The sequence below is a fragment of the Neisseriaceae bacterium CLB008 genome (assembly GCA_041228285.1).
Classification (GTDB): Bacteria; Pseudomonadota; Gammaproteobacteria; order Burkholderiales; family Neisseriaceae; genus JAGNPU01.
The window spans coordinates 2,529,789-2,760,474 of sequence record CP166133.1 but is presented as its reverse complement, the minus strand read 5'-3'; the positions used below and the strand labels follow the sequence as shown (position 1 = coordinate 2,760,474).

Here is a 230,686-nt window from a genome sequence, read left to right as displayed (position 1 = left end):
ACAGTAAGTAGGGGGCGAACGTGCCGAGGCTGGCGCTGATTTGGTCGACGGCCTGTTGCTGTTCGGGGTTGAGCTGATGGGGACTGGGCAAAATACGGCCGCTGGGCCCACTGTGAGCCGAAATCCAGCCGTCCGCCTGCCATTGGTCAATGGTTTTGGCGGCTTGAGGATGGAGGCGTTTGAGCTGGGTCAGCGGCATTGGGCCTTGGGCCAGCGCCTGCCAAAGCTCATGCTTACGCGCATGGGCGAGTGGCGGCGGCGTTGCGGTGAGGCCTGCGGGGCTGAGGCTAAAGTATTGTTCAGGCGGCAGCAAGGTGACGCTTTGGTGCTGCTTCAGGCCGCTGGGCAGCGCCGTAAACGCGGTTTGTCCGAGTGGGTGATGGTAATAGCGGGCGCAAAACTCAATTAAGGCGCGCCAAGCATCCGCCATCGGGGCATCGTCAGCCAACACGGATTGGATGGGCAAAATCTTATGCGCCGCCACGTCTAGGGTATCGGTATGGCCCCACACCAAGCCGCACACGGTTTTGCCACGAAACGACACCAAAACGCGCGTGCCAGGCGCAAGTTCAGTGCTGGCCTGATAGGTAAACAGGCGATACAGCGGCACGTCGATGGCCACTTGATGATAGTAAACAGAGGTCATGGTGAAATCATGCCATAAAAAGCGTTAAAAACCCATTCTATTTTGGCCTAAAGTCATGCCGTCTAGGTTTTTAAGGGTTGTGGATAAGTTTGTGGATAAACACTTAATGAAATCAAGTAAAGCATAAAGTCAACATAAGAAATCCAATGAATACAAAATGCTTGCATTAAATTTGTTTTTTATCAATAACTTATATTTGATGTGGAAAAAATTTCAATTAATTCAAAAATTTAAAAAAACCACGCCTTGATATTTTATTGTGAATAAAAAAGGCCATAATGCACGATTATGGCCTTTAATACATTATTTTAAACAGTTTAAACGTGATACTGTTTCGATAAACGATGCACGGCTTCTACTAGGGCTGCTGCATGCTCTGGTGGCGTGAATTGGTTGATGCCGTGGCCAAGGTTGAACACGTGGCCCGAACCGTGGCCGTAGGCGGCCAAAATGCGGGCGGCTTCAGCTTCAATGGCTTCTGGCGTGCCAAATAGGGCGAAGGGGTCGAAGTTGCCTTGTAGGGCGACTTGATCGCCCACGCGCTGACGGGCCTCACCAATATTGCAGCTCCAGTCTAGGCCCAAAGCATCGGCGCCGATGGCGGCCATTTTTTCTAGCCATAAGCCGCCGCCTTTGGTGAAGACAATCACGGGTACTTTACGGCCTTCGTGTTCGCGTTTCAGGCCAGCGATGATTTGCTGCATGTAGTTGAGGCTGAAGGTTTCATAAGCCGCATCGCTCAAAACGCCGCCCCAAGAGTCAAAAATTTGAACCGCTTGGGCACCGGCTTCGATTTGGGCGTTTAAATAGTCAATCACGGCTTGAGTGTTCACCGCCAAGATTTTGTGCAGCAGTTCTGGACGGCTGTACATCATGGTTTTAATGGTGCGAAAATCTTTGCTACTGCCGCCTTCAACCATGTAGCAAGCCAAGGTGAACGGGCTGCCAGAGAAGCCAATAAGCGGTACGCGGCCATCTAAGGCTTTACGGATGCTGCTGACGGCGTCGGTCACGTATTTTAAACTGTCTTCTACATGAGGCACGGCCAATTTATTGATGGCGTCTTCATGTTGTAAAGGGCGTTCAAATTTCGGGCCTTCGCCTTCGGCAAAGTATAGACCTAGGCCCATGGCGTCGGGGATGGTTAAAATGTCAGAAAATAAAATGGCGGCGTCTAGTGGAAACCGCTCGAGTGGCTGAATGGTCACTTCGGTGGCCAAATCGGTGTTTTTGCATAAATCTAAGAAGCTACCCGCTTCGGCACGAGTAGCCTTATACTCAGGTAAATAACGACCTGCTTGGCGCATCATCCAAATGGGGGTGTATTCAACAGGCTCTTTGAGTAATGCTCGCAAGAAAGTGTCATTTTTTAATTGTGTCATCACGAAACCCTATTTATAAATTAAGCCAGATTATAGCCTAAATCAAAGGTTTCTGTTCGGCTGCGACCGAAATATAACCTTGACCCACGTCATGGCGAAGCCATGCTAGGGGCAATCTGGCACCGCAGCGGCCTAAGCCTCGCTGTGGCCTTCTTCAAGAAAGCAAAGACAGAATGCAGTTGTTGACGACAAGCGATTTAACCAGTCCCATTTATGCCCAGGCCGTGGCGCTGCGCACGGCGGTGTTCATTCAGGAGCAGGGCATTGCGGCCGAGCTGGAGCTAGACGATTTAGAGGCCAGCTGCGTGCACATGCTGTTGGCGGCGCCCGACGCCCCGATGACGGCCTTGGCCTGCTGCCGCGTGCATGCCCTAGGTGAGGGGGTGTTAAAGGTTCAGCGGGTGGCCGTGCCTTTGGCGCAACGTGGGCGGCATTATGGCGTTCGCTTAATGCAAGAGGTGGCGCAATGGGCGCGGGCACAAGGGTATACGCAGCTGGTTTTAGGCGCGCAAACCAGTGTGCTAGGGTTTTATCAAAACCTAGGCTATGAGGTGACTTCGGCGCCGTATTTAAGCGTGGGATTGTGGCATCAAGATATGGCCCTTAGGCTGGATTGAGGCCGAGGCGTGAGCTGGCTACAGCCCTTACGGGGTGGGGGCTGTGGGGGTGGGTTTGTGACTAAGTGTTTAATTTGATACAATAGTTTCTTTTTTTTGCTTCATGGCCCGTCACAATAACGCCTATAATTGCCATGAAAACGGTCATTTTTCTTTGTCTTATTTGTTGGATTTGGGTATGCGTTCCCTATTGATGATGGTGAAGCCTTTTATTAACTATTGAGAGTGAGGCCCCTTTGAGTTTTATTAAAAAACTACAGCAATCATCTACTCTAAACCCCTATGTTTTTCTCCCCAGCATTGCCTTTATCTTGGCGATCACTATTGTTTGTTCGGTCTTTCCTGAGCGTTCGCAAATCATGCTCAATCACGCTAAAGACCTCATTTTCGATTATTTCAGCTGGTTTTACGTCTTTACCGCTTCGGTTTTTATTGTGTTTCTCTTGTTCCTGGCCTTTAGCCGCATTGGCGACATCCGCCTAGGCGCCGACGATGAGCAGCCCGAGTTCCCCTTTGTGTCTTGGTTGGCCATGCTGTTTGCCGCAGGGATGGGGATTGGCCTCATGTATTTTGGCGTGGCCGAACCGCTGTCGCACTATGCCAACCCGTTGAGTTCGGGCATGGACCAGCCACAAACCATTAAAGAAGCCTCGCTGTACGCCTTCTATCACTGGGGCATTCACGCCTGGGGTATTTATGCCGTGATTGGCTTGGCGCTGACCTATTTTGGCTTTCGCTACAAGCTGCCGTTGAGCGTGCGCTCCGGCTTTTATCCTCTGTTAAAAAACCGCATCAATGGCCCGATTGGTCATGGCATCGACACCGTGGCTTTGTGCATTACCGTGTTCGGTGTGTGTACGACTTTAGGCTATGGCGCCATGCAGATGAATGCAGGCCTATTTAGCTTAAATTGGGTCGGCGAGAACGACTTTACTTCCAATGCCGTACTCATTGTGGTGGTGACGGCATTGGCGGTGATGTCTGCCATGTCGGGTGTGGGCAATGGCGTGCGCCGTTTGAGTGAAATTAACTTGGTGGTGGCGGTATTGCTGATGCTGTTCGTATTGGTGACCGGCCCGACGCTGTTTGTGCTGTCAGGTTTTACCGAAAACGTGGGCTATTATTTCAGTAAGCTGGTGAGCCTAAGCTTTACCAACTTTGCCTATGAGCCAGAAAAAGCCGGTTGGTTTCGCGGCTGGACGGTGCTGTATTGGGCTTGGTGGGTGTCTTGGGCGCCTTTTGTTGGCCTCTTTATTGCGCGCATTTCGCGCGGGCGCACCATTCGCGAGTTCGTGCTTGGGGTGATGTTCATCCCCTCGATGTTTAACTTTTTATGGATGACGGTGTTTGGCAACAGCGCTATTTGGATTGACATCAACGTGGCCAACGGTGCCTTGAGTAGCTTGGTCAATACGCCTGACGGTCTGCTGTTTGCGTTTTTCCAATACTTGCCGTTCTCGACCTTACTCAGCATCATTGCGGTTGTCATCATTTCGCTGTTTTTCATTACTTCAGCCGACTCCAGTATTTACGTGATGAACTCGTTGGCTTCAGGCGGTCGCGGCGATTCGCCACCGTGGCAAAGCATGTTTTGGGGTATTTTACTGGTGGTGCTGTCGCTGGCGTTATTGCGCTCAGGCGGGCTGCCAGCCTTGCAGACCATGACGCTGATCATCGCGCTGCCCTTTATGGGCATCATGCTGGTGCTGTGTTATGGGATGTGGAAGGGCTTTGTGGTCGACAATCAATACTTTAGGCAAGACTTTAACTATGGCAGTGCGTTTTGGAGCGGGCGTCATTGGAAGAAGCAGCTGAAGCAAATTTTGAGCCAGCCACAGCAAGAGGAGGCCGTGTCCTTCATCAATCGTATTGCTTTTCCTGCATTGACGGCCCTATCTAAAGAGTTGACTGAATACGGCTTAGACGTGAAGGTGACCAAAAAAGAAAGCGTGCCGTATGAAACCGAACTGCTGATTAAGGTGGATTCTATTTGTAACTTTACCTACGGTATTCGTATTCAGAAGGTCGCGATTCACGCCGACCTCTTGGATGATGATTCGGTGCCAACGGTAGAAAATAGCCACAGCTATGAGCCGGTGACCTTCTTTGGTGACGGTCGTTTAGGCTATGACGTGCAATACATGACCAAAAATGAAATCATCACCGACGTGTTGAAGCAGTATGAACGCTACATGAGCTTGGTGATGGATCCATCTAACCAGTTGATGACGCAAAACGTCACCAAGGATCAGCTGGCTGAAGAAGAGGCTTTGCGTGAAGAAGCGCTGCAAGCGGTAGAAGCTGAAGCTGCTGATGTGGTCTCTGAAGCAGAGGCTGAGCGGGCGCAGACTGGCGAGGCCGATGACGCGCCAAGCGCTGCGGCTGATGAATCACAGGCTGAGCCTGTGGTGGCACCGGTGGTGGATCAGTTTGAGGTAGAAATTCCAGCTGAGTCTGCTGTAGCGGTTGAAGAGGCCGATAGCAAGGCTGACAAGCGTTAAGGATGAGATCGTGATGAAGCCGCAGTGCCGTATAGGTACTGCGGTTTTTTTATGGGCGCTTACGGCTGATTGAGTTTAGGGACTGATTTACCCAAAATTAAAACATCGGTTTTGGCGTGGTGTAGGTCGCTGACCTGGGGTAGAAAGCCCCATTGGGCGAAGCCGTATTTTTTAAACAGGGCAATGCTGGCCTGATTGCTGGCAAATACGATGGCCAATACGTTTTGGATGCCGAGGATGGGGGCCATGCTGAGCATAAAGGCTAAAATTTCGGAACCTAGGCCTTGATTTTGGACTTCGGGCGCCAGATAAATGCTGACTTCGGCGCTGAGGCGATCCATATTGGTGGGGTGCTCGACGCTAAACGACGCCCAGGCCACCATTTTGCCCTCGTCATTATAATAGGCGTAAAGGGGGTGATGGGCCTGCTTGTGGGCATCAAACCAAGTGGTTTGATCGCCTTGAATCAGGGTGTGGAAGTCGGCTGCGGATTCGCCAGAAGGCAAGGAGGCATTATAAATTGCCATGATCTCTTGTAGATCAGATGCTTGTGCCAGTCTCATGATGCGTTTTTTTCTGGAAATAGTATAAAAATAGTGTACCATGAATTCAGCACATTTAAATGATGCCGTCGGCGCATGTATCGCGTTCACGACAATAAATAGGGGCGATGAGGCCCACATTCGAAAAAAGGAGAAAGATCATGAGTAAATTATGGTTGGTATTGTTGGCAGGCTTGAGCAGCGTCAGCATGGCTCAAGGTATTGTGGGGAAATGGCAGACGATTGACGACGAAACCAAAAAACCTAAGGGCGTGGTGGAGATCGTTGAGTCAGGCGGCGTGTTTCAAGGCCGAGTCACGCAGCTGTATGCTGGCGCTTTAAATCAGTGCAGCGGCTGTACCGGCGCCCAAAAAGATGCGCCCATCGTGGGCATGACGGTGGTGTCGGGCCTGAAGCAAACCAAAGAAGGCCAATATGAGGGCGGTAAGGTATTCGATCCGAAAAGCGGCAAGACCTACAGCGCTAAGGCCAAGCTGACCAATAATGGAGATGCCCTAGAGCTGCGTGGCTTTGTGGGTGTGTCCCTGTTGGGCCGTACCCAAACCTGGAAGCGCCTCAACTAGTCGGATTAGGCAGATCAAGCAGGGGGAGCTGTGACAGCTCCCCCTTTGTTCGCGTATGATGGTCGTGCCGTTGACGAAATAAGGATGGTTTATCGTATCGTTCCCTATGCTTTTTTTACGTTTACAGCGTAGGCCCCTAGTAGGGTGGGTCGTGACCCACGCGGGTTTTAAATCTGGGCACGTGAGCAGTTAGGAGTGGTGGGTAGGCTACGCTTTACCCACCCTACGCGACGGTAAATAATCCATCATTTGATTTTGTTGGGAATGATTTTGCGGTTTCATGGTCTATCGTCGATAGACCGAATATTAAGGTGAGTTGTGCGTCCAGATTCTGGCGCCTTCGCCTTGTCTTGAAGGCTTTAAGCTTCGTGCTTAAAGTGTGTGTTTAACGCCAACAGAGAAAGCAGCTGGATGCGTATTTTTTCATTGAGTCCCCAAAAAGTCATGCACACCCTAGGTGTGGTCGGTTTAATCGCGGTATTGAGCGCCTGCGGCAGCAATAACGCGCCCGTGACCCGCGGCAATAGTTCTGGGCCTGCGCCCGCTGGCTACTATCGGGTGAAGCCAGGCGATAACCTATACCGAATTGGGATGAAGCATGGACAAACCGTAACGGCTCTACAGCGCTTAAATGGCCTGTCTGACCCCTCTAAAATTGAAATAGGGCAGTTGATTAAGGTGAGCGGTAACGCTAAGGCACCGGCCAATGCGGGTAAAAAGCCTGCCGCCAACAATAAGGGTAACAGCAATGCCAACGCTAATACGGCTGCATTGAAAACCAATATTAAGCTCCAGTGGCCGGTTCAAGGGCAGGTGATCACGCGCTTTGACGGTCGTGCCAATAAGGGCATCGACATCGCCGGTAGCGTGGGGACGCCGATTAAGGCCGCCGCAGCCGGTACGGTGATTTACGTGGGTGAAGAGGTACGTGGCTACGGTAAGCTGGTGATGATTCGCCACGATGCACGTACTTTAACTGCTTATGCCCACAATAACAGTACCAGCGTCAGCCTGAATCAACGCGTCAGCGCCGGCCAGCAAATTGCCACCATGGGCAGCACCGGTACCAACCGCGTCAAATCACATTTTGAATTACGTATTCAAGGCAAGGCTGTGAACCCTATGCCGTATTTGAATTAAGACCAGTATGATGAAAACCGCCCGCAAGGGCGTTTTTTTATGGCACAGCGTGCGGTTTTAGTTGACGGCAGAGGTGGCTGCGTTTATTTTCTGATTTTTAAACGACAGAGCTTGATGACATCCGATGATCAATCGATCTTTACGTACTTCTTGGCTGCTGGCTTTGGGTCTTGCTGTAGCCGTTGGGGCCAGCCATGCCCAAACGGGCCAAAAGCCTTCTTATTATGGTCATTTACAGCAAAGCAATCTGATTCCGCCGCTGATGCCAGAGCAAACGGCCGCAAAAACCCAGCAAGACAGCCTAGCCAAAGTCACCAGTCGGCAGGATTTTGACGTGCTGGCGCGGGTGTACGAACAGGGTACGCCGTTTGAAATTCCCCATATTTTGTTTGTGATCGATCGTCAGGATCACAATCGAATTGACTATGTGAATACGCCAAAACATCAGCTGCACGAGCGTTTTGTGACCCACCTATTGGGTACAAAACCGAGCAAAAGCGCTTTGAAAAGCTATTATTATGAGCCTGATCGCCGCTATGTGTTTGGCACGCTCAGCTGGCGCCAAAATATTCGCGCCTTTACCTATGAATTTTGGGAAGGCGATAAGCTGACCCCTGAGCTGCTGCGCCTCACCGATGCGCAGCTGAAGCGCACGTTTTATGCGCCAGTGCAGTTTAAAACCAATTCGTCCTGGCATCAGCAAGTCGGCACGGCCGTGGGCTTGAACTACGTGACCCAAGAAGCCTTAATCAAAGAGCAACACTTCATGGCCTTGAATCCAGGCTTGGCCGTAGGGCGATTGAAGCTGGTGCAGTCCGAGGCCGATTTGGCTACGGTGGGTGAGCACGATATTGTGATTTTAAAAGAAGTGCCGTTGAGCCTGCCGCCGGTGGCCGCCGTGATCAACGAGCAGCCTTCTACCATTTTGTCTCACGTCAATTTGCTGACCAAGGGCTGGCGAGTCCCCAATATTTATTTAAAAGACGCCAGTAAAATCATGGGGTCTATGCTGAATCAAAACGTCACTCTTAAAGTGGGTGCCAACCATTACAGCCTGGCACCGGCTGCCGAAGGCCAGCTGCAGCGGCGCACGGCGGTGGCTCATTTACCCCAGCCTAATCTGACCGACGCTCAGTTAAGGCCTTTGAGCCAGTTGGATCGTAAAGACCATCAATACTGTGGCAGCAAGGCTGCCAATTTAGGAGCGATCAAGCAAGGTACCTCGGGCTTGAACGTGCCGGATGGTTTTTGTATTCCGTTTGCGCAATTCCAGCAGTTCATGGATCAGCAAGGCATCACGGCTGCGTCTTTGAACCAAATGGAAGCCCAGTTTGAAGGTGACGTCGCCAAGCGTAAAGCGGGCCTAGCGGCACTACGCCAGCGCATCATGGCCGCGCCTGTGGAGCCTGAGTGGGTGCGCGGCTGGGCCAAGCAATGGCAGCAGCAGTTACAGGGTCAGGGCGTATTTGTGCGCAGCTCTTCCAATTCGGAAGACTTGCCAAATTTCAGCGGTGCGGGTCTGTATCAAACGGTGCCGAACGTGACTACTGAACCGGCTTTGGCCGAGGCGGTTAAAACCGTGTGGGCTTCGGTGTTTCATTTTGAAGCCTATGAAGCCAGACGCGTGGCGGGCTTCCCGCAAGACAGCGTCAAAATGAGCGTGTTGGTTCAGCAGGCGATTAATGCCGATGCTTCGGGCGTGATGGTGACCTTAGATCCATTTGACGAAAGCCGTAAAGGGGTGATGTATTTGGCCGCTAAGCGCGGTATCGGCATTCGGGTGGTGGAGGGTAAGCGCATTGCTGAGCAAGTGCTGTATACCCACCGCAGCGGCAGCGTACAGGTATTGACGCACTCGGCCGATGAGGTTGCCCTACAGCTAGATGATCAGGGCGGCGTGGTCGAAGTGCCTTTATCTGGTGCGCCTGCGGTGCTGGATGAAGCCACCATTAAGCAATTGGCTGCGGCCAGCGTGGCGATTAAAACGCTGTTTGGAGAAGAGGAACAAGACATTGAATGGGCGATTAAAGATGGTGAAGTACTGATCTTACAGGCCCGACCCTATATTCGGCAGATACCGTTGAAACAGCCTTTGGCCGTAGGTTTAAGTATTGCTTTGCTCAGCCTAGCCAACTTGACCGAGGCTGGTGCGCCTTAGTATTGTTCTATGGGTAGAACGCTGTGTGACCTATTTTATTGGCTAAGTCTCTGTTATATTAACTCAATTGTTTTTTCTCATTTAAGGAGCCTCCTATGGGTAGCCAAGTTGCGTTAAGCGTGTCTAAAGACGGCCATTTTGAACGACCTGCCAGCGTGTTTCGCGATTGGCTTAACCCCAGTGGGCCATTCGAGCCTGAGCGCGATCGCTATCATCTTTATGTTGGTTTGGCCTGTCCGTGGGCGCATCGGGTGTTGATCATGCGGGCCTTAAAAGGCTTAGAAGACATTCTGCCCTTTACCGTGGTGCATTGGCGTTTGGGCCCACAAGGCTGGCATTTCGCCGACGAAAAGGGTGCTCAAGCAGATCCCCTCATGAATGCTCAATACCTGTCTGAAGTGTATCAAAAGGCTGAACCAGGTTATCAAGGTAAGGTGACCGTACCCGTGCTGTGGGACAAAAAACGCCAGACCATTGTGAATAATGAGTCTTCAGAGCTGATTCGGATGTTGGGTCAGGCATTTGATGACTTAGGTGCGAAAGCGGGCGATTATTATCCTGAGGCCTTGCGTGCCGACATTGATGCCGTCAATGAGCGCATCTACGAAACCTTAAATAATGGCGTGTACCGCGCTGGCTTTGCGACCACCCAGGCTGCGTATGAAGAAGCCTTTACGGCCCTGTTCGCCACTATGGACTGGCTAGAGGCACGGCTTGCTGTAGGCGGCCCTTACTTGATGGGCGAGGCTTTAACCGAAGCCGACATTCGCTTATTCACCACGCTGGTGCGTTTTGATGCCGTTTATCATGGTCACTTTAAGTGTAATCAGCGCCAGCTGCAGGATTATCCTGCGCTGTGGGCCTATACGCGTCGCCTGTATGCCCTGCCGGCTTTTGCCCAAGACGTGAATTTCTTTCACATCAAGCACCATTATTATGAGAGCCACCTCAAGATTAACCCAACCGGCGTGGTGCCGCTGGGACCAGACTTGGATTGGTCGATTTAAGCTCAATCAAAAGCCCTCGCTTCATGTGTGATGAAGCGAGGGCTTTTTTGTGGCCGTTTGTTTAGCCTAGCTGTTTTTTAACGGCTTGAACCCGCATTAAACGCTCGTCTTGTTTGTCGCCGGTTTCCTGTGCCGGGATCCAGCCCTCAGTATGTTCTTGGACAATACTGGCAAGGGCGTCTAGCCATTCGGGTTCGGTATTGAGGCAGGGAATGTATTGAAAGCCTTTACCACCGGCGTCGATGAAGAGCTCGCGGCCTTCATCGTTGATCTCTTCGAGGGTTTCCAAACAGTCTGACACAAAGCCAGGACAGACCACGTCGATGTTTTTGACGCCCTGCTTTTTCGGCAGGCTGCTGAATAAGTCTTGCGTCGACGGTCCCACCCATTTGGCTTTGCCAAAGCGGCTTTGGAAGCATACGACATAGTCTGTTTCTTTCAGTTCTAGCGCTTGGGCCAATAGGCGGGCGGTTTTGTGGCATTCGCAAAAATAAGGGTCGCCTTGGTGTAGGGTTTTTTCGGGCACGCCGTGAAAGCTCATCAACAGCTTGTCGCCACGGCCGTGCTGTTGCCAATGGCGGCGAATGTGGTTGGCGAGGCTGTTGATGTAGGCGGGATGGTCGTGAAAGCGCGATACGGTGCGCACGTCCATCATATTGCGTTGCTGCATTAAGGTGCGAAATACTTCGTCTAAGGCGGTGGCGCTGCTGGAACCTGCGTATTGTGGGTACAGCGGCAGTACGAAGAGGCGGGTGACGCCTTGTTGCTTCATCTTGGTCAGCACGCTTTGTACCGATGGGTTGCCGTAGCGCATGGCGTAATCCACCACGATGAGGTCGCTCTTAGCCTGAAGCGCCTGGCCCAGCAATGCCGCTTGCTGTTGGGTGTAATAGGCCAGCGGTGAGCCAGCCTCAAACCAGATGCGGCGGTATTTTTGCGCGCTTTGCTTGGGCCTAAAGGTCAAAATAATGCCCTTGAGGATGGGCTGCCACAGCCAGCTTGGCAGCTCTACTACGCGCTTATCCGATAAAAACTGATTCAGATAGCGGCGTAGCGGCTTGGTTTCTGGGGCGTCTGGGGTGCCCAAATTCAGGAGCAAGACGCCTACTTTAGGCTGGAACTGGGCATGGTTGTGGTTGGGTTCGGCTAAAAAAGTCATGGTGCGTTATTCTTCTGAGGATCGAGCTAAAATTTGGCGGCTGCCGCCCACTTCAGGGGCCGACACGATGCCACCGCGTTCTAAGTCTTCCATTAAATTGGCTGCTCGATTGTAGCCAATTCGTAAATGGCGTTGTAAAGAGGAAATAGAGGTTTTACGACTGCTTAAAATAAACTCTACCGCTTGGTCAAATAATTCGTCTGCGCCTTGGCCGCTGCCGTCACCAGCGCCATCGGTGCTGTTGCTGGCTTCACCTGTTAACAGGCCTTCGACGTATTCTACCGGGCCTTGGCGTTTCAAATAGTCGACGACTTGGTGCACTTCTTCATCAGACACAAAGGCACCGTGAATCCGGGTTGGGTCGCCAGAGCCAGGCGGTAAGAACAGCATGTCGCCTTTGCCCAATAAATTTTCTGCGCCCATTTGGTCCAAGATGGTGCGGCTGTCGATGCGGCTAGACACTTGGAAAGAAATGCGGGTGGGGATGTTGGCCTTAATCAAGCCGGTAATCACGTCCACCGATGGGCGTTGGGTGGCCAGAATCAAATGAATGCCGGCGGCGCGAGCTTTTTGAGCCAGGCGCGCAATCAGCTGTTCTACTTTCTTACCTTCCACCATCATCAGGTCGGCCAGCTCGTCGATGATGACCACAATTTGCGGCAGCGGCAAGAGCGGCTCTGGATTGTCTTTGTCGAGGCTGAAGGGATTGGTTAAGGGCTCGCCTTGTTCTTTGGCGGCTTTGAGCTTGTCGTTAAAGCCGGCGAGGTTGCGTACGCCCGTGTGGGCCAACAGGCGGTAGCGTTTTTCCATTTCTTGCACGCACCAATTTAAGGCGTTGGCGGCGTGCTTCATGTCGGTGACTACGGGCGCCAACAGATGAGGAATGCCTTCGTAAATCGACAGCTCCAGCATTTTGGGGTCGACCATGATCAGGCGGACTTCTTCGGGTGAGGCCTTATACAGCATGGAGAGAATCATGGCGTTAATCGCCACTGATTTACCCGAGCCTGTGGTACCGGCCACCAGTACGTGTGGCATTTTGGCTAAATCAGCCACCACGGGCTGGCCGGAAATGTCTTTGCCCATCGCCAAAGTGAGCTTAGAGCCGCTGTTGGCAAACACAGATGCATCAAAAATGTCTCTTAAGCCAACGTTGAGGCGCTCTGGATTAGGCAATTCAATGCCCATCGAACTTTTGCCGGCAATGGTTTCCACAATGCGCACGCTTTGTAAGGCCAGCGCCCGCGCTAGGTCTTTGCCCAGATTGACAATTTGGGTGCCTTTCACGCCTTGAGCGGGCTCAATTTCGTAGCGTGTGATCACTGGGCCTGAAGTGGCGCTGATGACGCGTACCGACACGCCAAATTCGTTCAGGCTGCGCTCGATCAGATCGGCCGTTTGCTGTAGGGTTTGCTGGTCGATGGGCTTGTTCTGTTGGGCGGTCACCGACAGCAGATTGACGCCGGGTAGATTGGTTTTCCTAGCGGCGCGCGGTTTTTTTGGGGTGGCTGAGCCTTGGGCGCTGCTGGTGTCGGCCTCGCGTTCGTCCTCTTCATCAAACTCGTCAAATAAAGACGGCTGTTCTAAATCCAAAGCGGGTGCGACTTGCATCGCAATCGGGGCTTTGGCCACCGGCAGCTCTGCGGTGACGTCTTTGGCGACGCGGCGGGTGATGCGCTTTTTGGGCAGATCTTGGATGAAGGCGTGCGGTTTTTGAATCAGCTTGAGCCACAGCCACTCTAGGCGCGTGCCCAGTTTTTCAATCAGCACCAGCCAAGACACCTGTAGTAATAAAGACAGGCCGATCATCACGCAGCACAGGCTCAGCACAAAGGTGCCGGTCATGCCCAGATAGGTGCTTAACAAGCCGCCGAGCTGGCCGCCAATAAAGCCGCCGGCGCCAAAGGGCAAGGTGTCGAACTGGTTTTTCCAGCCTAGGTATTCTAAGACTGGGCTGGCGATGACGAGAAGCACCACGCCCACGGTGCCGATAATGTTGTTATAGCTGTGGTTGGCGCTGTCGCTGGATAAAGGTCGAAACGATTTCACCAGCCAAGTGATGGCGGCGATGATCAACCACCAGCCGGAAATACCGGCTAAATAATACAAAATATCGGCAAAATAGGCGCCAAACACGCCGCCGAGGTTGCGCACATCAGTGCCCTGAACGCTGCGCGACCAGGCAGGGTCTAGCGGGGTGAAGCTGGCTAAGCTTAGGCCAAGGTAGACCACCACCAATAGGGCGACCAGCCACAGGGCATCATTGATGAGGATGATGAGGTGGGGCGCCCGAGTGCGGGATTTATTCTTAACGACGGATTTTCGTTTGGGTTTCTTTTTAAATAAATTCATATTCAGTCATGTCATTGGGGTCGGGTGTGGTGTGGTCACCACGTTTCGTCGTATGAGTGCTTTAAGCAGGGTAAAGTGCCCCTAATAAACGTTTGCCAGCCGCACCGGTCGCCTGCGGTAGGTTGCCCGGCTGGCGATGGATGAGCTGGGCGGCCAGCCAGCCAAATGCAGCGGCCTCTACCCATTGGGGGTGTAGGGCCAGCTCGGCGGTGTCGCTTAAACTGATCTGCGGCAATAGTGTTTTTAGTCGATTGTATAATAAGCCATTATTCAAACCACCACCACATACAAATAGGGTTTGCGTGTGGGTTGCATGGGTTTGAACCGCTTCGGCAATGGTGAGGGCCGTGTATTCTAGCAGGGTGCGCAAGACATCCTGTGGTTGTTCGGTGCCGCTTAAGAAGGGTTGCAGCCAGTCTAGTGAAAATAAGTCGCGGCCCGTACTTTTCGGTGGCGTTTGGGCAAAGTAAGGGTGGGCTAAGAGTGCCGTGAGCAGGGCGGGCAAAACCTGGCCTGAGGCGGCTTTTTGGCCACCTTCGTCATAGTGGCATTGCCACTGCTGCTGCACCCAGGCGTCCATCAACATATTGCCAGGGCCGGTGTCGAAGCCAAAAGCAGATTGATCGGGTGCCAAAACGGTGATGTTGGCGATGCCACCGATGTTTAAAATGGCACGGTGTTGCTGCGGATGGGCAAACAAAGCCTGATGAAAAGCGGGCACTAAAGGCGCACCCTGACCACCGGCGGCTAAGTCGCGGCTGCGAAAGTCACCCACGACGTCAATGCCGGTCAGTTCGGCTAATAGGGCGAGGTCGACGCTTTGCAAGGTATAGCCTTGAGCTGGGTTGTGGCGAATGGTTTGGCCGTGGCAGCCAATGGCGCGGATGGCTTGGCGATTGATTTGCTGTTCGGTTAAGAGCTTATTCACCACTTCGGCATAAAGATGGCTCAGCGTTTGGGCCAAGAGGGCATTTCGATGCAGCTCGTTGTCGGCCACTGTCTGTAAGGACAAAACTTGGGCTTGGGTGTCGGCGCCGTACGGCACAAAGGCATGAGCCAGGGCGCCGCACCAGCGGTGGTGCTGGGTGCGAATCAAGACGGCGTCTACGCCATCGAGGCTGGTCCCAGACATTAGGCCAATATAATATTCGTATTCGGAAACCGATAGCGTTGCCGTTGCCATAATGCACTCCTGGATGGGTATGCCTGATTATACTATCAGTAGACAAACAAAACGCGCCTTGAAGGCGCGTTTCTTAAGAAAAGTAAGTCTTATTCTTGTGGTGCTGCTTCAGCCGCTTCTGCAGTTTCGCCTTCAGCCGCGCCTTCTTCGCCTTCTTCAACGATGGCTGGGGCAGTAAAGTTAGCGCCGGCGCTGTTGGCCATGTAAGCCACTGCACGAGCCACTTCATCGTCGGTCAGGTCAGAGCGACCGCCACGAGCGGGCATGGTGTCGTTCATGAAGCCGTTGATGGCGTGGTCTAATAGGGTGTCGTAGCCTTTGGCAATACGAGGGCCCCATTGGTCAGGGTGGTTGAATTTAGGAGAGTTGGCCACGGTAGAGTCTTCCGCGTGGCATTGGATGCATACTTTGTTGAAAACTAATTCACCACTGCGTTGGCCTGCAGGAACGCCATCGCCCAAGACAATATTGCCAGTTGGTTTAATGCGTGAGCTTACCGCTTCTTTGGTCATCTCATCGAAATCGCTGTGAAAACCAGAGGTGGCTAAACTAACCAACAAATACAAAAAGCCAAGAATAATGACAATACCACCGATTAAGGTAGTGGCTGCGGAACCGGTAGTGTGTTTTCTAGAGGTGTTCATTTTATATATTGCCTCGCCTGAAAAGGGTAAACGTAGGGTAATAGAATGCCAAGATTATACTTAAAAGGCCCCATCTTTCCAATCTTAAACTTTGGCCTGCCTCAAATTAAGGCCAATTAAGGGAAAAAAGCGGGTGTTGTTAGGGTATTAGCGCGTATGAGCTCTTGGCTTAGGTTTGTGTTCTGATCCATTTTATCGCATTTATTTACCCTTTTGGGGCTTATGTGGCTTTACAAGCAGGCATGAGATAAGCTAATCTTGCGCCATAGTGACGTTTACGCACCCATAGCTCAGTTGGAAGAGCGTCAGTTTCCGAAGCTGGAGGCCACAGGTTCGATCCCTGTTGGGTGCGCCACTTATGCTATTAACACGCGGTTTGCCTCGGGCAAAAGCGTGTTTTTTTGCGCCTATGTGATTGGGCCAATAAAAAAAGGCCCCAAGCAGAACTTGGGGCAAATATCAGCATGAGTCAGGAAACAAGGTACTGCTTAGTGGAACTGCTCTTCTTCGGTCGAGCCGGTTAGGGCCGTCACGCTAGAGCTGCCACCTTGAATAACGGTGGTCACTTGGTCAAAGTAACCGGTGCCTACTTCTTGCTGGTGCGACACAAAGGTGTAACCACGGTCGCGAGCAGCAAATTCAGGCTCTTGTACTTTTTCAACGTAGGCAGACATGCCACGTTGGGCGTAGTCTTGAGCTAAATCGAACATGTTGTACCACATGTTGTGAATGCCAGCTAAGGTGATGAACTGGTATTTGTAACCCATGGCGCCAAGTTCGCGCTGGAATTTGGCGATGGTGGCATCATCCAAGTTTTTCTTCCAGTTAAACGAAGGTGAGCAGTTGTAGGCCAACAGCTTGCCTGGGAACTCTTTGTGAATCGCTTCGGCAAATTGACGGGCGAATTCCAAATCAGGGGTACCGGTTTCACACCAGATCAAGTCGGCGTAAGGTGCATAGGCTAGGCCGCGAGAAATGGCTTGTTCTAGGCCATTTTTGGTGCGGTAGAAGCCTTCGGCGGTGCGCTCGCCAGTGCAGAATGGCTGATCGTTAGGGTCTACGTCTGAGGTTAACAGATCGGCCGCTTCGGCGTCGGTACGGGCCAAGATCAAGGCAGGTACGCCCATCACGTCCGCTGCTAAACGAGCAGAAATCAGCTTTTGAACCGCTTCTTGGGTGGGCACCAATACTTTACCGCCCATGTGGCCACATTTTTTCACTGCCGCCAATTGGTCTTCAAAGTGAACCCCAGCCGCGCCGGCTTTAATCATCGATTTCATCAGTTCGAAAGAGTTCAGAACGCCACCAAAGCCTGCTTCAGCATCGGCCACGATCGGGGCGAAGTAATCAACATACTCTTTGTCACCAGCGTCCACGCCGCGAGCGTGTTGGATTTCGTCGGCACGGGTAAAGGTGTTGTTGATGCGCTCTACCACGGCAGGCACGGAGTCAACCGGGTATAGAGATTGGTCTGGGAACATCGACATGTATGAGTTGTTGTCCGCTGCGACCTGCCAGCCAGATAGGTAGATGGCTTTAATGCCAGCTTTAACCTGCTGCATGGCTTGGCCGCCGGTCAGGGCACCCAAACAGTTGATGAACGGTTCGTCGTGAACCAAGCGCCATAGTTTTTCTGCGCCGTTGCGCGCTAGGCTGTGTTCAACATGGATAGAGCCTCTTAGGCGTTCAACATCTTCAGCGGTGTAGCCGCGTTTGATGCCTTTCCAGCGAGGGTTTTCTTGCCAATCTTTTTCGATGGCGGCGATACGTTGTGCACGATTAGTCATACTTGAAATTCCTTTGTTCTAATTTAGATTTTGGATTCTTAAGGGATCGTCCAAAGCGTAGAAGGGAACGGCTTTCTTGGCCTTGGCGATGGGAAAATTTAACCATGTTTCAGACGGGGGGGCTAGCCCGATTTGTCGCCGCCGAGTTAGAACAAACGGTCTAATTTTCAATTGCTTACTGTTGGGTTCGGTTTCGAGTTTCGACTTTGTTGCTTAATGTTCCTTTGCGTTTTTTTTAACAAAATCGGGTGTTGGGAAGAGAAGATTTTTTTGGCCAATCTGGGCGATTTTTAATGGGGTAAGCTTGATGCGCCTAGGGGAGTGGTGTGATTAACGCTGCAACGCAACATGTTGTTTTTCGTTGTCACAAAAGGAATCTGTGTTGATTTTGTTAATCTGTTGTATTTTTGGTAATAATATTAAAAATAAGGCTTGAAAAAACAAAACCGCCCGCTATATGGGCGGGCGGGCTGTCAATGCTTTATTGATTATCGTGTGTTTGGCGCTAACCGAGGGAAGCGGCCAGACTCGGGGTAAGGGTAAAAATCTTCGATGAGGCCGGCCAAAATGCGGTCTTTCTTACTTTGCCAAAACTGCGGCGTCAACAGATCGCGGTGGTGTTTTAAAAACACTTGGCGCACGTCAGGCTCACCCAATAAGAAGGGCCCAAACTCTTCGGGGAACACATCGCCCTTATTGACGGGGTACCACACTTCGCTGGACAACTCGTATTCAGGGTTGGGTGCTGGCGGAATGGCTCGGAACTGACAGTCGGTCATGTATTCAATTTCATCATAATCATAGAAGATCACGCGGCCGTAGCGGGTCATGCCAAAGTTTTTATACAGCATGTCGCCAGGGAAGATGTTGGCCGAGGCCAGCTCTTTCAGGGCGTTACCGTATTCAATCACGGCGCTGTCTTTGTCGGCTTGGCTGGCGCTTTGCATGAAGAGGTTCAGAGGCTTGAGGCGGCGCTCAATGTACAGGTGTTTGACCACCAACAGGCCGTTGCTTTCTTCGATTTGCGACGGCGCCAAAGCGCGTAGTTCGGCCAAGAGCAGTGGATCGCAGCGATCTAGAGGAAAGGCCACGTTGGAAAACTCTAAGGTATCGGCCATGCGGCCGACGCGATCGTGGCGCTTCACTAAGAGATATTTCTCTTTCACTTCTTTGCGACCAAAGTCTTTATTCGGACCGAACACGTCTTTAATCAGCTTAAACACGTAGGGGAAGGTCGGCAGCGTAAACACCAACATCACCAAGCCTTTGACCCCAGGGGCTAAGGTGAACTGATCGTTGGAATGGTTGAGGTGCTGAATGAATTCACGGTAAAAAATATTTTTGCCCTGCTTTTGCAGCCCCAGCATGGTGTACAGCTCGTGCGGATGGCGCATCGGCAGCAGTCGGTGTAAGAAATTCACGTAGGCTGAAGGCACATCCATGTCGACTAAGAAATAGGCGCGCGCAAACGAGAACAGCACCGCAATTTGCTCGGGATGAAACAGGGCCGTGTCGATGACTAGCTGGCCTTGCTCGTCGTGCAAAATGGCGAGGGCGAACGGATGGCGGCGGCTGCCGTTGACGATTTGACCAAAGATGTAGGCGCCTTTATTGCGGTAAAACGGCGCATGCAATACCTGCAGGTGCAAATTGAGCTCGCTGGGCGGCCATTCGTCTTGAAAATGGGCTTTAGCGGCGCGCAGCACGCAGGAAAGGTCGTGATTGAGGTGGGCAAACGGGCGCTGCCAGTTAAAGTGGCCAATGATGTGCTGTAGGCAGCCGCGTAGGCCTTCTTTATTAGGGTAGAAGCTTTTAAACGTGGGTGGGTCGGATTCGATGTATTCGGTTGAGGTTGCCGGTTTAAAGAAGATGAAGTCGTTATTAAAGTATTCCCGATCCAAAATCTTGCAGCACACCGAATTAAAGAAGGTTTCCGCCAGTTCGGGCTGCTTGTGGTTGACCAGCAGCGCAATATAAAGGGTTTTGGCCTGCTGCCAGACTTCATCAGAAAAGTGGGCGGCGTCGCAGGTTTCGCGCAAAAAGGTCACAGCCTCTTTGACGCGGTCGTCGTACATTTGAATTCGATTGGCGACTAACTCTTGAATGCCATGCCAGTTAGCGGCCTCGAACAGGCCTTTGGCCTGGGCGTTGGCCTGGCTAAACAGAAAGTAGTGCTTATTAAAGCCGTTTAAAATGCTTTGGGCAACCAGCAATGAACGGCTGTTTTGACTGGAATGGCCCTGACTGGGGGGGCTTAAATCCGACATCTTGTGTGACTCCTTTGTGACAACAAGTGGGACTCAGGCTGATTTGATTCATTATTATGTGTTTATTTCATCATAACAATCATATGGGGTTTTGGGAAGGGCGATCTACGCCCATGAAAAAGCCGCTAACCCTGATGGGCTAACGGCTGGCGCAGAACGTGTCGGGCTTTAGGCCTCAAGACCAAGGCCGGGGCGCTGGTTTAAAAATACTTGCTGGCCTTGGTAGCTGAGCCCTTGTGGGGCTTCGGTCAGCCACAGCGGCGCATCAAAGTCACAGTATAAAACGTTGGGATGGCTGGCAGCAAAGTGGGCTGCGGCGCTCACCGAGACGGATGACTCCATCATGCTGCCGATCATGCACGGCATATGGTGAACGGCGGCTAAGTCGGCGATTTGGCGGGCGGGGCCGATGCCACCACATTTGAGCAGCTTGATGTTGAGGAGGTCGACGCAGCGCTCGCTGATGAGGGTGAAGGCGTCTTGCGGCGAAAACACGCTCTCATCGGCCATGATTTTGGTGGCGACTTTGTCGGTGACGTATTTCATCCCAGCAAAGTCGCGCGCCAATACTGGTTGCTCTACCCAATCGATGTTGAAGCCTAGCGCTTCTAATTGGCGAATCACGTTGACGGCATCTTTAGCTGTCCAGCCCTGATTGGCGTCGAGGCGAAAGCGGGTGGTGCTGGGTACGGCGGCGGCGATGGCCTGCATGCGCTCGATGTCGAGGCTGGGGTCGTTACCGACCTTGATTTTTAAAGTGTCAAAACCGTCGGCCACGGCTTTTTGGGCGGCTACCTGCATGACTTCTGGCGTGTCTAGGCCAATGGTCATATTGGTGGTCAGCGCTTTGTGGCCGCCGAGAACGGCGTAAAGCGGTTGATCCAGCCACTTGGCAAATAGATCATGTAGGGCGATGTCGGCGGCGGCTTTGGCGCTGGTATTACCGATGCAGGCACGCTGTATGGCCAGAAGTAAAACATTGAGCTGGCGTGCGTCTTGGCCGACGAGAGCGGCCTGAATTGGGCCTAAAAGGGCGCCGATGATGCCTTCTTTAGAATCACCGGTGATGACTAAAGTGGGGGCGGTGGCGCCGCGGCCGACTAGGCCTGCATCGGTGTCTAGATACACATCGATGCTGTCAATTTCGTGGGCGGTGCGCAGCGCCGTTTTAAAAGGGGTGTGCAGCTGTAGCGGCGTGTGCGCCACCCGTAGTTGGGTAATGATCATGTGCGTGCTTTCTCATGGTTTCATCAAGTTCGATTACAGTAAGGACAAAATTTTGCCCACCAGCATGCCGAAATAGGTGCCGGCAAAAGAGCCCATCAGCGCCATCAACACGCCAATGGGAATCAGCGATTTGTGGTAGCTGGCGGCCAGCATCGGGGCCGAAGCCATGCCGCCAATATTGGCGAGGCTGGCCACGCCGAGGGTAAATAAATCGTAGCGAAAGAGTTTGCCCAACAGCACCATCACCACCAGGTGAATGAACAAAATCAAGAAGCCAGACACGAGGTAAATCGGGGCTTGGGCTAGATTGCTGAAGTCTGAGCGCGAAGCGATTAAGGCGATGATGATGTAGAGCATGACGTTGGATAATTCCATGGAGCCGGACATTTTAGACAGCGGCGTCATCGCCAAGCCTAGGCCGATTAAGGAAGCCAGCATAATGGTCCAAGTGGTGCCGTTAATCACGTCGCCCACGTTGGGCAGGTTTTGCCCAGCCCAGGTACATACGGCCGAAATCAACAGGCCAATGCCTAAAAGATACAAAATATTCTGAAACGTGATCGGCGCTTCTGCGGTTTCGGTCTTCATGTTCATGGCTTCGCTCGACAGCTGCTCTGGCGCCTTGGTCCATTTGTTGAAGCGCCCAGCAAACGGCACCAGCCAGAACATGAACATCACCCAGACGGCGTAATTGATGGTGTCCATCATCAGAATGTAGCCGAAAATGGTTTCGGGTACGTCTAAGATGCTTTGTAAGGCCACCATATTGGCCGAGCCGCCGGTCCAGCTGCCGGCGAGGGCGCCAAATGCGCGCCAGGTGCCGTCAATGTAGAAGTGTTTCAGGCCCACATAAACCACTACAAAGCCCACCAAAATGCTGAATACAGCACAGGCATAGGCGACCAACATGCGGGGGCCGAGGTGGATGATTTCGCGCAGATTGCATTTTAGCAGCATCAGCGCCAGCATGGCCGGTAAGAGGGCGCTGCGCACGGATGAATAGGTTGTGCTGATCGATTCTGATGGCGCAAACACGCCAAAGGTATTCATCATGGAAGCGCCGATGTAAATCAGCACCACGGCGGGTAAAAAAGTCAGCAGCTTGCGGGCGTGGGTGTATTGCTGAAAGGCGGCCATCGCGGCAGCCCAAGCAATCAGCACGCTTAAATACATAAAGCCTTGTTCTATCATGTGTTTCTCCTGGTGTGTGGGTTCGCTACTTATTCGGTAGCGTTGGTATGGCCAAAAAAAATCCAGCCAAGCGCACGCCTGCGGTTAAGCAAGCGGTGCGATTGGCTGGATTTTATTTAGGTAATTAAATAAAGCAGCTTAAATCAGCTATTGGGCATCACGTTGAAGGTGTTGGGCATATTTTTTCTGTGCGTCTTTAAATGCCACAATCAAGGCTTTTTGTGATGAGCCTAAATAGCGTTGGGTAATTTGGTTACTGATGTCGTTGTTTTGGATGTGCTGGCCAATGAAGAATTCACGAATGAATCGATTGGTCAGCGTCAAGGTGGTGGAACATTCCACGTCAACGATCAGATGGGTTGTTTGGTCAATGACCAAGGCCAAAAAATAGGCCTTAAACTTTTCGGTTATGGGGTTGTTTTGTGGCGATTTAGCATCGCCCACCACATAAATGGTGTCTTCACCGTAGGGCATAGCACTCCCCTTTACATTGTTGGACCTTAGCGAGGGTGAGCCAAAAAAGCTCAGCGTCAGCCATAAAACCGGCCCGATATGTGGGCAAATATAGCATTGAAGCTGGCCTACGGCAATAGTGTTGAAACTGTGGTAAAAGCAAACATTAGAGGTGTCGTTTGGCTAGCTTATATGGGTTGAGGCGATGGCCTTTAGGGGGAGATCAGGCTGAAACGGCTGTGTTAGCCTATTTTTTGTCATCTGTTTGGGGTATTGTGAATGTCACAGCCAAAAGAGTGTCCAGGCCAAACCGATAGGGCTCGGGCCTCGATAAAGAGGAGATGTATATGGGGATTCACCGTTTTTTTACCAGTTTAAATGACTTAGAACGCATTATTCGCGCGCCTGGCCGGTTTAAGTTTGAAGAGCATAATGTGGCGGCCCACTCGTGGAAGGTGTCGCAATACGCCATGTTTTTTGGCACTTTAGAAGAAATGAACGGTGCCGAGGTCGACTGGAAGGCAGTATACGAAAAAACCATCAACCATGACTTTGCCGAAGTGTTTATCGGCGACATCAAAACCCCGGTGAAGCACGCCTCGCCCGAACTCAAACAGATGTTGAGCCATGTGGAAGACAAAATGATGGAGAAATTTATTCTGGATGAAATTCCGGCTGAGTTTCAAGCCGTTTTTTTTCACCGCATGAAAGAAGGTAAGGACACTAGCCTAGAGGGGCGCTTATTGGAGTTGGCGGATAAGCTAGACCAGTTTTATGAGGCCTTTGCCGAGCTTAAGCGCGGCAACCGTGACCATGAATTCATCGATATGTATCAAAACGCGCTGAATAAAATTTTGCACATTCCGCTGCCGGCCAGCGTTGCCTATTTTCGCCACACCATGTTGGCCGACGTTTTGGCCGAAGACACGCAGATCGATTTATACCACCTGACCCACGAAGTGTTGGATCAGGTGGTGGCTTAGGCAGGGCGCTCAGATATGATTCAGCGTAAGCGAATTTATGCGGCCTACGCCGCTGACGACGGCGCACGCTTCTTGGTGGATAGGCTGTGGCCGCGCGGCGTTGCTAAAGAAGCAGCGCATTTGGACGGCTGGCTGAAGGTGATTGCGCCTTCTACGGCACTGCGTCAAGCCTATCATCAAGGTGAGTGTGGCTATACCGAATTGGGCGAGCGCTATCAAGTAGAGCTATTGAGCCAGCCAGAGGCAGTGGCCTGTTTGGCCGATTTGGCCGAGCGTAGCATGACGCAAACCATCACTCTGGTGTACGCCGCGCGTGACGAAACACAAAATCACGTCCAGATTTTAATGACGATTTTGCAAGATGAGTTTGGGGCAGCGTGCGCTGCTGAAGGGAAGACGCAGTTATGAGGTAAAACCTAGGCTCTACAGTGTTAGAGTACCAGTAATAGGTGGAGATAGAGGAGAAGGCCTGATGGAGATGACGCAAACGCATGCGCGCCCAAACGCCAACCACCCGATTAGCTTACATGCGGTACAGGTATTGCAAAGCCTGTGCGATAAGCTTGGCGTGGCCGTTGATTTATTGGCGCACTTAAACGTAGATTACAAAATTAAAGACATGACGGTGATTGCCCGAAGCGAAGAACTACACGCGTTTCAAATCGCCTTACACAAAAGCAAGCGGGCCGATTTAGGGCTGCTGCTGGGCCAGGACATGCATTCGGCTTCATACGGTATTTTGGGCTATGTGATGCTGGTCAGCGATCAGCTGCAAACGGCTTTGGGCTGCGCCTGGTCTTGCCCGCTACAGTTAGGCAGCTATTTTCAAGCGCGGCTGACCCAGCAGCAAGGGCTAGCGGTCATTTCCTATGCGGACTATAGCGCCGACGTCAGCCTCTATGGGTTTAATATTGACACCTGCCTGAGCTCGTATTGGTGCATCATTCAGTCTATTTTAGGCGATCAGGTTTGGCCCACCAAAATTCATTTAAAGCGTCGCCAACTGGCCTATCTGGATGCCTATGAGGCGCTATTTCAATGCCCCATTGTCTTGGGCGCTAAAGAAGATGCGCTGTTTTTTCCTGCTTCATGGTTGACGCGGCCGGCGCGCTATCACAACCAAACCAGCTTTGACATGGCGTATAAGCAATGTCAGGCCATCGAAGAAAGCCTGGCACAAACCGTGATCGACACTTGGGCGGCCAAAGTGTCGACGCTGTTGGCTAGCGACATTGTGCGCTATGCCGCCATCGGTAACGTGGCCGATGCGCTGTGCGTGACCGAACGCACGCTGCGGCGCTATTTAAAGGCAGAGGCGACGGCTTTTCAGTGGTTGCTCAGTGAAGCGCGGATGTCGCAGGCGATGCTGCTGTTACAGCAAGGCCAGCTGCGCATGAACCAGATCACCGAGCAGCTCGGCTACAGTGATCCTTCGGCTTTTCGGGTGGCGTTTAAGCGTTGGAAGGGCATGACGCCGTCGGCCTTTCGACGGCAAACATTTTAAACGGGTGTGATGCTGTCCGTTTTTTAGTGTTTGCTTGTGGTGTCGGGCGAATGATGATAGGGCTGGGGTGTGATCCTAGCCCTTCTTAATCAATAGTTTACATGAAGAGAGTTCAGCGTGGGCATGCGCCGATGCTGGACTCTTTTTGGCGTTTTTGGGCCGGTTACCTGTCCTAAATTATCTCTTTTTTGTCCTGTTTAAAACTCGTTGATTGAGGGCGCTCATGACTAGAATAGTCGTCAGCAGCATAAAAAATAAAGAGCTAGCTGGGCCGGCGATGATGACGTCGCCTCTGCGTTGAGGAGCGCAGATCGGCTTCAGCTTGGCGTTTAAGTGGTCTACAGGTAGAGGAGTCAATCATGAGCAAAAAAACAGGATTTGTATGGCATGAGCTGTATATGTGGCACGACACCGGTAATTACGCCGGCGTTAGCCGACCGAGCGAAGTGGTGCAGCCCAGCGCCCATTACGAATCGCCAGAGCCTAAGCGACGGATTAAAAACCTTTTGGATGTCACTGGGCTGACCGAGCAGCTGACGGCGATTAAGCCCATCGATGCACGGCAGCAGGATTTAGCACGGGCACACACGTCGGACTATTTGGCGTCGGTAGAGGCCATGGATGGCGTGGGTGGCTGCGTTGATCCAGAATCGCCTTTGGGCGCGAGCTCGGTGCGCATTGCCAAAAAATCAGCCGGCGGCGCCATCGAGGCGGTTAAAGCCGTGGTCAGCGGCCAGGTGCAGAACGCCTATGCCCTGATTCGCCCGCCGGGCCATCATGCCGAGCCCGACCGTGGTCGGGGCTTTTGCACCTATGCCAATGCCGCCGTGGCTGGTGCCTATGCCCTAGATGAACTGGGCTTGGCCAAGATTGCCTTTGTGGATTGGGACGTGCACCACGGTAACGGTACCGAAGCCGTGTTTTGGGATGATCCGCGCGCGCTGACCATTTCCCTGCATCAAGATGATTTATACCCACGCGGTACGGGCGCGGTCACCGACGTGGGCGGCGGCGCTGGTCTGGGTGCCAACATCAATATTCCCATGCTGCCAGGCAGCGGCCATGGCGCCTATCTCTACGCGTTTGAAAAAATCGTGCTGCCTGCATTGAGGGCGTTTCAGCCTGATTTGATCATCGTGCCCTGTGGTTTTGACGCCAGCATTGAAGACCCGCTGGGCCGTATGCTGCTGCACGCAGACAGCTACCGCGCCATGACTCAGGCCGTGATGGCCGTGGCGGATGAGCTGGGCCACGGCCGCGTGGTGATGACGCATGAGGGCGGTTATAACGGCAATACCACACCCTTCTTAGGCTTGGCCGTGATTGAAACCCTGTCCGGTATCAAGACGGGCGTCCAGGACCCTTTACAGGCTGGCTTTGCCAGCAGCACTGGCCAAGGCCTGATGTTCTACCAAAAGGCGTGGATTGATGAGCTGCTGGTGCAGCTCAGACAGGTGCGTCACAGCCCATTGGCGGCGCAAATGGCGTCTCAGGCCAGCCTTTAATCAGCGGTATTCGCCAAAGATGGGAGTGAATCATGTTATTCAGAACCAAATCTTACCCCTTTGCGGGGCGGTTATTGCTGTGGATTGTGCTGGTGGTGGTGGCCATGGTGGGGGCAGCGCATTGGTGGGTGCCAGCGGATGCGAACGGAGTTAAAGCATTTGGCGCGTTCACGCTGTTCCCCGTACTCAGCGTGTTGGCGTTGGCTTTGATCAGTAAGCGTACCTTAGAACCGCTGTTTGCCGGCGCCTGCATCGGCATGATGATGTTGGCGAGTAGCCCGCTGGTGTTTATTGAGTCGTTGATGGGCAGCGCCTTAAAAGTGATGGCTAGCCCCGTGATGGGCTGGATTTTACTGTTGTCGGCTTTAATGGGCGGGTTGATTACTTGGCTACAGGTGTCGCGCGCAACAGCTGCATTTAGTGAGCTGTTGGGTAAAGTGGTCAAAACCCGAGCGCAAAGCTTGATGGCGGCGTGGGCGCTGGGCTTGGTGATCTTTATTGATGACTATTTAAGCGCCTTAACCGTGGGGGCGGCGATGCGCCGTTTAACCGATAAGTTTAAGGTATCGCGTGCCATGTTGGCCTATGTGGCGGCGGCCACGGCTGCGCCCGTATGCCTGCTGGTGCCAATTTCGACCTGGGCGATTTACATTTCGGGCCTGCTAGAAAGCAACGGTGTGGCGGCTAAGGGCGCTGGTCTGGCTTACTATGCCGGGATTATTCCCTATATGTTCTACGCCTGGATCACCATCTTGTTGGTGCCGCTGGTAGCCTATCGCCTGATTCCGCCATCGCCCAGCATGCGCGCGGCTGAAGCGGCCGCTGCCGCTCAAGAGTGGCAGCCTGACGCGGCGCCCGACGTCACCTTAGAGAGCACGACGCGGCCAAGGCTATGGCACTTTTTTGTGCCGATTGTGGTGATGATTGGCGCTACTTGGGTCTTGGGCGACACCTTATTAGGGGTGATGACGTCGGTGCTGGTGACGCTGGCGGTGTATCGCTTGGCCAAAATCGGTAGCTTACCGGATTTGTTCGAGCACTTTATGTCGGGCGTCAGCAGCATGATCACCCCGATTGCGATTATTTTTGCCGCCTTTGTGCTGCAAGACGTCAATGAACAGCTGGGCTTGGCGCCGTATTTAATCAATGGGGTTAAGCCGTACTTAAGCGCGGTTTATTTGCCGGTGATTGCGTTTGTGCTGCTGTCGTTTTTAACCTTTACCACTGGATCATTTTGGGGCATTTACGCGATTTCGATCCCCATTATTGTGCCGTTGGCTCAGGCCTTAGACGCCAATATGGCGTTGACCTTGGGCGCCGTGGTGTCTGCAGGGGGCTTTGGTAGCCATGCTTGTTTTTTTGGCGACGCCACGGTGTTGGCATCACGCAGCTGCGAAATCACGCCGTTGCAGCATGCCATTACCCAGTTTCGCTATGTGTTGATCAGCGCCGCGCTGGCGGCGGTATTGTATTGGGTGCTGGCCTAGTGATGAGGCTAAGTGAGTGTGAACGTAGGCCATCGAGAGATTCGGTGGCCTATTTTTTTGCTGGTGAGGGAGGGTGATGGTTTGTTGGCCGTTTGTAGCCGTTTGTAGGGTGGGGAAAGCGTAGCGTGCCCACCGAGCTGAATCATTTGTTTCATAATACTTGGCGCTAACAAACCATGGCTTTTCGATCTTGGTTCATTCTTAAAAGGTTTATTTTCGGACCTTTAACCCTTAATGCAGGTAAGGGCTCTTGAAATAAACAGAAGTACCCCTATTTACAAGTCAACTATTAGGACTAACCTTGTTTATAGAAGTGAAAGAGACCCAGTCATGAACGAAGAAGACGTTAAACACAACCACAACGAAGAAGCGGCCGAAGCCGTTAACGAAGCAGAAGTGAACACCGAAGCGGTCAGCATTGAGTCTTTACAGGCGCGCATTGCCGAATTAGAAGGCCAGCTGCAAGACAGCGTGTTGCGCGGTAAGGCCGACGTGGAAAACATGCGTCGCCGTGGTCAAGATGAGGTTCAGGCGGCTAATAAATACGCCATCGGTAAATTTGCCGGTGAATTATTGGCGGTTAAAGACAGTTTAGAAATGGCACTACAAGACCAAAGCGGTCAGTTTGATGCCTTGAAGTTTGGCGTGGATTTAACTTTAAAGCAGTTGATCGCCGCCTTTGAAAAAGGTCAGATTCAAGAAATCAACCCATTGGGCGAGCCTTTGGATCCGCACAAGCATCAAGCGATGACCACAGAAGAAAGTGATGAAGCGCCGAATACCGTGCTAAAAGTGATGCAAAAAGGGTATATGGTCGCCGACCGCGTATTGCGCCCCGCTCTTGTAGTGGTGGCTAAGGCCAAAGAGGCCTAACGGAATAAAAAATGCGGGTGAGGGCTTGAAATCCCCCAAAACCCCCTTATTTGATAGACATGATTGAAGGCACAGGCCTCATACAAGAATTTTGAATTAGGAGCATAACAAATGGCAAAAGTAATCGGTATTGACTTAGGGACAACCAACTCATGTTTGGCCGTATTTGACGGCAGCACTTCTAAAGTAATTGAAAACGCAGAAGGTGCGCGTACCACACCTTCCGTGATTGCCTACCTAGACGGCGACGAAATTTTGGTGGGTGCGCCGGCAAAACGCCAGGCAGTGACCAACCCTAAAAACACTATTTATGCATCAAAACGTTTGATCGGTCGTCGTTTTGAAGACAAAGAAGTTCAAAAAGACATCGACTTGATGCCTTTTGACATCGTTAAAGCCGGTAACGGCGACGCTTGGATTAAAGCGAAAGACCAAGAATTGGCTCCGCCACAAATTGCCGCTGAAATCTTGCGTAAAATGAAGCAAGCAGCAGAAGACTATTTGGGCGAACCCGTAACAGAAGCGGTGATTACCGTGCCTGCTTACTTTAACGACAGCCAGCGTCAAGCCACTAAAGACGCAGGCCGCATCGCTGGTTTGGAAGTAAAACGCATCATTAACGAACCAACCGCTGCCGCTTTGGCGTTCGGTATGGACAAAGCCGAGAAGGGCGACCGTAAAATCGCCGTATACGACTTGGGTGGCGGTACGTTCGACATCTCTATTATTGAGATTGCCGACGTAGACGGCGACAAACAGTTTGAAGTGTTGGCCACCAACGGCGACACCTTCTTGGGCGGTGAAGACTTTGACCAACGTTTGATTGACTACATCATTGGTGAATTCAAACGTGAGCAAGGCATTGATTTAAAACAAGACGTGATGGCATTGCAACGCTTGAAAGAAGCGGCAGAAAAAGCCAAAATCGAATTATCTAGCGGTCAACAAACCGAAATCAACCTGCCTTACATCACCATGGATGCTACTGGCCCGAAACACTTGGCATTGAAAATTACCCGTGCCAAATTTGAGAGCCTAGTAGAAGACTTGATCGAACGTTCGATTGAACCTTGCCGCATGGCGATGAAAGACGCTGGTTTGTCGGTTAACGACATCGACGACGTGATTTTGGTGGGTGGTCAAACCCGTATGCCTAAAGTGCAAGACGCGGTAAAAGACTACTTCGGTAAAGAGCCACGTAAAGACGTGAACCCTGACGAAGCCGTGGCCGTAGGCGCTGCGATTCAAGGTGCCGTATTGTCTGGTGACCGTACCGACGTTTTACTATTGGACGTGACGCCTCTGTCTTTGGGTATTGAAACCATGGGCGGCATCATGACCAAAGTGATTCAGAAGAACACCACCATTCCGACCAGCGCCACGCAAGTGTTCTCGACTGCGGAAGACAACCAAAATGCCGTGACCATTCACGTGCTGCAAGGCGAACGTGAAAAAGCGTCTGCCAACAAGAGCTTAGGCCAGTTTAACCTGGGTGACATTCCACCTGCACCACGTGGCATGCCGCAAATTGAGGTTAAATTCGACATCGACGCCAACGGCATCTTGAACGTGACCGCGAAAGACAAGGGCACCAATAAAGAAGCGCACATTACCATTCAGGCTTCTTCAGGTTTGAGCGAAGAAGAAATCGAACGCATGGTAAAAGACGCAGAGCTGAACGCTGAAGAAGACCGCAAACTGGCTGAGCTGGTACAGGTTCGCAACCAGGCTGAAGGTTTGGTTCACTCGGTGAAAAAATCACTGACCGACTACGGCGACAAATTAGACGCAGCTGAAAAAGAAAGCATTGAAGCCGCGATTAAAGAAGCCGAAGAAGTGATTGCCGGTGAAGACAAAGAAGCCATCGAAGCGAAAACTGAGGCTTTGGCGACCGTGAGCCAAAAATTGGGCGAAATGATGTACGCCCAGGCTCAAGCTGAAGCAGGCGAAGCCGGTGCGGATGCACAGAGCAGCAAAGCAGAAGACGCTGACGTAGTCGACGCTGACTTCGAAGAAGTGAAAGACGACAAGAAAAAAGACTAAGCACTCCTGCTTTGGTCTGATAAAAAGAGTGCCTCGGCACTCTTTTTTGTTGGCGGCTTTAATTTAGGGCGATGGGCGGGTTGATATTTATCTGACTGCCCCCATCTCAAGATCAACTAAATCATTATTTAAAAGCAAACCATTATGAGTCAAAGAGATTTTTACGAAGTATTGGGCGTTGCTCGTGGGTCGAGTGAGGCGGACATTAAAAAAGCCTATCGCAAATTGGCGATGAAGTATCACCCTGACCGCAACCCTGATAATAAAGAAGCGGAAGAAAAATTTAAAGAAATTCAAAAAGCCTACGACATCTTGTCGAACGCTGAAAAGAAAGCGGCTTACGACCAGTATGGTCATGCCGGCGTCGACCCTAATGGAATGGGTGGCGGTGGCGGCTTCGGTGGTTTTGGCGGCGGCGGTGGCGGCAGCTTCGATTTTGGCGACATATTCAGCCAAATGTTCGGTGGCGCGGGTGGCGGCGGTGGCCGTCAGCAGCAGGATTTCCGTGGCGATGACTTGCGTTACGACATTGAAATCACCTTAGAGGAAGCGGCCAAAGGCTGTAAAAAACAAATTCGCATTCCGCGTCATGAAGAGTGTGACCTATGCCACGGCAGCGGCGCTAAGCCAGGCACTAAGCCTAAAGTGTGTTCAACCTGTGGCGGCAGCGGTACGGTGCACGTGCGTCAGGCGATTTTCCAAATTCAGCAGCCTTGTCCTACCTGTCACGGCAGCGGTAAAGAGATCACCGATCCTTGCGTGAAGTGTCATGGCGACGGGCTGGTGAAAACCTCGAAAAATATTGAGGTGAACATTCCTGCTGGCGTTGACAACGGCAGCCGCATTCGCCTGACGGGCGAAGGCGAAGCAGGGCGTAACGGCGCAGCTTCTGGCGACTTATACATCGTCACTCACGTGAAAAATCATGACGTGTTTGAACGCGATGGCATGGACTTACACTGTGAGTTCCCGATCAGCTTTGTGACCGCGGCTTTGGGCGGTGAGATTGAAGTGCCTACGCTAGACGGCATGGCGAAAATGCGCATTCCGGCCGAAACCCAAACCGGTAAAGTATTCCGTTTACGCGGTAAAGGCATTAAGTCGGTTCGCTCCAGCAATATGGGCGATTTATTCTGCCACGTGGTGATCGAAACGCCAGTGAATCTGACCGATCGCCAGAAAGAGCTGTTGGCCGAGTTTGACACCATTGCCACGGGGCAAGAGCGTTCGCAAACTCCGCGCAACCAGTCCTTTATGGATAAGTTGAGAAAGTTTTTTGAATAATCAGTCAGTAGGCTGAACCAAACCCTGTTCGTTGCGCCACAACGAACAGGGTTTTTTATGCTTTAATGAATCTAAGAATAATCATGAAAGGAGTGACATGTCTTTAGTGCAACCCCTTCCTGAAGGTCATTTAGACATTGTGGGCGATGTCCACGGTGAGTATGCCGCGCTACAGGCCCTAGTTGCGGCGCTGGGCTACGATGACGAGGGTCACCATCCCGATGGGCGGACCTTGGTGTTTGTAGGCGACTTGTGCGATCGCGGGCCAGATAGCCCACAGGTGATTGCGTGGGTGCGGCGACTGATAGAGGCCAAGCGCGCCTATATGGTGTTGGGCAATCATGAAATCAATCTGCTGGTGGGCGACGCCAAAGATGGCTCTGCCTGGTTTTTCCCTGAGCGAGCGCATAAAGATGCCGCCAACTATGCGCCCTATGCTTCGTGTGCGACCGAGGCTGAACGGGCCAATATGCAGGCTTTTTTACGTCAGCTGCCGATTGCGCTGGAGCGCGAGGATCTGCGCGTGGTGCACGCTGCTTGGTTGCCCGAACGTATTGCGCAGGCGCGGCGGCTGAAGTTGGGCGAGGTGGCTGAAGACTATCGAGCCTTGCACCGAGCCGCTAAAGAAGCGATGGCCGCATCAGGATTATTGGCACGTTATCGGGCTGAACAGCAGGCCCATGGCGCAGCCATGGAAGACGAGATGGCGGACATGACGATCATGCCGGCCACGCGTGACTATGATTTTCACCAGCAGCAGGCCAATCCCTTAAAGGCGTTGACGTCGGGGGTGGAAACCTTTGCGCCTGCACCTTTTTACGCCAGCGGGCGCTGGCGTTTTACCGCCCGCGATACGTGGTGGCAACGTTATGAAGAAGACACACCAGTGGTGATCGGTCATTATTGGCGCCTTTGGGGCGAGGCCAAGGCCAACCCTTCGGCCAACGGTCATTTGTTCGCTGAGGTGGCGCCACAGGCCTGGATGGGCGCGCGCCGTAATGTCTTCTGCGTGGACTATTCGGTGGGCGCGCGTTGGCGCGACCGCAAGCAGGGCGTGGCCGTGACCGACACCCGCTTTAAGCTGGCGGCTTTACGCTGGCCAGAACGGCAGCTGATGTTTGATGATGGCGTGTGTGTAGAAACGGTGGGCTTTGGTCTAGCCTAGCCCACCGAGCAAGGCTAGAGCGTGGCGCTAGTCTTGCTCATCTAGACTGTTTTGATGATTGTGGGCCACTTTAACGTAGTGCTCGGCAGAATAGGGCAAGAAGGCCTTTTCTTCATCGGTTAAGGCTCTGACCTGCTTGACTGGGCTGCCAACATATAAAAAGCCGCTCAGAAGGCGTTTGCGTGGTGGGACCAAGCTGCCGGCGCCGATCATCACCAAGTCTTCGATCACGGCATCGTCTAAGATGACGGCGTTCATGCCGATCAGCACATTGTCGCCGACGCGGCAGCCGTGTAGGGTGGCGTGATGGCCGATGGTGACGTTTTGACCAATGATGAGCGGCGAGCCTTCGGGCTTGGCCGCCGTTTTGTGGCTGACGTGCAGCATGGCGAAGTCTTGCACATTGCTGCCGGCGCCAATACTGATGTGGTTGACGTCGCCGCGGATCACTGCAAATGGCCACACCGACGTGTTTTTAGCCAGCGAAACCTCGCCAATGATGACGCTATTGGGGTCGATGAAGGCGCAGTCTGTGAGTTGCGGGGTGTGGTTTAAATAACGGCGGATGTTGTTTTTCATCAATATGCCCTAATCTGTAGCTTTAAGATAATTCCCACAAGTATAAAGGATTCGTTCATGAATGATAATGCCTTATTGAATTTGGCCGATGAGCCGGATTACCGCAAGATTCTCCCCAGCCAAATCGCCCCCGCTTTGGAGACCGTGATGCAGGCCGGGCGTGAAGTCGTGGCCAATATTAAAGCATTACCTGAGGCCTCTTGGGCCAATACCATCGATCCTTTAACCGACATGTTTGAACAATTAGAGCGCGTATGGGGTGTGGTGTCACACTTGAATTCCGTGGTGAATACGCCTGAATTGCGCGACGCCTATCAGGCGATGATGCCCGCCGTGACCACCTTCTTTACCGAAGTGTCACAAGACTTGGTGTTGTTTGAACGCTTTAAAGCCATTCGCGCCAGCGCGGAATATGCCGACTTAAGCCCAGCGCAGCAGCGTAAGCTAGAAAACAATTTGCGTGACTTTGTGCTCTCTGGTGCCGATTTACCCGAAGCCGAGCAAAAACGCTTTGCCGAGATTCAGAACGATTTAGCCAAATTGGGCGCAGACTTTTCACAAAACGTGTTGGACGCCACCGATGCCTTCGCGCTGTATTTTGACGATGTAGCGGCTTTAGCCGGTGCGTATGCGCCAGAGGGTGCCCAAAGCGACGAAGACAAAACGGGTCTGCCAGACTATGCCTTGGCAATGTTCGCCGCAGCCGCCGAAGCCGAAGGCAAAAGCGGTTATAAAATCAGCTTACAGTTTCCCCATTATTTAGCCGTGATGCAATATGCGCATAACCGCGAATTGCGCGCCCAGATGTACCGTGGCTTCAGCACGCGTGCCAGTGAGTTTGGTGCGGCCGAAAACGACAACACCGACATCATCAGCCAGCGCCTGCGCCTTACCCGTGAAGAAGCGCAGCTCTTAGGCTTTGATAATTATGCCGAGCTGTCTTTGGCCACTAAAATGGCGGATACGCCGGCTCAGGTGATCGAATTTCTACAGGATTTGGCTTCTAAGGCCAAGCCATTTGCCCAAAAAGACATGGCCGAACTCACCCAGTTTGCGCAAGAAACCCTAGGCTTTGGCGACGATTTACAGGCGTGGGATTTAACCTATGCTGGCGAGAAGCTGCGCGAAGCCAAATTTTCGTTTTCTGAGCAAGAAGTGAAGCAATATTTCCCGGTGAATAAAGTATTGAGCGGCCTGTTTGGCCTGATTGAAAAGCTATATGGCATCAGCTTTGTCGCCAAAGATGTACCCGTGTGGCACGATGACGTGCGCTATTTTGAGCTGCATCAGGCTGGCCAAAAAGTGGGCGCAGTATACATGGATCTATACGCGCGCGAAGGCAAGCGTGGCGGTGCGTGGATGAACGACTATCGTGGTCGCCGCCGTCAGGCGCAGGACGTGCAAACCCCAACCGCTTATTTGGTGTGTAACTTCACGCCCGCGGTAGCCGGCAAAGTGGCCCATCTTACCCATGATGAGATCGTGACCTTATTCCATGAAATGGGTCATGGCCTGCACCATTTATTGACCCAGGTTGATGAGTTAGGCGTGTCGGGTATCAATGGCGTGGAATGGGATGCGGTAGAGCTGCCGAGCCAGTTCATGGAAAACTTTGCTTGGGAGCTGTCGGTGCTGCAAGGCATGTCGGCTCATGAAGACACGGGGGCCGTACTGCCGCAGGCGCTGTTCGATAAGATGATGGCGGCAAAAAACTTTCAAAGCGGCATGCAAACCGTGCGTCAAATTGAGTTTGCCTTGTTTGATATGCTGATTTATCAAGCGGCCGATGGCGCTGATCGCTGGGCTGAGATTTTGCAAGACGTGCGGGCACAGGTGTCGGTGGTGAACACGCCGGCGTTTAATCGCTTTGCGCAAAGCTTCAGCCATATTTTTGCCGGCGGCTATGCAGCGGGCTATTACAGCTATAAATGGGCTGAGGTGCTGTCGTGTGACGCTTATGCTGCGTTTGAAGAGGCTGAAGACGTAGCGGCCATGGGCCAGAAATTCTGGCAGGAAATCCTGGCCGTGGGCGGTTCGCGTAGCGCCATGGACTCTTTTATTGCCTTCCGTGGTCGTGAGCCCAGCATCGAGCCATTGCTGCGTTTCAGCGGAATGGCGGCCTGATCTAAAAAAGAGGGAAGTTTATATTTAAATAAAACAAAGTCCTAACATATTTTTTAGAATTATTTGAAATTTATGGTTGACGGCAGGGCGTAGTTTTATTAATATAGCGTCCTCTTCTGGGTCGTTAGCTCAGCTGGTAGAGCAGCGGACTTTTAATCCGTTGGTCGATGGTTCGAATCCATCACGACCCACCAGTTTCAAAAAAACCTCGCTTTTGCGAGGTTTTTTTACGTCTGGCGTCAGCGTTTCGGCTGGCGCTTTCTTGTTTTTATCTCCACGCCTGCTGCGTGTGCCTGTGTTTGAGTTGAGCCTTGAGGTGCCGATGCCGATGCTCAACCCTAGGCGGATGGCATGGTATCCAAATAAATCATGAGCCTATGATTTATTTGCATTTGCCCGAAAGACCCCGAAGACCTTATTTTAATCAGACATAACAAGCACTAAAGAAAAGAGGCGCGCCAGTCATGGACGTAGCCCAACGTTTGCACTCAAACAAACACGTAGAGGAAAATAATGAAATCCAGTCAATCGGTATTACGGCCATGGGTCTTCTGGCCGACTTTTTTGATTCTCATCGGCGCCTTGCTGGCTAGCTATGTCAATATGGATGGCTTTTTGGCCACCACCAAGGCGATGAACAGCTTTGTGCTGAATCATTTCTCCTGGGTATTCAGCCTAGGGTCTTTCTTAATGGTGGTGCTCATTGTGGTGGTGTATCTGTCGCCCGTGGGCGCGGTGCGCATTGGGGGGGCGAAAGCCAAGCCTCTATTGAGCAAAACCAGCTGGTTTATGATGACGCTCAGCACCACCACGGCCGTGGGCGTGCTGTTTTGGACCACGGCTGAGCCGCTCTACCACGTCTACAGCCCACCCGAATCTATGGGCATCGTGCCCGGTAGTCCTGGCGCCTATGTGTTCTCTATGGCGACCATGTTCCTACACTGGACCATCACCCCTTATGCAATTTATGCCGTGCCGTCGATCGTGGCTGCGCTGGTGTTTTACAACCTGCGCCAACGCTTGTCGATTGGGTCGATGCTGATCCCCATCTTGGGTGAAAAGCGCGTGGCGCGCTACGGCAGCCTGATTGATACCTTAGCGCTGTTTGCGCTGGTGGCAGGTATTGCTTCATCGCTGGGCACGGGGTCATTGACCTTAGCCGGTGGCGTGAGCCAATACCTCGGTGGCGACACCACGCCCGCTCGTTTGGGCATCATCATTGCCGTGATTGTGGTGACCTTTGTGGCGTCGGCCGCCAGCGGCCTGCATAAAGGCCTGGTGTGGCTATCGACCATCAATACCTGGGTGATGTTGGCCTTGGGCGTGTTTGTGCTGTTGGCCGGCCCTACCTTGTATATTTTCACCTTTGGCACAGAGTCGGTGGGCCTGTATCTGCAAACCTTCTTCCAAAAAAGCCTGTTTACCGGTGCCGCCAGCGGCGACAACTGGCCGCACAGCTGGACCATTTTCTACTGGGCGGTGTGGTTTGCCTGGGCGCCGGTAACGGCGATGTTCTTGGGCAAGATTGGCCGTGGCTATACCGTGCGTGAGTTTATCTTGGTGAGCATGGTGTACCCAGCCTTGTTTACTGCGGTGTGGATTTGTATTTTCTCTGGTACCACCATTTACCTTGATGCCCAAAGCGGCGGTGCGCTCTATGCCGTCCTGAATGAGCAAGGGATTGAGCAGGTTTTATACGCTGTTTTAAAACAGCTGCCGGCCAGCGGCATCGTCATTGCCTTCTTATTGTTCATTGCTTTTATTTCCTTTGTGACGGCGGCAGACTCCAGCACCGACGCCATTGGCAATCTGTGTACGGCCAATTTTACCGCCCAAGGCAATATCAACGGCAATGCCTTCATTAAAGTGATTTGGGGCGTGATCATCGGCGTGGTGGCGTGGATTATGGTGGCCTTTATCGGCATCGACGGGGTGAAAATGCTCTCCAACCTCGGTGGTCTGCCCGGCATTGTCATCACGCTGACCGCCGCCTGCTCGTTGATTTATTGGCTGAACCATCCCGAAGCCTTAACCGTTACCGAAGACGACGCTCAAGCGACGCCTGATTCAACTCAAGAATAAGAAAGCACATCATGGACATCATCACCGAATTTCCCTACGCCGTGCGCGAGATCGAGCATTGCTTGATTCCACTGGCCGACGGCACCCAGCTGGCGGCGCGCATTTGGCTACCAGAAGAGGCCGCTGCTGGCACCGCCGCCTTCCCCGCAATTTTAGAATATCTGCCGTATCGTAAGCGGGACGGAACCGCCGTTCGCGACGCCTTAACCCATCCATGGATGGCGGGGCAAGGCTATGTATGCGTGCGGGTGGACATCCGCGGCAACGGCGAGTCGCAAGGGCTGATGGCCGATGAGTATTTAGCCCTAGAGCAGCAAGATGCCTTGGAAGTCATCGACTGGCTGTGCGCCCAACCCTGGTGTAGTGGCCAAGTTGGCATGATGGGCATTTCCTGGGGCGGCTTTAACGGCCTACAGGTAGCGGCCTTACGCCCAGAGGCGCTGAAGGCCATCATCACCATTTGCTCGACCGACGACCGCTACCGCGACGACATCCACTATAAGGGCGGCAATTTACTGCTGGAAAACCTAGGCTGGGCCGCGACCATGCTGGACTTCTCAGCGGCCGTGCCCGATCCCTTATTGGTGGGCGAGGATTGGCTACCGATGTGGCAAGAACGCCTCGATAATATGCCGCTGTTGATTAAAAACTGGCTTGAGCATCAAACCCGTGATGCTTATTGGCAACATGGTTCGGTGTGTGAGCGCTATGCCGACATTAAAGCCGCTGTGTACGCTTTTGGGGCGTGGGGCGATGCCTATCGCAATACCGTGCCACGGATGATGCAGCATTTGCCTGGCCCGAAGAAGTCGGTTATCGGCCCGTGGATTCATAAATATCCTCATTTTGCCGTGCCCAATCCCGCCATAGGCTTTTTGCAAGAAGCCAAACGTTGGTGGGATCATTGGCTAAAAGGCATCGATAATGGCATCATGGATGAACCGATGTCGACCTATTACATTCAGGATGCTTTACCGCCTAAGGCCAGCTATTTAGAGCGCCCAGGCGAATGGGTACAAACTCAGGGTTGGCCTGATGAGCAGATTGAATGGACGCCGTTTTACCTGAATGAGGCTGGTCTGAACGATGTGGCTCAACCCTTGGCTCAGCCACAATCGGTGTGTTCGCCCAATACCGTGGGCGTGCATCAGGGCGAGTACTGCGCCATCTGGTTTGGCCCCGATGGCCCGACTGATCAGCGTCGCGATGATGCCTTATCCCTATGCTTTGATTCAGCACCTTTAAGTAAACCGCTGGCTTTATTAGGCGATACTCGCTTATCATTACGCTTGAGCGTGGATCAACCTTGTGGCCAGATCGTGGTGCGCTTGAACTCAGTGGCCCCTGACGGTCAGGTACAGCAAATTACTTATGGCGCTTTGAATTTGGCCATGAATGAAGACTTTACTGCGATTGAGCCACCGGTGCCAGGCGAGGCCAAGACGGTGACCCTAAGCTTGGATCAGGCCGGCTATAAAGTACCGGCAGGGCATAAGCTACGCATCGCCATCAGCACCGGCAGCTTCCCGCTCTTATGGCCGAGCAAGGTGATGACCACGTTGACGCTATTGCCTGAAGTGCAAACGGTTTGGCTACCGGTGTTTACCGGCGCGGCAGTGGATTGTCCGTTTGAGACGCCGCAGTCGGCCACGCCTGAGCGCCTGGAAATCATTCGTGAGCCAGGGCCTAAACGCACCATTCGAGAAGACGTCATCAGTGGCGAAGTGTGCGTGGAGATCAACGATGATCTTGGCCACATGCGCTTTTTAGAGCATGGTTTCTGGGTGGATCAACGCTGTACCGAACGTTACTCGGTGTTACCTTATGATCCTTTGTCGATGCGCGCCGACATTGCCTGGACCTATCGTGCTGGGCGTGATGAGTGGTCGGTTCAGGTTGACAGCGACATTCAGCTGACGGCCGATGCCGATTGGTTCTATATTGAGGCCAAGCAAGTCGCCCAACATCAGGGCCAAGTGGTGCATGAGCGTTGCTGGCAAGAGCGGGTGGCGCGTTTGAGTTAATTAACCTAAGGCAGGCTTAGGCCTGCCGTTGCCGGCCATCAGCCCTGCGCTCAGATGGCAAAACAGTGAGGCAGCATGGCGAGACATCACAACGAACCGCCGCTGAATTATTTGGTGGCGTTTGAAGCCGCCGCGCGGCATTTAAGCTTTACCCAAGCCGCCTTGGAGTTAAACCTGACCCAAAGCGCCATCAGCCGCCAAATCAAACGGCTGGAAGAAACTTTGAGTCGACCTTTGTTTGATCGTCACCCGCACGGGATTCATTTAACCCCTGCGGGTGAACGCTATTTCCAGACCGTACAACGGCTGCTGCATGATTTAGACGAAGCCACGGCTGAATTACAGCGGCGCGGCCACACCGATCAGCTGACCTTGGCCACCACGCCCAGCATCAGCTCGACTTGGCTGACCTATCGGTTGATGGCGTTTTTAAAGCAGTATCCCCACATCAATGCGCGCATTTTGTGTAGTGAGCATCCGCGTCTGCTCGACACCAGTGAGTTTGATTTGGGCTTTTTTTACCATCTTGATCATCGTGAGCTGGTGCCCGGTCTAGACTCGCAGCGCTTATTTAGCGAAGAAAGCGTGATCTGCGTGTGTAGCCCTGATTATTTGGCCGAACATGGGCCGATTCACAGCGTGGCCGACTTGGCGCAGGATCATACCTTGCTGGTGGTGGAAGATCACTACCATGATTGGTTGACCTGGGCCGACTGGTTGCGCCACCATGGGGTGGACGACTATGCGCCCAAACAGCAGTTCCGCAGCGACTGCTATCAGCTGGTGTTGAAAACCGCTACTCTGGGCATGGGCGTGTCTTTAGGCTGGACGCAAATGCTGCAAGACGATTTACGTGCTGGACGGCTGTGCCAGCCTTTGCCCGAGCGCATGCCTAGCTACGGCTATTTGGCCATGATGACGCCGCAAAACCGGTATCCAGCGGAACCGGCGCGCCTGTTTGCAAAATGGTTGCTGCATCATTTGCAGGCAGTTGATTAATTCGCTGTTTGAATAAGGAGAAGGCTCCTTAAGAGCCACACAAAATGACCACACCGTTATTGACTTTCCCTGCCCTGTATTTGGCCACCATGCTGATGCTGATGGGTACTGGTGCCTTTAACACCTACATCGCTTTGTATTTAAATCAGGCCCAGGTCAGCGCGACCTGGATTGGTGGCATGATTGCTTTTTTCTACGCTGGTATGGTGGTGGGCGCTAAGGTAGGCCAGCTGTTAATCACCCGAGTGGGCCACATTCGTACCTATGTGACCTGCGCCGGCTTGAGCACCATTATTGTGCTGCTGCATTTGCTGATCGAATCGACGGCAGTGTGGATGGCGCTGCGGTTTATTTTGGGTCTAGTGATGATGAGCCAATACATGGTGATCGAAAGCTGGCTGAACGAGCAGGCCGAGAACAGCCAGCGCGGCATTGTGTTCGCGGGCTACATGATTGCGGTCAGCATTGGTCAGGTGATCGGCCAGCTGTTGTTGATCTACTTTCCCGACCTTAACTTCAAGCCGCTGTTGCTGGTGGCCATATTCTTCTCGGCCAGCCTGATTCCGGTGGCCATGACGCGCCGCGTTCACCCCGCGCAGCTGGTGGCGGCGCCGCTGGAAATTAAATATTTCTGGACGCGGATTCCCCAGTCTTTGGTGACGGTATTTTTGGCCGGCGTGATGAACGGTTCGTTTTATGGCCTAGGCCCAGTGTACGCCAGCCAAGCTGGCCTGAGCACGGCTCAAGTGAGCGTGTTCATCGCCGTAGGCGTGGCCGCCGGCTTTGTGGCGCAGTGGCCAATCGGCTGGATTTCTGATCGCATGGACCGCTCGCGTCTGATCCAGACCAACGCCATCATCATGGCTGTGTTGGCGGTGCCGCTGTGGGGCTTTTTCAACTGGTCATATGCCGTACTGCTGACGTTTAGCTTTATGTTAGGGGTGTTTTTATTTACCTTCTACCCGCTGGCGGTGGCGTTTGCCAACGACAACGTCGAACAGCCTAAGCGGGTGGCTCTTAGTGGGCTGTTATTGGCAACCTTTGGCATTGGGGCCAGTATTGGCCCTGTATTGACGGGGATGGCGATGAAATATACGCCTGGCGCCCTATACATTATGTTTAGCGCCATGACTTTGTTGTTAGTGCTGTGGGTGCGGCCCAGTAAAACCACGGGCGAGCACTTGGTGGATGAGGCACCGACTCAGTTTGTGCCCATGACAGAGCACCCGGTGGGCGCAGTGATGATTGACCCGCGCGTGGACACCGATGAAATTCCAGATGAGGCCGTGGTGGACTTAACCGACAGCATTGGTGCACGAGAAGATGCGGTGGGGACGGTATTTGAGTCGGCACCAGAACCAGAACCAGAGCCAGAGCAGGAATCAGAACCGACGGTGGCCGAAGATGAGCCGCCTAGGCCGCAATAGCCATGTTTAAAAAAGCCACCGCTTAGCGGTGGCTTTTTTTGGTCAAGCGCCTACGCCGCCTGGACATGCTGGTGTAGCAGGGCCACGATTTCGGCGGGATTGCGCACCCAGCCGCTGTGGGGGTTACCGCGTACGTCGGCCTGTAGCGCTATGCTGACGGTCTTGGCGCTGGGGATGCGTTCGGATAAGGTTTGCACCGACGCCAGCGGCGCCCAATCGTCGCCTTCAATGTGGACAAAGACAGCATCGCGCGACTGCTGTGCCGGACGGGCAAACTGAGGTTCGATGTGGTCGAAGCGGCCAGTGCGGACGATTTTGGTCCAGTCGATGATGAGGCGCTTGGCTTCGTGAATCCCAAAGCCGACTTTTTTACCTGGGAAGTAGCCGTAGGCCTGCGCCATCCATTTAAATAAGAAGGCAGCACGGCGCAGCTTGGCTTGGCTCGCTGGCGGCCAGTTTTGATGGTGGACGTTGCCACTGGCCACGCAGAACATGGAAAACGGCTGGTGGGTGGTGTGGGCGTACAGGGTGGCAATGTGGCCGCCAATGCTGTGGCCAAACAGAATCGGCGTTTGCCGTGGGTTGAGGTCGCGGGCCTGCTGTAGCAAGGCGGGGATGTATTCGCGCACCAAATCGGCGTAGCCGTAATCATGCTGGCGGCTAGGGCGCGGCAGGCTGTCGCCGTAGCCGGGCATGTCGGCGCTGACCACGGCATAGCCATGCTCGACTAGATGGGCAATCACGGTTTGGTATTTTTGGCGCGCCACGCCTAGGGCGGGTAAGAGCACCACCACGGGGCTGCTCATGGCCCAATGGCTAGGTTGATCAACGTAAACCGGGCACTGAAAAGCATTGGCCACGGTGAATAACTGGGTGGGGTTGGGCATGACGAATCTCTCTCTAAGGCTGCTGCTGACGTATTTTTATGGTGTTATCAGGCCATTACACCATAAAACGCCGTCGTTGCCAGCCTTAATAGTAGAGCTGTTGCTCCGCTTGAGAGGGCCTTGAGCGACAGGTTAAATGTTTTGCGCCACCCGTATTAAGACGCCGCTTGGGTCGAGTAAGTGGCATTCCAGCATGCCCCAAGGTTGGTAGCTGATGGCTGATACTTCGAGATTAAAGCGGGTTTTTAGGTCCAACTGGGTGAGATGTTGGTGCCAGTCGGACAGGTTTTCAACCAGTAAATGTAAGACGGCATGGTTGGCCCAGTCAGGATGGTATAGGTTTTGGACAAAAAAGCTGATGTGCTCACCGTAGGCGAAATAGGCCAGTTCGTCATCGGCGTATCGTTTGCTGAAGCCTAAGGTTTCGTAAAAATGTAGAGACTCATTAAAGTCACGGGCGGGCACGAAGGTTTTGAGTTCAATGGCGTTTAGGTTCATGGTGTTGGGCTCGCTGAATGGCTAAGGGATGGCCGTGCTTTATCGCGCCACTAAAATACCGCGGCCGGCATAAAAGCGTTCAAAGTCGGCCACTGGCATACACACCGCCTGTTGGCTGCTGTGTACATGCCCTGAAGGATTGTGAAACGTCAGCGTGTGGCGTTCGGCATCGTAGCCATACACCAAGATTAAATGGCCGCCTTGGTGCGGTGGGTTATTTTCAGGCGTGCGTATGCTGGGGTGGACGGAGGCGATGAACACATGCTTGTGGCCCAGGCCTGGTAGGAGGGCTTGAATCGGCGTGTGCTCTTTCAGCTCAGCCTTGAGGCCATAGGCGCTGTGCACCCATTCAATAAAGGGTCGATAGTATAGGCCTTTGATGCGTTCGCCTTCTTGAATGTAGCCGCCGTGGGCAAGACACTGATCTTTGAGCTGGAATAGGCTAGGCGCTTGGTCTAGGCCCATGCGTTGGCCCAAAATCATGCGCAGGCAGGCCATGCCGCAGATGTGGCTGGTCCATTCGGCGTAGGCGGCGGCAGAAGGTGCGCCGCTGTCGGCCCAGAGCGGGTCGTCGATTAAGGCCAGCTCACCGCTGAGTATTTGCGGGATGGCGTGGGCGGAAGCCCATTGGGGTACGTAGGGGAAAGGCAAAGAGGGCGTCATTTGGGTTGGGCCTGAGGTTAGGGGCGTTCGGTGCGGCGGCACACGCTGATGATTAAGGGGCTGTTGGGGCTGAATGCATCGCCTTGCCAATTGCCGTATTGGGCTTCTAGGGCCAAACCGTTGGCGGCCAAGAGCGAATTAAGGGCGTCGCGATCGGTGAATCGACAGGCGATGCGGCTGTGGCGCTCTTGCCCTTCGCTACGGCGAATGGTGGTCCAGTGCATGATGGCGTTTTCTGCGTCGTAGCGTTGGGTGCCTGATACCGTCACGGTTTCGCCGTGGCCGTCGACAAAGGTGTGCCAAGGTTCGGCTGTCTCGACCAGGCTTAAGTCGGTGCCGTTGGGGTTACGGGTTTCAAAAGCAAACACACCTCCGTCGGCTAGGAGGGCATGCACGCCTTGCAGTAAGGTTGTTTGGTCTTGTGGGGTCAAAAAGCATTGAAACGCATTGCCGGTCAGATAGATTAAGTCATAGCGCTGCGTGGGTAATACCTCGTTAAGGCGAAGGGCATTGCCGTGCAGCAGCCGTAACGGCACGCCTAAGGCATGGGCTTTATGCTGGGCATAGGCCAGCATTTCTGGCGCCAGATCAACGCCGGTGACGTCAAAACCAGCCTGAGCGATCGGCAGCGCCGTCAGGGCTGTGCCGCAGGCTAATTCCAAAACCGAACCTTGCTGTTGCTCGGCTAAGCGCAGAAAAAAAGCGTATTTATCGACTTCGCCACCAAATTCTAAATCGTAGTTGCGGGGGTCTTGGTATTCTTCAAGATTGTTGTGCGTCAGCTGCATAGGGGCACCGATTGAGATCAGAGGGTTTACTCTATCATGGGCAATGCCCCATGCCTATGTTGAACAGCTGTTTTCATGGTTTGTTGTGAAGGATAGTGCTAACCCTGTTGGCGCATGCCGATGGCCATGCGGTTATAGGCGTTCATCAAGGCCACGGCCAAGGTGAGGTCGCTGATTTCGACATCGCTAAAGTGGGCCTGAAGTCGTTGGTAGTCGGCGTCGCTGCCGCCGCCAAGAGCGCCCAACTCGGTTAGAGATTCCGCCCAGATCAGCGCCGCCTGTTCCCGTTCGCTAAAGGCGCTGCTGTGGCGCCAGGCCGAGAGCACGTCTAGGCGGGCTTGCGACTCGCCCTGCTGGCGTAGTGATTCGGTGTGTAAGCCCAAGCAATAGGCGCAGCCATTGATTTGAGAAACGCGTAAATACACCAATTCCAATAGCTGTGGGCCGAGTGGGCTTTGGGCTAAAGCGGCATGGGCGCTGCCAAAGCCTTGATAGATGGCGGCAGACAGGCGTGGATAAGGAAGGCGTAAGGTGGACATAAGGGCTCCTTTAAAGGCGAAAGACAAATAATCATGCCTAGTGTACGGCGGCTATGTCATGATTAATAGGGGCATATTTTATTAATTTGATTGGGACATATAATGGTGTTGCGCTTACAGGCCGAGATTGATTGGCACGAAACCAAGCAGCCGGCCTATCGGCAAATCTATCAGCGCGTGGTGGCGTTAATCAGCACCGGCCAGCTGCCGCCGGGTGGGCGCCTGCCGGCGATTCGAACCTTGGCGCATGAGCTGGGCTTGGCTCAGGGTACGGTTGAGGCCGCCTATGATTTATTGAGTGCCGAAGGCTACATTATTGCGAAGGGCGCTGCGGGGACGTTTGTCAGCGCTCAATTACCGTTGCGAGTATCTGCTGTTGAGGCGCCAGCCGAGGCAGCTGAAGTCATGGAGGTGACTGCAGATCCTAACCGTACGGCACAGGCCTTGCCGTTGCAAATGGGGCTGCCGGCTTTGGATGCCTTTCCGACTAAGCTGTGGGCGCGCTTGAGCACGAAGCGTATGCAGGCCTGGACGGCGGCCGACTTAGCCTATCCGCCTGCTGCGGGCTATGCGCCGCTGCGCAGCGAGTTGGCGAAATACCTGCGGCTGGCGCGCGGCATTGTCTGTCGTCCTGAGCAGATCGTGGTGGTGGCGGGCTATCAAGCGGCCTTGGCGCTGTTGGCTCAGCTATTGGGGGTGGCCAATCGTCAGGTGTGGTTGGAAGATCCAGGCTATGTGTTTGGGCGCGCGGCGTGGCGTCAGGCCGGTGCTGAGATTGTGCCCGTGCCTGTGGATGAAGAGGGTCTGTGCGTGGCGGCGGGCTTGGCCTTGGCGCCAACGGCCTGCTGCGCCGTGGTCACGCCCGCCCACCAAAGCCCACTGACGGTGTCGCTGAGCTTGGCGCGGCGGCTGGCGCTGTTGGACTGGGCCGCGCGCACGGGTGGTTGGGTAATTGAAGACGACTACGACGGCGAATATCGCTATCGCGGCTGGCCGTTGCCCGCCTTAAGTAGCCTAGACCAAGCGGAACGCTGCATCACCGTGGGCACCTTAAGCAAGGTGTTGTTTCCTGGCCTTAGGTTGGCTTATGTGGTGCTGCCACCGGCCTTGGTAGCGCCTGCTGGACAGGCTTTACAACACAGTAGCTACAGCCCTGCACTCTTAGGCCAACAGGTTTTGACGGATTTCATGCAGGCGGGCCATTTTAGCCGCCACATCAAGAAAATGCGCCGCCTGTACGCCGAGCGTCGAGCAATGGTGATGACGGTGTTTCAGCAGCGGCTTTCACCCTGGCTAAACATCGCTGCCGAAGCGGGGGGCATGCATTTGGTGGCCAAGGTGCAGCCACCGTATCGAGATGTTTGGTTGGCCGAACGAGCGCAGGCACAAGGCATGGCCGTTCAGGCGCTGTCGCATTGGGCCATTGCGCCGGCACAGGCTCAGCAAGGCCTGCTGTTTGGCTTTGCCAATGTTGTGGATATTGCCCAGGCTCAAGCGTATGCCGAGGCCTTAGCGCAGGCTTGGGCTTCAGCAGACGCTTAGAGGCGTGAGCCTAAATCCTGATCAGCGGCTGATCCTTGTTCTAAGTGGGTCAGCTCTTCGATGTGGCGGATTTTGCCGTCGCGAAAGGTGTAAAAAGCCAACACTTTAACGCGTAAGCGGCTGCCGTCTTGCTTCACGGCATCCACATAGTGAATGTCGGCCCATTCCTGGCCGTTGACTAAGATTTGTTCAAACGTGACTTGGGCGCTGGCCAGAGTGGATTTTAAAACGCCGACATGGGCGATGAAGTCGGTAAAGTTTAAGGTTTTGCCGTCAACCAGCTGCTGGTAGTCGGGGTGGAAATAAGCACCGATGGCCTCGGAGGGAACGGCAGGGTCGAACAGTTGTTCAAACAAGGCGTGTAAAAATACACGAGCGTCGTGAGGGGTGGTGGGCAGCATGGTTAAGCCTTTCTATAAGGGAATCGAATGATGCAGGCAGGAAACCTGCTTGACGTCACAGCATACGGGGTTTAATTTGGCATTACGCCCGTAAGGATGCCAATAAATACCGCATAGAGGACAAGATGACCGATTCTGTACCCCCAGATGCTTTTGCCGTTCAGTCGCGCAGTCATGCCTTGGTGGGCTACGGCGCCATGAACCTCAGCGACGGCCGTCACACGCCCGAACACCAACACGGTAAGGGCCAGCTCATCGGCACTGAGTCGGGTCTGGTGACCCTCACCATCAACGGCAGCCAGCATTTGGTGTCGCCTACTCAAGTGGTGTGGTTACCGCCGCATACGCCGCACGCCTTGTCTTCACATGGGGCCTTTCGGGGCTGGAGCGTCTACGTGGCTGAGGTCTATTGTGATCGCCTGCCACCGCAGCCCCAAACCTTGATGCGCTCTGAGCTATTACATGCCTGCGTAGAACGCTTGGCCACATGGGCGCAGCCGGTGCTGGAGCCGACGCCAGCGCAGCAGCGTGTGTGGGCCGTCATGGCGGATGAATTAAATACTTTAGCCCCTGCGGCCCTGAGCTTGCCGTACCCTCAGACGCCTGCAGTGCAAAAGGCGGCTGCCGTGATGTTGGCCGACTTAAGCGCCGAGCATGCCTTGCCGGCTTTGGCGGCATTGGTTGGCCTATCCGCTCGCAGCCTCAGCCGTAAATTTGTGCAGGAGACTGGCCAAACGTTTACCCAATGGCGCCAGCAGGCTCGTTTAATGCGGGCGTTGGCCTATTTGGCCGCGGGCGCATCGGTGACCACCACGGCGCTCAGCGTTGGCTACGACAACGTCAGTGCGTTTATTGCGCTGTTTCAACGCCGCCTCGGCCAAACCCCCAGCCGCTATTTTTCTGACCAGGCCGATAGGCTAAAGTAATCAGCTGTGGGTGAGGGCTATGCCATAATGAACCCCTACGATGCATTCGGTAAATGGATTTAAAATCAAAGCTATGTCGATTGCTTTACGCATCAAAATAAGGGGTAAACATGAAAACATTGTGGTTTAAAGGGGTGCTGTTGGCGGGCGTTTTACTGGCCTTATTGGCCTGGTGGCGGCCCGGTATCGGTTTTGGCAGCCAGGCTCAGGCCGCACCGATTCAGCAGGTTTTGCTGAGTTTATACGACACCGAAGCGCAGCCGGCCAGCCACCATTTGGTGCCCAAGCAGCCGACGCTGATTAAGCTGTGGGCCAGCTGGTGTCCTCTGTGCCTGTCTGAGTTGGACATGACTGAGGCCTGGGTTGATGATGCGGCGTTTGGCGGCGCTAATGTGGTCACCGTGGCGTCGCCAGGCGTCTTGGGCGAGCAGCCATTGGCCGACTTTCAGCGCTGGTATGCCGGCTTAGACCATCCTGAGCTGCCGGTTTTACTAGACCCCAGCGGAGAGCTGGTGAAAAAGCTGGGCGTGAGCGTTTACCCCAGTTGGGCGGTGCTGGACGCCGAGGGGCGGCTGCAGCGCATTATAAAAGGCAGCCTGACGAAGCCGCAGGCGCTGGCGCTGCTGCAAGACCCTAAAGCCGATTTAAACCTGAGCGCGCCGACGTTTTATCAGCCCCAGGCCAAGCAGCAGGCCATCCCGGTTAATGCCCGCACCATCTACTTTGCTGGCGGCTGTTTTTGGGGCGTAGAGGCGTATTTTGAGCGCATCGCTGGCGTGGTGGATGCCGTCTCTGGCTATGCCAATGGCCGCACCGAAAACCCCAGTTATGAAGACGTGGTGTCTCGCCACACCGGCCACGCGGAAACGGTTCGGGTGACCTACGACGCCGATAAAATCAGCTTAAAAGACTTATTGCGGCACTATGCGCGCATCATTGATCCGACCAGCCTTAATCGCCAGGGTAACGATAGAGGCGTTCAGTACCGAACGGGCGTCTACACCACAAACTCGGCCGATGCGGCCGTCGTGACCGCAGCGCTGAGCGAGCTACAAACGCGTTACGATCGCCCGATCGTGGTCGAAAATCAACCGCTGACGCAGTTTTACGAAGCGGAAGTTGAACATCAAGACTATTTATTGAAAAACCCCAATGGCTATTGCCACATTGATTTAAGCCTGGCGGATGAGCCTTTGCCCAATCAGGCCCCAGCGCCTAAGCCTGATTTTGATCCGACTCAATTTGTGCCGCCGACCACGCAAGCGCTCAAGCAAAGCCTGAGTCGGGCTGAATATGACGTCACCCAAAACAACGGTACTGAACGCGCCTTTAGTCATGCCTACGATCATTTGTTCGAGCCAGGCCTCTACGTAGACGTGATCAGCGGCGCGCCGCTGTTTTCATCACGGGATAAGTATCAGTCTGGCTGTGGCTGGCCCAGCTTTGTGCGGCCCATTGCCGCGAGCGCTGTGGTGGAGCAAGAAGATTTAAGCTACAACATGCGCCGCATTGAGGTGCGCAGTCGGCTGGCCAACGCCCATTTAGGCCATGTATTCCCTGATGGGCCAGCCGATCGAGGCGGGCTGCGCTACTGTATCAATGGCGCCAGCCTGAGGTTCATACCGCTGGCCGATATGGCCCAAGAAGGCTATCGTGCCTGGATTAAAGACGTAGAGTGACGTGAATCTAGGTTAGGTGTAGGGGTTTTTCTCAGCAAAAAAGCGGCCGTTAAGGCCGCTTTGTCGTGCTCAGTGCCTCAGTTGAGTGAGGAGACGGGTTGGGTGACGGCCAGCTTGGTGCCGCCAAAATGTTCCTTGATATAGGCTTGGACGCTGGGCTGATGGTAGAGCTTGCCAAGTTGGTTGAGGTTGACGTCGTCGATGCGGCTTTTGCTGGTGACCAGCAGATTAACGTTGTTGTGGTTGCTGCCGTTGGCTTGCTCGTGGATGAGCGCATCCTTCACCACGTTGAGGCCGCCTTCCAGAGCAAAGGTGTTGCTGATGGCGGCTAGATCGACATCGCGCAGAATGCGTGGGCCAGAGGCACCCTGAACCAGCTTAAAGGTGAGGTGTTTGGGGTTGTCCACAATGTCTTGCGGTGTGCCCATCACTGGGTCGAACTGCGGTGATAGGGTAATCAGCCCCGCCTGGGCGAGCAGCAGTAAGGCGCGCGCTGTATTGGCTGCATCATTGGGGATGCTGATTAAAGCCCCCTCAGGCAGGGTGGCCAGGCTTTGATGCTGATTGGAATACAGGCCCATCGGTTCTAAATAAGTGGTGGCTAAGGCGCGCAGGCTGTCGCCGTGGTTTTTATTAAAGGTTTTTAAATAAGCCCACGATTGGAAGGCATTGACGTCTAGCTGTTGCTCGGCGGTGGCGGTGTTTAAGGTAATGCCATCGGTGATGTCTTTGACTTCAATGGTGAGGCCGGCGGCTTTAGCCGCAGGCGTGGTGGCGATGAAGCGCCAGATGTCGGCGTCGGCGCCGGTTGCGCCCAAAACAATGTGGCTGTCGGCGGCTTTCGCCACGCCTGCCTTGGCCGACGTGGCGCTGTCTTGGTGAGAGCAGGCGGCTAGGCCCAGCGCCAAGGCGAGGGCAAAAAGAGGGGCTAAAGGTTTGATCATGATGTGGCCTCGCTGATGGCTTGACGTTGCTGGATGATTTGGGCGTATTGCTCGGGATAAAAGCGTTGGGTGACGGCCAGGTGGGAGCGTAAACGCCCTTTAATGGTGTTTGCACCCGCATTTTTTAACATGGGGTTGAGTGGGTCGCTTTCGGGGCCGGTGGCCAGCTGTTGCAGCTCGGGCGGCAAAGCCAAAATGGGCACCTCACCAGCGTAGAGGTTAGGGGTGATGAAGTAGGCAATCGAGTAGCGCTCAACATTGGGTGGCGGCGCCACCACTCGGTGCAGATTGGCCACTAAATAGCCGTTGGTGGCCAGCTCCAATAGCTCGCCAATATTGACGATGAAGGTGCCTTCAACATAGGGCGCATCCAGCCATTCACCGTTGCTGAACACCTGTAGGCCACCCACTTGGTCCTGCCACAGCAGGGTCAAAATGCCCGCATCTTTATGGGCGCCTACGCCTTGGTCGTGATGTTCGGCATCTGGCTGGCCAGGATAGTGGATCAATTTGAGCAACTCATTAGGCAGGCCGGTGATGAATGGGTCTAAGGCGTCTTCAGCTAGGCCTAAGGCCAGCATAAAGGCGTGCAAGAGCTTAATCGACACCTGACGCAGATCGCGTTGCCAGGCGGTGGTGATGGTTTTGAATTCGGGCCAGTGTTCAGGCCATTGGTTGGGGCCTTGTAGCTTCAGCCACAGCGGTGTGGTGTCATCAAATACCACTGGCGGTAGGTCGGCGCCGATGTCGATTTGTTCGCGAAAATCAGGTTTGTTGCGGGTGGTTTCTTCGTTGGGGCGTGAGTAGCCGCGAAAGTGGGGCGATTGGCTCATCGACAGCGCGTCTTTTTGCGCCTGCGGCTGGGCGAAAAACTGGCGGCTGATGGCCGTCACTTCGGCCACGCGTTCAGGGCCGATACCGTGGCCGGTCAGATAAAAAAAGCCAATATTGCGCGCCATGTCTTGCAGCTGCGCCAAAAACCGTTCGCGCGTGTCTGCCTGATCAAAGAGGCTGAGGTCTAAAATGGGTAAGCTTGCCTGTGCTGCTGTTGCGTTCATGCCGTTTCTCCACTGGAAATGTGTTGGTATGGCAATAGCTTAGGCTAGTTAAAGCTAAATCAAAAAGAATGAATAATTGTATGTTCATGGCTAAAAGTCATAAACACGAGAATGGGGTGTGCGCTAGGATTCTAGGCCCAAAAAAACGGCATGACGCTTGTGGGCGTCATGCCGTTCTCTTAGCTGTGTGAGCCAATTACTTAAATATCAATATTCCGAGCAATCAACGCATTGTCTTCAATAAAGGCGCGACGCGGTTCTACTTCGTCGCCCATTAATGTCACAAACACATCGTCGGCGGCCACGGCGTCTTCGATGCGCACGCGCAACAGGCGGCGCACGCTAGGGTCCATGGTGGTTTCCCACAGCTGGCTTGGGTTCATCTCGCCTAGGCCTTTGTAGCGCTGGATAGACAGGCCTTTTTTGGCGTCGGTCATCAAGTACTCTAGGCCGTCACCAAAGGTTTTGATGTCGCGCTTATTGTCACCATTACGCATATAGGCGCCGGGCTGAATCAGGCCTTTTAGCTGCTGGGCGGTTTCGTTGATGGTGCGATAGTCGCTGCGGTTTAAGAAGCCTTGATCCAAGAACGTCACCATCACGTTGCCGTGCAGTTTACGGGTGATGCGAATCAGGTGTTCGGTGCGCGCTTCGGTTTCAGTCTCTTCGTTAGCAGGAATTTCAGTTTGAGCATGACTCAAAACCACTTGGTCGGCCGGCACAAACGGCTGTAGGCGCGCGATGGCGTCAAGCGTGCTGGCTTCGCTGCTTAAGTCGAGTGCATCAACGAATAACAAAGCTTCCAACACCAAGTGGTCAAGGGCGCGGCTTTCGCGTTCGATGGCATTTTTGGCGGCAATGTATTGCTTAGACAAGGCGGCTAATTCGTCGCCCACCATGTGTACGTCGCCGCTCACCAGTTCGGCACCGTTAATGGCGAGGCCCAATAGGAATTGCTCTAGCTCGGCATCATCTTTCAGATAGCGTTCTTGGCGACCATGCTTGGCCAAGTAGAGTGGTGGTTGAGCGATGTAAATGTGGCCACGCTCGACCAGTTCAGGCATCTGGCGGTAGAAGAAGGTCAGCAGCAGGGTGCGAATGTGGGCACCGTCCACGTCGGCATCGGTCATGATGATGATGCGGTGGTAGCGTAGTTTTTCTGGATTGTATTCGTCTTTACCAATGCCACAGCCTAAGGCGGTGATCAGCGTGGCCACTTCTTGGCTGGCCAGCATTTTATCAAAGCGCGCTTTTTCGACGTTTAAGATTTTACCTTTGAGCGGCAAAATGGCTTGGTTTTTACGGTCACGACCTTGTTTGGCAGAGCCACCGGCCGAGTCCCCTTCGACTAAATACAGTTCAGATAGCGCAGGGTCTTTTTCTTGGCAGTCGGCCAGCTTACCGGGCAGGCCTAGGCCATCCATCACGCCTTTGCGGCGGGTGATCTCACGCGCCTTACGGGCAGCGTCACGGGCGCGGGCAGCGTCCACGATCTTGCCGCAGATGATTTTGGCGTCGTTGGGGTTTTCTTCCAAAAATTCAGTCAAGGTTTGGTTGACGATTTCGTTTACCACAGGGCCGATTTCGCTAGACACCAGTTTGTCTTTGGTTTGTGAGCTGAATTTAGGGTCGGGTAATTTTACCGATAAAATACAGGTCAGGCCTTCGCGCATGTCGTCACCGGTGGTGTCGACCTTGGCTTTTTTGGCCACCTCGTTGGCTTCGATGTATTGGTTCAGGGTACGGGTCATCACCTGACGTAGGGCGGTCAAGTGGGAGCCACCATCGCGCTGTGGAATGTTGTTGGTGAAGCACTGCACTGATTCTTGGTAGGAGTCGTTCCACTGCATGGCGATTTCCACGCTCATGCCGTCTTTTTCGCCGGTGGCGTAAAACACGTTCGGGTGTAAAACGGTGCGCTTACGGTTCAGATACGTCACAAAACCGGCCACGCCGCCGCTGAAGGCGAAGTCTTCAACGCGATCGTTGCGCTGGTCAACCAGCTTGATGCCAACGCCGTTGTTTAAGAAGGACAGTTCGCGAATACGTTTGGCGAGGATGTCAAAGTTGAACACCACTTCACCAAAGGTTTCCACGCTGGCCATAAAGTGCACGCGGGTGCCTTGCTTGTCGGTGGGGCCAATCTGTTTTAACGGCTCAACGGTTTCGCCGCGCTGAAACTCTACTTCGTGCAGGATGCCGTTACGGGCAATGGTCAGGCGCAACCAGTCTGATAGGGCGTTGACTACGGATACACCCACCCCGTGCAGGCCACCGGAAATTTTATAGCTGTTGCTGTCAAATTTACCACCGGCGTGCAAAATGGTCATGATCACTTCGGCCGCTGAGCGGCCTTCTTCTGGGTGGATGTCGGTGGGAATGCCGCGACCGTTGTCTTCCACAGAAATAGAATTGTCAGCATGGATGGTGACGGTGATCTTGTCGCAATGGCCGGCTAGGGCTTCGTCAATGGCGTTGTCTAAGGTTTCAAACACCATGTGATGCAAGCCCGTACCGTCTTGGGTGTCGCCAATATACATGCCGGGGCGTTTGCGTACCGCATCCAAGCCTTTTAATACTTTAATACTGTCGGCACCGTAATCGGGTTGGGTCATAGTCTTTTCTCGTTTTCTTCAATATAAATAACCAACGGTGACGTGAGTCACCGTTTCGTGACGCGCTTAAGGCGAGGTTAAATGCGCATCGGCATCACGATGTATTTAAAGTTTGGATTTTCAGGGATGGTGAACAAGGTTGAGCGTGAGGCATCGCCAAAGGCCAACTGTAGGTCATCCACGTGGACGTTACGTAACACGTCCATTAAGTAGGCAATGTTAAAGCCTACTTCTAAACTTTCGCCTTGATAGGCGATTTCGATTTCTTCTTGGGCTTCTTCTTGATCGTTATTGCTACACACCACGCTTAATACGCCGGGCTTGATCTGTAAGCGCGCGCCGCGGAATTTTTCGTTGGCCAAAATAGCGGCCCGTTCTAAGGCGCCTAATAGCTGGGTGCGGCCCACCAAGAAGATTTTGTCGTTATCCAAAGGGATGACGCGGTTAAAGTCTGGGAATTTACCGTCGATGATTTTACTCACGATCACGGTGTCGCCGCAGCGTAGGCGCACTTGATTGGTCAGTAATTCAATGGTCAGCGGCTCTTCTGGCTGATTCAATAGTTTGAATAATTCAATCACGGTTTTACGCGGCAAAATCACTTCGGCCTTGGGCAGTTGAGCGTCGATGGTGCAGCAAACGTAGGCTAGGCGGTGGCCGTCGGTGGCCACTAGGCGCAGCTGGTCGCCTTCGGTTTGCATCAATAAACCATTTAAATAGTAGCGGATGTCTTGCACGGCCATACTGTACTGAACTTGAGACAACATTTGCTTGAACGCTTCTTGCGGCAGGCTAAAGCAAGAAGTGATGTCTTCACCTACTGACAATAGCGGAAAGTCGTCGGCCGGTAGGGTCTGTAGGTTAAAGCGGCTTTTGCCTGCTTTTAACGTCATGCGGTTGTCGGCCTGTTCCAATGACACCAAAGCATTGTCGGGTAGGGCACGTAAAATGTCCTGTAGCTTTTTGGCGTTGGTGGTCACCCGAAAGTCTTCGGTGCTGGTGGTGGGGCCTAGGGTGTGAATTTGAATTTCTAAGTCGGTGGCCAAAATATGGGTTTGACCGCCTTTGCTCTCAATCAGAACGTTAGACAAAATGGGCAATGTGTGGCGACGCTCCACAATCCCTGTCACCATTTGCAATGGCTTGAGCAGGGCATCACGTTCAGCTTGTAAAATAAGCATAATCAATTCCTTAAGAAAGTGTCATTCAAGTTCAGTTGCGTAGTATGCGTAAGAGCGCTTCGTAGTCTTGTGAGACTTCGGGGTCGGTCTTTTTGAATTCGTTAATGGTTTTGTTCGCGTGCAGCACCGTGGTGTGGTCACGATTGCCAAAGGCGTCGCCAATGCTGGGTAAGCTTTGCTGGGTCAGTTCTTTGGCCAAGGTCATGGCGATCTGTCTGGGTCGGGCAATGGCGCGGGTGCGCTTTTTACCTAAGATGTCGTTGACCTTGATGTGGTAATAGTCGGCCACAATTTTTTGAATCTGATCGATGGTGATTTGACGCTGGGTCGTGGCCAAAATGTCTTGTAAGGCATATTTGGCCAATTCGGTGTCGATCTCGGCGTTTAAGAATTTACTGGTGGCGACCACCTTCTTAAAGGCCCCTTCTAATTCACGCACGTTGGAACGGATGCTTTGGGCAATAAAGAACGCCGGCTCATGGGCTAGGCGCACGTTAGACTGTTCGGCCTTTCGCTGCAAAATGGCCACGCGCATTTCCAGTTCAGGCGGCGCTAACTCAACCGTTAGGCCCCAAGACATACGCGATTTTAAGCGGTCGTCCATGCCGTCTATCTTATTGGGTAGAGTATCACAGGTCATCACCACCTGTTTTTGCGTGTCCACAAGATAGTTAAACAAATAGAAGAATTCTTCCATGGTGCGGTCTTTGCCCGAAATAAACTGCACGTCGTCGATGATTAATAAATCCAACGAGTGATAATACTGTTTAAATTGGTCAAACGATTTTTCTCTAAAGGCGCGCATGATGTCGCGCACATAGCTTTCGGCGTGAATGTAGCGCACTTTGGCTTTAGGGTTGAGCTGGTAGACGCGGTTACCGATAGACTGGACCAAGTGGGTTTTACCCAGGCCGGTGCTACCATAAATAAATAAAGGGTTGTAGTTGCTGTCGCCCGGGGTTTCAGCAATGTGCTGAGCCGCGGCGCAGGCCAAGCGGTTACCCTTGCCCTCAACCAGGGTGTCGAAAGTGTAGGCGCTGTTTAAGCGCGTGTTTTCATGAGTGTGGCTGATGCTTTCGGCCCGCTTGATTTTCTCTTCGTCGGTGTCGTTGACGTTTAAAATAGGCTGTACCGGTACGCTGACGGGCACTCTGGGCACGCTTTGGACGTGCTTAGGCATGATGGCTTCGGCCGCGCTGGGCTTCTTTGCTTCTGCTAAGGCCACGGTTTGGCCTTTGCCTACTTTGAGGATCAAGGGTAGGCTAGTAGGGGTGAGCTCAGCGTGAATGGCGACGATGCCTTCAAAAAAGCGGTCCTTCACAAAGCTCAGCATAAAGTTATTCGGCACGTATACAATCCAATTCGTCTCAGACTCGTCCACGGTTAGGTGACGAATCCAAGTTTCGTATTGTTGCGTCGATAGCTCATTTTTTAAACGAGTGAGGCATTGCAGCCAAAAATCAGTTAATTGCATAAGTGCGACAGTTTTTCTTAAAAAGTAAGTCAATGGGTCGTGCTTGTCGACGTCGCTTCGGGGTAAAATAACCCCCAGTACGCGCTAGGTTGCCCTAGGTGTAGGCGATTGATATTAATCAGCAAACGACGGACAAAAGAAAGTTTCCACTCTAAGCCCTATATTTTACCCTGTTTTGCTAAAGTTATCCACAGACAATGTTGAAGTGCAGAGCGCTAAAAACATTGACAAATTCAATAAAACAGGGTGTAATCCCTCGTTTACTTGATTGCAAAATGTAGGAATACTCATTATGAAACGTACTTACCAACCTTCAGTTACCCGTCGCAAACGCACTCACGGTTTCTTGGTTCGCTCTAAAACCCGTGGTGGTCGTGCCGTTTTGGCTGCGCGTCGTGCTAAAGGTCGTAAACGCTTGGCTGTATAAGCTTTGCAAAACCGATTTGAGCGGCGATATCGTATGTTAAAAACGGATGAATACTCATCCGTTTTTACTTTACGCCGTACTAAAAGCAATGCTTTCTTCCAAGTCTTCGTAGGGCCTAATCAACTAGGTCATGCACGGCTAGGATTGGTGATGGCTAAGAAAGTCGCTAAGCGCGCACATGAGCGAAATTACATGAAGCGGCTGGTGCGTGAGTGGTTTCGTTGCCATAAACACACACTTTCTGAAAAAGATTTTATTGTCCGTGCCAAAAAAAAGTTTGAGCGTGAAGACTATGCCGAAGCAGTAGCGGCCTTAGCTTCCCTCATGCAAAGGCAAAATCAATGATGTCACGATTATTTAAGCTCATAATCCGGTTCTATCAGTTATGCATTAGCCCCTTAATACCGCCTCGCTGTCGCTATACGCCGACCTGTTCACAGTATGCGCTCGAAGCGATAACTAAGTATGGCGCGTGCAAAGGCGGCTGTTTGGCTGCAAAACGTATTTGTCGTTGCCACCCCTTCGGCGGCAGTGGCTACGATCCTGTCCCTTAAATGGAAAAGTGATACGCTATGGAATTTAAACGACTCATCTCATTTGCCATCGTGGCGATGGCGATTTTGATGGGCTGGAACTACTTCTTCCCAGCTCCAGAACCCGTACCAGTGACCCAGCAAGCGACGACTGATGCTGCCGGTCAATCCACCACCGCGCCTAATGGCACCGCTGCTCAAGATTCAAAATTGGGCAAAGGTGAGCGCGTCGAAGTCACCACCGACATGTTTAAAGCCACCATCGACACCAAAGGTGGCGATCTGCGTCGTTTAGAACTGTTGAAACACAATGCCACCGGCGATGAAAATCAGCAAATGGTGTTGTTGGATGACGAACCTAACTATACCTATGTGGCCCAATCTGATTTATTAGGCGCCGACGGTCAATACCTATTAAAAGATGTGGCGTTTAGCGCCGCACAAAACAGCTACACCTTAAATGGCGACACGTTGGAAGTGACGTTGACCGCGCCTGAAACCAATGGTGTGGTGGTGAATAAAGTCTATACCTTTAAGAAGGGCAGCTATGAAATTGGCGTGCGCTTTGAGGTGGCTAACCAGGGCGAAGCCCCTGTTAAGCTAGACGCTGTATATCGCTTGCTGCGTGACGGCAGCACCCCAGAAGGCGAAAGCCGCTTGGCCCACGTTTATACGGGTCCGGCTCTGTACACGCCTGAAGGTGGCTTCCAAAAAGTGGCCTTTGGCGACTTAGACACCGATTACAGCAAAGGCCGTGACGCGGCTGACTATGAGCGTCGTGCCCCAAGCGGTTGGGTGTCGATGATTCAGCATTACTTTGTGTCTGCTTGGATTTTAGAGCCTAAAGATCAGGCCAGTGCCTGTGTTCAAGGTGGCGGTGACTGCCAGTTTGACATCCGTAAGCGTAGCGATGGCCTGTACTCTTCTGGTGTGCGGGTGCCGATGGCTGCCGTGGCGCCAGGCCAAACCGGTCAGCTAAACATGACCCTTTACTCTGGTCCTGAAGAATACAGCATCATGCAAGGCGTGGCGGATAACCTGATCCTGAGTAAAGACTATGGCAAGGTACACATCTTTGCGTCGCCTTTGTTCTGGCTATTGAATGAAATTCATAAGTTTGTCGGCAACTGGGGCTGGTCTATCGTGCTATTGACCGTCGTGGTGAAGCTGGTTCTGTACCCACTGACCTCTGCTTCTTACCGCTCTATGGCCAAAATGCGTGCCGTAGCGCCGCGCTTGACCGCGATTCGTGAGCAGTATGGCGAAGACAAAGTGAAGCTACAGCAAGAGATGATGAGTCTTTATAAGAAAGAAAAGATCAATCCTCTGGGCGGCTGTTTGCCCATGCTGGTACAGATTCCGGTGTTTATTGGCCTGTACTGGGCGCTGTTCGCCTCGGTGGAGCTACGTCAAGCACCATGGATGGGCTGGATTACCGACTTAGCGCGCCCTGACCCTTACTATGTATTGCCTGCCTTGATGGCCATTACTATGTTCTTGCAAACCTTCTTGAATCCGCCACCGGCTGATCCAATGCAAGCGAAGATGATGAAGATTATGCCAATTGCGTTCTCGGTGATGTTCTTCTTCTTCCCAGCAGGTTTGGTATTGTACTGGTTGGTGAATAACATCTTGTCGATTGCGCAACAATGGTTGGTGAACCGCAAGATTGCCAAACAAACAGAGTTGGCCCGCGTTGAGGCCAAACGCCAGTAGGGATGTGATGCGATGGGAAGCAGTCTGAAAAGGCTGCTTTTTTTGCGCAAGTATCTTGTAGAGTTTGATTTAAAGTGTGAATACAGCACCCTTTAGGCCAAAGTCATGTGGGTAAACGCCTGCTTTTGACGTGTGGCATTGGCGAGGTGAGTGAAAAAGCGGTAAAATTCATTCCTTGATGCGACAGAATGAAGCCCGCGATGAAAGTGAGGATGGGATGCAGATTGGTCCCTATGAGCTGGCCGAGCCGGTCATGCTGGCCCCAATGGCGGGCATTACCGATAAGCCATTTCGACGGCTGTGTCGAGGGTTTGGGGCGGCTTTAGCGCCCAGTGAAATGATCACCAGCGATTTATCGCTACAGCACACCCGTAAAACGGTGCTGCGCGCCGATCACAGTGGCGATGTTGGCCCTATTTCGGTGCAGATTGCCGGCTCTGACCCCGCCGAAATGGCTGCTGCCGCCGTGGCTAATGTGGCCAAGGGGGCGCAGATCATCGACATCAATATGGGTTGTCCTGCCAAGAAAGTGTGTAACGTTCTGGCTGGCAGCGCTTTAATGAAAGATGAAGCTTTGGTGAGCCGTATTTTGCAGGCCGTGGTTGAGGCCGTGGCGGTGCCGGTGACGCTCAAGACGCGCTTGGGCTGGGATGATGAGCATTTAAATCTGCCCACCATTGCCCAATTGGCCGAAGAAGCTGGGATTGCTGCTTTGGCCGTGCATGGCCGTACCCGCACCCAGATGTATCAAGGTGAAGCGCACTACGAATTAATCGCAGCAGTTAAGGCCCAGAGCCGCATCCCGGTGACGGTCAATGGCGACATCACCAGCCCGCAAAAAGCGGTGCAGGTGCTGCAAGCAACGGCGGCCGATGCCGTCATGATCGGTCGTGGGGCACAAGGGGCGCCGTGGCTGTTTCGCGACATCGTCGGCTATCTGCGTACGGGTGAGTTGCCCGAAGCATTGAGCGTGGCTGCGATCAGTGACGTGATTTTAGGCCATTTGGCTGAGATTTATGATTTTTACGGTGAATACATGGGCTGTCGGATTGCCCGTAAACACATTGGTTGGTACATTGCCGCCTTGCCTGATGCCAAAGCCTTTCGCCAGCAGGTGAATAAGGTTGAAAGCAGCAGTGAGCAGTGGGCGATGATGGCGACGTATCTGACCCAGCAACAAGCAGCGCTGGCCGCATGGCCATCAGCGTACCGCACCGGCACTGAGTGATCTGCCTACATGGGCCGACACAAAGGGGACGAAGCAGTGCTTAAGATGAACAAGAAGTGGTGTAATGAATAAGGTAGGAGTGCTATGTCTAAGCAAGATGTGATTGATGAGACCATCCGTGCAGCAATGGAACAGTACTTTGCTGACTTAGGTGGTGAGAACGCCTGTGGTGTCTATGATATGGTTTTGGCGCGCGTCGAACGTCCTTTATTGGAAGTGGTGTTGAAACACTGTAGTGGCAATCAAACGCGTGCGGCAACGGTTTTGGGGTTGAATCGTAATACCCTGCGGAAGAAGCTCATGCAACATGAGATTAATTGTTAATTAGAGGATAGTCTAAAATGGTGTCAATTAAACGTGCGCTCATCAGCGTTTCGGATAAGGAAGGTGTTTTGGCGTTTGCCCAAAACTTGGCCAATAACGGCGTAGAAATTTTGTCTACCGGTGGGACGGCAAAACTATTGGCCGATAATGGCGTGGCGGTCACCGAAGTGGCTGACTACACCGGTTTTCCAGAAATGCTTGATGGTCGTGTGAAAACCTTGCATCCAAAAATTCACGGCGGCATTTTGGGCCGTCGCGATTTACCCGAACATGTGGCGCAGATGCAAGCGCACGATATTGGCAACATCGACTTGGTGTGCGTGAACCTATACCCATTCACCCAAACCATCAATAAACCTCACTGCACCTTAGAAGATGCGATTGAAAACATCGACATCGGTGGCCCAACCATGGTGCGCTCTGCCGCCAAAAACTGGGGTCATGTGGCCATTGTGACCGATGCTGCTGACTACGATGCCATCATTGCTGAAATGGCCGCCAACAATGGCCAAGTGAGCAAGAAAACCCGTTTTAACCTGTCTCGTAAAGCGTTTACCCATACCGCTGCCTACGATTCAGCCATCAGCAATTACCTCACCAGTCTAGACGATGAGGTATTGGCCGGTGAACCGAAGCAGTTTATGTTCCCACAGCGCTTTAACCAACAGTTCGTTAAGGTGCAAGACATGCGCTACGGTGAAAACCCACACCAACACGCTGCCTTCTACCGTGACTTGGCTCCTGCTGCCGGCAGCTTGGCCAATTACACCCAGTTGCAAGGCAAAGAGTTGTCATACAACAACATCGCCGATGCCGATGCAGCTTGGGAAGCAGTTAAGTCGTTTAACGAACCAGCTTGTGTGATCGTGAAGCACGCCAACCCTTGTGGCGTGGCGATTGCGGCCGACACTTTGAGCGCCTATAAATTGGCGTTTGCCACCGACACCACTAGCGCCTTTGGCGGCATTGTGGCGTTTAACCGTGAGCTAGACGGCGCAACCGTAGAAGCCATCGTGGCCAACCAATTTATGGAAGTGCTGATCGCCCCTAGCTTTACCGCCGACGCTAAAGCCGTTGTGGCCGGTAAAGCCAACGTGCGCGTATTAGAAATCCCGATGTTGGCCGGTGCCAATGAGTTTGAACTGAAGCGTGTAGGCGGTGGTTTGTTGGTGCAAACCCCAGACACCCATCAGTTGACCATGGCCGATTTAAAGATCGTCAGCGCCCGTGAGCCTTCTGAACAAGAAATGAAAGACTTATTGTTCGCTTGGAACGTGGCCAAGTTTGTGAAATCAAACGCCATCGTGTTCTGTAGCCAAGGCCAAACCTGCGGTATTGGCGCCGGCCAAATGAGCCGCGTGGACTCTACCCGCATCGCTTCGCGTAAAGCCGGCGAAGCTGGCCTATCTTTGGCCAGTGCCGTAGCGGCCTCTGATGCCTTCTTCCCGTTCCGCGACGGCATCGACGTGATTGCCGAGCAGGGCATTAAAGCCATTATTCACCCGGGTGGTTCAATGCGCGATCAAGAAATTTTTGACGCCGCCAACGAACACGGTATGGCGATGGTGTTGACCGGGATTCGTCACTTCCGTCATTAATCTAATGAGTGATGAAACAGCCAGTTGCCTTGCGCAGCTGGCTTTTTTGTGGGCGTAAGGCTACTGCGGTAGGGTGGGCACGCTATGCTTTGCGCCTCTCTACCAACAATCAATAAACCGTGGCTTATGGGTCAGTGAGCTAGATGGGCTAGCCGTTATGTTCGTGGTGAACCCCAAGCATGGCCGTTCATTGGCCAGCGAATCCCACCCATGCATGGCATTGTGCGCCTAAATCGAGTAAGCTCAAGGGATAAAAACAGCAATCATCTGTAGGAGCACGCATGGCGTTAAAATACCAAATCAATCCCGTTACCCCGTTTCAACAAAACAGCACCCTATTGTGGTGTGACGTCACCAAAGAGGCCGTGGTCACCGATCCGGGTGGCGACATCGAGCTGATTCAGGCGGCCGTTGCCGCACAAGGCTTAACCCTAAAGGCGATTTGGCTGACCCATGGCCACATTGACCACGTCGGCGGCGTGACCCGCCTTGTGGCGCAGCAGCCCGTGCCGGTGATCGGCCCCGAGCAAGAGGATGATTTTTGGATTGCTCAGCTGCCGATGCAAAGCCAGCGTTTTGGCTTTGCCCCCAGCGAGACGTTTATCCCAGATCAATGGCTGCACGAGGGTGATGAAGTCAGCGTTGGTCAAGAAACGTTTAAGGTGTTTCATATCCCTGGCCACACGCCCGGCCACGTGGTGTTTTATCATGCGGCGCAAGGCCTGCTGATTGCTGGCGACGTGTTGTTTAGAGAATCGATTGGTCGAACCGACTTTCCGCGTGGCGATCATGCAGCGCTGCTGCACCATATTCGTACCAAGCTGTGGCTACTGCCGGACGAGACCGAAGTCATTCCTGGGCATGGGCCCATGACCACTATTGGGCATGAGAAGCGTTATAACCCGTTTTTAAATGCCTAGTTGCTGCTAAGTAGCCCCGTTAGGGGCTATATTGGTATTTAGCTTGGCAAGGGGTGTGTCTATTAATATTAAAATGTTAAACGGCTGAATTGACACTATTTTTTTATTAATCCGACATTTTTGGCATAAAAGTTCTAAAAAAATGCGTGAATGGCGTAATTTTTTCTAGAATAACCCTAAAAAATCGGCTACTATAAAAAACCTACTAAGAATAAGAAAAATACTCAAGGCGCGAGAGAGCTTGCAGCCCGCTGAGAAATAGTCGGTACACTTAGTTAATCTACAGTCACTCATGGGCGTGTATTCGTCTGCGGTGCATGCCGCATGTGTCTGGCACCTGCCAAGTCCGCCTGTTTCTCAGACGGCATCCTCACACCTAAATAATTAGATTCATGCCCATAGGGTCGTTTTGTGACGTCCGTATGGTGCGATGCAGCAGATGTGTGCGCCCGCTTCGCCAGCGCCAAATGCCGTCCCAAAAGAATAAACACAGGATGGCCAGCCGATTTTATTGTGAGACATTAATCAACAAGGAATCAAAGATATGAGCGAGATCCAACTAGACGATTTTTTATTAAAAATCAAACAAAGAGACCCACATCAGCCTGAATTTCATCAGGCTGCAGAAGAAGTCTTTCACAGCCTATGGCCCTTTCTTGAAAAAAACCCCAAATACGCCCAGCGCAGCATTTTAGAGCGCATCGTTGAGCCTGAGCGGGTGATCATGTTCCGCATCCCCTGGATTGACGACAAAGGTTTGGCCCAGGTCAATCGTGGCTACCGGATTCAAATGTCGTCTGCCATTGGCCCTTATAAAGGCGGTCTGCGCTTTCACCCCAGCGTCAACTTGGGCATTTTGAAATTCTTGGCCTTTGAGCAAGTGTTTAAAAATGCTTTGACCACCTTGCCTATGGGCGGCGGTAAAGGCGGCTCTGACTTCGACCCTAAAGGCAAATCAGACAATGAAGTGATGCGTTTTTGCCAGTCCTTTATGACCGAGCTGTATCGCCACATTGGCCCAAACATTGACGTACCGGCTGGCGACATCGGCGTGGGCGGGCGTGAAGTGGGCTATTTATATGGTCAATATAAACGCATCAGCAACGAGTTTGCGTCCGTTTTAACCGGTAAAGGCATGAGTTTTGGCGGCAGCTTGATTCGTCCTGAGGCCACAGGCTATGGCGCCGTGTACTTTGCAGAAGAAATGCTGAAAACCCGTAAAAAACACATTGCCGGTAAATCAGTGGTGATCTCGGGCTCGGGCAACGTGGCGCAATACGCGGCCCAGAAATGCCTAGAGTGGGACGCGAAAGTCTTGACCATGTCTGACTCTGGTGGTTTCGTGCATTTCCCAGACGGCATGACGCTGGCGCAGTGGCAAGAGCTGATGGTGTTGAAAAACGACCGTCGCGAACGCTTAAGCGTGTACGCACAAGAGCAGGGCTTAACCTATCATGAAGGCCAACGTCCTTGGGGCGTGCCTTGTGATGTGGCCATGCCTTGCGCGACTCAAAATGAGCTAGACGAAAAAGACGCACAAACCTTGTTGGCTAACGGTTGCTACTGTATTTCTGAAGGCGCTAATATGCCAAGCACTACCGGAGCTGTGGATGCCTTTATTGCGGCTAAGATTCTGTACGCGCCGGGTAAGGCCAGTAATGCTGGTGGCGTGGCCGTGTCGGGTTTGGAGATGAGCCAAAACAGCATGCGCCTATTGTGGTCGGCCGGTGAAGTGGATGAGAAGCTGCACACCATTATGCAAAAAATTCACCACATGTGTGAAGAGTATGGCTATCAAGATGGTTACGTGAACTATGTGAATGGCGCCAATATTGGTGGCTTTACCAAGGTGGCCGACGCCATGTTGGCACAGGGTTTGGTGTAAACGGCAGCGATCTTTAGACGTTCCGTCTAGAAAGAAAGGCCTTGCGTGACGCAAGGCCTTTTTTATGTATAATCACGGATGGCTTATAAAGTTAATATTGTTAAAGGGTGAGTATGTCGGTGTATACCAGTGTGACCGAAGCGGAAATGGCGGTCTTCTTAAAAGATTATGATATTGGCACTTTAGTGTCGCTTAAAGGCATCGCCCAGGGCATCACCAATACCAATTACTTTGTGACCACCAGCGTGGATCGTTATGTATTGACCATTTTCGAGACTCTACGCCCAGATGAGCTGCCGTTCTTCTTAGATTTAATGGCCTTACTCAGCGCTCAAGGCGTGGCTTGCCCCGCACCGATTCCGCAAAAATCAGGCGAGTTCATGCATTTGCTGCACGATAAAGCCGCCTGTTTAGTCAGTTGTCTGACAGGCCGAGACGTGACGCAGCCCAATGCTGCTCAGTGCCACTCTGTGGGGGCGATGCTGGCCAAAATGCATTTGGCCACCGCCTGTACCGAGTTAACCATGGCCAATCCGCGCCATGCGCCTTGGTGGACGGCTGAATCAGATCGTTTGCTGCCGCTCTTGAGCCCCGCCGATGCTGAACTATTGCAGTCGACCATTGCGTTTTTGAGAGACAACAGCGATGCTAAACTGCCGCAGGGCTTGATTCACGCCGACCTGTTTAAAGACAACGTTTTGTTAGAGGGCGACGAAGTCACGGGCTTCATCGATTTTTACTATGCTTGCCGCGGCAGCTTTGTCTACGACATTGCGATTGCGATTAATGATTGGGCCCAGAATTCAGCGCATCAGCTGGATGAGGCTTTGGTGCAGGCATTTTTAGCCGGCTACGGCAGCGTACGGCCATTGAGCGAAGATGAGCTGGCCTACTTGCCGATTGCGCAGCAGGCAGGCTGCATCCGTTTTTGGGTGTCGCGCTTGCTGGATTATCATTTCCCACCGGCCGGTGAAATGACGTTCACTAAGAATCCAGCGGCCTTTAGAGATTTACTGTTGAGCATTCAGCAGTCTTAGGCGGCCCGATCGACACACCAGAGCGCTGATGATTCAGCGCTTTTTTTATGGCCTAATGGCGCTGTGCTGCGGTTGCTCGCGGGATGGGTTAGGCGCAGTCTGACGGTCAGTACAGTCCAAATCTGGGCGCCATGCATCATGGTTGATGGATTCTGGATCAAGCGAGGCATGCCTATGATGATTAGCCCCAAAGGCCTTGGCAAGCGAAAGTCCATGAGGGTTTGGCTTGGTGTTGCCGTTTCAGCATGAGCGCTGCGGCCATAGGCTGATGTGGATCATGAGTAGGCTGAAAACCCAGAGCCTTGATTTTTATCGTTGACGTTTTTAAGCTGGGCGTTATATTATTAAATAATACCGTAATACGGTCATATTGATTTTGGGTGATGCGGGTGGCTTAGGTGGTGAATTAGCCAGCATTGAGCTTATGCCTGGCTTATGTTTGCCCGCTTTTGCGGCTTATTGCCGTAATACGGTCATACGATCTTCAATGAGCATCCATCCTGATCCATGCCGTTCAATCCCGCCCGCCTAGAGGCAGGTAGCAAACAAAAACAGCTTTTAAGAGAGAAAAGAGACACTCATGAGCATCGTCACCAAATGTATTTTTCAAAACCAAGCCTACATCAACGGCGCTTGGGTTGCCGCCAGTAGCGGCGCCACCATCGACGTTGTCAATCCGGTTGATCAGGGGCTGATTGCCACCATCCCAGCGCTGACGACGGCTCAGGTGGGCGAAGCCATCGTGGCGGCAGAAGCCGCTTTAGCACCCTGGCAGCGTCTGTCAATGAAGCAGCGTTCAGACATCCTCAAGCAATGGTTTGCCTTGATCATGCAGCATCAGGACGACTTGGCCGAAATCATGACGGTAGAGCAGGGCAAGCCGTTATCCGAAGCCAAAGGTGAAATTGCCTATGCGGCCAGCTTTATCGAGTGGTTTGCAGAAGAAGGCCGTCGTATGTATGGCGAAACCATCCCTGCGCCCAGTGCGGACAAGCGTTTGATGACCAAGCGCGAGCCCGTGGGCGTGTGTGTGGCGATCACGCCGTGGAACTTCCCAGCGGCGATGATTACCCGTAAAGCCGCGCCGGCTTTGGTCGCGGGCTGTACCATGATTGTGAAGCCTGCTCAGGAAACGCCGTTCACGGCGCTGGCCTTGGTGCATTTGGCTGAGCTCGCTGGCGTGCCTAAGGGCGTGCTGAATGTAGTGACTGGCAAGTCCGCCGAGATCGTGCCGGTGCTGACCGAAAGCCCAGTGGTGAAAAAAGTCAGCTTTACCGGTTCAACGCCGGTAGGGGCTTTATTGATGGCGCAAAGCGCGCCGACGCTGAAAAAATTGTCTTTAGAGCTGGGCGGTAATGCCCCGCTCATCGTGTTTGCCGATGCGCAACTCGATGTCGCAGTTCAAGGCGTGATGGACAGCAAGTTCAGAAACGCAGGCCAAACCTGCGTGTGCAGCAACCGCATTTTTGTGCACGAATCAATCTACGAGGCGTTTGTGGCCAAGCTGGCGGTTAAGGTTGCCGCCTTGAAAGTAGGCAATGGCCTCGACGCAGGCGTCGACATCGGTCCTTTGATCAACGGCAAAGCCGTGGCCAAAATTCAGGCTCACATTGAAGATGCCGTGGCCTTAGGCGGCGAAATCGTGGTGGGTGGCAAGGTGAGTGATCTGGGCGGGCATTTCTTTGAGCCGACGTTGATTCAGCATGCCCACGACGACATGCTGTGCTTTCGCGACGAAACCTTTGCGCCCTTAGCCCCGATTTTTAAATTCAGCGACGATCAAGAAGTGGTGCGTCGGGCCAATAACACCGAGTTTGGTTTGGCGTCCTATATTTTCACCGAGAGCATGAGCCGCGTGATGGCCGTTTCGGATGCTTTGGCCTACGGCATGGTGGGCATCAACACCGGTTTGATCTCTACTGCGGAAGCGCCTTTTGGCGGCGTTAAGGCTTCTGGCCTTGGGCGAGAAGGATCGAAGCACGGTTTAGATGAATACACCGAGTTGAAGTATTTGTGCATCGGCAATGTCGCCCCTCAGCTATTGGCCTAATTAGCCCATCACCTTATACAAGGAGTCATACATGGAGTCTACTCACACCACCGCACATTATGTCGGCATCGCTGGCAAAACAGTATTGATTACCGGTGCGGCTGCCGGCATCGGCCTTTCTTTGGCCACGGCGTTCGCCAAGGCGGGTGCCAAAGTATTTATGCTGGATTTTAACGCCGATGCTTTGGCCCAAGCAGTGGCCGGCTTGGCCGCTTATGGTGCTTATGGCCATGTGGCGTCGGTGACCGACGATGCAGCCGTGAAGGCGGCGTTTCAAACCTGTTACGACCATTTTGGCCCGGTTGACGTGTTGTTCAATAACGCAGGCATTTCGCTCAATAAACCGTCTTTAGACATTGGGTTAGACGAATGGCGTCGCTGCGTTGACATCAACCTCACCAGTTTATTTTTGTGTTCCCAAGAGGCGGCCAAGCACATGCAGGCCAGTGGCCAAGGCGTGATCATCAACACGGCTTCTATTTGGGGGCTGTCTACCTCGGCCGAACGCACTGCTTATTGCACCACTAAAGCCGGTGTGGTGGCGATGACTAAATGCTTGGCAGCGGAGTGGGGCTCTTTGGGCATCCGCGTATTGGCCCTAGGCCCAGGCTATACCCGTACCGCACTGGTAGAAAAATTGGCACAGAGCCAAACGCTGGACGTGGCCGATCTAGAACGCCGCACGCCTTTAGGGCGCTTGGCCGAGCCGGATGAAATCGCCGAGTTGGCGCTCTTCTTGGCTTCAGACGCGGCGAGGTTTATGACCGGACAAACGCATTTAATCGATGGCGGCTGGGACGCCAACGGTTTTCAATAAATACACACTAAAAGCAAGATCAAGCAAGGTTTAATAAGGAAAGAAACGTCATGGCAAAAAAAACCACCCTGCAACCCGCCAGCAGTTGGGTTGAATACCAAACCACCCAAGCAGATTGGGACCAGGCCGCTGCACCGCTGTTGGAAAGCATGCTGACGCAGCTGCACATTGTGCGTGCCTTTGAAGAGAGCGTCTTAGAATTGGCTGGCGAAGGCCTCGTACACGGGCCCGCGCACTCCAGCATTGGCCAAGAAGGCGGCGCCGTTGGGTCGATTATTTCGTTGACTGCGGCAGACCAAGTGAATGGGTCTCATCGTGGCCATCACCAGTTTTTGGCTAAGGCCTTAACCTATTTACGCCCTGATGGCATGAAGGCTGCTGATGCGTTTGGTGGCGACGTGGAAAATTTGCTGCAACGGACGCTGGCCGAAATTTTGGGTCTGGCGCAAGGCTTTTGTAAAGGTCGAGGCGGCTCGATGCATTTGCAGTGGATTGAGGCGGGCGCTTTGGGTACCAATGCGATTGTGGGCGGTGGCGCGCCAATGGCGGCGGGTGCGGCTTGGGCGCATCGACACGCAGGCACGGATGCCGTGGCGATTACCTATTTTGGTGATGGTGCGGTGAACATTGGGTCGGTTTTGGAAACCATGAATCTGGCGGCCGCCTGGAAGCTGCCGATTTGTTTCTTTATTGAAAACAACCGCTATGCAGTCTCTACCTCGGTAGACGAATCAACGGCTGAAACGCGCCTGTCTGCTCGTGGCCTGGCGTTTAACATCCCTAGCTGGAAAGTCGATGGCATGGATCCATTGGCAGTGCATTTAACCATGCAAGAAGCCTTGGCCCACATGCGCGCCGGCAAGGGCCCGACCGTGGTAGAAGCCGACGTGTACCGCTTCTTCCATCAAAATGGACCTTACCCTGGCAGTGCCTTTGGCTATCGCAGTAAAGACGAAGAGCAGGCTTGGCGTCAGCGTGACCCGATTGTGCAGTTAGAGCAGCAAATGCTGAAGCGTGAGCTGTTGACCGAAGATACCTTGGCCGAGCTACGCGCTAACTGCCAGGCCATCATGGCCAAAGTGGTGGCTGAACTGACTGAGCCTGCCGCCAAGGGTAAGCGCCAAATTCGCCCAGAGTTGTGGCCAGAAACCAGCTTTGTGGATGTCGGCATTCGGGGTGACCTGAGCGAGATTGCCGGTAGCCAAACCCAAGAAGAAGCCAGCTACCCCAACGCCATGACCCAGCAGAAATTCATTGATGCGGTGGCGGGCGTGATGGATAGACGCATGAGCACCGACAGCAGCATCGTGGTCATGGGTGAGGACGTGCATCGTCTTAAGGGCGGGACCAATGGCGCGACTAAGGGCTTGAAAGAAAAATTCCCCGACCGTATTTTGGGCACGCCCATCAGTGAAAATGCCTTTATGGGCCTCGGTGGCGGCATTGCCGTAGATGGCCGCTTTAAGCCCGTGGTCGAATTTATGTACCCAGACTTTATGTGGGTGGCCGCGGATCAGGTGTTTAACCAAGTGGGTAAAGTGCGCCATATGTTTGGCGGCCAAAGTGACGTGCCTTTGGTGTTGCGCACCAAGGTAGCGATGGGCACGGGCTATGGCTCGCAGCACTCGATGGATCCGGCCGGTATTTTTGTGACCAACCCTGGCTGGCGCATTGTGGCGGCCTCAACGCCGTTTGACTACGTGGGCTTAATGAACTTCGCCCTACAGTGCAACGACCCAGTACTGATGATTGAACACGTTGACCTCTATGCCCAAAGCGGTGCGTTTCCTAGCGATGATTTGGATTATCAAATTCCTTTCGGTAAAGCCGCCATTCGCCGCGAAGGCAAGGCTTTAACCGTGTTGACCTATCTGTCTATGGTGGGCCACAGCCTCGAGGCGATTGCGCAAACCGGTATTGATGCCGAAGTGATTGATCTACGCTTCTTAGACCGAGCCAGCTTAGATTGGGACACCATCGAAGCCAGTATTCGTAAAACCAATAATGTGCTGATCGTGGAGCAAGGCAATCAGGGTACCTCTTACGGCGGTTGGTTGGCAGATGAGTTGCAGCGTCGTTGCTTTGATTGGTTGGACCAACCGATTCAGCGCGTGCATGGCTCTGAAGGCGCTCCGAGCATCTCCAAAGTATTGGAGCGCGCTGCCAGCGCCCGCACTGAAGAAGTGGTGGCAGGCCTACAAGGGGTGATGCGCGACAAGGGTGAGTGGGCTTAATCGCGCACCGAATAAATGAACATGATTGATTTACAGAATAAGGAAGCATGATGTCTCAGTTATTACACATGCCAGAAGTACTTGCGAACACAACGCACGCCACCATCAATAAATGGCTGGTGCAAGAGGGCGACGCCGTGGTGGTCGGCCAGGTGATTGCTGAAGTAGAAACCGATAAAGCTTTGGTGGATATGGAGGCGGAAGCAGACGGCATCATCACTAAGCTGATCGCCAAGGATGGTGATGAGGTTGCCGTAGGCGCCCCTATTGCCCAGCTTAATGGTGATGGTCATGTAGACCTTAGCGCCTTGGTGGTGGAGGCCGAGGCAGAAGCGGCGCCGCTGGCATCATCGTCGGCTGGCGCAGCTGCAATGGCAAGCACGCAGGCTGAGCCAGCCAGAGTGTTTGCTTCGCCTTTGGCCAGGCGTTTAGCGGCTCAAAATGGTTTAGATTTGGCCAGTTTAAGCGGCAGTGGCCCACGTGGGCGCATTGTGAAGCGCGACATTGAACATGCTCTTCAGGCTCCGGCCGAATCGGCTGAGGCCACCTCGGTAGCGGCAGCCGCTGCGCCAGCCGCAGAAGCCGCGTATGACGAGCTACCGTTGAGCAGCATGCGTAAAACCATTGCTCGACGCTTGACCGAGAGCAAAACCACGGTGCCGCACTTTTATTTAAACGTCGACTGTCGCGTTGACGCCTTGATGGCGTTACGCCAGCAGGTGAATGCGGTAGCGGCCGAAAAAGTGTCGGTGAATGATTTGGTGATTAAGGCCGCCGCGCTGGCCCTGAAACAGGTGCCGGCGATGAACGTGACCTGGGCGGAGACGGCCATTCGTCAATACCATCACGTGGACATCAGCGTGGCGGTGGCTACGGAAAAAGGGCTGTTAACGCCGGTATTGCGCCAAGCTGAAGGCAAGTCACTGTCAGCGATTCATGCTGAAGTCGCGGCCTTGGCCACGTTGGCGCGCGACGGTAAGCTGACGCCCGAACAATACCAAGGCGGCAGCTTCAGCATCAGCAACCTTGGCATGTTTGGGGTGGCCAGTTTTAACGCCATCATCAATCCGCCCCAGGCCGGTATTTTGGCCGTGGGCGGCATCAAGAAAATGCCGGTGGTAGTCGACGATGCATTACAGGTGGCGTCGGTGATGAGCTGTTGCTTGTCGGTAGACCATCGCGTGGTCGATGGTGCTGTGGCGGCGCAGTGGTTGGCGGTGTTCCAGCAGCTGATCGAAGAACCTTTGACGCTGTTGATTTAAGGAGCCCAGCATGAGTGATCAAACATTTGACCTAGTGGTGGTGGGCGGTGGTCCTGGTGGCTATGTGGCGGCGATTCGTGCCAGTCAATTAGGGCTGAAGACGGCCGTGGTGGAAAAGGCTGAATTAGGCGGTATTTGCCTGAACTGGGGCTGCTTGCCGACTAAGGCTTTATTGCGTAGCGCCGACGTCTTGCGTTTGGTGAAGCAGGCCGACCATTTCGGCGTCAGCGTGGGCCAGCCGCAGGTGGATTTAAGCCGGATGGTCAGCCGTTCGCGTGAGGTGTCCAGTAAGCTTCAGCGCGGCGTTGCCGGCCTATTGAAGAAAAACCGCGTTACCGTTTTAAACGGCACCGCCAAGCTATTGGGGCAGGGGCGCTTAAGCGTTCAAGGTGCCAATGGCGTGGTGACGGTGGCGGCCACCCACATTATTTTGGCCACCGGCGCACGCGCTAAGGCCTTACCGAACATGCCGATAGATGGTCAACATTTTTGGAGCTATCGCGAGGCTTTAGTGCCACCAAAGTTGCCCAAAAGCATGGTGGTCATCGGTGCGGGCGCCATCGGCATTGAGTTCGCCTGCTTTTATCGGGCGCTGGGTGTGGCGGTTCATGTGGTGGAGCTGTCTGAGCGGATTTTGCCGCAAGAAGACGCCGCCGTTTCAGCCTGCGTGGCCAAATCGCTGCGTCAAGACGGCATGGTGATTCATACCGGCTGTAAAGTAGACGCCCATCATGTGGCCGATGGCATGGTCAACCTGCGTTTGAGCGGCCAGAGCAGCGAGACGCTGACGGCGGACGTGGTGTTGTTGGCCATTGGCATCAGCGCCAACGTTGAAAACATTGGCCTAGAGCACACGCAGGTACAGCTTGATCGTGGCCACATCGTCACCGATGCCTATGGCCGTACTGCCGAGCCGAATCTATACGCGATTGGCGACGTGGCGGGGGCACCGTGGTTGGCGCATAAGGCCAGTCACGAAGGCGTTCTGTGCGTAGAAAAAATCATGGGGTTGGACGTGCAGCCGTTGGCGGCGCATAAAATACCGGCCTGTACCTATAGCCATCCACAGGTGGCGAGCGTGGGCTATACCGAAGCGCAGGCGCAGGCATTGGGCAAAACCATCCGCGTGGGGCAGTTTCCGTTTGTGGCCAATGGTAAAGCATTGGCGATGGACAGCACTGAGGGCTTTGTCAAAGTGATCTTTGACGAGGCCAGCGGTGAGTTGTTGGGGGCCCACATGGTGGGCGATGAAGTGACTGAAATGATCAATGGCTATGCCATTGCGCAAGAACTGGAGACCACAGAGCAAGAGTTGATGCACGCGATTTTGCCGCATCCGACCATGTCGGAGGCCATGCATGAGGCCGTTTTAGCGGCGTACGATCGTGCCCTGCATCAATAGTCGCACAAAGGAGAATGCGGCCTAGCAGCGTCTAGGCCGTGCAGATAAATATAAAAAGGGAGTGCAATATGACCCAAACAGTAAACAACGTAACCACCGCCGCCTCAACGTCAGAGGCCATCACCGCCAAGCAGCGCCGGAAATCCTTATTGGCCAGCGGGGTGGGCAATTTATTAGAATGGTATGATTGGACGATTTACGCCGTGGCGTCGGTTTACATCGCCTCGGCACTGTTTGACAAAACCGATCCTACTTCAGCCTTATTGAGCACGCTGGCGGTTTTTGCCGTAGGCTTTATTTCGCGTCCGTTTGGCGGCTTCATTTTTGGGCCGTTAGCCGACAAGATTGGCCGCCGCAACGTGTTGGTGACCACCATGCTGTTGATGGCGGGTGCCAGTATTGTGATTGCCTTAATCCCTAGCTATGACAGCATTGGTAACTGGGCGTCGGTGATTTTACTGTTGGCGCGTCTGGTTCAGGGCTTTGCCCACGGGGGCGAAACGACGACTTCATACGCTTATGTGTCTGAAATTGCGCCCGCTAAGTCGCGCGGCCTATGGTCGAGCACGGTGTTTTTTGCCGTGGGTTTAGGGTCGCTTATCGCCACGTTATTCTTGGCCTTGTTGACCACGGTATTAACCGCAGAAGACATGTATGCTTGGGGTTGGCGCGTGCCGTTTCTCATCGGGGGCCTGTTGGCGTTTTTTGCCATGTACTTACGCCGCAACATGATTGAGAGCGAACACGTTGAGAAAATGCAGAACGATGACAGCCCAGCCTGGCCGTTGTCTCAATTTTTGAAAACCGGTTTCAAGCTGTTTTTCTATGAAGCAGGTTCGACCCTGACCTATTATATTTGGGTGACCTGTGTGGCGATTTACGCCATCACGCATAAGCAGATGGACGCCCATGATGCCTTTGTGATGAGCGCTTTGGCACAGTGTGTCTATATTGTGTGTTTGCCGATTCAAGGTTGGTTCTCCGACATCATTGGCCGTAAAGCCAGTACGTTAATTTCCTTTGCTGGTTCAGGTCTCTTGCTGTTCCCGTTATGGGGCTTGATCAGTAATGAGCCTTGGACTTTATTTGTGGCTCAAGCGGCTGGTTTGGTGATGGTGGGCTTTTTAACCTCGAATAAGCCTGCGGCGATGTCAGAACAAATTCCGACACGCTATCGTACCAAGCTGTTTGGTATTTTCATGTCGCTGGCGATCGCGGTTTTTGGCGGCACTGCGTCTTATTTAAACGCGTGGATGTATTCAAAAGACATCGGTTGGTTGTTTAACGTTTATGGCGTGGTGATCTGCATCGTGGCCATCAGCGTGGTGTTGACGTGGAAAAACAATAAAGGCATAGACTTAGATAAGGTTTAAGATCGATGAGGGCGTGCGCTCGGCCTCTTACACACACATCGCCTAGCGCGCGTCTGAGGCCTTAACAGGCCCACGACCTATCCTGACGCATTGAAAGGACATTATGAATACCGTATCAACCTTACCCATTTCGGGCCACACTAAAGTGGTGGCGATCATCGCCGATCCGATCGCCCATGTGCAAACGCCGCAGCTGCTGAATGCTTTATTGAAACAGGCGGGTTACGACGCCGTGTGCGTGCCCATGCAGGTGGCGGCAGACGATTTAGCGGGCTGTATTGACGCATTGAAAAAGATTAAAAGCATCAGTGGAGCCGTCATCACCGTGCCGCATAAGATGGCGACGGCTCAGTTGTGTGCCCAGATTGGCCCTCAGGCTCAAGTGATGGGCGCGGTGAACGCCATTCACTTTAACGCCGAGCGCGCGGTTGTGGGCGAAATGTTCGACGGTAAAGGCTTTGTACAAGGCTTACTCAATTCGAACGTGGCGGTTAATGCCGATCTGTCGGTTTACATTGCCGGCGCCGGCGGCGTGGCCCGCGGCATTGCCTTTGCACTGTTGGCCCAAGGCGTGCGCCGCTTGTCGGTGTACAACCGGACGACGGCCACCGCAGAAAGCTTGGTGGCGGCGCTGCGCGCCTATGCGCCAGAGGCAGATGTGCAGTTGGCCACTGACCAGCCCAGCGCTGTGGATTTGTGCATTAACGCAACCTCGGCCGGCATGTTGGGTTTGGAAACCTTGCAGCCTTTTAGCTTAGACGGGCTGAACGATCAAGCCTGCGTGGCCGAAGTGGTGATGCAGCCAGAGCAAACGTTGCTGCTACAAGCGGCGGCGGCCAAAGGCCTGAAAACGGTGAGCGGCAAGCAAATGTTGCTGGCGCAAATCAGTCAGCTGGCGGCTTTTACGCTGAATGAGCCAAGCTTGGCCACCTTAAAACTGGAGGATTAATCATGTTTGAATTTACAGGTAAAACCGTATGGGTGACCGGCGCATCGGGCGGCATTGCGGTGAGCTGCATCCATAAGCTGTATCAGGCTGGCGCTAATTTAGTGCTGTCGGATTTAAACCTGGCTGCGCTACAGCAGTTTGCCGCTGAGCTTGATCCCAGCGGTGAGCGCGTGTTGGCTTTGGCGCAAGACGTGTCGGACTCGGCACAGGCTAATGACGTGGCCCATGCCGCCGCCGCTCGCTTTGGCGGCATCGACGTGGTGATTCCTTGTGCTGGTCTTTATTGGGAAAAGCCTTTACGCGATATTTCTGACGCGGAATGGGCCAAAGTCACGTCGGTAAATCTAGACGGCGTGTTTTATACCATTCGGGCCGCCATGCCGTTTTTGCGCCCAGGCGGCGCCATTGTGAATGTCACCTCGATGGCGGGGCATAAAGGCAGCCTGAACCACGGTCATTATGCGGCTTCTAAGGGGGCGGTATTGAACCTAACCCGTACTTTGGCCATGGAATTGGCGCCGAATGTGCGGGTGAATAATGTGTCGCCAGGCTTAATCGATACGCCCATGATTGGCCAATTGATGGCGGCCAAAGGCGAGCAGTTAATGGATCAAACCCCGCTCAAACGCTTGGGTTCGGCAGATGAAGTGGCCGATGCCATTCTGTATTTGGCGTCTGATTACGCCAGCTTCATCACCGGTGAAACCCTGCATGTAAACGGTGGCTTATACATCGCCAGCTAAAAAGAGACGTCAAAAGCGGCGCGCTGATGAATCAGCGCGCCGCTTTTTTTATGGGGTTTAGCTTAGGGTATTTAATTGATTGAGACGACGTTTGTAGTTATACACGGCGGCTTGGCCCGCATCTAATAGGTGCTCATCATTGTGGGCGCAGGCTTGGGCGATGTCGCCGGCCAAGATCGCGTTGAGGATCAGCTTTAAATCGGCGTGGCCTTGGCGCACGCGGTCTTCGTATACAAAGGCAAAGTGTTTAAAAAGGCCCACTCGTTCTTGAATGCGGTTGATGAACTCTTCTAGCACGCTGTTGTTGGCGCCTTGGGATAAAAGGGCGTAAAAGGCATCTTTATAGGCCCAGCGTTGGGCCACCGAACCGTTCAAAAAATCATCGTCAAGGCGGTCGTAGAGGGCTTGAAGCTGCTGCTTCATGGCGTCGTCGGCATTTTGCATATACAGCTCAATCATCAGGCTTTCTACCCGTGCGCGCACTTGATAGAGGTTGATGATGTCTTCCTCAGTGAGCTTGGTGACGATGGGGCCTTGCATTGGGATCACGGTCACCAGCTGTTCGCTTTCTAAGAGCCGCAACACTTCTCTGACCACGGTACGCGACACGCCGTAGCGTTCGCATAAATGGTTTTCAATGAGGCGATCGCCTGGTAGAAAGACGCCTTCTAAAATGTCGTTTTTTAACAGTTGGGTGACCTGTTGCCGAAGTGGCGCTGCCTGCCTGCTGGCTAAATTTTTTCCTACCATGTGTCTGCACCTTAATCGTCATTATAATATTACTGTAATACGGAGACAGTATAGCCTAAAGACATTGAGAGTAACATCTAAAAAACGCATTATTATGCCGTTGGATTTTGGGTTGATGCAATCATTTTTTTGCTGCTGATTGAAAAGCATAAACCGTCCATTGTATGACATCACACGGTTAAATTTTGGGCAGGCTTAAGGGCGTGCTTAGAGTGAATTGAGGGCCATGGGTAGCAAAAAGCCCTGCTCAAGGCAGGGCTTTTGATCGTCAACGAGGCTTAGTGGGCGCCACCGCCGCCAGACACTTGGCCATGAATCGGTTTGGCGAACCAAATGACCACGACCAGAATTAGAAACAGCACGCCCGAGGCCCAGAAAATTTCCGTAGCGCCTAAAATATGGCTTTGTTGGCTGATGCTCATCTCGGTAAAGGCCGCACTTTGTTCGGACGACATGCCCAGCGACATCAGCTTGTCCATCCACGACAGCGTCACCGGGTTATAGTCGGTAAAGTGTTCTGTCAGCTGAGCGTGGTGCAAGGTGGCGCGGCGTTCCCACATCGTGGTGGTAATAGACGCCCCAATGCCGCCGAATAAAATCCGCACAAAGTTAGACAGGCTGGAGGCGCTGGCGATCTGGTGTGGCTGCATGCGTGAGAGGGTAATGGCGGTCAGCGGCAAGAAGAACATCGACATCCCGAAGCCTTGCACAAACTGCGGCCAAAACACGTCCCAGAACGTCATTTGCGCATTGAAATGGCTACGCCAGAAAAAGCAGATGGCGTAGGTGACAAAGCTAAACGTCACCAAGAGGCGCATGTCTAGGCGCTGCCCATACTTGCCGATGAGGGGTGACAGAATCACCGGCAAAATGCCGATCGGCGCTGCCGCTAGCCCCGCCCAAGTAGCGGTATAGCCCATCTGAGTTTGTAACACCAGAGGCAGTAAAATAATGTTGCCCATATACACCATGAAGGCCAAGCTTAAGCTCACCACGCCAACGGTAAAGTTACGGTCCTTAAATAACGACAGGTCAATGATTGGGTGTTTGGCGCCAATCTCCCAGATCACCAGATAGGTCAAGGCCACCACGGTAATCACCGCTAAGGCAATGATTTCGGTTGAGGCAAACCAGTCTAATTCCTTACCGCGGTCGAGCATCATTTGCAGCGCGCCCACGCCCACCACCAGCAAGGACAAGCCCATGCGGTCGATCGGTAGATGAGAAATTTCGGTTTCTCGAGTTTTGAGCTGGCGCCAGCTGACCAAGGCCGCAAACAAGCCAATGGGTAAGTTGATGAAGAAAATCCAACCCCAATGCCAGTTATCGCTGATGATGCCGCCCAAAATAGGGCCAAAAATCGGCGCCACAATAATCGTCATCGACCACAGCGCTAAGGCCATGCCCCGTTTTTCAGGGGGATAGGCCGACAGCAAAAGGCTTTGCGACAGTGGGATCATCGGGCCAGCAACGGCGCCTTGGATGATGCGGAAAAAGATCAGCAGCTCTAGGCTGGGGGCGATCCCGCACAACCAGGAAGCGAGGGTAAACAGCAAGGTGGAGACCACGAACAGTCGAACCTCACCAAAGCGTTTGGCCAACCAACCGGTTAACGGTACAGAAATGGCGTTCGCCACCGCAAACGAGGTGATGACCCAAGTGCCTTGAGACGTCGCCGCCCCAAGGTTTCCAGAAATGGTGGGTAGGGCTACGTTGGCAATGGTGGAGTCCAGAACCTGCATGAAGACCGCCAAAGACAAAGCCAGCGTGACCCAGACCAGTCGTGATCCGTTTAAAGGCTGATGCGTCATAGTGTGTCCTAAGCCTTATTGCGCGTTGTCGGCAATGATTTCGGCGATTAAGGCGTCGGCCTGAGCCAAATCTGGGGTCAGGGCTGAGCTTTTGCGCACCGACAGGTTTTCAACCTTGGTGTCGGTCACGTTTTTACCGTTTTGATCGGCAGTGTTGACCACGACGTGCATGGATAGGCCGACGCGTAATGGGTTTTTAGCCAACTCTTTTGGGTCTAAGCTGATGCGTACGGGAACGCGTTGCACCACTTTAATCCAGTTGCCGGTGGCGTTTTGCGGTGGCAAGACCGAAAAGGCGCTGCCCGTACCGGCTGATAGGCCCATGACTTTACCCGAATAGGTGACTTTTTTACCGTAGAGGTCGGCGCGGATGCTCACCGGTTGGCCGATGCGTAAATTGGCCAGCTGGCTTTCTTTAAAGTTGGCGTCAATCCATAAATCATGCAGCGGCACCACGGCCATTAAGGGCGCACCAGGATTGATGCGTTGGCCTACTTGAACGTTGCGGCGGGCAATTTGGCCTTCGACCGGCGCGCGTAAATGGGTCCGCTGTAGCTCTAGCCAAGCCGTTTTGAGATGGCTAGCGGCAGTTTGGACGGCGGGCTGCTGATCGATGCTGCTGTTGCCGATCAAGGCTTTAGCCGCTTTGGCCTGCTCTTGTGCCGCAGTCAGCTGAGCCTGAGCCGACAGCACGGCTTCACGCGCGTGGCTGAGTTCTTCGGCAGAGATGGCGTCGGTGCCGGCGAGGCGTTCACGGCGCTGTAAGTCGGTTTGGGCTTTGGCTAATTGCGTGCTGCTCAAGACGACTTGGGCATCAAATTGACGCGTATTGGCAGTCATTTGACGGTTTTGGCGCAAGGCGTTAATCAGCTCGTTACGGGCGCGTTCAAAAGCCAGTTTGGCGTCATTTTCATCAAGGATGACCAAGGTTTGGCCCGCCGCTACGGTGTCGGTGTCTTCGACGTTGATTTGGGCGACGGTGCCGCTGATTTGCGGCGTGACCTGAACCACGTTGCCGTTGACGTAGGCGTCGTCAGTGTCTTCTTCGTGCTGCCAAATGAAGAGCCAGAGCAGCAAGAATACCAAGGCCAAAATGATGAACATTAAGGTGGCGATGACCAAATGGCGTTTACGCTTTTGGCCCACGGCGGTTTTTTTCATGCCGTGTTTCGGGGTTTTGCCTTTCGGCGCAGCTTCTGGGGCGGTTGCTGCTGGTTGATTGTGTGTGTCTTGACTCATGGTTCATTCCTTGAAGAAGCGTGTTCACTGTTAAAGCCACCGCCAAAGGCAGTATTAAGCGCATTCCAGGCCAGTTTTTGGGTGGCCAAGCTGTCGATGTAGGCACTTTGTTGGGCCAAGCTGACCGATTGTTTTTGTAACCAAGTCATTTTGTTTTCTAGCCCCGCGCGTACGCGTGCCTGATAGGCTTTGCTGAGTTTGTCGCTGCTGATCCAAGCCAGCTGTGCCTCTGCTACTTCGCTTTGGCCGTGCTGCCAGTCAGACAGCGCATCGGCGGCTTCCTTGATACCGTTGAGCACCGATTGGTTGTATTCAGCAATGGCCACGTCGTATTCAGCTCGTTTGCCGGCCAGATTGGCGCGCAAGGCACCGCTGTGGAAGATGGGCAGCGTAAGGGCGGGCATCACGGTAAAAATGTGCGACGCTTGATCAAATAGATCACCGGTGCTGATCGCGTTATAGCCTGCTAAGCCCGTGAGCTGGATGTTGGGGTAGAACTCGGCCTTGGCCGAACGCACGCGTTGTGATGCAGCCTCGAGCAGCGCTCGCTGGGCGGCGATGTCTGGGCGTTTACCTAATAGATCGGCGCGCAGCGACTGGGTATTAACCGGCAAAGCGGGGGTTAATGCCGTCGGGCTAAACTGATTCAAGGCTTGCGCTTGCTGGCCGCTTAAGGCCGCTAGGGCGTGACGGGTGCGGTCGGCGGCCGCCTTGAGGGCGTGCTGCTGGAGCTGGAGCTGATGCACATTGATTTGGTTGTCGTGCAGCGCAGTGCCGGCTTCAATGCCGACGTTGACGCGCGCTTGGAGCAGGCTTTGGATGGTGCTTAACACCATAATGCGCTCTTCTGCCACCTTAATTTGGGCGTCTAAGCGCTGTAATTGGGTGTATTGGCTGATGATGTTTTGCACTAACAGCAGGCGCGACTGGGCAATTTCAAATTGAGCGGCCTGTAAGGTGCCTAAAGCTGCCGCTACTTGGGCGCGGTGCTTGCCCCAGAAATCAAACTCCCAGGCGGCATTGATGCTGACGGTGTAGTTGTTTAATGTGCTGCCCGCCATTGGGGTGGCGCTGTTTTCAGAATAGCGCTGGCGGTTGCCGCTGGCATTGAGGTCAACTTGGGGGCCTAAGCTGCTGCGGCTGGCGCCTACCTGTGCTTCTGCAAGGTTGAGGCGGCTTTGGGCCATGGCCAAAGAGGGCGATTGGGCAATCGCTTGGTCGATCAGCCGATTGAGCTGGCTGTCGCCTAGGTTTTGCCACCAGGCCTCGAGTAATGGGGCGGTTTCGCCTGGGGGCAGCTGTAGCGCAACAGAGTCGAGAGGGCGCTGGGCCGAGGTGTCTGGTCCCATGCTGGCGCAGCCCGTTAGCGCAAGGGCAAGCATGAGGCTGCTGGCTTTAACGGGCCATGATGTGGATTTCATTGATGCAGGCTCCTGGGAGTGTGTGGTGGACAAGATTAACCGCCTAGGCGAGACAGCAGTTTGCGCATCAAGCCTTCAAATAGGGCCAGTTCATCGGGCTCGAAATCAGCCCAAAGGGCGGCAAACTGTTTTTGTAGGGCGGGAATAACGGTGTTGATGAGTTCGTGGCCTGCGGGCGTGAGGGTGAGAATGACCTTACGGCGATCCTGATCGCACCAGGTGCGGGCGACCCAGCCGTTTTTAACCAACTCATCCGCCACGCGGGTGGCGCTGGTGCGTGATGCGTCTAAAACCTCACTTAAGTCGGTGGGCGACTGAACGTGTTCTTCGTGGGCGTACAGCGCCAATAAGGATAGCCAGGTGGCTTCATACAGGCCAAAAGGCTTGAGCTGTTCGTTTAAGTAACTGGTCAGCCGTGGCGTGATGTGATGAAACAGCCGCGCCACCACTACCCGCTTTTTATTGGTGGAGGGGTGGGTTGCTGCGATTCTGTCTATGGTGTCTTCAACGTAGGTAAAAGAGTTATTCATTTTCATCAAATATAATCACAAGGGTGACTATTTTAGGAGTGAGAAGTTTAAAAGGCAAGTTTTTTGATGCATTTATAAAACCCTATTTGCAATAAGGTTTATGTAATCAGCCTTCTGGGCTAGGTTAAATGTCATTATTCTAATGATAGTTGCTATCATTTGTTGGTGAGGCCCACGCATTTTGCAGGGCTTTTGGTCGGAAGGCAAGCGCCTAAATATGAGTAAAAATAGGTTTTATGGACGTATTTAGACAGCTGTGATTGATAACGTAAGGGGTAAGAGGCCGTTTTTAATGCGAGCAAAAACTCGGCATTATGTGAGTAAACATTCGCAAAATGATGTTTTTTTGGTCGATAAGGGTTAGGGGCCGCCAGAAATTGGCGGTATAAATGAGCAGGTACGGGGCTGGGGGGGCTGTGGGTGTGGCGGTATCGTGGTTCAAATAGGTAGGCTGCGCTTTACCACGCGGCATTGTCGCCCACAAAAAAGCCCGCCAGAGGCGGGCTTGGGCGTAAGGTGAGGCTTAAGCCTGTTCTGGGCGCATTTGCGGGAACAGAATCACGTCGCGAATGCTTTGGCTATTGGTCAAAAGCATCACCAAGCGGTCAAGGCCAATGCCACAGCCACCGGTTGGAGGCAGGCCGTATTCCATGGCGCGGATGTAGTCGGCGTCATAGTGCATGGCTTCGTCGTCGCCGGCGTCTTTTTGGGCTACTTGCGCTTGGAAGCGGGCGGCTTGGTCTTCAGGGTCGTTTAACTCTGAGTAGCCATTGGCCAACTCGCGGCCCACCATGAAGAGCTCAAAGCGTTCGGTGACGCCGTCTTGGGTGTCAGAGGCACGTGCTAATGGCGATACTTCAATCGGGTAGTCGATGATGAACGTCGGATGCCATAATTGGCCTTCGGTGGTTTCGTCAAACAGCTCCAGCTGTAGGCTGCCCAAGCCTGGGCTAGGGGGTAATTTACCGCCTAGGCGTTTGATTTCATTTTTCACCCAAGCTTCATCGTTTAGCTGCTCTAAAGTGTATTGTGGATTGTATTTTTGAATCGCTTGCACAATGGTTAAGCGGTCAAAAGGCTTGGCTAAATTCACTTCTTTGTCGCCGTATAGCACCACGTCGGTGCCGCAAACGGCGTGAGCCGCCGCGCGAATCACGTCTTCCGTCATTTGCATCATGCGCTCGTAAGTGCTGAAGGCTTCGTAGAATTCCATCATGGTGAATTCTGGGTTGTGACGGGTGCTCATGCCTTCGTTACGGAAGCTGCGGTTGATTTCAAATACGCGCTCTAGGCCACCGATCACCAACCGTTTTAGGTATAGTTCCGGTGCGATGCGTAGGTATAAAGGCATGTCTAGCGCATTGTGATGGGTCACAAACGGCTTAGCGGTGGCGCCACCAGGAATGGTGTGCATCATTGGGGTTTCGACTTCTAGGTATTGTTCACCCACCATGAAGTTACGCACGGTTTGAATGATTTTACTGCGCTTCATGAAGGTGTCGCGCGTCTCGGCACTCATGATGAGGTCGACGTAGCGCTGACGGTATTTTTGCTCTTGGTCGGCTAGGCCGTGGTGTTTATCCGGTAGCGGGCGCAATGACTTGGTCAAGAGGCGCAGTTCGCTCACGCGTACTGATAATTCACCTTTATTGGTTTTAAACAGTTCGCCGCGGGCGCCCACGATGTCGCCTAGGTCCCAATGTTTAAAGTCGGCGTGTAGGGCTTCGCCTACGCCTTGGTCGTTCACGTACAGCTGAATTTGGCCGCTGACGTCTTGGATGGTGGCGAAGCTGGCCTTGCCCATGCCTCGTTGCAGCATCATACGGCCGGCAACGGCTACTTCAACGTGCATTTCAGAAAGAGCTTCTTTGTCTAAGTCACCATACTTGGCTTGGGCGTCGCCCGCAAAAGTGTCGCGCTTAAAGTCATTGGGGAATGCGCTGCGCTCTTTGCGAATATTGGTTAGCTTTTCACGGCGTAGCGCCATGATTTGGTTTTCATCTAATAGAGGTTGTTGCGTGCCTTCGCTCATGGTGGTTCCTGATCCTAATGTCGAAGATTGCGTGACGCAGCCAAAGCGTCCGTGCATCACATCACATGATGGCGACAATCTTGCGGGAAAAAGAATCTATTCTAGAGCAGATTGCAAACATTTTCATCTTTTCGCCGGAAATTTTCTAGAATGGTGGGGCCTGAGCCACAAATTGGGTGATTTTGCTTGGCGCGGCAGCGTGGATGGGTACGCATCATGAAAAATCCCCTACCGATGCCGTCAACATGGGTAGGGGGTGAGTGCGGCTAATGGGCCTATTTTTTCAGTTTGGCAAAGGCCGCCGCCAGCGCTGTGTCGGGTGCGGCGCTGGGCTGAGGCTTAGCCTGTCGGCGCGAAGTAGGGACCGAGGCGTGGGCGTCGCGCTTTTTCGGCTCGTCGTTCAAGCGCATGGTGAGCGCAATGCGCTTACGCGGTACGTCTACTTCTAATACCTTCACCTTGACCACGTCACCGGCTTTCACCACTTCACGTGGATCGGCCACGTAGCGGTCGGTCAGCATGGAAATGTGTACCAGACCATCTTGGTGTACGCCAATGTCCACAAAGGCACCAAAGTTGGCCACATTGCTGATGACGCCTTCTAAGACCATGCCTGGCGTAAGGTCTTTGATGTCCTCAATGCCTTCGGAGAAGGCTGCCGTTTTGAATTCACCGCGCGGGTCACGCCCGGGTTTTTCCAGCTCTTTCAAAATGTCCATAATGGTCGGTAAGCCGAATTGCTCATTGGTGTATTCGGTCGGCTTAATGCGCTTAATGGCTTCGGCGTTGCCCATGGCGTCGGCCACGCTGAGGTTTTGGTCGGCCAGCATTTTGGCCACCAGAGGATAGGCTTCGGGGTGAACGCTAGAAGCGTCTAAGGGTTCGCTAGATTGAGCCAAGCGCAAAAAACCCGCCGCTTGCTCAAAAGTTTTGGCGCCTAGGCGCGGTACTTTTAATAGCTGCTTACGGTTTTTAAAGACGCCGTGTTCATTACGAAACTCGACGATGTTTTGCGCCAAGGTGGCGTTTAGGCCAGAGATCTTAGTCAAGAGCGATGCTGAGGCCATGTTTAAATCCACCCCGACGGCATTCACGCAGTCTTCCACTACGGCGTCTAGGCTTTTGGCCAGCTGGCCTTGATTGACGTCGTGCTGGTATTGGCCCACGCCAATTGATTTAGGATCGATCTTCACCAGCTCGGCTAATGGGTCTTGTAGACGTCGCGCAATGGACACCGCGCCGCGAATCGATACGTCTAAATTCGGAAACTCCTTCGCGGCCAGTTCAGAGGCAGAGTACACCGATGCACCCGCTTCACTGACCACAATTTTATGCAGCTGGGCGTTTTTTAAGCCTTTGATCAGTTCGGCGGCGAGCTTGTCGGTTTCGCGGCTAGCGGTGCCGTTGCCGATGGCGATCAGCGTAATATTGTGTTTGGCCACCAGCTTGGCTAAGGTGGCCAAGCTGCCCTGCCAGTCGTTGCGCGGCTGGTGTGGGTAGATGGTGTCAAAGTCGAGTAACTTGCCGGTTTGGTCGACCACGGCCACCTTCACGCCGGTGCGAATGCCCGGGTCTAGGCCTAGGGTCACGTGGCTGCCCGCAGGCGCCGCCAGCAAGAGGTCGTGCAGGTTTTTGGCAAACACGCTGATGGCTTCGGCGTCAGCCTGTTCTTTGACGCGGTTAAACGCCTCTAGCTCTAGTGACAGAAAAATTTTGGCGCGCCAAGTGAGGCGAACGGTGTCGAGCAGCCATTTGTCGGCAGGTCGATTTTTGGCCGCGATGTGGAAGTGTGCCGCAATGCGTTCTTCAAATTCGCTGGCTTGGGTGATGGGGGTGTCTTCTGGTTGATAAGCCAAGGTGGCGTGCAAAATGCCTTCGTTGCGTCCGCGTAAAATGGCCAATGCTCGGTGCGATGGGATGGTCTTGATGGGCTCTTGGTGGGCGAAGTAGTCGGCAAATTTTTCGCCAGCGGCTTCTTGCCCAGCCACCACTTTGGCGTGGACGGCGCCGATCTGCCATAGGCGATCACGTAAGACGCCGATGAGGGTGGCGTCTTCGGCAAAGGTTTCCATCAAGATGGCGCGCGCGCCGTCCAAAACGGCTTTGGCATCGGCATAGTTCAGCTCTGGGTTCAGGTAGGCTGTGGCCTCAGTTTCAGGATCGAGCTCAGGATTGGCCTGCAGGGCTTCGGCCAAAGGCTCTATGCCTGCTTCGCGGGCCATTTGGGCCTTGGTGCGGCGCTTGGGCTTATACGGTAAGTATAGGTCTTCTAAGCGGGTTTTATTGTCGGCGCTGGCGATGTCGGCCATTAAGGCGTCGGTCATCTTGTCCTGCTCGGTGATGCTTTTGATGATGGCCGCGCGGCGATCTTCAAGCTCGCGCAGATACACCAGACGTTCGTCTAAGGTGCGTAATTGGGTGTCGTCTAAGCCGCCGGTGACTTCTTTTCGATAGCGGGCAATAAAGGGCACGGTGGCGCCCTCATCCAGTAAAGTCACAGCAGCGTTGATTTGTGCGGTTTTAACCGCCAGCTCTTGGGCCAAACGTTCAATAATGGTCATGTGGACTCGAGGGTTGAGTGAGAGACGAAAGGACAGAGGATAACGTTATTTGGGTAAAGTTGACAAATCATCGCCAAAAAAACAGCGATGCCTAAGCATCGCTGGGGGTTAACGGCGGTGACGATAATAGGGGTAAGGCCGCCACATCATCATGCGTTGTTCGTAGAGTAGGTCGCGCTGGCGCTCGCGCATGTCGGCCGCTTCAAGCGCTTGCTGCTGCCGATAGGTTTGTAAGGCCAGTTTATAACAGGCCTGGAACACCGGATCGTCAACGCGCTCTTTGTATTGGCGGTCAAAGGCTTTTTGCTCGGCTTCCGAGCCAAAGGCTTTCACCTCAGGCTGGCGCTGCATTAAATCGGCGGCAATGGGGTCGCACTGGCTGGCCAAAGAAACCTGTAGCTGGCGCAGCGATTCGGCGTAGCGTGCCTGACGAGCCGCTTGCTGCTCTGGCGTCAAGGCTAAGCAACCGCTGAGGGTGACGGCAAGGGTTAAGGTGACTAGGGATTTTAAGAACATATGGTTGCCCCTTTCTGTGTCATGAAACATGTTCAAGCAATATTCAGCCAGCAGCCGCTAGCTGAATGTTTAATCGGCTTTGGCGAACATGCGTACGTTTAAATGACGCACGGCGGCTAGCTGTGGCTCGACTAGCTGGATGTCGGTTCTAAACTGGGCCAGCTCGCGGGCGTTAAGGTTGCGCGTGGGCAAGGCGATGCTGGAAGGATCCACTGCTTGACCATTAATACGGGCTTCGTAGTGCAGATGCGGGCCGGTTGAACGACCCGTATTGCCCACAAAACCAATCACCGTGCCAGCTTGAATGGTTTGGCCTAATGCCACTTTACCAAAGCCATTCATGTGGGCGTATAGGGTTTCTACACCGCCTGGATGGGTAATGATGATGGTGTTGCCATAGCCGCCTTGAACGCCTTTAAACGTGATCTTGCCGGTCGCCGGTGCTTTGATCGGGGTGCCGATGGTGGCAGCGTAATCGATGCCGTTGTGTTTCTTGACCGTGTTTAAAATAGGATGGTTGCGAATACCAAACGGAGAGCTCACGCGCGCATTGCTGACTGGCTGTACGTCAAAGCCTTTTTTCAGGGTTTGGCCATTTTTGCTGTAGTAAGCACCAGTGTTGTCGCCATGGTCAAAATGATAGGCGCTATAGAGCTTATTATTTTTGGTGATCTCGACCGCCAAAATATTGCCGTAGGCCACGGCTAGGCCACGGTGGTATAGGGTTTCATAAACCAAGTTGATTTTGTCGCCGCGCCCGAGGGTGGCTAAAGGAAACTGGTCGCTGAATACTTCATTCAGGGCGGCGCTGATGTCGCCAGGGACGCCAGACTTCATGAGGTCGCGCTGAGCCGATTGGCTGATGGTGATGCTGCGCACAGTGGGTACTGGCTGAGCGTTGATGGCGTCGGAGCTGGTACGCCATTCGCCGTTTTCTTTTTCAATCGCCACCAAGGTTTTGTCGCCGTTGTCGTCGTCGAGCAAGAGTTGAATCGCCATCAGCTCACCGGTGCCGCCAAACTGCACGCTCACGCTTTTGCCTTCGGTTAAATGAAGTAAGTCGCTGCTTAAATCACTGTTGCGGATAAATGATTGAACTTCTTCTTTAGACGCACCAAGGCGCGCTAACAGCCCGCGTAAGGTATCGCCGGACTGAATCAATTCTTCTTGCCAATAGGTATTAGTGGCCTCAATAGGCGTTTGCGGTAGATCAGGCAAGACCAGTTGGTCAATCACCTTATGTACGGGCGGCAGCGGCACTTCTTGCGTGCTCATCCCGATGGCAGAGGCGGTGACGATGCCAAAAAAAGGGAGGGTAAAAGCCAAAATTTTCACTTTGGTTTTACTGCTCAGTTCTTTAAAACGATTTATTTTAAACATGTGCGTAAGGATAATGATTAATATATTCAATGAATAGTCAGTCCGCTATTTTAGCAATAGGTTCCCCAAATGGCGACAAAAAACGTTATTTTTCATCATTTAAGGAAATGATTTGTTCAAAAAAATATTTTTATAAAATGTAAACGGCGACCACAAAAGGGCTGAGCGGGTTAAGCAACTTAAATGGGGATGGGTGGTGAAATAACAACGGTGGGGCCTTAAATTATTCAGTAAAGGGCGTTCCGTGTCGGTTGGCGGTGAATGGTGTAAAATGAATTTTTTGGTTTGGCTATGGGCGATAAGGGTATTTTATGCAATTAACACTATTGGTGCCGGGTCTGTGTTGGGGCCAAGACGATGCGCCTGAGGTTTTGTTGAGCGACGTAGCCTTGCCTGCGTTAGGTCAGGTTTGGCGTTTTGGCCAGCACCAAGCCGAATCCATGCGCTTAAGTCAGCTGTACCAGCGTTTTTTACCGCTACAAGATTGGGCCAGCTATTACGCTCAGGCGGCGCCCGAGCGCGACCACTATTGGCTTAGCCCCGTGCATTTACGGGTAAACCGTGACTACATCACCTTAGCCGACAGCGCCGTTCACGGCATTAACTCGGATGAGGCTGCGCTGCTGTGCACCGGCCTAAATGAGTTTTTACAGGCAGATGAATGGCAGCTGACGCCCACTCACCCTGATTTGTGGCATTTAAGCGTGCCTAAGGGGTGGGATTTGAGCTTGGTGGATTTGATCGATGTGGTGGGTCAAGACGTAGACGGCCATCAGCCGCAAGGCCGTGACGCAATGCAGGTGCAGCGGATTCAAACCGAAATTCAGATGTGGTTGTATCAACATCCGCTGAACGCCGAGCGTGAGGCTCGGGGTCAGATCAGCATTAATGGCGTCTGGCTGTGGTCGATGGCATCGCCTCAGGGTGAAGAAAGGGCTGATGTGGCCTATTTTGTGCCGCCGCAGCAAGGCGAGCAAATGGCCGTAGCGGCCCACGATGCGCCCTATGACTTTGCCGCTTGGCAAGCGCAGCGCCAAGAAGAGGGCGTGGTGGAGATGAAGGCCTGCCTATTGCTAGAGGATTTATTGGGTGCCATGCAATATGATGATGCTTGGGGCTATCGCCAAGGCTTGCTGGAGCTGGAAACGCGCTTCATCGCGCCCGCCGTGGCGGCGTTAAGGTCGGGGCAGCTCAGCCAGCTACGGTTGGTGGCTCATGGCCCCTATGGTGGTCAGGTGGTCTTAAGCGGTAAGGCGCACTGGGCATTTTGGCGTAAACAACAGTTATTTACAGGTAGAGTGCTTTGAAAACAGAAATTGCCGTTCGGACGGTGGATGAAGGCGTTTATCGTCAATTGACCGATTCGGGCGTGACGCCTTTATTGGCGCGTTTGTGCGCTGCTCGCGCGGTGCAGGATGCGGCAGAAATGCAGGAAGATTTAGGCCGGCTACATCATTACCAGCTATTGAAAAACATTGATTTAATGAGTGAGCGCTTGGCTGCTGCCATTGCCGCTCAAACGCCGATCATGATCGTGGCCGATTACGACGCCGACGGTGCCACGGCCTGTGCTGTGGGCATGAAAGGCCTTGCTGCCTTGGGCGCTAATGTGGATTTCTTGGTGCCCAATCGCTTTGAAAATGGCTACGGTTTAACGCCTGAAGTGGTGGATATGGTGGCGCAGACGCCGGCCAAGATTATTCTGACCGTGGATAATGGCATTGCCAGCCTCGCTGGTGTGGCTCACGCGCAGGCATTGGGTCTTGAGGTGTTGGTGACCGACCACCACCTGCCGGCCGATACTTTGCCTAATTGTCTGATTGTGAACCCAAATCAGCCTGGCTGCGACTTCCCCAGTAAGTCTTTGGCGGGGGTGGGGGTGATGTTTTATGTGTTGATGGCGCTGCGGGCGCACATGCGCGCTCAAGGGCTATTTACCGACGCTAGGCCTGCCCCGAACCTGGGCGCCTATCTGGATTTAGTGGCGCTGGGAACGGTAGCCGATGTGGTGTCGCTGGATCACAATAACCGTATCTTGGTGGCTCAAGGCTTACGGCGGATGCGGGCCCAGAAAACCTGTCCGGGGATTTCTGCCCTGTTTCAAGTAGCCAAGCGCGATGCGCGTAAGGCCACGCCGTTTGATATGGGCTTCGCCCTTGGGCCGCGGATTAATGCTGCAGGTAGGCTAGACGACATGAGCGTAGGCATTCGCTGCTTACTCAGCACCCAAGCTGATGAGGCAATGAGCTTGGCTGAGCAGCTGGATGCGCTGAATAAAGAGCGCCGCAGCATTGAGCAAGGCATGAGCGAAGAAGCGCTGGCTAATCTGCCGCAAACGCTGTCTGAGTCGCGTTACACCGTGGTGCAGTATCAAGAGGATTGGCATCAGGGGGTGGTGGGTATTGTGGCGTCGCGCTTAAAAGAGCGCTTTCATCGGCCAACGATTGTGTTTGCCGGTGCGAGCGAGACCGAGATCAGAGGTTCGGGGCGTTCGATTGAAGGGCTGCACCTGCGCGATGCCTTGGATTTGGTGTCCAAACGGCATCCTGATTTAATCTTAAAATTTGGTGGCCATGCCATGGCGGCTGGCCTGAGTATTTTGACGGCTAATTTGGTGCGGTTTCAGCAGGCGTTCGAGGCCTGTGTACAGGAATTGATGACGCCGGAGCAGCTGAATCGAGTCATGCTGACCGATGGCAGCCTGCCGGCGCGTGAGTTAACCTTGGCCAATACCGAAATGCTGTCACAGCAGGTGTGGGGTCAGGGTTTTGCGGCACCGCTGTTTGTGGATGAGTTTGAGGTGGCCTGGCAACGCGTCGTGGGCAGGGGCCATAAAAAAGTGGGCTTAAGCCGCGATGGCGTGGTGTTTGAGGCGATGATGTTTAATTGCGTGGTGGATTTGCCGCAGCGCATGCGGGCTGTCTACCGCCCCATTGCCAATGAGTGGCGCAATCAACTGGAATTGCAGCTATACATTGATTATTGGGATGCTGCCTAATCTGTTATTTAAAAGCACGCTGAAAAGCGTGCTTTTTTGTGGCTGATTTTTGCTGGGCGATAAAAAAGCCACCGATTGGGTGGCTTTTTGGGTATCCATAAAACGAATTAACGTTTTGAGAATTGTTTGGCGCGACGTGCTTTACGTAGACCAGGTTTCTTACGTTCAACTTCACGAGCATCACGAGTCACCAAACCGGCTTGAGACAAGGTTGGTTTCAAAGCTGCATCGTAGTCGATCAAAGCGCGAGTGATGCCGTGACGGATGGCACCGGCTTGGCCAGTTTCACCACCACCAACAACGTTTACTTTGATGTCGAAAGATTCTAGGTTTTCAGTCAAAGCCAAAGGCTGACGTGCAATCATGCGGCTGGTTTCGCGGCCGAAGAATTCGTCAATTGGGCGACCATTAACAACAATAGCGCCAGTGCCTTTAAGCATGAACACACGTGCTACTGAGCTTTTACGACGGCCTGTGCCGTAGTTATATTTACCGTTCATTTGTGTGTCCTTATTAAATGTCTAAAACTTTAGGTTGTTGCGCAGTGTGAGGATGCTCTTCACCAGCGTATACCTTAAGTTTTTTGATCATGGCGTAACCTAAAGGACCTTTAGGAAGCATACCTTTAACCGCTTTTTCTAAAACGCGCTCAGGGAATTTCTCTTGCATTTCGTTAAAGTTACGCTCGTAGATACCACCAGGGTAGCCAGAGTGACGGTAGTAAATCTTGTTTAGGTTTTTGTTACCGGTAACGCGCAGTTTGTCGGCGTTAATCACAACGATGTAATCACCAGTATCCACGTGAGGTGTGAATTCTGGCTTATGTTTGCCGCGCAAACGGCGAGCAATTTCTGCAGCAACACGACCCAAGACTTTGTCTTGAGCGTCCACTACAAACCAATCGCGTTGTACTTCATGCGGTTTAGCTGAAAAGGTTTTCATGGAATGATCCATCTATTAAATACTAGAAAGTTGTCGATTTTAGAGTAGTTTGCACACCCTGTCAATTGCTGTTTCGGGCGATAGGCGCTTAATTTGAATGGATTTAGCAATATTTTGCGCGTCAGGAGGGTACATTGTGGTTGTGGACGTTAAAAGCTGGATTTGTTAGCGGCTTCGTAAAGTGTTTTTTTGTGTGGTTTTTATGTATTTGTTATAGCTAGTATAACGGTAATCCTCTAGGTGCATGGCTTTAATTGGCTGAATATGATAACTGTTTATAAAGGCATGCCGAGTCTGGCTCATACTGATTCTTTATAAAAGCGAAAGGGTTCAGTTGCCGCCTGAGTTTGCTGCCCTTCTGTTTGTGTCATCAATGAGCAAAACTTCATACGCATAAAAGGAGCATTACCATGGCCAAGGAATACATTGTACCGGAAATTTGGGCGTCTACCCCTGAAATGACGGCTATTCGGCAGCAGATTCATCAGCACCCAGAATTGGGTTATGAAGAGTTCTTAACCAGTGACTTGGTGGCGGAAAAGCTGACTCAGTGGGGCTATACCGTCCACCGTGGCCTAGGCGGTACAGGCGTGGTGGGGCAGTTGCTGAACGGGGCAGGCCCACGCTTGGGCCTACGGGCCGATATGGATGCGCTGCCGATTACCGAGGCTACCGGTCTGCCTTATGCCAGCGTACACGAGGGTCAAATGCATGCCTGTGGTCATGATGGGCATACGGCCAGTCTGCTGGCGGCTGCTAAGTACTTAGCCGAACACAAGCCGTTTAGCGGTACGCTGAACCTCATTTTTCAGCCCGCGGAAGAAGGCATGGGCGGCGCCAAAAAAATGATGGACGACGGTTTGTTTGCTTTGTTTCCTTGCGACGCCATTTTTGGCTATCACAATATGCCAGGGTTTCCTGAAGGGCATTTTGGTTTTCGAGCCGGGCCAATGATGGCTTCGTCCGACAACGTGGCCATTCGGATTCAAGGCCAGGGTGGTCATGGTGCCATGCCGCATTTATCGATCGATCCTGTGGTCGTGGCGGCCAGCATTGTCATGGCTTTGCAAAGTATTGTGGCGCGCAATGTTAATCCATTGGATACCGCAGTGATCACGGTGGGCAGCATTCAGGCGGGTAAAACCAATAATGTGGTGCCCGACCATGCCGACATGAAGCTGAGCGTGCGCGCTTTAAACCCAGAAGTGCGTACGCTCTTGGAAGAGCGCATTAAAACGGTGGTGCAGCAGCAGGCCGCTAGCTTTGGGGCCAGCGCCGTGATTGATTATGATCACACCTATCCAGTCTTGGTGAACGATGTAGCCTGCACAGACTTGGCTCGTGAAGTTGCAGTGGCCCATTTTGGCGCCGAGGCTTTGATTCCTGATTTACAGCCTTTGACCGGCAGCGAGGACTTTGCGTTTTATCTCGAAGCGTGCCCAGGTGCCTATTTGTTGATCGGTAATGGCCGTGAGGGCACGCATGGCTGTTCGGTTCACAATCCTAGCTATGATTTTAACGATGCGCTGTTGCCGATTGCGGCCACCTACTGGGTGCGCTTGGTCGAGCGGTTTTTACCCGTGGCCTAGGTTCATACATCATAAGGGAGAAGGCTGATGGCCACTTTAGCCAAGCATCATGATCGTAAAACGCGCGTCAAGACCATTGCTGGCATTACCATCGGTAACGCCATTGAGTTTTACGATTTTGCTATTTACAGCGTGTTTGCCGTATTGATTGGCACGCTATACTTTCCAGGTGAGAGTGACTTTGTCAAACTCATGTTGACGTTTGCCACCTTCGGCGTGGGATTCTTGACGCGGCCTTTAGGGGCTTTGGTCATTGGGCTGTATGCCGATCGGCATGGGCGCCGCCCCGCCATGTTTTTGACGCTGATGCTGATGGGCGCGGGCACGCTGATTTTTGTGGTGACGCCTACTTATGCGCAAATTGGCTTGGCGGCGCCGATTTTGATTGTGCTGGGGCGTTTGATTCAAGGATTTGCCATTGGCGGAGAACTAGGGGCGTCGACCACGATGTTGATGGAGTATGCCGACGACCATAGTCGAGGTTTTTACGGCAGTTGGCAGCTGTTTGGTCAAGCCTTAAGCACGATGTTGGGCGCTCTGGTGGGCTTAGTGCTGGGGAGTCTTTTGAGTGATGCTCAGTTGGCCAGTTGGGGCTGGCGCTTGGCCATGTTCTTGGGTTTGGCCGTGGTGCCGTTTGCCTTATACATTCGGCGTTCTTTGCCAGAAACCCGGCCGGCGGATGGGCATAAAGAACACAGCAGCCTAGGCGTTTTATTTCGCGACCACTCGCGCCTATTGCTGGCTGGCGTACTTATCACCATGGGCGGTACCGTGGCTAATTTTATTGTGTTGAACTATATGATGAATTACGCCATCAGCGTGTTAAAGCTGCCGTTTTCTAGCAGTATCTGGGCGGCTTTTCTGGCCGCTGGCGTTCAGCTGTTGTTGATTCCGTTTGCTGGCATGCTCAGCGATCGAGTAGGGCGTAAAAAAGTGGTGTTTTGGGCGCGCGTGCCGTTGATTTTGTTGATCTATCCTATGTTTGCGTGGATTAGCGATACCGCAACGGTGGCGGTTTTGCTGTGGGCGGTGCTGATTTTGTCCATTTTTTTGGCGCTCAACAGTGGGCCTAGCGTGGTGCTATGTGCGGAAATTTTTCCTGCTCACGTCCGTGCAACGGGCTTGTCCCTAGTGTATAGCTTGGGTGTGATGCTGTTTGGTGGGTTTGCGCAGATGATTGCCACGGGTTTGATTCAATTAACCGGTAGCCCGAATGCGCCAGCGTTTTATTTAATCGTCACCGGTGTGTTAAGCCTCGGTGGGCTACTTTTAGTGCGAGAGACGGCTGGTCGGCCGCTGTCGTAGGCCATATAAAAAACCACGGCTTAATGCCGTGGTTTTTGGTTTTGGTTTGGATTTACAGTCGGTAAACGTTGATGACGCCCTTGACGTCAGACAGTGCTGCAATGACTTTGGGTAAGTCGTCGACCTGTTTTACCTCAACCGTAAAGCGCATATTGGCTAAATGGTCTTTAGACTGCGTTTGCACTGCGGTGACGTTGATCTTATTGCGGGAGAATGCATCCGAAACATCGCGTAATAAGCCGCTGCGGTCGCGGGCGGTCAGCTCGATGTCTACCGGGAACACGCCTTGCTGAGCGTTGCCCCAAGAGGCGGAAACGACCTTCTCTGGTGCCTGGCTGGCCATATTGACATAGGCTGGGCAGTTATGGCGGTGGATGGAAATGCCGCGACCCTTGGTGACAAAGCCCATGATTTGATCGGGCGGGGCAGGTTTACAGCATTTAGCCAACACCGTCATCAGATTACCCACACCGTCGACCAGGATGCCGTTGGGGTTGTCTTGAGCCTTGCTCTTTTTGACGATGCTTTCTTCGGTAACGCTTTTGATGGCCTCTTGCTTGAGCTGGCCAGCGGCCTTGCTGATGGCCCGCGGCGATACTTCACCATGGCCCAAGGCTTGATACAGTTCATCTGGTTTGTGGTAGCCGAGGCGCTCGCATAGTGATTGAATGCTGGGCTTGACGTTGAGCTTGTTGAGCTCTCGATCGAGTAGGCCTTTACCCGTTTCACGGATGGTTTCGCCGTTTTGTTGCCGTATTGACAGGCGAATTTTGTTAATGGCCTTATTGCTTTTCACCCAGCCATCGTATAGCCAGCTAACCGAAGGGCCTCCTTCTTTGGCGGCGATGATTTCTACGCGCTGCCCGTTTTCCAGAGGAGTGGATAGCGGTACGATTTGGCCTTCTACCTTGGCGCCGCGACAGCGGTTGCCGATGTCGGTATGCAGTGCATAGGCGAAGTCGATCGGCGTGGCGCCGTGTGGCAAGGACAGCACGCGCCCCTTGGGCGTCAGAACATAAATGGTGTCGCTGAATAGCTCGGTTTTAAAGGCATCGGCTAAATCATCTTTGTCTGAGTCCGCCATGCTTTCGCGCCAGTCTAAAAGCTGACGTAGCCACGCGATTTTTTGCTCATACTCGCTGTCGCCTTTACCGCCTTCTTTGTAGCGCCAGTGGGCGGCTACGCCGAATTCGGCAAACTCATGCATGTCGAAGGTGCGGATTTGTACTTCGACGCCTTTATTTTCTGGCCCCACAACGACGGTGTGCAGGCTGCGGTAATCGTTGGCTTTCGGGTGGGAGATATAGTCGTCAAATTCGCCCGATATGGGTTGCCACATGCCGTGGATGATGCCTAAGGCGGTGTAGCACTCAGGAATGGTGTCGACCAAAATGCGCACCGCTCGAATGTCGTAGAGGTGTTCGAAATCCAGCTTCTTCTGGCGCATTTTTTTGTAAATCGAATAGATGTGCTTGGGTCGGCCGGCTACTTCGGCGTGAATGCCGACTTTTTTTAATTCGGCCTGAACGGTTTCTAAAACCCGATCGATGTATTCCAAGCGCTCGGTGCGCTTTTCATCTAATAGTTTGGCGATGCGGCTGTATTCTTGCGGTGACTGATAGCGAAAGCCTAAGTCTTCCAACTCCCATTTGATTTGCCATACCCCCAGGCGGTTGGCTAGCGGCGCAAACAGATCTAGGGTTTCCTTGGCGATGCGCTGCACCAGCTCAGGGTTGTTGACCTTGGCCAGGGCATGCATGGTTTGGGTGCGCAGCGCCAGCTTAATCAACACCACGCGGATGTCGGTCACCATGGCCAACAGCATTTTACGCATGGTCTCGGCTTGTTTTTGGCGCTCTTCCGGCGAATCTAACTGATCTACGCTGGCCAGCTCGGTGAGGCGTTCCACTTGGTTAATGCCGGCGATGAGGTTGATCAGGCTGGGGGGAAAGTGGGGTGATAAAGATGCTTGCCAATCATTGTCGACAATGGGGATGACGCACAGCAAGGTCGCGGCAATGGCATCGGGTAAGAGGTCAAGCTCTGCGACGATGGTGGCGGCGCCCATCACATGATGAAACAGCTCTTCTTTGAGTAAGGACGTATGGTGGCCGGGGTAGTGTTGTTGTGCCCACGAGAACGCCTTCCGAATGAGTTGGCTGTCTTTTTCGGAAAGGCCTGCTGTGATGGCTTCGATCCAAGCTTCTGGATGTTGAGCATCTTTGAGGGTGTCGGCAACGCTACGAACAACGGAGACCATGGTGCGCTTAATCCTGTTAATGATGGCTTATTGTACCGCTAAATAAGGGGTTAAACACAGACTTAGTGTGAAATAACCGCTAACGGTGCTGCTGTTTTAAATAATTTAATAAAGGTTTGGGCATGCCTAAGTCCGCCAGTGTGGCTGTTGTTGCCCATAAATGCTCAGGGCATTCTGGCCGCGTTTGGGGGCTGTGAAAGGCAAATGGTGTAATCACCAGTTGAAAATGGGTTAGTCTGTGGTTGAGGGGTGCTTGTTCCTCTAAGTCGGCAAAATCCACGCCTATGCCGTGGCAAAACTCGATCAATTCGGCCAGCGTGTCAAACGTGGGCACGCAATATAGGCCGCCCCAAATGCCTTTTTCGGGCCGCTTGTGTAGCAATAGGTCGGCCTCAGGGTGGCTGAGGATGAGCCAGTACAGCGGTTTAATGGGGGCGATTTGCTTGGGCTTTTTTAAGGGCAGCCGTTCGGTTTGGTCGTGTTGATGTGCCAAACATAGCGTTTGCATCGGGCAGTCACCGCATAAGGGCTTACTGCGTTTACACACGGTGGCGCCTAAGTCCATCAAGCCTTGAGTATAAGTAGCCATGTGCTCGGCCTCGGGTAAAAGGCTTTCGGCTAAGGCCCAAAGGCTGGCTTCAAATTTTTTATCGGTGGGTAGGCCTTCTAATTCAAACATCCGACACAGTACGCGTTTGACGTTGCCATCTAAAATGGCCTCGCGCTTTTGAAATGAAAACGCAGCAATAGCAGCGGCGGTGCTGCGGCCTACGCCTTTGAGGGTTTCTAAGGCTAGGCGGGTGCTTGGAAAGACACCGTTAAAGTCATCGACCACTTGTTTGGCGGCAAAGTGCAAATTCCGCGCGCGGCTGTAGTAGCCCAGCCCCGCCCATAGCGCCAAGACGTCATCCTGTGGCGCAGCGGCTAAGGCGGCGACTGTGGGGAAGGCAGCCAAGAAGCGAGGGTAGTAGTCCAATACGGTAACCACTTGGGTTTGTTGCAACATTACCTCAGACAGCCAGACCCGATAGGGATCGCTTACCTGCCAAGGCAGGCCGTGTCGCCCCGCGGTCTTTTGCCAGGCAATCAGCCGCTCAGTAAATGGGTGGGGGATGGGATTAGTCATGATGTGTCGATGCAAAAGGAGGTACAATAGCAAAATTCCGTTGTAAAGATAAGTCATGACATCATTAAAACTATTTGTTTCTTGCCCACGTGGCTTAGAAACCGTGCTGGCTGATGAGCTGAGCACATTGGGCGCCAACCAGTTAAAAGCCACCGATGGTGGCGTTGCCTGCGTGGCTTCTTTGGCCACGCTATACCGCATTAACCTACATTCACGAGTGGCCAGTCGTGTATTGCTGCAGGTGGGCTACGGTAAAATTCGCGACGAGCACGACGTGTTCCGCTTGGCGTCGAACGTAGTGTGGACCGATTATTTCCAAGTACATCAAACCATTAAGGTTAAGGTGGAGGCCAAAGGCGCGCGCGTGACCAGCCTTGATTTTGTTGGGTTGAAAATTAAAGATGCGGTTTGCGACGTGTTCCGCGCAGCTTGCGGCGAGCGTCCTAGCGTAGATAAGCGAAACCCAGATATTCGCATTCAGGCATTTTTGAATCACCAAGAAGCCTTTTTATTCATCGACACCAGTGGTGAAGCGTTATTCAAACGTGGTTATCGCCAAGAAACCGGCGAAGCGCCCTTGCGCGAAAACCTGGCCGCCGGCCTATTGCGTTTGGCAGGTTTTGACGGCAGCCAAACCCTATTGGACCCAATGTGCGGCAGCGGTACCATCGCCATTGAGGCCGCTCTAATAGCTAAAAACCGTGCCGTTGGCCTGAACCGTCGCTTCGGTTTTGAAAAACTGGCGGGTTTTGATCGTGCGTTGTGGGCGGAGCTGTGCGAGAGCGCTCGCGCTCAAGAAAAAGAGTGTACGGTGCACATTGCCGCCAGCGACATTAATCGCTTTTTGATTAAAGAAGCCATTAAGAATGCACAAAATGCTGAAGTGGACGACGTGATCGCCTTCTCGGTGAAAGACATTGTGGAAACCAAACCCAAAACCGAGACCGGCCTCATCGTGACCAACCCACCGTATGGCGTGCGCTTGGAGGATGAAGAAGAGCTGGCTGCGCTGTACCCACAGTTAGGTGCTTGGTTGAAGCAGAACTTTACGGGCTGGACGACCTGTTTCTTTACCGGTGATTTGCGTTTTCCTAAGCTGATTCGTTTGGCGCCTAAACGCAAATGGCCTTTGTTTAATGGCGCCATCGATTGCCGTCTGTTTGTGATCGATATGGTGGCCGGCAGCAACCGTCGCAAAGACGCTGAGTAAGCCTTAGCGGCTCAAAAAAACCGTCCTTTAATAGGGCGGTTTTTTGTGGGCGCAAGACGAGGCGGCCGTTCTTTATCCCGACGTGACGCACAAAAAAACCGCCTTGCGGCGGCTCTTTAAATCGGTTTGATCAACCCCATCTTAAGGATTAACGGGAACCGATGCGGTAGCGTTTTTCTAAGAACGAGAACAAATAGGCCAAGACCATGGTCATGATCAAGTAAATGATCGCAATGGCGTAGTAGGGTTCTTCGTAGATCGAAAAGCGCCCAGAAATCGTCCGAGCAGTATAGGCCAATTCGGCCAAGCCAATGGCGGATACTAAGGAGCTGTCTTTGAGTAAGGTAATGAATTCATTGCCGAAAGGGGGTAGCATGCGGCGAGTGGCCTGCGGTAAAATGATGTGGCGCATGGCTTGGCTATAGGACAAGCCTAATGAGCGAGCGGCTTCCATTTGGCCTTTGTCGATGGACTGAATGCCGGCGCGAAAAATCTCGGTGATGTAGGCGCCAGAGTTAGCCGATAGAGCCAAACAGCCGGCTAAAAACGGGCCGTAGGCGCTGCGTAAATCGGCGGCCAGCTGGCCGCTGATCAATAGGCCATCAACGGGGTGAACCAGCATTGGCGTCCACACAAAGTGCCAAATAAAGATTTGCACAAAAAGCGGCGTGCCACGAAAGATGGTGACGTAAATCAATGACAGTAATCGAAAGAACCCTGCTATAGAGCGGCCCAATAAGGTGCCTTTTTCTGAGTGGGCAGTACGGGCAAAAGCGCCCAGTAGACCGATAAAAGTGCCGACGGTAATGGCGATGACGGTTAACCAAAGCGTCATTTTGGCGCCGTCGAATAACATTTCACGGTATTCGTAGATAATGTCAAAGCGAATATTCATGCGTTTTCCTCAATATCATGCAGATGTTTGATGCAGGCCCACGTTTATCATAGGCAAAGTTGGGCCTATTCTACTAGATTTTTTCAATGGGATTCGAATTTTATTGGGTCTTGGTGAAAACGTGGGTTAAATTAAGCGTAAATTGATTAAAAATCGCTAAAATTTATGTGGTGATTGTGTGGCCTAGATCTTTGTTTGCGTTTAGAATAGCAGGTTTATATTCGGCTAGAACAAACAGAATGATGCATATTTGGTTGGGTCAAGAGCAAATCCCAAGCTTTGAAAACGGCTGTGCCTTAACCATTGGTAACTTTGATGGCGTGCATTTAGGCCATCAGCACATCCTCGACAAGCTTAAGCAAGAGGCTCAGCGCTTGGGCGTGCCGGCGGTGTTGTTGACGTTTGAACCGCAACCTAAAGAATACTTTGCCGAGCGCTTTCACACCATGACGGCGCCGCATCGCTTAACCCCGCTGCGGGATAAGTTGAGTATTTTAGGGGCCACAGGCGCCTTAGATCATGTATGGGTGATGCGTTTTACCGCCCAGTTTGCCAGCCTCAGTGCCGAGGCATTTGTGAACGACATTCTGATTAAAGCTTTGAATGTGAAATACTTGCTGATTGGCGATGACTTTCGCTTTGGCAGCAAGCGCAGCGGTGATTTCGCGACGCTACAGCGGCAAACGGCCTTTGTGACCGAGTCTACGCCGACGGTTCTGGTTGAAAATGTTCGTGCATCCAGTACTATGGTTCGAAATGCACTGGCTGAAGGCCAGTTGGCCGAGGCTGCCAAAATCCTGGGTCGGCCGTATCAGCTTTCTGGCCGAGTCATGCATGGCGCTAAGTTAGGGCGTACGCTTAACTGCCCAACCGCAAACATTCATTTACAGCAAAAGAACTATGCCCTGTCGGGCGTGTTTGTGGTGCAGGTTGATGGGCCATTTGGACATAAGGGTGGCGTGGCCAGTTTTGGCATTAACCCGACCGTCACCCACACCACGCATCAGAAATTAGAAGTACATATTTTTGGCCTCGATCATGAGATCTATGGCCAACGGCTGACCGTGACGTTTTTACACAAACTGCGGGACGAGGCCAAGTTTGATGGCCTGGAGGCCTTACAACAACAGATTTACTTAGACATGCAGGATGCACAAGCATACTTGCACAGCTTATAACGAGAGACTAATGACTGACTACCGCACAACCGTAAACTTATTAGATACGCCTTTCCCAATGCGTGGCAACTTGGCCAAGCGTGAAGGCGCTTGGCTGAAAAGCTGGCAAGATCAACAGCGCTATGAAAAATTGCGCCAGATCGGCAAAGGCCGTCCTAAATTTATTTTGCATGATGGCCCTCCTTACGCCAACGGTGACATTCACACCGGCCACGCCGTGAATAAAATTTTAAAAGACATGATTGTGCGCAGTAAAACCCTCTCTGGCTTCGATGCACCCTATGTGCCGGGCTGGGACTGTCATGGTTTACCGATTGAGCTGATGGTAGAAAAAACCCACGGCAAAAACATTCCTGCCGCACAGTTCAGACAGCTATGTCGTGAATACGCTACCGAGCAGATCGAACGTCAAAAACAAGCCTTCATGCGCCTAGGCATGTTGGGCGACTGGGACCATCCCTACCTCACTATGGATTTTGTGACCGAGGCCAACACGGTGCGCACCTTGGGCCAAATTTACGCCCAAGGCTATTTGACTAAGGGTGAAAAACCGGTTCATTACTGTATCGAGTGTGGTTCTGCCTTGGCCGAAGCCGAAGTTGAGTACAAAGATAAAGTCTCGCCGACCATCGACGTAGGCTTTGAATGCGTGGACAACCGCGCCGTATCGGCTGCGTTTGGCGACGCTTACATCTCTGGCAAAGTATTTGCCGTGATCTGGACCACCACGCCTTGGACCTTGCCTGCCAATAAGGCGGTCAGCGTTCATCCTGAAGTTGAGTACCAGCTGATCCAAACGGCTAAAGGTTACGTTATCTTGGCGAAAGACTTGGTTGCAGATGCCTTGGTGCGCTTTGGTTTAGAGGGCAGCCCTGTTGTGGCTGAAGCATTGGGCGAGAAGCTAGAAGGCTTGATGCTACAGCATCCGTTTATGGACAAGCACGTACCGATTATTCTGGGCGACCACGTGACCACCGATGCTGGTACTGGCTTAGTGCACACCGCACCGGCTCACGGCTTGGATGACTATAATGTGTGCCTAAAGTATAAGATTGAGATCGAAAACTTAATTTTGGACGATGGCCGCTTTAAAGCAGACGTACCGTTTGTGGCGGGTAAAACCGTTTGGGATGCCAATCCGATTTTGGTGACGGCGTTAGAGAAATCTGGCCACCTGTTTTCAGGCACTAAATTAGAGCACAGCTACCCCCATTGCTGGCGCCATAAAACCCCGATTATTTTCCGTGCCACGGCGCAGTGGTTTATTGCCATGGATAAAGAAGGGGCTGATGGTCAAACCTTACGTGCTAAAGCGATGAAGGGCGTTGAAGAGACCGATTTTGTCCCTGCTTGGGGCCGTGCGCGTCTTGAGTCTATGGTCAGCGGTCGCCCAGACTGGTGTATTTCACGTCAGCGCAGCTGGGGTACCCCGATGGCGTTCTTCGTGCATAAAGAAACTGGTGAACTGCATCCTCGCTCGCTAGAGCTGATCGAAGAAGTCGCTCTGCGTATGGAGAAGCAAGGCATTGAAGCTTGGTTTAGCCTAGAGGCTGAAGAATTACTGGGCGCGGAAGCCAAAGAATACAAAAAGCTCACCGATACCTTAGACGTGTGGTTTGATTCTGGTTCTACCCATTACTCAGTGTTGCGCCAGCGTCCAGAGTTGACTTGGCCTGCCGACCTTTACTTAGAGGGCAGTGACCAGCACCGCGGTTGGTTCCAATCGTCGATGATGACGGCCTGTGCTACCATGGGTACGCCTCCATATAAACAGCTCTTGACCCACGGTTTTGTGGTGGATGGTCAAGGCCAGAAGATGTCCAAGTCTATCGGTAACGTGATTGCGCCACAAACCATTAGCGATACCTTAGGCGCCGATATTTTACGCCTGTGGACGGCTTCAACCGACTACACCGGTGAAGTGGCCTTGTCTGATGAGATCTTGAAGCGTGTGACCGAGAGCTACCGCCGTTTGCGCAATACGTTACGCTTCCTGTTGGCGAACCTATCTGATTTTGATCCAACTAAGGATCAAGTGGCGGTTGCCGATATGCTGGAACTGGATCGCTACGGCATGGTGTTGGCACAGCAGCTGCAAACTCAGGTGGCCGATCAAGACTATCCTGCTTATGCCTTCCATCACGCCGTGCAAGAGATTTTGCACTTCTGTTCGGAAGAAATGGGCTCGTTCTACTTAGACATTCTAAAAGATCGTCTGTACACCACTCAGGCTAATAGTCTGCCGCGCCGCAGTGCGCAAACCGCGCTATACCACATTACCCGCAGCTTGCTGCTGGTGTTGGGTCCGATTCTGTGCTTTACCGCAGACGAAGCGTGGATGGTGTTGACGGGTGAAGACGAAGACAGCGTGCTCTATCATACTTGGCACGAATTCCCGGCCATGGCTGAAGGCGAGCAGGCCGCCTTGGCGGCGAAATGGCAGATCATTCGTGACGTGCGTGAAGTGGCGAATAAAGAAATCGAAGCCCTACGCGTGAAGAACGAAGTGGGCTCTTCATTGCAGGCTGCCATTGAAATAGCTGCGCCAGAAGACGTGGCGGCACAGCTATTGAGCCTAGGTGATGAGCTACGCTTTGTCTTCTTGGTGTCTCAAGCCACGGTTCGCGTGGCTGAGGCCTTAGAAGTTAAAGCCACCAGCGTGAGCGCCGAAAAATGCGAGCGTTGCTGGCACTACACCGACGATGTCGGCCAACAGCCTGCTCACCCAACCTTGTGCGGTCGCTGTGTGACCAATCTAGATGGTGAGGGCGAGGAAAGACTGCATGCCTAATAGCCAAGCCAAGCCAAGCAATATTAAGTATTTTTTATGGGCGGCTTTGGTGATCGTGCTGGATCAGGTCACCAAGTTGTCGGTTCAGGGCAGCTTTGCCTATTTAGAACGGGTGAACGTCATCCCGAACTTTTTTGACCTAACGCTGATGTATAACCCCGGCGCGGCCTTTAGCTTTTTGGCCGATGCCGGCGGCTGGCAGAAATACTTTTTCTTTGCTTTGGCTGTGGCGGTAAGCGCCTATTTGGCTTACGGTATTGTGAAAAATCAATTCAGTACGCTGGCCAAGTGGGCGGCCGCTTGTATCATGGGCGGAGCTTTAGGTAACGTCATTGATCGTGGTATGCACGGTCATGTGATTGACTTTTTACTGTTTTATTATCAAAACTGGTTTTATCCTGCGTTTAATCTAGCCGACAGCTTTATTTTTATTGGCGCGGCTTTGTTAATCGTGGATACTTTTAAAAGTCAGAAAAAATAATCAATCTTGATGGTAATGACGGCTGGTTGGCTTAGGCTGACCGGCTGTTTATGCTTGCAGATTAAGGATGTGGCAATGGGTAAAGAAATTTTATTGGCCAACCCGCGTGGGTTTTGTGCCGGGGTTGATCGGGCCATTAATATTGTGGAGCGAGCGCTAGAAGAATACGGTGCGCCGATTTATGTACGCCATGAAGTCGTGCACAATAAATTCGTGGTGGATAATTTGCGCGCGAAGGGCGCCATTTTTATTGAAGATTTGGCCGATGTACCGCCCGAGTCGACGTTGATTTACTCCGCTCACGGGGTGTCGGTGGCGGTGCAGGATGAGGCTAAATCGCGTGGGTTCCGTATTTTTGACGCCACCTGCCCCTTGGTGACTAAAGTGCACAATGAAGTCAAGCGGCTGTATGAGCAGGATTACCAAATCATCATGATTGGCCATAAGGGTCACCCTGAAGTAGAAGGCACGATGGGCCAGGTGAAAGACAGTATGCTGCTCGTTGAGGTTGAGGCTGATGTGGCTGGCTTGGACGTACGCAATCCAGATAAACTGGCTTACGTGAGCCAGACCACGCTGTCGGTAGACGAAACCAAAGGCATTATTGAGGCTTTGCGGGTAAGGTTTCCCAACATTCATGGCCCCAAGAAGGATGACATCTGCTATGCCACCCAAAACCGCCAGGATGCAGTGAAAAAGCTGTCTGAAGACTGTGACTTAGTGATTGTGGTGGGCTCACCCAATAGCTCCAACAGCAATCGCCTGCGTGAAGTAGCGACACTGCGCGGCGTAGAGGCTTATATGGTGGATAATGCCACCTACCTACAGCCAGAGTGGTTTGTGGGCAAGCATAAGGTTGGGGTGACGGCCGGTGCATCGGCGCCTGAGGTGTTGGTAGAAGAAGTCATAGCTGCCATCAATCAAATGGGTCATGAGGCTGTGGCTGAGCTAGAGGGCGTGGAAGAAAACATTATTTTTGTGTTGCCAAAAGAGTTGCGCTAGTTAGGCTTGCTTGGCTTGAGGCCTTATTCAGCCTTATTTTTAGCGATTTCTTTAAAAATAAGGCGTCATTAAACGATTGATTTGACGGTTATTTTGAAAATAGTCAAAAAGTTTATCTGAAAAGGCTTGCCAAGACCGGTTAAATTTGGTTTAATGCATACCTCTTCTGATGAAGCAGCACAAGAAGACAAGGCTAGATAGCTCAGTAGGTAGAGCAACGGATTGAAAATCCGTGTGTCCCCAGTTCGATCCTGGGTCTGGCCACCAAATTTTAAAAACCAGCTTTCGAGCTGGTTTTTTTTCGTCTGCGGCTTTTATCGCGGTCTAAATGCTGAATAGATTTGGCCTCAAAAGGCCGTTCTGCTGCTTTGTTGATCTGACTGGCTTGTCGTGGGCCATTATTTGCTAGAATGAAGGTTTAGTCAGTCATTAACGGAGATAGGGTGATGAGGGTGATGAATAGTGGCGCTATAGAAGCCATTCAGACAATTGTAGGACAGCATCAAGCGAGCGGCTTTGATGTCTGGGTGCGTGTTCGTGCTGGGCAGGCGCCGACAGAGACTGATGAGCCTCAATCGGCCGCAGAGGCTTTGCGTGTCGTACAGGTGCTGTCTGATGCAGGCCAGAAGGTGACGTCGGTATTCGCATGGGTGAAGGATGGCGCTGTATTGCAGGAAATGAGCCAGATTTATCCCGTGACCGAAGAGGAAGGACATACAGGTTCATGCTGCGGTGGCTGTGGCGGTTAGCCTGAGGCTTATTCGTGGGTCTGCTTTGAGGATGTAAAGGTCCGTAAAATCTAAGTCTCAGATTTTACGGATTTTTTATGGCTTGCGAATGTTGGTTTGTTATTTTTTATAATAAAAACAAAATGATATGTTTAAAGTGGTTTGATTTTTTTGAATGAATCAGCGGTTTGGTTGCGTGTGCGCAGCAAAATGCGAGTTGAAGTAGGGCTGTAATTAGTATTATTATCTGATATAGTTCTTTATATTTCATTAAAAGTCGCCAAAAGGCGATATCTTTTGTTTTCGTTCATTTTTGTGAGGTGCGTGTTCGCGCGAATCATCAACCTGTCCGTTTGACCATGTAGGATGGCCTGAAACATTGAGGCGGTGGCATGTGGCTCATTAGGGTGAACTCAATCATTCAGGAGCACACATGCACAAGACTCTGGCGTTGTTATGCCTATCGTTGTTGCCGCTTAGTGCCCAAGCCGTTAGCCTCGATGGCACCACATTATCCATGTGGTGGGGGTTGCCGTTTTTGGGTACGATCTTGTCGGTCGCAACCTTCCCTTTATTTGCCCCCAAGTTCTGGCATCGACATTTTGGCAAAGTCACGGCTTTTTGGAGTCTGGCCTTTTTGCTGCCATTGATGAGCGCTTATGGGGCTTATGCCGGGGTTGAGGTAATGAGTCATGCTTTGTTCTCGGAGTATTTGCCGTTCATCTTGCTGTTAGTGGTGCTATACACGGTTTCGGGCGGTATTTTGGTGGCCGGTGATTTTGTTGCTACGCCCAAGTTTAACCTTAGCCTGTTGGCTTTAGGAACGCTCCTGGCTTCTTTTATGGGCACCACGGGCGCTGCCATGCTGTTGATTCGCCCGCTGTTGGCCGCCAACCAAAATCGGCGTCATAAAACCCATGTAGTGATCTTTTTTATCTTTTTAGTGGCCAATATTGGCGGCGGCCTCACGCCGCTGGGTGACCCACCTTTATTCTTGGGCTTTTTGAGCGGCGTTGATTTCTTTTGGACGATGCGTTACATGCTGTGGCCAGTGCTGATGATGTCGAGCATTTTGCTGCTGCTGTTTTATGCTTTGGATACTTATTACTTTCATAAAGAAGGCTTAGAGACTAAGCCGACGAGTAAGCTAAGCTTCGTGTTGTTTGGTAAAGTAAACTTTATTTTATTGTTGGTGGTGATTGCGGCCATTTTGGTGTCGGGTTTTTGGCACCCCAATGTGCACTACGTTATTTTTGGCACCTCAGTACCCATTGAAGGGTTAATCCGAGACGGCGTGTTTGTTTTGGTGACACTGGTCTCCCTCATGATCACGCCCAAGCAGGTGCGTGGCGGCAATGACTTTACCTGGGCACCCATGAAAGAAGTGGCGAAACTCTTCTTGGGGATCTTTATCACCATTACGCCCGTGATCGTGATGTTAAAAGCAGGCTCTGCTGGTGCCTTTAGTGCCATTCATGACCTAGCGCATTATGCCGACGGCTCACCTAATAACGTGATGTATTTTTGGGTCACTACCGCGCTGTCAGCTGGGTTAGATAATGCCCCAACCTATTTGGTGTTCTTTAATATGGCGTCGGGCGATGCCCAACTCTTGATGGGGCCGCTGGCGCAAACGCTGTTAGCGATTTCCATGGGTACGGTGTTTACTGGGCCGCTGACGTATATTGGCAATGCGCCTAACTTTATGGTTAAAACCATGGCTGAAGAGCGCGGTTACGCCATGCCGTCCTTTTTTGGTTATTTCTTGATTGCCTTGGCAGTGTTGCTGCCCTTGTATGGCTTAATGAACTGGGTTTTCCTGCGATAAGGCCTAGGACATTACAATCAAAAACGGTGCCTGTGGGCACCGTTTTGTATGGATAAAACCTAAGTTAATTTAGTATTCGTTTAAGGTTTTGATTGGCCACATGGCTAAAGTCTCACCCATGTCCCAGAACATGTGTTCAAAATAGCTGGTGTACACCACAATGTCTTCTAGCTCTGCCTGTACGCTTGCTGGCATTTCGCCAGCCACTTCATCAATCAAGTCGATGCATTGCTGCGCCAGAGCGGTAAATTCTGGTGAAGAATAGGTCTGCACCCATTGGCCGTAAAATTCATGTGCAGAGGCGCCAGGGATTTGTGCCAAAGCCAAGCCAATATAGTTGTAGCTCCAAGCACAGCACAAAACCGCGGCCAAAGTATAAGGCAGGCCGTTTTGGGCTTTGTTCAGCATATAGCTGGTGTAGGCTACGGTGGTGGCCGCCGGCTGAGTGGCCGCTAGCTTCTGTGCGCTGATGCCGAACTGAGCTGCGTATTGGCGATGTAAATCCATTTCGAAATTCAGCGTGCCGTGTAGCAGATTGGCGAACAGGGTTTTGGTGTCTAAATCGTTGGCCTGAGTGGCGCCCAATGAAAATAATTTTGAATACTCGATAAGGTAGACGTAGTCTTGTTCCAGATAATGTTTGAATTTTTCATGCGCTAAAGTGCCGTCGCCAATGCCTTTAACGAAAGGATGCTCGAGGTAGGCATCCCAGAGCGGCTGGACTTTATTAAAAATGCGTTGACTGAATTTTACGGTCATTTTGAGATTCTCCACAATAATCATTCAAGCGTTGCCGAATGAGAGGGTGTGTTGGATGCCTGTGCTGGCGCGCCATGAAACAGCGTCAGCGTACGCCAAACGGGCGGTGTGTGTGGGGCAAAGTATAAGGTAATCCAGAAAGTAAGCAAGTGATGCCATTGCTTTGATTGGGACTAGGGGGAGTTTGCTTAAAAATTAAGCGGATTTAGAAAACGCCTTGAGAACAAGGCGTTTGTCTGGTTGTGGACAGTTTATCCACAGCTTAATGCACGTTAAACGGGGGTAGTTAGGTTTTTATTCGTTATGAGGCTATAGCGGTGCTTATGGCATCGTGACAAACAGAATAATGACGGATTTGCCTAAAAAATAAGCAGGTTGAAATAGCGATGTTAAATCAATCAGCTAGATGGCTTATGCACAGCTTATCCTTGTGGCTATCCTCACGGATTGTGCATGGTGTTCAGCGTATCTAATAGCCAGCCGATGGCAAAGTCGACGGCCTGCGCCCGAATTTGGGTGCGGGTGCCGCTGAATACATGGGTGCGGGCTTGCGAGGGAAGGGTTTGGTGTGCGGGGCAGGCTTGAGCCAGGCCAAACCATACCGTGCCAACAGGTTTGGCTTCACTGCCGCCGCCAGGGCCAGCAATGCCGGAAACGCTGAGGGCGAAATCGGCCTGAGCAGCGGCCAGCGCCCCAGTTGCCATTTCCATGACCGTGGCGGCGCTGACTGCGCCGTGATCGCGTAGCGTGTCGGAGCTGACGCCTAAAAGCTGCTGCTTGGCCTCATTGCTGTAAGTGGTGAAGCCCATATTGAACCAGGCAGAGCTGCCAGCGTAGTCGGTTAGGGCCGCAGCAAGCAGGCCGCCGGTGCACGATTCGGCGCAGGTCACGGTGTAATGATGCTGGCGGAGCTGTTCAGTTAAAAGGAGGAGAACGTCATGCTTCATGATGAGTACGCCTAAAGTAATCGATTAAACCATTGGTAGAGCCGTCATAGGCAGTGGCCTCGGCGTTGCTTAAGGTTGGCTCAATGCTGTTGGCCAATACCTTGCCGTATTCGACGCCCCATTGGTCAAAAGAATTAATCCCCCAGATCACGCCTTGCACAAATACTTTGTGTTCATATAGGGCTAAGAGCTGGCCCATGCTAAAGGGCGTGAGCTTATCTATGAGTAGGGTGTTTGATGGCTGGTTGCCGGGGAAGAATTTTTGCGGTGCCAGCTGGTCTTGTTCGATGCCCGAAAGGTGTTGTAGCTCTTGGTACACTTCCGCTTCATTTTTACCCTGCATTAACGCTCGGGTTTGGGCGAAAGCGTTGGCCACCAGCATCTTGTGATGGCGTTTGCCGGCATAGTGGCTGTTCATCGGGATGATGAAATCACTGGGCACGAGGCGTGAGCCTTGGTGTAAAAGCTGGAAGAAGGCGTGTTGGCAGTTCACCCCTTCCTCGCCCCAAATAATAGGGCCAGTGTCAAAGTCGAGGCGCTCGCCCATGCGGCCGGTTTGTTTGCCATTGCTTTCCATGTCTAGCTGCTGAATGTGAGCAGGCAGGCGTTTTAGGCAATGGTCGTAGGGAATGATGGCGTGGCTATGAGCGCCATAAAAGGTGTTATACCACAGGCCGATGAGCCCCATGAGTACCGGCATATTGTGGCGTAGGGGGGCGTTAAAGAAATGCTCGTCCATGGCGCGCCCGCCCGCTAAAAAGTCTAGAAAGTTGGCTTGGCCAATGGCGCACATGATGGGTAGGCCAATGGTCGACCATGACGAATAGCGCCCACCCACCCAGTCAAACATGGCAAACACATGCTCGGGCACGATGCCAAAGGCTTGGGCGGCTTCTATATTATTAGAAACGGCGACAAAGTGTTGGGCCATGGCTGCCTGATGACCGCCGTTGGCCAAGAACCACGTCTTGGCTGCTTCGGCATTGAGTAAAGTTTCGGGCGTGGTGAACGATTTGCTAGCGATGATGAAGAGGGTGGTCTCGGGGTTAAAGCCGGCCACGGTTTGCATTAAGTCCGCAGCGTCCACGTTGGCCACAAAGTGCACGCCCAGGCCCACTTGCTGATACGGCTTTAGGGCTTGGGTCACCATATAGGGGCCGAGGTCAGAGCCACCAATGCCGATGTTGACGACTTCTTTGATGGCTTTGCCGGTGAAGCCTTGATGATCGCCAGAGCGAATGCGTTCAGCGAAGGCCAACGCTTGCTGTAAGGCGGCATGTACCTTCGGCACCACGTTGATGCCGTCTACTGCTATGTGGGCATCGGCCTCGGCGCGTAAAGCCGTGTGTAAAACAGCCCGATTTTCGCTCAGGTTGATCTTGTCACCGCTACGCATACGCTGCATCCACTCGCCTAAATCAGCCTCTTTGGCCAGAGCCACCAATAGGCCCAGCGTGTGTTCAGTCAGCCGATTTTTACTGTAGTCGAGCAGTAGGCCGTCAAGCGCTAGGTGCATGTGGGCAAAGCGCTGAGGGTCTTGTTCGAATAAGTCACGCATGTGGACGTAGCGCGTGGCGCGCTGGTGCTGGTGTAGCTGGGCCCAAATGGCGGAGTGATTAATGGGGTCGAATTGCATACGGTTCACTTTTTAACGAGCGGTTCGAAAATCAAATAGTGCTTAATCTAGCTTTAAGAAATGATCGCGATAGTATTTCATTTCTTCGATTGATTCTAAAATATCATCTAAGGCCTGATGGGCGCCACGCTTGATCACGCCTTTAGCGATTTCTGGGCGCCAGCGACGGGCCAGCTCTTTTAAAGTAGAAACATCGAGGTTGCGGTAGTGAAAGTAGGCTTCTAAGGTAGGCATAGAGCGCGCCATAAAGCGGCGGTCTTGATGAATGGTGTTGCCGCACATAGGCGTGGTTTTTTCTGGCACCCATGTTTGCATAAAGGCCAGAAGGGCGGCTTCTACGTCGGCTTCGTTCAGCGTTGAGGCTTTGACACGCTCGGTTAGGCCGGTGCGGCCATGGGTGCTGGTGTTCCATTCGTCCATACCATTTAATACATCATCGCTTTGGTGGATGGCGTACACCTCAGATTGTGCGAGGGTGTTTAGGTTTTGATCGGTGACGATCATGGCGACTTCAATGATTTTGTCGCTGTCCGGATTTAGGCCAGTCATTTCCATGTCTAGCCAAACTAAATTATTTTTGTCTTGCATTGTCTTGGTCACCCATTCAAAATAGTCTGCTAAAGCAGGCTTGAGGCCTGCTGTTTTATATTAAAAAGTAGGAATGATGCACTATGTCTTTCATGCAGCAAGAAACGGTTCAAGCCCTATTTATGGCGTTTTTCATTTTGAGTACTGCACTCAAGGTGTTTTTGTCTGTGCGCCAAAGCCGTCATGTATTAAAGCATGATCAACAGGTGCCGCGTCGATTTCAACAGGCTATTAGCCTAAGCGAGCATCAAGCTGCTGCTGATTATACGCTGGCAAAGCAGCGCTTGGCACGCTATCAGATTATTTTCGATGGCTTTGTCCTATTGTTACTGACCTTGGGCGGCGGCTTTAACTGGCTGGCCGTTTTGAGTATGGCCGTCAGCGACGGCCCCTTAACCCAAGGCTTGCTGCTGATCTGTGCCTATATATTGGTTAGCTTTGTTTTAAGCTGGCCTTTAATATATTACCGCCAATTTAAATTAGAAAGTGATTTTGGCTTTAACCAGAGCAGCCTTGGGTTGTTTATTGCCGATCAGTTTAAGGGTTTAGCCTTTCTGGCGGTGATTGGCCTGCCGTTTGTGTGGTTGGTCTTATGGTTTATGGGTGTGGCCGGCGGCCTGTGGTGGCTGTGGGCGTGGGCAGCGACGGTTGGCTTCACCTTATTCATTCAATGGTTTTTCCCCACCGTGATCGCACCACGGTTTAATCGCTTTGAACCCTTGCCCGAAGGCGAGCTGAAAACAGCGGTATTAGACTTGCTGGATCAAACGGGTTTTGACAGCCAAGGCCTGTACGTTATGGATGGGTCTAAGCGCTCTAGCCACGGCAATGCTTATTTTTCAGGCATGGGTAAGCATAAGCGAATTGTGTTGTTTGATACCTTAATTAACCAGCTCAGCACCGACGAGATTGTGGCGGTCTTGGCCCACGAATTAGGTCACTTTAAGAAAAAGCACGTTCAAAAAGGCATGGTTCGGCGTATGGGCTTTACCCTGATCGCCTTAGGCCTCTTGCATGCAGTGATGCAGCAAAGCGGCTTTTATGCTGGTTTAGGCGTGGAGGTTAACTTTGCGTCACACGCGATGGCATTGCTGTTGTTTACGCTGGTGTTGCCGTTGTTTACCTTTGTGTTCAGCCCGATCGGCTTTATGTTTTCACGACGTGATGAGTATGAGGCAGATGCATTTGCCTGTGCCCATAGTCAGCCTGAGCATTTGATCAGCGCTTTGGTCACCTTATATAAGCGTAATGCCAGTACCCTAACCCCCGACCCCTTATACGCTTGGTTTTATGATAGCCATCCCCGAGCCGAACTCAGAATCAAGGCCATTGAAGCATTGGCGACCGAAAAGGAACAACATCATGCGTGATGCACAAATCATCAAAAGTTATGGCCGCCGCTACGTAGTGAGGCTGCCGGATGAAACCCTCATCGACGCCACTACCCGCGGTAAGCGGGTGGACTATGCCTGCGGTGATTTTGTGGACATCACCCTGATTAACGATCATCAAGCGGTGATTGAAGGCTATCAGCCGCGTCAAAGTTTGCTGTATCGGCAAGATGCGTTTCGTACCAAAGTGATCGCCGCCAACGTCACGCAGCTGATCGTGGTGTTGGCCGCCGTACCCACGCCGAGCGAAACATTGTTGCAGCGCGCGCTATTGGCTGGTGAGGCCGCACACATTAAAGTAGTCATCTTATTGAATAAGGCCGACTTGCCTGAAACAGACGCTTGGCGCACTAGGCTTGGTTTTTATGAGGCCCTAGGTTATCCGGTGTTTGTACTGAGCGCTTTAGACGATGTGGAGCCGCTGCGGCCGCTATTGGCGGGTGAGACCAATATTTTCTTGGGTCAATCGGGTATGGGGAAGTCCACCTTAACCAATGCCTTGTTAAAAGAAGACATGGCCAGAGTGGGGGATATTTCCGCGGCTTTGGATTCGGGTAAGCACACGACGACTCACGCCGAGCTTTTTGAGCTAGCAGAAGATACTTATTTAATAGATTCGCCTGGGCTGCAAGAATTTGGACTACACCATTTAGAGGCCACTCAGCTGATTCACTATTTCCCAGACATGGCGCCCTACGTTGGCCAATGCCGATTCCATAACTGTAGCCACAGGCAAGAGCCTGGCTGCGCCATCAAAGCCGCTGTCGAGGCCGACAAGGTTAAACCCGCGCGCTTATTGTTCTTGCAGCGCGTCACCAGCGAGCTCCTTAAAGACGGTCGTTGATTTGTCTTTAGCCTGAAACCCTACCCCCATTGAGCTTAGCCTATGGGGGTAATTTTTTTTAAGGCTGGCTGTGGCTGAGTACCGCGCAGTACGCGCGGGAGATTAGGCGTTTGGGCGTTGACGTTGATGTCATCTTTAATGCGCTGAAACAGAACTGGGCCGATGCCTTTAACCTTCTGAATGTCTTCAATGCGTGTAAAGGCGCCGTACTGTAGTCGGTGCGCCACAATGGCCTGTGCCTTAGCTGGGCCTATGCCGCTGAGGCTGCTTAATTCCGTTTCGCTGGCGAGGTTGATGTTGACGTTGGCCCAAAGCGGGAGGCTGAATAAAAGATAGAAGAGGAGTGAGCGGCGTAATAAGGCGTCAAACATGATGGTCATCCTGTCGCTGAGCGTCGTTTATGTTAAAAGATTGGTCAGGATTAAGCCATTAAAATGCCATTGTAATTTTTGTTTGAGCGTTGGGCAAGCAGCGCCGTGGTAAAGTGGTCACAGTCAGTAAAAGTGTGGTTTTTGTTGTATGCATAAACATGAAAGATGGGCAAAATCCACCTTGAAGACGTGAATGTGTTGCCAAATATGCAACACTTTTGCAAAAACGGCTAAAAGTGTGTGTTTTTTGCCACTAAATTTAACTTATTGATTTTGTTGTGTTATAATTCGTTTTGTGTGGGATTTGTTGTATTTCTCGCAAAGTCTTGGCCACTTGATGTGATTAGGTTTTGTATTTTTACAACGAACGATTTATATTTAACTACAGCAATCGCTGGTTATCAGCGGTTAACCATTAAGACTTACAGGTTGGTTTGACTAACCCAAAGTTTATTTTGACTGACTAAAAAGGAATACAGCGATGAAAAAAACTCTGATCGCTTTAGCATTGGTATCACTACCAGTAGCTGCTATGGCAGACGTTACCCTATACGGCCAATTAAAAGGCGGTGTAGACTTCAAACAAACTAAAGTTGCTAGCAACAAAGAAGGTACTACTACCAACGTTGGCGACTACGGTTCACGCATTGGTTTCAAAGGTTTTGAAGACCTAGGCAATGGCTTGAAAGCTATTTGGCAAGTAGAACAGTCAGTATCTTTGGCTGGTAGCACTGGCACTAAAGGTTGGTCTAACCGCGAAACTTTCGTTGGTTTAGAAGGTGGCTTCGGTAAAGTTCGTGTTGGTAACTTAGACAACTTTGCTAAGAGCGACATGGAAACTACTGACCAGTGGGAATACAGCGACAACTCTCCTGCTCTAGGTCTAGCTTTGTTTAACAACAACAATAACCGCTACGGTCAATCTATCCGTTACGATTCTCCAGAATTTGCTGGTTTCTACGGTTCATTGCAATACACTAACTCAGACGACCGCGCTAATGTTGATGGTCATAAAACCCCTGAAAACGGTGGCATGAACGTTGCTAAACAAAAAGATGCAGCAGTATACGGCGTTGGTCTAGGCTACAACTACGGTCCTTACTTTGCTAAATACGCATTCTCTTTGGATAAAGCTGGTTACATCCAAAACGGTGATCGTAAAGACACTCAAATTCACCGTGTAGAGGGTGGTTACGATGCTAACAACCTATTGGTAGCTGTTGGCTACGAATACGGTAAAGGCGTTCAATCTTTCCGCGATGCTTTCTTGGAAGAAGTTGATGTTGATGCTCCTGCAACTGTAAACGGTGGCGAAGCTGTTAAATCTCACCAAGTTGCGGTTACTGGTGCCTACACTATGGGTAACCTAACTCCTAAAATGTCTTACGCTCACGGCTTTAAAGAGAAAAAAGCTGCTGATAGCGTGAAAAACGACAACAGCAAATACGACCAAGTTATCATCGGTGCTGACTACGCTCTAAGCAAACGCACTACCGCTTTGGTATCTGCTGGCTGGTTGCGTATCGGTAAAGGCGAAGGCAAAATCGAACAAACTGCTGGTTCTGTTGGCCTACGTCACAAATTCTAATCTAGTTATCTAGAATAGTCTTATAAAAAGCCGGCTTTTGCCGGCTTTTTTGTGCCCGTGATTTTAAATAGCCCCTATAAAATTAGGCGGCTATTTTTTTATTTAGAGCGTTTCAAGGTTTATTTAGGGTTTAAAAAGCCAAACCCGCATTTTGTTTTGTATGTCAATAAGTATTTTGTATATAAAATAATATTGAGTTTTTTTCATTATTTTAGAATATTTTTTAAAATGGGCTTGCCGAGGTGTTTTACTGTTTGCTCAGGCCTTCCTCTGGCGTCATTGGCCGTATGTGCCTAATTGGGCGCCATTAACTGAGGGTGCTTTAAGTCTTGATCAATGAAAAAAATCTTAAATCTGTGTCTTTTGGGTGAAATGATCAGTAAATTCAAAGGGGTGTGTTTGATTTTTTAATCTAAGGCCATTAAATTCATCGCTCGGCTGGTCGCGAAGCTGGCGCTTGGCCGAGTCAATTCACTGCTGGATACGCGTGAATCATGAGTTTAAAGATTATTCTAAATTGAAGACATGGAGGAATACCTAATGAAGAAGCTATTGTGTTGTGCCTTATTGGCCGTGCCCACAGCAGCCATGGCCGATGTAACGATGTATGGTTTGCTTAAGGGCGGTCTTGACTATAAAAAAACCAAGCGTAACGGTGAGCAAAATGGGTCGACGACGAATGTGCGCGACTATATTTCGCGCATTGGCTTTAGGGGAGAGGAAAACTTAGGCAATGGCCTGAAGGCGATTTGGCAAGTAGAGCAAAGCGTGTCATTGACAGGCAACACCAATACCGGTTGGTCTAACCGTGAAACATTCATTGGCCTAAAAGGTGATTTGGGTACCGTACGCATGGGTACGCTACGCAGCTACTTCGACAGCGATATGCGTAACAGTGACCCTCGTGATTATGACAGCGTTGGCGATTGGGCAGGCGGCCTTAAAATGTATAATCGGCACACCATTCGCTTTGGTTCATCCATCCGCTATGACTCGCCCAAGATTTCAGGGTTTGAGGGCTCATTGCAGTATGTGGCCTCCGACAGTGAGAATAATGAGACGGCTGGCCATAATGAAGTAGGCAATCGCGATAAGGCTAAATACGTTTTGGGCTTGAAGTACACCCATGCTGCACTATATGCGAAATATGCGCTGATTTATGACAATAATGGCTATCAAGATGGAGACCAGGTTAAGGCCGCACAAATTCACCGTATCGAAACTGGTTATCACGATGGTACGGCCTTCTTGGGCCTTGGCTATGAGTATGGCAAGGGCGTGGCATCATACGGTGACGACACCCAGTTTGCCGATAAGAAATGGACGGGAGAGCGGGCAGTCACGTCGCATCAGGTGGTGCTGACCGGGGCGTATAAAATGGGCCAATTCACCCCGACGCTCAGCTATGCGCACGGGTTTAAAGAAAAACACACCGGAACGGGCGAGAAGCTTAACGACAGCCAATATGATCAAGTGGTGGTGAGCGGTACCTACGATTTATCTAAGCGTACCGCCGCGCTGATGAGTGCTGGCTGGATTAAGTTTGGTGAGCGCGATGATCGAACCCAGCAAACCGCGTTGACCTTGGGTATGCGCCATTTGTTCTAAGCTTTACTACCGTGAGATCAGCCGACTAAGGTCGGCTTTTTTATGGCGTTGAGCGGCGCGAGGCGCTGTGGATTGGGCTGTAGGGCTGAATATGATGATTTTGTTTTTTGTGTCAACGCTTTTTCTCGGAAAAAAAGGAATGACTAAAATGTGAGTGATTTTATAATATTTTTTCTAGGGCGGATTCGTCGGTATTTAAATGTGAGGTTTTGGTGATCTGTAGAGTATTCAGTCTAGCACAAGCTATTGTGGCAATATAATTATTGGCGTTTAGTATTTAATCGGATCGAAAAAAAAGAATAATGTTGTTTTTGGGCTAAACCCCTATAAAGATAGGGGTGATTTGTTGAGTTCTGTGCGCAAGTCCATTAAATTCAACATTCAGCTGGGCATCATCTTAAGTGCCTGGCCGATTCACCGTTGTTTTAAGTGATATCCAAAACCTAAAAAAATGATTGAAACGATTGACTACATTGAGGAACGTTTAATGAAGAAACTGCTTATATTGGCGGCGTTGACTGTGCCTGCCACGGCCATGGCCGATGTGACCCTATACGGTATTATGAAGGGGGGCATGAATTACAAACAGACGAAATTGGCTGGTGCGAAAGACGGCTCTACCACCAACGTGCGTGACTATGGTTCGCGCATTGGCTTTAGAGGCAATGAAGACTTGGGCAATGGCTTAAAGGCCATTTGGCAAGTCGAGCAAACTGTCTCTTTGGCCGGTAATACCACCACCGGCTGGTCCAACCGCGAGTCGTTCGTGGGCTTGACTGGCGATTTCGGTACCTTGCGTATCGGTAATCTACGTAACTACTTTGACAGTGACATGCGTCAGACCGATGCATGGGAATACGATGCTGGCCTAGATTGGGCAACCGGCTTGAAAATGTATAACCGCCACACCATGCGTCATGGTTCTGCCATTCGCTACGACTCGCCTAATTTCTCTGGCTTTGAAGCTGCATTACAGTATATTAGTTCTGATAATGAGAATAAGGAAATCGGTGGTTCAAATAGTGGCCTTGATGAAAATGGTAAGCCTTTTACCGACAAAGCCAAATACATCTTGGGCTTGAAATACGCTAATGCGGGTATTTATGCGAAATATGGCTTTATGTTAAATAATCAGGGCTATATGAAAGATGGTGAACGTAAGGCCATGCAGATTCACCGTGTAGAGGCGGGTTATAACGCCAATAATTTAATCGTCAGCTTGGGCTATGAGTATGGTAAAGGCGTGACCCCATTCGGTAAAGCTACTCAGTTAGCTACGGAAGAGGCCTTGCCAGAAGGTAAGGCAGTTGATTCTCATCAAGTCGTGGTGACTAGCTCTTACACCATGGGTAACCTTACCCCGCGCGTTACCTATGCGCACGGCTTTAAAGAGAAAAATGTCAGTACAGGTGATAAATCAGACAACAGCAAATACGATCAAGTGATTGTAGGCGGTGATTACGCTTTATCTAAGCGCACTACGGCCTTGTTGAACGTGGGTTGGATGAAGTTTGGCCCAAGTGAGGCCAAAACCCAACAAACGGCAGTTAACTTGGGCATGCGCCACATGTTCTAAGTTAAGTTCCTGTCTTAAAGCCGACGCAAGTCGGCTTTTTTGCGTTTGGTGGTTGGCTTGTTTGTGGCAGGTTGTGGACGATGTGGAGAGATGAGTGAAGAGGTTTTGCTTGCTCGAATGGTTTTTCTATCTCTTTTTATATGCTTTTGGTATATTTAAGAAGTATTCAGACAAAATAAAGTCGAAGTATGTTTAGGGGCTAAGCAGTAACTTGGGGGCAGTATGGCAATGGTGGATGAAGCAAGCGCTCTGGTGGGCGTATTGAAGTGGCTGCATGAAGAGGCACATCTAAGCTTAGAGCAGGTGGCGGCGGTTAAGGCCTATGCTCAACAGCATGAGGTGACTTTGGCAGAGGGCTGTGTCAAGAGCGGTATGGTGACCGCCGTAGCTTTGGCTAATGGCCTTGAAGCGATGTTTGGTGAGGCTCAGGTTGATTTAAGCCAGACGGCGCTACAGTCTTTACCCTGTACGCTGGTGCCGCTGGCTTTGGCGCGTCAGCATTTGCTGATGCCGCTCAGTATGGCAGATGGTGTGCTGTGCTTGGCCGTGGCCGATCCAGGAGCCCAGCCCATCTGGCAGCGCTGGGCTTTTCAATATCAGGTGCGAGTAAAATTGTACATTGCTTCGGTTGAGGCGCTCCGCCGACTTTTAGATGAATGGCAGGGGCAAGATACAGGGGCTTTGCAGGCCTGGGCCGTGAGCGAAGCCTTGCCGCTATTGAGTACAGACAGCGGGCATGCGGATGGTCCGGTGGCGCAGTTTATTCAGCAAGCGTTTACCCGCGCCATTCAGCTTGAGGCCTCCGACATTCATTTTGAATGCTTCGAGGCCTTGCATCGCGTGCGCATTCGGGTAGATGGACAGTTGCGGCTTTTGGCTAAGTTACCAGCCGCGGCTTGGCCAGCTTTGGTGTCGCGCTTGAAAGTTATGGCTCAGCTAGACATTACCCTTAAGCGCCAGCCGCAAGACGGGCGGTTGAGCTGGCAGGCCAGCGATGGGCGAATGCTGGCGTTTCGGGTCAGTACGGTGCCGACAGTGTTTGGTGAGAAGGTGGCCTTACGGCTGTTGGACATGAGCACGACGCGGTTGACCTTGGCGCAGCTTGGCTTATTGCCGCAGCAGTATACTCAGCTTCAGCAGGCGCTGCTGCAACCGCACGGTTTAATCTTGGTGGCGGGACCGACGGGGGTGGGTAAGACAGTAACGCTGTATGCTTGCCTTCAGGCCTTAAATCAAGAGGAGCTGAATATTGTAACGGTTGAAGACCCTGTAGAGATGCACTTAAGCGGGGTGAATCAGGTCAGTATTCAGGCCAAGCAAGGCTTAACTTTTGCGTCGGTTTTACGGGCACTGTTGCGGCAAGATCCAGATGTGATGATGGTGGGCGAGATTCGTGATTTAGAAACCGCAGACGTGGCCATTAAAGCAGCGCAAACGGGCCATAAAGTTTTTTCAACCGTACACACCTATGATGTGTGTGCGAGCCTGACGCGCCTATTGAATATGGGGGTCAGTGCTTTTAATGTGGCCAGCGCCGTGCATCTGTTGTTGGCCCAGCGTTTAGTGCCTAAGCTATGTGACTGTAAAGAGTTGATCCGAACATCATTTGTATTACGCCGTCAGCTTGGTTTTAGCGAAGAAGAGGCAAGAGGGCAATGGCAAGAATATGGACCAAAGGGATGTGCGCTGTGTCAGGGGCGAGGTTATAAGGGGCGCATCGGTATTTTTGAACTCATGGTTTTAAATGAGGCGATGCAGCAGGCCGTCTTGGCCAACGCCAGCAGCGCTCAATTGGCGCAACACCTTGCTGGTGCGCAGGTGATGCGGTTGGCTGACGCTGGACGACGTAAAGTCATGTTGGGCGAAACCTCTTTGGTGGCACTTTTGTCGGTATTGGGTCATGACGGCGCCTCGGCCTGAGCCACGGCTGTGGGTGTATCGCTATCGGCTGGTGGATTTGAGCCTGCCGCAGCCTGAGCAGCAAGGTTGGGTGGTGGCGACGACGGCGACGGCCGCGCGAGCTTTATTAGCAGGGCCGCAGCGGCAGCTGCTGTGGCTGCGGCGTCGTTGGTGGCCGCTCAGCTGGTCGATGGGGACGGCTGAGGTGTTGCTGTTTAGCCAGCAATTGGCGGCCTTATTAAAGGCCGGTTTGCCGTTGTTACAGGTGTTGGGGCTGTTGGCGGCGTCGCAGCCGGGAGCGCTGATGCGCCAATTATTACAGCAGATTCAGCAAGAAGTGGCACAGGGGCGATCGTTGACGCAGGCGGTGGCGCTGTATCAGCCGCTGTTTGGTGGACTGTATGTGGCCGTATTGGCGGCTGGAGAGCTAAGTGGTCGTTTGGATGAGGCGCTAGAAGACTTGGTACACAGCTTGACCAAACGACAACAGCTACAACGGCAGTTGCGCTTGGCTTTAGCCTATCCAGCCTTGATCCTAAGCCTAGCTGGAGCGTTGGTTTTAGGACTGATTGTGTTTGTGTTACCTTCTTTTGTCACGCTGTATGAGGGTATGGGCGTGGCGCTGCCGCTCATGACGCTGTGGCTGCTGGCGCTGGTGGAGTGGGCCGCGGATTATGCGCTGCTGATTTGGTTAAGCCCTGTTGTGTTGATGGTGGGGTGGCGTCGGCTCTATGCGCGTCATCGAGGTTGGGCGCTGTGGTGGGCGCAGCAAGGCTTGCGACTGCCGTTTCTCGGACCATTACGGCAAAAAATCATTTTAACGCGCTGGGCGCATACGTTTGCCATGCTGCACGCTGCGGGCCTGCCGCTGTTGTCTTTGTTGACCAATGTTGCCCAAGTGAGCCAACACCTGGTGTATGATTTAGCCACTCAGGCCGTACGCCAAAGCGTGTCTGAGGGGCAGAGCCTGTATCAAGCCATGCGCACAACAGAGTGCTTTCCTGAACTATTGTTACAATTGATTTTGGCTGGCGAAGAGGCGGGGGCACTGGATGAGCTCTTGCATCGAGCGGCCGTCTATTATGGCGCAGAGGTGGATCAGTCGATGGCGTTGCTGTCGGTGTGGATTGAGCCTTTATTATTGTTGTGTTTAGGCGTGATCGTTGGTGTGGTGCTGTTGGCACTGTATCTACCGTTATTTAATATTGGGGACGTGATTGGTTAATGGATTAGCGGGTTGGCCTTGGCTGGTGTGGTGGCAAGCTCACCCTGTGCTGTGGTTGACGTGTTCTGTGTGTTTGGGCGCGTTGCTGTCGCCGCTGCTGTGGCGATTGGCACTATGGATGCCGCTCCGATTGCACTATGCCTGGCAAGCGGCAGCGCAGCAAGAGCTGGGTTTAAGGGTTGAGCCACCTCCTAGTTGGGGCAGCTTATGGGCGCAGGCGCAGCCGCGAGAAAAAGGCGTACGGCTAGGGCGCTTATGCCTGGGCCTGTTGAGCGCTACGGCCTTTGGATTAGTGGCGTGGCGCCAGGGCGTCAGTGTACTGGCTGTGTGGGGTTGGGCTTTGAGCCTGTGGTTGCTGCTGTTAGCGACGATTGATGCGCGCACCCATCTGTTGCCTGATGCTTTAACCCTGTCCTTATTGTGGCTGGGTTTAATGGTTCATCTGGTGGCGGGCGATGCGGCGGCCTTGGCCGCCGGCGTATTGGGGGCGATGGTGGGCTATGCTGTGCTGTGGTTAGTGGCGTGGCTGTTCAAGCTTTGTACCGCTCAAGAGGGTATGGGTTATGGTGATTTTAAGCTGTTTGCGGCCTTAGGCGCTTGGCTGGGTTGGACAGCTTTGCCTTGGGTGCTGTTCGTAGCGGCGGGTTTGGGCGTATTATGGGCCTTGGCCAGTGGGCGTTTTGGCCGTAGTGCCATACCGTTTGGCCCAAGCTTGGCCTTGGCTGGCTGGTTGACATGGTTGTGGGGCCCTATTTATTGAATGAAAAGTGAGTGCGTATGCAGCAATCAACTCTTGCGGTTCCCTTAGTTGGTTTGACGGGGGGAATTGGCAGCGGAAAAACTCAGGTGTCTGACGGCTTTGCGGCTTTGGGCGTGCCGGTGATCGATGCCGATGTGGTGTCGCGCTCGCTCACTGAAGACGGTGGTGAAGCCTTACCCTTTATTCACGAGGCGTTTGGTGCGTCGGTTTTTACGCGCCCAGGCGTGTTGGATCGTGCGGCTTTACGCGAGCGGGTGTTTGCTAATGAGCAGGCTAAAATCCAGCTGGAAGCTATTTTGCACCCGCTTATTTTACAAAAAATAGCATTGCAACATGCCTCATTGGTCGCTACATACGCTATACTGTCCGTGCCGCTATTGGTAGAGAAAAAAACCTATTTAAGCTTATGCCAGCGCGTGTTGGTGGTCGATTGTGCCGAAGAAACCCAAATTAAGCGGGTAATGGCGCGCAATGGCTTTAGCCGCGATCAAGTGTTGCGCATTATGGCCCAACAGGCAAGCCGAAGTGAACGTTTGGCTGTGGCCACCGAGGTCATTGAAAATGAATTTGATTTGGCCTATCTCGAGCAAGAAGTGGCGCGACTACACCAGTTTTATTTAACGTTATTTTAAAATCCCGTATCCTGAGGCAGAAAGGCGATCGTCATATGGTTTGTTTTGAGTTTCCGATCATTGAGCGTGTGCGCACCTTTTTGCGTTTGGAGTATCTGTTCGATCGGCTACACAGCGCCATTAATAGCGACGCCGAATGGGCGCATCATACCGCATTACAAACGCTGTTCGAACTGATGGAATGCGCTTCTCGTGCCGAATTGAAATTAGACATGTTGCAGGCGATGGAGCGTGAGCGCCAAATCATGAGTCAGCAGCTGGTCGAAGGCGTCAGTAGCGAGCTGGATTTAGAAGCGACGATTGCCGAGCTGGTTGAAACGTCGGCTGCGCTACAGGAAGTGTATCAAAAATTTGCCCAGCATTTGCGCGAGAATGAATGGCTGATGAACATCAAGCAGCGCATGTCGGTGCCGGGCGGAACCTGTCAGTTTGATCTACCGTCGTATTATTTTTGGCAGCATTTAGCACCCGCCGAGCGGCGTCAAGACTTACTCAGTTGGCAAGCCTCTTTAGTGCCCACAGATAGAGCCGTTAAGGTGTTGTTACGGATTTTACGCAATAAAGGCACCACCACCGACTGCGTGGCCAAACAAGGTAATTACCAACAGTCTGGCGTGGGTAAGGGTGTGCATTTACTGCGGGTGATCATGACGTCAGAGCTAGGCGTAGTGCCTGAGGTATCCGCCAATAAATACTTGACCCACGTGCGTTTTTTAAACGCCACCAAGATGGAAGCGCGTGGCCGTCAGGCCAGTACGGATGTGCCTTTCCAGCTGGTGACCTGTCAATTTTAAGGGATGAGTGAAGTGAGTGAAAAACCATTAATCGTGGCTTGCCCAACCTGTAAAACATCGGTTCAGTGGGGCGAATCAAGCCCTTTTCGGCCGTTTTGTAGCGATCGCTGCCGCCTGATTGATTTAGGTGCTTGGGCCGACGAATCGTATAAGGTTCCCGTCGTCGAAGAAGACCCAATGTCTGGTCTTTTATCTGGACGGCTGCCTTCAGAAGATTGAATTGTTGCTGTTAGAATCAGTTAAAAAAGCTAGGCTTACCACAAGATGCGTAAGCCTTTTTCAGTTATAATGGCCATCATTTGCCGAAACTAAAGAATATTTATGAGCACTGCTAAATACGAACCCAAGAACATCGAACACAAGTGGTATCAGACTTGGTCTGAAGCCGGCTATTTTAAACCCAGCATGGATGAAACGGCCCCGCCGTTTTGCATTCAGCTGCCGCCGCCTAACGTGACCGGCACGCTGCACATGGGCCACGCCTTTAACCAGACCATTATGGATGGCTTAACTCGCTATCACAGAATGAAGGGCTGCAACACCTTGTGGGTACCTGGTACTGATCACGCCGGCATTGCCACCCAAATCGTGGTGGAGCGCCAGTTGAGCGAGCAGGGCATTGACCGCCATGAAATGGGTCGTGAAGCTTTTGTGAAAAAGATCTGGGAGTGGAAAGACATTTCCGGCGGCACCATTACCGAACAAATGCGTCGCGTCGGCTGTTCAGTCGATTGGGAACACGAATACTTCACCATGAGCGAAGACCATTCTAAAGTGGTCTTGGAAGTGTTTGTGCGCTTGTACAATGAAGGTCTGATTTACCGCGGTAAGCGTTTGGTGAACTGGGACCCTGTGTTGGGCACGGCCGTATCGGACTTGGAAGTAGAAAGCACGGAAGAGGATGGCCATATGTGGCACATCCGCTACCCAGTGGTGGGCAGCGACGAATTTGTGGAAATTGCCACGACTCGTCCCGAAACCTTATTGGGCGACGTGGCGGTTGCGGTGAATGCAGAAGACGAACGTTACGCTCACTTGGTGGGTAAAACCTTGGTACTGCCGTTGACTGGTCGTGAAATTCCGGTGATTACCGATGATTACGTAGAGGCAGGCTTTGGTACGGGTTGCGTGAAGATTACCCCTGCGCACGATTTTAATGACTATGAGGTGGGTAAGCGCCACGGCACTGAGCTCATCAATATTTTTGATTTGGAAGCCAAAGTATTGGCTAAAGCCGAAGTGTGTGCCTTTGACGGTAAGGCTTTGGGTTCGATTGATCTGCCAGAAGCCTATGCTGGCTTAGATCGTTTTGCGGCGCGTAAGGCCATTGTGGCCGACCTTAAGGCGCAAGACCTATTGGTTGAGGTGAAAGCACATAAACTCATGTCACCGCGCGGCGACCGTACCGGCACCGTGATTGAGCCCATGTTGACCAACCAGTGGTTTATGGCCATGAGTGAAGTTGCCGAAGGCGATGCAACAGGGCAATCGCTGGTGCAAAAAGCGATGTCGGTGGTTGAGAATGGCGAAGTGCGTTTTATTCCTGAAAACTGGGTGAATACCTACAATCAATGGATGAATAATATTCAAGATTGGTGTATTTCTCGCCAGCTGTGGTGGGGCCATCAAATCCCTGCTTGGTACGATGAAGAAGGCAAAATCTATGTGGCTAAAACCGCCGCTGAAGCCCAGGCCTTGGCCGGTGAAGGCGTGGTTCTGCGTCAAGAAGAAGACGTTTTGGACACTTGGTTTAGCTCGGCTATGGTGCCGTTCTCTAGCCTAGGCTGGCCAGAAGAATCACCAGAGCTGCGCGCATTCTTGCCGTCTAATGTGTTGGTGACGGGTTACGAAATCATTTTCTTCTGGGTAGCCCGAATGATCATGATGACCAAACACTTTACCGGCAAAGTGCCGTTTACCGACGTGTACATTCACGGCATGGTGCGCGACCACGAAGGCAAGAAAATGTCTAAGTCTGAGGGCAATGTGATCGACCCCGTTGACTTGATTGATGGCGTGGCCTTGCCTGATCTACTGGTAAAACGCACCACTGGCCTACGCCGCCCAGAGCACGCGCCAGCCATCGTGAAGCAGACGGAAAAGCAATTCCCTGAAGGCATTCCTGCTTACGGTACGGATGCGCTACGCTTTACCATGGCCAGCTACGCCAGCCTTGGCCGCTCTGTTAACTTTGACTTTAAACGTTGTGAAGGCTACCGCAATTTCTGTAATAAGTTGTGGAATGCGACCCGTTTTGTGATGATGAACGTCGAAGACAAAGACTGTGGCCATCAGGATGCTGAGCGTCAATACAGCTTTGTGGATCAGTGGATTCTAAATAGCTTACAAAACACGGTGGCCCAAGTGACCGAAGCGATGGAGACCTATCGCTTTGACTTGGCGGCTCAGGCGATTTATGAGTTTGCCTGGAATGAATACTGCGACTGGTATGTTGAACTGGCTAAGGTACAGCTGCAAAGCGGCGATGAGGCGGCGGCACGCGCCACCCGCCATACTTTGCTGCACGTACTGGAAACCATTTTACGCCTGACCCATCCGATCATGCCGTTCATTACCGAAGAGCTATGGCAAACCGTGGCGCCTGCAGCTGAGGCGAAAGTGACCGACAGCGTGATGATGGCACCTTGGCCAGTAGTGGAGCCAGGCTTTATGTTCCCTGAGAGCATGGCGCAAATGACTTTGTTTAAAGATCTTGTGGGCTCGGTGCGTAACCTACGCGGTGAAATGGGTTTAGGCCCTGCGGTTAAAGCGCCGTTGTTCATTGAAGGTGGGCAAGAATTCAGCAGTATGCTGCCTTACTTGGCGTTATTGGCTCGCTTAACCGAAGCGACCTTAGTGAGCACTTTGCCAGAAGATGACGCCCCTGTGGCGGTGTGTTCGGGCGCGCGCATGATGCTGAAGGTGGAAATCGATAAGGCCGCGGAAACGGCGCGTTTGGGCCGTGAAGAAGCCAAATTGGTGAAAGAGCTTGAGAAGTTGCAGGCGAAGTTGGGCAAACCTGGCTACACCGATAAGGCACCGGCACATTTGGTGGCGAAAGACCGCGAACAGTTGGCTGAAATCGAAGACAAGCTCAGCAAAATTCATGCCCAATTGGCGAAATTAAAATAAGTATTTAGATTCAGTGATGAAAAGCCACCTTTAGGTGGCTTTTTTTGGTTTGGGTAATCGATTCGGTTTGAACCGGCAGACGCTTTGGCAACGGTGGGTAGGCTACGCTGTATCCACACTACGGCGCTGTACATGCAAAAAAGCCCACTGAAGTGGGCTTTAAATCAATCATAAGGCTTAAATTAAGCGCCGTATACCGGTAGTTTTTTGCACAAGGCTTGAACCTCAGCCGCTACGCGATCGATGGTGGCTTGGTCTTCTGGGTTTTCCAAAACGTCGGCAATTAAATGAGCCAATTGACGGGTTTCTTCTTCCTTGAAGCCACGAGTCGTGATCGCAGGGGTGCCCAAGCGAACGCCAGAAGTCACGAATGGTTTTTCTGGGTCGTTAGGGATGGCGTTTTTGTTCACGGTGATGTGGGCTTTACCCAATACTTCTTCCGCTAGCTTGCCGGTGATTTTCTTAGGCTGTAAGTCAACCAACATCAAGTGGCTGTCGGTACGGCCAGAAATGATGCGTAGGCCCCGTTCGATTAAGGTGTCGGCCAATACTTGGGCGTTTTTCTTAACCTGTTTAGCGTAGGCTTTAAAGTCGTCAGAAGCGGCTTCTTTGAACGCAACGGCTTTAGCGGCAATCACGTGCATCAATGGGCCACCTTGTAGCGATGGGAAGATCGCAGAGTTCAAGGCTTTTGCGTGCTCTTCTGAGCGCGTCAAGATGATGCCACCACGAGGGCCACGTAGGGTTTTGTGGGTGGTGCTGGTCACAAAGTCTGCAAACGGCACTGGGTTCGGGTATTCGCCTGCGGCGATTAGGCCAGCATAGTGAGCCATGTCTACGAATAGGTAGGCACCTACTTTGTCTGCGATTTCACGGAAGCGAGCCCAGTCAATCACCAAAGAGTAGGCAGAAGCACCGGCCACAATCATTTTAGGCTTGTGTTCTAGGGCTAGTTTTTCCACTTCGTCGTAGTTCAATACTTCGTTTTCGTCTAGGCCGTAGGTGATGGCGTTGTATAGCTTGCCAGAAATGTTTACTGACGCACCGTGGGTCAAGTGACCACCGTGGGCCAAGCTCATGCCTAAGATGGTGTCGCCTGGTTTCAATACTGAAGCGTAGACGGCTTGGTTGGCTTGTGAGCCAGAATGAGGCTGTACGTTGGCGTAAGCGGCGCCAAATAGGTCTTTCAAACGGTCAATGGCCAATTGTTCGGCCACGTCAACATACTCACAACCACCGTAGTAGCGTTTGCCAGGGTAGCCCTCAGCATATTTATTGGTTAGGTATGAGCCTTGAGCTTCCATAACCGCATAGCTGACATAGTTTTCAGAAGCGATTAGTTCAACGTGGTCTTCTTGGCGGACTTTTTCTTGCGCCATGGCTTGGGCTAATTCAGGATCAAACGCGTCTATCGTTACTTGTTTCGAAAACATAAAGATTCCTTTGCTGATGGATCAATTGGCAAACGGCCATTGTTTGGCCTGTGTTGTGGGCTTCTATTCTAGCCTATATTGTCCTTTTTTTGGGGGGAATATAGGCAGGTTTTATGCTTATGGTGCTAACTGCTTATTTTGGATAAGAGACAGCAGTTGCTGGCAGCCATCTAAAATAATTTGATAGGTTTCATCAAAATCATGGGTAAACCAAGGGTCGGGTACGCCGGGAACAGAAAAGCGCTGGCATAGGTCGGTTAACTTGATGATTTTATGGTCGTTGCCAAAGCAAGCCACAGTGTCGATGGCATTTTGGTCGTCCATGACCACAATGTAGTCAAACGTTTGCTGATCTTGTGGCAGCAGTTTACGGCTTTTAAATTCAGATAGATTGATGCCGTGTTGTTTGAGCTGCGCGCGGGTGCCCAAATGTTCTGGCTCTCCGTCGTGCCAGCCAGAGGTGCCGGCACTGTCTACGCTGATATGGGCGCTTAAGCCAGCTGCATCGATCAGCTGGCGCATTACGCCCTCGGCCATAGGCGAGCGACAAATATTGCCCAGACAAACAAATAAAATGGCGCTTGATTGTGGCGTCATGACAAGCGTTTTTCTTGGGTCAATGGGTTCACGCTGGTTAGTTTTAATGCGCCCTCATAAGTTGGTAGTGCTGCATCAAGGGGGACGATGTCTTGGCACAGGCGCACGTGTTCCACCTGGCATTCTACTAATAGTTCTAAGAAGTTTTGTAAGATTAATTCCATATTGTCTAGCGGCGACAGCGGCCAAGCAAAAACCTGTTCGGGGAGACCATAAGTGCTTTCGGTGGCGTTAAACGTGAACATGAGGTTGCCGCCTTCTTGTGGGGCAATGACCACGCCGACACGACCACTTTGTAAACGTACGGCCCGAATGGCGTTGCCCGCAAAAACGTCTAAGGCCATTTGCAGGCGCATTTTGCCGCCTTCAACCATGGCGTTAAAAATAGGGTACGGCGGTAAAGGGTTCGCAAAAATGGTACAGCCGGCCTGTTTGAAGTGTTCGTTGAATACTTGCATTAAAGGAAGGGCCGCTTGGCGCAGAGCGCTGCCTAATGGCAACGCGTTGGCGTCGGTGGTATAGCCCAGGGCGTATACGACCTCAACCGATTGGCCTTGAGGTGCATAGAGTACGCTTGCTGGTAGGGCATCAAGTAAGCTTTTGGCGGCGCTGGCATCTGCTTTAGCTTGATACCATTGACTGGCTTTAATGGCCGATAGGCTGGTAGCCGACAGTAATTCAGGGTGCCAATGGATGGCGTCGGTGTGGGCTGTGATGCCGTGGCTCTTGAAACATTCGTTTATGGCCTCAACTGGTGTTTGTGGGTTGAGGTTAGCCTCTTGTTGAGTGCCTGCTACCACGATGATGGGTAGGGCGAACCATTGAACTTGTTGCTCGCTTTGGGGGACTAAGCTTTTATTCAGTGCTTGCCAGATGGTTTGGTAAGTGGCTTGATTCGGCACCATAGACAGAGCAACGGATAGGCCCAAGAAATGATCTTCCGACAGCATGCGGTTAATGGCTGCTTGCAGTTCCGAGGTGCTGAGGCTTTTGTCAGCTGCGCTTGTGGCGTTCAACATCATGCTGGCGTGGCGTAAGAGCTCATTGCCAGGAGGCGTTGCTGGGTATTGTCGAGGGTCTGTGATGTGCTGGGTTAACGATGTAAACATGAATCAATCCGCCGAATAAAAGAGTGAATGAGAAATAAGCCCAATTATCGCATAAAAAAAGGGGGCTGGTTTTTCGGTTTAAATATAAAAATGTTCATATGTGTTGGCATTTTTAGGGTTTCTGCGTTCGAAATAATTCAAAATCGAATAAATGTGGGTTTTTTTTCGGTGTTTTTAAAAATAAAATCAAAAAAAGCTTGCAATATGTTCGTTTATGGAAGATAATGATCTTCATCAGGTGGCTCTAGTCCACTTGATAGTTTCTCCTCTATTTCTCCTTTGTAGACTTGGCGCATATCCGATTGGATGTGCGCATTTTTTTTGCCTGTTAAGCCCATCGTTAAACCATTTCATGACCTATTTAGACCAAACCTACCTTCGATGCTGCACCAATAGAAGGCTTTGGGGTTGAAAATACACAGCGCTGGTTGGCGTTATTCAATGTTATGGCCAGGGTTTTCTCTGTAAGAGGTGGTGAAGCAGGTGTGGTTTTTATTGTCCATTTTTCTGTTGGCCGAGGTTTTGTTTTAAGTGGTTGATAAATAATAAATTATTTTTTATCGGCGGTGGTTTTTGACAAAGCCTTTCATTTTGCTGCTCGAAATTGTTCGGATTTATGTTTAATTCTGTAATAAATCGAAAATTTCATTGACGACTGAAATCTAAATGGGCATAATAGGCACTGTTGAGGGGTTGCAATGACTCCTTAACAAGTTTCTCCTCTATTTCTCCTTTGTAGACTTGGCGCATATCCTTTTGGATGTGCGCGTTTTTTTTGCCTAAAGCACGTGGCCAGTGGCAGTGTTGTTTTTTGTGTCTTGGCGCTATTTCTATATAACCTATTGAAATAACTTAATTACCAATTTCTCTTAATGATTCTATTCTTATTTACCTTTTTTTGTGTTGTATAAAAGAGACTATTTCTGGCTTGTGTTGTATTTGTGCACGATGCTTTCTTTGTTTATTTAACTTATTGTTTTGTATGTATTTTTATGAAATGCTGCGTTGCACTGTCCTATTTTGAACCTTGTTTTGGCCTAAAATGTTCGGAATTTTCGCTTAATTGTCACCTGTTCCGAAAATTTCATTGACGACTGAAATCTAAATAGGCATAATGGGAACCGTTGAGAGGTTGCAATGACTTCTTAACAGTTTCTCCTCTATTTCTCCTTTGTAGACTTGGCGCATATCCGATTGGATGTGCGCATTTTTTTTGCCTGCCGTTTGGGTGGGCTTCTCTCGAGCAGGGGCGTGGGCATGGGGCCAGGCTTATGCTAATCTGCAGTTTTGTGATCCCTGCGGTCTTTCAAGGAATGCTGATGCGTGTTGCCGTGCGAATAATGTGCCAAGTATTGTTGGTGCTAAGTGCGCTGTGGGGTGTGGGCGTGCTGTGGTATCAAGTGCCATCATGGTGGTTGCGGTTGCGGTTGCGGTTGCCGTTGCTGCTGGCGTGGCTGGGTTTGGCTGTTTGGGCGCTGAGTGATTGGCTAAGCATGCGTTGGCGCGCCTACCTTGTGGGTCTGGCTGGTCTGCTGCTGTTTTGGTTTACTTTGCAGCCTTCGCATGATCGGCAGTGGGCTGACGACGTAGCCAATCTACTGAGTGCGCGTATCGAGGGGGATGTAGCGACCTTAAGTAATGTGCGCAATTTTGAATGGCACAGCACGACTGATTACACGCCGCGTTGGGAGACGCATCAATATCAGATCAGCCAAATTGAATCGGCCGACCTGATATTGTCGTATTGGATGGGGCCTGCCATTGCCCATACGCTGATTTCGTTTGCGTTTACCGATGGGCGCCGTTTGGTTTTTTCGTTTGAGATTCGTAAAGAGGCCGATGAGCAGTTTTCGGCTTTGGGTGGCTTTTTTAAACAATTTGAAGTGGTGGTTGTGGCGGCGACTGAGGCGGACATTGTACGTACCCGAACCAATGCACGGGGCGAAGAGGTTTACGTTTATCGCTTAAATGTGCCGCCGCAGGATTTACAAGAGTTGTTTAAAGAATATGTGGCGATTGCTGCCGACATCGAGGCGCGGCCTCGTTATTACCATACTTTAACCAGTAATTGCACCACCATCATTTATGATTTGGCCCAGAAAATCGTAGCGCTGCCGCTGGATTACCGCCTACTGCTGTCCGGTTATTTTGCAGAGTATACTTATGATTTGGGCGGTTTGGTGCCGGGCTATGACTACCGGACGCTGCAAGGCTTGGGCCACATTAATGAGCGGGCGCTACAGCATGATTTAACGCCTGAGCTGTCTTTTTCTGAGGTGATCCGACTAGGCATACCTATTTTGCCGAAGGCGAACGGCCCGACTGCTCTAAATTAAGGGTCATGGATTCTTTGACTTCTTCCATTACCACATAGCTACGGCTTTCACGTGCCGCCGGTAGCTGTAGCAAAATGGCGCCGAGCATATTGCGGTATTCCGACATATCGTTGAGGCGCGCTTTGATTAGGTAATCGTATTCGCCAGAAACCAAATGGCACTCTAAGATTTCCGGTACCTTGATCACGGCCCGACGGAACTCATCAAAAATATCCCCAGATTTAGACGCCAGTTTGATTTCCACAAATACCAGTAGGTCTTGGCCGATGGCTTGAGGATTGATGCGGGTGAAATAGCCTTCAATCACGCCTTCACGCTCCATTTTTTTGACGCGTTCGGTAATGGGCGTGGTGGAGAGACCGACATGTTCTGCCAATTCCGTCATGGAAATTCGGGCATTGTGTTGCAGGATATTCAGAATACGGCGATCAATCTTGTCCATTTAGATAATGTCTTTCACTGAATTTAATTCATTTAAAGGATAAAACCCCTTTTAGAATAGCAATTTTTGGGTGAAAAAACCAGTGTAAAACGTTTAAACTTTGCCTATTCACTGTATGGGGTATTTACCCTAAAAAACAGACCATTATTTAGATTCGGTGCGGGCGTAAAGACAAGCGGGCAAGACCATGACCCTTGCAAGGCCCTCAAGAGGAGACGGTATGAAAGTTGTGATTTTAGGTTCGGGTGTTTTGGGTGTGACCACCGCTTGGTATTTAGCACAAGAAGGTCATGAAGTAGTGGTGTTGGAGCGTGAAGCCGGCCCTGCTTTGGAAACCAGCTTTGCCAACGCCGGTCAGGTATCTTTTGGTTATTCTTCTCCTTGGGCGGCGCCAGGCGTACCGTTTAAAGCGATGAAGTGGCTATTCGAAGAGCATGCGCCTTTGGCCATTCGCCTAGACGGCAGCACTTTTCAGTTACAGTGGATGTGGAAAATGCTGATGAACTGTACCGAAAAAGCCTACCATCAAAATAAAGGCCGTATGGTGCGCGTGTCAGATTACAGCCGTGAAGTATTGGCGCAGCTGCGTCGCGATACTGGTATCCAGTATGAAGGCCGCCAACAAGGCACGTTACAGGTATTCCGTAGCCAAAAGCAAATGGATGCGATGGCCAAAGACATTTCTGTGCTCAAAGAGATGGGCGTGCCGTTTAATGTTTTGGATCGTGCCGGCTGTGTGGCTGCTGAGCCTGCTTTGGCGCGCGTACAAGACAAAATTGTGGGTGGCTTGCAGCTGCCAGAAGACGAAACCGGCGATTGCCAAATGTTCACCACCAATTTGGCCAAAATGTGTGAAGAAGCCGGCGTGGTATTCCATTACGGCCACAGCATTGAACGCGTGAAGCATGATGGTCGTCGCGTTCAGTCAGTTGTTGCCAACGGTAAAGAATTTACTGCTGATCATGTGGTCGTGGCTTTAGGCAGCTACTCGCGCGCCTTCTTAAAAGAGTTGGAAATCACCATTCCGGTTTACCCAATGAAGGGGTATTCTTTGACTGTACCGATTACCAATAGCGATATGGCGCCTGTGTCTACCGTGATGGATGAAACCTACAAGATTGCCATTACCCGTTTTGATGACCGTATTCGCGTTGGCGGTATGGCTGAATTGGGCGGTTTTGATCTGTCGTTGAATCCTAAGCGTCGTGCGACCTTAGAAATGTGCGTGACCGATTTATTCCCTGAAGGTGGCGTGGCTGCTGAAGGTGAATTCTGGACAGGCTTGCGTCCAATGACGCCAGACGGTACCCCGATTATGGGCGGCACTAAATTTGAAAATATGTCGTTGAATACTGGCCACGGTACCCTGGGTTGGACTATGGGCCCAGGTTCAGGTAAAGCGATGTCTGACTTGATCAGCGGCAAGCAGCCTGAAATTGACATGCGTGATCTGTCGATTCAGCGCTATGCGAAAAACGGCGAATCATTGGTTGTGCCGTTTAAGTAAGTCTTGCTGATTGTCATCTAAAAAAGGCTGCCCTCGATGTTTGAGCAGCCTTTTTAACGAGCCCATGTGTTGTTTGGCAGGTGGGCCTTAAAAAAGACGGCGGTAACGTACGCCTCATAAAATAGGCAAACAAGAGGAAAAAATATGCGTCCCTTATTGGCTCAGATTCGCCTACAGAATCTTCGCGATAATTACCAAATCTTAAAGAATATGCACGGCAATAAAATGCTGGCGGTGCTCAAGGCCAATGCTTATGGCCATGGCGCTGTGCGCTGTGCTCAGGCCTTGGCTGATTTAGCTGATGGCTTTGCGGTGGCGGCGATTGAAGAGGCTTTGCAGCTGCGCGAGGCGGGTATTACCCAGCCCATCGTCTTGCTAGAAGGCGTGTTTGAAAACAGCGAATATGCGTTGATTGATGCGCATGGTCTATGGCCTGTGGTGCAAAATCAGGCACAGCTAGAGGGTTTTTTGGCTTATGAGTGGCAGAATCCCTTAACCGTATGGTTGAAAATGGATTCAGGCATGCACCGCGCTGGCTTCTTCCCAGAGGATTATGCTACCGCGCACGGCATTCTGTCGGCGCATAAAAAGGTGGCTGACGTGGTTAAAATGACCCACTTTGCCCGCTCTGATGAGCCTGAGTTAGACGTGACGGCGGCGCAAATTGCTGCATTTGATGCTGTATGCTCTGCCTTACCTGGGCCTGAAAGCATGGCCAATTCGGCTGCCATTTTGGCGCATCCAGCTGCCCACCGTGATTGGGGCCGCGCAGGCCTAGCGCTGTATGGCCTATCGCCGATGCCTAATCAACCGTATGCCTTGAAGCCGGTGATGCGCTTGAGCACTAAGGTGTTTGGTGAACGGGTGTTGCCTGCTGGTTCACCCGTGGGTTATGGCGGCCTGTTTGTGACCACCGAACCCAGTACACGAGTGGGTTTAATGGCCTGTGGCTATGCCGATGGCTACCCACGTTTGGCCTCGACCGATGCGCCTATTTCAATAGACGGCAAGCGTGCTCGAGTGATTGGCCGGGTGTCGATGGACATGATGACTATTGAGTTTTCGGCGCCAGAGCAGGGCATAGGCAGCGAAGTGGAGCTGTTTGGTGATTTGATCAGCGCCAATGAAGTGGCTGAAGTGGCAGGCAGTATTGCCTACGAGATGCTGTGCAATATTAAGCGTGCGCGCTTTGAGTATTTGGATTGATCAGTTTTTGATTGGTCTGAAACATCCCCGCCTTGATGGCGGGGATTTTTTTATGTGTTGGCGATGGATGAGTGATACTTGTTGCTTTGAGTGGAACGGGGTTATGCTTGATTCATGTGGATGGTTGTGTGTTTAAGGGAGTCAATATGCGTGCGTGGTGGTGGCTATTGTGTGTGAGTATTGGGGTTCAGGCCCAGACGGTAAGTTCTTTATCTGAAGTGCCGGCGGTGATTCAAACATCGGAGGGGCAGGCATTTTACGCCGAACAAATGGGCGGCGTGGCGCGTGCGGCACCTTATGGTGAATGGCCAGAGGCCTGGGGCGCATCGGCTCGATCGGCTTTTTTAAGCTGGCTGGCGCCAACCGAGTCTGAGGCGACCTTGGTCACGCTAGGCGCTAAGCGCTGGCAGCGGGATGGGCTGTTTGTGGGGGCGGCCTGTTTTGCGCCGGATCAGCGTCATGCAAACGAAGCCAAGAAGATGGGTGACACCACCTGTGGGACAGCCTATGTCGGTGGCGAGAGCGTGCCCAATCGTTTTTATATAGGTGTTTTTGAGATGATAGAGGGCGTCATCAAGCCGCTGGCGCGGCTAGACGGGCCAGCGGCCGTGGCGCATGAGGGGCCTGAAGGTGAGGTGCGCCGTCCTGATGCTTACAATAAACTCGATTTAGCGCCCTATAGAATCAGCGCTGATGAAGTGGCGATAGGCGTTCGGGCAGGCTTGCAGGTTGGGTACAGTGGTGGCGGTGCCTATGCCGAATATCTGGAACTGTATCGAGTGCAGGGTGGGGCGTTGGTGAATGTGTTCAATGGCCTGGTGTATGAATTCTCCGACATTGCTGGCGAGTGGCATGCAGACGGCACGAGGGCCCACGATATTGACGAGGCGCAGTGGCGAGTGGTGATGCTGCCCACGCAAACTCAAGGTTTTTTTGACTTACAGCTGCGCCAGGGTGGGGAGCGAGTGACTTATGTGTGGTCGGTGCAGCAGTCTCGGTATGTGTTGAAAGAGTGATGATGAGGCTCTGGTGGTTGTGCATGAATATGCCTCGATGTGAATACAGTAGATGCTTGACCAAAAAAGATGGTTTATCGTATCGTTCCTTATGCTTTTTTTACGTCTACAGCGTAGACCCTTAAGTGTAGGGTGGGTCGTGACCCACGCGGGTTTTAAATGTGGGCACCTGAGTACGTTAGGAGTGGTGGGTAGGCTGCGCTTTACCCACCCTACGCGACGGTCAATAATCCATGGTTTTTTTTGATTCAAAACGGTAGGCACGCTACAAAGAGTCAATCAACCATGCTTGATCGTATCGTTCGCTATGCTTTATTTACGTCTACAGCGTAGGCCCTTAAGCGTAGGGTGGGTCGTGACCCACGCGGGGTTTAAATGTAGCAAATGAATATAAATACGTTAAGAGGTGGGTAGGCTACGCTTTACCCACCCTACGCGACGGTAGATAAATCATGGCATCGTATAAAAAAACACCCTTATGGTTTAACCATAAGGGTGTTTTGTTTGGCTTAACGCTTAGTTAAACAGGTGGGCCACGCCAGCCTGTTCTTCTTTTAGCTCGTTCAGGGTGATGTCGATGTGTTCTTGGCTGAACGCGTCGATTTCTAAACCTTCAACGATTTTGTAGTCGCCGTTTTCACAAGTCACGGGGAAGCCGAACATTATGTCTTTAGGGATGCCGTATTCGCCGTTAGAAGGAATGCCCATGGTCACCCATTTGCCGTTGGTGCCCAATACCCAATCATGGATGTGGTCGATGGCGGCGTTAGCGGCAGAGGCGGCGCTAGACAAGCCACGCGCTTCAATAATGGCGGCGCCACGTTTGCCTACGGTTGGCAAGAACACTTCTTTATTCCAAACTTGGTCGTTGATCATGTCTTTGACTGCGGCGCCATCGATGGTGGCGTAGCGGTAGTCGGCGTACATGGTTGGGCTGTGGTTGCCCCATACGAACGCTTTTTCAATTGAGCTAACTGGCTTATTCACTTTATCGGCAATTTGGCTTAGGGCACGGTTGTGGTCTAGGCGCAGCATGGCGGTGAAGTTGCGTGGGTTCAAATCAGGGGCGCTCTTCATAGCGATGTAGGCGTTGGTGTTGGCTGGGTTGCCCACAACCAATACTTTTACATTGCGATCGGCCACTTTATTCAAGGCAGCGCCTTGAACGGTGAAGATTTCAGCGTTGGCTAATAATAGATCGGCGCGTTCCATGCCTTTAGAGCGTGGGCGTGAGCCAACCAAGATGGCCACTTCGGCGTCTTTAAAAGCAACTTCAGGATCGTCGGTGGTGAACATGTCGGCCAATAATGGGAACGCACAGTCTTGTAGTTCCATCATCACGCCTTTAACGGCGTTTTGGGCTTGAGGTAAATCCAACAGCTGTAGAATCACGGGTTGATCTTTGCCGAGCATTTCGCCGCTGGCAATACGGAACAATAAAGCATAACCAATTTGACCAGCAGCGCCAGTTACGGCTACGCGAACAGGTTGTTTCATGTGAACGATCTCCTAGTTGATATGAAGGTGGGCAAAATGCCACTGAGTCAGAGTCGGTGAGGGCGTAACCTGTGATCCAGGAATCATCGCAATGATTTCAGAGTCAGGGTGACGGCTCGCCGGAGCGACTGCCTGTTTACAAGGCGTCTTGTAAGGAGCATTGTCGTATTGGCTTGGGATGCCAAGCCAGACACCGGCTGCTTATAAAGGTGTTGTGTGAACACGACAGTGCACATTAGATACGTCTATACTGTGAACTTGATAATCATACAGAAAAAAAACCATGCCGTTAAGTGGATAAGTCGGCTTAATTGAGCATGACTTTAAAAAGAGTATAGATTGGTCTTATATAAGACTAAGTTTACAGGTCATGGCCAAACATGGTACAAATGGTGTTATGAAAGCTACGAGCGTCCAAAAAAGACCACTTTATGTCAGTGTGATAGACCATATTCAGGCGCAGATTGGTGCTGGTGTCTATCGACCACTGCGTGCCATTCCCAGTGAGTGGGATTTGGCGGCTGAATTAGGCGTGAGTCAGGGGACGGTTCGAAAGGCCATGAACGATCTGGTGCTGCAAGGGGTGTTGTATCGGCAGCAGGGCGTAGGTACTTTTGTCCATAAAGCCATGAGCGATTGGGGACGGTTGGCTTTGCGTGCTTATGGCGCCAGCCGCCGAGCGGATGCTCAGCCGGCACAAGAAATTCTCAGCGTCAAAAAAACCCATGCCTTAGACTTGATTGCTGAGGGGCTGTCTTTAAAGCGTTCACAGCCGGTTTGGCGCATTGTGTCTTTGTGGCGCATCGGCGCTCAGGTAGTGGCTTTGGATGAGGCCTATCTACCATTAGATGGTTTAGAGTGTTTGAATCTGCGCGATTTGTTGGACAGCGCAGGGCTGTATGAATGTTTACAAAAAGCACACGGGATACGTGTGCAAGTAAAAGAAGAAGTGTTTTTAACGTCTACAATCAATAAAGAAGAAGCGTTGCTTTTAAAGAAAGAGCCAAATGCCGTGATGCTGACGGTGGTCCGCAAAAGCGAAACGGTTCAAAAACGACCAATTGAATGGCGTAAGCGTACGGTTTTGACTGATTTTTATAGCCTGCATTTAATTTCTGAATCTGAGTGATAGGGGTGTTTAATTGACGCTCCTGCACAGAAGCTGAATGATATCAGGCGAGAAACTAGTCAAAAAAGGCCAATCGGAGTAAATTATGGCCTTAGACTTTAAAGTAAATCTAATCGTCATGTTTTGATTTGCGGCAAAGTTTATTTTTTTCGGTGGTGTTTTTATTTGGTTTGTAAGGAATCCTAATGCAAAAACAAAGACCTGTATACCTGGATGTGCCCAAGCTCGCAATGAACTTGCCCATTCCAGGCATCATTTCAATCATGCACCGCATCAGCGGTGTGGCGCTGTTTGTTGCGCTCCCTTTCGTGCTCTACCTTTTGGCGGGCACTTTAAGTCAAGAAGAACAGTTTGCTAGCTACCAAGCACTCGTGGCTCACCCTTTGGTGAAAATCGCGTTGTTGGGCCTATTGTGGGGCTATATGCACCACTTTTGCGCGGGTATTCGTTTCTTATTGCTTGATGCACACAAAGGTTTGGAATTGCCAACGGCACGCATGACTGCAAAATTAGTTGTGGTGATCAGCTTGGCGTTGACCGTTATTTTGGGAGCGTGGTTATGGTAGATCGTAAGTTAACAGGCGCCCATTATGGTTTGCGCGATTGGTTGATGCAACGCATTACGGCTGTATTGATGATTATCTACACCGTATTGCTGGTGCTGTTCTTGGTGGCGATGCCGCAAGACTTTACTTCATGGCAGGCGTTTTTCACCCAAACATGGGTGCGTGTGTTCACGCAAGTCACCTTTATTGCGGTGGTGTTGCACGCATGGGTGGGCATTCGTGACCTATGGATGGATTACTTCCAAAGCGCAGCATTACGCTTGTTCTTGCACACCGCCACAATTGTTTGGTTGGTGGGCTGTTTTGTTTACTCGGTTAAAGTGATTTGGGGGCTGTAATGACATTTCCTGTTCGTCGATTTGATGCCGTGATTGTCGGTGGTGGTGGCGCAGGTTTGCGTGCTGCCTTGCAATTGTCTAAAGCAGGCTTGAAAACTGCTGTTTTGTCTAAAGTGTTTCCTACGCGCTCTCATACGGTTGCGGCTCAGGGCGGTATTTCTGCCTCTTTGGGTAACGTTCAAGAAGACCGTTGGGATTGGCATATGTACGACACCGTTAAAGGTTCGGACTGGCTAGGTGACCAAGACGCTATTGAATTTATGTGCCGCCGCGCGCCTGATGCCGTGGTTGAGCTAGAACACATGGGTATGCCTTTTGACCGCGTTGAAAGCGGCAAGATTTACCAACGTCCGTTTGGCGGCCATACCGCTGAACACGGTAAGCGCGCGGTTGAGCGTGCTTGTGCAGTGGCTGACCGTACTGGTCATGCCATGCTACACACCTTGTATCAACAAAACGTTCGTGCCAACACCCAGTTCTTTGTGGAGTGGATGGCGCTAGATTTAATCCGCGACGACGACGGTGACGTTGTGGGCGTGACGGCTTTAGAAATGGAAACGGGCGAAACCTTTATTTTCCATGCTAAAGCCGTTTTGTTTGCCACCGGTGGTGCAGGCCGTATTTACGCTTCATCTACTAATGCCTTTATGAATACCGGCGATGGCCTGGGTATGGCCGCTCGTGCTGGCGTACCGCTAGAAGACATGGAATTCTGGCAATTCCACCCAACTGGTGTGGCCGGTGCTGGCGTGTTGATTACTGAAGGCGTACGTGGCGAAGGCGGGATTTTGCTGAACAGTGAAGGCGAACGCTTCATGGAGCGTTATGCCCCAACCGTGAAAGACTTGGCTTCTCGTGACGTGGTGTCACGCGCGATGGCGATGGAAATTCACGAAGGTCGCGGCTGCGGTAAAAACAAAGACTATGTTTTGTTGAAGCTAGACCATCTGGGTGCCGATAAGATTATCGAAAAACTGCCAGGCATTCGCGAAATCGCGATTAAGTTTGCCGGCGTGGATCCGATTACTGATCCTATTCCTGTAGTGCCTACCTGTCATTACATGATGGGCGGTATTCCAACCAACTACCACGGCGAAGTTGTGGCCCCTAAAGGCGACGATTTAGAAGCTAAGGTTAATGGTTTCTACGCAGCGGGTGAATGTGCTTGTGCTTCGGTACACGGCGCCAACCGCTTGGGTACGAACTCATTGCTAGACTTGGTGGTGTTTGGTAAATCAGCTGGCGACAGCATGATTGAATACATCAACACGCATGAAAACCACAAACCATTGCCTGCTAATGCGGGTGAGTTGACCAAGGCGCGTTTAGAGCGTTTGGAAAACCAAACCAATGGCGAAAACGTGGACCAAGTGCGTACCGACATCCAACGCATGGTGCAAGCGCACGCAGGTGTGTTCCGTACTGATGCTTTGTTGGCTGAAGGCGTAGAAGGCATTAAAGCATTGGCTAAACGCGTGGCCAAGACCGAAATCAAAGACAAGAGCCAAGTGTGGAATACTGCCCGTATGGAAGCCTTGGAAGTGGATAACCTGATCGAAGTGGCTGTGGCAACCTTAGTGTCTGCTGAAGCACGTAAAGAGTCTCGTGGCGCCCACGCCTCTGATGACCATCCTGAGCGTGATGACGCAAACTGGATGAAACACACGTTCTACTATCCAGAAACCGGTACCTTATCGTACAAGCCTGTACACACTAAACCTTTGAGCGTTGAGTACATCAAACCTCAAAAACGTGTGTACTAAGGAAGGGGAAACAGACATGGAAAAATTTCGTTTTCAAGTATATCGCTACAACCCAGATGTGGACGCTAAGCCCTACATGCAAGACTATGAGCTAGAGTTAGAGCCAACCGACGTTAAATTATTAGACGCGATGGTGAAGCTTAAAGCCCAAGACGACAGCTTTGCGTTCCGCCGCTCTTGCCGCGAAGGCATTTGTGGTTCTGACGGCATGAACATCAACGGTAAAAACGGCCTAGCCTGTTTGACCGACGTTCGTGCTTTGAAACAACCGATTCAATTGCGTCCATTGCCTGGCCTGCCAGTGATCCGTGACCTGATTGTGGATATGGCTCAGTTCTTCAAGCAATATCACTCAATCAAACCTTATGTGGTTAACGATGAGCCAGCACCTGAACGTGAACGCTTACAAACCCAAGCACAACGTAAAGAATTAGATGGGCTATACGAGTGCATTTTGTGCGCCTGTTGCTCAACTGCCTGTCCTTCATTCTGGTGGAACCCTGATAAGTTTGTGGGCCCGTCTGGTTTGTTAAACGCCTACCGCTTCATCGTGGATTCGCGTGATACCCGAACCAACGAGCGTTTAGATGATCTAAATGACCCATACCGCTTGTTCCGTTGCCACACCATTATGAACTGTGTAGACGTGTGTCCTAAACACTTGAATCCTACCCGTGCGATTGGCAAGATCAAAGAAATAATGTTGAAGCGTGCCGTATGACGCAATATGACGAAGCGGCGAAACGGCGCATTCGTTGGGTGGCCATGCGCCGAGGCTTGTTGGAACTAGACATTGTTCTGAATAAGTTCTTGGCAACGCAGTTTGATGCGCTGACCGACGATGAGCTGGCAGTATTTTGCCAAATACTAGATTTACCTGATCAAGAGTTTTTATCCATTGTGAACGGCAAATCTGAACCAGAAGATCCTGCGTTGCTCCCGCTTATTAACCGCCTGCGGGCGGTTTAAGCGACGAGCTAATGTAATAATAACAAGGAGAAGTTCATGTCAAAAAACGTTACCTTAACAGTTGAAGGCCAAGAGCCAGTATCGTTACCGGTGTTGTCTGGTAGCCTAGGCCCTGATGTGGTTGATATTCGTGCTTTAAATAAAGAAACCGGTATGTTTACCTTTGACCCTGGCTTTGTGTCTACCGCAAGCTGTGAGTCTCAGATTACCTTTATTGATGGCGACAAAGGTCAGTTGTACTATCGCGGTTATCCGATTGAGCAATTGGCTGAGCATAGCGACTATCTTGAAACTTGCTATTTGTTGATTTATGGCGAATTGCCAACGGCGGAACAAAAGAAAGAGTTTGAACACGTGATTGGTCACCATACCATGGTGAACGAACAATTAACTTGGTTCTTCCGCGGTTTCCGTCGTGACGCTCACCCTATGTCTATGATGGTGGGTGTGGTGGGTGCTTTGGCTGCCTTCTATCAAGACAGCTTGGACATCAACAATCCACAGCATCGTACCGTTGCCATTAATCGTATGATTTCTAAAATCCCAACGATTGCGGCCATGTGCTATCGCTACTCAATCGGTGCACCGTTCAATTATCCAAAAAATGATTTGTCCTACACCGCCAACTTCTTGCATATGATGTTTGCTACACCATGTGAAGAATACGTGCCAAACCCAGTATTGGTTCGTGCGCTTGACCGCATCTTCATCTTGCATGCTGACCATGAACAAAATGCCTCTACCTCTACCGTGCGTTTGGCTGGCTCTTCTGGCGCCAACCCATTTGCTTGTATTGCTGCGGGTATTGCTTGTTTGTGGGGTCCTGCACACGGTGGTGCGAACGAAGCAGTATTGAAAATGTTGGACGAGATCGGCGACGTGAGCAATGTAGAAGAGTTCATGGAAGGCGTGAAAGAGCGTCGTTACCGCTTGATGGGCTTTGGTCACCGTGTATACAAAAACATGGACCCACGTGCCAAAATCATGCGTGAAACCTGCCATGAAGTATTGAATGAACTGGGTTTACATGACGATCCTAAGTTCAAATTGGCCATGGCCTTGGAAAAAATTGCGCTTGAAGACCCTTACTTCATCGAGCGTAAACTGTATCCAAACGTGGACTTCTACTCAGGCATCGTGTTGTCTGCACTAGGCATCCCTGTGTCTATGTTCACCGTGATCTTTGCTTTGGCACGGACCGTGGGTTGGATCAGCCACTGGGCTGAGATGATTGCAGACCCACAACAAAAAATCGGTCGTCCTCGTCAGCTATACACTGGCGCTGAACGTCGCGACTATGTGGCCACTGAAGCACGTAAGTAATTGATTGAAGCGGTTGGTCGCCTTAAGGTGGCCAACCATTTTTTGACTGGTTTTTTACCAGCAATGTTTTGTAAAACCATTTGGTTTTAGTAATAAACGGTAAGTGGTTTTGCCAAATCTTGTCTGTACTGTCTTAACCTTAAGGGGCTTATGCCATGATGAATGAACAATTTAGCTTATCCTATTTGTTTGGCTCCAATGCGCCATACATTGAAGAGCTATATGAACAATATTTAAACGACCCCAATCTAGTCGATGCGCATTGGAAAGAATACTTCGACCAATTGGTGTTAACGCCTGGCGCTGTGGCACGCGATATTCCACAGGCCCCCATTCAAGAATCATTCGTGCAAATGGCGAAGCGTCCTACGGTACAACACGTGGCCAGCCAAAGCATGGATTCTGCGGCCATGCAAAAACAGGTAGCGGTATTGCGCCTGATTGCGGCCTACCGTATTTTGGGCCTACGCCACGCGTCTCTAGATCCGCTAGAGCGCATGGACGTTGCCGTGTTCCCTGAGCTAGATCCAGCCCATTACGGCTTGACGGCTGCGGACATGGCGGTTCAGTTTAGCCTGGATTCAAACACTTCATCTGCACGCCTACCTTTGTCAGACATCATTGCACGTTTAAAACAAACCTATTGTGGTTCAATCGGTTTGGAATACATGCACATTTCTGATTCAGAAGAGCGCCACTGGGTACAAGACCGTTTTGAAGGCGATCTATCAACGCCTCGCTTTAATGCAGACACCAAGAAACACATTCTTAAAGAAATCACCGCTGCTGAAACCCTAGAACGTTACCTACACACCAAATACGTGGGTCAAAAACGCTTCTCTTTGGAAGGTGGCGAAAGCACGATTGCTGGTTTGAATCATTTGATTCAAAACGCTTCGGATCAAGGCGTGGAAGAAGTCATCATTGGCATGGCTCACCGCGGCCGCTTGAACGTGTTGGTGAACACCTTAGGTAAAGAGCCACGCGATTTGTTTAGCGAATTCGAAGGCAAACCTTTGGTTGAGTTGCCTAGCGGTGACGTGAAATACCACATGGGCTTCAGCGCTGACTTACCGACTAAAAACGGTGCGGTACACGTGACCCTAGCGTTTAACCCCTCTCACCTAGAAATCGTGAACCCTGTGGTTGAAGGTTCAGTGCGCGCGCGTCAAAGCCGCCGCGGCGAAGGCGGCAAACGTGCCGTGTTGCCGGTATTGATCCACGGTGATGCAGCTTTTGCTGGTCTAGGCGTGAACCAAGGCACCTTTAACCTATCGCAAACGCGTGGTTACGGTACCGGCGGTACCGTGCACATCGTGATCAATAACCAAGTGGGCTTTACCACCTCTGATACTCGCGACATGCGTTCGACCCTATACTGTACCGACATCGCCAAAATGGTGAATGCGCCGATCTTCCACGTGAATGGCGACGATCCAGAAGCCGTCTGCTACGTGATTCAAGCGGCGCTAGACTACCGCATGATTTTCGGTAAAGACGTGGTGATTGACCTAGTTTGCTACCGTAAACTGGGCCACAACGAGGGTGATGATCCGTTCTTGACCCAACCAATGATGTACAAGAAAATCGCCAAACACCCAGGCACCCGTGCGCTATACGCCGACCGCTTGGTGAGCGAAGGTTTGTTGACCAAAGAAGACACTGAAGCCTTGATTAAGGCCTACCGCGACGCTTTGGATAAAGGCGAGCACGTAGAGCAAACTCAGTTGAACAACTACAAGCGTCAACACGCCGTAGATTGGACGCCGTACATGGGTACCCACTGGGCTCATCCAGTTAATTCTGGTTTGCCATTGGGCGACATCCAACGCTTGGCAGATAAATTCACCAGCGTGCCTGAAGGCTTTAAGCCACACAACACCATTAACCGTTTGATCAATACCCGTAAAGCCATGGCGGCCGGTGAGCAGCCTTTAGACTGGGGTATGGCTGAGACTCTGGCTTACGCCAGCTTGGTGAACAACGGTAACGGCGTGCGTATTTCTGGCGAAGACTCTGGTCGCGGTACGTTCTCACACCGTCATGCTGTGTTGCACGATCAAAACCGTGAGCGTTGGGACCAAGGCGTATACATCCCCTTGCAAAACATCGCCGAAAACCAAGCGCGCTTTGAAGTGATCGACTCGATCCTGAACGAAGAAGCAGTATTGGCTTATGAATATGGTTATTCTTGCTCGGCCCCAGACCAATTGGTGATGTGGGAAGCCCAGTTTGGCGACTTCGCCAACGGTGCGCAAGTAGCGATTGACCAATTTATTACCTCTGGCGAAACCAAGTGGGGCCGTTTGTCAGGCCTAACCATCATGATGCCTCACGGCTACGATGGCCAAGGTCCTGAGCACTCTTCTGCCCGCGTTGAGCGCTGGTTACAATTGTGTGCCGAGCACAACGTTCAAGTGGTGATGCCTTCTGAAGCGTCGCAAATGTTCCACGTATTGCGTCGTCAGGTGATGCGTCCTTACCGCAAACCTTTGGCGATCTTTATGTCAAAACGTTTGTTGCGTTACAAAGCATCTATGAGTGAACTGGCTGACTTTGCCGACGGTACGGCATTCCGCCCAGTGATTGGTGACGCCCTAGAGCGTCAAGATAAAGACGTGAAACGCGTGGTATTGTGTGCCGGTCAAGTGTATTACGACCTGTTCAACGATCGCGAAGCACGTGGTTTGGAAAAAGAGATTGCGATTGTGCGTATTGAACAATTGTATCCGTTCCCAACCGAAGAAGTGGCTGCCGAGTTGGCCCGTTACAGTAATGCTAAAGAAGTGGTTTGGGCGCAAGAAGAGCCTAAAAACCAAGGCGCGTGGTATCAATTGCGTCACCGTTTCGAAGCCTTGTTGAACAGCAAACAAAGCGTGAGCTTCGCAGGTCGCCCATCAAGTGCTTCACCAGCAGTAGGGTACATGAGTAAACACCAAGCGCAACTGAAAGCTTTGCTGGACGATGCCTTGAGTTTTGATAAGTAATAGCCACCAAGTGACGGCCACTGGGTGGCCACAAAAAATCAGGAGATAAATATGATTATTGAAGTTAATGTACCCGTGTTGCCAGAAAGCGTTTCTGAAGCAACATTGATGACATGGAATAAAAAAGTAGGTGAATTCGTTGAACGTGACGAAAACATCATCGATTTAGAAACTGACAAAGTGGTGTTGGAATTGCCAGCGCCTCAAGCAGGTGTGTTGGTTGAAATCATCGAACAAGACGGCGCAACCGTTGTGTCTGGTCAATTATTGGCCCGCATCGACACCGCTGCTAAAGCCGGTGATGCAGCGCCTGCCGCTGCTGCTGAAGCTGCCCCTGCGGCTGCTGCGGCCCCTGTTGCTGCCGCTGGTTCATCTGTAGCAATGCCTGCTGCGGCCAAAATGGCTGCCGAAAAAGGCGTGGATTTGAACAATGTTCAAGGCACTGGCCGCGACGGTCGCATCTTGAAAGAAGACGTTCAAAACGCTGGTTCTGCGCCAGCTAAAGCGGCTGCACCTGCCGCTGCTGCGGTTGCCCCTGTTGCTTTGGGTGAGCGTACTGAACAACGCGTGCCGATGTCTCGCCTGCGTCAACGTGTGGCTGAGCGTCTATTGCAATCACAGCACGAAAACGCCATCTTGACCACGTTTAACGAAGTGAACATGAAACCGATTATGGACTTGCGCAACAAGTACAAAGATCAGTTCATGAAAGAGCACGACGTGAAATTGGGCTTTATGTCTTTCTTCGTGAAAGCTGCTGTCGCCGCACTGAAAAAATTCCCATTGGTGAATGCCTCTATCGACGGTAACGACATCGTGTACCACGGCTACTTTGACATCGGTATCGCTGTAGGCAGCCCACGTGGCCTAGTAGTGCCTATTTTGCGCAACGCCGACCAAATGTCTTTGGCCGACATCGAACGCCAAATTGCCGTTTACGCGGGTAAAGCAAAAGACGGTAAATTAGCGCTAGAAGACCTAACCGGCGGTACCTTCAGCATCACCAACGGCGGTACTTTTGGCTCGATGATGTCTACTCCTATCATCAACCCACCACAATCAGCTATTTTGGGCATGCACGCTACTAAAGAGCGCGCCATGGTTGAAAATGGTCAAGTGGTTGTGCGTCCGATGATGTACTTGGCTTTGTCTTACGATCACCGCATCATTGATGGTCGCGAAGCGGTATTGAGCTTAGTAACCATTAAAGATTTGCTAGAAGATCCAGCACGTTTGATCTTGGACCTATAATCTATAGTATAAGGCAACCTTAACCCTAAGGTTGCCTTCTGTTTGGGTGGGTTCAACCACTCAAGTAGTTTATAACAAAGGAATAAAGCATGAGTCATAATGTAGATGTTGCCGTGATCGGCGCAGGCCCTGGTGGCTACGTGGCTGCTATTCGTGCAGCGCAATTGGGTTTTTCAACCGTGTGTATCGATGCCGGTAAAGGCAAAGATGGCAAAACCCCAGCGATGGGCGGTACTTGCTTGAACGTGGGTTGCATCCCTTCTAAAGCGTTGTTGGAATCGTCTCACCAATTCCACGCCATCAGCCACGACATGGCTGATCATGGTATTGAAGTGGGCAAAGCCAAAATGGATGCCAGCAAAATGATTGCCCGTAAAGACGGCATCGTAGACAAATTAACCGGCGGCGTAGCGTTCTTGTTGAAAAAGAACAAAGTACCTGCACTACACGGCACCGGTAAAATCATCGGCCAAGTAGACGGTAAATGGAAAGTAGAAGTGGACAATGCGGGCGCCAAAGAAGAAGTTTTGGCCACCCACGTGATTGTGGCTTCTGGTAGCCGTCCACGTCCTTTGCCTTTGGTTGAGATCGACAACGTTAACGTGTTGGACAATGAAGGTGCGTTGAATTTAGAAAGCGCCCCTAAACGTCTAGGTGTGATTGGTTCTGGCGTGATCGGTTTGGAAATGGGTTCAGTGTGGAAACGCTTGGGCTCTGAAGTAACCGTATTGGAAGCCGCTCCTAAATTTATGGGCGCTGCCGATGCACAAATCGCACGCGAAGCGTTACGCACCTTGACTAAAGACACCGGCTTAGACATTTTGTTGGGCGTTAAAATCAACAAAATCACCAATGGCAAAACCGTTGTGGTTGAGTATGAAGTCGGTGGCGAAGCCAAAACTCAAGAGTTTGACAAATTAATCGTGGCCATTGGTCGCGTGCCAAACACTGAAGGCCTTGGCGCTAAAGAAGCAGGTCTAAACATCGACGAGCGTGGCTTCATTGCCGTTGACGGCGACTGCAAAACCAACTTGCCTAACGTTTGGGCGATTGGTGACGTGGTACGTGGCCCGATGTTGGCGCACAAAGCCAGCGAAGAAGGCGTGGCCGTGGCTGAGCGTATTGCTGGCCAAAAACCACACTTCGACTTCAACACTGTGCCTTGGGTGATTTACACCAACCCTGAGATTGCATGGGTGGGTCAAACCGAAGAGCAGCTGAAAGAAGCCGGTATTGAGTACAAAAAAGGCACTTCAGGCTTTGGCGCCAACGGCCGTGCGATGAGCATGGGCGCTGCTCAAGGCACCATCAAAGTATTGACTGATGCCAAAACAGACCGCATTTTGGGCATTCACATGATTGGCCCAATGGTGTCTGAGCTAGTGGCTGAAGCCGTTGTGGCAATGGAATTTAAAGCCAGCGGTGAAGACATCGGCCGCATCATTCATGCTCACCCATCATTGGCAGAGGTTCTGCACGAAGCAGCCTTGGCCACTGATAAACGCGCGATTCACGGTTAATGACTGAGTCCAGTAGGGTGATCGCCGGCATCTTGATGCTGCCGCTTGGGGTGTTCCTCATGTGTGCGGCAGGGCTGATGCATGTGTACACCATACTGGCAGAATCGGCCGCCTTTGAGCGCTTTAAGGAGCGCGCTCAGGTGGGCGTGATGATGGCCATGTTTTTTAGTTTTAGCCTTGCTTTTTATGCGTTTGCACCAAAGGCAAGGCGCAAAGGATGGCTGGTGGTGGCACTTTTTGGCCTTGGGCTTGCCTGCTATATTTTGGCAAAAAAATGGCTGCCCAGCGCCGCTTAAACCAGACCCGCAATTACAGCGTTAAGCTGCATATTAACTTCAACAGAGGAACCCCTCATGAACTTACACGAGTACCAATCTAAGGCCCTTTTGGCCAGCTATGGTTTGCCTGTTCAAAACGGCATTGTGGCTGAAACCCCAGAAGCTGCTGCAGCAGCATACGATTCTTTAGGCGGCAAATTTGCCGTGGTTAAAGCCCAAGTACACGCCGGTGGCCGTGGTAAATCTGGTGGTGTGAAAGTGGTTAAAAGCCGCGAAGAAGCTGCTGAAATCGCTAAAGGCTTGATTGGCACCAACTTGGTGACTTACCAAACCGACGCCAATGGCCAACCGGTAAACAGCGTATTGGTGTGTGAAGACATGTACCCAGTAGAGCGCGAACTGTACCTAGGTGCCGTGGTTGACCGTTCAACTCGTCGCGTGACTTTCATGGCGTCTACCGAAGGTGGCGTTGAGATTGAAACCGTGGCTGCTGAAACCCCAGAAAAAATCATCAAAGTAACCGTTGACCCACTAGTGGGCATGCAACCTTTCCAAGCACGCGCTACTGCGTTTGCTTTGGGCCTAAAAGGCGACCAAATCAAAGCGTTTACCAAATTGATGTTGGGTGCTTACCAAGCTTTTGTTGATAACGACTTTGCTTTGTTTGAAATCAACCCATTGGCCGTACGCGAAAACGGTGAATTGGCCTGTGTGGATGCAAAAATCGGCATCGACTCTAACGCTATGTACCGCTTGCCTAAATTAGCCGCACAACGCGACAAATCACAAGAAAACGAACGTGAATTAAAAGCCAGCGAATTTGACCTTAACTACGTGGCCCTAGAAGGCAACATCGGTTGTATGGTGAACGGCGCAGGTTTGGCGATGGCCACTATGGACATCATCAAGCTATACGGCGGTCAACCAGCTAACTTCTTGGACGTTGGCGGTGGCGCCACTAAAGAGCGCGTCATCGAAGCGTTCAAATTGATTTTGGCCGACCCATCTGTACAAGGCGTGTTGATCAACATCTTTGGTGGTATTGTTCGTTGCGACATGATTGCTGAAGCCATTATCGCTGCGGTTAAAGAAGTAAACGTAACCGTACCTGTAGTGGTTCGTTTAGAAGGTAACAATGCTGAAATTGGTGCCAAATTGTTGTCAGAATCTGGCTTGGCATTGATTCCTGCTGAAGGCTTAGCCGATGCAGCCCAAAAAATTGTTGAAGCTGTTAAAGCCTAAGCTAAGGAGATTAAATAATGAGCGTATTAGTAAATAAAAACACCCGTCTATTGGTTCAAGGTTTCACCGGTAAAAACGGTACTTTCCACTCTGAGCAAGCGATTGCTTACGGTACCAACGTGGTTGGCGGTGTAACCCCAGGTAAAGGCGGTTCTTTACACCTAGACCGTCCCGTATTTGACACCATGGCTGAAGCCGTGCGCGAAACCCAAGCCGACACTTCTGTGATCTACGTACCCGCACCATTCGTACTAGACTCAATCGTTGAAGCCGTTGATTCAGGCGTGAGCCTAATCGTGGTGATTACCGAAGGCGTACCGACCATCGACATGTTGAAAGCCAAGCGTTACATCGAGAACACTGGCGGCGTGCGTTTGATCGGCCCTAACTGCCCAGGCGTGATCACTCCAGGTGAATGTAAAGTCGGCATTATGCCAGGCCACATCCACCAACCAGGCCGTATCGGCATCATCTCTCGTTCAGGCACTTTGACTTACGAAGCTGTGGCACAAACCACTAAGCTTGGTCTAGGTCAATCTACCTGTATCGGTATCGGTGGCGACCCAATCCCAGGCACCAGCCACATCGATGCTTTGGAACTGTTCCAAAACGATCCAGACACCGACGCAATCATCATGATTGGTGAAATTGGCGGTACTGCTGAAGAAGAAGCCGCTGAATACATCAAATCTAACGTGACCAAACCTGTTGTGGGTTACATTGCTGGTGTGACTGCACCTGCAGGTAAACGCATGGGCCACGCTGGCGCGATTATTTCTGGCGGTAAAGGTACTGCTGAAGAGAAATTCCACGCGTTTGAACAAGCCGGCATTGCCTACACTCGTAGCCCTGCTGAGCTAGGCACCACCATGATGGACGTATTGAAAAGCAAAGGCATGATCTAATCGATTCATGTTTTGTGTAAGACCCATAGCCGCCTCGATGACGATCGGGGCGGTTTTTTAATGGGCGCAGCATCTGAGGGCTATTTAAACTATAAATGTAAAAATAGGCAGGCAATCGCTTTTTTGTGTAGGCAATCAATGGGGTTTATGAGATGATGAATATTCATTAGTGATATGCTAGGCTGAGCTAGATGAAGGCTTGGCTAAGATTTTTTTGCCTAGGGTGTTGAACTTAATGCTGTATTAACCGTCTATTAAGTATGTAGCATTTTTTTAAATCGAGATGGAGATGACTATGAGTAAAAAAGTATCCGCTAAAACCGAGGAAAAAAAAGAGCAATTGATCAAAGAAGTGCGCGAAGTATTGGACAGCGCTGAAGAGCTTTATGAGTCTGCCGCCGATGATGGCAGCGCAAAAGCGAAAGAGTTAAAGAAACGCCTGCAGGAGCGTATTGCTGACTGTAAAAGCCGTTTGCAAGATTTAGAAGGCGAAGTGGTAGAGCGGGCCAAAGAAATGGCCAAGCAAACCGACCAGCTGGTGCAGGACAATCCCTATAAGTTTGCCGGCGTGGCCGCAGCAGTAGGGTTCTTATTGGGTCTATTGGTTTCTAGACGTTAATCAGATGATGAATCATGGGGCTGCTGGCTATCTGGCCAAGCAGCCCCAATGCTATTAGGAGAAGCCGATGGCTCGATTAGGGTTTGGAGCGAGCGCCAATCGATTACTGAGCAATGTGTTGGATTTATTGTTCGTGCGGGTGCAGATGGCGCGCTTAGAGATGCAAACGCACAAAGACAATCTGGTGGCCAACGTGGTGTCTTTGATCCTAGTGGGCATCAGCGCTTTGATTGGCGTGGTCTGTTTACTGCTGGGGCTGAATGCCGTCTTGCCGCCGTTGGCCAAGGTTTGGGTATTCTTTGGCGTGGCCGTGGTGGCGCTTTTGGTGATGGTGTGGCTGTTGGTGGGCATGAATGCCCGCAAGCGTGACCAGAAACAGCTGCTCTCTGATACCTTGGTGGAGTTAAAAAATGATTTGTCCACTTTAAAAGGCAGAATCGATGCCTTAGACGATGAGTGATGTAGAGGAGGATGAGATGAAGCCAAGTCAAGATGTGGAAATGGCCTTGTTGAAATTAAAGGGCGAGGCGCTGCGGCTGCAAATATCGGCCGATGCGGCTCAAATGAAACAAACGGTGACCAAGCCTTATCGCTTGGTTTCAGAAGTAGGCGCCACCATGAGCTTATGGCCGTGGGCGCGGCTGGTGTTGAGCCAAACCAAGGGACGTAAGCTGAATAAGCCACTCAAGTGGGCGGCCATTTTGGGCATCGGCGCGTTTATCTGGCAAAGAATGCGCTAGGCTAGTGGTCTAGGCCAACCATTGAGGTAAATAGATATGACAACCCACGTACAGCGTGGGTTTTTTTGTGGCTGAGCGCTGTTCACAATGGTATTGTTCAATATGGTTTAACTAAAGTATGATTTGGGCCTTGGTAGCTGTATTTTTGTTGGCCTTTTTTTTTAATTTTTTGATTATAAATAATATTTTGTTTTTCGGCCTTGTATGTCTGAACGTTAAGCCCAAAGATGATCATTTTTGATTTAGAAAAACTAATGTGATGAGCGCACCCTTACCTCTTTTACCGCTGCGTACCTTTGTAGCCATTAGCCGCCACGGCAGCATTAAAGCTGCCGCGCAGGTTTTACACGTGACTTCGGGTGCGGTCAGTCAGCAGCTGCGCCAGCTTGAGGCCCATTTAGGGGTCAGCCTGTTTGTGCGTACGCGCGACGGTATGGTGTTGACGCCATCGGGCCAACAGATTTACCCAGTGTTGAGCCAGGCGTTTGATCAAATCAACAGCGTCACTGAGCTATTGGCGGCCACCAAGGCGCGGCCAACCTTAACCCTTAGTACGGTGCCGTCTTTTGCGGCCTCTTGGCTGGTGCCGCGCTTGAATCGGTTTCACGAACAATACCCTGATGTGGAAGTGAGGGTGGAGGCCACCCCCAAGCTAGTGGATCTCAAGCGCCAGCAGGTAGACATTGCCTTACGCCATGGCTTAGGCGTTTATCCAGGCCTGAAAAGCGTGCGCCTATTAGCGCCCGAGATGGTGCCCGTATTGAGCCCTCAGCTCTTGCTGCGCTATCCACCCATCAATGTGCCGGCAGATTGCTTGGCCTATCCGCTATTACAGGATGCCGATCGGGCCGATTGGCGGCTTTGGCTGCAGGCACATGGCGTCAGCAAAGATGAGCGCGCCGAGCGCGGTACCAGCTTTGAAGATGATTTTTTACTCTTAAAAGCGGCAGAAGCGGGCCAGGGCTTGGCCTTGGTGCAGGACGTATATGCACAAGAGTCGCTAGAGACGGGGCGTTTAGTGATGGCCATTGAGCGGCCATGGCCGGCTCGCTTTGCTTATTATGCAGTGATGCTGCACGAGACGGCTAAACGCCCAGAAGTGGCGCAGTTTTTGGCTTGGCTACAGGATGAGGCGGGCGTAACTTAAGGCTGATCGTGTCGAGTAGAGGCGTTAAAAAACCTGTCCGTAGTGGACAGGTTTTTTTTGGGTTCACCTTAGGCGGCTTTAAGCGTTTGTTCAATGGCCTGTTTGAGCTGGTCATCAATGCCTAAGGCCTGCTGTAGCTGGGCTAAATAGGCTTGTTCTGCTGGGTTTGTGCCGCCGTGGGCGCAGGCCGCTAGACTGGTCACGTAAATTTCGGTGGCCATTTGTGGGCTGTTGGCCAAGGCCGCTAACTCAGAGATATTAAGCGGCGCTTGCAGCGCTTGCTCAACCCAGGCTAAAGCATTGGGGTCATTGGTGTGCTGTTTGACCTGGGCCTGAATGGCTGTGCGCTCTGCTTCATCTAGGACGCCATCGGCTTTGGCCGCGTTGACGACGGCCAACAGCATGGCTTGGCTGCGCGCGCCGTCTTGGTCGTTTTGGGTGAACTGTTCGGGTTGGCTAAAGCCGTTCAATAAGCCCTTGACCGAATCCATTAGGTTGCCTGATTTGCCCGTGTTGGCGGCATAGTTTTGGTAGGCACGGTAGGCCAGTGTGGCTAAAGCAGCGCCGCCGCCTAATTTGGCTAAACCATTACTTTTACCCGATAGGAGGCTACCCAGCATGCCGCCACCGATGCCGCCAAGTAAGCCCTGTAACAGTGGATCTAAACCACTGCCAGTCGCGCCTGTATTGGCGTTTTCTGTAGCGCTTGAGGCCGGCGTTTGGGTCATGTTGCCGGCGGCTTTTAACAGCTGATCGAAGAGTCCTTTTCCATCTATCATGATGCGCTCCTGTGGGCCTGGCCCGAGAATGGTGGCTAAAAGTCCTGCAACAGGCAGATTCATACACTCACGCATCTGCCTACTTATCATAATATAAACTGTTTTAGGCAAGCGTTACGATTAATTTACCGCTGTTGCGGTTTTTTTCTAAATCAGCCAAGGCTTTAGGCGTTTCCGACCAAGGGTAGATGTGGTCAATAGAGGTGGTGAGCTGGCCGTTTATGATGGCGGGCAGGAGGGCTTTTAAGTCTTGTGTCAGCTGTTGCTTTAATGCCAATGGCTGACTGCGCAGCGTCGAGCCGATAATCTGCTGGCGCTTCATCAGCACGAGACCAAGATTTAAATCGGTTTTGTGACCGCCCATGATGCCGATGAACACCATTTTGCCGTCAAGGTTGAGCAGCTTTTGGTTGGCGGCAAAGTAGGGCGCGCCCACAGGATCGAGGATGAAGTCGACGCCGCCGTTGGCTTGAATGGCGTCTAATTGTTGTAACCAATCATCGGCCAGCCAAGCTTCATCGGCGCCTTGGGCGCTGAGATAAGCCAGCTTGTGTGGCGATCGGGTCGTGGCCAAAACATAGGCGCCACAGTGTTTGGCGTATTGAATGGCGGTGCTGCCCACGCCGCTGGCGCCGGCATGAATGAGCACGTTTTGGCCTGCTTGAATTCGGCCTAGGTGTTTGAGGTTCAGTAAAACAGTGAGCCATGCTTCTGGTACGGCGGCTGCTTGAGCCATGCTGAAGCCTTCGGGTACGGCCATGGCCATGTCTTCATTCAACACTGCATATTCGGCATAGGCTCCGCCGGCGACGAGGCCAAAGACGGCATCGCCAACGTTAAAACGGCTGTTGTCAGGTGCGTGTACGACTTCGCCCGCCATTTCTAGCCCAAGAATAGGGCTGGCGCCAGGTGGGGGCGGGTAGCGGCCTTCTTTTTGGGCCAGATCGGCTCGGTTCAGGCCGAAGGCATGAACCCGAACCAAGAGTTCACGTGCCTGTGCTTGAGGGGTTTCGGCTTCGCCTAAAACTAATTCTTGCTGGTGTATCAACCATGCTTGCATGAGGTGTCCTTTCTGATCCATTCGTATTTCATTGATGAGCGAAAATAGGCAAAACAGCGTACAATTAGGCGCATGGAAAAAACATGCTTTCACTGCGGGTTAGACGTGCCCGCCTCATTGGATTTGCCGATTCACATTGACGATGAGTCTCATCCAGCCTGCTGTGCGGGCTGTCAGGCCGTGGCCCAAAGCATCATTGATGCGGGGCTAGGCGCGTATTACACCCAGCGCACGCAAGAGGCCCAAAAGGCCGCCTTGCCGCCAGAGGACGTGTTGGCCCAACTCAGACTATATGACTTAGCCGAGGTTCAGTCTAGCTTTGTGTCGGTGAAAGAAGGCGATCGGCGCGAGGCGCTGTTGATGCTCGAAGGCATTACCTGCGCTGCCTGCGTGTGGTTGATCGAGCAACAGCTGCTGCGCTTACCAGGCGTCATCAACGTGGAGCTGAATTTCACCACCCATCGCGCCCGCGTCTTGTGGGATGAGGCGCAGGTGAAGCTGTCGGATATTTTACTGCGGGTGCAAAGCACGGGTTACACCGCCCATCCCTATGACGCCATGCGCTTTGAAGAGCAGGCCAAGAAAAGCCGTAAACAGGCTTTGACGCGGTTATGGGTGGCGGGGCTGTCGATGATGCAGGTGATGATGTATGCCGTGCCGGTCTATATTTCCAAAACGGGGGAGATTGAACCGACGTTTTTATGGCTATTGCACTGGACCAGCCTGATTTTAACCCTGCCTGTGGTGTTGTATTCGGCCACGCCGTTTTATCACGGCGCCTTGCGAGACCTAAAAAACAAGCGGGTGGGCATGGACACGCCGGTGGCGATTGCCGTGTTGCTGTCATTTCTAGCCAGTTTTTATGCGCTGGTGACCAAGGTCGAACACGGGATTTATTTTGATTCCATCTCGATGTTTGTGTTCTTGCTGCTGGGTGGGCGTTATTTAGAGCAGATCGCCCGGCGTAAGGCTGGCGATGCCACCGAGCGATTGATCAAGCTGGTGCCGGCTTTTTGCCACCGTTTGGTTGATTATCCACACAGCCAAGACGTGACTGAAGGCTTGGTGGCGAAGGCCGTGGTCGGTGATGTGTTGCTGGTGAAGGCCGGTGAAGTGATACCCGTCGATGGGGTGGTGCGTGAAGGTGAGGGCCAGGTCAATGAGGCCATGTTGACCGGTGAAAGCCGCCCTGTGGATAAGGCTGTGGCCAGCCACGTGACGGCAGGGACGTTAAATCTCCATAGCCCCTTAATCATTGAAACCGAAAAAACGGGCGATCAGACGCGTTTGGCGGCGATTGTGCGGCTGCTGGATCAGGCCTTGGGTCAAAAGCCGCGCCTGGCCGAGCTGGCCGATCGCTATGCCACTTGGTTTGTGGCCTTGCTGCTATTGGTGTCGGTGCTGACCTTCTTAGGTTGGACCTATTATGTTGATGCTGAGCGGGCGCTGTGGGTGACGGTGTCGTTGCTGGTGATCAGCTGCCCCTGTGCGCTGTCGCTGGCGACGCCGGCGGCCTTGGCCGCGGCGACGGGTAATTTGGCCTCTCAAGGGCTGCTGGTGAGTCGTTCGCACGCTTTGGAGACCATGGCCCAAGTCACCGACGTGGTGTTTGATAAAACAGGCACTCTGACGCATGGCCAGATGAGCGTGCGTGAAGTTTTGCCATTGGGTAGCCTCAGTGCAGAGCAGGCCCTACTGATTGCGGCGGCCTTGGAACAGCAGTCTGAGCACCCGATTGCACGTGCTTTTGTGGCGCCAGAAGGCTTGGCGTTGCCGTTGGTGACGCAGCTGGTTAATACCGCTGGCCAAGGCTTGACGGCCTTAGTGGACGGCGAGGCGTGGCGTATTGGTCGTGTCAGCTACGTAGCCCAAAGCGCCGGTGCCGTACCTGCTGCTTTAGCTGCTTGGGCGCCGGAAGCGACCATCGTGGCCCTAGGTAATGCGACAGGTTTTCAGGCTGCGTTTGCCTTAGATGATGTCATCAAAGACAGCGCTCAAGCCGCCGTCACCGATTTACAACGACAGGGGCTGAGGGTGCACGTGTTAAGCGGCGACCATCAGAGTGCGGTACAAAAATTGGCCACCACCATGGGTTTGGATGACCATACGGCAGAAGCCACGCCCGAGGATAAACTGGCCTATGTTGATGCCTTACAGGCAGCGGGTAAGTCGGTGTTAATGGTGGGTGATGGCATCAACGATGCACCGGTTTTGGCTAAGGCCAATGTGTCGATCGCCATGGGCAGCGGCGCCGATGTGGCGCAAGAGGGAGGCGACATGGTGTTGGTGAACAATGATTTGGCACTGGTGGCATCGGCGCATCAGGTGGCGAAAAAAACCCGTTTGATCATTCGAGAAAATTTAATTTGGGCGATGATGTATAACCTAGTGGCCATGCCTTTGGCCATTATGGGTGTGGTCACGCCGTGGATTGCGGCTTTTGGCATGGCCTGTAGTTCATTGCTGGTGTTGGGTAATGCGCTGCGTCTGTTGCGCAAACAGCCATAATATTTTCACAACAAAGGAAGAGAACATGAGATTCGAACAAAAAGTAGTGATGGTGACCGGTGGCGCCGCAGGCATTGGCCTGGCAACGGTGCAGCAGTTTGCTAAAGAAGGCGCGCAAGTCATCGTGTGCGACATGAACCAAGACGCCATCGACGTGGCGGTTTTGACCTGTCAAGGCTTGAGCGGCAAGGCTGTTGGGATGGTGATGGACGTTACCGACACCAATCAAATCGCCGCGGTACGGGAGCAGGTGCTGGCTCAGTTTGGTCGCCTAGACGTGTTGGTGAATAACGCCGGCATCGTGATGGACGCCCAGTTGTCGAAAATGACGGAAGATCAATTTGATCGCGTGATCGATGTGAATCTAAAAGGGACTTATAATGTGACTCGCGCTTGGATCGATGTGTTTTTGGCCCAGGCCAGCGGCGTGATTTTAAATGCTAGTTCGGTGGTGGGCGTGTACGGTAATTTTGGCCAAACCAACTATGCCGCCAGTAAGTTTGGCGTCATTGGTATGACCAAAACCTGGGCTAAAGAGCTGGGTCGTAAAGGCATTCGCTCGAACGCTGTCTGCCCTGGTTTTGTTGAAACCAGCATCTTGAAAGACATGCCTGAAGAAGTGATGGCCAAAATGGCTTCTGCCGTGCCGATGAAGCGTTTGGCGCAGCCAGAAGAGATTGCCAAAGTGTACGCCTTCTTGGCCAGCGATGACGCCAGTTACATCAATGGCGCGGCTTTAGAAGTCACCGGTGGTTTGACCATCTAGCCAGTAGGCCTCTTTGACGTTAAAAAGCCACCCTTGAGGTGGCTTTGTTGTTTAAACCGCAGAAGTGGCGGGACTGGGCGGTACCAGCTGTTGCAGCAGCTGGCGAATTTTTAAGATCACCTCTTGCTCCTGCTGTTCAGGGCTTTTCACCTGCTCTTGGGTTGTGGGGTGACGGCCAGCGGCCCAGCCCACTACGCCACACAGGTGGACGTAAGGCAAGCCCAGCTCGCGTGCAAGAACGGCCTCGGGCATGCCGGTCATGCCCAATAATTGAGCCCCGTCTTGCGCTAGTTTTTTGACTTCAGCCTTGGTTGGCAGGCGTGGACCCTGCATGCAGCCGTAGACGGCTTCGGTTTGGATGGGCGTTTTAGCCGCCGTCGCGGTGGCTAAAATCAAGCGACGTAAGGCTTTATCGTAAGGCTCGCTGAAGTCGACGTGGCTGACGTGGTTGCCCATGCCTTGATGGTAGGTGTGGGCTCGGCCATAGGTATAGTCGATGATGTCGTTGGGCAGGATTAAGCTGCCAGGCGGCATGTTGGCATCGGTACTGGTGACGGCGCCGACGGAAATGATGCTGGTGGCGCCGATTTCTTTCAGCGCCCAAATATTGGCGCGATAGTTGATTTCATGCGGTGCGATGTTGTGGCTGCTGCCGTGACGGGCCAAAAAGACAATTTCACGATCACCTAAGTGGCCAAACACCATGGGGCAGCTCGGATCACCATAAGGGGTGCGAATGATTTGACGGTGGGTAATAGTGAGTTCCGGTAGACGGGTTAAACCGCTGCCGCCGATGACTGCAAACATACGCAACACTCCTAAGAAGATAAGTTGATTGCCCATTCTAGCAGGTTTATGATGATTGTCATGCTCATTGACTTGGGTGATTTAACGTCATTGCTTATAATAGGGTTTATTTAACGCTTGAAGGATAGAGATGAAAACGTCTGCACGAAATCAGTTTCACGGAGTGATTAAGACCATTAAAGTGGGTGCCACCCACGACGAAGTCGTGCTGTCCTTGAGCGATGAGCAAACGGTGACCGCGATGGTGACGCAAGAAAGCACGGCTGCGATGGGCCTGAGCGTAGGTAAGGCTGCCGTCGCCTTGGTTAAAGCGCCATGGGTGGTGCTGTGTTCGCCTGATGATGAATATGTATATTCCACCCGCAATCAGTTCACCGGTAAGGTTGCCGGCGTGATTAAAGGCGCGGTAAATGCTGAGGTGTTTATTGACGTGAGTGCAGGCTTGAGCATGGCGGCCATTGTGACTAATGACAGCATTGATCGCTTGAACATTCAGCTAGGCGGCTTGGTGACGGCGATGTTTAAGGCGTCTCATGTGATTTTGGCGGTTAAGAAAAAGAGCCAGTAGGGCGCGGCCATTGCTTGGCGAATAGTGTGCGATAATACGCTCATTACTGTGAATGAATGATTTAAAAGATGACCCATAGTTTATCTAAAGACCCCTTACACGGCATTACCCTAGAGGCGATGCTGGTTGAGCTGCACCAGCTATACGGCTGGGAAGGTTTGGCCGAGCTGATTAACATCAACTGTTTTAAAAATGAGCCCAGCGTTAAGTCTAGCCTGAAATTTTTGCGCCGCACGCCGTGGGCGCGCGCTCAGGTTGAGGCTTTATATTTACGCGATGCGGCACGCTAGTTGACGCATGTAACATAAAAACGGCACGCTGGTTCAGCGTGCCGTTTTTGCGTGGTTTTTAAGCGTTTTATTATTAAGTTTTACTAATAAGAAGAAGCTTAGGTTTGGTTTGGTGCCAAAGCATGATTTATCGTATCGTTCTCTATGCTTTTTTACGTCTACAGCGTAGGCCCTTAAGCGTAGGGTGGGTCGTGACCCACGCGGGGTTTAAATGTAGCAAATGAATATAAATACGTTAAGAGCGGTGGGTAGGCTACGCTTTACCCACCCTACGCGACTTAGCGCCAACAAACCATGGGTTATAGTTTATGCTCGATCTACCTTGAAGTAGGATAGATCAAGGCCAGCCTGCTCATCTATTGCATGAGTTGCGTATCCGTAAGCACAAAGTTCATGAGGGTCTTATTTCCTTTCTCTATCAGGCCGCATGAGCGGGATTAAGCACAGCCTAATTATAAATAATTACTTAATAAAAAAGCCGAACGTTGATCAACGTTCGGCTTTTTTGTGTGGTTACGAGGCTAAAAATCAGGCTATACCGCATTATTTTTTATTTTTTCAATAAAAATAAGGCATTAAAGGCTAAAGCTCAAATAATCATTGACTTAAATCAAGGATGATAACGATAATGCGAGTGATTTTCATTTAATAAATATCGAATAACCTAACACAGAGACAGAGTGATGAAGCAAAAGCAAATCAGTATTTTGGTCGGCATGTTGTGCAGCAGCGCGATGCCAGCCGTATGGGCCGCCGCAACAGCGGAAGCCAAATTAGACGACGTGGTGGTGATCGCAGACCGTACCGAACAAAGTATTGATAAAACGGCGGCCAACGTCAGCGTCATCAATCGTAAGGGCTTGGATAAGGCGGGGGCTACCGACATTCGCAATGCGGTACGCTACGAACCTGGAGTGGAAGTAAATAGGGATGCCAAACGACAAGGTAATGCGAGCTACAATATTCGCGGCATTGATGGTAACCGAATTTTAATGATGATTGATGGTGTGCGGCTCCCTGAAGCTTATACTGGCGGTGGTACCAGTGGTGCTATTTCAGGTCGAGACATGGTCGAGTTTGATACATTACGCCAAATGGACATTGTGAAAGGTCCTTATTCATCGCTGTATGGCAGTGATGCTTTAGGGGGCGCCATCAACTTTGCAACCTATCGGCCAGCGGATTTTGTGGATGAAGATAAGCCTTGGTATTTGGGTTTAAAACAAAGCTATAGCAGCGCTAATAAAGGTCATGCAACGACGTTGACGGCGGCAGGCCAGCAAGGTATTGCGTCGGGTTTACTGATGATGACTAAGCGCAAGGCCGATGAATTTAAAAACCGCGGCAGCAATGACAGTCATTCGATTTTACGCACCAAACCGAATCCACAAGACGTCAGTGGCCATAATATATTGGCTAAAGGCGTACTGGCTGAAGGCGCACATAAGTTAGAGGCTTCTGCAGAATGGTTTAAGCGTACAACCGATACCGATATTTTGAACTATGATATTAATACTGACATGGTATCCGGTAAAATTGCCAATACGGCAGAAGACGAAGTACGTCGTCAGCGCTTAGGGTTAACCTATACTTACCAACCGTTAGATCAATTTTTTGATGAAATTGAAGTGGGTTTATCTCGTCAGAAATTGAAGGGTAAAGATACCGCTAAAGAGTATTTTGGTGGTCAAGTGGCTGAGCGTATGGTGTTTTCTGATTATGATTTTAATCAGACCATCGATACTTTGCATGCTCAAGGTAAAGCACGTTTCCAGCAAGGCAATATCACACATGCCGTCACTGCGGGCATCGAGTTGAAGCAAAATGAAACGGATCGTTTGACTAAGAAATATACTACCCGACCAGGTTCGGATGCGGTATTGACCAGTAATAAAAAGACCTTTCCCGATACCAAACGTAAAACCATTGGTGTGTATGTGCAAGATGCCATCACCTTTGATGGGGGCATCCGTTTAACGCCGGCTTTACGCTACACATACGAGCGCATCACGCCGTATATGGATGAAGCCTATCTGGCCAGTACACCTAACGTCATGCCTGAGCGTTTTTCAGATAGTGCTGTGTCGCCGAGCATTAGCTTGAGTGTGCCTTTAAGCCCAACAGATACTGGTTTTGTGACCTATTCAACCGGTTTTAGGGCTCCCCCGTTTGACAGTTCAATGATGTCTATGGCGAATAAAATGGGGATTATGTCGTATCAGATTTTGCCTAACCCGAATCTAAAGTCTGAGAAATCACAAAGTATTGAGTTGGGCCTGCGCCATAAGAGCAGTGATTTTGAAGGAAAGATAACCACGTTCTATAACCGCTATCGTGATTTTATTGGCGTGGAAGATTTGGGTAAACAGATTGTTGATGGACAGTCTTACAATACATCACGTTATGCCAATATTGGTAAGGTAACCACGTATGGTATTGAGGCCAGCGGTGCGTATCGAGTGGCTCAGAATTGGCAACTAAACGGTGCAGCATCTTGGATGCGTGGCTCTAATAAGAGTGCTGATACGCCATTAGAGACCGTAGCGCCGCCTAAATTGATATTGGGCGTGGGTTACGATACAGCACAATGGGGTGCCAACTTAGATTGGACATTGTCGGCGAAACATAAGCGGGTATCTAATAAGAGTAAATACGTTCAGGCACCAGGTTATGGCATTGTTGATTTGACAGGGTATTGGAACATCAATAAGCATGCCAAGCTCAACGTGGGGGTGTATAACCTGGGGGATAAGAAATACTGGGAATACTTAGACATTCGTAACTATGCTTTAAGTGATGTGTCTTATTTAGACTTTAACAGTCAGGTGGGCCGTAACGTAGCCGCCTCACTACAAATCAAGTTCTAATTATCTTGCCCTTGGGGTTGTTGCGCGTAACGCAATAAAACCAAGGGCTTTTGGCTTTGTGTGACACAAAAATCGGGAAAAGCCTTGACGTAAACAGGAATGATAACAATAATGCGACTAATTATCGTTAATGTCGTATTGTATAAACGGCTGCCTATTTTATAGGACTGCCACGGAGAGTAAACACATGAATCAAGCAATCAATCACTGGGATGCCTTTTTAGCCCTTAAAGAGGCACAACCTGGCCTGCGTCAGCGTGAAGGCGCAGAGCAGTTGAATATTGGTGAGGGCGCCTTGTTGGCACATGCACCTGGCGTGGTGTATTTGGGCACCGACATCCGTGCGATTTTGCCTAAACTGGCCACCGTTGGCCCCGTGCAATGTACCGTGCGCAATGATTTTGCCGTACATGAAAAAGTGGGCCTATACGAAAACCTAAACATTTCACCTATGTTCGGCCTTGCCGTCAACGTGGGCGGTATTGATTTGCGCTTATTCATGAAGCGTTGGCAGCATGCTTTTGCGTTCGAAAGCGTGGGGCATGGCGGTAAAACCTTACGTTCGATTCAGTTTTACGATGAATACGGTTTGGCTTTGCAAAAAGTGTATTTGCAGGATGAAGCCTATTTACCGGTATGGCAGGGCATTATTGATGAATTCAAAACCACAGACGTGGCTGAATTTAAAACCGGCTTTCAACGGGAAGAAAAAGCCCCGCGCGATTTAAATAGCGATGAATTGGTGGCCTTTCATCAACGTTGGTTGGGCATGAAAGACGTGCATCAATTTAATGTACTCATCGGTGAATACGGATTAAGCCGTACCGATGCCTTTAAAATTGCGCCGGCTGGCTTTGCCTATCGTATGGAAGGCAATGCCGCGATTGAGGCAGCCTATACTGCGGCCGTGGCCAAGGGCACGCCCATCATGACTTTCGTGGGTAACCGTGGCGTGGTGCAGATTGAAACTGGCGTAGTGCATAACTTAAAGCGCATGAGCGGCTGGTTGAATATTTTTGACAGCAAAGAGAATGGCTTTGTGCTGCACCTTAAAGACGAAGGCATTACCGAAGTATGGATGGTGTGTCGCCCAACCAAAGATGGTTTGGTGACTTGCCTCGAGGCTTTTGATGCCAATGGTGACATTGTGTTGACCCTGTTTGGTCAGCGTTTGGAAGGTGAACAAGAATTGAGCGCTTGGCGCGACATCGTCACTGAGGTGACTGGCCAGGCGATTCCAGAGGAAGCCTTGTTATGATTAAAAAGGCAGGACTATTATTGTCTTTATGCCTCATCACCTCCGTTGCCTTCGCGCAACGGGTGGTGGTGCTAACCCCAGACGTGGCCGATATTGTGGTGGCGATTGGGGCTCAGGCCAATGTGGTGGGTAAAGATGACCAGAGCAAACACCATCAAAGCCTTGCCAAGGCTAAAAGCATAGGCGTGTATCGGACGCTGTCGCCTGAACCGATTTTGGCTCAAAATCCCGATTTGGTAGTGGGTAGTTGGATGGCTCAGCCCACGACTATTTATAATCAGTTGAATAAATTGGGCATCAAAAGCGTGAACGTAGCGGCTGATGAAGCCGGTAGCGACTTCGCCCCCGGTATTGAAAAATTAGGTCAGCTTTTGGGTAAGCCTGCTCAGGCGAATGCCCTGGCTCAAAAATGGCGTCAAGGCATGAAGCAGCGCCCGGCCAATAAAAAGCGTTATATCCTTAGCTACGATGGCCGTATGGTCGCGGGTAAAGGTACGGTGGGTGATTTGTTGATTCGTTTGGCCGGTGGCGTGAACGCGGCGGCCAACATCAATGGCGTGAAGCCTTTGTCGCGCGAAGGCTGGTTGCAGGCGAATCCAGACGTGGTGATTATTGCGGATCATAACCTATCGGTAGTCGGTGGCAGCTTGGCGGCTTACAAACAGCAGCCAGAATTAAAAAGCAGCCCCGCAGTGAAAAACAATAAGGTTCAGGCTTGGGCGGCAAAAGACTTTTTACGCCTTGGTTTAGATAGCCCTAAAGTCGTTGATCAACTACATGCGTTAGGACGTTAAGTGGTGGGTATTGCCCTGAATCGCAGCCCTAAGTGGCTGCGATATAGTTTATGTGTCGCTTTAGCGGCGGTGTTGGTGTGGTTTTGCTTAGGCGTTGGTCTAGGCGGCTGGACCAATCCGAGTGAAATTCCCGAAGCCCTATGGGGCATTCGTTGGCCACGTATTGCCGTGGCATTGATGGTAGGTGGCGCGTTGGCCTGTAGCGGCGCTGCTTTACAGGCCCTGTTTGGTAACCCTTTGGCCGACCCAAGCTTAATCGGTACCTCTAGCGGTGCCGCCTTAGGCGTGGTGCTGGTGTTGGCGTTTGGCCTGGGTGGCATGGGCGTGCCGTTGGCGGCATTTGTGGGCGCCGTGGCGGCCTGTTTATTTGTACTCAGCACCCATCATTTGTTTGGCGGTGGCCGTTTGGGCTTATTGATAATTGGCTTTGTGGTCAGCGCGTTCTGTGGCGCCGTGGTCAGCTTGATTTTATTCTTGTCCGACGACATGGTGCTGCGTAGCGCCACCGTGTGGTTGGCCGGTAGTCTGGCTGGTGCGGGCTTTGTGCCCATTTACTATGCCTTAGCGGTGATGGTGGTGGGCTGGCTGGTGTTGCTGTGGGTAGGGCGAGATTTGGATTGCCTGATGCTGGGTGAAGAAACCGCTCTGTCCATGGGGGTGAACCTCAACCGAACTAAATTAGTCACCGTGATTGGGGCCGCTTTGTTGACCGGTGCTGCCGTGTCGCTGTCCGGCGTCATCGGTTTTGTGGGCATGATGGTGCCGAATGTTTTGTCGGCCGTGTGCGGCGGTGGTCGTGGCCGTTTGATGCTGCTGTCTGGCATTGTAGGCGCATTGTTCCTGCTGCTGATCGACAGTGCGTCGCGTCATGTGGCCTATCCGATTGATTTGCCGGTGGGTATTGTGATTTCTCTATTGGGGGCACCGTTCTTCTTGTGGCTGTTCTTAAAAGGCAATAAGGGGCGGGCATGAAGCATCATTCGGTGTTTGAGATTAAGGGGTTGGTGGTTAGCCACCAGCAGCGAACCGTGTTGTCGATTGACGCTTTGAGCCTGCCATGGGGACAGGCAACGGCGATTATTGGCCCCAACGGCGCGGGTAAGAGTACCTTGCTCAAGGCGTTATTGGGTCAATACCCCTGCGCAGATTTAACCTGCATGGGGCTGTCGGCACAGGACGCAACGCGCCAAGGCAAGATTGCCTGGGTGGGGCAGCACGAGCTTTTTGGGACGCCGTTGACGGTAGAGGAATATGCCTTATTAGGGCGTTACCCACACTTGTCATGGTTTGCGCGGCCAACGGCTGCTGATCGGGCCAAGGTGAGCCGGTTGTTGGCTCAGTTTGAGCTCACCCATCTGGCCGAGAAGCGCATTGGGGTGCTGTCCGGCGGTGAGCAGCAGCGTGCGGCCATGGTGAGGGCGTTGATGCAGGAGACAGAGGTTTTGCTGTTGGATGAACCCAGTAATCACCTCGACATTAAGCATCAGCATCAGCTGATGCGCTGCCTACAGCCTGATGCCTTAGGCCAGTCGTTAACCACGGTGATGGTGTTGCATGACCTAAGCTTGGCGGCTAATTACGCCAAACACATTGTGTTACTGAGTAAGGGGGAGGTATTGGCGGAAGGGTCGGTTGCCGAAGTGATGACGGCCGATCATTTAAGTCGCGCCTATGGATGGGCCATTAAGCCTTATCGTCATCCTGGTGGCGATTGGGCGTTTGATACCTTTGCGCGCTGATGAATGCGGCAAAAAACCACCGCTTCGTCGGTGGTTTTTTTATGGCTAGGGTTTAACGTAGGCGCAGTGCTTTACGCCAGCCAACGATGCCAAAGCCAAGCGCAACCAAGCCTATTCCTTGCAGTAGGCTGCTAAGCATGTTCAGAGCTGTACTGCCTTGGTTGGCAGAGCCTATGGCCTGTGCGGCATCAAGGTTTTGGCCCTGTGCCTTGATGGCGGCCACCATGCCTGGTTCACGGCATTTATCCAAGAGGGTGGGATCGTCGCTGTTGTTGGCTTTAAGGCTGGCTTCACAGGCTTCACGGTCTTTTTTACTGACGGTGGCGCCGCTGCCCTTGAGAAGCCAGCCTAAGGTGAGGCCGATGAGGCCAATCAGAATTAGGGTTCTGGGACTGATTCGATTCATGATGATGTCCTTTTTGTGGCTGGGTCTAGTCAGCGTAAAAGGCTTCTGTTTTCATGACAATGAAATTTTTGTGCGAGTGTGGGATAAGCGCTTTAGGTGTATGCGATATGCCACAATTAGGGCTTTTCGATGTGGAATGTGGTTGAAAGAAGTGAAAGAAACCTTAAAAATAGCTTAAACTACGATCCCATTAATGTGAATGAGCGTATGAAAAAAGTAGAAGCTTTCATTGAGCAGTTGATATATGTGTCGCGCTGGCTGTTGGCGCCGATTTATCTTGGTTTGTCCTTGGCATTACTGATGCTGGGCATCATCTTTTTTAAAGAAGCGTTTCACACGCTGCAAATTATTTTTACGATTACAGAAGCCGATTTGATTTTACAGGTGTTGGCTTTGGTCGACTTAGCCTTGGTTGGTGGCTTGATCGTGATGGTGATGATTTCTGGCTATGAAAACTTTGTGTCACAGCTGAATTTAGATGAAGACGCGGATAAGCTGAATTGGCTAGGCACCATGGACGCCAGCTCGTTAAAAATGAAGGTGGCAGCGTCGATTGTGGCGATTTCATCGATTCATTTATTGCGTATTTTTATGAAGCTGGAGCAGGTGGATGCGGATAAGATCAAATGGTATATCTTGATTCATTTGACCTTTGTGCTGTCTGCTTTTGCCATGGGCTATTTAGATAAGCTCACCCACAGCAAGCATTAAACAGGACACCATCAGCCCAGCCTTTGTGCTGGGCTTTTTTGTAGCCGCGGCTTGAGGCTAGAGGCTCAATATGGCTTGGTTTCTAATGCTAAGAGGCCAGTTAAGGTTTTGTGCAATAAGGTATAGCAGTCGGTCTTGGTGAGTTCGTTTGATCTGATGAGGGTGCAGGCACGTTCCGCAGCAGCAAAGAATATAATGAGCCTAGATCTTAAGTCGTTCAGGTTGGTCGGTAGGTAGGGACTGAGGCCATGGATACATCTACTTAATAAATCGGTATAGCAGGCCTGTTGCTCCTCTTCGATTTGAGATTGGAGGCCAGCTTGGATGTATTCTAGCAGCGCCCCTGTTTGAGCCATGCAGTCCATGTAGGTGTGAATCAAGCGCTCGATGCGGGCGGTGAGGCCAATATCTGCCTGGGCGAAAACTTGGTCTAATTGTTCGGTGTAATGGGCTTCGAGGTGGTTAAACAGTGCCAGTAATAAACCTTGTTTACTGCCAAAGTGTTCATAAGCGATGGGTTTGGATACGCCGGCCTGTTCTGCAACGGTGGCTAAAGTGAGTTTGTCGGCGCCGACTTCAACGATATGGGTAGCCGCTACGGCTAAAAGTTGTTGGCGGCGGTCGGATTTATTGAGGCGTTTTTTCATAAAGCTCTTGACGTGAAAATAGGAAATGAAGTAACTTACTTGTAGTAAGTTACTAATGGAAAGTTATCGTATGAACACCCTCATTGTGGTATCCCATCCAGATCAAACGTCATTTAGCCATGCTTGGGCACGGCGACATGAGCAGATGTTGGTGGCCGACCAAGCTAATATAGTCGATTTTGTCGATTTACATCAAGAGCAGTTTAATCCCGCCATGGGTGCAGCAGATTTAAATGCCTACCGAACGGGTGCTGCTGTGGCCACTGATGTGGCGGCGATGCAGCAGCGTTTAAGTCGTGCTGATGAGTGGGTTTTGGTTAGCCCAATTTATTGGTGGGGCTTACCAGCAATGCTCAAGGGGTGGTTGGATCGGGTGTTGACGCGAGGCTTTGCCTATGAGGATCAGGATCAGGAACAGCCCTTGCGCGGCTTGCTGCAGGATAAAAAAGTGAGTGTGCTGTTACACGGCGCTGTCGATGAGGCTACGTTTCGAAAATATGGTTACGATGAATTATTGGTGACGCAGTTACAGCTGGGTGTGTTTGGTTATTGTGGCGTCGATAATGTGCATTTGGATTTTGTGTATGGTACCGAGCGTGCCGATTTTGACGGGGCCAGGGTATTGGCGACACGTTATGGACCATCCCACTAGAGTTGAACGTTGCCTTGAAATAATAAAAACGACCCTTAAGGGTCGTTTTTATGTGGTTTAGTGCTTAGATGCGCTTGGCCAATTCTTCGGCCTTGCCCAAGTAAGTGTCTGGACGTAGAGCCAATAGCTTGGTTTTTTCAGCATCTGGAATCGCGAGGCCTTCAATGAAGACTTTAAGCGTTTCGGGGGTGATGCCGCCTTTGCCGCGGGTCAGATCTTTTAGCTGCTCGTATGGGTTTTCAACCGCATAGCGACGCATCACGGTTTGAATGGGTTCAGCCAATAGCTCCCAAGTGGCGTCTAGGTCGGCCAATAGGGCAGCAGCATTGGTTTCTAGCTTGTTCAAGCCGCGAATGTGGGCGCTCCAACCCAGTACCGAATAGCCTAAGCCTACGCCCATATTGCGCAATACGGTGCTGTCGGTCAGGTCACGCTGCCAGCGAGACACGGGCAGTTTTTCAGCTAAATGGCCCAAGACCGCATTGGCTAAACCTAGGTTGCCTTCTGAGTTTTCAAAGTCAATCGGGTTAACCTTGTGCGGCATGGTTGAGCTGCCTACTTCACCGGCTTTTACTTTTTGTTTAAAGTAGCCTAGAGAGATGTAGCCCCAAACGTCGCGGTTGAAGTCGATCAAAATGGTGTTGATGCGGCTCACTACGTGGAAGTATTCGGCGATGTAGTCGTGTGGCTCAATTTGAATGGTGTAAGGGTTAAAGCTGATGCCTAGGCCTTCAACAAAGCTTTGGCAATGAGCTTCCCAGTCCACTTCAGGGTAGGCCACCATGTGGGCATTGTAGTTGCCGACGGCGCCGTTGATTTTACCCAAGAAGGTTTGCGCGCCTAAGGCGTCGATTTGGCGATTCAAGCGCGCCACCACGTTGGCCAATTCTTTGCCTAAAGTGGTTGGGGTAGCGGGCTGGCCGTGAGTACGGCTCATCATCGGCATGGCGGCAAACTCGTGGGCCATGTCGGTCAGTTTAGCCGTGATCGCGGCTAGGGCAGGCTTGATGGCTTCGTCGCGAGAAGCTTTGAGCATCAAGGCGTGGCTTAAGTTATTGATGTCTTCGCTGGTGCAGGCAAAGTGAATGAATTCGCTTACCGCTAAGACTTCAGGAACAGCGCTAAAACGTTCTTTTAGCCAATATTCAATCGCTTTAACGTCATGGTTGGTGCGCGCTTCAATGGCTTTAACCGCTTCGGCATCATCCAAAGAGAATTCGGCAATCACCTGATCAATTTCTTTGATGGTGAATTCGCTAAACTCAGGCACTTCTTTGATTTTAGGGTTGCGAGAAAGGGCTTTAAGCCATTCTAGTTCAACTTGAACACGGCATTTCATTAGGCCATATTCTGAAAAAATAGGGCGTAATGCTTCAACTTGTTTGCCGTAGCGGCCATCTAAAGGGGAAAGGGCAATGATTGGGTTTAACATGCGGGTCTCTTTTAGTAAGTTCCTGGGGTAAGGGGCAAAAAATCAGGTAGCCCATTGGGCTACCTGATTATCAGACACCTTGTTTTAAACTGGCGGCAATGAAGCCATCTAAATCACCGTCCATGACGTTTTTGATGTTGCCAACTTCATAGCTGGTGCGTAAATCTTTGATCCGAGATTGGTCAAATACATAGGAGCGAATTTGATGGCCCCAACCCACATCGGATTTGCTGTCTTCAAGGCTTTGTTTCGCCTCGCTGCGTTTACGCAGCTCTAATTCAAATAGGCGCGCACGCAGCATATTCATCGCTTCATCGCGGTTACGGTGCTGTGAGCGGTCGTTTTGGCACTGTACCACCACGCCGGTTGGGTTGTGGGTAATACGTACGGCCGAGTCGGTTTTGTTAATGTGCTGACCACCGGCGCCGCTGGCGCGGTAGGTGTCAATACGTAAGTCGGCCGGATTGATGTCGACCTCAATGCTGTCATCGACTTCAGGATAAACGAATACAGAGCAAAATGAGGTGTGGCGTTTGGCGTTAGAATCAAAAGGAGACACGCGTACTAAGCGATGGACACCTGATTCTGTACGCAAGAGGCCGTAGGCATATTCGCCATCGATTTTAATGGTGGCGCGGTTGATGCCAGCGATGTCGCCTTCGTCTTCTTCTAGAATCTCAACCTTAAAGCCTTTGCGTTCGGCGTAGCGTAGATACATCCGGAACAGCATGCCGGCCCAGTCTTCGGCCTCAGTGCCGCCGGCACCGGCAGTGATGTCGATGAAGCAGGCGTTGGCGTCCATAGGCTGGTTAAACATGCGTTTAAACTCTAGGTCGGCCATTTTGGCCTCAAGTTCGGCGACGTCGGCTTGAATGGCGTGAAACGCATCGTCGTCGGCTTCTTCTACCGCCATGTCTAACAGCATTAAATTGTCTTCAATGCCGTTGGCTAGCTCATCCAGAGTCAAGACCACGCCTTCAAGCAGCTTGCGCTCTTTACCAATTTCTTGCGCTTTTTTCGGGTCGTTCCACAGGTCAGGGTCTTCGCTTAAGCCCACAACTTCTTCTAGACGGTCTTTTTTGCCGTCGTAGTCAAAGATACCCCCGAATGTCACGACTGCGTTCGGCAAGGTCGTCTAGGGTGTGGTGGAGTTGATTGATGATTTCAGCTTCGATCATGGCGGTCTTTTGTCTGGATGGAAAATATTAGGTGGTTTGCTGACTGCTTCATGCAGTGCTTCAGGCTTTTGTAACGCATGGCCCAGCAAACAGATGGCGAATTTTACGCTAAAACGGCGCTAAAGTCTAAGTTTAGATGTGCGCGTGTGGCAGATTGAAACAGGCAAGGGTGCTGAGCAACCTTGCCTGTTGAGTAAGGGGTTGATGGCTACTGGCTTAGCCGCCAGTCATGGCCATGACGCGAATGATTTTGGTTGGGTTTTCTACAAATTCGTGTTTTTCGGGTTTTTTCATCACGGCATCGCGGATCACGTCTTCTAGTTCAGCATCGCTGATGCCAGAGCGCAATAGATCGCGTAGCGGCACTTTGTCTTCTTGGCCTAGGCAGAGGTGTAGGTTACCGGTCACCGATAAGCGTACGCGGTTACAGGTTTCACAAAAATGTTGGCTCATCGGGGTGATCAGGCCTAGGGTAAAGCCGCCGTCCTGGCTTTGCCAGTATTTGGCCGGGCCGCCGCCGATTTTACGCGTGCTGGCGATCAGATTGTGTTTTTCTTGCAGCTGTTGTAATACGGGCTGCAGGCTCACGTGGGCGTGCTGTTGTCCCGTGCTGCCCATGGGCATGGCCTCGATGAGGTTTAAGATGAAGCCGTGTTCAATGCAAAACGCCACCATGTCGTCAAGGTCTAGATCATTGATGCCGGCCAGCGGCACCATATTGATTTTGATGAAGTCAAAGCCTGCGTCCTTGGCGGTGCGAATGCCTTCTAATACCTTAGGCAGGCAATCCGCGCCAGTGATTTCCTTAACGCAGTCGCTGCGTAAAGAATCCAAGCTGATGTTGAGGCGTTTTACGCCCGATGCGCGTAGTTCGTGGGCGTGTTTGGTGAGCTGGGTGCCGTTGGTGGTCATGGAGATGTCTTCCACGCCAGGGGTTTCACTGATGGCACGGGTGAGTTCGGTTAAGCCTTTACGCAGCAATGGCTCGCCGCCAGTGATGCGAAAGCGTTTGGTTCCTAGGCGTGCAAATGCCTGTGCGATGCGTGCGGTTTCTTCAAGAGTGAGCCAGTGCTTTGGCGTGGCAAAGCCATGAAAGCCTTTGGGCAGGCAGTAAGTGCAGCGTAGATCGCAGCGATCCGTCACTGAAATGCGGAGGTAGTCAACGGTGCGACCAAATGCGTCTGTCAGCATGTTGTGCTCTTTTCATTGTTGTTAGCGTGGTTATTATTGAGTGCTTATATACGAATCATAACATAAAAATCAGGCTCTTATAGCGGCAGGTGGGGGAGTGAGGGGGCGACAAAAGGAGGAGGTGGTATTAGGCCAATCTACGCCTTTAGAACTAGAGATTGCTTTACGGGAGAGGTATTTAGCTAGGCTGATGGCCGTGGCGTCGCGATGGGTTCGGCAAGGGATGGATGGCATGATACTTTATTTATTTTTAATGAATGATCAACGGGTTAGATGTTTTTATGTATTCGGTAATAAAAGAAATAAAAAAACCGTCTAAAAGACGGTTTTTTTATGCCGAGGCTGAGCCGATTTGGTTAGATTAAGCGCGATTGCGGTATTGTCTGAGCCAGTATTGCACCACGAAAAAGCCGACGATGGCGCCGCCAAGGTGGGCAAAGTGGGCCACGGGGTTCCAAGAGAAATTAAACAGGCCTAGGATGATTTCTAAGACGATGAGGCCGGGGATGAAATACTTGGCTTGGACGGGAACGGGCAACAGCATAAACACCAGTTTGGCATTGGGGTAAAGCAGGCCATAAGCCACGAGGAGGCCATAGATGGCGCCGGAAGCGCCGACCATTGGGCGAATGTAGTATTGGCACAGTTCGACCACGGCAGGAATATTGGGTACTCGCGGGGTTGCAGGTACGCCGGCGCTGTTCAGACGCATGGCCTCTTGTAGCAAGGCAGGCTCGATGCCAAAGCCAATGACGGCGGTTTTGAGCTCAGACACATAGTAAAACGTTTGGCCGTTGAATAGCAGGAAGGCGCCCAGGCCGGCGAGAAAATACAGGATTAAAAAGCGTTTAGGCCCGATGGTGGCTTCTACGGTGCTGCCAAACATATAGAGGGCAAACATATTAAAGGCAATGTGGGCGGTGCCGCCATGAATGAACAAATGGGTAAACGGTTGCCACCACCTAAAATTCAGCGATTCAGGATAGAAGCTGCCCAAGATGACTTCAAGGGCGATGCCATTATTGTTGAGCAGCAGCGTCAAGATGTAGAGGGCGATATTGGCCAGTAACAGCGTACGGGTGACGACAGGGATGGCATTTAACCGATTGATCATGGGATGGGTCCAGTAGGGGCATGACCTCAATCTAAGCGAGGGTGAGGGTGGGTGTCAATATTTGTGCTGGGCCAGTTTTGAGGTTGACGTTGTCGACCAGAGCCGTTATGTTGGCCCGCTGATGCCGTGTTAACAGATTGTTGGCGATGGCTGTGGTTGTGCTGGAATGGGCGCAACGCTTCATTTTTATTAAGGATTAATGCATGATTGCGCGTGTGACTCAGCAGTTTCTACACCTTAGTGCCCTATTGGAGGGTGCGAGCCTGTTAATTTTATTGTTGATTGGCCTGCCGCTTAAATATGGTTTTGGCGTGTATCAGTTTAACCAGTGGATGGGGCCGATTCATGGCAGCCTGTTCTTACTGTATTTAGGTGCTTTGCTGCTGGCTTTGTTGGGACGAACCTTTTCTGTACGCTTGGCACCGCTGGCGGTTGTGTGTGCCTTTTTACCAGGCGGCACGTTTTGGTTGATGCACCGCTACGGTAAATAAGGGGGCGTTAGGCCTTAAGGGTATACGTCTACAGCGTAGGCCCCTAAGCGTAGGGTGGGTCGTGACCCACGCGGGTTTTAAATGTGGGCATCTGAGCGCCTTAGGAGTGGTGGGTAGGCTACGCTTTACCCACCCTACGCGACGGTAAATAATCCATGGTTTATCAATCGCGCGTGCTTCGTGTGAAGCACGACAAACGAGCGTTCTTTGTCGAGAATAACGAATAAGGCCACCGCATGATGCGGTGGCCTTTTGTCTGCTTTAGCCGACTTCGGTACGTTTGAAATGACGAGGTCTGAAGCCCAGTAAGATGAGGCTGCCAAAGTAGACCACGACGGCCAGAATGATCAAACCGCTCAGTTGCAGCACGCGTATGCCGCCGTTGGCCTGCCAATCCAAAGCCAGATAGTGGTTGCTGGCCCATACCGATGCACCCATTAAAATCAGCGCCAGGGTGAGCTTGAGACCAAACGCCAGCCAGCCTTTTTTGGGCTGGTAAATGCCGTGCTTGACCAAGAGGAACCATAAGATGCCTGCGTTTAAGCAGGCGCCAATGCCGATGGCTAAGGCTAGGCCAACGTGTTGTAGCTTCCAGATGAAGATCAAGTTCATCACCTGAGTCATGAATAAAGTAAACATGGCCACCTTGACCGGGGTTTTGATGTTTTGGCGGGCGTAAAAGCCTGGCGCCAAAACTTTCACCAAAATCATGCCCACCAAGCCAAAAGCGTAGGCAACTAAGGCGTATTGGGTCATGGTGGCGTCGTGTAGGGTAAATTGGTTGTACATGAATAAGGTGGCCACCAGTGGGAATGACAGCACGGCTAGGCCAACGGCCGCAGGCAAGGCTAAGAGGAGGCTGAGGCGAATGCCCCAGTCCAGTAGCTCAGAAAACTGTTCGGTAGATTTGTTGGCGGCATGGCGCGACAGCGTTGGCAAGAGAATCGTGCCCAAGGCCACGCCTAAGACACCGGTGGGTAACTCCATTAATCGGTCTGCGTAATACATCCAAGACACGCTACCAGAGACCAAGAACGAAGCGAAAATGGTGTTGATGACCAAGGAGATCTGCGCCACAGAAACGCCCAAGATTGCGGGGCCCATCTGTTTGAGCACGCGAAAAACGGCCGGGTCTTTGAAACTTAAGCGCGGCCACACCAAGAAACCAAGGCGATGCAGAGCGGGTAGCTGGAAGCACAGCTGTAATACGCCGCCAAAAAAGACTGCCCAAGCCAGCGCCAAAACGGGCGGGTTGAAATAGGGGGTTAAAAACAGCGCAAACACGATGAAGGAAATATTTAAAAACGTAGGGGTAAACGCCGGGATGCTGAATTTACTGTAGGCGTTCAGCACGCTGCCCACCAAAGATGATAGGGAGATTAAAAAGATATAAGGAAAGGTGATGCGCAACATCTGCGTCGCCAGCTCGAATTTATCGGCATCGGTGGCAAAGCCAGGTGCAGAGATGTATAAAATCCAAGGTGCGGCGAGGATGCCAAGGGCAGTGACCAGGACCAGAATCAGGCTCAATAAACCCGCTACATGGGCCAGAAAGGCGCGCGTGGCTTCCGGTGACTTGGTTTGCTTGTATTCGGAGAAAATGGGCACAAACGCTTGTGCAAACGCCCCCTCTGCAAAAATGCGGCGCAATAGATTAGGTAGCTTAAAGGCGACAAAAAAGGCGTCAGTAGCCATGCCTGCCCCAAAGACACGGGCGATGATGGTGTCGCGAACAAAGCCTAAGATACGGGAAATCATGGTCATGCTGCTGACCGTGGCGAGGGTGCGGAGTAAATTCATGTGGCGTCTGTGTCTGAATCTGGGGAAATGCTGAAGTGTACACCGTTCGTCATTTAGCCACAATTTGTGACGCTGATTGGGCCGGCCGGTCCAAGGCTGTGGGCGGGCTAAAAAGCGGTATTTGGCTAAGATGTTGGAAAATAAGCAGGTTTATCAGGGCTGTGATTTTGGTCAATAAGCGTGTACAATTGAAAAATATTGAGAAAAACGCGGAATTAAACTTGCCAAAACTTGGTAAAGTTATTAAAATGCCGTGTTTTACAGAATACTTATTTAATTTTAGGAGACATCCATGGCCAATAGCGCACAAGCTCGTAAGCGTGCACGTCAGGCGCTCAAGCAACGCGCCCATAACGCCAGTTTGCGTACTGCGTTCCGTACTGCAGTAAAGAAAGTGATTAAAGCGATTGAAGGTGGCGATAAAGCTGCTGCTCAAGCTACTTTACGTGAATCTACTCGCGTGATGGACCGCATTGCTGATAAAGGCGTGTTCCACAAAAATAAAGCTGCACGTCATAAAAGTCGTCTGTCAGTGAAAATCAAAGCCATGGCCTAATGGTTTGATACATAAAAAGGGCTCCGAATATCGGGGCCTTTTTTAATGCCTGTCGTTTATGCAATTCGGTTCAATGGTTGCGTTCCAGCGTTTTTATGAGACAATGTTTTTTGCGTTGTCCTTGAATGGTTTGGCAAATTTAAGGTCGATGATAAATGATCATCAATTAATGAAAGCGGTAAGGTATGGCGGATAGAAAACGAGCAATGGGTCAGGCAGTGTGTGCGGCCTTGTTAGTGGGTAGCCCCATGGCGTGGGCCGACACCAAAACTCTGGTTGCAGACTCATTTAAGTTTTGTGCCACTATTACCGAAAATGCAGGCCGCTTGGCCTGTTACGACAAATTGATGGTGACCGACTTTGGCGATGCTGAAGAGGTGGCTAAGCTGCCGCTGGCGCAAAAAGAAAAGCCGGTGATTGATTTACGTAAGGTGTTTACCTCAAATAAGGACCAGTTTGAGGGCACAGATGTTGCACTTTTGGTCACAGATGCCGAGGGTGTTGAAAAAAGCGTGCCACAGACAAGGGTAGTGAGTGAGGCGCCGACGGTGGCCGAGACCGTGCCGGCTGATATTGCCGAAGCCTATACGCCGTTAAGCTTGGCCTATGACCTCTATCAGAACGATCCTGCAGGGACGTTTAGCTTACGCACGCACAAGCCTAATTATTTGATGCCGTTGTGGATGATGCACCGCCCTAATAAAAATCCGACCACGCCTTCTTTGGGTCCGGCGCCAATGTACGGCGACGACATGCAGCGGGTTGAAACCAAATTCCAGCTGTCGTTTAAGACCAAGGTTTGGGAAGATTTATTCGATACCCGTGCCGACCTGTGGTTTGCTTATTCGCAGCAGTCTAACTGGCAGGTGTACAACCACGAGTGGTCGGCGCCGTTTCGCAATACCGACTATGAGCCAGAATTCTTTATTACTCAGCCGGCGCGCTTAGACTTGCCTTGGGGCTTTAAGCTACGCATGCTGGGTGCCGGTTATGTGCATCAGTCTAATGGCCGTAGCGAGCCGTGGTCGCGTTCGTGGAATCGGGTGTATGCGATGGCGGGGATTGAAAAAGGCAATTGGAGCATCTTGCCGCGCCTGTGGTGGCGGATTCCGTCTAAGGACGACAATAATCCCGACATCAGCCACTACATGGGCTATGGCGACCTGAAGGTTTTGTATGTGCACAATAAGGATACGATTGTGGCCACGGCGCGCTATAACCCCGAGTACAATCGCGGTATGCTGCAGCTGGACTATACCTTCCCCATCAACGGCAAGCTACGCGGCTATGTGCGCTACTTTAATGGCTATGGTGAAAACCTATTGGATTACAACCATAAGCAGCAAGGCTTGGGTTTGGGCATCATGTTAAACGACATGAGTGGCTTTTAATAAATTGCCGAAAAACCCTCGTTTAATGCGGTGTTTCTGAGTATAATGTGCGTTTTCCTTAAGCGTTATCAGTAGTGATGGTGCTGGGTTTTTGAGTTCGTCAGACGATGGCTTAGACATGGCATGGGTTCGCTTAGGCGCGCTGGCTGGGTTTAGGGCCGGGTTGAGAAAGAAGTTGAGGAATGAATGGCAGAGCTAAAACCTGCGAAGTCTTCTAAGAAGTTTTCGATTAAGAATTACTTAATCACTGGTTTGTTGGTCTGGATGCCCATTGCCGTGACGTTCTGGGTGTTGTCCATCATTGTGACCACCTTAGATGATACGATTCGCTTATTGCCCGCAATGTGGCAGCCTAAGGCGTTGTTTGGCTGGGAAGTGCCAGGCTTAGGCGTACTATTGACCGTGATTGTGCTGTTGATTACCGGTATGTTTGCCGCCAACGTATTGGGCAAGAAAATGATTTTGGTCTGGGATGCGATCTTGGGTCGAATCCCGATTGTGAAGTCGATTTATTCCAGCGTGAAGCAGGTGTCGGAATCCTTATTTTCTGATTCGCGTCAGTCATTTAAAACCCCGCTTTTGGTCCAGTTTCCGCATCAAGGTGCTTGGACGGTGGCGTTTGTGACCGGCACCGTGCCGCCTCAAATCGGGCTGTGCTTGACGCCGCGAGCACCAGGGCAGGCGGCAGAAGAATACGTGACGGTTTATGTACCGACCACGCCCAACCCGACTTCGGGTTATTACATCATGGTGAAAAAGTCAGACACCCGCGACATCAATATGAGCGTGGATGAGGCGTTAAAATACGTGATTTCTCTGGGCATGGTGGTACCAGGTGCTGAAGGCGATGCGCCTTTAGGCCCAGTGAGCACCGAAGGCGTCGCGGCAGCGACAGCGGTTGGCGAACGGTCGCAAGAATCTAAAGATGCTGTGTCAACACCCATGACACAGCGTGATGAAAAGTAAATACTGAAACAAGACGTTTCTTCGTTCAGCATTCATATCTAAAAGTAAAAAGGCAGAGTATGCGTACCAATTATTGTGGCTTGATTAACGAGCAATATTTAGACCAAACCGTAACCATTAAAGGTTGGGTCCATCGTCGCCGTGACCACGGTGGGGTAATTTTTATTGACTTACGTGACCGTGAGGGCGTGGTTCAGGTGGTGATCGATCCCGATACCCCAGATGCTTTTGCCACCGCTGACAGCGCGCGTAATGAGTTTGTATTGGCGATTACCGGTTTGGTACGCAATCGCCCAGAAGGCACCACGAATGCGTCATTGGTGTCTGGTCAAATTGAAATTTTGGCGAAAAACATTGAAATCTTGAATGCTGCGGCCACGCCGCCGTTCCAAGTAGATGATGAAAACCTGTCTGAAAACGTGCGCTTGACCAATCGCGTGATCGACTTGCGTCGTCCTGAAATGCAAAAAAATCTGCGCATGCGCTACCAAGTGGCCATGGGCGTGCGTCGTTACCTTGATGACCAAGGCTTTATCGACGTAGAAACCCCAATGCTAACGCGCTCTACCCCAGAAGGCGCCCGTGACTATTTGGTGCCTTCACGCGTTCACCCGGGTGAATTCTTTGCCTTGCCACAGTCGCCTCAATTGTTTAAACAATTGTTGATGGTGGCTGGTTTCGACCGTTACTACCAAATTGTGAAGTGCTTCCGTGACGAAGACTTGCGCGCTGACCGTCAGCCAGAATTCACCCAGATCGACTTGGAAACGTCTTTCTTGGATGAAGAAGAAATCATGGACATCACTGAAGCGATGACCAAGCAGATTTTCCAAAACGTCTTGAACGTCGACTTAGGCACCTTCCCCCGCATGACTTGGGCTGACGCCATGTTCCTATACGGCTCAGACAAGCCAGACATGCGCGTGTCGCTACAGTTCACTGAGCTGACCGACGTGATGAAAACCGAAGAATTCAAAGTGTTCCGTGGCGCTGCCGACATGGCCAATGGCCGCGTGGTGGGCTTACGCATTCCTAACGGTGCTAAGCTAAGCCGTAAAGAAATTGATGAATACACCAAATTTGTCGGCATCTACGGTGCTAAGGGCTTGGCGTACATTAAAGTAAATGACAAATCGAACATCACCAATGATGAAAACAGCGGCTTGCAATCACCGATCGTGAAGTTCTTGTCGGTTGACGCCTTGAACGCCATCTTGGCCAAAACCGGTGCTGAAAACGGCGACTTGATCTTCTTTGGTGCCGATAAAGCCACCGTGGTGAACGAAGCCATTGGTGCACTACGCATTAAAGTAGGCCATGAGCATGGCCTAGAAAACGGCTATTTCGTGAAAGAATGGCGCCCATTGTGGGTGGTTGATTTCCCCATGTTTGAATACGATGAAGAAAACAATCGTTACTCAGCCATGCACCATCCGTTTACCAGCCCTAAAATCGGCCATGAAGACTTGATGAGCTCTGATCCTGCTAACTGCTTGGCCCGCGCCTACGATATGGTGTTGAACGGCTGGGAAATCGGTGGTGGCTCTATTCGTATTCACCGCGCTGAAGTGCAAGAAAAAGTCTTCGCCGCTTTGAACATCAGCCCAGAAGAGCAGCAAAACAAATTTGGCTTCCTATTGGATAACTTGAAGTTTGGTGCGCCTCCTCACGGTGGTTTGGCCTTTGGTTTAGACCGTTTGGTGACCTTGATGGCCGGTGCTGAATCGATTCGTGACGTGATTGCCTTCCCGAAAACTCAACGCGCACAATGCTTGTTGACCAATGCGCCGAACGAAGTGGACGACAAACAGCTACGCGAATTAGGCCTGCGCTTGCGTCCTAAAGTAGAAGCACCAAAAGAGGCCTAAGCCCCTTTTGTGGTTAAAACCTCATCATTGCGATGAGGTTTTTTTATTTTTACGTGGCTGCGGGAAACCTGTTATTCTATTTATATGCCGAATCTTTAAAAAGGATTATCTATGGCTTTTGAATACGTGACCGTGGCCGGGGCAGGGGTTTTGGGCAGCCAAATTGCTTTTCAGTGCGCCTACCATGGCTATGCCGTGTGTCTGTACGACGTGAGCGAGGCTGCCTTGGCTCAGGCCAAGAATCATCTGGCCGAACTACAGCAGGCCTATAAGCGTGATTTAGGGGCCAGCGCCGAATCGGTAGGTGCGGCTTTTGCCCGCATCGGCTATGCCCATGATTTGGCACAGGCCGTGGTTGAGGCCGATTTGGTGATTGAGGCGATTCCCGAAGTATTGGCCATTAAGCAGGATTTTTACCGCCAGCTCGGGATGATGGCGCCGGCGCATACCCTATTCGCCACCAATAGCTCGACGCTGTTGCCCAGCCAGATGGCGGCGATGACGGGACGTCCTAGTCAGTTTTTAGCGTTGCATTTTGCCAACACGATCTGGATCAATAATACCGCAGAAATCATGGGGCATGATCAAACCGATCCAGTGGTTTTTCAACAAATCGTTGATTTTGCTAAAACTATTGGCATGGTGGCGTTGCCGCTTGCTAAAGAACAGCCAGGCTATATTCTGAATACGCTATTGGTGCCGTTCTTGAATGCAGGCTTAGGTTTACTGCGTGATGGGGTGGCCGATGTGGCTACTATCGACAAGACGTGGATGATTGCGACAGGTGCGCCGATGGGGCCTTTTGCAATTTTGGATGTGGTGGGCGTCAAAACTGCTTATAATATCGCCTTTGGCCGCGCGCAAGCGACAGGAGACTTGGCCTCAGCAGCGTTGGCGCAGTATTTACAGGCCAACTATATCGACCAAGGGAAGCTGGGCGTGGCAACGGGGGAGGGGTTTTATCGCTATCCTCATCCCGACTATCAGGACCCCACTTTTTAAAATAATTATTCAATAATAGGTTTTTAATGGCAACAGTAAACGGATCCGGCAATTTACGCCGTGAGTTAAAAGCACGTCACCTGACCATGATCGCAATTGGTGGCTCTATCGGTACCGGCCTATTTGTGGCCTCAGGCGCCACCATTTCTCAAGCCGGCCCTGGCGGGGCCTTATTATCCTATGCCCTAATCGGCTTAATGGTGTATTTCCTCATGACTAGCCTAGGCGAGCTGGCTGCTTATATGCCCGTCTCTGGCTCCTTTTCAACCTATGGTGCTAAGTATGTAGAGCCTGGCTTTGGTTTCGCCCTCGGTTGGAACTATTGGTATAACTGGGCTGTGACCGTGGCGGTTGACCTAGTTGCCGCACAGTTAGTCGTCGGATATTGGTTTGATTCGGGCCCGTTTGGTTCCCCTATGTGGGTGTGGAGCGCCATTTTCTTGGCCATTATTTTCTTGATTAACTATGTGTCGGTGAAGGGTTTTGGTGAGGCAGAATATTGGTTCTCCTTGATCAAAGTGGTGACCGTCATCATCTTCATTGGCGTGGGCACGCTGATGATTTTTGGCATTATGGATGGTGCGCCCAATGCCGGCTGGCAAAACTGGCACATTGGTGAAGCGCCGTTTGCGGGCGGCTTATCGGCCATGATTGGCGTGGCCATGGTGGTGGGCTTCTCGTTTCAAGGCACCGAGCTGATCGGGATTGCCGCCGGCGAATCTGAAGATCCGGGTAAGAATATTCCCCGCGCTGTACGGCAGGTGTTTTGGCGAATTTTGCTGTTTTATATTTTTGCCATTTTGGTGATCAGCTTGATCATTCCTTATACTGATCCTTCGCTTTTAAATGACAATGAAGACATTAGCATCAGCCCGTTTACCATGGTGTTTAAAAGCGCCGGCCTAAGCTTGATCATCAATAATATTGAAATCTTGTCGGCTGCGGCCATCATGAACGCGGTGATTTTAACCTCGGTCTTGTCGGCTGGTAATTCAGGTATGTATGCCTCTACCCGTATGCTGTTTGCTTTGGCGCGTGAAGGTAAAGCCCCTAAAATGTTTGCTCGCCTGTCGCAAAACGGCGTGCCGCGCAATGCGTTGTTTGCGACCACGTTTGTGGCAGGTCTGTGTTTCTTGACCTCAATGTTTGGCAATCAGCAAGTGTACCTATGGTTGCTGTATACCTCAGGGATGACGGGGTTTATTGCCTGGCTTGGGATTGCCGTGAGCCACTACCGTTTTCGCCGTGGCTTTGTGGCGCAAGGGCGCGACATGAACGAGCTGCCTTACCGCTCTAGCTTCTTCCCGTTTGGCCCGCTGTTTGCGTTTGCGCTGTGTTTGATCATTGCGTTGGGCCAAGACTTTCAATCGTTCTTAGGCGACGACATTGACTGGATGAAGGTGGTGACGACTTACATCGGCATCCCGCTCTTTTTCTTGATTTGGTTTGGCTATAAATGGACCAAGGGCACTAAGTTCGTTAAGTATAGCGAGATGGAGTTCCCAGATAAGCTTAAGGGTCAAGACCAAGATTAAGCAATTAAATTCACCAACCGCCCCGACTACACTGTAGGGGCGGTTTTTTGTGGCCGTTAGGTTTTACAAGCCTAGCTGACTCGACAGTTCTTCGGCGGCGCTGCGTAGTACGGGCAGGATTTCGGCCAGCATGGCGGCTTCACTAAAGCGGGAAACATGGGTGCTGATGTTGATGGCGGCGACAACATCGCCTACGGCGTTGCGTACAGGGACGGCGAGAGAGCATAGGCCCAGCTCTAGCTCTTGGTTGACTAAGGCGTAGCCGTCAATGGCGACTTGAAGCATGATAGGCTCGAGCGTTTCGGGTTTGTATACGGTGCGCTCGGTTAAGGGCAAAAGCTTGATGCGTTCATAATAGGCTTGGCGTTGAGTCGGCGTTTGGTCGGCTAAGATCACACGACCCATCGACGAGCAATAGGCCGGCAGGCGACTGCCCACGGTCAACACCACTGACATCACTCGCTTGGTGGGCGAACGGCCGACGTAGAGGATGGTGTCGTTTTCAAAAACGGCCAAGGAGCAGGACTCGTTGACGTCGTTGCTGACCTGTTCCAAAAAGGGCTGGGCCGTGACGGCTAAATCGGTAGAGGAGAGATAGGCGTAGCCCAAGGTCAGCACTTTAGGCTTGAGATGATAAAGGTTGTCGTGGTTGTCGACGTAGCCTAAGGCTTTGAGGGTGTACAGACAGCGGCGCACGGTGGCGCGCGGTAAGGTGGTGTGGCGGGCTAAGTCGGCGATGGTTTGGCGGCGGCGCTGTTTTGAAAATGCGCTAATGACCAAGAGCCCACGTGCTAATGAAGCCATAAAGTCAGGATCACCCTTGTATTTGCCTAATGTGTGAAGGGGGGACAGGGCGGCGCCTTCAGCAGAGTCGACGTTGTCATGCATGGTTAAGCTTCCTTATTCTGTTATGTACGAATACCGAACACAATAGCGTGCTGGAGACTTGCGCTGGCATCCCTATAGAATGACTGTTCGATTATCTTAAATATGTTCGATATTCGCACGTATGTCTCATGAAATCAAATACAAAAAAACATCACCTAGTCGAGTAGCCAGAATAAGGGTGGATAAGATTGGGGCATATAGGAGTACACAGCGATGGCCGTATGACGCACGCCGGTACAAGGGCGCACTTTTTTAAGGATGATTGAATGTTCGCCTGGCGCGGGCCATGTTGACCAATGGCGCCTTTAATTTGGAAATGACTTTGATCTGTCGGTCAGTAGATGTATTTCGAACACCTTGTTCGAGCGAATGTTGCTGGCATTGAATCGCCCCTAGGCATGATGGTCTAGGGGCTTTTTTGTGGCTGCTTTAATGGCCTAGTTGATTGGCCAGTTCGGCCGCAGCGCGTAGCAACACGGGCAAGAGGGTTTGTTTCATGTCGTCTTCGCTGATAAGGGCTGCTTGGAGACTGATGTTCATCGCGGCGACTACGTCGCCAAATACATTACGTACTGGAACGGCAATCGAGCACAGGCCGATCTCCAGCTCTTGGTTGGTGATGGCATAGCCTTGCTGTGCGATTTTTTCGAGCAGGGGTTCTAGGTCGGCCTTAGTGTAGACGGTGCGATCGGTCAGCGGCGTGCGTTTTACTTGCTGGTAGTACAGCTGGCGCGCTTCGGGACTTTGCGCCGCTAACAACACTCGGCCCATGGAGCTGCAATAGGCGGGTAGGCGACTGCCGACGTTGAGTACGACAGACATCACCCGCTTCACCGGCGAGCGGCCGACATAGAGAATTTCATTGTTTTCCAAAATGGCCAGCGAGCAGGATTCATTCACAGCTTGGCTGACTTGCTCTAAATACGGCTGTGCGGTAACGGCCAGCTGGGTTGAAGAAAGGTAGGCATAGCCTAGGGTCAATACCTTGGGTTTGAGCTGATAGAGGTTGTCGGCGTATTCAACGTAGCCAAGTTCTTTAAGGGTGTACAGGCAGCGCCGAACGGTGGCGCGGGGTAGGTCGGTGAGGCGGGCTAAGTCGGCAATGGTTTGGCGTTGTTCCTGTTTGGCAAAGGCTGCAATCACCAGCAGCCCGCGGGCTAAAGAAGTCATGAAGTCGGGATCACCAACGAATGGTTTGAGGCTTTGCGCTGGTGTGGGGGCCGCTTCGAGTGGGCGTTCAACGTCCATTTAAGGCTCCATTGTAATAAGTTGTGCGAAGATCGAACACTATTCAACCGCAGACTATTGACGATTTTGTGGTCAAAGCATACTGTCTAGATTCTGTCTTTTTGTTCGATTAATGAATCTAGGTTCGATAATCGCACAAAAATGGCGGATCGTAAATAATAAATAACAAGCATCATTCATACAAAGACATCCTGGAGAAACAAGCATGCAACAACATTCTATTGTGCAGCTCATTGATGAAGCCCCAATCAGTCGGTTTCAATGGCGCATTTTGGTTCTGTGTTTTCTGATTGCCATTTTTGATGGTTTTGACACTCAGGCGATTGCCTTTACGGGGCCTGAAATCATTCAATATTTTCAACTAACCTCAGGTGAGCTCGCCCCCATCATGACGGCGGGCACCATGGGTATGGTGCTGGGCGCCATGGTTTTAGGCATCGTGGGTGACCGCATTGGCCGCCGTCCTGCCTTGCTGGGTGCGGTGCTGGTATTTGGTGTGGCCACATTTTTAACCGCTTTTGTGAATCATACGCAGCATATTTTGATTTTGCGCTTTATTGCCGGTTTGGGCATGGGTGGCGCCACGCCAGTGGTGCTGTCGTTGGCGGCGGAGTATTCCCCTCATAAACATCGAGGTACGTCCATGACGGTGGTGCTTTTAGGTCTGCCCGCAGGTGCCATTATTGGCGGTTTGTTGGCGGCGAAAATCATGCCATTTATTGGCTGGCAGGGCATTTTTTTAGTGGGCGGCATTGCACCGATGGTTCTATTGCTGGTGCTGGTGTTTGCACTGCCTGAGTCGTTACACCACATGGCGCTCAAGTCGGGTAATGAAGGAAAAATCAACGCCATATTACATCGTATTGTAGGCATTAAGCGCCCTGAGGGTGATCGCTACCTAGCGCCAGAAGCCGCCGTTAAGGCCAGCGTGGCCGCTTTATTAAGTAAAGGCTTGGCGCGCAATACGGTGGCCATTTGGCTGGTGTATTTCTTTAACTGGGTGTCTTGGTTCTTATTGCTGTCGTGGTTGCCCACGGTTTTAAAGGTATCGGGCTTGGCGGCTACTCAGGCGCCAATGGGTACGGTAGTGGTCAATAGCGTGTTTATTTTGTGTGCGTTGCCGCTGGCCGCCATCCTGCCGAAGTTTAACGTTCGCTCTGTGTTGATGGCGATGTTTGGCTTAGGCATTGCGGTGTGTTTTGGGCTCTATTTCAGTGGCAATCTTTGGTTCTGGGTGTTTGTGTTTGCCGGTTTGGCTGGTTTAGGCATCGGCGGCCAGCAGATTGTTCTGAATTATATGGTGGCCAAAATTTACCCAACTAATTTACGCGCTTCCGCCACGGGCTGGGCGATTGGCTGTGGTCGGATCGGTGCGATTTTGGGGGCTGCTAGTGGTGGTTTGGTGCTGGATCAGGCCGGGCCTAGTGGGTTTTATCTGGCCTTGATTGTGCCGCTACTGTTTGCCTTATTGGCTTTGCTGCTGATTAAGCCGCGCCCAGAAGAGGCACAGCCACAGCCTCAAACTGAATTGCAACACGAGACGGCTTAAGCCGCACCTACGGAGAAGACGACATGAACACAATACAAACCCCTATTTGCGCTGACCGGTTTAAGGATCAGGTCGTCATCGTTACCGGTGCGGCGCAAGGCATTGGCCGCGCCTGCGCCCTGCGTTTGGCGCAAGAAGGCGCTCACTTGATTTTAGTCGATCAGGCCCAAGGCCCGGTTGAGGTGGTACAGGCTGAAGTACAGGCCTTGGGCGCAGAAGCCATGGTCTTGGCCTTGAATATGGAGCTAGCCGAGTCGGCCGAGCAGATGGTGGCAGCGGCTATGGCGGCATATGGCCGGATTGATGTGTCGATTCACAACGTGGGCGGCACCATTTGGGCTAAGCCTTTTTGGGAATACGCTCCCGAAGAGATGACTAAAGAAATCAACCGTTCGCTCTGGCCGACACTGTGGAGCTGCCGCAGCGTGATTCCCATCATGAAAGCGCAACGCCGGGGCGCCATCGTCAATGTGGGCTCGGTGGCCACGCGGGGCGTGAATCGAGTGCCGTACTCTGCCGCCAAAGGGGGGGTGCATGCTGCCACCGTGTGTATGGCGATGGAGTTAGGCGAGACTGGCGTGAGGGTGAATAGCGTGGCGCCTGGTGCCATTGACAATGGTGTACGCGTCACGCCGCGTAATGCAGCATCTTTAAGCGACCGTGAACGCGGTTGGATGGATGAGATTTACGAACAAAGCTTGCGCGATTCTCCGATGAATCGTTTGGGCAGCATTGAGGAAGTGGCCGCGGCGATCTGCTTTTTTGCCGCGCCAGAGGCTTCCTTTATCACCGGCCAAGTGCTGTATGTGGCCGGTGGGGGTATAGGTTAATTAAGGACAGGACATGATGCAAACGTTTACTTTGAACACCGGCCAGCGCTTGGCCTATGAATGCCATGGCTCAACCGAGCTGCCGTTGTTGGTTTTGGTTCATCCTTTAGGCATGAACCGCAGCGTGTGGGCGGCGCTGCTGCCTGCTTTAAGCCAGCAGTTTCAGGTATTGACCGTAGATTTACCAGGCCATGGCGAGAGTGCTGCCAGCGTGAGCCGCCACTTACGCATTGAAGACTTAGCTGCGATGGTGTTGGCCTTAGTGGCCGATGTGGGCTCATCAAGCTTTCACTATGTGGGAACGTCGATTGGTGGTGCGATTGGGCAAGCCTTACTGCAGTCGGTGCCTGAACGTTTGTTGAGCTTAACCTTAACGAATACAGCACCCAAGATCGGCACTAAAGAAGCGTGGTTGAGCCGTGCGGTGGCGGTGCGAGAGCAGGGTTTAGCACCGATGGCCAAAGACTTAGTGCCACGCTGGTTTGCGCCGGTGTTCATTCAGCAGCAATCGGCCATGGTGGCCGATTGGGTGGCGGCGCTGGCGGCCGTGGATGATGACAGCTATGCCCAATTGTGCGAGGCCTTGGCTTATTTTGACGGCAGCTCAGCGTGGGCGAATGAATTGGCCATGCCAGTGGTGTTGATCGCGGGGCAAGACGATGCGGCCATGCCATTGGCTAATATGCAAGCGATGGCTGCAGTTCAACCTCAGGCAAAACTGGTGATTTTGCCGGTCGGTCATGTGCCTTCGGTAGAAAACCCTGCCGCTTTTTTAACCGCATTAATGAACACGGCGCTGACGAGCAGCGTCGTGGTGCAAGGAGATGCATGATGAGCGTAGTGATTGAACGCATTGATACTTTAATCGTGGACTTACCCACCATTCGGCCACACAAATTGGCGATGGCGACCATGTCCAAACAGAGCAGTGTGATTGTGCGCTTATACAGTAGCGATGGCCTGATGGGCCTTGGCGAAGCGGCCACCATTGGCGGCCTGAGCTATGGCCCAGAAAGTCCAGAGGGCATGAAGCTCACCATCGATCAATACCTAACGCCGCTGCTGTTAGGCCAGGTGGCCGACAATATTCAAGCCTTACGGGCTCGTATGAATGCCTATGTGAAGGGCAATAGCTTTGCCAAGAATGCGTTGGAAACGGCGCTGCTAGATGCACAAGGTTTGCGTTTGGGGGTGCCCGTGGCCACGCTTTTGGGTGGTGCCGTCCAAAGCCATCTGCCGGTTTTATGGGTGTTGGCCAGTGGTGACACGGATAAAGACATTGCCGAAGCCAAAGACATGATGGCGCGCGGTCGGCATAAAAACTTTAAGTTGAAAATTGGCTCGCGTAGCGTCTCTGACGATGTGGCGCACGTGGCCAAGATTAAGGCCGCTTTGCAGGGCGATGGTTGTGAAATCCGCGTCGACGTGAATCAGGCGTGGACTGAAGCGCAGGCGGTTGTGGGCATGCGCGGCTTGCAAGAGGCGGGCATTGATCTGGTAGAACAGCCGGTTCCTGCCCATCAGCACGATGTATTGGCGCGTTTGAGCCAGCGCTTTGACATTCCTATTTTGGCCGATGAGTCGGTGGCGACTGCCAGCGATGGCTTTGTGTTGGCTAAGCAGGCTTGCGCCCGTGCTTTTGCATTAAAAATCGCCAAGTCGGGTGGCCCGATGGGGGCTTTAGCGTTGGCCCATGTGGCCTTGGCCGCTGGCATTGATTTATACGGCGGCACCATGCTGGAAGGCTCGATCGCGACGGCGGCCTCGGTGCATGCCTATGCGACGCTGCCGCCGCTGGCTTGGGGTACCGAATTGTTTAGCCCCTTGCTCTTGGTGGACGACATTGTCACTGAGCCGATGACATACGCTGATTTTGGGGTGACCGTGCCCACGGCTCCAGGGCTAGGCTTGAGCCTAGATGAAGACAAAGTGGCTTTTTATCAACGGGCTTAATCGTGCCACTTTTAACCGTAATAAAGGAGTAATGCCAATGTTGTTTAAAGTAGAAATGGTGGTGAACTTACCGCTGGACATGCCAGAAAACGTGGCCAATGACCTGAAAACGCGTGAGAAAGCGTTAGCGCAAAGCCTTATGGCTTCAGGTAAATGGCGCCATCTTTGGCGTGTGGTTGGGCAGTATGCCAACGTGAGTGTGTTTGATGTTGACAGCAATACCGAGCTACACGATTTATTGATGCAGTTGCCTTTGTATCCCTATATGGACGTAACCGTGACGCCTCTGTGTCGCCACCCATCGTCCATTTACGACAACGATCAATAATATTAAAACAAAACGAAAAAACAGCAGGAACGCAATATTGCGACTACATAAGGAGAAAGACCATGGCAGTTAAAATGACAACCCCAGAGTTCATCGATGGCTTTTTGAAAACCGCCGCTGGTTACGACAGCGAAACGGGCAATCCCCGAGTTAAGGAAATCATCCACCGCTTGTTGGTAGACGTGAACCTCATGATGGACGATCTGGCTATTACCCCAGAAGAATTCTGGGTGGCGGTTTATTATTTAGGCCGTTTGGGCACGGCGGGCGAGCCAGCATTGTTGGCTGCTGGCCTCGGTTTGGAGCGGATGCTGGACATGCGCCAAGATGCAGAAGATGAGGCCGCAGGGCGTTTGGATAAAAACGCCACGCCTCGCATCATTGAAGGGCCGTTATACGTGGCGGGGGCACCAGTGTGTGAAGGGGAAGGGCGCATGGATGATGGCACCGATTTGGAGGCTTCAGAAATGTATCTACACGGTAAGGTGTTTGATGCCGATGGTCAGGTGATTCCCAACGCGATGGTGGAAGTTTGGCATGCAGACAGCAAGGGTGGCTATTCTTATTTTGATCCCACCCAAAGTGAATACAACCTGCGCCGTAAAATCAATGTGAGCGAGGACGGTTGCTATGTGGCGCGCAGTATTGTGCCCTCTGGCTATGGTGTGCCACCAGAAGGCCCAACCAATGAGCTACTCAGCGCCATTGGCCGCCACGGCAATCGCCCTGCCCATATTCACTTCTTCGTGTCTGCGCCTGGCTATGCGCATTTAACCACCCAGATTAACTTGGATGGCGATCCTTACCTACACGACGACTTTGCGTTTGCGACTCGGGATGAATTGATTGCGCAAGCGATACGTGTAGACCAGCCGGAAGAAATTAAGGCCAAAAACATGAGCCGCGACCACTTCTACGATGTTGAGTACAACTTTGTGTTGGCTAAGGCTAAAGAAGACGTTCAAGAAGACCGTATCGCGCGTCAGCGTGCATTGGCATAGTGTGTGATTGCAGGCCCCATCATGATGGGGTCTGCCTATAGAGGCCTCATAAGATGATTAATAAAATAAGTCCCTCGCTGATGGACGCCGTCGCTTCGATTCACGATGGCGCGACCATCATGATTGGTGGCTTTGGCACCGCGGGCCAGCCAGCCGAACTGATCGATGCTTTGATTGAACAGGGTGCTAAAGGGCTGACCATCATTAATAATAATGCCGGTAACGGCGAGATTGGCTTGGCCGCACTCTTGCAGGCAGGCCGAGTGGATAAAATGATTTGCTCATTTCCACGTCAGGTAGATTCCCAGATTTTTGATGGCCTGTATCGGGCTGGAAAAGTCGCGCTAGAGCTGGTGCCGCAAGGCAATTTAGCCGCGCGTATTCAGGCTGCCGGCGCCGGGTTAGGCGCTATTTTTACCCCGACGGGCTATGGCACCTTGCTGGCGGAAGGCAAGGAAACCCGAGCCATTAACGGAAAAGATTATGTGTTGGAGTACCCAATTTCGGCAGATTTTGCTTTGATTAAAGCACACAGCGCCGATCGCTATGGCAATTTATTGTATCGAAAAACCGCCCGGAATTTCGGGCCCATTATGGCGACAGCGGCGACATGTACCATTGCTCAAGTGTCAGAAATCGTGGCCGTGGGCGAGATGGATCCTGAATGCGTGGTGACACCGGGGATTTTTGTCAAACATGTTGTGCGTATTGCTTCAGTTGATGCTTAGATGATTGAGAGAGACCTATATGAGTAATCAACCTTCTGTGGGCCTATTGGCTCAATCTGAAATCAGCCACCAGCCCCGTAGTCGCGATGACATCGCCCAGCGTGTGGCACAGGATATTCCTGAAGGGGCTTATGTGAATTTAGGGATTGGTTTACCCACGCGCGTGGCGCAATACCTAGACCCGAGTAAAGAGATTTTTTTACACAGTGAAAATGGTCTCTTGGGTATGGGGCCCGCCCCGGAGCCAGGAGAGGAAGACCCAGAATTAATCAACGCTGGCAAAGAGTTTGTGACCCTGTTGCCTGGCGGCAGTTTTTTTCATCATGGTGATTCTTTCACTATGATGCGTGGCGGCCACATTGACATTTGTGTTTTGGGCGCTTTTCAAGTGGCGCAAAACGGTGATTTGGCCAATTGGCACACCGGTGCGCCTGATGCGATTCCGGCCGTTGGCGGCGCGATGGATTTGGCCATTGGTGCCAAGCAGGTATTTGTGACCATGGAACACGTCACCAAAAAAGGCCAGCCCAAAATTGTCAGTCGCTGTGATTATCCTTTGACGGGTATGGGCTGTGTGAATCGAATCTACACCGACTTAGCAGTTTTAGACGTGATTGACGGTGGCTTATGGGTGGTGGAAATGGTGGCGGGGCTAGATTTAGCGGCTTTGCAGAATGTGACCGATGCACCGCTTAATGTAAAGGATGTGTGATGATGGTTTATATTTGTGATGCAGTTCGAACCCCGTTCGGCCGCTATGGCGGCAGCCTCTCAAGCGTGCGCGCTGATGACTTAGCGGCAGTGCCGATTCAGGCTTTGGTAGCGCGTCATCCACAGGTAGATTGGTCTGTGGTTGATGACGTGATTTATGGTTGCGCCAATCAGGCAGGCGAAGATAACCGCAACGTGGCGCGGATGGCCGCTTTACTGGCCGGGCTGCCGCAAACGGTGCCAGGCAGCACGGTGAATCGGCTGTGTGGGTCTGGTCTAGACGCCATCGGTACCGCAGCGCGGGCGATTAAATCGGGTGAGGTTGACCTGATGATTGCTGGTGGCGTGGAGAGTATGTCGCGTGCACCGTTTGTCCAAGGCAAGGCCACCAGTGCTTTTAGTCGCGTGGCTAAGCTGGAAGACACCACCATTGGCTGGCGCTTCGTGAATCCGTTGATGCAGGCGCAATATGGCGTGGACTCTATGCCGCAAACGGCTGAAAATGTAGCGCTTGAGTTTGGCATCAGCCGCGCCGACCAAGATGCATTTGCCTTGCGTAGCCAGGCCCGTGCCCAAGCGGCGCAGGCGCAGGGCGTGTTTGCGACCGAAATCGTGGCGGTGACGGTGCCGCAGCGTAAGGGTGAGGCGCTGCAGGTCAGCGTGGACGAACAGCCGCGTGCCGACAGCAGCTTGGCAGGTTTGGCGCGACTTAAGGGTGTGGTACACCCGGAGGGCAGCGTGACGGCGGGTAATGCCTCTAGCGTCAATGATGGTGCAGCAGCCTTGCTGTTGGCTTCCGAAGCGGGGCTGAAACAACATGGCCTAAGCGCCAAAGCCAAAGTGATCGGCATGGCCACCGCTGGAGTGGCGCCGCGCATCATGGGTATGGGCCCGGCACCGGCGGTGAGGAAAGTATTGGCGCAGACGGGCTTAAGCCTGGCGAATATGGACGTGATTGAGCTGAACGAAGCTTTTGCGGCTCAGGCTTTGGCAGTATTGCGCGACTTGGGCCTGCCAGATGATGCGGCTCACGTGAATCCCAATGGAGGGGCGATTGCCCTAGGGCATCCACTCGGGGCCTCGGGCGCGCGCTTGGTGACCACGGCGCTTTATCAGCTAGAGCGTACGGGGGGACGCTATGCTTTGTGTACGATGTGCATTGGCGTGGGGCAAGGGATTGCTTTAATTATTGAGCGACTATAGGTTCCTCTTTTAGCGCCAGCATTCAAAGTAAGGCTAAGTTCAGAGTCAAGGTGGGTGCTTTTGATCCAATTCAGATGAGTTCGACCGGTTTAGGTTTGGACATGGGCACTATTTTGGCTCCCTTTGCTGGTGTTGTTTTATTTCTTTGGTATATTTTATACGGTAACTTGTAGCGTTTCGCTCAGCCTTCCTTGCTGGTGGCCTTGTTTATGTTGCTGGTGAACAAAAAACTCACGGCCGCTTAAGCCGATTCATCATGTTGTTTATCTTAGCCCGACCCTTGTGGTCGGGCTTTTTTTGCGTGAACGGACGTTTGGGCTTGGCTGTTATTTTAGGTTGGCGCTATGCGAAGATAATTTTTTACAGGTCTTGGAGTCTTTATGGTATTGTATTGTATGAAAAAATGAATTCTATTCTATGTTATAAATTTAATGATTGTAAATTAATTATTAATAATAAAAACAGTGCTGGATTGAAAGCGTGTGCGGTTGAGTGAAGCAGGTTGGCGCAGGTATGGAAAGCTTAATAAGGGGTTGTCTTTGTCGTAAATGGCAGAGGTAAATCCTTATATAGCTGACATGCCAAGCTGTATAAAAACAAAAATAATCACTTAAGTCGTAGGAGGAGTAGAGAAATGACACAATCCGTAGAACCCAAAGTTTTGGACGTCAGCCCCATCATTGATGAGGCCAAGTTTCAAAAATTTCATTGGCTCACGATTTTTTGGTGTGCCTATATCATTGTTTTTGATGGTTACGATTTGGCGGTATTGGGGGTGATCTTGCCCGCCATCATGACCGAGTGGAACTTAAGCGGCACCGAGGCAGGATTGCTCGGCAGCTACACGTTAATGGGCATGATGGTGGGCGCTTTATCCCTCAGCGCGTTGTCGGATAAGCTCGGCAAGAAAAAGGTGATCACGGTGTGCGTGCTGGTGTTCAGCATTTTTACCTTTTTATGTGCCTTTGCCACCAGTCCTGGGCAGTTTGGGCTGTTTCGCTTCATCGGTGGCGTGGGCCTTGGCGGCGTGATGCCAGTGGTGACCAGTCTGACCAGCGAATATTCGCCTAAGCGCCGCCGTAGCTTGATGGTGGGCCTGATGTTCAGCGGCTATTCCGTAGGCGGCATGTTGGCCGCCGTGCTGGGTATTTTTGTGATCCCTATTCTGGGTTGGCAATCAATGTTTTACATTGCCGCCTTCCCCATCTTTTTACTGCCCTTTATTTTAAAGCAGCTGCCCGAGTCGGCCACCTATATGGTGCAAACCCAGCAGTGGGACAAGCTGGGCGCCGCATTACAGAAGCTTAACCCCAATCATCGTCACGAAATGGGCATGACGTATAGCCACCCCAGCGTGGCGAAGGGCAACGCCAAAGCCCGCATCGTGATTGGCGATTTATTCTTAGATGGCCGCTTGCTCAGCACTTTGATGCTGTGGGCCATGTGTTTCATGTCGCTGTACGTGGTGTATGGGTTGACTTCGTGGCTACCGCGCTTAATGGTGCAGGCGGGTTATCCGCTGGGCTCCAGCCTCAGCTTCTTGTTTACGGTTCACTTAGGCACCGTCTTGGGGGCGCTCTTGGGCAGCTGGTTGATGGATCGCTTTAGCGGTCGTAACGTGCTGGTGGCTTATTTGTTTACGGCGGCGGTGGCAATTGCGGCCTTAGGCTATGCCAGCAGCAGCGTGGTGTTGTACAGCCTATTGTTGGTGACGGGCGCGACCACGATTGGTAGCCAGATCGGCCTTTACGCGTTTATCGTGCGCTTCTATCCGATGACCATGAGTTCGACCGGCATGGGCTGGGCGCTTGGCATTGGCCGTATCGGTGCCATCATCGGCCCCTTTACCGTCGGCATTCTGTTCGATCTGAACCTAACCCTACAGCAAAACTTCTTTAGCTTTGCCGTGCCGGCCTTACTAGCCTCGATCTTCATGAGCATGGTGAGTAACCGAAAAACGGTTTCTTAACGCTTAGTGTCATTAATGACGAAGCCAAAGCCCGACTTAAGGTCGGGCTTTTTGTGGGCACAGCTATCAGCGCTAGCGATCCATAAACGTGGGCAGAAACATGCCGATGAACACCAGCACCAATCCGACTAAGCGCCACAACGTCACCGGTTTGACGTTTAGACCCATAAGGCCGAAGTGGTCGAGCAGCATGGCGGCCATTAATTGGCCGGCCATGACGGCCATCATGAAGCTCAAGACGCCTAGCTTGGGCGTCAGAATCAAGGCGACCGACAGGTAGATCACCCCGGCTACGCCGCCAAGCCAGGCCCAGCTGGGTACTTGGCTGAGGGTGGACAGGCTGGGGAGGCTGACTTTAAGCGCCACAAGGGCGATGAGGGTGAGCACGAGGCTGACGCTTAAGGAGATAAAGGTGGCCAAAAGTGGGTGGCCCACCACGCGGCCTAATGTGGCGTTGCTGGCGGCTTGAAAGGGCACCACGGCACCGGCAAAAAGGGCCACAGAGATGAGGAGTACGGTTAGCCAAGCAGAAGCAGTATGGGTCATAACACACCTATTTAATCAATGGTTTCAGAGGCTTCAAGATAACGTATACTATTCATTAATTGAAATTGATAATAAACATGATGGGTATTCGTTCTATGAATAACTTGGCCAAGTTGGACTTGAATTTACTGCGGGTGTTGCATGCCCTGTTAACCGAACAGCACGTGTCGCGCGCGGCCGAGCGTCTGCATCGCAGTCAGCCGGCCGTCAGCCACGCCTTGGCCCAGCTGCGTGAACGGTTTGATGATCCGCTGCTTGTGCGAGAAGGCAATCGCTTGCAGCTCACGCCGCGAGCCAAGGCTCTGTTACCGCCGCTGGAGGCAGCTTTACATCAATTGAATGCCTTATTGAGTCCAGAAGCGTTTGATCCAGGTTCGGTGCAGCGTGATTTTTGGCTCAGCCTGTCGGATTTTGGTGCTTATTTGATTTTGCCAGAGCTGGTGCGGCGGCTGCGCCATGAAGCGCCCGGGATTAAGCTACACGTGTGTCAGAGCGGCAGCCGACAGGCCATGATGGGGCAGCTATTGGACGGTGAGGTTGACGTGGCTTTAGGCGTTTTTCCTAGCCTACCTGAGCCGCTACAGGCGACGGTGCTGTTTCAAGATGGGTTTGTGAGCGTGGTGGATGGGACCAGCCTCACGGCGCAATCGCGGCACAGGGGCTTGAGTTTAGCCGACTGGCTGGCGCGCCCACACGTATCGGTGGTGATGAGACAGGGTGAGCAAGATGAGCTAGAGCGGGCTTTAGCCGTATTGGGTCAGCAGCGTGACGTTCAGCTGAGCCTGCCGTATTGGGGCTTAGCCACAGAGGTGGTGCGCGGTACGGATCTGGTGTTGACGGTTCTGGCCCAAACCTTACGTCTTGTGCCGTTGGCGGCCGATTTGGTGGTCTTGCCGGCGCCATTGCCCATTCCTGAGCTGGCGTTTGCCATGGCTTGGCATCCAAGGCGCCATCTGGATCCGGCTCAGCGGTGGTTGCGGGCACAGATCGCGGCTATTGTTCATAGTAAAACGCCCCCAGCGTAGGCTGAGGGCGAATTTAAACACATAGATTAAGAGTGCTCGATCCAGTTGTGCAGGCCGTGGAACACTAGGTTTTCCACGACTTTAGGCATGACTGGCAGGGCATAATGGGTGTGAACATGTTCCAAAACCCTGCTGGCGCTGCCGCCTGTGATGATGATGTCGACTGGGTGGTCAGCGCCTTCACGCGCTTTCAGGCGCTGATAGGCGCCTAGAATGGCGCCAACGGCTGCATCCATGATGCCGCTGGCCATGGCGTTGGGCGTAGACGTGGCAAAGGCATAGGGCCGGCCCAGCTGGCGATTCAGGTTGGCGGTACGTTTGGACATGGCTTCGCGCATCAGGTTGAAGCCTGGCATGATGCTGCCGCCCAGATAATGATTGTTGTGGGTTAAGGCATCGATGGTGATGGCGGTGCCGCAGCTGGCGACAATCACAGAATTTTGGGTGAACACGCGCGAGCCTAAAATATTGAACCAGCGGTCTGAACCGTGCTCTTGCGGATTTTGATAATGATTGTAAATACCCATGGCGTGGCGCTGGCTGCTTAACCACGTGATGGGGAAGGGAATCAGCTCTTCTACTTGGCTACGCTTATAGGTGCCGCAGACGGCGCAGCCAATCACTTCATGCACGTCGGGATGCGCTGCCATAAACGTCGCGAGCGCAGACAGGTCGCGGTAAGGGGCATGGTCGTGATGGGTAAACTTGCCTTTTTCGACAATGGTCCACTTAAGCTGGCTATTGCCTGCATCCAAGAGCAACAGTTTACGCTGCGGTCGGCGTAGGCTGACTTCGCCGCTGTGAATGCGCTCAAGGCCGGCGTTGGTTTGCAGCAGCAGGGCGCCATCTTCGGCAATGCCTTGCACCACCCCTTGGTGAATCAAGGTTTGGTTGGCCCATAGCTCAACTTCTTTATTTTGGTCGCGGTGGGCCTGCATGTATTCAGGCATTAAATGTTGGGCGCCTTGTTCGGTAAAGGCGGTGAGGATGTCGGCCAGCTCATTTAAAAATAAGGTCACAACTTGCTGAGGATCGATGGACGGTTGTACGTCCCAGAGGCCTAAGGTTTTTTGCTGTGGTAAATAGGGGGCAATGAGGTTCAGGCCCACACCGATCACCACCATACTGCCGGTTTCGGTGGGCATGCTTTCTACCAAAATACCGCCCATTTTAGCTTCGCCGGCCATGATGTCGTTGGGCCATTTGATTTGGCAAGGGACGTGTAGTTTACTCAAGACGCGATGACAGGCCAGCGCGACCAGCAGAGGCAGATGGCCTAGTTGAGCTTGTTTTTGGTCGAAGCCCCAAGCCACGCTGATGGGCAGGCAGCCGCCGATGGCGCTGTACCAGCTGCGGCCCTGTCGCCCGCGGCCTTGGGTTTGCTGGTTGGTCACCAAAACCGAACCGTGGGCGGCATGGCCGAGTTCTTTCGCACGCTGAAACAGCAAAGTGTTGGTGGACGTGCATTCGTCCAGCACCTGTAGCGACAGCGTCGGGTTGAGGGCGACGTCGGTGAACTGTGCGTCAGTGAGGACGCACATCGGCCGCGTCAGCTGAATCACTTGATTTAAATGGGTGTAGGGAATGGCCAGTTCTTGCTGAGCACGCATTAACCATGCCTGGAGGGTGGCATCGTCTATGTTGAGCTGCGCCAATAAATTGGCTTCAGTGTGCGCTTTGGCGTCGCTGATGAGGCTTAGGAAATCCCAGAACGTGTGTTTCATGCCGGATCCTGACCTTCTGCTTGGCGAATTTTGGCCAAGGTTTGGGTGGTCGAGGTTTGGTGCAAAAAGGGAATGGACAGCACTTCGCCGCCGCGGGCCCAGGTTTCTTTCGCGCCCACAATCTGCTCTGGCGCCCAGTCGCCGCCCTTGACTAAAACCTGAGGCTGAATCTGCTCAATCAAGTCATATGGTGTGTCGGCGTCAAACCAGGTGACAAAATCCACGCTCTCTAAGCTGGCGATCACGGCCAAGCGATTATCTAGGCTGTTGATCGGTCTGTCGTCGCCCTTACCCTGGCGTTTTACCGACGCGTCCGTGTTCAAGGCCACTACCAAGGTAGCACCCTGTGCTTTGGCTTGTGCCAGATAGGTCACGTGGCCACGGTGCAGAATGTCAAAGCAACCGTTGGTAAAGACCACCGGCTGGGCGCTGTCGCGTAGACGTTCGGCCAGCGTGTTGGGGTCACAGATTTTTTGCTCAAAGTGGGGCGCAGTCAAAGGATTCATTTTTATAGTGGGTTGGCTGTCATCAAGAAAGAGAGACTATAACATGTTTAAATCCCGAGATTGAAGCTTAAAAGGCTATTCAAACCGTGGCTTTATGTTTAGGATGAGCGAAGCATAAACATAATCAGGGTTGTTTTGGTCGCGATAAAAGGAAAAAAGTATGGCAGATTTATTAGCAGTTAAAGCATTGGGTCAGCAGATCTGGCTGGATCAGCTGTCGCGTTCTTTGATCGAATCGGGCGAATTGGCGCAAAAGATTGCCCAGGGCGTGTGTGGGGTGACTTCTAACCCTGCGATTTTTTATCAAGCGTTTAAAGATGACCCGCGTTACCTGACTGAAATCGAGGCGCTCAAGCAAACCGACTTAAGCCCCAAGGCGCGCTATGAGACCATGGCCATTGCCGATGTGCAGTCGGCCTGCGATGCCTTTACCGAAGTGTTTCACGGAAGTGAGCGCCATGTTGGCTGGGTCAGCCTAGAGGTGTCGCCTGATTTGGCCCACGATGCTGCCGGTACCGTGGCCGAAGGGAAGCGCCTGTGGGCCAGTATTGATCGCCCCAATGTGCTGATTAAGGTCCCTGCGACCGACGCTGGCATTGCCGCCCTAACTGAACTGGTGGCGGCGGGGGTGAACGTGAATCTCACCCTGCTGTTTTCTTTGGCTCAGGTGCATAAAGCGTATGAAGCTTATGTACAAGGCTTAGTCGAGCGTATCGGCAACGGCCTGCCCCTAGAGGACGTGTTTGTGGTGGCCAGCTTCTTCCTGTCGCGCATTGACGCCAATCTCGACCCTACCTTGCCTGCCGCCTTGCAAGGTAAAGTCGCCGTGGCCTTGGCCAAAGAGGCTTTTTGCCAATGGCAGGCCTTCTTTGAAGGGCCAGGCTTTAAGGCCTTAGCTACGCGCGGCGCGCGCGTGTTGCCGCTTTTGTGGGCGTCTACCGGCACCAAAAACAAGGCTTATTCAGACGTGATGTATGTGGAAGAAGTCATGGGTGCACCCACGATCAACACCGTGCCAGCGGCGACGTTGGAAGCATTTGTGCATCATGGTGAAGGGCGGATGAGCCTGATTGAAAACGTCGCTACGGCTAAGCAGGTATTGGCTGATGTGGCTGATTTAGGGATTGATCTTGATGGCCTAGGGTTGAGGCTACAAGAAGAAGGCCTGGTCGGCTTTGATGAGGCCTTTGCCAAACTGTTGGCTCTGGTGGCATAAGGCCATGCTGTTACTGATAGATCAAGACGGCGTGCTGGCGGATTTTGAAGAGGGCCTGCGCCAAAAGTGGCGTCAGGCCTATAGCGACGTGGCGCCGCTGGCGCCCGCAGCACGGCTGTCGTTTTATGCCCATCGTGACTACCCCGAACATTTACGCGAACGCGTGGCTAAGATTTGCTTTGCCGAGCGGTTTTTTCGTGATTTACCGCCGCTGCCGGGCGCAATTGCAGGCATACAGGCCTTGGCCGACGCCGGCCACGATGTGCGTATTTGCACCTCACCGCTGTTGCAAAACCCTTATTGCGTGGCCGAGAAGTATCAGTGGGTGGCGCAGCACTTGGGTGTGGCGTGGCTGGATAAGCTGATTTTAACCAAGGACAAAACCTTAGTTCAGGGCGATTATTTGATTGATGATAAGCCCGAGATCCAAGGGGGGCTATCGCCTGCGTGGCAACAGCTGCTGTACGATGCCACCTATAATCAGACGGTTACGCACCTGCCGCGCATGCGCTGGGATGATCCCCACAGCTGGGCGCATTTGTTAACCCCATAAAAGCGAGCTTAATCATTGCTCTTTAAGCTAATGTCTTGGATAATCACAGAAACTTTGAAGCCATCTTGCTCGGCCAGATGGTTTTTTTACGTGCGACTTTATACCTCATTTAGAGATCATGACTACAGACCCCTACCCACATTTAGAATCCTTAGATGATTCGACGCTGGCCTTTGTGGCCGAGGCGAATCAGCAAACCCATCAAACCTTCATGCAGTCTCCTTATTTTCACGATGTGCGTCAGGCGGTATTGAACACCTTGCAGGACGAAAAGCAAATTCCGTTTTGCCAAGAGCATCGTGGTCGGATGTACCACTTTTATCAAAGTGCCGAGTATCCTAAGGGCGTGTACCGCGTCGCTAAAGCGGTGAACTATCGCGCAGGTTTGCCACAGTGGCAGATCTTATTCAACGTGGCCGATTTTGATGAAGTGTTGGCGGATGACGTTTATTTAGATGGGGTGTCGCATTATGTCGAGCAGCCGCTGCGCGTGTTGCTGAGCCTCAGCGCCGCCGGACGCGATGCGGCGTACACGCTGGAGTTCGATTTGGCTACTGGCCAAATTGTCCCTGGCGGCCTGCATTTTCCTTTAGGCAAGAATCACGTTTCATGGCGTGATGAGGACAGCGTTTGGGTTTGTCCTGCCTGGGATGAGCGCCAATGCACCGAAGCGGGCTATGCGCGCGAAGTGTGGCTGATTGAGCGTGGCCAAAGTTTTGAAGAAGGTACGCCGGTTTTTCAAATCGACGCCAGCGACATGATGGTGAACGCTTGGCGCTATCTAGATTCCAAGGGCACGCCCATCGATTTAATCGAAGCATCCAGCAGTTTTTTCCAAAAAACCTATTTATACGTCGGGCCAGACCTACAGCCGCAGCCCCTTAAATTGCCTAAAACCGCTGACGTGGTGGGCTACATCGGCGGTCAGCTGCTCTTGCGCTTGACCGAAACGTGGGTACGCAATAAAAAGCGCTACGAAGCGGGGAGCCTGTTGGCGCTGTCCCTAAGTAAAGGATCGTTGGGCACGGCGACGGTGCTGTTTGCACCTACGGCTACTCAGGCCTTAGAAAGCGTAGAAACCACCAAGAACCACATTGTGTTGAGCCTTTTAGATGAGGTGAAAGGCCGTTTGGCCGTGTGGCGCTATGACGCCAGCGGCTGGAACGAGGTGGCCACGCCGACGCTGCCCAGCGGTGCCATCGATATGGTGGATCAGCCTTGGGGTACCGACACAGTGTACTTAGCCTGTAGTGACTTTGTCACCCCGTTAACCCTTTACGCGCTAGACGTATCGCTGATGGAGCTGGTGGTGGTGCGTAAGCAGCCCAAGCAGTTTGACCCCAGTGGCGTCACGGTGGCGCAGTATTGGGCCAACAGCGATGATGGTGTGGCGATCCCTTACTTCTGGGTGGGGCAACAAGCCACACCGGATACGCCCACCTTAGTATATGTATACGGTGGCTTTGGCGTGCCTGAGCTGCCGCATTATTTAGGTACTGTAGGCAAACATTGGCTGGAGCAGGGCGGGGCATTTGTGCTGGCCAACGTGCGCGGTGGTGGCGAGTTTGGGCCGCAGTGGCATCGAGCCGCTCAAGGGCGCAACAAGCACAAAAGCGTGGATGACCTATTGGCCATCGTGGCCGACCTGAGCGTGAGCGGGCGCAGCAGCGCCGCTAAGATTGCGATACAGGGCGGCAGTAATGGCGGTCTGGTTGTCGCCAGCGCTTACGCTCGCGCGCCTGAGCGCATCGGTGCCATGGTGTGTGAAGTGCCGCTGACCGACATGCTGCGCTACGATGAGCTGTATGCAGGCGCGAGCTGGGTGGAGGAGTACGGTGACCCTAAATGTCCGAATACGGTAGACAGCCTGTTGGCGCTGTCGCCTTATCATCAAATTGCCACGGCCAAGGCTTATCCGCCCGCCTTATTAACCACCAGCTTGACTGATGATCGGGTGCATCCCGGCCATGCCATTAAATTCTATGCCCGTTTGCGCGATCAGAAGGCGCCAGCTTATCTATACGTCAGCGATAATGGTGGCCACACCGGCAACGGCACTCAGGCGCAAACGGCGGAAGAAATGGCCGTCATCATGGCTTTTTTAAAACAAAGTTTAATGACTAATCATCAATAAGACGTAAACAAAGGAAGACACTATGGGGTTTTTGACCACCCTGTCCTCAGTAGGGATCATGGGGGTGATGATTTTGATTGGGATCTTGCTGCGGCGCAACCGACCCTTGTCGATTGAAACCCAAGGCATGCTGATTCAAATCATCGTGAATGTGGCGTTGCCGTGCATTATCTTGTCCAGCATTTTTAAATTTAAAATGGACGGTGAAATGTTTAAGCTGGTGTTGCTGACCTTTGTCGGCGCCGCCGCCTTAAACACGGTGGCGTTGCTGGTGTGCTGGGTCTTGGGCAAGGGTTTAGGTTATGAGGGCCAGCGAGCACGCCAAACCAGTATTATTTCGGCCCTAGGCAATACCGGCTTCATCGGCATTCCGCTGTGTGCGATTTTGTTTGGGCCTAAAGGGGCACTGCTGGCGGCGGTGTTTGATGCGGGCATGGATTTTGTGCTGTGGTCGTTGGGCATCTTTATGTTGCAAAAAGACAGTAAGTTTTCGCTGGCCTCGCTCAAACCCATGCTTAATATTCCGATGTTGGCGATTGTGTTGGGTTTGGCCCTAGGTTTTATGCAGTTCGAAGCCCCGCAGTTTTTGATTTCCTTGACCACGATGTTGGCCAATGTGGCCAGCCCGTTGGCGATGATTTACATTGGGCTGTTGGTGCCGGGCATGTGGCCTAAAATCCGCGCCATGCCCAAGCGCCAGTTTACCGTGCCGCTGCTGTTTAAGCTGTTTGGTGTACCGGCCCTGGCGATGCTGATGGTGTCGGTACTGGATTTAGATCTGACTTTGGCGCAAGTGATTTTGGTGCAGGCAACCATGCCGACCATCGCGCTGGCCTCGATTGTGTTTCATAAATACGGTGGCGATGTCGATTTGGCGGCATCGACCACCATTGTGTCGACGCTGCTGGCCTTGGCAACCATTCCCATTATGGTATGGTTAGGCACCACATTGGCTTTATAAAGGCGTGACATGACGATGACGACGAAGTTGGGGCGTTGGCTTAAGAGTGTGTTGAAGTGGGCACTGCTGTTTGTGCTGATCAGCACCGCCGTGGACTGGTATCGACGGCCGGTCCAGCCTGAGCCGCAGGCCTACCATTTGCGTAATTTAGCCGGCCAGTCATTTTCTTTGGCCGAGCGCAGTCAGGCCGAGCCCATCGTGCTGTATTTTTGGGGCACTTGGTGCCCGATCTGTACGTTGACCTCACCGAATATGCAGCAGCTGATGGATGCGGGCATTCCCGTGATCAGCGTGGCGATGCAGTCGGGCGATGACGCTACCGTGGCTGAATACTTGGCTGAGAAGGGCTATGCTTTTGAAACCGTAAACGATGCTGACGGTGCGCTGTCGAGTTTGTGGGGGGTGAAGGTGACGCCGACGGTGGTGATTGTGTATCAAGGGAAGATGCAGGCCAGTGTGACTGGCTATACCAGTTATTGGGGCATGCGGGCGCGGCTGTGGCTGGAGCGAATTTTATAGCTCAATTCATGGTTTAAGCAGCCACAGCGTACCGCCATCAAAAAAGCCACCGTTAGGTGGCTTTGGTTTGTCTTCGTTTAGCGAGTCACAGGCTTGTAGCGAATGCGCTTAGGCTTGGCGCCTTCTTCACCCAAACGCTTGCGTTTGTCCGCTTCGTATTCTTGATAGTTGCCGTCAAAGAACACCCATTTTGAATCGCCTTCACAGGCCAGAATGTGGGTGGCGATACGGTCTAAGAACCAGCGATCGTGAGAGATCACCATCACGCTGCCGGCAAACTCTAGTAGAGCATCTTCGAGAGCGCGTAGGGTTTCCACGTCTAAGTCGTTTGACGGTTCGTCTAACAGCAAGACGTTGCCGCCAGCAATCAGGGTTTTGGCTAAGTGTAAGCGACCACGTTCACCGCCGGATAGATTACCCACGATCTTGCCTTGGTCAGCGCCTTTGAAGTTAAAGCGGCCCAAATAGGCGCGCGCTGGTGTTTCGTAGCGGCCAACCTGTAAGATGTCACGGCCTTGGGCAATTTCATCAAACACGGTTTTTTCATTTTCCAGCGCCCCACGGCTTTGGTCAACGTGGGCCATTTGCACGGTTTGGCCGATTTTAACCTCACCGCTGTCTGGCTGCTCTTTGCCTGCAATCATATTGAACAAGGTCGATTTACCGGCGCCGTTAGGGCCGATGATGCCGACGATGGCACCTGCAGGTACGCGGAAGCTTAAGTCGTCGATTAAGACGCGATCGCCAAAGCTTTTCGACACATTGGTGAATTCAATGACTTCATTGCCCAAACGCTCGGCCACAGGAATAAAGATTTCCTGGGTTTCGTTGCGCTTTTGGTATTCTTGGCTAGACAGTTCTTCAAAGCGGGCCAAACGAGACTTAGATTTAGCTTGACGGCCTTTGGGGTTTTGACGCACCCATTCTAATTCTTTTTGCATGGCTTTCATGCGGGCGGCCTCTTGCTTGGATTCAGTGGCCAAGCGGGCTTCTTTTTGTTCCAGCCAAGAGCTGTAGTTGCCTTGCCAAGGAATGCCGTGGCCACGGTCTAGCTCCAAAATCCATTCGGCGGCATTGTCTAAGAAGTAGCGATCATGCGTCACTGCCACCACGGTGCCGGGGAAGCGTACCAAGAACTGCTCGAGCCACTCCACTGATTCAGCATCCAAGTGGTTGGTCGGCTCGTCTAGCAGCAGCATGTCTGGTTTAGACAGTAATAGCTTGCATAAGGCCACGCGGCGTTTTTCACCACCAGATAGATTGCCAATCATGGCGTCCCAATCGGGTAGGCGTAGGGCATCGGCGGCGATCTCTAGCTGATGCTCAACGTTGTCGCCAGCACCGGCGGCAATGATCGCCTCTAGGCGCGCTTGTTCTTCTGCTAGGGCGTCAAAATCGGCGTCAGGATCGGCGTAGGCGCTGTACACTTCATCCAGCTTTTTTTGTGCGTCCATGACTTCGCCCATGCCGGATTCGACTTCTTCGCGCACGGTTTTATTCGGGTCTAGCTCAGGCTCTTGTGGTAAATAACCAATTTTGATGCCAGGCATCGGTAGGGCTTCGCCCTCAAATTCTTTATCCACACCGGCCATAATGCGCAGCACGGTGGATTTACCCGAGCCGTTTAAGCCTAATAGGCCAATTTTGGCGCCAGGGAAAAACGACAGGGAAATGTCTTTAATGATTTGCTTCTGTGGGGGCACTACTTTGCTCACGCGAAGCATAGAAAATACGTATTGGCTCATATAAAGTCTCAGAAGAATGGCAAAAAGCTGGTCAATGAGGAGCGTGAGGCCCTAGGGGCAAACTCAGGCGCTGCTCAGCAGCGGATTGAGTCGATTGTAACAAACTTAAGCGTAAACAGCGATGTTATCCCACAGCTTAAGCAAGAAACAAAAAAGGCCTTAAGTGATTAAGGCCTTAAAGAGTAGGACAAGGTTAAGCTGAGGGTGGGGCGAGCCGGGTGTCGGGCAGAAGGGCTTCCAGCGCTTCTGCCTTGGCCAGCAGCAGCACGTCTTGATGCTCGTGGGCCAAAAGCTGAATCGCCAGCGGCATGCCGTCTTGATCCAGGCCGGTGGGAAGGTTGATGGCGGGTACCCCAAGGAAGTTCGCCGGGCGCAGTAATTGACCGAGGCCAACATGGTTGGCATCCTCTGCGTCTAATAGTTGGGCACCCTGATCAATGGCCGGCATCAACAAAACCTGTCCTTGTGGGAAGGTTTGATTGAAGGTGGCCATGACCTGTTGGCGAGTGTTCAGAGCGTCTTGATGTGCGGTTTGGGTGATGGCTTTGCCATTCATGATCCGTGCTCTGACCACTGCCCACATCGGGGCTTCTGGGTCTTCAGCATAATGTCCCTGAGCTTGGTAAGCTTCGTAGGCCAAAATGGTTGAATTATGGTTGCCTAAATCGGTAAAAAAGGCCAAGTCCTGCGGTGCCCAGGGCGTCAACGTCCAGCCTTGCTGGCGCAGCAAGGTGAGGGTGTCAAGCCAGTTGGCGTAGGCGGCAGGCTGTAGCTTAGCCGGCCAAGCGGCCTCACTTAAATAGTGTAGGTGTGGCTGAATGGGCGCGCTTAATGATTGGCGTAAGGCTGTTTGGGTGGCCATGGCCGCTGGGGCTAAGGTGGCCTCATCGTCTAGCTCGGGTGCCGCCAAAAGCTGGGTGATGAGGCGGGCATCGGCTACGGTGTGGCTGATGGGGCCGAGCACGTCTAAGGTTTCACACAGCGGCATACAGTGGCTGCGGCTGAGTAAGCCTGACGTGGGTTTGTAGCCGACGGTGTGGTTCAGCGCCGCGGGGGCGCGTACCGAGCCGCCGGTGTCGCCGCCCAATACTAAGGGCGCAAGGCCCATGCTGACCGCCACGCCAGCACCACTGGAGGAGCCGCCGGGCGCTCGATGCTCGGTGGCGTGCCAAGGATTCTTAGCGGTGCCAAAAGAAGGATTTTGGCCCGAGAGGCCAAAGGCAAATTCAGTCATCGAGGTTTTGCCCAAAATCACCATGCCAAGGCCAATCAACTGGTTCACCACGGCGCTGTTGCTGTGGCTGATCACGTCTGAGCGTGCTTGCGAGCCAAAATGTGCCACGGTGCCCGTCCATTGGAAATGCTCTTTGAGGGCAATGGGCACGCCGTGCAGCGGGCTGAGGCAGACGCCGGCCTGTTGTAAACGATCGGCGTTGTCGGCCAAGGCTAAGGCGCGCTGGGTAAACACTTGAGTAAACGCATTAAGGTGTGTGTGTGCTTGGATGCGTTCTAAAAACAGTTCAGTGACGGCACGCGACGTGGTGACACCGGTTTTAATCAGCGCCGCAAGCTCAGTGGCGCTGTGCAAATACAGTGGTCGTGTGCTTGAAGTAGTTGGCATATAGTCCCTTTTAAATAAAGCGGTATCAGTGGTTTTATTCTAAATCTTTGCCTGCTGATTCAGGCATCTTGATGAAGGTTAACAGCGATAAGGCTGCGGCCACGGTCACCAAAATAAAGAAAATGTGTTCCATTTGGTTGCTTTGTAGCCAGGTCAAAATATAGGGGGTGGTGCCGCCTAGGATGGCCACGATGAGGTTATAGGGTGCGCCAATGCCGACGGCACGAATGTTTTTGGGGAACTGTTCGGCCATGATGGCAGGGGCAACAGAAGAGTACATGGCGTATAGGGTTAAGCCAAATAGCTCAATCAGCAACAGCGTCACAAAAGAATCACTGACAAAGTTGATCACCAAGTAGAAGAAAAATAGGTTACCGGCGGCAAACGTAATCAACTGTGGGCGGCGGCCAATCTTGTCTGACAGTATGCCAAAGAGTGGCTGCAAGCACATGAATACAAAAATACCGATGGTGTTGGCGGCAAAAGCAGTGCTCGGGACTGCGCCAGCATGACGAATCGCATAGGTCGGTAAGAACGCCATGAATACATAGAAGGCATAAGTCGACAGTAAAGAAAAGCCCACAATACGCATGGTTTCAACCGGGTAGTCGCGAATCAACACGCGTAGAGGCTGTTTTACCGCCTTATTTTTTTCTTGCGGGGCTTCGTCTTCGGCCACGGCGCGGCGAATCCACATGCCGACCACACCGCCAAGGGCACCGATGAAGAACGGAATGCGCCAGCCCCATTCGATCATGGCTTCTTTGCTGATGAGGCTGGTTAATAGCCAGCCCAGCCCTGAAGCGCACAAAATGCCCACAGCCGCGCTGAAGAAAATAAAGCTAGAGTATAGGCCGCGTTTGTCGTTAGGCGCCATCTCAGTCAAATAGGTCGTGGCCGAAGCGTATTCACCGCCTAAAGATAGGCCTTGAATCAAACGGGCGATGGTGAGCATGATCGGGGCTAAAATGCCAATGGTGGCAAACGTCGGCGTGATGGCGATGATGAGTGAGCCAGCGGCCATCATCACCACCGTTAAGCCTAGGGCTGCACGGCGACCGTAGCGGTCAGAAAACACGCCAATGAGCCAGCCGCCAATCGGGCGCATGAAAAAGCCCACGGCAAAAATACCAAAAGTCGCCAGCAGGGCCGCCGTATCATGGCCGGCAGGGAAGAATTGAGAGCTGAAAAAAATGGCGAAGGCAGCATAAATGCTCCAGTCAAACCATTCGATCATGTTGCCGACGCTGCCGGCGACAATTTTTTTGTATTGCATCGCGCTAGGCGGCTGTTTGGCGGCCTCTGTGTGTGTTGTTTGCATCAATATTGCTCCTTTAACGTGTCAAATGCGGCTACTTTAATTAGAATGGTCATATTATTTTTATTAAGCGCAAAGTCTAGCATGGAAAAAAATGAAAAAACAGTAAATAGAAAAAAATCGTCAAAAATTTCTATTGAATTGGAAGAAATAGACATTCAGTGCGTTAAATCTTTAGCTAAAGACCCTGTTGCTAGTTGGCGACAATTGTCTAAGGATTCGGGTGTGCCGGAGAAGACGGTGGCCCGCCGAATCAAGAAGTTAATGGATCAGCATGTTTTACGGGTGGTGGGCGAATGCGACCCCTTAATGCTGAAAAAAGGGGTGGTGGTGCATGTGTGGCTAGAATGCGAATTGGGCATGACTGAATCCGTTGCTTTGCAGCTTGCCTCATTTGTGGACAGTCGATTAGTGGTGGCTTTGGCGGGGTCGTCTGATTTAATGGCGGAATTTTATTTTGATGACGTTGAACAGCTCCTGGACTTGACCGTCTCTACCTTGCCGCACGTGGCCGGGATTCGTCAGTTTGACGTCAGCATGGTGTTGCAATCGTTTAAGCGCGCGAGCCAGTGGCAGATGACGGAAATGTTGCCTGAAAAGCTTAAGGTGACGTTGTCTGAGCAAGAGCGTCAGCTGGTTGAACTCTTGATGCAAGATGGCCGCGCCAACCTCAACGTATTGGCCACGCATTTAGGCATCAGTGAACCCACGGCGTTTCGCATGATGCAGGCGTTAACCGACAGCGGCGTGCTGCGCTTTCGGGTCGACATTGAGCCTAAGCTAATGGGTTATGCAGCCGAGGCCATTGTGTGCTTAGAGGTCAACCCCAATCATTTAACCACGGTGGCGCAGGCTTTAAGTAAGCATCCTAATACGCGCTGCCTGTTCGGCACCAGCGGCCGCTCGCAGCTGTTTTGGCACGTTTTGTGTGAAGATAATGTCGATTTATGGCCGCTGATGAGTGAAGATTTAGGGGGGTTAGAGGGTATTAGTCGCATCAATATGAATATGATTAATCAGGCATTTAAGCGTTGCGGGGCGATTCGACCGGTGTGATGGGTGGGTTGAAAAGGATGGTTTGTTGATTGATACCGAGGTATCCAAATATAAAAAACCGCCAATGTATCGGTTATTTCGATCTTGATTAAAGATTTCCTTTCACTACCCTGTATGACAACTCACCACATCTCCCGTAGGTGAAGTACCATCCCCTTTTTAGCCGCCGAGACGGTTCGTGCAGGGCCGGGGATTTTGAGGCAAGCATGTTTGAGTATTTGGCCGAAGGCCCAAATATGAGTTCTTGCCGCCGGCAATGTGCGGGCCAACGAGGGCACCCGCAAAGCGGGCGGATAAAGTGGGGTGTTTTTTCTTTGCTTCGTTTCTTTTGGACATCCAAAAGAAATGACGTCGCCCAACGGGCGAAACAAAACGATTAATCAATAGTGAAATAGCCGAATCATTATGAAACAAATGATTTAATGATTTTTTTGATTCAAAACGGTGGGCACGCTACGCTTTGCACCACCCTACGCCCAACGGTAAACATGATTGCCATTATGACCCATTGAGGAACGATACGATAAACCATAGTTTTTTTGCACAGAATTAGAAGTGCCTCCAGAAGTTAAAATTTTCCTCGATGCTATAATTAAATGATTAAATACGGTGGGCACGCTGCGCTTTGCGCCACCCTACGGCAAGAGTAGGCGCTATAGGGATAAAAAAAGGGCAAATAACGACACGATACGAACGCCCACAAAAAAGCCTGCGCTAAAGCGCAGGCTTTTTAACGATCAGAGGCAATGCTTATTGAGGCATCACACGAGTCACGCCGTTGCCGGTCACCACACGTACGCGTTGGCCTGGGGCAATCGCCACGTCGGCTTTTTGTACCACAGAGATCACGCTCTTATTGTCTAGCTCAACGGTGATTTCGTAACCGTTTTGGCCGCCGATGGCTTTAGTGGCGGCATCAGTGGCGTAGCCGCCGGCTAAGGCACCGACAACGGCACCTGCATAACGACCAGAACCGCCGCCTACGTTGCTACCGGCTAAACCACCCAAGGCGGCGCCAGCCAGTGTGGCCAGTTTGTGTTCTTCTTGAATTTTAACCGATGCAACAGACACCACAGTACCTAGGCGAACGGTTTGGGCCTGTTGGGCTTGGCCTGGGCTATAGGTGGTGGCTGAGTTGTTGGCGCAGCCGGCGGCAATACCCATAGACAATAGGCCAATCATGGCGTACTTAGTTGTGGTTTTAAACATAGGTTTATCCTTCTATCAATAAAGTAAAGTATTTAAACGCGCCGGGCAATTGCGGTTAAGCAGTCCAGTACCAGTTTGGGCCCTTGGTAAATTAGGCCACTGTATAGTTGTACTGCATCTGCGCCTAATGCCATTTTGTGTACCGCATCAGCACCATTCACAATGCCACCGACGCCAATGATTGGCAAGCGTTTTTGTAATGAGTTATTTAAAATGTGTAATACGTCATCGCTTTTTTGACGCACCGGTAAGCCAGAAAGGCCACCTTGTTCATTGGCCAGAGGGTGGTTGCCCAAGGCAGACTTATCAATGGTGGTGTTGGTGGCGATGACGCCATCAATTTCGGTTTTTAAGAGCACGTCGGCAATGCTGTGGACCTCTGCTTCGCTAAGGTCGGGGGCAATTTTGACCGCCAAGGGCACATAGCGCCCTTGTTGAGCCTGTAACTGTAGCTGTTTGTCCTTTAATTTGCTCAAAAGTTCCGTTAAATCGTCTTCTGCCTGCAGTGCTCGCAGGTTTTTGGTATTAGGTGAAGAGATGTTGATGGTGATGTAATCGGCATGAGCATAGGTTTTTTCTAGGCAAATCAAATAGTCGTCGACCGCATGTTCCATGGGTGTGGTGGCATTTTTGCCGATGTTGATGCCTAAAATACCTTTGTATTGAGTATTTTTTAAGTTGTTGATCAACACGTCCACGCCAGCATTGTTAAAGCCCATGCGGTTGATGATGGCCTGGTGCTCGGGAACGCGAAACAGGCGTGGCTTAGGGTTGCCCTCCTGAGGGCGGGGGGTGATGGTGCCTACTTCAATGAAGCCGAAGCCTAGCTTGGCCAGTGCATCAATATAGGCGCCATTTTTGTCTAAGCCTGCGGCTAAGCCCACGGGGTTAGGTAGGTCTAGGCCCATCAGCTTGGTGGGGAGGCTGGGCGTATTTTTTTGTAACAGGCCGCCTAGGCCGAGGGCGTTGACCTGTTTGAGGGCGTTGAGGGTGAAATGGTGGGCTTTTTCTGCGTCCATTTTAAACAAGGTTGAGCGTAAAAAATCGTACATGACAAGGTCTCTATTAAGATAAGGGCAATCGGGCAATAAAAAGGTTGCCGATTAAGGCAACCTTTAGAAGGGCATTACCAGCTAGGCTGGACGAGGCTGTCCACGCTTTGCTTGACTTCGCTGCCTAAGGTGCGGCTTAGGGCGCGCGAAAAGCTGGGTTGGGGCGTGTAGTTTACCAAGTCCGGCGCTTTAATGACATCGCGGGCAACGGAGTAGACGCTGCCAAACTCATCGACTAGGCCCACGGCTTTGGCTTGGGCACCGGTGTAGACGCGGCCGCTGAATAGGTCGGGATCGTCTTTAAGCTTGCCTTGGCGGCCTTTTTTAACTGCGGCGATGAACTGGCCGTGGATGTCGTCCAGCATGCTGGTCCAAATGGCGTTTTGTTCTGGGGTTTCGGGGCTGAACGGGTCGCCCATGCCTTTATTGTTGCCGGCGGTTTTTAAACGGCGTTCAATGCCCAGTTTGTCGATGGCTTTGTCAAAGCCGAAGCCACCGGCAATGACGCCGATGCTGCCCATTAGACTGGCGGGATTAGCGTAGATTTTATCGGCGGCGCTGGCGATGAAATAGCAGCCAGAAGCGCAGACGTCTTCTGCTACTACATACAGTGGAATGTTTTTGTGTAGGGATTTGAGGCGGGTGATTTCGTCAAACGCCACGCTGGAAATCACTGGTGAGCCACCAGGGCTGTTGGCGCGAATCACCACGCCGCGCACGTTTTTATTGGCATAAGCGGCCTCTAGGCCTTCTAATAAGACGGTGGCTTGATCGTTATAGCTGTCGATGCTGCCCACAAGGTCGATGACGGCGGTGTGGTTTTTTTGCGTGTCCAGCACGGAGCGGCTGTTGACGGCTTTAAATACGATGAAGGCCACCACAATTAGGGCGGCGATGCGCCAAAATAGGCGCCAAAATTTGGCTCGGCGCTGTTCTTTATAAACCGCGAGCAATAGCTTTTCAATTGTTTGGCGTTCCCAGCTATTATTTTGATCCATGAGGTTCTCTATATAAGGTTAAACATTAGGCGCTAGGCTGTAAGGCAAGCCAATGTACAAAGTCTTGAAAGGAGTGCTGCAAAGTTGCATAGGGAGCTGTGTTTAAGGTGGCGATGTCGTGGGCGCCGGTGCTTAAGGCGACGGCCTGGGCGCCGGCGTTGTGGGCCATGAGTAAATCATGGGTGGTGTCGCCAATCATCAGCACGTCTTTAGGGTAGAGGCCTAGCTCATCGCATAAAGACAAAATCATATCAGGATTGGGTTTGGATGCACACTCATTCACCGTGCGGGTGCTGACAAAAAAGTCAGCCGTATCGGTTTCGGCTAAGGCGCGGTTAAGGCCAGGGCGGCCTTTGCCGGTGGCGACCGTCAGTAAATACGTTTGGTTGAGCTGGTTTAAGGCCTGATGCACGCCTTGAAACAGGGTGGTTTTTTGTGCGCCGGATAAATAGTGTTTTTGGTAGGCTAACACTAAGGCGTGCACCTCATCGGCGTTGGCGCTGGGGCTGACGGTGCGCATGGCATTGGGTAAGCTTAGCCCGATGACGTGGTTGGCGCTGTGTTCGTCGGGGATGGGGAGGCCGACTTCGGCACAGGCGGCCTGAATCGCGCTGACGATTTGGCCGGTGGAGTTGGCTAAGGTGCCGTCCCAGTCAAAAATAAGGGCTTTAATGGGGTGCTTAATCATGGCTTAAATTCTTTAAAAATTGGGTCAGTTCGGGCGGCAATGGCGCATTGATGGTGAGCGGCTCGCCGCTGACGGGGTGGGGCAGCGACAGTTCGTGGGCGTGTAGGAACATGCGCTTTAAACCTTGTTTGGCCAGCTGGCGGTTGCGTTCATAGTCACCATAGCGCTCATCGCCAGCAATGGGGCAGCCATTGGCCTGCATGTGTACCCTGATTTGGTGGGTGCGGCCGGTTTTGAGATTGGCTTCAACCAGGACGAACTGATGATATTTCTGCTGTACCGTAAATAAAGTGTGGGCGTATTGGCCGTCATCGTTGACGCGGACCATTTTTTCACCGTTGGCGCCTTGATACTTTAATAGAGGCAGTTTGACGTGGCTGACGTCGCGCGGCCATTGGCCAAGGCCTAAGGCAAAGTATTTTTTTTGCGGCACGTTTTGGCGAATCAATTCATGCAGCTTTACGAGGGCGGAGCGCTTTTTGGCGATCATCAAGAGGCCGGAGGTTTCTTTGTCGAGGCGGTGTACTAGTTCTAAGTAGCGTGCTTCTGGACGCGCTTGGCGCAGCTGTTCGATGACGCCAAAGCTGATGCCGCTGCCGCCGTGAACGGCCACGCCGGCGGGTTTGTTGATGACCAACAGCACGTCATCTTCATACACGATGGGAAAATCGCGTGCAGGGGCTGTGGTTTGGTGAGGATTCAGTGCCTTGGCGGCGATTTTTACCGGGGGCACCCGAACGATGTCGTTTATTTGTAACCGATACGTGGCGTCGCTGCGCTTCTTATTGATGCGTACTTCGCCGGCGCGAATGATGCGGTGGATATGGCTTTTGGGTACGCCTTTTAAAACTTTAATTAAAAAGTTATCTAAGCGTTGCGCCGCGTCCTCTTCGGTAATGGTTAAAAAGTTAACTAAGTCTTTGCTAATTGAGTGCATCTTGCTTATAATCCCCGAAGCCTAAGGCGAATTACCTTAGCACGCTTCGCACTGTCTAGGTAGGTGTAAATAGGCTTGCTAAATATATTGATCTAATAAACGCCAATAGAAGATTTAAGGTGTTGTACCTGATTCATCATCCATCATTTAAGTGGTGATGTTATAGCATTTAAACAAAAAACGCACTCAAAAAGCAGTTTCCCTGAAGCCCTATAAGCCAGCTTTAGGATGACGATGACTAAGTTTGACCCTCTTTATGCTCACCCCCTGTTGTAAGACGTCGAAGTACATACCGATGCGGCATTTGGCGCTGGTGACTTAAAGCAAAAAAGAAGATGGCTGACCCAATATTTGCATGTTTGACACCGTTCAAGCATGCCTTACTACAAGGCGCCCATGATCGCGAGAACGAGATGGGATTGCACTGCTCTTTATACGACAACTTCTTAGGCAGACTGCGACATTGACAACGGCGCAGCGTCAAATACTGGTTATTTATTGTCTCGCGAGTGCCCTGCGAGGTCAGAATGAAACGTATGTTATTTAATGCTACCCAGGCTGAAGAGCTTCGGGTGGCGATTGTCGACGGTCAAAACTTAATTGACTTAGACATCGAAACGCTGGGTAAAGAACAGCGTAAAGGCAATATCTATAAAGGTGTGATTACCCGTATCGAGCCGTCTCTTGAGGCGTGTTTCGTCGATTATGGCACCGATCGTCATGGTTTTTTACCATTCAAAGAAGTGTCTCGTGCTTATTTCCAAGACTATGATGGCGGCCGTGCCCGCATTCAAGACGTTTTGCGTGAAGGCATGGAAGTCATTGTTCAAGTAGAGAAAGACGAACGCGGCAATAAAGGCGCTGCCTTGACCACGTTTGTCAGCTTAGCTGGCCGTTATTTGGTGTTGATGCCGAATAATCCGCGTGGTGGTGGCGTGTCTCGCCGTATTGAAGGTGAAGATCGTCAAGAACTCAAAGAAATGATGAGTCAGTTAGACATCCCTAAAGGCATGAGTTTGATTGCCCGTACCGCAGGGATTGGCCGCAGCCTAGAAGACTTAGAGTGGGATCTGAACTACCTATTGCAGCTTTGGGGTGCGATTGAAGAAGCCGCCAATGCCCGCAATGGCTCGTTCTTGATTTTGCAAGAAAGCGCCCTAGTGATTCGCGCCATTCGCGACTACTTCCAGCCAGACATTGGTGAAATTCTGATTGATACCCCTGAGGTGTTTGAAGAAGTCAGCCAGTTTATGTCGTACGTGATGCCCAGTAACGTGAACCGCATCAAGCAGTACGAAGACCACACGCCTTTATTCAGTCGCTTCCAGATTGAGCATCAAATTGAATCGGCCTTCTCTCGTTCGGTGAACCTGCCTTCAGGCGGCGCCATCGTGATCGATCACACCGAAGCATTGGTGTCGATCGACGTCAACTCTGCGCGCGCTACCCGCGGCTCAGACATTGAAGACACGGCATTTAAAACCAACGTTGAAGCCGCCGAAGAAATTGCCCGCCAGTTGCGCCTACGCGACTTGGGTGGTTTGATCGTGATCGATTTCATCGACATGGAAAACCAAAAGAACCAGCGTGAAGTTGAGCAAACGCTGCGCGATGCTTTGCGTTACGACCGTGCCCGCGTACAGATGGGCAAGCTGTCACGCTTTGGCTTGCTAGAGCTGTCGCGTCAGCGCCTACAGCCTTCTTTAGGCGAAAGCAGCCACATGCCTTGCCCTCGCTGTCACGGCATTGGCTTTATTCGTGGCATTGAATCTTCGGCCTTGCACATTTTGCGCATCATTCAAGAAGAAGCCATGAAGGACAACACCGGCGAAGTGCATGCACAAGTGCCGGTTGATGTGGCTACTTTCTTGCTGAATGAAAAACGTTCTGAGCTGTTTAGCTTAGAAGAGCGTTTAGACGTGGGCGTGCTGTTGATTCCTAATTCACATTTGGAAACCCCGCATTACGAGATTACCCGTGTGCGTACCGACGACGTTGAAGAAGCGGTGACGCCAAGCTACAAGCGCGTAAACAAGCCTGAAGAAGACGAAACCGTGGTGCGTGCGGGCAAAAAAGTCGAACGACAAGAGCCTGCTGTGAAAGGGATTCGCCCAGCGCAGCCAGCGCCGTTGACCGAAGAGAAGCCAGTGTCTTTGTTCGCCAAGATTGGTGCCTGGATTAAAGGCCTATTGGGCGAGAAAGAAGTTGAGGTTGAAAAGCCTAAGGGTTCAAAACAGCCGCAGCGTCGTAGCCCATACGGTAAACGTCAAAACAACCGTCGTAACCAAAATCAACGCTCGGGCGATAAAGCCGAGTCAGGTAATGGCAACGACAAACGTCAAAATAGCCAAAATAAAGCGGCCGATGGCGATAAGCAGCAAGAGCGCGCACCGCGCAAAGACCGTAATAATGGCCAGCAGCAAGGCAATGCTCAAGACAGACAAGAGCAAGCTCAGCAGGGCAAAGAGCGCAGCGGTGAGAAACGCCAAAGCACACGCAATAACGACAAGCGCCAGCAAGGGCAGCGTCAGCAGGATGATCAACGCCAGGCCGATAAAGCTGAAAAGGTTGAAAAAGCGCAAAGCTTAGTGGCTGAGCAGTCTGAACAAGGCGCCGAGCAGGCTCAAGGTACCGAGCGCCGTCGTCGTCGCAATAACCGTCGCGACCGTAAGCCAGAAGATCAAAATCGTCCAGCTAAAGAGCAGCAGGCCGATCAAGCCCAAGAAGCCCCGTTGGTGATTAACTTGGCTGATGCTGAAGCGGGCCAATCAGCGGCTGCTGAAGAGCAGCGTGCGCCAGAGCAAGAGAAAGGCAATCGTCGCGAAGGGGGGCATAATCGCCGCCGTCGCAACAATCGCGGCCGTCCTGCAACGGCCAGCTATTTGATTCGCCGCATCGACATTCACGCGATTGGGGATCAGGTTCGTGCTGCTGTAGACCACATTTATCAAGGTAAGCTGGTGGTGGTGGCTGAGCAAGCTCCAGAAGCGGTTGTGGTGGTGGTTGAAGCTGCCCCCGTGGCTGTGGCAGAAACCATCGTAGAGGCGGTTGCTGTTGCTCCTGTGGCGGCACCAGAAGTGGCTGTGGTTGCTGAGGTTGTGGCTGACGTACAGCCCGAGCCGGTTGAGGTGGCCGCTGTGGCTGAGCCTGTTGTGGCACCTGCGCCGGTTATGGTCGAGTCTAAGCCGGCAGAATCGATTGATTTGGGTCATTTGGTGATGGTTGAGACTAAATCTGCGGCCCCAGCCGTGGTGGAGGCTGCGCCAGCGGCACCGGTAAAACGCCGTTCAGACCTATTGGCTGCAAAAAAAGTTGTGGCGGATGATCAGCCTCAAGCAGTTGTTTTAAAACAGGTTGAAACGCAAAAGGGCGAATAAGTCGGTCTGACTCGTCAAAAAGTTTATAAAAACGCTTGACGAGTCGCTAAGGGCTTACTATAATGCGCTCCTATTCCCTGATAGCTCAGTCGGTAGAGCGACGGACTGTTAATCCGCAGGTCCCTGGTTCGAGCCCAGGTCGGGGAGCCAAATACAAAAGCCACGCTAAATAGCGTGGCTTTTTCTTTGCCTGTCGATAGCAAGGGCGTGATGCTGTTTTTAGGCCAATTGATGATTAAGTGAAAAAAATTGAATTTGATCACTTGAATTCTGGCGACTCCCCCCGATATAAGCGTCATGTAGAATGTTAAACACGGTTTTTTGGCCTTCGTGTCAGGCTGTGTTGATTTTAACGAGTGAAAGCCACGGTGTGGAATTCCTTAACTGTTTTTAATTTGGAGAAATTAATGTCTATCCGTCCTTTACATGATCGTGTTGTGATTAAACGTTTAGAAGCAGAAGAAACCACTGCTTCAGGTATCGTATTGGCAGGTTCCGCTGTCGAAAAGCCTGATATGGGCGAAGTCATTGCCGTGGGCAATGGCAAGATTCTAGACAACGGTGAGCGTCGTGCTTTAGACGTTAAAGTCGGCGACAAAGTTATTTTCGGTAAGTATGCAGGCCAGGCCGTTAAGGTTGAAGGCGAAGAAGTTTTGGTGATGCGTGAAGAAGACATCATGGGCGTGATGGCTTAAGCCTCACCCTGTCCAAACTGATAAAACTGTAAATGAATTAAGAACTGGAGAATAAACATGGCAGCAAAAGACGTACAATTTGGCAACAGCGCTCGTCAAAAAATGGTTAACGGTGTCAATATTTTGGCTGATGCCGTTAAAGTAACCTTGGGCCCTAAAGGCCGTAACGTTGTGTTAGAGCGTTCTTTCGGTGGTCCTTCAATCACTAAAGACGGCGTATCAGTGGCCAAAGAGATCGAATTGAAAGATCGTTTCGAAAACATGGGCGCGCAAATGGTTAAAGAGGTTGCCTCTAAAACCGCCGACGTGGCCGGTGATGGCACCACGACCGCAACTGTATTGGCTCAAGCCATCGTGCGTGAAGGCATGAAATACGTGGCCGCTGGCATGAATCCAACCGACCTTAAGCGCGGTATTGATAAAGCCGTCTTGGGCTTGGTTGAAGAATTGAAAAAAATTGCTCAGCCTTGCGCGACCTCTAAAGAAATCGCCCAAGTGGGTTCTATTTCTGCTAACTCAGACGCCGACATTGGTAAAATCATTGCTGATGCCATGGATGCGGTGGGTAAAGAAGGCGTGATCACCGTAGAAGACGGTAAATCATTGAACAACGAATTAGACGTGGTTAAAGGCATGCAGTTTGATCGCGGCTACCTGTCTCCTTACTTCATCAATGAGCAAGAAAAACAAATCGCTGGCTTAGACAGCCCGTTTGTTTTGTTGTTTGATAAAAAAATCAGCAACATTCGTGACTTGTTGCCGATCTTGGAGCAAGTGGCTAAAGCCGGCCGTCCTTTGTTGATCATTGCTGAAGACGTTGAAGGTGAAGCCTTGGCTACTTTGGTGGTGAATAACATCCGCGGTATTTTGAAAACTGTAGCGGTTAAAGCGCCTGGTTTTGGTGATCGTCGTAAAGCCATGTTGCAAGACATTGCGATCTTGACCGGCGGTACCGTGATTGCTGAAGAAGTAGGTTTGACTTTGGAAAAAGCCGAACTGTCTATGTTGGGCCAAGCCAAACGCATTGAAATCGGCAAAGAAAACACCACCATCATTGATGGCATGGGTGATAAAGCTCAAGTTGAAGCGCGCGTGGGCGAGATCCGTCAATTGATCGACACCGCCAGCAGCGAATACGACAAAGAGAAACTGCAAGAGCGCGTGGCCAAATTGGCCGGTGGCGTTGCGGTGATCAAAGTCGGTGCCGCAACCGAAGTGGAAATGAAAGAGAAGAAAGACCGCGTTGACGACGCCCTGCACGCCACTCGTGCCGCTGTAGAAGAAGGCATCGTGGCTGGTGGTGGTATCGCCTTGCTACGCGCTCGTGAAGCCCTAGGCGACGTGGAAGGCATTAATGCTGACCAAACGGCCGGTGCGCGCATTGTATTGACCGCTATTGAAGCGCCTTTGCGCCAAATCGTGATCAATGCTGGCGACGAGCCAAGCGTGGTGGTGAATAAAATTCTAGAAGGTAAAGGCAACTACGGTTTCAATGCTGGTACCGGTGAATACGGTGACATGATTGAAATGGGCGTGTTGGATCCTGCTAAAGTGACCCGTTCAGCCTTGCAACATGCGGCTTCTGTGGCTGGTTTGATGTTGACCACTGACTGCATGATTGCCGAAATTCCAGAAGACAAACCTGCGATGCCTGACATGGGCGGCATGGGTGGAATGGGCGGTATGGGCGGCATGATGTAAGTCTTTTGCCCAATACGCTTATCAAGCACGCAAAACCCCACTATAATGGTGGGGTTTTTTTATGGGATCTGTTATGGATAGGCAAAAGTTGTTGGCCTGGTGCGATGAGGTATTGCGCGTCAGTAGCTACAAGGATTATGCACCCAATGGCTTACAGGTTGAAGGCCGCAGCCAGATCAATAAAATTGTGACTGCTGTGACCGCCAGCCAGGCCGCCATTGACTATGCGATTCAGGCGGGGGCGGACATGCTGTTGGTTCACCACGGCTTGTTTTGGAAGAGTGAGCCCGTGCCCATCATTGGCTGGAAAAAGCAGCGCATTGCGGCCTTGTTGGCGCACGACATCAATATGGTGGGCTTTCATTTGCCGCTGGATGCACATGAGACTTTGGGCAATAATGCCCAGCTCGCACGCGTGTGCGGTTGGGAGATAGAAGCTCAGGTGGGTGATCAAAACCTGCTGATGCTGGGTCATGCTCAAGCAGCCTGTTCATTAACGGTATTTTTAAGCCAGCTTGAAACCAGCCTTGGGCGTAAGCCTTTGGGTTTGGGGCGGCCTGATAAGGTCATTAATAAGCTGGCATGGTGTACGGGTGGGGCGCAGGGGTATTTCCAAACCGCCATTGATTTGGGTGTGGATGCGTTTATTACTGGAGAGGTGTCTGAAGCTCAATACCATTTAGCGCAAGAATGCGATGTGGCCTTTATTTCGGCGGGTCATCACGCAACCGAGCGCTTTGGGGTTCAGGCTTTAGGTGAAGCAATTAATCAAACCTTTGACATTCCCTGCCAGTTTTTCGATGAACAAAACCCTGTTTAAAGTCAAGATTTTATGGTTAAGCTGGTTTTAATCAAAATAAGGCTTTAAGCAATAGGGTAAAATAATGTAGAATCCATTGGTTTCAATGGCTCGGTATTCCAAAAATTAGGATGACTGATAATGAATGATCAACAACAACAAGTAAATCAAGGTCGCCGCCGGTTTTTAACTTTGGCGACAGGCGCAGCTGCGGGTGCAGCTGCCGTGGGTGTGGCAACGCCTTTAGTGCTCAGCTGGTTTCCATCAGAGCGTGCTAAAGCCGCTGGCGCCCCTGTAGAAGTAGACTTTAGTAAAGTAGAATCTGGTCAATTAATTACAGTAGAATGGCAAGGTAAGCCAGTTTGGGTGCTTAACCGCACGGCTGAACAGCAAAAAGAACTGCCTACTTTGAATGGCACGTTGGCAGACCCAGCGTCAGAAGTAGAGCATCAGCCTGAATACTGTAAAAATGAACTGCGTTCCATCAAGCCAGAGCTGTTTGTGGCCATCGGTATTTGTACCCACTTGGGCTGCTCACCAACGTTCCGTCCTGATTTGGCCCCTGCCGATTTAGGTCCTGAATGGAAAGGTGGCTTCTTCTGTCCTTGTCACGGTTCTAAGTTTGACTTGGCTGGTCGCGTATTTAAAGGCGTACCTGCTCCAACTAACTTAGTCATTCCACCTTACAAGTATATTAACGACACCACGCTTTTAGTGGGCTCTGACGAATAAGGGAACGGATAAGCTATGAGTACGAATAACAGTAAATTGCAATCTTTGCTCGGTTGGGTAGATGATCGTTTTCCGTTATCGAAAATGATGAAAGAGCACGTAACGGAATATTACGCGCCTAAAAACTTTAACTTTTGGTATTTCTTTGGCTCTTTAGCCATGTTGGTGTTGGTGATTCAAATTGTCAGCGGTATTTTCTTGACCATGAACTACAAACCCGACGGTACGTTAAACAACGCTGGCTTGCCCGTGGCGTTTGCGTCGGTGGAATACATCATGCGCGACGTTTCTGGCGGTTGGTTGATTCGCTACATGCACTCAACTGGCGCGTCGATGTTCTTCGTGGTGATTTATCTACACATGTTCCGTGGCTTGATCTACGGTTCATTCAAAAAACCCCGTGAATTGGTTTGGGTATTTGGTGCACTGATTTTCTTGTGCCTGATGGCTGAAGCCTTTATGGGTTATTTATTGCCTTGGGGGCAAATGTCGTTCTGGGGTGCTCAGGTGATTATTAACCTGTTTGCCGCCATCCCTGTGATTGGTCCTGACCTCTCTATCTGGATTCGTGGTGACTTCAACGTTTCTGACGTGACCCTAAACCGTTTCTTTGCCTTACACGTGATTGCCATTCCATTGATCTTGGTGGGCTTGGTGGTGGCGCATTTGATCGCGCTACACGAAGTGGGTTCTAACAACCCAGACGGTATTGAAATTAAAGAAAACAAAGGCGAAAACGGCCTGCCTAAAGACGGCATCCCGTTCCACCCATACTACACTGTGAAAGACATTGTGGGCGTGGTGGTGTTCTTAGTGATCTTTACCGGCATTATGTTCTTCTTGCCTGAGGGCGGTGGTTACTTCTTAGAAGCACCTAACTTTGACCCTGCAGACCCAATGAAAACGCCTGCGCACATTGCACCGGTTTGGTACTTTACGCCGTTCTATGCGATTTTGCGTGCGATTCCATCACTCTTCGGTACCCAAGTTTGGGGTGTGCTGGGGATGGGCGCTGCGGTAGTGTTGATTGCCTTGTTGCCTTGGTTAGACCGTTCACCCGTTAAGTCTGTTCGCTACCGTGGTCCGATCTTTAAAACGATGTTGGTGTTGTTCATCATTTCGTTCATCGGCTTGGGTATTTTGGGGGCTATTCCTGCAACTGATTTGCGCACCATCGTGTCGCGCATCCTATCAGTGGTGTACTTCTTGTTCTTCTTGGGCATGCCAATCTACACCAAAATGGATAAAGTAAAACCAGTACCTGATCGCGTGACCATGAGCTCAACCAGCCATAAAATCAAATTCTTGATCTACGTTGTGTTGACCATTGTCGGTGCAGTCTTGTTCGGCCAGTTTATTTAAGGGTAGGCAAATGAAAAATAAATTAAAAGCTTTATTGGTTGCCGCCGCCATGGTACTGCCTGTTGCTCAGGTGAGTGCCTCCGGCGCTGCCGTTACTGAAAAAGTGAACATCGATTTGGGCAACCAGGCTGGTTTGCAACGTGGCGCTCAAATCTTTACCAACTACTGTTTGTCTTGTCACTCTGCCAGCAATATGCGTTTTAACCGTTTGACGGACCTTGGTTTGACTGAAGAGCAAATCAAAGACAACCTCATGTTCACCACCGATAAAATCGGTGACACCATGCAAGGTGCGTTGGCGCCAGAAGACGCCAAAGAATGGTTTGGCTCTGTACCGCCTGACTTGTCTTTGATTGCCCGTTCTCGCGGTGCGGATTATCTGTATGCCTATATGCGCGGTTTCTATAAAGACCCATCGCGTCCTTCAGGCTGGAATAACACCGCCTTCGATAAAGTGGGTATGCCACACGTGCTGTGGGAACAGCAAGGCGTGCGCGCCGTTGAGTTGGATGCCGACGGTCAGCCTGTTTGGGAAAAGAACAAAGACGGCGTATTGGAACCTAAGTTATACTG

General features: G+C 51.9%; 197 protein-coding genes, 4 tRNA genes and 2 pseudogenes (2 of these 203 only partly in view). 132 read left to right on the top strand and 71 right to left on the bottom strand.

Features of this window, described 5'->3' with window-relative positions; all coding sequences use genetic code 11:
* Both AB8Q18_12730 and hemE read right to left on the bottom strand, forming a co-directional pair.
* A protein-coding gene (locus tag AB8Q18_12730) for a primosomal protein N' (protein XDZ51032.1) crosses the window boundary here: on the bottom strand, window positions 1-646 show its beginning. Its footprint begins 1,529 nt before the window's first position; 646 of the gene's 2,175 nt are visible here — the first part of the coding sequence; it begins with the start codon at window positions 644-646; the stop codon falls past the left edge of the window.
* A 317-nt stretch (window positions 647-963) separates the two neighbouring features.
* Window positions 964-2,028: a uroporphyrinogen decarboxylase gene (gene hemE, locus AB8Q18_12725; protein ID XDZ51031.1), complete on the bottom strand. Its 1,065-nt coding sequence runs from the start codon at window positions 2,026-2,028 to the stop codon at window positions 964-966.
* A gap of 179 nt (window positions 2,029-2,207) precedes the next feature.
* Here hemE and AB8Q18_12720 point away from each other — a divergent pair, with 179 nt between their 5' ends.
* Both AB8Q18_12720 and AB8Q18_12715 read left to right on the top strand, forming a co-directional pair.
* The gene (locus tag AB8Q18_12720) at window positions 2,208-2,645 is read left to right on the top strand and encodes a GNAT family N-acetyltransferase (protein ID XDZ51030.1); all 438 of its coding nucleotides are present in this window, start codon (window positions 2,208-2,210) and stop codon (window positions 2,643-2,645) included.
* Between the two features lie 236 nt (window positions 2,646-2,881).
* Window positions 2,882-5,146, top strand: coding sequence for a BCCT family transporter (locus AB8Q18_12715; protein XDZ51029.1), 2,265 nt, complete (start codon window positions 2,882-2,884; stop codon window positions 5,144-5,146).
* 59 nt (window positions 5,147-5,205) lie between these two features.
* Here the strand turns inward: AB8Q18_12715 and AB8Q18_12710 are convergent, their stop codons facing one another.
* Window positions 5,206-5,709, bottom strand: a complete 504-nt coding sequence (locus tag AB8Q18_12710; GenBank protein ID XDZ51028.1) for an N-acetyltransferase family protein — start codon at window positions 5,707-5,709, stop codon at window positions 5,206-5,208.
* Between the two features lie 140 nt (window positions 5,710-5,849).
* On the opposite strand from AB8Q18_12710, the gene AB8Q18_12705 reads away from it, so the two are divergent.
* The 4 genes from AB8Q18_12705 (at window position 5,850) to AB8Q18_12690 (ending at window position 10,577) form a co-directional block, all read left to right on the top strand.
* Window positions 5,850-6,272 (top strand): DUF2147 domain-containing protein, encoded by a 423-nt coding sequence (locus AB8Q18_12705; GenBank protein ID XDZ51027.1) that lies wholly within the window; start codon window positions 5,850-5,852, stop codon window positions 6,270-6,272.
* 411 nt (window positions 6,273-6,683) lie between these two features.
* Window positions 6,684-7,412 (top strand): peptidoglycan DD-metalloendopeptidase family protein, encoded by a 729-nt coding sequence (locus AB8Q18_12700; GenBank protein XDZ51026.1) that lies wholly within the window; start codon window positions 6,684-6,686, stop codon window positions 7,410-7,412.
* A 124-nt stretch (window positions 7,413-7,536) separates the two neighbouring features.
* A complete protein-coding gene (locus tag AB8Q18_12695) occupies window positions 7,537-9,570 on the top strand; it encodes a PEP/pyruvate-binding domain-containing protein (protein ID XDZ51025.1) in 2,034 nt (677 codons plus the stop codon).
* 95 nt (window positions 9,571-9,665) lie between these two features.
* Window positions 9,666-10,577, top strand: coding sequence for a glutathione S-transferase family protein (locus tag AB8Q18_12690; protein ID XDZ51024.1), 912 nt, complete (start codon window positions 9,666-9,668; stop codon window positions 10,575-10,577).
* 61 nt (window positions 10,578-10,638) lie between these two features.
* Here AB8Q18_12690 and hemH read toward each other — a convergent pair whose 3' ends face one another.
* From hemH to AB8Q18_12670, 4 genes are all read right to left on the bottom strand, one after another.
* A complete protein-coding gene (gene hemH, locus AB8Q18_12685; protein XDZ51023.1) occupies window positions 10,639-11,736 on the bottom strand; it encodes a ferrochelatase in 1,098 nt (365 codons plus the stop codon).
* Window positions 11,737-11,742: 6 nt separating this feature from the next.
* Window positions 11,743-14,088 carry a DNA translocase FtsK gene (locus tag AB8Q18_12680; GenBank protein XDZ51022.1) on the bottom strand — a complete coding sequence of 782 codons (2,346 nt, stop codon included), beginning with the start codon at window positions 14,086-14,088 and terminating at the stop codon, window positions 11,743-11,745.
* A 61-nt stretch (window positions 14,089-14,149) separates the two neighbouring features.
* Window positions 14,150-15,271 carry an anhydro-N-acetylmuramic acid kinase gene (locus tag AB8Q18_12675; protein XDZ51021.1) on the bottom strand — a complete coding sequence of 374 codons (1,122 nt, stop codon included), beginning with the start codon at window positions 15,269-15,271 and terminating at the stop codon, window positions 14,150-14,152.
* Between the two features lie 89 nt (window positions 15,272-15,360).
* The gene (locus AB8Q18_12670) at window positions 15,361-15,915 is read right to left on the bottom strand and encodes a cytochrome c5 family protein (GenBank protein XDZ51020.1); all 555 of its coding nucleotides are present in this window, start codon (window positions 15,913-15,915) and stop codon (window positions 15,361-15,363) included.
* A 279-nt stretch (window positions 15,916-16,194) separates the two neighbouring features.
* Between AB8Q18_12670 and AB8Q18_12665 the strand changes: the two genes are divergently transcribed.
* Window positions 16,195-16,270, top strand: a tRNA-Arg gene (locus tag AB8Q18_12665).
* Window positions 16,271-16,403: 133 nt separating this feature from the next.
* Here the strand turns inward: AB8Q18_12665 and aceA are convergent.
* From aceA to AB8Q18_12640, 5 genes are all read right to left on the bottom strand, one after another.
* Window positions 16,404-17,702 (bottom strand): isocitrate lyase, encoded by a 1,299-nt coding sequence (gene aceA, locus AB8Q18_12660; GenBank protein ID XDZ51019.1) that lies wholly within the window; start codon window positions 17,700-17,702, stop codon window positions 16,404-16,406.
* Window positions 17,703-18,190: 488 nt separating this feature from the next.
* Window positions 18,191-19,969, bottom strand: coding sequence for a bifunctional isocitrate dehydrogenase kinase/phosphatase (aceK, locus tag AB8Q18_12655; GenBank protein ID XDZ51018.1), 1,779 nt, complete (start codon window positions 19,967-19,969; stop codon window positions 18,191-18,193).
* 168 nt (window positions 19,970-20,137) lie between these two features.
* A complete protein-coding gene (locus AB8Q18_12650; GenBank protein ID XDZ51017.1) occupies window positions 20,138-21,196 on the bottom strand; it encodes a dipeptide epimerase in 1,059 nt (352 codons plus the stop codon).
* Between the two features lie 33 nt (window positions 21,197-21,229).
* Window positions 21,230-22,387 (bottom strand): DUF819 domain-containing protein, encoded by a 1,158-nt coding sequence (locus AB8Q18_12645; GenBank protein ID XDZ51016.1) that lies wholly within the window; start codon window positions 22,385-22,387, stop codon window positions 21,230-21,232.
* 147 nt (window positions 22,388-22,534) lie between these two features.
* Window positions 22,535-22,861 (bottom strand): DUF3870 domain-containing protein, encoded by a 327-nt coding sequence (locus tag AB8Q18_12640; protein XDZ51015.1) that lies wholly within the window; start codon window positions 22,859-22,861, stop codon window positions 22,535-22,537.
* Window positions 22,862-23,187: 326 nt separating this feature from the next.
* On the opposite strand from AB8Q18_12640, the gene AB8Q18_12635 reads away from it, so the two are divergent.
* The 9 genes from AB8Q18_12635 (at window position 23,188) to AB8Q18_12595 (ending at window position 33,684) form a co-directional block, all read left to right on the top strand.
* Window positions 23,188-23,823: a YfbR-like 5'-deoxynucleotidase gene (locus AB8Q18_12635; protein XDZ51014.1), complete on the top strand. Its 636-nt coding sequence runs from the start codon at window positions 23,188-23,190 to the stop codon at window positions 23,821-23,823.
* A 15-nt stretch (window positions 23,824-23,838) separates the two neighbouring features.
* Window positions 23,839-24,231 (top strand): DUF488 domain-containing protein, encoded by a 393-nt coding sequence (locus AB8Q18_12630; GenBank protein ID XDZ51013.1) that lies wholly within the window; start codon window positions 23,839-23,841, stop codon window positions 24,229-24,231.
* Window positions 24,232-24,301: 70 nt separating this feature from the next.
* Window positions 24,302-25,327: an AraC family transcriptional regulator ligand-binding domain-containing protein gene (locus AB8Q18_12625; GenBank protein XDZ51012.1), complete on the top strand. Its 1,026-nt coding sequence runs from the start codon at window positions 24,302-24,304 to the stop codon at window positions 25,325-25,327.
* 359 nt (window positions 25,328-25,686) lie between these two features.
* Complete coding sequence (locus AB8Q18_12620; GenBank protein XDZ51011.1) at window positions 25,687-26,832, top strand: class II histone deacetylase; 1,146 nt, start codon at window positions 25,687-25,689, stop codon at window positions 26,830-26,832.
* A 32-nt stretch (window positions 26,833-26,864) separates the two neighbouring features.
* Window positions 26,865-28,319: a Na+/H+ antiporter NhaC family protein gene (locus AB8Q18_12615; protein XDZ51010.1), complete on the top strand. Its 1,455-nt coding sequence runs from the start codon at window positions 26,865-26,867 to the stop codon at window positions 28,317-28,319.
* A gap of 330 nt (window positions 28,320-28,649) precedes the next feature.
* Window positions 28,650-29,192: a nucleotide exchange factor GrpE gene (grpE, locus tag AB8Q18_12610; protein ID XDZ51009.1), complete on the top strand. Its 543-nt coding sequence runs from the start codon at window positions 28,650-28,652 to the stop codon at window positions 29,190-29,192.
* A 111-nt stretch (window positions 29,193-29,303) separates the two neighbouring features.
* Window positions 29,304-31,235, top strand: a complete 1,932-nt coding sequence (dnaK, locus tag AB8Q18_12605; GenBank protein ID XDZ51008.1) for a molecular chaperone DnaK — start codon at window positions 29,304-29,306, stop codon at window positions 31,233-31,235.
* A 144-nt stretch (window positions 31,236-31,379) separates the two neighbouring features.
* On the top strand, window positions 31,380-32,519 hold the full coding sequence (gene dnaJ / locus AB8Q18_12600; GenBank protein XDZ51007.1) for a molecular chaperone DnaJ: 1,140 nt from the start codon (window positions 31,380-31,382) through the stop codon (window positions 32,517-32,519).
* Window positions 32,520-32,616: 97 nt separating this feature from the next.
* Complete coding sequence (locus AB8Q18_12595; GenBank protein ID XDZ51006.1) at window positions 32,617-33,684, top strand: metallophosphoesterase; 1,068 nt, start codon at window positions 32,617-32,619, stop codon at window positions 33,682-33,684.
* A gap of 27 nt (window positions 33,685-33,711) precedes the next feature.
* Here AB8Q18_12595 and AB8Q18_12590 read toward each other — a convergent pair whose 3' ends face one another.
* Window positions 33,712-34,263 carry a gamma carbonic anhydrase family protein gene (locus AB8Q18_12590; protein XDZ51005.1) on the bottom strand — a complete coding sequence of 184 codons (552 nt, stop codon included), beginning with the start codon at window positions 34,261-34,263 and terminating at the stop codon, window positions 33,712-33,714.
* A 57-nt stretch (window positions 34,264-34,320) separates the two neighbouring features.
* On the opposite strand from AB8Q18_12590, the gene AB8Q18_12585 reads away from it, so the two are divergent.
* The 6 genes from AB8Q18_12585 to AB8Q18_12560 all read left to right on the top strand — a co-directional run bounded on the left by AB8Q18_12585 (window position 34,321) and on the right by AB8Q18_12560 (window position 42,919).
* Window positions 34,321-36,387, top strand: a complete 2,067-nt coding sequence (locus tag AB8Q18_12585; protein XDZ51004.1) for a M3 family metallopeptidase — start codon at window positions 34,321-34,323, stop codon at window positions 36,385-36,387.
* Window positions 36,388-36,505: 118 nt separating this feature from the next.
* Window positions 36,506-36,581 (top strand) — tRNA-Lys (locus AB8Q18_12580).
* Window positions 36,582-36,900: 319 nt separating this feature from the next.
* Window positions 36,901-38,469: a BCCT family transporter gene (locus AB8Q18_12575; GenBank protein XDZ51003.1), complete on the top strand. Its 1,569-nt coding sequence runs from the start codon at window positions 36,901-36,903 to the stop codon at window positions 38,467-38,469.
* 11 nt (window positions 38,470-38,480) lie between these two features.
* Entirely contained in the window at window positions 38,481-40,493 is a 2,013-nt protein-coding gene (locus AB8Q18_12570) for a CocE/NonD family hydrolase (protein XDZ51002.1), read from the top strand.
* Between the two features lie 75 nt (window positions 40,494-40,568).
* The gene (locus AB8Q18_12565) at window positions 40,569-41,492 is read left to right on the top strand and encodes a LysR substrate-binding domain-containing protein (GenBank protein ID XDZ51001.1); all 924 of its coding nucleotides are present in this window, start codon (window positions 40,569-40,571) and stop codon (window positions 41,490-41,492) included.
* A gap of 44 nt (window positions 41,493-41,536) precedes the next feature.
* Window positions 41,537-42,919 (top strand): MFS transporter, encoded by a 1,383-nt coding sequence (locus tag AB8Q18_12560; GenBank protein ID XDZ51000.1) that lies wholly within the window; start codon window positions 41,537-41,539, stop codon window positions 42,917-42,919.
* A 50-nt stretch (window positions 42,920-42,969) separates the two neighbouring features.
* Here AB8Q18_12560 and AB8Q18_12555 read toward each other — a convergent pair whose 3' ends face one another.
* The 5 genes from AB8Q18_12555 to AB8Q18_12535 all read right to left on the bottom strand — a co-directional run bounded on the left by AB8Q18_12555 (window position 42,970) and on the right by AB8Q18_12535 (window position 46,294).
* Window positions 42,970-43,806 carry an alpha/beta fold hydrolase gene (locus AB8Q18_12555; protein XDZ50999.1) on the bottom strand — a complete coding sequence of 279 codons (837 nt, stop codon included), beginning with the start codon at window positions 43,804-43,806 and terminating at the stop codon, window positions 42,970-42,972.
* Window positions 43,807-43,938: 132 nt separating this feature from the next.
* The gene (locus AB8Q18_12550) at window positions 43,939-44,304 is read right to left on the bottom strand and encodes a hypothetical protein (protein XDZ50998.1); all 366 of its coding nucleotides are present in this window, start codon (window positions 44,302-44,304) and stop codon (window positions 43,939-43,941) included.
* 39 nt (window positions 44,305-44,343) lie between these two features.
* Window positions 44,344-44,967, bottom strand: coding sequence for a C39 family peptidase (locus tag AB8Q18_12545; protein ID XDZ50997.1), 624 nt, complete (start codon window positions 44,965-44,967; stop codon window positions 44,344-44,346).
* 17 nt (window positions 44,968-44,984) lie between these two features.
* Window positions 44,985-45,755, bottom strand: a complete 771-nt coding sequence (locus tag AB8Q18_12540; protein ID XDZ50996.1) for a class I SAM-dependent methyltransferase — start codon at window positions 45,753-45,755, stop codon at window positions 44,985-44,987.
* A gap of 98 nt (window positions 45,756-45,853) precedes the next feature.
* Window positions 45,854-46,294 (bottom strand): carboxymuconolactone decarboxylase family protein, encoded by a 441-nt coding sequence (locus AB8Q18_12535; GenBank protein ID XDZ50995.1) that lies wholly within the window; start codon window positions 46,292-46,294, stop codon window positions 45,854-45,856.
* 102 nt (window positions 46,295-46,396) lie between these two features.
* On the opposite strand from AB8Q18_12535, the gene AB8Q18_12530 reads away from it, so the two are divergent.
* On the top strand, window positions 46,397-47,836 hold the full coding sequence (locus AB8Q18_12530; protein ID XDZ50994.1) for a PLP-dependent aminotransferase family protein: 1,440 nt from the start codon (window positions 46,397-46,399) through the stop codon (window positions 47,834-47,836).
* On the opposite strand, the gene AB8Q18_12525 is transcribed toward AB8Q18_12530, so the two are convergent.
* A complete protein-coding gene (locus tag AB8Q18_12525) occupies window positions 47,833-48,237 on the bottom strand; it encodes a nuclear transport factor 2 family protein (protein ID XDZ50993.1) in 405 nt (134 codons plus the stop codon). The genes AB8Q18_12530 and AB8Q18_12525 overlap by 4 nt on opposite strands.
* A 125-nt stretch (window positions 48,238-48,362) precedes the next feature.
* Between AB8Q18_12525 and AB8Q18_12520 the strand changes: the two genes are divergently transcribed.
* On the top strand, window positions 48,363-49,163 hold the full coding sequence (locus AB8Q18_12520) for a helix-turn-helix transcriptional regulator (GenBank protein ID XDZ50992.1): 801 nt from the start codon (window positions 48,363-48,365) through the stop codon (window positions 49,161-49,163).
* Window positions 49,164-49,273: 110 nt separating this feature from the next.
* A complete protein-coding gene (gene msrAB, locus AB8Q18_12515) occupies window positions 49,274-50,842 on the top strand; it encodes a bifunctional peptide-methionine (S)-S-oxide reductase MsrA/peptide-methionine (R)-S-oxide reductase MsrB (protein ID XDZ50991.1) in 1,569 nt (522 codons plus the stop codon).
* Between the two features lie 77 nt (window positions 50,843-50,919).
* Here the strand turns inward: msrAB and AB8Q18_12510 are convergent, their stop codons facing one another.
* The 5 genes from AB8Q18_12510 to dnaA form a co-directional block, all read right to left on the bottom strand.
* On the bottom strand, window positions 50,920-51,786 hold the full coding sequence (locus AB8Q18_12510) for a MetQ/NlpA family ABC transporter substrate-binding protein (protein XDZ50990.1): 867 nt from the start codon (window positions 51,784-51,786) through the stop codon (window positions 50,920-50,922).
* Window positions 51,783-52,844, bottom strand: coding sequence for an isopenicillin N synthase family dioxygenase (locus AB8Q18_12505; GenBank protein ID XDZ50989.1), 1,062 nt, complete (start codon window positions 52,842-52,844; stop codon window positions 51,783-51,785). Before AB8Q18_12505 ends, AB8Q18_12510 begins: the two co-directional genes overlap by 4 nt.
* Window positions 52,845-53,044: 200 nt before the next feature.
* A complete protein-coding gene (gyrB, locus tag AB8Q18_12500) occupies window positions 53,045-55,459 on the bottom strand; it encodes a DNA topoisomerase (ATP-hydrolyzing) subunit B (GenBank protein ID XDZ50988.1) in 2,415 nt (804 codons plus the stop codon).
* Window positions 55,460-55,536: 77 nt separating this feature from the next.
* Entirely contained in the window at window positions 55,537-56,640 is a 1,104-nt protein-coding gene (gene dnaN, locus AB8Q18_12495; GenBank protein XDZ50987.1) for a DNA polymerase III subunit beta, read from the bottom strand.
* Window positions 56,641-56,671: 31 nt separating this feature from the next.
* Window positions 56,672-58,114, bottom strand: coding sequence for a chromosomal replication initiator protein DnaA (gene dnaA, locus AB8Q18_12490; protein XDZ50986.1), 1,443 nt, complete (start codon window positions 58,112-58,114; stop codon window positions 56,672-56,674).
* Window positions 58,115-58,406: 292 nt separating this feature from the next.
* Between dnaA and rpmH the strand changes: the two genes are divergently transcribed.
* The 18 genes from rpmH to AB8Q18_12400 all read left to right on the top strand — a co-directional run bounded on the left by rpmH (window position 58,407) and on the right by AB8Q18_12400 (window position 78,612).
* Window positions 58,407-58,541, top strand: coding sequence for a 50S ribosomal protein L34 (gene rpmH / locus AB8Q18_12485; GenBank protein XDZ50985.1), 135 nt, complete (start codon window positions 58,407-58,409; stop codon window positions 58,539-58,541).
* Between the two features lie 3 nt (window positions 58,542-58,544).
* Window positions 58,545-58,886, top strand: coding sequence for a ribonuclease P protein component (gene rnpA / locus AB8Q18_12480; protein ID XDZ50984.1), 342 nt, complete (start codon window positions 58,545-58,547; stop codon window positions 58,884-58,886).
* Entirely contained in the window at window positions 58,886-59,095 is a 210-nt protein-coding gene (yidD, locus tag AB8Q18_12475; GenBank protein ID XDZ52936.1) for a membrane protein insertion efficiency factor YidD, read from the top strand. The genes rnpA and yidD overlap by 1 nt, the downstream gene beginning before the upstream one ends.
* 18 nt (window positions 59,096-59,113) lie before the next feature.
* A complete protein-coding gene (yidC, locus tag AB8Q18_12470; protein XDZ50983.1) occupies window positions 59,114-60,790 on the top strand; it encodes a membrane protein insertase YidC in 1,677 nt (558 codons plus the stop codon).
* 217 nt (window positions 60,791-61,007) lie between these two features.
* Complete coding sequence (dusB, locus tag AB8Q18_12465; GenBank protein XDZ52935.1) at window positions 61,008-62,018, top strand: tRNA dihydrouridine synthase DusB; 1,011 nt, start codon at window positions 61,008-61,010, stop codon at window positions 62,016-62,018.
* A gap of 84 nt (window positions 62,019-62,102) precedes the next feature.
* On the top strand, window positions 62,103-62,342 hold the full coding sequence (locus AB8Q18_12460) for a helix-turn-helix domain-containing protein (GenBank protein XDZ50982.1): 240 nt from the start codon (window positions 62,103-62,105) through the stop codon (window positions 62,340-62,342).
* A gap of 17 nt (window positions 62,343-62,359) precedes the next feature.
* Window positions 62,360-63,940, top strand: coding sequence for a bifunctional phosphoribosylaminoimidazolecarboxamide formyltransferase/IMP cyclohydrolase (gene purH / locus AB8Q18_12455; protein XDZ50981.1), 1,581 nt, complete (start codon window positions 62,360-62,362; stop codon window positions 63,938-63,940).
* Between the two features lie 281 nt (window positions 63,941-64,221).
* A complete protein-coding gene (locus AB8Q18_12450; protein XDZ50980.1) occupies window positions 64,222-64,860 on the top strand; it encodes an MBL fold metallo-hydrolase in 639 nt (212 codons plus the stop codon).
* Window positions 64,861-65,404: 544 nt separating this feature from the next.
* Window positions 65,405-66,745, top strand: coding sequence for an NADP-specific glutamate dehydrogenase (gene gdhA / locus AB8Q18_12445; GenBank protein ID XDZ50979.1), 1,341 nt, complete (start codon window positions 65,405-65,407; stop codon window positions 66,743-66,745).
* A gap of 113 nt (window positions 66,746-66,858) precedes the next feature.
* Window positions 66,859-67,782 carry a homoserine kinase gene (gene thrB, locus AB8Q18_12440; protein XDZ50978.1) on the top strand — a complete coding sequence of 308 codons (924 nt, stop codon included), beginning with the start codon at window positions 66,859-66,861 and terminating at the stop codon, window positions 67,780-67,782.
* Between the two features lie 580 nt (window positions 67,783-68,362).
* On the top strand, window positions 68,363-69,832 hold the full coding sequence (locus tag AB8Q18_12435; GenBank protein XDZ50977.1) for an NAD-dependent succinate-semialdehyde dehydrogenase: 1,470 nt from the start codon (window positions 68,363-68,365) through the stop codon (window positions 69,830-69,832).
* 31 nt (window positions 69,833-69,863) lie between these two features.
* Window positions 69,864-70,649: an SDR family NAD(P)-dependent oxidoreductase gene (locus AB8Q18_12430; GenBank protein ID XDZ50976.1), complete on the top strand. Its 786-nt coding sequence runs from the start codon at window positions 69,864-69,866 to the stop codon at window positions 70,647-70,649.
* A 50-nt stretch (window positions 70,650-70,699) separates the two neighbouring features.
* Complete coding sequence (locus AB8Q18_12425) at window positions 70,700-72,883, top strand: thiamine pyrophosphate-dependent enzyme (protein ID XDZ50975.1); 2,184 nt, start codon at window positions 70,700-70,702, stop codon at window positions 72,881-72,883.
* Window positions 72,884-72,933: 50 nt separating this feature from the next.
* The gene (locus AB8Q18_12420; GenBank protein ID XDZ50974.1) at window positions 72,934-74,145 is read left to right on the top strand and encodes a dihydrolipoamide acetyltransferase family protein; all 1,212 of its coding nucleotides are present in this window, start codon (window positions 72,934-72,936) and stop codon (window positions 74,143-74,145) included.
* Between the two features lie 10 nt (window positions 74,146-74,155).
* Window positions 74,156-75,547 (top strand): dihydrolipoyl dehydrogenase, encoded by a 1,392-nt coding sequence (lpdA, locus tag AB8Q18_12415; protein XDZ50973.1) that lies wholly within the window; start codon window positions 74,156-74,158, stop codon window positions 75,545-75,547.
* 68 nt (window positions 75,548-75,615) lie between these two features.
* Window positions 75,616-76,920: an MFS transporter gene (locus AB8Q18_12410; GenBank protein ID XDZ50972.1), complete on the top strand. Its 1,305-nt coding sequence runs from the start codon at window positions 75,616-75,618 to the stop codon at window positions 76,918-76,920.
* Window positions 76,921-77,023: 103 nt separating this feature from the next.
* Window positions 77,024-77,869: a shikimate dehydrogenase gene (locus AB8Q18_12405; protein ID XDZ50971.1), complete on the top strand. Its 846-nt coding sequence runs from the start codon at window positions 77,024-77,026 to the stop codon at window positions 77,867-77,869.
* 2 nt (window positions 77,870-77,871) lie between these two features.
* Window positions 77,872-78,612, top strand: a complete 741-nt coding sequence (locus tag AB8Q18_12400; GenBank protein XDZ50970.1) for an SDR family NAD(P)-dependent oxidoreductase — start codon at window positions 77,872-77,874, stop codon at window positions 78,610-78,612.
* Window positions 78,613-78,669: 57 nt separating this feature from the next.
* On the opposite strand, the gene AB8Q18_12395 is transcribed toward AB8Q18_12400, so the two are convergent.
* The 9 genes from AB8Q18_12395 to AB8Q18_12355 all read right to left on the bottom strand — a co-directional run bounded on the left by AB8Q18_12395 (window position 78,670) and on the right by AB8Q18_12355 (window position 90,798).
* Window positions 78,670-79,362 carry a GntR family transcriptional regulator gene (locus AB8Q18_12395; GenBank protein ID XDZ50969.1) on the bottom strand — a complete coding sequence of 231 codons (693 nt, stop codon included), beginning with the start codon at window positions 79,360-79,362 and terminating at the stop codon, window positions 78,670-78,672.
* Window positions 79,363-79,640: 278 nt separating this feature from the next.
* Window positions 79,641-81,173, bottom strand: coding sequence for a DHA2 family efflux MFS transporter permease subunit (locus AB8Q18_12390; protein ID XDZ50968.1), 1,533 nt, complete (start codon window positions 81,171-81,173; stop codon window positions 79,641-79,643).
* Window positions 81,174-81,188: 15 nt separating this feature from the next.
* Entirely contained in the window at window positions 81,189-82,334 is a 1,146-nt protein-coding gene (locus tag AB8Q18_12385) for an EmrA/EmrK family multidrug efflux transporter periplasmic adaptor subunit (protein XDZ52934.1), read from the bottom strand.
* Between the two features lie 74 nt (window positions 82,335-82,408).
* Window positions 82,409-83,833, bottom strand: a complete 1,425-nt coding sequence (locus AB8Q18_12380; GenBank protein ID XDZ50967.1) for an efflux transporter outer membrane subunit — start codon at window positions 83,831-83,833, stop codon at window positions 82,409-82,411.
* A gap of 35 nt (window positions 83,834-83,868) precedes the next feature.
* The gene (locus tag AB8Q18_12375) at window positions 83,869-84,363 is read right to left on the bottom strand and encodes a MarR family transcriptional regulator (GenBank protein XDZ50966.1); all 495 of its coding nucleotides are present in this window, start codon (window positions 84,361-84,363) and stop codon (window positions 83,869-83,871) included.
* Window positions 84,364-84,886: 523 nt separating this feature from the next.
* Window positions 84,887-86,395 (bottom strand): lysine--tRNA ligase, encoded by a 1,509-nt coding sequence (gene lysS, locus AB8Q18_12370; protein XDZ50965.1) that lies wholly within the window; start codon window positions 86,393-86,395, stop codon window positions 84,887-84,889.
* Window positions 86,396-86,670: 275 nt separating this feature from the next.
* Complete coding sequence (locus AB8Q18_12365; protein ID XDZ50964.1) at window positions 86,671-88,956, bottom strand: Tex family protein; 2,286 nt, start codon at window positions 88,954-88,956, stop codon at window positions 86,671-86,673.
* A 108-nt stretch (window positions 88,957-89,064) separates the two neighbouring features.
* Window positions 89,065-89,472 (bottom strand): hypothetical protein, encoded by a 408-nt coding sequence (locus AB8Q18_12360; protein ID XDZ50963.1) that lies wholly within the window; start codon window positions 89,470-89,472, stop codon window positions 89,065-89,067.
* Between the two features lie 69 nt (window positions 89,473-89,541).
* Window positions 89,542-90,798 (bottom strand): M23 family metallopeptidase, encoded by a 1,257-nt coding sequence (locus AB8Q18_12355; protein ID XDZ50962.1) that lies wholly within the window; start codon window positions 90,796-90,798, stop codon window positions 89,542-89,544.
* A 365-nt stretch (window positions 90,799-91,163) separates the two neighbouring features.
* Between AB8Q18_12355 and AB8Q18_12350 the strand changes: the two genes are divergently transcribed.
* Together AB8Q18_12350 and recJ are read left to right on the top strand one after the other, a co-directional pair.
* Complete coding sequence (locus AB8Q18_12350) at window positions 91,164-92,159, top strand: hypothetical protein (protein ID XDZ50961.1); 996 nt, start codon at window positions 91,164-91,166, stop codon at window positions 92,157-92,159.
* A complete protein-coding gene (gene recJ / locus AB8Q18_12345) occupies window positions 92,156-93,850 on the top strand; it encodes a single-stranded-DNA-specific exonuclease RecJ (GenBank protein ID XDZ50960.1) in 1,695 nt (564 codons plus the stop codon). Before AB8Q18_12350 ends, recJ begins: the two co-directional genes overlap by 4 nt.
* A gap of 107 nt (window positions 93,851-93,957) precedes the next feature.
* Here the strand turns inward: recJ and rpsI are convergent, their stop codons facing one another.
* Together rpsI and rplM are read right to left on the bottom strand one after the other, a co-directional pair.
* The gene (gene rpsI, locus AB8Q18_12340; GenBank protein ID XDZ50959.1) at window positions 93,958-94,350 is read right to left on the bottom strand and encodes a 30S ribosomal protein S9; all 393 of its coding nucleotides are present in this window, start codon (window positions 94,348-94,350) and stop codon (window positions 93,958-93,960) included.
* A 13-nt stretch (window positions 94,351-94,363) separates the two neighbouring features.
* Complete coding sequence (gene rplM, locus AB8Q18_12335) at window positions 94,364-94,792, bottom strand: 50S ribosomal protein L13 (protein XDZ50958.1); 429 nt, start codon at window positions 94,790-94,792, stop codon at window positions 94,364-94,366.
* A gap of 410 nt (window positions 94,793-95,202) precedes the next feature.
* On the opposite strand from rplM, the gene AB8Q18_12330 reads away from it, so the two are divergent.
* Both AB8Q18_12330 and AB8Q18_12325 read left to right on the top strand, forming a co-directional pair.
* On the top strand, window positions 95,203-96,381 hold the full coding sequence (locus AB8Q18_12330) for a M20 aminoacylase family protein (GenBank protein ID XDZ50957.1): 1,179 nt from the start codon (window positions 95,203-95,205) through the stop codon (window positions 96,379-96,381).
* Window positions 96,382-96,408: 27 nt separating this feature from the next.
* Window positions 96,409-97,686, top strand: a complete 1,278-nt coding sequence (locus AB8Q18_12325) for an MFS transporter (protein XDZ50956.1) — start codon at window positions 96,409-96,411, stop codon at window positions 97,684-97,686.
* Window positions 97,687-97,738: 52 nt separating this feature from the next.
* On the opposite strand, the gene AB8Q18_12320 is transcribed toward AB8Q18_12325, so the two are convergent.
* Both AB8Q18_12320 and mutY read right to left on the bottom strand, forming a co-directional pair.
* Window positions 97,739-99,946 carry a bifunctional (p)ppGpp synthetase/guanosine-3',5'-bis(diphosphate) 3'-pyrophosphohydrolase gene (locus AB8Q18_12320; protein ID XDZ50955.1) on the bottom strand — a complete coding sequence of 736 codons (2,208 nt, stop codon included), beginning with the start codon at window positions 99,944-99,946 and terminating at the stop codon, window positions 97,739-97,741.
* 79 nt (window positions 99,947-100,025) lie between these two features.
* Window positions 100,026-101,072, bottom strand: coding sequence for an A/G-specific adenine glycosylase (mutY, locus tag AB8Q18_12315; protein ID XDZ50954.1), 1,047 nt, complete (start codon window positions 101,070-101,072; stop codon window positions 100,026-100,028).
* Between the two features lie 55 nt (window positions 101,073-101,127).
* Here mutY and AB8Q18_12310 point away from each other — a divergent pair, with 55 nt between their 5' ends.
* The gene (locus tag AB8Q18_12310; protein XDZ50953.1) at window positions 101,128-102,282 is read left to right on the top strand and encodes a class I SAM-dependent RNA methyltransferase; all 1,155 of its coding nucleotides are present in this window, start codon (window positions 101,128-101,130) and stop codon (window positions 102,280-102,282) included.
* 148 nt (window positions 102,283-102,430) lie between these two features.
* Here the strand turns inward: AB8Q18_12310 and AB8Q18_12305 are convergent, their stop codons facing one another.
* A complete protein-coding gene (locus AB8Q18_12305; protein XDZ50952.1) occupies window positions 102,431-103,177 on the bottom strand; it encodes an amino acid ABC transporter permease in 747 nt (248 codons plus the stop codon).
* 242 nt (window positions 103,178-103,419) lie between these two features.
* Between AB8Q18_12305 and ribF the strand changes: the two genes are divergently transcribed.
* From ribF to AB8Q18_12270, 7 genes are all read left to right on the top strand, one after another.
* On the top strand, window positions 103,420-104,355 hold the full coding sequence (ribF, locus tag AB8Q18_12300) for a bifunctional riboflavin kinase/FAD synthetase (protein ID XDZ52933.1): 936 nt from the start codon (window positions 103,420-103,422) through the stop codon (window positions 104,353-104,355).
* A 10-nt stretch (window positions 104,356-104,365) separates the two neighbouring features.
* Window positions 104,366-107,146 (top strand): isoleucine--tRNA ligase, encoded by a 2,781-nt coding sequence (ileS, locus tag AB8Q18_12295; GenBank protein ID XDZ50951.1) that lies wholly within the window; start codon window positions 104,366-104,368, stop codon window positions 107,144-107,146.
* Complete coding sequence (gene lspA / locus AB8Q18_12290) at window positions 107,139-107,627, top strand: signal peptidase II (GenBank protein ID XDZ50950.1); 489 nt, start codon at window positions 107,139-107,141, stop codon at window positions 107,625-107,627. The genes ileS and lspA overlap by 8 nt, the downstream gene beginning before the upstream one ends.
* Before the next feature lie 75 nt (window positions 107,628-107,702).
* Window positions 107,703-108,629, top strand: coding sequence for a 4-hydroxy-3-methylbut-2-enyl diphosphate reductase (gene ispH, locus AB8Q18_12285; GenBank protein XDZ50949.1), 927 nt, complete (start codon window positions 107,703-107,705; stop codon window positions 108,627-108,629).
* A 191-nt stretch (window positions 108,630-108,820) separates the two neighbouring features.
* Window positions 108,821-108,896: transfer RNA gene (locus AB8Q18_12280), tRNA-Phe, on the top strand.
* Between the two features lie 188 nt (window positions 108,897-109,084).
* Window positions 109,085-109,378: a hypothetical protein gene (locus tag AB8Q18_12275; GenBank protein ID XDZ50948.1), complete on the top strand. Its 294-nt coding sequence runs from the start codon at window positions 109,085-109,087 to the stop codon at window positions 109,376-109,378.
* A gap of 412 nt (window positions 109,379-109,790) precedes the next feature.
* Window positions 109,791-111,185 (top strand): sodium:proton antiporter, encoded by a 1,395-nt coding sequence (locus tag AB8Q18_12270; protein ID XDZ50947.1) that lies wholly within the window; start codon window positions 109,791-109,793, stop codon window positions 111,183-111,185.
* Window positions 111,186-111,254: 69 nt separating this feature from the next.
* Here AB8Q18_12270 and tenA read toward each other — a convergent pair whose 3' ends face one another.
* The 4 genes from tenA to orn form a co-directional block, all read right to left on the bottom strand.
* Window positions 111,255-111,944, bottom strand: a complete 690-nt coding sequence (tenA, locus tag AB8Q18_12265) for a thiaminase II (protein XDZ50946.1) — start codon at window positions 111,942-111,944, stop codon at window positions 111,255-111,257.
* 440 nt (window positions 111,945-112,384) lie between these two features.
* Complete coding sequence (locus tag AB8Q18_12260; GenBank protein ID XDZ50945.1) at window positions 112,385-112,891, bottom strand: CinA family protein; 507 nt, start codon at window positions 112,889-112,891, stop codon at window positions 112,385-112,387.
* Window positions 112,881-114,527, bottom strand: coding sequence for a glucose-6-phosphate isomerase (gene pgi, locus AB8Q18_12255; protein XDZ50944.1), 1,647 nt, complete (start codon window positions 114,525-114,527; stop codon window positions 112,881-112,883). Before pgi ends, AB8Q18_12260 begins: the two co-directional genes overlap by 11 nt.
* Before the next feature lie 42 nt (window positions 114,528-114,569).
* Window positions 114,570-115,115, bottom strand: a complete 546-nt coding sequence (gene orn, locus AB8Q18_12250) for an oligoribonuclease (protein XDZ50943.1) — start codon at window positions 115,113-115,115, stop codon at window positions 114,570-114,572.
* Between the two features lie 83 nt (window positions 115,116-115,198).
* Here orn and AB8Q18_12245 point away from each other — a divergent pair, with 83 nt between their 5' ends.
* Window positions 115,199-116,485 carry a M48 family metallopeptidase gene (locus AB8Q18_12245; protein ID XDZ50942.1) on the top strand — a complete coding sequence of 429 codons (1,287 nt, stop codon included), beginning with the start codon at window positions 115,199-115,201 and terminating at the stop codon, window positions 116,483-116,485.
* The gene (gene rsgA / locus AB8Q18_12240; protein ID XDZ50941.1) at window positions 116,478-117,350 is read left to right on the top strand and encodes a ribosome small subunit-dependent GTPase A; all 873 of its coding nucleotides are present in this window, start codon (window positions 116,478-116,480) and stop codon (window positions 117,348-117,350) included. The genes AB8Q18_12245 and rsgA overlap by 8 nt, the downstream gene beginning before the upstream one ends.
* Before the next feature lie 35 nt (window positions 117,351-117,385).
* Here rsgA and AB8Q18_12235 read toward each other — a convergent pair whose 3' ends face one another.
* Window positions 117,386-117,721 carry a ComEA family DNA-binding protein gene (locus tag AB8Q18_12235; GenBank protein XDZ50940.1) on the bottom strand — a complete coding sequence of 112 codons (336 nt, stop codon included), beginning with the start codon at window positions 117,719-117,721 and terminating at the stop codon, window positions 117,386-117,388.
* A 481-nt stretch (window positions 117,722-118,202) separates the two neighbouring features.
* Between AB8Q18_12235 and AB8Q18_12230 the strand changes: the two genes are divergently transcribed.
* From AB8Q18_12230 to AB8Q18_12185, 10 genes are all read left to right on the top strand, one after another.
* Window positions 118,203-119,309, top strand: a complete 1,107-nt coding sequence (locus AB8Q18_12230; protein ID XDZ50939.1) for a porin — start codon at window positions 118,203-118,205, stop codon at window positions 119,307-119,309.
* A 540-nt stretch (window positions 119,310-119,849) separates the two neighbouring features.
* Window positions 119,850-120,917 carry a porin gene (locus tag AB8Q18_12225; protein ID XDZ50938.1) on the top strand — a complete coding sequence of 356 codons (1,068 nt, stop codon included), beginning with the start codon at window positions 119,850-119,852 and terminating at the stop codon, window positions 120,915-120,917.
* A 487-nt stretch (window positions 120,918-121,404) separates the two neighbouring features.
* Entirely contained in the window at window positions 121,405-122,493 is a 1,089-nt protein-coding gene (locus tag AB8Q18_12220; protein XDZ50937.1) for a porin, read from the top strand.
* Window positions 122,494-122,715: 222 nt separating this feature from the next.
* Window positions 122,716-124,413, top strand: a complete 1,698-nt coding sequence (locus tag AB8Q18_12215) for a GspE/PulE family protein (GenBank protein ID XDZ50936.1) — start codon at window positions 122,716-122,718, stop codon at window positions 124,411-124,413.
* On the top strand, window positions 124,394-125,617 hold the full coding sequence (locus AB8Q18_12210) for a type II secretion system F family protein (protein XDZ50935.1): 1,224 nt from the start codon (window positions 124,394-124,396) through the stop codon (window positions 125,615-125,617). The genes AB8Q18_12215 and AB8Q18_12210 overlap by 20 nt, the downstream gene beginning before the upstream one ends.
* Entirely contained in the window at window positions 125,610-126,377 is a 768-nt protein-coding gene (locus tag AB8Q18_12205) for an A24 family peptidase (GenBank protein ID XDZ50934.1), read from the top strand. Before AB8Q18_12210 ends, AB8Q18_12205 begins: the two co-directional genes overlap by 8 nt.
* Window positions 126,378-126,394: 17 nt before the next feature.
* On the top strand, window positions 126,395-127,009 hold the full coding sequence (gene coaE, locus AB8Q18_12200) for a dephospho-CoA kinase (protein XDZ50933.1): 615 nt from the start codon (window positions 126,395-126,397) through the stop codon (window positions 127,007-127,009).
* A 35-nt stretch (window positions 127,010-127,044) separates the two neighbouring features.
* Entirely contained in the window at window positions 127,045-127,803 is a 759-nt protein-coding gene (zapD, locus tag AB8Q18_12195) for a cell division protein ZapD (protein ID XDZ50932.1), read from the top strand.
* 3 nt (window positions 127,804-127,806) lie between these two features.
* Window positions 127,807-128,022, top strand: coding sequence for a DNA gyrase inhibitor YacG (gene yacG, locus AB8Q18_12190; protein XDZ50931.1), 216 nt, complete (start codon window positions 127,807-127,809; stop codon window positions 128,020-128,022).
* A 102-nt stretch (window positions 128,023-128,124) separates the two neighbouring features.
* Entirely contained in the window at window positions 128,125-130,935 is a 2,811-nt protein-coding gene (locus tag AB8Q18_12185; GenBank protein XDZ50930.1) for a valine--tRNA ligase, read from the top strand.
* Window positions 130,936-131,117: 182 nt separating this feature from the next.
* Here AB8Q18_12185 and glyA read toward each other — a convergent pair whose 3' ends face one another.
* The 3 genes from glyA to AB8Q18_12170 all read right to left on the bottom strand — a co-directional run bounded on the left by glyA (window position 131,118) and on the right by AB8Q18_12170 (window position 134,074).
* Window positions 131,118-132,368: a serine hydroxymethyltransferase gene (gene glyA, locus AB8Q18_12180; protein ID XDZ50929.1), complete on the bottom strand. Its 1,251-nt coding sequence runs from the start codon at window positions 132,366-132,368 to the stop codon at window positions 131,118-131,120.
* A gap of 117 nt (window positions 132,369-132,485) precedes the next feature.
* The gene (locus tag AB8Q18_12175) at window positions 132,486-132,965 is read right to left on the bottom strand and encodes a low molecular weight protein-tyrosine-phosphatase (GenBank protein ID XDZ50928.1); all 480 of its coding nucleotides are present in this window, start codon (window positions 132,963-132,965) and stop codon (window positions 132,486-132,488) included.
* On the bottom strand, window positions 132,962-134,074 hold the full coding sequence (locus AB8Q18_12170; protein XDZ50927.1) for a conjugal transfer protein: 1,113 nt from the start codon (window positions 134,072-134,074) through the stop codon (window positions 132,962-132,964). Before AB8Q18_12170 ends, AB8Q18_12175 begins: the two co-directional genes overlap by 4 nt.
* A 1,319-nt stretch (window positions 134,075-135,393) precedes the next feature.
* On the opposite strand from AB8Q18_12170, the gene AB8Q18_12165 reads away from it, so the two are divergent.
* Window positions 135,394-136,410, top strand: coding sequence for a DUF4105 domain-containing protein (locus AB8Q18_12165; GenBank protein XDZ50926.1), 1,017 nt, complete (start codon window positions 135,394-135,396; stop codon window positions 136,408-136,410).
* Here the strand turns inward: AB8Q18_12165 and AB8Q18_12160 are convergent.
* Entirely contained in the window at window positions 136,370-136,852 is a 483-nt protein-coding gene (locus tag AB8Q18_12160) for a winged helix-turn-helix transcriptional regulator (GenBank protein ID XDZ50925.1), read from the bottom strand. The two genes, AB8Q18_12165 and AB8Q18_12160, sit on opposite strands and share 41 nt — an antisense overlap.
* A 220-nt stretch (window positions 136,853-137,072) precedes the next feature.
* On the opposite strand from AB8Q18_12160, the gene AB8Q18_12155 reads away from it, so the two are divergent.
* From AB8Q18_12155 to AB8Q18_12145, 3 genes are all read left to right on the top strand, one after another.
* Window positions 137,073-138,359 carry a D-amino acid dehydrogenase gene (locus tag AB8Q18_12155; GenBank protein ID XDZ50924.1) on the top strand — a complete coding sequence of 429 codons (1,287 nt, stop codon included), beginning with the start codon at window positions 137,073-137,075 and terminating at the stop codon, window positions 138,357-138,359.
* Between the two features lie 144 nt (window positions 138,360-138,503).
* Window positions 138,504-139,565: an alanine racemase gene (alr, locus tag AB8Q18_12150; GenBank protein XDZ50923.1), complete on the top strand. Its 1,062-nt coding sequence runs from the start codon at window positions 138,504-138,506 to the stop codon at window positions 139,563-139,565.
* A gap of 146 nt (window positions 139,566-139,711) precedes the next feature.
* Window positions 139,712-140,581, top strand: a complete 870-nt coding sequence (locus AB8Q18_12145; GenBank protein XDZ50922.1) for a hypothetical protein — start codon at window positions 139,712-139,714, stop codon at window positions 140,579-140,581.
* A 516-nt stretch (window positions 140,582-141,097) separates the two neighbouring features.
* Here AB8Q18_12145 and AB8Q18_12140 read toward each other — a convergent pair.
* Window positions 141,098-142,078: a malate dehydrogenase gene (locus AB8Q18_12140; GenBank protein ID XDZ50921.1), complete on the bottom strand. Its 981-nt coding sequence runs from the start codon at window positions 142,076-142,078 to the stop codon at window positions 141,098-141,100.
* Between the two features lie 439 nt (window positions 142,079-142,517).
* On the opposite strand from AB8Q18_12140, the gene AB8Q18_12135 reads away from it, so the two are divergent.
* The 17 genes from AB8Q18_12135 to AB8Q18_12055 all read left to right on the top strand — a co-directional run bounded on the left by AB8Q18_12135 (window position 142,518) and on the right by AB8Q18_12055 (window position 158,855).
* Window positions 142,518-143,207 (top strand): GntR family transcriptional regulator, encoded by a 690-nt coding sequence (locus AB8Q18_12135; GenBank protein ID XDZ50920.1) that lies wholly within the window; start codon window positions 142,518-142,520, stop codon window positions 143,205-143,207.
* Between the two features lie 185 nt (window positions 143,208-143,392).
* Window positions 143,393-143,773, top strand: coding sequence for a succinate dehydrogenase, cytochrome b556 subunit (sdhC, locus tag AB8Q18_12130; protein ID XDZ50919.1), 381 nt, complete (start codon window positions 143,393-143,395; stop codon window positions 143,771-143,773).
* A complete protein-coding gene (sdhD, locus tag AB8Q18_12125; GenBank protein ID XDZ50918.1) occupies window positions 143,767-144,111 on the top strand; it encodes a succinate dehydrogenase, hydrophobic membrane anchor protein in 345 nt (114 codons plus the stop codon). The genes sdhC and sdhD overlap by 7 nt, the downstream gene beginning before the upstream one ends.
* On the top strand, window positions 144,111-145,874 hold the full coding sequence (gene sdhA, locus AB8Q18_12120) for a succinate dehydrogenase flavoprotein subunit (protein ID XDZ50917.1): 1,764 nt from the start codon (window positions 144,111-144,113) through the stop codon (window positions 145,872-145,874). The genes sdhD and sdhA overlap by 1 nt, the downstream gene beginning before the upstream one ends.
* 16 nt (window positions 145,875-145,890) lie before the next feature.
* The gene (locus AB8Q18_12115; protein XDZ50916.1) at window positions 145,891-146,595 is read left to right on the top strand and encodes a succinate dehydrogenase iron-sulfur subunit; all 705 of its coding nucleotides are present in this window, start codon (window positions 145,891-145,893) and stop codon (window positions 146,593-146,595) included.
* Window positions 146,592-146,843 carry a succinate dehydrogenase assembly factor 2 gene (locus tag AB8Q18_12110; protein ID XDZ50915.1) on the top strand — a complete coding sequence of 84 codons (252 nt, stop codon included), beginning with the start codon at window positions 146,592-146,594 and terminating at the stop codon, window positions 146,841-146,843. The genes AB8Q18_12115 and AB8Q18_12110 overlap by 4 nt, the downstream gene beginning before the upstream one ends.
* A gap of 36 nt (window positions 146,844-146,879) precedes the next feature.
* Window positions 146,880-148,166 carry a citrate synthase gene (gene gltA / locus AB8Q18_12105; GenBank protein XDZ50914.1) on the top strand — a complete coding sequence of 429 codons (1,287 nt, stop codon included), beginning with the start codon at window positions 146,880-146,882 and terminating at the stop codon, window positions 148,164-148,166.
* A 155-nt stretch (window positions 148,167-148,321) separates the two neighbouring features.
* A complete protein-coding gene (locus AB8Q18_12100; protein XDZ50913.1) occupies window positions 148,322-151,153 on the top strand; it encodes a 2-oxoglutarate dehydrogenase E1 component in 2,832 nt (943 codons plus the stop codon).
* A gap of 51 nt (window positions 151,154-151,204) precedes the next feature.
* A complete protein-coding gene (odhB, locus tag AB8Q18_12095; protein ID XDZ50912.1) occupies window positions 151,205-152,404 on the top strand; it encodes a 2-oxoglutarate dehydrogenase complex dihydrolipoyllysine-residue succinyltransferase in 1,200 nt (399 codons plus the stop codon).
* A gap of 89 nt (window positions 152,405-152,493) precedes the next feature.
* The gene (gene lpdA, locus AB8Q18_12090; protein XDZ50911.1) at window positions 152,494-153,924 is read left to right on the top strand and encodes a dihydrolipoyl dehydrogenase; all 1,431 of its coding nucleotides are present in this window, start codon (window positions 152,494-152,496) and stop codon (window positions 153,922-153,924) included.
* Window positions 153,924-154,220, top strand: coding sequence for a hypothetical protein (locus tag AB8Q18_12085; protein ID XDZ50910.1), 297 nt, complete (start codon window positions 153,924-153,926; stop codon window positions 154,218-154,220). The genes lpdA (AB8Q18_12090) and AB8Q18_12085 overlap by 1 nt, the downstream gene beginning before the upstream one ends.
* Before the next feature lie 57 nt (window positions 154,221-154,277).
* Entirely contained in the window at window positions 154,278-155,444 is a 1,167-nt protein-coding gene (gene sucC, locus AB8Q18_12080) for an ADP-forming succinate--CoA ligase subunit beta (protein ID XDZ50909.1), read from the top strand.
* A gap of 17 nt (window positions 155,445-155,461) precedes the next feature.
* A complete protein-coding gene (sucD, locus tag AB8Q18_12075; GenBank protein XDZ50908.1) occupies window positions 155,462-156,349 on the top strand; it encodes a succinate--CoA ligase subunit alpha in 888 nt (295 codons plus the stop codon).
* A 295-nt stretch (window positions 156,350-156,644) separates the two neighbouring features.
* Window positions 156,645-156,968, top strand: a complete 324-nt coding sequence (locus tag AB8Q18_12070; GenBank protein ID XDZ50907.1) for a YqjD family protein — start codon at window positions 156,645-156,647, stop codon at window positions 156,966-156,968.
* 67 nt (window positions 156,969-157,035) lie between these two features.
* Complete coding sequence (locus AB8Q18_12065) at window positions 157,036-157,428, top strand: phage holin family protein (protein XDZ50906.1); 393 nt, start codon at window positions 157,036-157,038, stop codon at window positions 157,426-157,428.
* A 16-nt stretch (window positions 157,429-157,444) separates the two neighbouring features.
* Window positions 157,445-157,708 carry a hypothetical protein gene (locus tag AB8Q18_12060; protein ID XDZ50905.1) on the top strand — a complete coding sequence of 88 codons (264 nt, stop codon included), beginning with the start codon at window positions 157,445-157,447 and terminating at the stop codon, window positions 157,706-157,708.
* Between the two features lie 259 nt (window positions 157,709-157,967).
* Complete coding sequence (locus AB8Q18_12055) at window positions 157,968-158,855, top strand: LysR substrate-binding domain-containing protein (protein ID XDZ50904.1); 888 nt, start codon at window positions 157,968-157,970, stop codon at window positions 158,853-158,855.
* Window positions 158,856-158,923: 68 nt separating this feature from the next.
* Here the strand turns inward: AB8Q18_12055 and AB8Q18_12050 are convergent, their stop codons facing one another.
* Together AB8Q18_12050 and AB8Q18_12045 are read right to left on the bottom strand one after the other, a co-directional pair.
* Entirely contained in the window at window positions 158,924-159,634 is a 711-nt protein-coding gene (locus AB8Q18_12050) for a tellurite resistance TerB family protein (GenBank protein XDZ50903.1), read from the bottom strand.
* A 103-nt stretch (window positions 159,635-159,737) separates the two neighbouring features.
* Window positions 159,738-160,694 carry an NAD(P)H-quinone oxidoreductase gene (locus AB8Q18_12045; GenBank protein XDZ50902.1) on the bottom strand — a complete coding sequence of 319 codons (957 nt, stop codon included), beginning with the start codon at window positions 160,692-160,694 and terminating at the stop codon, window positions 159,738-159,740.
* A 72-nt stretch (window positions 160,695-160,766) separates the two neighbouring features.
* Between AB8Q18_12045 and AB8Q18_12040 the strand changes: the two genes are divergently transcribed.
* Both AB8Q18_12040 and fabG read left to right on the top strand, forming a co-directional pair.
* Window positions 160,767-163,202 (top strand): heavy metal translocating P-type ATPase, encoded by a 2,436-nt coding sequence (locus AB8Q18_12040; protein ID XDZ50901.1) that lies wholly within the window; start codon window positions 160,767-160,769, stop codon window positions 163,200-163,202.
* Window positions 163,203-163,227: 25 nt separating this feature from the next.
* Entirely contained in the window at window positions 163,228-163,968 is a 741-nt protein-coding gene (fabG, locus tag AB8Q18_12035; protein XDZ50900.1) for a 3-oxoacyl-ACP reductase FabG, read from the top strand.
* Window positions 163,969-164,019: 51 nt separating this feature from the next.
* Here fabG and AB8Q18_12030 read toward each other — a convergent pair whose 3' ends face one another.
* Window positions 164,020-164,775: an S-methyl-5'-thioinosine phosphorylase gene (locus AB8Q18_12030; GenBank protein XDZ50899.1), complete on the bottom strand. Its 756-nt coding sequence runs from the start codon at window positions 164,773-164,775 to the stop codon at window positions 164,020-164,022.
* A gap of 130 nt (window positions 164,776-164,905) precedes the next feature.
* Between AB8Q18_12030 and AB8Q18_12025 the strand changes: the two genes are divergently transcribed.
* From AB8Q18_12025 to AB8Q18_11995, 7 genes are all read left to right on the top strand, one after another.
* A complete protein-coding gene (locus tag AB8Q18_12025) occupies window positions 164,906-165,343 on the top strand; it encodes a molybdopterin-binding protein (protein XDZ50898.1) in 438 nt (145 codons plus the stop codon).
* Between the two features lie 68 nt (window positions 165,344-165,411).
* The gene (locus tag AB8Q18_12020; protein ID XDZ50897.1) at window positions 165,412-165,633 is read left to right on the top strand and encodes a VF530 family DNA-binding protein; all 222 of its coding nucleotides are present in this window, start codon (window positions 165,412-165,414) and stop codon (window positions 165,631-165,633) included.
* 683 nt (window positions 165,634-166,316) lie between these two features.
* Window positions 166,317-168,500 (top strand): TonB-dependent hemoglobin/transferrin/lactoferrin family receptor, encoded by a 2,184-nt coding sequence (locus AB8Q18_12015; protein ID XDZ50896.1) that lies wholly within the window; start codon window positions 166,317-166,319, stop codon window positions 168,498-168,500.
* A gap of 187 nt (window positions 168,501-168,687) precedes the next feature.
* Window positions 168,688-169,758, top strand: a complete 1,071-nt coding sequence (locus AB8Q18_12010; GenBank protein XDZ50895.1) for a hemin-degrading factor — start codon at window positions 168,688-168,690, stop codon at window positions 169,756-169,758.
* Entirely contained in the window at window positions 169,755-170,552 is a 798-nt protein-coding gene (locus tag AB8Q18_12005) for a hemin ABC transporter substrate-binding protein (protein XDZ50894.1), read from the top strand. The genes AB8Q18_12010 and AB8Q18_12005 overlap by 4 nt, the downstream gene beginning before the upstream one ends.
* Before the next feature lie 9 nt (window positions 170,553-170,561).
* Window positions 170,562-171,524 carry a FecCD family ABC transporter permease gene (locus AB8Q18_12000; protein XDZ52932.1) on the top strand — a complete coding sequence of 321 codons (963 nt, stop codon included), beginning with the start codon at window positions 170,562-170,564 and terminating at the stop codon, window positions 171,522-171,524.
* Window positions 171,521-172,291, top strand: a complete 771-nt coding sequence (locus AB8Q18_11995) for an ABC transporter ATP-binding protein (protein XDZ50893.1) — start codon at window positions 171,521-171,523, stop codon at window positions 172,289-172,291. Before AB8Q18_12000 ends, AB8Q18_11995 begins: the two co-directional genes overlap by 4 nt.
* Before the next feature lie 52 nt (window positions 172,292-172,343).
* On the opposite strand, the gene AB8Q18_11990 is transcribed toward AB8Q18_11995, so the two are convergent.
* Window positions 172,344-172,697, bottom strand: coding sequence for a hypothetical protein (locus tag AB8Q18_11990; GenBank protein ID XDZ50892.1), 354 nt, complete (start codon window positions 172,695-172,697; stop codon window positions 172,344-172,346).
* 207 nt (window positions 172,698-172,904) lie between these two features.
* On the opposite strand from AB8Q18_11990, the gene AB8Q18_11985 reads away from it, so the two are divergent.
* On the top strand, window positions 172,905-173,408 hold the full coding sequence (locus tag AB8Q18_11985; protein XDZ50891.1) for a TIGR00645 family protein: 504 nt from the start codon (window positions 172,905-172,907) through the stop codon (window positions 173,406-173,408).
* 65 nt (window positions 173,409-173,473) lie between these two features.
* On the opposite strand, the gene AB8Q18_11980 is transcribed toward AB8Q18_11985, so the two are convergent.
* Window positions 173,474-174,055 (bottom strand): TetR/AcrR family transcriptional regulator, encoded by a 582-nt coding sequence (locus AB8Q18_11980; GenBank protein ID XDZ50890.1) that lies wholly within the window; start codon window positions 174,053-174,055, stop codon window positions 173,474-173,476.
* Between the two features lie 70 nt (window positions 174,056-174,125).
* Here AB8Q18_11980 and AB8Q18_11975 point away from each other — a divergent pair, with 70 nt between their 5' ends.
* Window positions 174,126-174,707, top strand: coding sequence for an NAD(P)H-dependent oxidoreductase (locus AB8Q18_11975; protein ID XDZ50889.1), 582 nt, complete (start codon window positions 174,126-174,128; stop codon window positions 174,705-174,707).
* A gap of 64 nt (window positions 174,708-174,771) precedes the next feature.
* On the opposite strand, the gene purB is transcribed toward AB8Q18_11975, so the two are convergent.
* From purB to AB8Q18_11955, 4 genes are all read right to left on the bottom strand, one after another.
* Entirely contained in the window at window positions 174,772-176,139 is a 1,368-nt protein-coding gene (purB, locus tag AB8Q18_11970) for an adenylosuccinate lyase (protein ID XDZ50888.1), read from the bottom strand.
* Window positions 176,140-176,209: 70 nt separating this feature from the next.
* Window positions 176,210-177,314 (bottom strand): peptide chain release factor 2 gene (gene prfB, locus AB8Q18_11965; protein ID XDZ52931.1). Its coding sequence is split into 2 segments (ribosomal slippage): window positions 176,210-177,232 and window positions 177,234-177,314, totalling 1,104 coding nucleotides; the frame shifts between segments, so codons are not numbered across the junction.
* A gap of 219 nt (window positions 177,315-177,533) precedes the next feature.
* Complete coding sequence (gene moaA / locus AB8Q18_11960; GenBank protein XDZ50887.1) at window positions 177,534-178,508, bottom strand: GTP 3',8-cyclase MoaA; 975 nt, start codon at window positions 178,506-178,508, stop codon at window positions 177,534-177,536.
* A gap of 361 nt (window positions 178,509-178,869) precedes the next feature.
* Window positions 178,870-179,622: a rhomboid family intramembrane serine protease gene (locus AB8Q18_11955; GenBank protein ID XDZ50886.1), complete on the bottom strand. Its 753-nt coding sequence runs from the start codon at window positions 179,620-179,622 to the stop codon at window positions 178,870-178,872.
* A 203-nt stretch (window positions 179,623-179,825) separates the two neighbouring features.
* Here AB8Q18_11955 and AB8Q18_11950 point away from each other — a divergent pair, with 203 nt between their 5' ends.
* The gene (locus AB8Q18_11950; GenBank protein ID XDZ50885.1) at window positions 179,826-180,113 is read left to right on the top strand and encodes a DUF3817 domain-containing protein; all 288 of its coding nucleotides are present in this window, start codon (window positions 179,826-179,828) and stop codon (window positions 180,111-180,113) included.
* Between the two features lie 261 nt (window positions 180,114-180,374).
* On the opposite strand, the gene murJ is transcribed toward AB8Q18_11950, so the two are convergent.
* Entirely contained in the window at window positions 180,375-181,913 is a 1,539-nt protein-coding gene (gene murJ, locus AB8Q18_11945) for a murein biosynthesis integral membrane protein MurJ (GenBank protein ID XDZ50884.1), read from the bottom strand.
* Window positions 181,914-182,205: 292 nt separating this feature from the next.
* Between murJ and rpsT the strand changes: the two genes are divergently transcribed.
* The 6 genes and pseudogenes from rpsT (at window position 182,206) to AB8Q18_11915 (ending at window position 189,231) form a co-directional block, all read left to right on the top strand.
* On the top strand, window positions 182,206-182,469 hold the full coding sequence (gene rpsT / locus AB8Q18_11940) for a 30S ribosomal protein S20 (protein XDZ50883.1): 264 nt from the start codon (window positions 182,206-182,208) through the stop codon (window positions 182,467-182,469).
* Between the two features lie 185 nt (window positions 182,470-182,654).
* A complete protein-coding gene (locus tag AB8Q18_11935; protein XDZ50882.1) occupies window positions 182,655-183,860 on the top strand; it encodes a phospholipase A in 1,206 nt (401 codons plus the stop codon).
* Between the two features lie 186 nt (window positions 183,861-184,046).
* Window positions 184,047-184,694, top strand: a pseudogene (locus AB8Q18_11930) (DUF502 domain-containing protein).
* A 191-nt stretch (window positions 184,695-184,885) separates the two neighbouring features.
* A complete protein-coding gene (gene aspS / locus AB8Q18_11925) occupies window positions 184,886-186,694 on the top strand; it encodes an aspartate--tRNA ligase (GenBank protein ID XDZ50881.1) in 1,809 nt (602 codons plus the stop codon).
* A gap of 111 nt (window positions 186,695-186,805) precedes the next feature.
* Window positions 186,806-187,696: a 3-hydroxyacyl-CoA dehydrogenase gene (locus AB8Q18_11920; GenBank protein ID XDZ50880.1), complete on the top strand. Its 891-nt coding sequence runs from the start codon at window positions 186,806-186,808 to the stop codon at window positions 187,694-187,696.
* 26 nt (window positions 187,697-187,722) lie between these two features.
* Window positions 187,723-189,231 (top strand): amino acid permease, encoded by a 1,509-nt coding sequence (locus AB8Q18_11915; protein ID XDZ50879.1) that lies wholly within the window; start codon window positions 187,723-187,725, stop codon window positions 189,229-189,231.
* A 63-nt stretch (window positions 189,232-189,294) separates the two neighbouring features.
* Here AB8Q18_11915 and AB8Q18_11910 read toward each other — a convergent pair whose 3' ends face one another.
* Window positions 189,295-190,119, bottom strand: a complete 825-nt coding sequence (locus tag AB8Q18_11910; protein ID XDZ50878.1) for an IclR family transcriptional regulator C-terminal domain-containing protein — start codon at window positions 190,117-190,119, stop codon at window positions 189,295-189,297.
* Between the two features lie 429 nt (window positions 190,120-190,548).
* Window positions 190,549-191,367 carry an IclR family transcriptional regulator C-terminal domain-containing protein gene (locus AB8Q18_11905; protein XDZ50877.1) on the bottom strand — a complete coding sequence of 273 codons (819 nt, stop codon included), beginning with the start codon at window positions 191,365-191,367 and terminating at the stop codon, window positions 190,549-190,551.
* A 205-nt stretch (window positions 191,368-191,572) separates the two neighbouring features.
* On the opposite strand from AB8Q18_11905, the gene AB8Q18_11900 reads away from it, so the two are divergent.
* The 10 genes from AB8Q18_11900 to AB8Q18_11855 all read left to right on the top strand — a co-directional run bounded on the left by AB8Q18_11900 (window position 191,573) and on the right by AB8Q18_11855 (window position 201,639).
* Window positions 191,573-192,916, top strand: a complete 1,344-nt coding sequence (locus AB8Q18_11900; GenBank protein ID XDZ50876.1) for an MFS transporter — start codon at window positions 191,573-191,575, stop codon at window positions 192,914-192,916.
* Window positions 192,917-192,939: 23 nt separating this feature from the next.
* Complete coding sequence (locus AB8Q18_11895; protein XDZ50875.1) at window positions 192,940-193,746, top strand: 1,6-dihydroxycyclohexa-2,4-diene-1-carboxylate dehydrogenase; 807 nt, start codon at window positions 192,940-192,942, stop codon at window positions 193,744-193,746.
* Window positions 193,747-193,759: 13 nt separating this feature from the next.
* Window positions 193,760-194,578 carry an alpha/beta fold hydrolase gene (locus AB8Q18_11890; GenBank protein ID XDZ50874.1) on the top strand — a complete coding sequence of 273 codons (819 nt, stop codon included), beginning with the start codon at window positions 193,760-193,762 and terminating at the stop codon, window positions 194,576-194,578.
* Complete coding sequence (locus AB8Q18_11885) at window positions 194,575-195,699, top strand: muconate cycloisomerase family protein (protein ID XDZ50873.1); 1,125 nt, start codon at window positions 194,575-194,577, stop codon at window positions 195,697-195,699. Before AB8Q18_11890 ends, AB8Q18_11885 begins: the two co-directional genes overlap by 4 nt.
* A gap of 37 nt (window positions 195,700-195,736) precedes the next feature.
* Entirely contained in the window at window positions 195,737-196,027 is a 291-nt protein-coding gene (gene catC, locus AB8Q18_11880; protein ID XDZ50872.1) for a muconolactone Delta-isomerase, read from the top strand.
* A 62-nt stretch (window positions 196,028-196,089) separates the two neighbouring features.
* Complete coding sequence (catA, locus tag AB8Q18_11875; GenBank protein XDZ50871.1) at window positions 196,090-197,028, top strand: catechol 1,2-dioxygenase; 939 nt, start codon at window positions 196,090-196,092, stop codon at window positions 197,026-197,028.
* 53 nt (window positions 197,029-197,081) lie between these two features.
* Window positions 197,082-197,756, top strand: a complete 675-nt coding sequence (locus AB8Q18_11870) for a 3-oxoacid CoA-transferase subunit A (protein XDZ50870.1) — start codon at window positions 197,082-197,084, stop codon at window positions 197,754-197,756.
* A 19-nt stretch (window positions 197,757-197,775) separates the two neighbouring features.
* Window positions 197,776-198,468, top strand: coding sequence for a 3-oxoacid CoA-transferase subunit B (locus AB8Q18_11865; protein ID XDZ50869.1), 693 nt, complete (start codon window positions 197,776-197,778; stop codon window positions 198,466-198,468).
* Complete coding sequence (gene pcaF, locus AB8Q18_11860; protein ID XDZ50868.1) at window positions 198,465-199,670, top strand: 3-oxoadipyl-CoA thiolase; 1,206 nt, start codon at window positions 198,465-198,467, stop codon at window positions 199,668-199,670. Before AB8Q18_11865 ends, pcaF begins: the two co-directional genes overlap by 4 nt.
* Window positions 199,671-200,304: 634 nt before the next feature.
* Window positions 200,305-201,639 (top strand): MFS transporter, encoded by a 1,335-nt coding sequence (locus tag AB8Q18_11855; protein ID XDZ50867.1) that lies wholly within the window; start codon window positions 200,305-200,307, stop codon window positions 201,637-201,639.
* 72 nt (window positions 201,640-201,711) lie between these two features.
* On the opposite strand, the gene AB8Q18_11850 is transcribed toward AB8Q18_11855, so the two are convergent.
* On the bottom strand, window positions 201,712-202,185 hold the full coding sequence (locus tag AB8Q18_11850; protein ID XDZ50866.1) for a DMT family transporter: 474 nt from the start codon (window positions 202,183-202,185) through the stop codon (window positions 201,712-201,714).
* 77 nt (window positions 202,186-202,262) lie between these two features.
* On the opposite strand from AB8Q18_11850, the gene AB8Q18_11845 reads away from it, so the two are divergent.
* A complete protein-coding gene (locus tag AB8Q18_11845; protein ID XDZ50865.1) occupies window positions 202,263-203,210 on the top strand; it encodes a LysR family transcriptional regulator in 948 nt (315 codons plus the stop codon).
* Between the two features lie 26 nt (window positions 203,211-203,236).
* Here AB8Q18_11845 and AB8Q18_11840 read toward each other — a convergent pair whose 3' ends face one another.
* A complete protein-coding gene (locus tag AB8Q18_11840; GenBank protein XDZ50864.1) occupies window positions 203,237-204,934 on the bottom strand; it encodes a biotin--[acetyl-CoA-carboxylase] ligase in 1,698 nt (565 codons plus the stop codon).
* Complete coding sequence (gene rfaE2 / locus AB8Q18_11835; protein ID XDZ50863.1) at window positions 204,931-205,440, bottom strand: D-glycero-beta-D-manno-heptose 1-phosphate adenylyltransferase; 510 nt, start codon at window positions 205,438-205,440, stop codon at window positions 204,931-204,933. The genes AB8Q18_11840 and rfaE2 overlap by 4 nt, the downstream gene beginning before the upstream one ends.
* A 160-nt stretch (window positions 205,441-205,600) precedes the next feature.
* On the opposite strand from rfaE2, the gene tal reads away from it, so the two are divergent.
* The 5 genes from tal to AB8Q18_11810 all read left to right on the top strand — a co-directional run bounded on the left by tal (window position 205,601) and on the right by AB8Q18_11810 (window position 210,823).
* The gene (gene tal, locus AB8Q18_11830; GenBank protein XDZ50862.1) at window positions 205,601-206,656 is read left to right on the top strand and encodes a transaldolase; all 1,056 of its coding nucleotides are present in this window, start codon (window positions 205,601-205,603) and stop codon (window positions 206,654-206,656) included.
* Between the two features lie 4 nt (window positions 206,657-206,660).
* Window positions 206,661-207,209, top strand: coding sequence for a 5'-3'-deoxyribonucleotidase (locus tag AB8Q18_11825; GenBank protein XDZ50861.1), 549 nt, complete (start codon window positions 206,661-206,663; stop codon window positions 207,207-207,209).
* A gap of 118 nt (window positions 207,210-207,327) precedes the next feature.
* Window positions 207,328-209,343: a prolyl oligopeptidase family protein gene (locus tag AB8Q18_11820; protein XDZ50860.1), complete on the top strand. Its 2,016-nt coding sequence runs from the start codon at window positions 207,328-207,330 to the stop codon at window positions 209,341-209,343.
* 22 nt (window positions 209,344-209,365) lie between these two features.
* Entirely contained in the window at window positions 209,366-210,304 is a 939-nt protein-coding gene (locus AB8Q18_11815) for an AEC family transporter (protein ID XDZ50859.1), read from the top strand.
* A 9-nt stretch (window positions 210,305-210,313) separates the two neighbouring features.
* The gene (locus tag AB8Q18_11810; protein XDZ50858.1) at window positions 210,314-210,823 is read left to right on the top strand and encodes a protein disulfide oxidoreductase; all 510 of its coding nucleotides are present in this window, start codon (window positions 210,314-210,316) and stop codon (window positions 210,821-210,823) included.
* Between the two features lie 77 nt (window positions 210,824-210,900).
* Here the strand turns inward: AB8Q18_11810 and ettA are convergent, their stop codons facing one another.
* The 3 genes from ettA to AB8Q18_11795 all read right to left on the bottom strand — a co-directional run bounded on the left by ettA (window position 210,901) and on the right by AB8Q18_11795 (window position 215,510).
* Entirely contained in the window at window positions 210,901-212,568 is a 1,668-nt protein-coding gene (gene ettA / locus AB8Q18_11805) for an energy-dependent translational throttle protein EttA (protein ID XDZ50857.1), read from the bottom strand.
* 193 nt (window positions 212,569-212,761) lie between these two features.
* Window positions 212,762-214,189, bottom strand: coding sequence for an amidase (locus AB8Q18_11800; protein XDZ50856.1), 1,428 nt, complete (start codon window positions 214,187-214,189; stop codon window positions 212,762-212,764).
* A 34-nt stretch (window positions 214,190-214,223) separates the two neighbouring features.
* Window positions 214,224-215,510: an MFS transporter gene (locus AB8Q18_11795; GenBank protein XDZ50855.1), complete on the bottom strand. Its 1,287-nt coding sequence runs from the start codon at window positions 215,508-215,510 to the stop codon at window positions 214,224-214,226.
* A 45-nt stretch (window positions 215,511-215,555) separates the two neighbouring features.
* Here AB8Q18_11795 and AB8Q18_11790 point away from each other — a divergent pair.
* A pseudogene (locus AB8Q18_11790) lies at window positions 215,556-215,729 on the top strand (hypothetical protein).
* A 3-nt stretch (window positions 215,730-215,732) separates the two neighbouring features.
* Entirely contained in the window at window positions 215,733-216,563 is an 831-nt protein-coding gene (locus AB8Q18_11785) for an Lrp/AsnC family transcriptional regulator (GenBank protein XDZ52930.1), read from the top strand.
* Window positions 216,564-217,313: 750 nt separating this feature from the next.
* Here the strand turns inward: AB8Q18_11785 and AB8Q18_11780 are convergent.
* From AB8Q18_11780 to rluC, 5 genes are all read right to left on the bottom strand, one after another.
* A complete protein-coding gene (locus AB8Q18_11780) occupies window positions 217,314-217,772 on the bottom strand; it encodes a glycine zipper 2TM domain-containing protein (protein ID XDZ50854.1) in 459 nt (152 codons plus the stop codon).
* Between the two features lie 32 nt (window positions 217,773-217,804).
* The gene (locus AB8Q18_11775; GenBank protein XDZ50853.1) at window positions 217,805-218,824 is read right to left on the bottom strand and encodes a quinone-dependent dihydroorotate dehydrogenase; all 1,020 of its coding nucleotides are present in this window, start codon (window positions 218,822-218,824) and stop codon (window positions 217,805-217,807) included.
* A 74-nt stretch (window positions 218,825-218,898) separates the two neighbouring features.
* Window positions 218,899-219,822: a S49 family peptidase gene (locus tag AB8Q18_11770; GenBank protein ID XDZ50852.1), complete on the bottom strand. Its 924-nt coding sequence runs from the start codon at window positions 219,820-219,822 to the stop codon at window positions 218,899-218,901.
* A 25-nt stretch (window positions 219,823-219,847) separates the two neighbouring features.
* A complete protein-coding gene (locus AB8Q18_11765) occupies window positions 219,848-220,510 on the bottom strand; it encodes an HAD-IA family hydrolase (GenBank protein ID XDZ50851.1) in 663 nt (220 codons plus the stop codon).
* Entirely contained in the window at window positions 220,503-221,447 is a 945-nt protein-coding gene (gene rluC, locus AB8Q18_11760; protein ID XDZ50850.1) for a 23S rRNA pseudouridine(955/2504/2580) synthase RluC, read from the bottom strand. The genes AB8Q18_11765 and rluC overlap by 8 nt, the downstream gene beginning before the upstream one ends.
* Before the next feature lie 527 nt (window positions 221,448-221,974).
* On the opposite strand from rluC, the gene AB8Q18_11755 reads away from it, so the two are divergent.
* From AB8Q18_11755 to AB8Q18_11720, 8 genes are all read left to right on the top strand, one after another.
* Window positions 221,975-224,824: an Rne/Rng family ribonuclease gene (locus tag AB8Q18_11755; protein ID XDZ50849.1), complete on the top strand. Its 2,850-nt coding sequence runs from the start codon at window positions 221,975-221,977 to the stop codon at window positions 224,822-224,824.
* Between the two features lie 74 nt (window positions 224,825-224,898).
* Window positions 224,899-224,974, top strand: a tRNA-Asn gene (locus AB8Q18_11750).
* A gap of 257 nt (window positions 224,975-225,231) precedes the next feature.
* Window positions 225,232-225,519 (top strand): co-chaperone GroES, encoded by a 288-nt coding sequence (gene groES, locus AB8Q18_11745; protein ID XDZ50848.1) that lies wholly within the window; start codon window positions 225,232-225,234, stop codon window positions 225,517-225,519.
* Between the two features lie 57 nt (window positions 225,520-225,576).
* Window positions 225,577-227,220 (top strand): chaperonin GroEL, encoded by a 1,644-nt coding sequence (gene groL, locus AB8Q18_11740; protein ID XDZ50847.1) that lies wholly within the window; start codon window positions 225,577-225,579, stop codon window positions 227,218-227,220.
* A gap of 73 nt (window positions 227,221-227,293) precedes the next feature.
* On the top strand, window positions 227,294-228,040 hold the full coding sequence (locus AB8Q18_11735; GenBank protein ID XDZ50846.1) for a Nif3-like dinuclear metal center hexameric protein: 747 nt from the start codon (window positions 227,294-227,296) through the stop codon (window positions 228,038-228,040).
* Between the two features lie 120 nt (window positions 228,041-228,160).
* Complete coding sequence (gene petA, locus AB8Q18_11730; protein ID XDZ50845.1) at window positions 228,161-228,751, top strand: ubiquinol-cytochrome c reductase iron-sulfur subunit; 591 nt, start codon at window positions 228,161-228,163, stop codon at window positions 228,749-228,751.
* A gap of 15 nt (window positions 228,752-228,766) precedes the next feature.
* Window positions 228,767-230,113, top strand: a complete 1,347-nt coding sequence (locus AB8Q18_11725; protein XDZ50844.1) for a cytochrome bc complex cytochrome b subunit — start codon at window positions 228,767-228,769, stop codon at window positions 230,111-230,113.
* A 49-nt stretch (window positions 230,114-230,162) separates the two neighbouring features.
* Window positions 230,163-230,686 carry the 5' portion of a cytochrome c1 gene (locus tag AB8Q18_11720; protein XDZ52929.1) on the top strand. It continues 223 nt past the right edge of the window, so only the first 524 of its 747 coding nucleotides appear in the window; its start codon is at window positions 230,163-230,165; its stop codon lies beyond the right edge, outside the window.

Bases quoted from the DNA above. Each gene is read 5' to 3' on its own strand.
- hemE (XDZ51031.1), bottom strand. From the start codon at position 2,028: ATGACACAATTAAAAAATGACACTTTCTTGCGAGCATTACTCAAAGAG.
- AB8Q18_12710 (XDZ51028.1), bottom strand. From the start codon at position 5,709: ATGAGACTGGCACAAGCATCTGATCTACAAGAGATCATGGCAATTTAT.
- AB8Q18_12705 (XDZ51027.1), top strand. From the start codon at position 5,850: ATGAGTAAATTATGGTTGGTATTGTTGGCAGGCTTGAGCAGCGTCAGC.
- AB8Q18_12700 (XDZ51026.1), top strand. From the start codon at position 6,684: ATGCGTATTTTTTCATTGAGTCCCCAAAAAGTCATGCACACCCTAGGT.
- AB8Q18_12695 (XDZ51025.1), top strand. From the start codon at position 7,537: ATGATCAATCGATCTTTACGTACTTCTTGGCTGCTGGCTTTGGGTCTT.
- AB8Q18_12690 (XDZ51024.1), top strand. From the start codon at position 9,666: ATGGGTAGCCAAGTTGCGTTAAGCGTGTCTAAAGACGGCCATTTTGAA.
- hemH (XDZ51023.1), bottom strand. From the start codon at position 11,736: ATGACTTTTTTAGCCGAACCCAACCACAACCATGCCCAGTTCCAGCCT.
- AB8Q18_12680 (XDZ51022.1), bottom strand. From the start codon at position 14,088: ATGAATTTATTTAAAAAGAAACCCAAACGAAAATCCGTCGTTAAGAAT.
- AB8Q18_12675 (XDZ51021.1), bottom strand. From the start codon at position 15,271: ATGGCAACGGCAACGCTATCGGTTTCCGAATACGAATATTATATTGGC.
- AB8Q18_12670 (XDZ51020.1), bottom strand. From the start codon at position 15,915: ATGAACACCTCTAGAAAACACACTACCGGTTCCGCAGCCACTACCTTA.
- aceA (XDZ51019.1), bottom strand. From the start codon at position 17,702: ATGACTAATCGTGCACAACGTATCGCCGCCATCGAAAAAGATTGGCAA.
- aceK (XDZ51018.1), bottom strand. From the start codon at position 19,969: ATGTCGGATTTAAGCCCCCCCAGTCAGGGCCATTCCAGTCAAAACAGC.
- AB8Q18_12650 (XDZ51017.1), bottom strand. From the start codon at position 21,196: ATGATCATTACCCAACTACGGGTGGCGCACACGCCGCTACAGCTGCAC.
- AB8Q18_12645 (XDZ51016.1), bottom strand. From the start codon at position 22,387: ATGATAGAACAAGGCTTTATGTATTTAAGCGTGCTGATTGCTTGGGCT.
- AB8Q18_12640 (XDZ51015.1), bottom strand. From the start codon at position 22,861: ATGCCCTACGGTGAAGACACCATTTATGTGGTGGGCGATGCTAAATCG.
- AB8Q18_12635 (XDZ51014.1), top strand. From the start codon at position 23,188: ATGGGGATTCACCGTTTTTTTACCAGTTTAAATGACTTAGAACGCATT.
- AB8Q18_12630 (XDZ51013.1), top strand. From the start codon at position 23,839: ATGATTCAGCGTAAGCGAATTTATGCGGCCTACGCCGCTGACGACGGC.
- AB8Q18_12625 (XDZ51012.1), top strand. From the start codon at position 24,302: ATGACGCAAACGCATGCGCGCCCAAACGCCAACCACCCGATTAGCTTA.
- AB8Q18_12620 (XDZ51011.1), top strand. From the start codon at position 25,687: ATGAGCAAAAAAACAGGATTTGTATGGCATGAGCTGTATATGTGGCAC.
- AB8Q18_12615 (XDZ51010.1), top strand. From the start codon at position 26,865: ATGTTATTCAGAACCAAATCTTACCCCTTTGCGGGGCGGTTATTGCTG.
- grpE (XDZ51009.1), top strand. From the start codon at position 28,650: ATGAACGAAGAAGACGTTAAACACAACCACAACGAAGAAGCGGCCGAA.
- dnaK (XDZ51008.1), top strand. From the start codon at position 29,304: ATGGCAAAAGTAATCGGTATTGACTTAGGGACAACCAACTCATGTTTG.
- dnaJ (XDZ51007.1), top strand. From the start codon at position 31,380: ATGAGTCAAAGAGATTTTTACGAAGTATTGGGCGTTGCTCGTGGGTCG.
- AB8Q18_12595 (XDZ51006.1), top strand. From the start codon at position 32,617: ATGTCTTTAGTGCAACCCCTTCCTGAAGGTCATTTAGACATTGTGGGC.
- AB8Q18_12590 (XDZ51005.1), bottom strand. From the start codon at position 34,263: ATGAAAAACAACATCCGCCGTTATTTAAACCACACCCCGCAACTCACA.
- AB8Q18_12585 (XDZ51004.1), top strand. From the start codon at position 34,321: ATGAATGATAATGCCTTATTGAATTTGGCCGATGAGCCGGATTACCGC.
- AB8Q18_12575 (XDZ51003.1), top strand. From the start codon at position 36,901: ATGAAATCCAGTCAATCGGTATTACGGCCATGGGTCTTCTGGCCGACT.
- AB8Q18_12570 (XDZ51002.1), top strand. From the start codon at position 38,481: ATGGACATCATCACCGAATTTCCCTACGCCGTGCGCGAGATCGAGCAT.
- AB8Q18_12565 (XDZ51001.1), top strand. From the start codon at position 40,569: ATGGCGAGACATCACAACGAACCGCCGCTGAATTATTTGGTGGCGTTT.
- AB8Q18_12560 (XDZ51000.1), top strand. From the start codon at position 41,537: ATGACCACACCGTTATTGACTTTCCCTGCCCTGTATTTGGCCACCATG.
- AB8Q18_12555 (XDZ50999.1), bottom strand. From the start codon at position 43,806: ATGCCCAACCCCACCCAGTTATTCACCGTGGCCAATGCTTTTCAGTGC.
- AB8Q18_12550 (XDZ50998.1), bottom strand. From the start codon at position 44,304: ATGAACCTAAACGCCATTGAACTCAAAACCTTCGTGCCCGCCCGTGAC.
- AB8Q18_12545 (XDZ50997.1), bottom strand. From the start codon at position 44,967: ATGACGCCCTCTTTGCCTTTCCCCTACGTACCCCAATGGGCTTCCGCC.
- AB8Q18_12540 (XDZ50996.1), bottom strand. From the start codon at position 45,755: ATGCAGCTGACGCACAACAATCTTGAAGAATACCAAGACCCCCGCAAC.
- AB8Q18_12535 (XDZ50995.1), bottom strand. From the start codon at position 46,294: ATGTCCACCTTACGCCTTCCTTATCCACGCCTGTCTGCCGCCATCTAT.
- AB8Q18_12530 (XDZ50994.1), top strand. From the start codon at position 46,397: ATGGTGTTGCGCTTACAGGCCGAGATTGATTGGCACGAAACCAAGCAG.
- AB8Q18_12525 (XDZ50993.1), bottom strand. From the start codon at position 48,237: ATGCTGCCCACCACCCCTCACGACGCTCGTGTATTTTTACACGCCTTG.
- AB8Q18_12520 (XDZ50992.1), top strand. From the start codon at position 48,363: ATGACCGATTCTGTACCCCCAGATGCTTTTGCCGTTCAGTCGCGCAGT.
- msrAB (XDZ50991.1), top strand. From the start codon at position 49,274: ATGAAAACATTGTGGTTTAAAGGGGTGCTGTTGGCGGGCGTTTTACTG.
- AB8Q18_12510 (XDZ50990.1), bottom strand. From the start codon at position 51,786: ATGATCAAACCTTTAGCCCCTCTTTTTGCCCTCGCCTTGGCGCTGGGC.
- AB8Q18_12505 (XDZ50989.1), bottom strand. From the start codon at position 52,844: ATGAACGCAACAGCAGCACAGGCAAGCTTACCCATTTTAGACCTCAGC.
- gyrB (XDZ50988.1), bottom strand. From the start codon at position 55,459: ATGACCCAACCCGATTACGGTGCCGACAGTATTAAAGTATTAAAAGGC.
- dnaN (XDZ50987.1), bottom strand. From the start codon at position 56,640: ATGCTTATTTTACAAGCTGAACGTGATGCCCTGCTCAAGCCATTGCAA.
- dnaA (XDZ50986.1), bottom strand. From the start codon at position 58,114: ATGCAATTAACTGATTTTTGGCTGCAATGCCTCACTCGTTTAAAAAAT.
- rpmH (XDZ50985.1), top strand. From the start codon at position 58,407: ATGAAACGTACTTACCAACCTTCAGTTACCCGTCGCAAACGCACTCAC.
- yidD (XDZ52936.1), top strand. From the start codon at position 58,886: ATGTCACGATTATTTAAGCTCATAATCCGGTTCTATCAGTTATGCATT.
- yidC (XDZ50983.1), top strand. From the start codon at position 59,114: ATGGAATTTAAACGACTCATCTCATTTGCCATCGTGGCGATGGCGATT.
- dusB (XDZ52935.1), top strand. From the start codon at position 61,008: ATGCAGATTGGTCCCTATGAGCTGGCCGAGCCGGTCATGCTGGCCCCA.
- AB8Q18_12460 (XDZ50982.1), top strand. From the start codon at position 62,103: ATGTCTAAGCAAGATGTGATTGATGAGACCATCCGTGCAGCAATGGAA.
- purH (XDZ50981.1), top strand. From the start codon at position 62,360: ATGGTGTCAATTAAACGTGCGCTCATCAGCGTTTCGGATAAGGAAGGT.
- AB8Q18_12450 (XDZ50980.1), top strand. From the start codon at position 64,222: ATGGCGTTAAAATACCAAATCAATCCCGTTACCCCGTTTCAACAAAAC.
- gdhA (XDZ50979.1), top strand. From the start codon at position 65,405: ATGAGCGAGATCCAACTAGACGATTTTTTATTAAAAATCAAACAAAGA.
- thrB (XDZ50978.1), top strand. From the start codon at position 66,859: ATGTCGGTGTATACCAGTGTGACCGAAGCGGAAATGGCGGTCTTCTTA.
- AB8Q18_12435 (XDZ50977.1), top strand. From the start codon at position 68,363: ATGAGCATCGTCACCAAATGTATTTTTCAAAACCAAGCCTACATCAAC.
- AB8Q18_12430 (XDZ50976.1), top strand. From the start codon at position 69,864: ATGGAGTCTACTCACACCACCGCACATTATGTCGGCATCGCTGGCAAA.
- AB8Q18_12425 (XDZ50975.1), top strand. From the start codon at position 70,700: ATGGCAAAAAAAACCACCCTGCAACCCGCCAGCAGTTGGGTTGAATAC.
- AB8Q18_12420 (XDZ50974.1), top strand. From the start codon at position 72,934: ATGTCTCAGTTATTACACATGCCAGAAGTACTTGCGAACACAACGCAC.
- lpdA (XDZ50973.1), top strand. From the start codon at position 74,156: ATGAGTGATCAAACATTTGACCTAGTGGTGGTGGGCGGTGGTCCTGGT.
- AB8Q18_12410 (XDZ50972.1), top strand. From the start codon at position 75,616: ATGACCCAAACAGTAAACAACGTAACCACCGCCGCCTCAACGTCAGAG.
- AB8Q18_12405 (XDZ50971.1), top strand. From the start codon at position 77,024: ATGAATACCGTATCAACCTTACCCATTTCGGGCCACACTAAAGTGGTG.
- AB8Q18_12400 (XDZ50970.1), top strand. From the start codon at position 77,872: ATGTTTGAATTTACAGGTAAAACCGTATGGGTGACCGGCGCATCGGGC.
- AB8Q18_12395 (XDZ50969.1), bottom strand. From the start codon at position 79,362: ATGGTAGGAAAAAATTTAGCCAGCAGGCAGGCAGCGCCACTTCGGCAA.
- AB8Q18_12390 (XDZ50968.1), bottom strand. From the start codon at position 81,173: ATGACGCATCAGCCTTTAAACGGATCACGACTGGTCTGGGTCACGCTG.
- AB8Q18_12385 (XDZ52934.1), bottom strand. From the start codon at position 82,334: ATGAAAAAAACCGCCGTGGGCCAAAAGCGTAAACGCCATTTGGTCATC.
- AB8Q18_12380 (XDZ50967.1), bottom strand. From the start codon at position 83,833: ATGAAATCCACATCATGGCCCGTTAAAGCCAGCAGCCTCATGCTTGCC.
- AB8Q18_12375 (XDZ50966.1), bottom strand. From the start codon at position 84,363: ATGAATAACTCTTTTACCTACGTTGAAGACACCATAGACAGAATCGCA.
- lysS (XDZ50965.1), bottom strand. From the start codon at position 86,395: ATGAGCGAAGGCACGCAACAACCTCTATTAGATGAAAACCAAATCATG.
- AB8Q18_12365 (XDZ50964.1), bottom strand. From the start codon at position 88,956: ATGACCATTATTGAACGTTTGGCCCAAGAGCTGGCGGTTAAAACCGCA.
- AB8Q18_12360 (XDZ50963.1), bottom strand. From the start codon at position 89,472: ATGTTCTTAAAATCCCTAGTCACCTTAACCCTTGCCGTCACCCTCAGC.
- AB8Q18_12350 (XDZ50961.1), top strand. From the start codon at position 91,164: ATGCAATTAACACTATTGGTGCCGGGTCTGTGTTGGGGCCAAGACGAT.
- rpsI (XDZ50959.1), bottom strand. From the start codon at position 94,350: ATGAACGGTAAATATAACTACGGCACAGGCCGTCGTAAAAGCTCAGTA.
- rplM (XDZ50958.1), bottom strand. From the start codon at position 94,792: ATGAAAACCTTTTCAGCTAAACCGCATGAAGTACAACGCGATTGGTTT.
- AB8Q18_12330 (XDZ50957.1), top strand. From the start codon at position 95,203: ATGGCCAAGGAATACATTGTACCGGAAATTTGGGCGTCTACCCCTGAA.
- AB8Q18_12325 (XDZ50956.1), top strand. From the start codon at position 96,409: ATGGCCACTTTAGCCAAGCATCATGATCGTAAAACGCGCGTCAAGACC.
- AB8Q18_12320 (XDZ50955.1), bottom strand. From the start codon at position 99,946: ATGGTCTCCGTTGTTCGTAGCGTTGCCGACACCCTCAAAGATGCTCAA.
- mutY (XDZ50954.1), bottom strand. From the start codon at position 101,072: ATGACTAATCCCATCCCCCACCCATTTACTGAGCGGCTGATTGCCTGG.
- AB8Q18_12310 (XDZ50953.1), top strand. From the start codon at position 101,128: ATGACATCATTAAAACTATTTGTTTCTTGCCCACGTGGCTTAGAAACC.
- AB8Q18_12305 (XDZ50952.1), bottom strand. From the start codon at position 103,177: ATGAATATTCGCTTTGACATTATCTACGAATACCGTGAAATGTTATTC.
- ribF (XDZ52933.1), top strand. From the start codon at position 103,420: ATGCATATTTGGTTGGGTCAAGAGCAAATCCCAAGCTTTGAAAACGGC.
- ileS (XDZ50951.1), top strand. From the start codon at position 104,366: ATGACTGACTACCGCACAACCGTAAACTTATTAGATACGCCTTTCCCA.
- lspA (XDZ50950.1), top strand. From the start codon at position 107,139: ATGCCTAATAGCCAAGCCAAGCCAAGCAATATTAAGTATTTTTTATGG.
- ispH (XDZ50949.1), top strand. From the start codon at position 107,703: ATGGGTAAAGAAATTTTATTGGCCAACCCGCGTGGGTTTTGTGCCGGG.
- AB8Q18_12275 (XDZ50948.1), top strand. From the start codon at position 109,085: ATGAATAGTGGCGCTATAGAAGCCATTCAGACAATTGTAGGACAGCAT.
- AB8Q18_12270 (XDZ50947.1), top strand. From the start codon at position 109,791: ATGCACAAGACTCTGGCGTTGTTATGCCTATCGTTGTTGCCGCTTAGT.
- tenA (XDZ50946.1), bottom strand. From the start codon at position 111,944: ATGACCGTAAAATTCAGTCAACGCATTTTTAATAAAGTCCAGCCGCTC.
- AB8Q18_12260 (XDZ50945.1), bottom strand. From the start codon at position 112,891: ATGAAGCATGACGTTCTCCTCCTTTTAACTGAACAGCTCCGCCAGCAT.
- pgi (XDZ50944.1), bottom strand. From the start codon at position 114,527: ATGCAATTCGACCCCATTAATCACTCCGCCATTTGGGCCCAGCTACAC.
- orn (XDZ50943.1), bottom strand. From the start codon at position 115,115: ATGCAAGACAAAAATAATTTAGTTTGGCTAGACATGGAAATGACTGGC.
- AB8Q18_12245 (XDZ50942.1), top strand. From the start codon at position 115,199: ATGTCTTTCATGCAGCAAGAAACGGTTCAAGCCCTATTTATGGCGTTT.
- rsgA (XDZ50941.1), top strand. From the start codon at position 116,478: ATGCGTGATGCACAAATCATCAAAAGTTATGGCCGCCGCTACGTAGTG.
- AB8Q18_12235 (XDZ50940.1), bottom strand. From the start codon at position 117,721: ATGTTTGACGCCTTATTACGCCGCTCACTCCTCTTCTATCTTTTATTC.
- AB8Q18_12230 (XDZ50939.1), top strand. From the start codon at position 118,203: ATGAAAAAAACTCTGATCGCTTTAGCATTGGTATCACTACCAGTAGCT.
- AB8Q18_12225 (XDZ50938.1), top strand. From the start codon at position 119,850: ATGAAGAAGCTATTGTGTTGTGCCTTATTGGCCGTGCCCACAGCAGCC.
- AB8Q18_12220 (XDZ50937.1), top strand. From the start codon at position 121,405: ATGAAGAAACTGCTTATATTGGCGGCGTTGACTGTGCCTGCCACGGCC.
- AB8Q18_12215 (XDZ50936.1), top strand. From the start codon at position 122,716: ATGGCAATGGTGGATGAAGCAAGCGCTCTGGTGGGCGTATTGAAGTGG.
- AB8Q18_12210 (XDZ50935.1), top strand. From the start codon at position 124,394: ATGACGGCGCCTCGGCCTGAGCCACGGCTGTGGGTGTATCGCTATCGG.
- coaE (XDZ50933.1), top strand. From the start codon at position 126,395: ATGCAGCAATCAACTCTTGCGGTTCCCTTAGTTGGTTTGACGGGGGGA.
- zapD (XDZ50932.1), top strand. From the start codon at position 127,045: ATGGTTTGTTTTGAGTTTCCGATCATTGAGCGTGTGCGCACCTTTTTG.
- yacG (XDZ50931.1), top strand. From the start codon at position 127,807: ATGAGTGAAGTGAGTGAAAAACCATTAATCGTGGCTTGCCCAACCTGT.
- AB8Q18_12185 (XDZ50930.1), top strand. From the start codon at position 128,125: ATGAGCACTGCTAAATACGAACCCAAGAACATCGAACACAAGTGGTAT.
- glyA (XDZ50929.1), bottom strand. From the start codon at position 132,368: ATGTTTTCGAAACAAGTAACGATAGACGCGTTTGATCCTGAATTAGCC.
- AB8Q18_12175 (XDZ50928.1), bottom strand. From the start codon at position 132,965: ATGACGCCACAATCAAGCGCCATTTTATTTGTTTGTCTGGGCAATATT.
- AB8Q18_12170 (XDZ50927.1), bottom strand. From the start codon at position 134,074: ATGTTTACATCGTTAACCCAGCACATCACAGACCCTCGACAATACCCA.
- AB8Q18_12165 (XDZ50926.1), top strand. From the start codon at position 135,394: ATGCGTGTTGCCGTGCGAATAATGTGCCAAGTATTGTTGGTGCTAAGT.
- AB8Q18_12160 (XDZ50925.1), bottom strand. From the start codon at position 136,852: ATGGACAAGATTGATCGCCGTATTCTGAATATCCTGCAACACAATGCC.
- AB8Q18_12155 (XDZ50924.1), top strand. From the start codon at position 137,073: ATGAAAGTTGTGATTTTAGGTTCGGGTGTTTTGGGTGTGACCACCGCT.
- alr (XDZ50923.1), top strand. From the start codon at position 138,504: ATGCGTCCCTTATTGGCTCAGATTCGCCTACAGAATCTTCGCGATAAT.
- AB8Q18_12145 (XDZ50922.1), top strand. From the start codon at position 139,712: ATGCGTGCGTGGTGGTGGCTATTGTGTGTGAGTATTGGGGTTCAGGCC.
- AB8Q18_12140 (XDZ50921.1), bottom strand. From the start codon at position 142,078: ATGAAACAACCTGTTCGCGTAGCCGTAACTGGCGCTGCTGGTCAAATT.
- sdhC (XDZ50919.1), top strand. From the start codon at position 143,393: ATGCAAAAACAAAGACCTGTATACCTGGATGTGCCCAAGCTCGCAATG.
- sdhD (XDZ50918.1), top strand. From the start codon at position 143,767: ATGGTAGATCGTAAGTTAACAGGCGCCCATTATGGTTTGCGCGATTGG.
- sdhA (XDZ50917.1), top strand. From the start codon at position 144,111: ATGACATTTCCTGTTCGTCGATTTGATGCCGTGATTGTCGGTGGTGGT.
- AB8Q18_12115 (XDZ50916.1), top strand. From the start codon at position 145,891: ATGGAAAAATTTCGTTTTCAAGTATATCGCTACAACCCAGATGTGGAC.
- AB8Q18_12110 (XDZ50915.1), top strand. From the start codon at position 146,592: ATGACGCAATATGACGAAGCGGCGAAACGGCGCATTCGTTGGGTGGCC.
- gltA (XDZ50914.1), top strand. From the start codon at position 146,880: ATGTCAAAAAACGTTACCTTAACAGTTGAAGGCCAAGAGCCAGTATCG.
- AB8Q18_12100 (XDZ50913.1), top strand. From the start codon at position 148,322: ATGATGAATGAACAATTTAGCTTATCCTATTTGTTTGGCTCCAATGCG.
- odhB (XDZ50912.1), top strand. From the start codon at position 151,205: ATGATTATTGAAGTTAATGTACCCGTGTTGCCAGAAAGCGTTTCTGAA.
- lpdA (XDZ50911.1), top strand. From the start codon at position 152,494: ATGAGTCATAATGTAGATGTTGCCGTGATCGGCGCAGGCCCTGGTGGC.
- AB8Q18_12085 (XDZ50910.1), top strand. From the start codon at position 153,924: ATGACTGAGTCCAGTAGGGTGATCGCCGGCATCTTGATGCTGCCGCTT.
- sucC (XDZ50909.1), top strand. From the start codon at position 154,278: ATGAACTTACACGAGTACCAATCTAAGGCCCTTTTGGCCAGCTATGGT.
- sucD (XDZ50908.1), top strand. From the start codon at position 155,462: ATGAGCGTATTAGTAAATAAAAACACCCGTCTATTGGTTCAAGGTTTC.
- AB8Q18_12070 (XDZ50907.1), top strand. From the start codon at position 156,645: ATGAGTAAAAAAGTATCCGCTAAAACCGAGGAAAAAAAAGAGCAATTG.
- AB8Q18_12065 (XDZ50906.1), top strand. From the start codon at position 157,036: ATGGCTCGATTAGGGTTTGGAGCGAGCGCCAATCGATTACTGAGCAAT.
- AB8Q18_12060 (XDZ50905.1), top strand. From the start codon at position 157,445: ATGAAGCCAAGTCAAGATGTGGAAATGGCCTTGTTGAAATTAAAGGGC.
- AB8Q18_12055 (XDZ50904.1), top strand. From the start codon at position 157,968: ATGAGCGCACCCTTACCTCTTTTACCGCTGCGTACCTTTGTAGCCATT.
- AB8Q18_12050 (XDZ50903.1), bottom strand. From the start codon at position 159,634: ATGATAGATGGAAAAGGACTCTTCGATCAGCTGTTAAAAGCCGCCGGC.
- AB8Q18_12045 (XDZ50902.1), bottom strand. From the start codon at position 160,694: ATGCAAGCATGGTTGATACACCAGCAAGAATTAGTTTTAGGCGAAGCC.
- AB8Q18_12040 (XDZ50901.1), top strand. From the start codon at position 160,767: ATGGAAAAAACATGCTTTCACTGCGGGTTAGACGTGCCCGCCTCATTG.
- fabG (XDZ50900.1), top strand. From the start codon at position 163,228: ATGAGATTCGAACAAAAAGTAGTGATGGTGACCGGTGGCGCCGCAGGC.
- AB8Q18_12030 (XDZ50899.1), bottom strand. From the start codon at position 164,775: ATGTTTGCAGTCATCGGCGGCAGCGGTTTAACCCGTCTACCGGAACTC.
- AB8Q18_12025 (XDZ50898.1), top strand. From the start codon at position 164,906: ATGAAAACGTCTGCACGAAATCAGTTTCACGGAGTGATTAAGACCATT.
- AB8Q18_12020 (XDZ50897.1), top strand. From the start codon at position 165,412: ATGACCCATAGTTTATCTAAAGACCCCTTACACGGCATTACCCTAGAG.
- AB8Q18_12015 (XDZ50896.1), top strand. From the start codon at position 166,317: ATGAAGCAAAAGCAAATCAGTATTTTGGTCGGCATGTTGTGCAGCAGC.
- AB8Q18_12010 (XDZ50895.1), top strand. From the start codon at position 168,688: ATGAATCAAGCAATCAATCACTGGGATGCCTTTTTAGCCCTTAAAGAG.
- AB8Q18_12005 (XDZ50894.1), top strand. From the start codon at position 169,755: ATGATTAAAAAGGCAGGACTATTATTGTCTTTATGCCTCATCACCTCC.
- AB8Q18_11995 (XDZ50893.1), top strand. From the start codon at position 171,521: ATGAAGCATCATTCGGTGTTTGAGATTAAGGGGTTGGTGGTTAGCCAC.
- AB8Q18_11990 (XDZ50892.1), bottom strand. From the start codon at position 172,697: ATGAATCGAATCAGTCCCAGAACCCTAATTCTGATTGGCCTCATCGGC.
- AB8Q18_11985 (XDZ50891.1), top strand. From the start codon at position 172,905: ATGAAAAAAGTAGAAGCTTTCATTGAGCAGTTGATATATGTGTCGCGC.
- AB8Q18_11980 (XDZ50890.1), bottom strand. From the start codon at position 174,055: ATGAAAAAACGCCTCAATAAATCCGACCGCCGCCAACAACTTTTAGCC.
- AB8Q18_11975 (XDZ50889.1), top strand. From the start codon at position 174,126: ATGAACACCCTCATTGTGGTATCCCATCCAGATCAAACGTCATTTAGC.
- purB (XDZ50888.1), bottom strand. From the start codon at position 176,139: ATGTTAAACCCAATCATTGCCCTTTCCCCTTTAGATGGCCGCTACGGC.
- moaA (XDZ50887.1), bottom strand. From the start codon at position 178,508: ATGCTGACAGACGCATTTGGTCGCACCGTTGACTACCTCCGCATTTCA.
- AB8Q18_11955 (XDZ50886.1), bottom strand. From the start codon at position 179,622: ATGATCAATCGGTTAAATGCCATCCCTGTCGTCACCCGTACGCTGTTA.
- AB8Q18_11950 (XDZ50885.1), top strand. From the start codon at position 179,826: ATGATTGCGCGTGTGACTCAGCAGTTTCTACACCTTAGTGCCCTATTG.
- murJ (XDZ50884.1), bottom strand. From the start codon at position 181,913: ATGAATTTACTCCGCACCCTCGCCACGGTCAGCAGCATGACCATGATT.
- rpsT (XDZ50883.1), top strand. From the start codon at position 182,206: ATGGCCAATAGCGCACAAGCTCGTAAGCGTGCACGTCAGGCGCTCAAG.
- AB8Q18_11935 (XDZ50882.1), top strand. From the start codon at position 182,655: ATGGCGGATAGAAAACGAGCAATGGGTCAGGCAGTGTGTGCGGCCTTG.
- aspS (XDZ50881.1), top strand. From the start codon at position 184,886: ATGCGTACCAATTATTGTGGCTTGATTAACGAGCAATATTTAGACCAA.
- AB8Q18_11920 (XDZ50880.1), top strand. From the start codon at position 186,806: ATGGCTTTTGAATACGTGACCGTGGCCGGGGCAGGGGTTTTGGGCAGC.
- AB8Q18_11915 (XDZ50879.1), top strand. From the start codon at position 187,723: ATGGCAACAGTAAACGGATCCGGCAATTTACGCCGTGAGTTAAAAGCA.
- AB8Q18_11910 (XDZ50878.1), bottom strand. From the start codon at position 190,119: ATGCATGACAACGTCGACTCTGCTGAAGGCGCCGCCCTGTCCCCCCTT.
- AB8Q18_11905 (XDZ50877.1), bottom strand. From the start codon at position 191,367: ATGGACGTTGAACGCCCACTCGAAGCGGCCCCCACACCAGCGCAAAGC.
- AB8Q18_11900 (XDZ50876.1), top strand. From the start codon at position 191,573: ATGCAACAACATTCTATTGTGCAGCTCATTGATGAAGCCCCAATCAGT.
- AB8Q18_11895 (XDZ50875.1), top strand. From the start codon at position 192,940: ATGAACACAATACAAACCCCTATTTGCGCTGACCGGTTTAAGGATCAG.
- AB8Q18_11890 (XDZ50874.1), top strand. From the start codon at position 193,760: ATGATGCAAACGTTTACTTTGAACACCGGCCAGCGCTTGGCCTATGAA.
- AB8Q18_11885 (XDZ50873.1), top strand. From the start codon at position 194,575: ATGATGAGCGTAGTGATTGAACGCATTGATACTTTAATCGTGGACTTA.
- catC (XDZ50872.1), top strand. From the start codon at position 195,737: ATGTTGTTTAAAGTAGAAATGGTGGTGAACTTACCGCTGGACATGCCA.
- catA (XDZ50871.1), top strand. From the start codon at position 196,090: ATGGCAGTTAAAATGACAACCCCAGAGTTCATCGATGGCTTTTTGAAA.
- AB8Q18_11870 (XDZ50870.1), top strand. From the start codon at position 197,082: ATGATTAATAAAATAAGTCCCTCGCTGATGGACGCCGTCGCTTCGATT.
- AB8Q18_11865 (XDZ50869.1), top strand. From the start codon at position 197,776: ATGAGTAATCAACCTTCTGTGGGCCTATTGGCTCAATCTGAAATCAGC.
- AB8Q18_11855 (XDZ50867.1), top strand. From the start codon at position 200,305: ATGACACAATCCGTAGAACCCAAAGTTTTGGACGTCAGCCCCATCATT.
- AB8Q18_11850 (XDZ50866.1), bottom strand. From the start codon at position 202,185: ATGACCCATACTGCTTCTGCTTGGCTAACCGTACTCCTCATCTCTGTG.
- AB8Q18_11845 (XDZ50865.1), top strand. From the start codon at position 202,263: ATGATGGGTATTCGTTCTATGAATAACTTGGCCAAGTTGGACTTGAAT.
- AB8Q18_11840 (XDZ50864.1), bottom strand. From the start codon at position 204,934: ATGAAACACACGTTCTGGGATTTCCTAAGCCTCATCAGCGACGCCAAA.
- rfaE2 (XDZ50863.1), bottom strand. From the start codon at position 205,440: ATGAATCCTTTGACTGCGCCCCACTTTGAGCAAAAAATCTGTGACCCC.
- tal (XDZ50862.1), top strand. From the start codon at position 205,601: ATGGCAGATTTATTAGCAGTTAAAGCATTGGGTCAGCAGATCTGGCTG.
- AB8Q18_11825 (XDZ50861.1), top strand. From the start codon at position 206,661: ATGCTGTTACTGATAGATCAAGACGGCGTGCTGGCGGATTTTGAAGAG.
- AB8Q18_11820 (XDZ50860.1), top strand. From the start codon at position 207,328: ATGACTACAGACCCCTACCCACATTTAGAATCCTTAGATGATTCGACG.
- AB8Q18_11815 (XDZ50859.1), top strand. From the start codon at position 209,366: ATGGGGTTTTTGACCACCCTGTCCTCAGTAGGGATCATGGGGGTGATG.
- AB8Q18_11810 (XDZ50858.1), top strand. From the start codon at position 210,314: ATGACGATGACGACGAAGTTGGGGCGTTGGCTTAAGAGTGTGTTGAAG.
- ettA (XDZ50857.1), bottom strand. From the start codon at position 212,568: ATGAGCCAATACGTATTTTCTATGCTTCGCGTGAGCAAAGTAGTGCCC.
- AB8Q18_11800 (XDZ50856.1), bottom strand. From the start codon at position 214,189: ATGCCAACTACTTCAAGCACACGACCACTGTATTTGCACAGCGCCACT.
- AB8Q18_11795 (XDZ50855.1), bottom strand. From the start codon at position 215,510: ATGCAAACAACACACACAGAGGCCGCCAAACAGCCGCCTAGCGCGATG.
- AB8Q18_11780 (XDZ50854.1), bottom strand. From the start codon at position 217,772: ATGTTTAAAACCACAACTAAGTACGCCATGATTGGCCTATTGTCTATG.
- AB8Q18_11775 (XDZ50853.1), bottom strand. From the start codon at position 218,824: ATGTACGATTTTTTACGCTCAACCTTGTTTAAAATGGACGCAGAAAAA.
- AB8Q18_11770 (XDZ50852.1), bottom strand. From the start codon at position 219,822: ATGGATCAAAATAATAGCTGGGAACGCCAAACAATTGAAAAGCTATTG.
- AB8Q18_11765 (XDZ50851.1), bottom strand. From the start codon at position 220,510: ATGATTAAGCACCCCATTAAAGCCCTTATTTTTGACTGGGACGGCACC.
- rluC (XDZ50850.1), bottom strand. From the start codon at position 221,447: ATGCACTCAATTAGCAAAGACTTAGTTAACTTTTTAACCATTACCGAA.
- AB8Q18_11755 (XDZ50849.1), top strand. From the start codon at position 221,975: ATGAAACGTATGTTATTTAATGCTACCCAGGCTGAAGAGCTTCGGGTG.
- groES (XDZ50848.1), top strand. From the start codon at position 225,232: ATGTCTATCCGTCCTTTACATGATCGTGTTGTGATTAAACGTTTAGAA.
- groL (XDZ50847.1), top strand. From the start codon at position 225,577: ATGGCAGCAAAAGACGTACAATTTGGCAACAGCGCTCGTCAAAAAATG.
- AB8Q18_11735 (XDZ50846.1), top strand. From the start codon at position 227,294: ATGGATAGGCAAAAGTTGTTGGCCTGGTGCGATGAGGTATTGCGCGTC.
- petA (XDZ50845.1), top strand. From the start codon at position 228,161: ATGAATGATCAACAACAACAAGTAAATCAAGGTCGCCGCCGGTTTTTA.
- AB8Q18_11725 (XDZ50844.1), top strand. From the start codon at position 228,767: ATGAGTACGAATAACAGTAAATTGCAATCTTTGCTCGGTTGGGTAGAT.